Source organism: Pseudomonas sp. Irchel 3F6, assembly GCF_900187595.1.
Lineage (GTDB): Bacteria > Pseudomonadota > Gammaproteobacteria > Pseudomonadales > Pseudomonadaceae > Aquipseudomonas > Aquipseudomonas siliginis.
This window is the reverse complement of record NZ_FYDP01000002.1, coordinates 1-230,686: the sequence shown is the minus strand read 5'-3', so window position 1 is coordinate 230,686 and position 230,686 is coordinate 1. Positions and strand designations below refer to the sequence as shown.

Below are 230,686 nucleotides of genomic sequence, written 5' to 3'. Positions count from 1 at the left end.
GGCGATTTCCTCGAAGAGCTTGGCCGCTACCGGCGCGGGCAGCTGCGGTGCGACAGTCAGGTTGCCGATCTGCTGATTTCCGGGACGTATCCGCTGGATGACAGCGAGCGGATTCTCGACCTGCTGCAGATCAGTCTGCCGGTGCAAGTGAAGCGCTTTACCCGTTATTGGGTGAGCGTCGAAGCTCGGGTTTAGAAAGCAAGATCAAAAGATCGCAGCCTTCGGCGGCTCCTACATTTGGAATGCATTTTTTCTGTAGGAGCTGCCGAAGGCTGCGATCTTTTGATTCTGAAAAAATAAATGAGCCGTTTTTCAGATCTGGCGTGACAGAGAAGGAAAGCCCCCTTGATTCCACCTTCTCAGGATCATCCACATGCAGCCCACCCGCCTTACGCCACTGGCCCGCAGCCTGCGCAATCTTCTGCTCGGCGCTAGCCTGAGTTTCACCGCCCTGCCCGCTGCGCTGGGCGCCGAAGCCAAGGTTTATCACATCGCCCCGGCGTCGCTGGAAACCGCGCTGAACCAGTTTGGCCGTGAAGCAGGCGTGCTGATTTCCTTCGGTTCGCAAGTCACCAGCGGCGTGCAAAGCCGTGGTCTGGAAGGCAATTACACCGCGCAACAAGGCCTCGATGCCTTGCTCGAAGGCACCGGCCTGCAAGCCCGCGCCGAGGGTAATAACGCCTTCAGCCTGCAACCGCTGGCTGACGCGGCGCTGGAGCTGGGCACCTCGACCGTAGTCGGCGACTGGCTCGGCGATGCGGCGCAGATCAATGTCTTCGAACACCCCGGCGCGCGTGATGTGATCCGCCGCGAAGAGTTCGAACGCCAGGGCGCGACCCAGGCCCGCGACGTGCTCAACCGCATCCCCGGTGTGAATGCGCCGGAGAACAACGGCACCGGCAGCCACGACATGGCACTGAACTTCGGCATTCGCGGTTTGAATCCGCGCCTGGCCGCACGCTCGACAGTATTGATGGACGGCATCCCGGTGCCGTTCGCGCCGTATGGTCAGCCGCAGCTTTCGTTCGCGCCGATCAGCATGGGCAACATGGATGCCGTGGACGTGGTGCGTGGCGGCGGTGCGGTACGTTACGGCCCGCAGAACGTCGGCGGCGTGGTCAACTTCGTCACCCGGGCGATTCCCGACGAGCCAACGGTCAAGGGAGGTTTGCAGACTGAAACCAGCCCATCGTCGAGCCACGACGGTTTCAAGACCAGCGCCAATCTGCTGGCCGGCGGCACCAACGCCAACGGCCTCGGTGGCGCCTTGCTGTACTCCGGCACCCGTGGTGGTGACTGGCGTGAACACAGCGATACCGAGATCGACGACCTGATCCTCAAGGGCAAGTACCAGCTCGACGACGCCAACAGCTTCAACGCCATGGCCCAGTATTACGAGGGCAAGGCCGACATGCCCGGCGGTCTCAATGTCGCCGATTACGATGCCGATCCGTATCAGTCGACGCGACCGAAAGACCAGTTCTGGGGGCGCCGCACGATGTTCAACTTCGGCTATCGCTATCAGCAAGATCGCCGCGAGTTCACCGCCAACACCTTCTTCACCAAAACCCTGCGCAGCGGTTATCTGGATCAGGGCACGTTTCTTTCGCTGTCGCCTCGCGAGTATTGGGTGCGTGGTCTGGAAACCCGTTTCGCCCAAGGCTTCGACCTCGGTCCGAGCAGCCACGAAGTCGGCGTCGGCTACCGCTACATCAATGAGGCCGGCCACGAACTGCGCTATCGCACGCCGATCAGCGCCAACGAATACCCGACCACCAGCAGCCGCAACGACCGCGACACTCGCGGTGGTACCGAAGCCAATGCGTTCTTCGTCGATGACCGCATCGACATCGGCAAATGGACCATCACCCCGGGCGTGCGCTACGAGATGATCGAGTCGCAGCAGACCAACAACCTGACCAACGTCAAATACAAGGGCGACTACAACACCGCGCTGCCGGCGCTGAACGTGCTCTATCACCTCACCGACAGCTGGAATCTGTATGCCAACACCGAAGGCTCGTTCGGCAGCGTGCAATACAGCCAGATGCCCAATCGCGTGAGCAGCGGCGAGGTGAAACCGGAAAAGGCCCGCACCTGGGAACTCGGCACGCGCTATGACAACGGTGCCCTGCGCGCTGAAATCGGTACGTTCCTGATCAACTTCGACAACCAGTACGAAAGCAACCAGACCAACGACTCGGTGATCGCTCGCGGCGAAACCCGCCATCAGGGCATCGAGACCAGCGTCAATTACGCGCTCGATGACTTGAGTCCGGCGCTGGCCGGTTTCGATGTCTACGCCAGTTATGCCTATGTCGATGCGACCATTCGCGAAGACGGGCCAAACAAAGGCAATCGCGTGCCTTTTTCCTCCAAGCACAAAGGCACGATTGGCGTCGGTTATACCGAAGGGCCATGGAAGCTGAATCTGGACAGCAGCTTCCAGAGCGACCAGTTTGCCGACAACGCCAACACCTCGAAGGAAAGTGCCGATGGCAGCACCGGCAAGATCCCTGGCTACATGCTGTTCAGCAGCCGCGCCGGGTATGACTTCGGACCGCAACTGTCGGATTTGAATGTGGCGGTGGGCGTGAAGAACATCTTCAACACGCAGTACTTCACACGCTCGTTCGATGACAACAACAAGGGCAAGTACGTGGGAGAGCCGCGGACGGTTTATGTGCAGACGTCGGTGGCGTTCTGACCCCACCACATCGAAGATCAAAAGCCCCTCACCCTAACCCTCTCCCAAAGGGAGAGGGAACTGACCGAGGTGTATTTACGATTTACGCTCGCCTGCAATATCGAGCCGAACGCTGGACTTGAAAACAACCGGAATCGGCCCCCTCTCCCAGAGGGTGAGGGACTGACCGAGGTGTATTTACGATTTACGCTCGCCTGCAATATCGAGCCGAACGCTGGACCTGAAAACAACCGGAATCGGCCCCCTCTCCCAGAGGGTGAGGGACTGACCGAGATGTATTTACGATTTGCGCTCGCCTGCAATATCGAGCCGAACGCTGGACTTGAAAACAACCGGAATCGGCCCCCTCTCCCGGAGGGTGAGGGACTGACCGAGGTGTATTTACGATTTACGCTCGCCTGCAATATCGAGCCGAACGCTGGACTTGAAAACAACCGGGATCGGCCCCCTCTCCCAGAGGGTGAGGGACTGACCGAGGTGTATTTACGATTTACGCTCGCCTGCAATATCGAGCCGAACGCTGGACTTGAAAACAACCGGGATCGGCTCCCTCTCCCTCGGGAGAGGGCTGGGGTGAGGGGCTACGGTCTTAAACCCTGCGAGCAATCACCAACACCACAAACAAAAAACGGGCCTGCATCAGCAGGCCCGTTCTCCTTTGGTTACTTGTGAAATCAGCGCATCAACTGTTGATCGCTGCCTGTTCGTTCTCGTCAAATTCTTCCGCCAACAGCTTGTCGTTGGCTTTGCCGGTAAATGGCACTACAGCGGCGCGTGGTTTACCTCGCAGTTTGCCGAACAGATGATCCAGTTTGTGCTCGAGTTTCTCGGCAGCACCGTCGATCGCCTGTTCCAGCGAATCGGCTTTATGGGTCACGGAAATCGGTTGGTGGCCTTTTGGCCGCGCTTCCAGTTGGCAGCGCAAGTCATGGGGACCTGGTTTCTCGCCGTTCTCGTCGCTCAGATGGACTTCGACACGGGTCAGGTCTTCTTCATAACGGTCGAGCGTGCTCTCAATAGTTGTACGTACCCACTCCTCCAGTCGCTTACTGCTTTGAATATGGTTATCACTGTTGACTTGGATTTGCATAGTTCATCCCTTATTTCAGCTAGCTCGCTGGAGGCCTTGAAGTGAATTTCCTGACCTCCTGGTTACAACAATCGGCCCGAGCGACGAACATTTCAACCCCTGAAAAAAGAAAAATATTCATTCGCAAAAAAAGCCGGACAACCGAGCGAGGCGCTGTTAATGTCGGGAGTTGGGTCGACCCGCTCCGCAGAAAAATCTGCTCACATCTGTTGCTCATTCAGCGGGTGCAGGCTGCGAAAAATCCCCGCCTCCTCCACCAGCCAGTCATGCACAGCGCGCACGCCCGGATGGCTCAACGCCCCCGGCGCATATAGCAGCACGTAGCGTTTATGGTTGGGCACCGACAACCCGAACGGCACAATCAAAGTGCCGCGCTCCAGCTCATCATTGAGCAACGTGCGCCGGGCAATCGCCACGCCCATACCGGCAATCGCCGCTTCGATGGTCAAGTGATTGCGATTGAACGTGTGGCCGCGCCGCACATCGGCGCCTTCGAAGCCGATCGCATTCAAATAGAACTCCCATTCCGCGTATTCGTAACTGCCACGCCAGGCGGTGATGTCGTGCAGCAACGGGAAATGCACCAGATCCGCCGGCCCGTGCAACGGCGGTCGCCCACGTAACAGGCTCGGCGCGCACACCGGGAAAATCTGCTCGTCGAGCAAGGCTGTGGATAACAATCCGGGGTAACTGCCATCGTTGAGGTCGATGGCCAGATCGAAATCGCCTTCGTGCAACGGCACGCTGCTGTCCTCGGCCACCAGGCGCAACTGGATGTCCGGAAAGCGTTGCTGCAAGCGCGGCAGGCGCGGAGTCAGCCACTTGCCGAGAAACGACGGGATCGACCGCAACCGCAGAGTTCCGCTGATCATCCCCGCGTCCAGCCGGCGCAGCTCCGCATCGATGCTGCCATAGGCTTCATTGACAGTAATCGCCAGCCGCTGCCCCTGCGCGCTCAACTCAACGCCCCGCGCTCGCCGATGAAACAGGCGAAAACCCAGGCGCTCTTCCAATTGGCGGATCTGCTGGCTGACCGCGCCCGGGGTGATGTGCAGCTCTTCGGCACAACGGGTGAACGACAGGTGCCGCGCGGCACAGGCAAACACCTGCAGCCAGACGTAGGTCTGGGCATGCAATTGACGACTCATTGTTTAGTCCTGCTAAAGGCTGTCTTAGGAGGTTTCGTTGGTCACCTCGAAGCGAGGCAGGCAGTATCGCCGACATTGCGCTTGTCCGACAAAAAATGGCAGCGATTCCTACTCCATTGCTTGTAAGGGTTTAGCATGGCTATCAGTGTTTTCGATCTATTCAAAGTGGGCATCGGCCCGTCCAGTTCCCATACCGTCGGCCCGATGCGTGCAGCGGCGACCTTTGCCCAGGCCCTGATCGACCAGCATCTGCTCTATGACGTGCGACGGGTGGAAATCCGTCTGTACGGCTCACTGTCTGCGACCGGCGTTGGCCATGCCACCGATCGCGCGACGGTCATGGGCCTGATGGGCGAGTGGCCGGACAGCATCGATCCTTCGACCATCGATCCACGCATTCAGCAACTGCGCGAAACCGGGCAATTGTCCCTCGCCGGTCAACGCTCGATTGCGTTTGACTGGCAGAGCGATCTGCTGCTGCTCGACGAGAGCTTGCCCTACCACCCCAACGCCATGTCGCTGAGCGCATTTGGCGAAAGCGCCGAGCTGTTCGCGCAAACCTATTACTCGGTGGGCGGCGGTTTCATCGTCGAAGCGGCTGAAGCCGAGTCTGGCGTGGCGCCAACCAGCGACGTGGTGTTGCCGTACGATTTTTCCAGCGCCGCCGAACTGCTCGCCCTCTGCAAACAACACAATCTGCGCGTGTCCGAACTGATGATGGCCAACGAACGCGCCTGGCGCAGCGATGCCGAGATTCGCCAAGGCCTGCTGCACATCTGGTCAGTGATGCGCGAGTGCGTCGAACAAGGTTTGCGCCACGAAGGCATCCTGCCCGGCGGTCTGAAAGTACCGCGCCGCGCGGCGAAACTGCATCGCAGCCTGTTGGAAATCGGCAAACCGAATGTGATCAGTTCGACCCTGTCGGCGATGGAATGGGTCAACCTGTTCGCCCTTGCCGTCAACGAAGAAAATGCCGCCGGCGGGCGCATGGTCACCGCGCCGACCAATGGCGCCGCCGGGATCATTCCGGCCGTTCTGCACTACTACATGAAATTCAATCCGGATGCGTCTGACGATGACGTCGTCGCGTTCTTTCTCGGTGCAGCCGCCGTCGGCATTTTGTGCAAGAAAAACGCCTCCATCTCCGGTGCCGAGGTCGGCTGTCAGGGCGAAGTCGGTTCGGCATGCGCAATGGCCGCCGCCGGCCTGGCCGACGTCCTCGGCGCGACACCGGAGCAACTGGAGAACGCTGCCGAAATCGGCCTGGAACACAACCTCGGCCTGACCTGCGATCCGGTCGGTGGCCTGGTGCAAGTGCCGTGCATCGAGCGCAATGCCATCGCGGCGGTGAAGGCGATCAACGCCACGCAAATGGCCCTGCGCGGCGACGGTAATCACTTTATTTCCCTCGACCGGGTGATACGCACCATGCGCGACACCGGCGCCGACATGCACGACAAGTACAAGGAAACCTCGCGGGGCGGGCTGGCGGTGAACTGGGTGGAGTGCTGATCGGCCTGACTGCACTGTCAGCGATCATCCGCTCATTCCTGCCCTGAAAATGCGCCACAAAAAACGGCGAGCCCCGAGGCTCGCCGTTTTTTTCGCCATGTTTATTGTTCGACAATTTTTCCGGCATGCCCCTTGCTACATCACCCTTGAGGCAAACGGACATTGCAAACCTCAGCGAACGAGATGCCAGTGGTCTGGTGTTGCGAACCAAATCAGATCATGGCCGGTCAACAACTGCACGTTCAATCAGGCGGTGACGCATCATGGACAACCCATTTCAGATCATTACCGATGCTTTCGCGCCGGACTATCAGATCAATCTGAGCATTCAGGGCCTGGACGGCAGCATCATGCTGACCCTGTCCAACGCCGGCCGCATTGTGGCCAAGCGCATGATCAGTGCCGAACAGCGCAACGATCCCGAGCGTTTGAAGAGGCTGGTGCAAAGCATCCAGTTCGGCATCGCCATCGAACAGGGCCACAGCGCCATGTCGATTCTCGAAGCCATGACCAGCGGCGCCGGGCTCACCCCGCCACCGCCACGCGTCAAGGGCCAGCCCGGCCAGGCGGCGGGCCTTTAAAGCTCGCCCTTCTCCACTTCAGGATGTTCGCTGGAGCCCGTGCCGAGCTTGCGCTGCGGGTTCTCGATCTTCACTGAGGGGAATTGCGACGAAGCGTAACGCACCACCAGGATCGCAAACGCCAGCAGCAGAATGCCGCCGCACAGGTAGATAATGCCCATGTCCGGCGGGTTGTGGTGCGAGACGTTGGAGATCAGCAGGCGCGTCAGTGCAGTGATCGCCACGTAGATCAGGAAGCGCACCGGCATGTGGTTGGTCTTGAAATAAATCCCGACCATCGCGCCCAGTTCCAGATAGATGAACAGCAACAGAATGTCATCGATCTTGATGTGCCCGACTTCGAGCATCCCGAGAAACTCCATCACCGCCGCCCACGCTGTCACCGCACCGATGGCGAACAGCGCCAGATAGTGAAAGGTTTCGACGAACAGGTTGCCCAGGGACTCGGCCAGTTGATGCACGTTACGCCGCAGTTTCTCGGCCCAATTTATTTTCACGATGAGTTTCCTTAGCCCGTTTCGGGCGGATGATGCGTATCGCACGTGACGGTTTTGCGCGCGCGCCTTGTAGCAACGGTTTTCATGCAGGTTCAGGGCCACGCATCATGGCGATCCGCCGCAAATCCCGCGCCGTGGCGTTTGGTCGCAGGCTCGCGGCTTTGCACAATCCCCGTGGGAGCGAGCCTGCTCGCGAATAGCAGCCACACCGTACCCCTGACAAACCCCAAATCCGGTCTACATTGAAAAGCCACTACCCATGGCGCAGGGATTCGCTTATCCTTTTCGCTGTATATGGATACAGTAGTCGTCAAGACAACTTAATGTGAAGGCATGTGAGGTGGTGAATGGCCGTCGAAGTGGTATACCGCAGCAGCCGAGATCTGGAGCGCTTGTTCATGGATAAAGCCGAAGCTGATCGTCATGACAAAATGCTCGAACTGGCCGAATATCTGGCCGATGTGCTGCAAAAAGCCGTTCCGTCCCTGACTGAACAGCAAGTGGAAGAAGCCGGGATCTACATGGCGAAGAATCGCGATGTGTTCGCCAGAGCGTTCAAGAGCCAGCCCGATGCGCTGTCGGAGCTGATCAATGCGCCGGCCGAGCCTGTCGAAAAAGCTGAAGCGGCAGAACCTGATGAGGCGCCGGCGAAGCCAGCCAAACCAGCGAAAGCGCCGAAGTAATTAGAAAGATCGCAGCCTTCGGCAGCTCCTGCACTCGGAATGTAGGAGCTGCCGAAGGCTGCGATCTTTTGCTTTCAGCGATACAAAACCTTTTCGGCCAACTCATCCGCCACCCGCGCCGGCGAACGTTTTTCCGCCTGAGCATGGGCGAAGACTTCGGTCAGCCGCGAACTGATTTTCGACAGATGCGCCGTAATCGTCGGCAACTCCTCACCGCGATGTTTAAGCGATACGTAAATCAGCCCGCCGGCATTGATCACATAATCCGGCGCATAAAGAATCCCGCGCCGTTCCAGTTGATCCGCCACATCCAGATGGGAAAGTTGATTGTTCGCCGAACCGGCCACCGCCGAGCAGCGCAGCTGTGAAACGCTGTGACTGTTGAGCACACCGCCCAACCCGCACGGCGCGAGAATGTCGCACGGCGTGCTGAGCAATGCGTCGTTGGCGATCGGGTGAGCATTGAGCTGCTCCATCGCCAGTTGCACCTTGCCGTGGTCGATGTCACTGACGAGCAACTCGGCGCCTGCCGCGTGCAGTTGCTCGGCCAGCGCAAAACCGACATTGCCAAGCCCCTGGATGGCAACGCGCAGACCTTCGAGGTTGTCGCTGCCCAGGCGCGCCATCGCCGTGGCGCGTATGCCGGCGAACACGCCCATGGCCGCATGCGGCGCCGGGTCGCCTGCCGAAGTGGTGCTGGTAACGTGGCGGGTCTGCTGGGCAATGCAGTCCATGTCCGCCACTGACGTACCGCTGTCGATGGCGGTGATATAGCGGCCGTCGAGTTGCTCGATGCAACGTCCGAAAGCCTCGAACAACGCGGCGCGATTCTCGACATGGGCCGGGCGCACGATCACCGCCACCCCGCCACCTTGCGCGAGGCCGGCGAGCGCCGCTTTGTAGCTCATGTTTTGCGCCAGGCGAATGGCGTCCTCGACCGCAGATTCGTCGTTGGGATAGGCAAGGTAACGGCACCCACCCAGGGCTGGCCCCAGATGGCTGTTATGAATGGCAATGACCGCCTTCAACCCGGTGGCCGGGTCCACGCTCAGGTGCAGCGATTCCAGGCGAGTGCTTTGCATGAGAGCGAACATCGACAGGCTCCCGAATCACTTCTTGTAGAACGCCAGTATAGGCTTGCCCCTGAAAATTGCTGGCGCACACCGGCATGAGCCGCCGAGCGGACAATGCTGCGCCGCTATAACTCGCGCTCAGTGAGCCCGGCACTGGACGAACAACCCGGACGGGGCTAAAACGAGGCATTGGAGGGAGATTCAGATGAGTGCGCGCCAACGCTTTTTCGAATGCCTGCATCGTTCACCGCCGGCCCTGCTGGAAGCTGCGCTGTGGATAAGTGCCGAGCACGACAAAACCCTCGAGCCCGAGGCATGGTTGCGCACCTTCAAGGATCTGCAACTACGCGTCAGCTATGGGCTGCCGATGCTGCCGGTCAGCGAACTGGCGCAACCGCTGTTGCGACGCATGGTCGATCTCGGTTTCGCGCAGGATGATTTCCTGCCGCTGCGCCCGCAGGCGGCGCTGCTGCATCGCGTGTTGCACACCCAACGCGGTCAGCCGTTGGCATTGGCGTTGATCGCACTGGAATTGGCGCGTGGGTTGGAGATTCCTCTGGTCGGGGTCAACTTCCCCGGACATTTTCTGCTGCGGGTACCCGGCGCCGACCACTTGCTCGATCCTTGCGGCGGGCGGCGACTGTATCCCAATGACTGCCGAGAACTGTTGCAACGCCAATACGGGCCGAACATGCAGCTCAGCGCCGAACATTTGCTGAGCGCAACGCCGGTGCAGATGCTGCAACGTCTGTCACGCAACCTGCGCCAATTGCACCTGACCCACGACGATCACATCGCCGCGCTGATCGACGCAGGACGAGTGCTCGAACTGGGCGATGCGAAGGCCTCCGATTACATGGCCCGGGCCAGTCTGTATCAACGGCTGGATTGCCCGAACGCTGAACGCTTCGATCTGGAGCATGCATTATTGCTCAGCGAAGACCCGATCCAGCGCCTGCGCCTGACCGAACGCCTCGGCCATCTGCCGCCCAACTCCGTCGTGCATTAACTACCTTCCGCAGGCTGCCACCATCCTTGAGGCCCACACAAACCTGTGTGGGAGCGAGCCTGCTCGCGAAAGCGGTGTGTCAGCTGAATGAAAGGCCACTGACACTCCGTCTTCGCGAGCAGGCTCGCTCCCACAGGAATTACGGGGTGTCTGGTTGATTGGCAGGATGCGCCTTGATAAACGCCGGATGTTCAGCCGCCAACGCAGCCACACGGCAAATTTTCGGATACGCCTCCAGGCTGACGTTGAACCGCTCAGCCGCATACAACTGCGGAATCAGATACACATCTGCCACGCACGGCCATTCGCCAAAACAGAAACCGCTGTCGCCGATCAACTGCTCCACCGTTGCCAGCCCTTGGCTGATCCAATGGCTGATCCACTCCACCACTTGCGCCTCATTCTGCCCCGCCTGGCGCAGGCGATTGAGCACGCTGACGTTGTGCAGCGGGTGCACATCGCAGCCGATCACCGCCGCGACACCGCGCACCTGCGCGCGCGCCAGCAGATCATCCGGCAGCAACGGCACCTGCGGGTATCGCTCTTCCAGATACTCGATGATCGCCGGCGATTGAATCAGCAGCGCACCATCATCGGTGCGCAAGGTCGGCACCCGGCCCTGCGGATTGAGCGCCAGATACGCCGGTTGCCGATGTTCACCGCCCGACGGTGCGATCAGGTTGACCGGCAACGCCTGGTAATCGAGGCCCTTCAACGCCAGCGCAATCCGCACCCGGTACGATGAAGTGGAACGGTAATAGCCATAAAGATCCATAAGCCGCTCCTGTCAGCGCGCAGCGATCACGGTGCCGCGACATTCGCCGAAGCCGATCGAGGCAAAACCGTCGCGGGCGCAGCGGGCACGCAGGATGATTTCGTCACCGTCCTCAAGGAATTTGCGCACTTCGCCAGAAGCCAGTTCGATCGGTTTCTTACCGCCCTCAGTGATCTCCAGCAGGCTGCCGAACTGACCGTTTTCCGGCCCGGACAAAGTGCCCGAACCGAACAGATCGCCGGCCTGCAACTGGCAACCGTTGACGCTGTGATGCGCAACCATTTGCGCGACGGTCCAGTACATGTAGCGGGTGTTGCTCAGGGTTAAACGATGGGCGGGCAGGTTCTGCTCGCGCATGGTTTCGGTACGCAACAGCACTTCCAGCTCGATGTCGAAGGCGCCGCCATCCTGATCGCGCTTGTCGAGCAGATACGGCAGCGGCTGCGGATCACCTTCAGGGCGCGCCGGTTGCGCCGTGCGGAATGGTTCCAGTGCTTCAGCCGTCACCACCCACGGCGAGACGCTGGTGATGAAACTCTTCGACAGGAAGGGGCCGAGTGGCTGGTATTCCCAAGCCTGGATATCCCGCGCCGACCAGTCGTTGAGCAGGCAGAAACCGGCGATGTGCTCGGCAGCGTCACCGATGGCAATCGGCTCGCCCATCTCATTGCCCTGGCCGATCCAGATACCCAGTTCCAGTTCGTAATCCAGACGCGCGCATGGACCGAATACCGGTTCGGTCTGGCCGGCCGGCAGCGTCTGGCCTTTCGGCCGGCGCACGTCGGTGCCGGACGCTCGCACCGTGGAAGCGCGACCGTGGTAACCGATCGGCACGTGCTTGTAGTTCGGCAGCAGCGGGTTATCCGGGCGGAACAGTTTGCCGACGTTCTGCGCGTGCTCGATGCCGACGTAGAAGTCGGTGTAATCGCTGATCCGTGCCGGCAGGTGCATCTGGCAATCGGCAGCCAGCGGCAAGAGTTTCGCGCCTTGCGCTTCGATGTTGCCGCGCAGGGTGCTGCCTTCACTGAACAGTTCGATCAGGCGTTCGCGCAGGGCCACCCGCGCCTCACGGCCAAGTTCAAAGAACGCGTTCAACTGCCCGCCGTGCATGGCTTCCACCGCACTGCGTGCGACACCGTCGAACAGACCGGCCTCAAGCGCCACTTGCAAATCGAAGATGTGCTCGCCGATCGCCACGCCAGCGCGCGGCGCAGAACCCTTGAGGCTGAACACGCCCAGCGGCAGATTCTGCAAGGGGAAATCGCTGTGACCGTTGGCCGAAGCGACCCAGCTGCGGGGGATGGAATTCTGTGTCATGGGTTATCTCCGGGTCGGGTCGAACGTGGCGGGCAGCGTCGCCCAGCAAGCGTCGTAACTGGGTTGCAACTGTGGGCATTCGAGGGCGAAACGACTTGGACGAAGCACTTGGCTGGTCTCGAACATGAAGGCCATGGTGTTATCGATTTTTGCAGGTGCAAGCTCGGCGTTGATCGCCCTGGTGCAGGTTTCGCCGTCCGGGCCGTGGGCGCTCATGCAGCTGTGCAGCGAAGCGCCACCGGGCACGAAGCCTTCGGCCTTGGCGTCGTATTCGCCCTGGATCAGACCCATGAATTCGTTCATCAGGTTGCGATGGAACCACGGTGGCCGGAAGGTCTTTTCGGCGACCATCCAGCGCGGCGGGAAGATCACGAAATCGAGGTTGGCCAGACCGTGCACGCTGGTCGGCGAGGTCAATACGGTGAAGATCGAAGGATCGGGATGATCGAAACTCACCGTGCCAATGGTGTTGAAACGGCGCAGGTCGTATTTGTACGGCACGTTGTTGCCATGCCAGGCGACCACATTGAGCGGTGAGTGATTGAGTTCGGTGGCCCACAACTGGCCAAGAAATTTCTGCACCAAAGTAGTCGGTTGCTGCAGGTTTTCGTAGGCAGCGACCGGGGTGAGGAAATCCCGTGGATTGGCCAGACCGTTGCTGCCGATCGGCCCCAGATCCGGCAGGCGCAGCGGCGCGCCATGGTTCTCGGCGAGGTAGCCGCGTACCTGTGGATCGAGCAGTTCGACGCGAAATTTCAGGCCACGCGGCAGAACGACGATTTCCAGCGGTGCCACTTCGAGTACGCCCAGTTCGGTGGCGATACGCAGGCGACCGAGTTGCGGCACCAGCAGCATTTCCCCATCGGCGTTGAAGAACACCCGCTCCATCGAACGATTGGCGGCGTAGTTATAAATGCTGATGCCAGACGGTTTCTCGGCGCCGGCGTTGGCCGCCATGCTGACCAGGCCATCGATGAAATCCGTCGGTTCGGTCGGCAGCTCCAGTGGATTCCAGCGCAGACGATTGGGGGTTACTTCACCCAACGGTCCGCCGGCGAGTTGCCGTTCCAGTTTGACGAACGCCGGGTGATTGGCTGATGGCTGGATCCGGTACATCCAGGTACGCCGCGCTTCGCTGCGCGGCATGGTGAAGGCGGTGCCGGAGAACAGCTCGGTATACAGGCCGTACGGGGCTTTCTGCGGAGAGTTCTGGCCAACGGGCAGCGCGCCGGGCAACGCTTCAGTGCTGAATTCGTTGCCGAAGCCGGACTGGTAAACCAGGTCCTGCGCGGTTGAATCGGGGTTCATGGAGCCTCCTGAACAGGGAGTCGGCAGTGGCCCATCGCTCTGGCTCAGAGTTCTCGGCACGCCGGGGTTGTTATTATCGTAATCTGATTACGCATAACGTAATTTGCTCGCTATCCAGCGTCAAGCTATAAAGACGCCCATTCGAACCGGAACCGCCAGCCCCATGGAAAAAACCAGCGACAGCAACGGCAAACAGAAAGTCCGCTCCGCCGAAGTCGGCACCGACATCCTCAAGGCTTTGGCCGAGTTGTCACCGTCGACTTCGCTGTCGCGTCTGGCCGAACATGTGCAGATGCCGGCAAGCAAGGTGCATCGCTATTTGCAGGCGTTGATAGCCTCCGGATTTGCCGAACAGAACACCGCCACCAACCATTACGGCCTCGGTCGCGAAGCACTGCGCGTGGGCCTGGCCGCGCTCAACAGCATGGACGTGCTGAAAGTTGCCGCCCTGCCGCTGTCCGAGCTGCGCGATGAACTCAACGAAACCTGCTTTCTCGCGGTGTGGGGCAATCAGGGCGCAACCGTCGTGCACATTGAATCGGCGGTGCGCGCGGTGACGGTGGTGACGCAGTTGGGTTCGGTGCTGCCGCTGCTCAGCTCGTCCACCGGGCTGGTGTTCAGCGCTTACCTGCCGCACCGGGAAACCGATGAATTGCGCGAGCAGGAGATCGCTGTCGCGGAGCATCCCCTCAAGGACGAAAAAGCCTATGCAACGCTGTGTGAACAGATCCGCGAACGCGGTCTGCATCACGTGCATGGTCTGTTGATGCCGGGTGTGGATGCGCTTTCTGCGCCAGTGTTCAACGCGGTCGGGCAGATCGCTGCGGTGCTGACCATCGTCGGCCCGACCTCGCTGTTCCACGCCGACGAAAACGGCCCGGCGGCGCAGCGGTTGTTGGCTGCGACGCGGGCCGTGAGCTGGCGCATGGGTTACGAAAGATAAATCAGACTATGAGCCCTCGAAACGGCTCAGCGAACCGTGGTCTTGCTGAATGCAGACTCAGCCTCTTGCATCAGTGCCTTGAAGAACCCGATCAGTTCATCGGCGGGGTCTTCATGGCCGGTGTAATACGTAACCAGCTCCGCGACCGTGCGGGCGTCTTCAAACAGACTGAGAAACGAGCGTTGCGCACGGGTAAGTTCTTTAGCCGGCGCCCCCGCCGCTGCAGCCTGACCCAATGTCAGCAGTCCGCTCAATACATCCTGCACATGCCCCAGCGCGGCGGAATAATCACCGCGCCGGTGCGACTGCGACGCGTCGTAGATGCTTTTCATCACCTGCACAGCCACCACCACAGTGCCTACGGGTGGCACCAGCAGGCTGACAATGTTTGCGGCCTTCAACAGATTTTCATAAACCACACCGGCGATTATTTCGTTGAGACTGGTGGTCCGTTCGTCGATGTCACTCAATACACGGCGCACTCGCTCGTCATGGAAAGTGAACAGATCGGGCAGTAACGAACGCTGCTGTGTGCGAATGACCGGTCGGGTATCAACCGTTGCGACCAGATTATCGAAGTAGTCATTGGTCACTTTCTGGTCAACCAGCAGTATCCGCTCGCTGTAATAGTTCCTGAACGGGCCTTTTCGAAAACGAATCGAAGGAATGAACTCAGCGATCGGCCGGAAGTTGACTTGATCCGGCGCGTCAGGCGTATAGAGCAAGTCGAAGAAACCTGACGACAACTTCAGTCGAAAAATATAAACGCCGCCAACCGCGCGGTCCCCAGGAGTCGTCAGACCCAGCGCGCCAATATTGAATTTGTACAGCCCGATATCACCTTCGGCGGTGCTGGTCCCTACCGACTGATAACCGCCACTCTCTTTCAGGTTATCGATAACCCCTTGGACAGCAGAGAAAGACTCTGTCGATAATCTGCCGTTGGTGAAATCGGCAAACGCATTGCGATACATCTCACAGCGGATTTTCCGGGCGTGTACCGCGCGCTTGAAAGCGTGATCAGGATGAGCCTTGTTCAGATATTGCTCTTCCAGCATCGCGCTGTATCGGTCACCAGGGCGGAAGGTTTTCGATAGCGAAGACAAATCCCGGATATCCAGTTTTTCAACGAGGGGATGTCCATTCACCAAGTAATATTTGGGGCTGTACTTGGTTTCATAGGCCGGATGCACCGCTTCGAAAGCGAGTCCCTCAAGCAAGACGTCGGTAACGCTCTTACGAAACTCTTCGGTCTGAATAATGATCTGGTCGGGATTGACCGAAATGTTGCTGCCGCGCGAACGCAATAGGTCTTCTATCTGGGCTTTCACCGCGTCATAGGTGAACTGCTCGAATGTCGGAAAACCATTGTCTCGTGCATCAACCGTGGACAGCGCCTTGAGTTCGGTTGTCAGACGCGAATAGCGCTTGCGCCCCTCAATGCCAAGCGCCCGATAAGCTGCCGGTGCAATGGCCTTGTGCAGCGCAACTTCGGCTCGGTAGGCGACATTTACGTAGTCCGCCAAAGGTGCCTTGGCGTTCAGATAAAGATCGACCGGCCGGCTATCAAGCGTGTAGCGGTAGCTCAGTTGAGTACCAGCGCTGCCAAGCAACTCACCCGCCTCGTGCAGGTAGTCGGGATGAATCATCAATGCGGCGTATTCACGATCCGCCGACAATGCCGACTCCAGCCAGCGGTTCGCCGCGTAGATATCGGAAAATTTCTGCAGTTCGAATTGCCCGTCAGCTGTTTTGACCAACATCAGCGACGGTGCGTATTCTTTGGCCGAAATCATCAGAACATCTTTCAATGCTGGGACTTGCAGCCTGATTTTCAAGCCCTGAATAGTCACCGCAGGGTCGTTGGCCATGGCTCGCGCGATGATGTTCGCATCGGTGGAATCCAGCTTCCCGGACTGGCGAGCTACAAAAACTGCAAACTCCATCTGGCTGAAGAGATAGTTGCGATAGGCCTCCTGCCAAGCAACCGACGGCGAGTATGCAAGACTGCCGGTAAACTCCAGGCGCAGATTACGATTTTCCAGCCACTGCTCGAGCGCTACTGCCGTCAGCCGACTTCCGTCGGGAGCGCCGATGATGGTCAGAGTCGCTTTGTAACCATTGTCGTGCAGACCGAAAACAAGAAACTCCGTCAGCGTCCGGGTTTCTTCCTGCTCGATGGTCCGTCCGGCAATCTGCAAAGTGTACGAGCTATGGACACTGATCGCTTCAGGATCCAGGCGTTCGTCAAAGGCCCTCTGCGCCCATGCGGAGAACGTGCGCAGCACATAGTCCTTGAAAGAAAAACACGTATCGAACGCGCTCGAATATGCAGCCTCATACTGGTCTTTGGATTCTTCAAGCTCGCTATAACGTTGTTGAACATCGCTACCAGCGGCATGCAGCCAAAGCGGCCAGTCGGTGCGCTTCAGTGCTGCCCAAAGCAGATAAAAGCGGGTGTCGATGCCGTAACGCAGCACATGCAGGCGTTGATTCTCTTGAAGCATGGAGATCAGTGGTTTTTCCAGTTGTTCCCGGCCCCTGATCAAGGATGAAACATTTTCAAGCTGACCTTTGAGGTGAGTGTCGACACAAAAGACATGAGGACTTTGCGTGGCTTTTGGATAACTGATCTGCTCGCTACGCAGGGAAAGTCTCTGCTGAAGTTTGCTGTGCAAATCGGTATTTCTTTCAAAGAACTCGAAGCCGTTTTCCGGCGTGTGCAGCAGATAGGAAGTCGACTCGTTGACCAGTTGCATCTCTGCGACCGCACGCTCGGCGTTGTCCAGAACGAAACAGGGCTGGCGCACCAGAAGATAATCCTGTGCCGGTTGCAGGTTGACTTCAAACGCTGCGCGACCGGCATCTGCTTCCAGCAGATGAGCGAATCGCTCGCCCAATCGGGCATCGAAGTTGTTGGCCATGACCGACAGCGACAGCTCTGCACCGGTGACCACGGCATAGGCCTTGATGAAAGCCTGTTTGTTCGACAGCGGTGCATTGTCGGCATGGACGGGTTTCGCTGGCGCAGCCCAGAACTTTGCGATCTCGGCTCGCAATGTTTTTTCCAGTCCGGCAGTTACAGCAGCGATCAGATCTTCAACAACAATGGTATTGAGCACCTTGACTTTGAATTGCTCACTGAACGTATCCGGCAGAACAAAAACCCCATCACCACCCATAATATAGGCAGGACTTATATGGTTATTCAGACAATGAACCGTCACCTCCCAAAGAGTGCCTGATGGCCGATTTTCATCGGCAGGGAAAGCAGGATCCGTATTGATATAGACCTTGTCGATATCAACTGTTTTGCCCAGACGCTTCAATTCACCCTCAAGCATGCTGCGCAGAATATCCAGCACGCTCGGCATGGCGTCGATGATCTTGAACAGATCTATTTTAGCCTGTGTTGCCTTTTCCCACTCTTCCGGCCAGGTAACCTGCTCACCGAAAGAACCACGCATCAAACTTTTATATAACTTGGCCACAAACTTTCCTTACTTGATTATCCAGAGCTGCAAGTGCAGCCACCGCCGATAATTGCAAGGTAGTTTCTTTTTCAGCCGACATGAAGCTCGAACAAATTACAAAACATGCCACCCAACAACGAACACCATGTTGTGCTACTGAAATTTACAAAACTAAACCAGTATCCCCATCAACTTGGCTTTCGCCACAGCCTGGGTTCTGCGTTCTACACCCAACTTACCGTTAATCCTTCTCGCATGGGTTTTTACTGTATGTAATGAAATAAACAGTTGTTCGGCAACTTGCTGATTAGAAGCCCCTTGAGCAATCAACATCAGCACTTCCCGTTCGCGCCGACTGAGGCCAGGCGCCTGTTCATCGTTATCCCGTGGCCAGGCAGAGACCTCCTTGCCAGCCCCAGTGAGGCTACCTCGGCGTAATTCCCACTCGCGCACGGCTTGCTGCAATCGGCAACGCTGCGCCAGCGTTGCGGCTCGCTGGAACGCTTGCTGCGCCGCCACCGTGTCACCGTGCGCCTCGGCCAACTGGGCGAAGGCCAGCAACAATTCCGTTTCCGCCGCCAACATGCCTTTGGCCTGAGCGCGCTTCAACAATCGCTCAATGGTTGGCAAAGCGCTTTCGTCCGGGACCGATTGCGCATTCGCGCAGGCCAGCAGGTATTCGATGCGAATAATCAGTTCGAACGTCGCGGGTGGCGCCTGCAACGCCGAAGGTCCCCGGTAATGCCGTAACAGTCGGCTCAACGCTTCTTGCACAAGATGCGGTCGGCCCTGCTGCAACCAGAACTGGCTGCTCACCTGCAACACAACACCGCGATAGACCGTATCGGGAATCTGCCGTTGCTGCATGACCCTTTCGGCCTCGCGCAGGCGTTCGAAAGCGCCGGCATAATCGCCGCGATTGCCGGCCAGTTGCGCTTGCCCGAGGTAGCCGTACAAGACCCTCTTGTCCTGGCTGCGCAAGCAATCTTCAAGGCCCTGGCTGAACAACTGCGCAGCCTGCTCTTCAAGGCCCATGCACAGCGCCAGTCGTCCGCGCCGCAGGGCAATCCGGCCGAGCAGTGGCACGGGCAGCGTGGCGCGCTGGCGCAGCAAGTGCTCGATCTCCACCAGCAGGCTTTCGGCACGCAAAGGCGCGCCCCGCTGCTCGAGCCATTGCGCATGGTCAAGCTCAAGCAAGCCTTCGAACAGCAAGGAGCCGTGAGCACGCGCCAGGCACAGCGCTTCGCGGTTGAGGGCATGGGCCTGATCCAGCTCGCCGCACAGTAACGCCTGCTGGGTCAGTCCCGACAGGCACATCAAACGCGCCTGCCAGGCATCGTCAGCCAGTGCAGACAAAGCCTCCTGAAAGCAGGCGCGTGCCGGCTCCATTTGCCCTTGCAGGTGAAACAGCCATCCCTGTTGCGCCTGCCAGCGGGCCAGCAGTTGCTGCTCCAGTTGCGCTGTCGGCTGCGGCATGAAGCGGCCGAGATGAGCCAGGCATTGCCCGGCCTGTTCGAACCGGCCGGCAAACAATAAGGCGCCCGTGACCAGCACGATCAGCTGTGGTGTCATCAGGGTCAGCTGCTGGCTTTGCTGCTCGTGCAAACGCAACAGCAGGACGACGGTCTGGTCTTCGAACAAGTCTTCGAAGCCGAAATGCTGCAACAGGCTGACGGCAGTTTCGTATTCCTCGGCCAACAACGCTTGCTCGAACGCCGCTCGCCAATCCTGCGTCGCGCTGAACCACTGACAGGCGCGCCGGTGCCAGGAACGCGCACACGGCCAGTGCGACTCCTGGATGATTCGCGACAGCGGGCGGAACACCTGGAGCCAGTCAGCGGATTGCTGCCATGGCTCGATAAAGCAGCCCAACACCTGCAGATCGTGCAGCAGCCGCGCGCCTTCGCCGGCGCCGAACAAATGTTCGCATAACGGCGCGTTGAACCGTGGCAGGTGAGCCAGCACACGCCATGCCTCGTCCTGTTCCGGCGTCAGGTTGCTGAACAGTTCGTGCTGCAGATAATCGAGCAGAGTGTCGACACGCTGCTGCGGTTGCAGGTTTTGCGACCAGTCGCACTTTTGCAGGAGCGCCATGCGCGCCCCCGCGCACCAACCGCCAGTACGCTGGATGATACGGGTGGCGACACGGTCCGCCTGGTCAGGCGGCAAATGGTGCAACACCGATACAACTTCATCGTGAGTCAGCGCCAGGCTGGCGCTCTCGAATTCGTAGAGTTCGTCATCGAGCAACAGGCGCGGCCAGTTGCACTGCGGCCGACGGCGAGTGCTGATCCACCAGGTGAGCGCCGGGCTGCTGACCGCCAGCAAGCGATCCAGCAGAGCATCCACAGCCGGATCCGGCAGCCGACTGTAATCGTCGATAAACAGCGACGTCGGCCTCGACCAATGGGCCAGTTCCGCCATCAGCTGCGTATCATCAAGGCCTTCGACCAGCCCGAGCGCCCGCGTCAGACGCAGGCAAAATTCTTCGCTGCTGAGCGTCGCTCCCGCCAGCGGCAGCCAGATTGCCTCGCACTCCGCGCGCACCTGAAGAAGACATTCGGTGAGCAGTGCGGTTTTGCCACTGCCTGCCGGCGCGCACAACAGCCTGACCCGTGCGTTCGATGTCAGCAAAGGCGCAGTCAAGCGACTGCGAGGCTGATGATGTGAAGAAAGCCTCGGCAAAAATCCGGGTCGATCCAGGCACGGGGTCATGGCGGTCATCGGGTGAGCCTTCTTATCGTTGTGTGCTCACCCTAGCCCTCTCCCGCGCCCTTGTTGACGAGTATTCAGCACGCTGATTGATGGCCATAAAAAAGGCGACCGTGCGGTCGCCTTTTGTCCAGCGGTACAGCAGAGCCGTTAGCGCACGCCCTCGGCGCGCAGGGCCGAAGGTGTGTAATCGGCAGCCTTGGCTTCAAAACCGAATTCGAAGCTGTGCTTCTCTTCGTTCTTCATGCCCAACGCAATGTAGCGGCCGGCAATGATGTCGTAGAGCGCTTCCAGCGTGTAAGCCTGAGCCTGATGATCGTAGTAGTACTGCGCGTGACCTTCGGCAACGCGCCACAGTTGCCCGCGACCGTCGTAGTGATCGGCCAGCGCCACTTGCCAGCTGTCCTCGTCGATGTACATGTGGCGCTTGGCGTAGATGTGCCGCTCGTTCGGTTTCACCGTGCCGATCACTTCCCAGACGCGGTGCAGTTCGTAACGGGTCAGGTCCTGATTGATGTGCCCGGCCTTGACGATGTCGTCGTACTTGAGCTTCGGCGAGTCGAGCTTGTAGCTGTTGTAGGGAATGTACATTTCCTTCTTGCCGACCAGTTTCCAGTCATAGCGATCCGGAGCACCGGAGAACATGTCGAAGTTGTCGGAAGTCCTCAGGCCATCGGCCGCTGTACCCGGGCCGTCATAGGCCACTTGCGGCGCGCGACGTACCCGGCGCTGACCGGCGTTGTAGATCCACGCCAGACGCGGTTCCTTCACCTGATCGAGAGTTTCGTGCACCAGCAGCACGTTACCGGCCAGCCGCGCCGGGGCGGTCACCGATTGCTTGAAGAAGGTCAGTACGTTGGCGGCTTTATCCGGGTCGATGTCTTTCATCAGTTGCGGCACGGCGATCTCTTCTTCGAAGCGGATCGGCGTGTAACTGCCGTTGGTCTGCGGTGTGACCTGGGTGATGATCCGCCGCAGATTGCCACCGTGGTAGCGGGTGATGTGGTTCCACAGCACCTCGACGCCGTTCTTCGGAATCGGGAAGGCGTAGTAGCGGTTGCCGGTGAAATTGGCCAGGCCGTTGCCGTCGTTGATCGCGTTGACGTTCAGCGCGCTGCGCTTGGCCGACTCATAGATTTCCGCCGGCGCCCCCACGGTGCGGTGGGTCGGGTAAACCGGGATCTTGTAGGTTTCCGGGTAGCGTTTGAACATCGCCACCTGGCCATCGGAGAGCTTGCTTTTGTACTGCTCGACGTTCGCGGCGGTGATGGTGAACAGCGGTTTTTCGTTGGCAAACGGGTCGGCGAGGAAGCCCTTGCTGTCCACCGCACCGGCGTTTTTCGGGATGCCGCCGGTCCAGGCCGGAATCGAACCGTCCGCATTGCCGGCCTTCTCGGCGCCGAGCGGGGTCAGGCTGGTGCCGAGCTTGTTCGCTTCATCCGGCGACACCGCCGCCATCACGTTGGCGGCCAGCAGACTCAAGGCCAGCACGCCACATTGCAGAATCGTTTTGCGCATTGCAGTCATCCTTCTCGGGCAGATCAGAAGTTCACGCCGAAGCTCAGGGCCACGAAGTCACGGTCTTCGAGGACGTTGTAGTCGCCACCGAAAAAGTCGGTGTAACTCAGGCTTGCGGTGTAGGTGTTGCGGTAGTCGGCATCGACGCCGAAGCTGATGGCTTTCGCACCTTCGTTGAACAGTCCGTTGGGGCCGTAACCGGCGACATCATGGGACCACGACAGGTTGGGCTTGAGGTTGATCCCGCCGATGACGTTGGCGTAATCGAGAATCGCCCGGGCGCGATAGCCCCAAGAAGTCGAGGTGACGAAGCCGTCGGTATCGCCGCCGAAACCATACTGGCCGTAGACCGAATCACGGCCATAACGCAGCTCACTGCGTGACTCCAGACCACCGACATGCACCACCGCTGCTTCGCCGACCACGGTCAAGCGTTCGGCGCCGAGCACCTGATCGAAGAAGTGTGTGAGGGTGCTCTGGATCTGCGTGACTTCCTTGCGCCGGTAGCCTTTGTTGTCGGCACCCGGCGAAGTGGCGAGTGGCGATGCGGTGCCGCCGGCAATCGGGTTGACCAGCGCCAGGGTGAGATCGTTGGTGTTGACCTGCACCGGCGCGTTCGGCCGGTAGCTGATCTCGCCGGTCCATGCGGTGCCGGTGGGCAGGGTGGTGGAGAAACTCGCGCCGTACAGGCGAATGTCTTCCGGATATTCGAGGTAATACTGACCGCGCCCGAGCATCACGCTCTGCGCCAGCCCCGCACCGCTGCCAGGCGCAAGGCCGTTCGCAATGCCGACCATGCCTGGCAACGCCGCCAGTGTCGACAGCCCTGCCGTGGTGGTGCCGACCGTCGGCGTACGACTGTGGTAGTTCATGAAGTAGAGGCCGTACTCAGTGTCGTCGCCGAGCCAGCGCAGCGCCGTGCCCCACTGCCCGGAATCGCGCGCATCACGATCGCCGCCACGGGGGATCACCACGCCCTCCCGGGTGACCTGGATGCCTTGGCCGAACGCGGTGGTCAGCGGCACCAGTGGCGCCACCGCTGGGCTGCCGACGGTGTAGCCGTTGTTGCAACCGTCCGCCGCCACGTCGACGCCGAAGAACGTGCCGCAGTTGTCGAGAACGGTCTGGTCCCACTCCAGTTGGTAGAAGCCTTCGACCGAGAGTTTGTCGGTCAGGCTCTGCGAGCCAAACAGCATGTTCACCGGAATCAAGCCTTCCTTGATCTCGGCACCGGGACGGCGGAATGCCGAGACGTCAACCGGGTTGATGCTGTTGATCGAGTTGCCGATGAAGGTACTTTCGCCCCAGCTCACCACCTGCTTGCCGGCCCGCACGGTGCCGGGCAAATCGGCGATGGCGTAGTTGTGATAGACGAAGGCATCGAGGATCTGCGCGCCGGAAGATTTGGCGCCTTCCTTGCGGCCGCTGTCGCTGATCTGTTTGAACTCGCGGTCTTCGTCCTTGAGTTCGAAGTCGTACCAGTATTTGCCCCGCACAAACACGCCGGTATCGCCGTACTTCAGTTCGAGGTCATGGATGCCCTTGAAGATCTTCGAAAAGGTTTCGCCCTTCTTGAAATTCAGGCGCCCGTCATCACCGGTGGACGATTGTCCGCTGCCGCCATTGACCGTGCCGACCAGCGAGTTGTCGGCATCGCGCAGGCCCCAGCTCGCGCCGACCGAAAGTGACGAGTCGAAGGTGCCTTCGATTTCGCCGATGTTGAAGGCGACCGCTTGCGCCTGGGCGCAGCAACCCAGAGCCACCGCAGCGGCCAGCGCCTGCGGTGTGAAGATGGCGCGCATTGTTGTTTTTGTCATGCGTCTTCCCCGGTGAGTGACAGAAGGCCCCACCCTACTGCCGGGTGAAGCGGTCGATAAGCGCACCAAGGAGGTATTTGCGTTGTCGCTCGAAAGGATGAATGGCCTTGTACGGCGGGGCTTGGGGCGGTTCATGGACTGGCTGGATAGCGCGTCATCAGCGCCATCCATGCGCACGCCACTGTTGCGCGCCCAGTAACAGTGCATGTCTGGAATCGGTATTTTTCCTACAGGCTTGAGACCTTATTCTGAGCGCGCTTTCCTCGGCACACGCCGCAAAGCGCCAAGCTCGCCACGCTGAATCGCGAGCGACTGGCTACAGATTCTGGATAAATCGATGTTTTCGGTTTACCGCCCCGCTGTTCACTGACGTTGATTTGTAGCTCCTTGATCCAACGTCTTACCTTGGCCGCTGCGTTTGCAGCGGCCTTTTTTATGGGCGTTTAAAAAGGCTGGTTAGCGGTGCGGGAGCGCTTCCGATCAGCGCGTCAGACATTTCTTCGAAGCTCGGACGAATTCCCTCTGCATCGATGAAAACCCGCGAAAACCCTTTCGATATAACGCCCTGTTACTGACGGGCTTCTCGGATTTGATTACCGCCACTCTGATGTAACTTGAAACACCTCAACCATTCGCTGGTGACACGGATGTCATCGCCACCCGTGCGCAATTTCGAGCGAGTGAAAACGCACATTCACAAGGATATGAATATGCCAAAGCCTCCACCGTTAGAACTGGATCCGCGCCAGCGTGACATTGCCGAAGCGGTGCGCCGGGAGCAGGAAGAAATCCGCGTACGCGAACAGGCGCGTCTGGCCGCGTTGGCGGAGAAACAGCGTCGGGATACCGAACAGGCTCGACTGGCGGCTGAGACCGCGCGCCTGAATGCTGAGGCTGAAGCTCGGAAGAAAGAGCGGCTGGCTGAGTTGAAAATCGCCCAGGCCGAGGCACAAGCCAAAGCTGACGCAGCGGCGCTGGCCCATGCGGCAGAACAGGCTCGGTTACAGGAGGAACGCAAGCATGTCTTTCGGGCTTATGGAGCAGTGGCCCGCAACGGCCCGGCCGTTTCTTTCGCTTCGACAGCCGTCCCGCTCGGCCCGGCTACCTCGGCGGGAATACTCAATGCGCTACGTACGGCAAAAGCGACCCTGACAGCGACGGGCACGACGCTGTTCGGCAGTCCGGTACTGATGGGATTCGCAGCACTGTTGATGCCGTCACCTCTGGGCAACGGCGAACGCTTTGCGATGAGCGTTCCACTGGCCGAGTTGTCGTCCGAGCCGGCCGAGACGCTGCGTGAAATCGCAGACCGGCAGGGCACTTTGGAGATGCAGGTCGGGCTAGGGGTCAGGCGACTCGGGGCTGGCACGCAAGTGTTCGTCGCTACGAGTGATGACTTCCATATTCGCTCAAGTGTGATGGTCCTTAATGCCGCATACGATTTGCTCAACGACGTATACCAGGTCGCGCTATCGAACTCGCCCACCGACTTGCTGACCTGGACTCCGGCTATCTCGCCGGGAGACCAATCGACCGCCTTGCCAATAGCGGATACCGATTCGCCCGCCTATTCCGGCGCTTCCATTTTTCCGGTTGAAGGGCTGCTGGATCTGAACCCGATCCTGGTCGAAGGCTGGGATCGATTCATCATCGTGTTTCCGGCTGATTCGGGGATAGAGCCGCTTTATGTGGTGTTCAGTAGTCCTTATGAGGGGGCAACCGAAAAGGGAAAGCACAGCGGTCGTGGTTTCAACCCAGACGAGACTGGAGATGAAATGACATAGTCACTGTGTTCGCGTTACTTCAGGCAACGCCACATCTGGACATGATGATCAGACGCCACAATCGAGACCTGATCAACGAGTATGGGACCCTGGAAGCATCGTACTCTCGGCTCTTCGCTGCGGGAATTTTGCTTGAGGGAGAAAAGGGCCTAGCTATCAAAGGACCTAACTGGAAGCCGCCCAAGTTCATGACAGAAAAAAGATACATTTGAAAACTGGAGCCACCCGCCGCGAGGGTTGGTGGCTCCGTTAACTTCAAATCGAATACTTCTGCAAATTCGCCATCATTTCCTTCAATGCTTCAATATTGTCCTTCGGATGCGCCGCCCCTTCGAAATCACAAATCTGCTGCCAGTGCGCCGCGACGTCTTCTGGCGAGAACCCTTCGCGCGGATCGAAGCCGGCACCGAGGCTGCGTTCCCAGCGCACCTTGCCCATCCAGCCGCCGCCGACTTCGAACAGGCCGGACGTTTCCTGGCATTGCTCGCTGGCCAGATACACCACCAGCGGGCTGACCAGTTCCGGCTTCAGTTGCTCGAATACTTGCGGCGGGATCAGGCCCTCGGTCATGCGCGTGCCACCGGTCGGGGCGATGGCGTTGACCAGAATGTTGTTCTTGCGCCCTTCGATCGCCAGCGTTCGGGTCAACCCGTAAAGCCCGAGTTTGGCCATGCCGTAGTTGGACTGACCGAAATTGCCATAGATGCCTGAAGTCGATGCAGTGAAAATCACGCGACCGTAGTTTTGCTCGCGCAGATGCGGCCAGGCGGCCCGGGTAACCTTGTAGGCGCCTTCGACGTGGACGCGATAGACCAGATCCCAGTCGGCGTCGTCCATCTTGTGAAATGACTTGTCGCGCAGGATCCCGGCATTGTTGACCACCACGTCGACGCGGCCGAAGGCATCGAGGGCGTTCTGTACCAGTTTGTCGCCGTCAGTGACCGAGTCGTGGTTGGCTTCGGCAATACCGCCGGCCTCGCGGATTTGCGCCACTACGCGGTCGGCAGCCGAAGCGTTGGCGCCCTCGCCCTGTGTCGAGCCACCGAGATCGTTGACCAGCACTTTGGCGCCCTGACTGGCGAACAGCAGAGCATGCGCACGACCGAGGCCGCCACCGGCGCCGGTGACAATCACGACTTTATCTTCGAAACGCACAGGTTCATTCATCGCGGCAATTCCAGCAGGCCAAGTGGTAATGAACCCGAGTGTCAGGCACGACGCTTTGGGTCACAACGAACACGGCTGCGGCTGAATGGTGCGCGATAAGGCTGGGGGATGATCGAGTGTCAGGTCGCCGAGAGCCCGTGCTCTCGGCGAGAATCAGGAGTAAGCCACTTTGCGCGGAGGCAATACCAGACGATCGCGGAACGCCAGATAGTGCTTGAGTACCAGCACCGGCGCCTCGGTTTGCGGATAGTGGCCGATGCCGGGTAAGAGCACGGTGTCTGCATCAGGGATCAATTCGCGATATCGCTCGACCATGTGCACGCCGGAGATCGGATCGACCGCACCGTCGATGACCCGCAAAGGGATATCACCACGCTGCATTGCTTCCACCCAGCGCTCGCGCTGCACCCGGCGCTCGGGGATGTAAGTGATCAATTTATGCAGGATGCGCGGGCCATGGTTGCTGTCGACCAGACTCCAGTAATCATCCAGTTCGCTTTCAGTCGGCTGGGTCTGCGGGCCGAAGATCTGCCGGAAACCTTTGACCAACGCCTCACGACTGAATGCGCGACCAAGCAGCCAGCCAATCGGACTGAGCAGCAGTTTCTGCATCAGCAGCGGACGATGGGTTTCCGGAAACAGACCGCCATTAAGGAATACGCAACTGGCCACTTCAATGCGCTTTTCGTAGTGCCGAGCGAGCAGCTCCTGAGCAACGCTGTCGCCGTAGTCGTGGGCGAGGATGTGCACGGCTTGTTCAACCTGCAGATGGGCGAGCAGTGCCTGTTGCAGATCGGCCTGTTCCAGCAGGCTGTAGGTGTGATTGCGCGGTTTTGCCGAATCGCCGAAACCGAGCATATCGCAGGCAATCACCTGATAACGCTGGGCCAGTGGTTGCCACAGGTAATGCCAATCCCAACTGGCAGTGGGGAAACCGTGAATCAGCAGCAACGGTTCACCCTGCCCGACTGTCCAGTAGCGGATCGACTGACCACGAAAGACAAAAGTCCGGCTGCGCTTGCGCCAGACACACAAAGGAATCTCGGCAAGTGGCATTAGAATTTATACCCCGGATCCTGCAGGTCGAGTTTGCGCAACAGCGCCGGCCACGCCAGCGCGCCGCCCATGCCCTGCGCGCTCTTGGTGACGCCGGCAATCATCGCTTTGGCGCCGGCGAGAATCTGCGGTTCGATGGCGATCAGTTCGGTCGCTCCAGTCTGCGCCATGACCTGAATGTCGCAGGCCCGCTGGAAAGTGAACATCATTAGAAAAGTGTCGGCGATAGTCCCGCCGCAGGTGAGCAGACCGTGGTTGTGCAGCATGAGGAAACTGTTGTCGCCAAGATCGGCTTGCAGGCGCGCCTTTTCTTCATGATTCAGGGCCACGCCCTCGTAGGCGTGATAGGCCAGGCTCGACAACACGAACAACGACTGTTGACTGATCGGCAACACCCCCTGCCTTTGTGCCGACACCGCAACGCCTGACGCAGTGTGCGTATGCAGCACGCAAACCACATCGTGGCGAACTTCGTGGACGGCGCTGTGAATGGTGTAGCCGGCGGGGTTTATTTCGTACGGGCTGTCCATGAGTTTGTTGCCGGCCTGATCGACTTTCACCAGGCTTGAGGCGGTGATCTCATGGAACATCAGGCCAAACGGATTGATCAGGAAATCTTCGGTGCCGGGCACCTTGGCCGAGATATGCGTGAAGATCAGATCGTCCCAGCCGTGCAGCGCCACCAGACGGTAACAGGCGGCAAGATCGACGCGGGTCTGCCACTCGGCAGCGCTGACCTGATCTTTGACATTCGGCGACGATTGGACGGGGGCTACGTTCACTGTATGCACCTCTGCGTTCTTCTTGTTCTGCTCGTGTCAGCAGTCTAGTCAGGCGCAGGGCATCGCGTAGTTGCATTGGCAGCCAGCTTGATGACTGAACGAGTCAGCCGGGCAAACAGACTGGATCCGTTGCAATGCAACAACGCTTAGAAAGTGCAGCGATTATTGCCCGCAATCAGCCCTTGAGCGCTTCGATCAACTGCGCGAGCCACGGCTCGGCATCGGTTTCCGGCGTGACGCTTTCGCTGGCGTCGATGCGCAGCATTTCCTGAACCTCGTTTACGCCCAGTTCGGTAAACAGTTCGCGCATCTGCTCGCCACCGCCGCAGAAGGTGTCGCCGTAGCTGGCGTCACCGAGGGCAATCACCGCGCCAGGCAGGCCCCGCAACGAAGCAGGCAACTGATCGCGCAGGGTCGAATACAACGGTTGCAGGTTGTCTGGCAGCTCGCCCATGCCAGTGGTCGAAGTGACGGCCAAAAGAGCCTCAGGAGCGAACGCCTGAATATCGGCCAGCGCGGCCCGCGAGTTGTAGAAGGTTTCAAAGCCGGCGGCTTTCAGCAGGTTCTGGGCGTGGCGGGCGACTTCTTCGGCGGTGCCGTAGACCGAACCTGAGAGGATGGCGACTTTCATCAATCTGATCCTGGAACTGAAAAAAAAGAGCCGCGATAGTAACAGCCCATGCCGCGAAGTTGCGATTGGCTCTCAATGCAAGCGGATGGCCTATAGACAGTCCGCGGCTTTCTTCTAGAATGCCTGCCACTGACATAACGGAAGGGATTCTCGGATGATCAACGCCAGCCTGCTGCAAATGGTGATCAATGCGTCGAATGACGGAATCGTGGTCGCTGAAAAGGAAGGCGAGCAGGACAACATCCTTATTTACGTTAACCCTGCCTTCGAGCGCATGACCGGTTATAGCAGTGAGGAAATCCTCTACCAGGACTGTCGTTTTTTGCAGGCTGGAGACCGTGATCAACCAAGTCTGCAACTGATTCGCGAGACATTGCGTGAAGGCGGTTCCTGCCGGGAAATCCTGCGCAACTATCGCAAGGATGGCACGCCGTTCTGGAACGAATTGTCATTGTCGACGATAAAAAATGCCGATGACGGGCAGACCTATTTCATCGGTGTGCAGAAAGATGTGACGGTTCAGGTCAAGGCGCAGCAGCGGGTTGCGCAGCTCGAAGCTCAAGTGGCGGCGCTGCAAAGCGAGCTGGCGGCACTCAAAGCGACGAACGGCGCAAACAAAACCGCGAACTGACGGTCATTAACTACAATCACCAATGACTTTGTAACTATTCACTTCGAGTTAGCCATGCAGCGCGACGCCCTCCTCACCCAGGACGAGCTGGATTTCATCCAGACCATGCAGCACAACCCGCAACTGAACGTGCGGGATGCGACGTCGAGTCTGCTGGTTAATGGTGGTTCGCAGATCCGTGACCTGCTGACACGTCTGGCTGCTCACGAGCAAGTGACGATCCAGGCCAACTTCGAAAATCAGCAGATGACCTTCCCGCTGCATCTGGTGGAAGACGAGTTCCACGCGCTGCATCTGCGTCTCGGCGTGCCGAGCATCTATGAAGACGGCCCGATGGTGCGGCCGTGGCGCCTGGTATTGGAAGAGCCGGTGGCATTGGAAAACGCCAAAGGCCAGCCCGGCACGCTGTGGGTGCACGAGGTGTCGCACAAAGGTGTGTTGCTGGAAGTGCGCAACAAGACCAAACCACCGAAACATTTCGCCCTGTGGTTCAGCCCTTCCGGTTATGAGCGCATCTCGTTGCGCGGCCATTTCGAGCGTGAAACCGAGCAAGGTTTCTTCGCTTACGAACTGAGCCAGACCGATGCCGACGAAACCGAGCGCCTGCGCCAGTTCATCCTTCAACAGCATCGCCTGACCCACCCCGCCCTGCACGCCTGAGTCTCAGGTATCCAGCTTGCCTGCCATGAATTGCTTCATGCGTTGACGCATCGTTGCGCCCTCATTCCCCAGACATGCCACCGATGAACCGGCCAGACTGTCTTCGGCCAGTTCCGAGGCATCGCCGGCCAGCATCAATTGGCAATCGAGGCTCAGTGCCAGCCGATTCAGGCGCCGGGGCAGCTCTGGGCCGGGGGCATGATTGGAAAACAACACAAGTGCGTCAGGCTTGACCTTTTCGCAGACCAGCGTCAATTCATCGAACGGCTGGCCCGTAGTCAGCACCCGCACGCCAGAATCGTTGCCGCTGAGAAACAGCGCCGCGACCAGCAACTCAAGCTCTCTGCACTGCCCCGCGAGCGCGCTGACAATCACCCGGCGCGGTTGCGCACCCCGCAACATGACAATGCGCTGCAGTACACGCACCCTGAGAAATCCGTCGAGAAACAACCATTCGCTGGTTTGCCCGAAAGCGTCCTGGCGCTGCAGCAGTTGACGCCACAACGGCATCAGAATGGCTTCGAACACCACCGGCAGCGCGTACGACGAGAAAATCTGCCCGTAGACGCGATCCAGCTGCTGATCGTCGAACGCACTGACCGCCTGCTGAACCTGCTCCTGCCATTGCTTGTAATCGGCCTGCACATGGTCATCGGGGATGAAGTTTGCCAGCACCTTCAGAGGCTCTGTTTTCGCCAGGATCTTGCCGACTTTGCTCACGGCCACGCCGCGATCGATCCAGTCGACAATGCTGCGCACGCGCTCGATATCGTTCATGGAATACAAACGATGCCCGCTTTCGGTGCGCGTCGGCTGGATGAGTCCGTAACGGCGCTCCCAGGCACGCAGGGTCACCGGGTTGACGCCAGTCAGGCGCGCCACTTCGCGGATGGGAAATAGCTCTTCGCGCTCGATCGTGCCGAGTGCTGTCGAAGCCGGGCGAGGGTCCGTGATTACAGGCATCTGGCGGTCAACTTCCGTGTCGGTTCATTGGATCCCATTTTAAACATGATGGACTGGAAACCTTCAAGTAGTGATCTACGACGAATGTGGCTGGTTTAATCGACAAAATCAGGAATAATCCTTGCTTGCTGCAAAGCGCAGGTCTCTACCCCGGCCTGCGTCAGGCGAAGCTCTTACCCGGAGCGACGCACTCGAAATACGGAGATACAAAATGTCTACTTGCCCCGTCACGCTAATGGTAGCGCGTCGCGTCGCCGATGGCCGTTATCACGATCTTATCGCCTGGTTGCGCGAAGGCGAGCAACTGGCCACCGACTTCCCCGGCTACCTCGGCTCCGGCGTACTCGCGCCACCGCCCGGTGACAACGAATTCCAGATTATCTTCCGCTTTGTCGATGAGCAGACCCTGCACGCGTGGGAATACTCGGCGTCGCGTACCGCCTGGCTGAATCGTGGCAGCGATCTTTTCGAACATCCCAAAGAGCACCGGGTCAGCGGCATTGAAGGCTGGTTTGGTGCTGCCGGCCAACGCCCGCCGCGCTGGAAACAGGCCGTGGCGATCTGGCTGGCGTTTTTTCCGGTGTCGCTGATATTCAACTTTGCCCTCGGCCCGCTGCTCGCTGAGCTGAGCCTGTTGCCGCGCATCTTGATCGGCACGGCGTGCCTGACGCCGCTGATGGTGTATTTCTTCATCCCGTTGTCGACGCGTCTGCTGGCGAACTGGTTGAACAGCACGCCGACGCGGCCATTGGCTGGCGCACCGTCGGCGCAGAATCGCTGATCTGCAGCGGGCGGCGAGCCTGTTATAGTTTTCGCTTCAACCGCGATGCGAGCCGCCCATGCCAGATTCCGCAGCCCCGATCCTCATCACCGGCGCCGGCCAGCGTGTCGGTTTGCACTGCGCGCAGCGCTTGATCGAGGATGGCCACCCGCTGATTTTCACTTACCGCACCGAGCGACCGGGCGTACAGGCCCTTCGCGATCTTGGTGCGACAGCGCTGTTCGCGGACTTTTCCAGCGAGGCCGGGATTCTTGCCTTCATCGACGCGCTGAAAGCCCACACCGAGAGCTTGCGCGCCGTCGTGCACAACGCCTCCGAATGGCTGGCGGAAACCCAGGGCAGCGAAGCACAAGCCTTCAATCGCATGTTCAACATTCACATGCTCGCGCCTTACCTGATCAACCTGCACTGCGCCGGGTTGCTGCAACGCTCGACACCTGCCGACATCATTCACATCAGCGACGACGTCACCCGCAAGGGCAGCAGCAAGCACATCGGTTATTGCGCCAGCAAGGCCGGGCTCGACAGTCTGACCCTGTCGTTTGCCGCGCGCTTTGCGCCCGCCATCAAGGTCAACGGCATCGCTCCGGCGCTGCTATTGTTCAACCCCGACGATGACGCCGCCTACCGCAGCAAGGCGCTGGCCAAGTCCGCGCTGGGTATCGAGCCGGGCAGCGAGGTGATCTATCAGAGCCTGCGCTATCTGCTCGACAATCCCTATGTCACCGGCACGACCCTGACCGTCAACGGCGGCCGGCACGTCAAATAGGCCGTCCCGCTTCAGCCGCGAGTCGAGTAAGATCCACCTGAACGCCTGCAATAGACTGGACGGAGCAAATCAATGCCACAACTTCAACCGGGAATGGCGCGCATCCGGGTCAAGGATCTGCGCCTGCGCACCTTTATCGGCATCAACGAGGACGAAATCCTCAACAAGCAGGATGTGCTGATCAACCTGACCATTCTGTACGCAGCGCAGGAAGCGGTGCGTGACAACGACATCGACCACGCGCTGAATTACCGCACCATCACCAAAGCGATCATCGCCCACGTCGAAGGCAACCGCTTCGCCCTGCTCGAACGCCTGACTCAGGAATTGCTCGATCTAGTGATGACCAATGCATCGGTGCTGTACGCCGAAGTCGAAGTCGACAAGCCCCACGCGCTGCGCTTCGCCGAATCGGTATCGATTACGCTCGCAGCGAGCCGCTAGCTTCAAGCTTCAAGCTTCAAGCCGTAAGCGTTAATCTAACGCCCCCCACAATTCAATCTTGCAGCTTGTAGCTTGCCGCTTGAAGCTGTCTCGAAGAGACCCTTATGACCGAGCAACAACGCCTGGAACTCGAAGCCGCCGCCTTTCGCCGACTGGTCGCTCACCTCGACAGCCGCAAGGACGTGCAGAACATCGACCTGATGAACCTCGCCGGGTTCTGCCGCAACTGCCTGTCGAAATGGTACAAGGCCGAAGCCGACCAACGTCAGATCGAGGTCAGCCTCGATGACGCCCGCGAAGTGGTGTACGGCATGCCCTACGCCGAGTGGAAAGCCCAATACCAGCAAGAAGCCAGCGCCGAGCAGCAAGCAGCGTTTGCCAAAGGAAAACCCAATGACTGATCTGAACACCCTGCGCGCCAGCCTCAAGAGTGGCGAGCATGCTTTCGCCGACACCCTGGCGTTCATCGCCGCCGGTTATGACTACCAGCCGCAAGCATTCAACAACGGCGGCGTGGAAAACGCTGCCGGGCAGAATGAAGGCTCGTGCAAGACCCTGGGTCTGGCACTGCTGGAAGGCTTGAGCGATGAAGAAGCGCTGCTGGCTTTCGGCGAGCATTACCGTTCGGTCCTGGCGACGCCCGAGGGCAGCGATCACGGCAATATCCGCGCGTTGATCAAGCACGGCCTGGCCGGGGTGAAATTCAGCGCCCAACCCCTGAACCGCCGCTGATCCCCAACGGCCACACATAACACCTGTGGGAGCGAGCCTGCTCGCGAAGACGGACTGACATTCAACGTTGATGTCGACTGATACACCGCTTTCGCGAGCAGGCTCGCTCCCACACTGGATGCGTGGCGACTGCGAATCTCGGGCACAAAAAAACCGGCCAATCTGGCCGGTTTTTTTTATGCCCTGCGGTCTTAGAACGTGGCGTTCTGCAAGCCGTCCAGGTAGCGCTCGGTGTCCAGTGCCGCCATGCAACCGGCGCCGGCCGAGGTGATGGCCTGACGGTAAACGTGGTCAGCCACGTCACCGGCAGCGAAGATGCCTTCGACGCTAGTGGCAGTCGCATTGCCTTCACGGCCGCCCTGCACAACCAGGTAACCGTCTTTCAGCGTCAACTGGCCTTCGAACAGCGAAGTGTTCGGGGTGTGGCCGATGGCGATGAACACGCCGTCGACTTTGATCTCGTCGAAGCTGCCATCATTGTTGCGCAGGCGCGCACCGGTCACGCCCATGTTGTCGCCGAGGACTTCGTCCAGGTTGGCGTTCAACTTGAGAATGATCTTGCCTTCAGCCACACGAGCGTTGAGCTTGTCGATCAGGATCTTCTCGGCGCGGAAGGTTTCGCGACGGTGGATCAGGGTCACGGTGCTGGCGATGTTGGCCAGGTACAGCGCTTCTTCGACAGCGGTGTTGCCACCGCCAACCACGGCGACCGGCTTGTTGCGGTAGAAGAAACCGTCGCAGGTCGCGCAGGCCGACACGCCTTTGCCCATGAACGCTTCTTCCGACGGCAGGCCCAGGTAACGGGCGCTGGCACCCGTGGCGATGATCAGCGCATCGCAGGTATAGACGGCGCTGTCGCCGGTCAGGGTGTACGGCTTGGCAGCGAAGTCCACGGCGTTGATGTGATCGAAAACGATCTCGGTCTCGAAACGCTCGGCGTGCTCGCGCATGCGCTCCATCAACACCGGACCGGTCAGGCCATGAACATCACCCGGCCAGTTGTCGACTTCGGTGGTGGTGGTCAGTTGACCGCCGGCCTGCATGCCGGTGATCAGCAGTGGCTTGAGGTTGGCGCGGGCCGCGTAGACCGCAGCGCTGTAGCCGGCGGGGCCGGAACCGAGAATGATCACTCGCGAATGACGGACTTCAGACATGAATCTGCTCCTGTTGGCCGGCCATGAAAAAATCTGGCGCGGACGCCGGACGGCCGGCGGAATAAAAAAGGACCGTGGACACCTTGGGGAAGGCTTGAACTCGACAGTCCTGTAAAAAGTTGGGTGCAGCGTATCGAGGGGGGCAAGATTAAGGAAATACGGTTTAACAATCCAGCTCATAGGTGGTCTCTATGCCGAGACGCTGACGAGATAGACCTCTTTGTTACAGTGAATGTCGATTGCTCTGCCGCGCTTTCGCCGCTGTGGCAAAGCCGGTAACGTCGGCGCGTTTTCCCTTGCTTCGGAGCACCTTATGCCCGCCCCTGTTCTGTCAGGCCCGCAATACCTGCGCGAAGGCCTCAAACTGGTCCTGAGCCCTGGCCTGCGCCTGTTCGTGTTGTTGCCGCTGGCTATCAACCTGGTGCTGTTCGTCGGATTGATCTATCTGGCCGGCCACCAGTTCAGCCTGTGGGTCGACACGCTGATGCCGTCATTGCCTGAATGGCTGAGTTTCCTCAGCTATATCCTCTGGCCGCTGTTCGTGGTCCTCGTGGCCTTGATGGTGTTTTTCACCTTCACCATGCTCGCCAACATCATTGCCGCACCGTTCAACGGTTTCCTCGCGGAAAAAGTTGAAGTGGTGGTGCGCGGCACCGATGATTTCCCGGCGTTCAGCTGGGGCGAACTGATCGCGATGATCCCGCGCACCCTCTCCCGGGAAATGCGCAAGCTCGGCTACTTCCTGCCGCGCGCCATTGGCCTGTTCATCCTTTCGTTCATCCCGGTGGTAAATATCGTCGCCGCGCCGTTATGGCTGCTGTTCGGCGTGTGGATGATGGCCATCCAGTACATCGACTACCCGGCGGATAACCACAAACTGGGCTGGAACGAGATGCTCGCCTGGCTGCGGCAGAAGCGCTGGCAGAGCATGAGTTTTGGCGGGATCGTCTATCTGGTGTTGCTCATTCCGGTGGTCAACATCCTGATGATGCCGGCGGCGGTAGCCGGGGCGACATTGTTCTGGGTGCGCGAACGTGGCGCCGAAAACCTGGTGATACAGCACTGACCGCGTCACAAATCCATCATCCAAATGTCACAACGTCGACATGGCCTCAGCCGACACTGAGGTCATGACGACAGCTCTACATATCACCCTCATCAGCGAAACCTTCCCACCGGAAATCAACGGCGTGGCCAATACCCTTGGCCGCTTGTGCGAGGGTTTGCGCGCAAGAGGGCATCAGGTGGAGCTGGTGCGCCCGCGCCAAGCCGGTGATCCACAACGCAGCGAAGACGATGCACTGTTGCTGTGTCGCGGATGGCCGCTGCCGGGCTATCCGGGGCTGCAATGGGGCCAGTCGTCGATGCATAAACTGCTGCGGCGCTGGAAACGCCAGCGCCCCGATGTGCTGTACATCGCCACGGAAGGCCCGCTGGGATTGTCGGCACTGCGTGCCGCACGGCGCCTAGGGATTGCGGTGGTGAGCGGCTTTCACACCAACTTCCAGCAATACACCAGCCAGTACGGCCTCGGTCTGCTGACGCGGATGCTTACCCACTACCTGCGCTGGTTTCACAATCGTTCGGCAATGACTTTAGTGCCGAGCGCCAGTCAGCGCCTGGAGTTGGAGCGGCGGCATTTCGAGCGGCTGGCGTTGTTGTCGCGGGGTGTGGACAGCCAGTTGTTTCATCCGAGCAAACGTCAGAGCGCGTTGCGTGAGCAATGGGGGCTCTCTGACACGGATATCGCGGTCATCCACGTAGGAAGGCTCGCCCCGGAGAAAAATCTGGGCCTGCTCAAACGCTGCTTTGAAACCCTGTGTGAGACTTATCCACAGCGCCATCTGAAGCTGATCGTGGTCGGTGACGGCCCGCAGCGTTCGGCGCTGGAAAAAGAATTGCCGGAAGCGATCTTCTGCGGCGCGCAGCGGGGTGAAGTACTGGCGGCGCACTATGCCTCAGGGGATCTGTTTGTATTTCCCAGCCTCACCGAAACTTTCGGCAATGTGGTGCTGGAAGCCCTGGCTTCGGGACTTGGCGTTATTGCTTATGACCAGGCAGCGGCGGCGCAGCATATTCGCCATGGCTACAACGGCGTTTCGGCAATGCCCGGCGATGAGCAGGCGTTTTGCGAAGCGGCGGCGTGGTTGCTGGAGGAAGATGAACGGTTGCGTTGTGTGCGGCTGAATGCGCGGCAGCATGGCAGTCGCCAGGGCTGGGCGGCGATTATCGAGCAATTCGAGGGGTATTTGCGGGGGGCTTGTGCGGGGGAGTTGGTGGTGCCTGGGGCGCAGACACAACCATAGATTTGCGTCGACATAGAAACAGCGTTCGCGAGCAGGCTCGCTCCCACATGGACACCGCATTCCGTCATATGAAATGCAGTAGAGGGTGGGAGCGAGCCTGCTCGCGAAAAGGTCGAACTGGCGCTGCTTAAACCAGGGTCATCAACGCCTCACGACTGAACGGCAGAATATCCTGCTCACGTCCTTCACGGACTTTCTGCGCCCAGTCCGGATCGACCAGCAGCGCGCGGCCCACTGCTACCAGGTCGAACTCTTCTTTGTTCAGACGCTCCAGCAGATTTTCCAGGCTGGCCGGTTGCGCGACCTTGTCGGTGTTGACCATGAACTGCAGGAACTCGCCGTCCAGGCCGACGCTGCCCACGGTGATGGTCGGTTTGCCGGTCAGCTTGCGGGTCCAGCCAGCGAGGTTCAGATCCGAGCCGTCGAACTCCGGCTCCCAGAAGCGTCGGGTCGAGCAGTGGAAAATGTCCACGCCAGCGTCAGACAGCGGCTTGAGAAACTCGCCCAGCGCTTCGGGGGTTTGTACCAGACGCGCGGTGTAATCCTGCTGCTTCCACTGCGAGAAGCGGAAGATGATCGGGAAACCCTCACCGACAGCTGCGCGCACTGCTTGAATCAATTCGATGGCAAAACGCGAACGGTTGGCCAGGCTGCCACCGTATTCGTCGCTGCGCTGATTGCTGCCTTCCCAGAAGAACTGGTCGATCAGATAACCGTGGGCGCCATGGATTTCCACACCGTCCATACCGATGCTTTGCGCATCTTTGGCAGCCTGGGCAAACGCAGCGATCACGTCCTGGATGTCCTGCTTGGTCATGCCGTGTACCACGACCTGACCGTCCTTGAGTTTTTCCGACGGACCGTAGCCCGGCACGCTGGCATCCGGCTCGGTGCCGAGGCGACGTACGCTGCCGACATGCCACAGTTGCGGGACGATCTTGCCGCCCTCGGCGTGCACGGCGTCGACAACTTTTTTCCAGCCGGCCAGCGGCGCTTCACCGAAAAACTGCGGCACGTTTGGATAGCCATTGGACGCGATGTGGCCGACCGTGGTGCCTTCGGTGATGATCAGACCAACCCCAGCGGCCGCACGACGACGGTAGTACTCGATGACTTTGGAATTCGGCACGCCGCCCGGCGAGAACGAGCGGGTCATTGGCGCCATGACGACGCGGGTCGGCAGTTCGAGGGCACCGAGATGGAACGGTTTGAACAGGGCTTTAACGGGCATCGAGAGGCTCCACGAAAACATTGGCGACAGGCATGAATCGATATGACGCCGATAATATTGAGAGTCGAGAGCTCTGAACAGCATTATTGATTTTGGTGATTAAGGATCAAAAGATTGAAAAGCAAAAGATCGCAGCCTTCGGCAGCTCCTACACGAGATTGGTGTTCTCCCTGTAGGAGCTGCCGAGGGCTGCGATCTTTTGATGCTACTTTTCAGCCCAGCGCTTTTTCAATCGCATGCACGATGGTCGGATCATCCGGCGCCGTGCGCGGCGAGAACCGCGCCAGCACCCGGCCGTCCTTGCCGAGCAGAAACTTCTCGAAATTCCAGGTGATGTCACCGGGAAATTCGGCGCCCTCGCCCGCCAGCAGGCGATACAACTGATGCCGCTCGTGGCCGTTGACTTCGAGCTTGCTCGACAACGGAAAGGTCACGCCATAGTTGAGGCTGCAGAACTCCTGGATCTCTTTCTCCGAGCCTGGCTCCTGACCGGCAAACTGGTTGCACGGCAGGCCCAGCACAGTGAAGCCTTTGGCCTTGTATTGCTGGTAGAGGTTTTCCAGTGCCGCGTACTGGGGGGTCAAGCCGCATTTGGAGGCCACGTTGACCACCAGCACGACTTGGCCCTTGAACGGTGCCAGCGGTAGCTCCTGACCATCCAGGGCGGTCAACTTAAGGTCGTGAAAAGCACTCATGCCGAACTCCAGGATTCTCGTGTTCTACTCGAAACAGCCACTTGGCGAGGCCACCAAGGACAGCCGCGGACTAAAAAGGCGCCCACAGGCGCCTCTCCAGTACTCGAAGCTTAGCGCAGAAAATCAGTGGTGATGGCCACCTTCGCCATGGACGTGACCATGAGCGATTTCTTCCTGGCTGGCGTCACGGATATCAACGATCTTCACCTTGAAGTTCAGGCGCTGACCGGCCAGAGGGTGGTTGCCATCAACGGTGACGTCGTCGCCGTCCAGGTCACGAATGGTGACGATCTGCATCTGGCCGTCCGGCGCCGAAGCGTGGAACTGCATGCCGACTTCCAGCTCGTCAACGCCTTCGAACATGCTGCGGCTCAGGGTGCTGACCAGCTCGGCGGCGTATTCGCCGTAAGCATCTTCCGGCTCAACGGCCACTTCCAGCTCGTCGCCGACAGCTTTGCCTTCCAGGGCTTTTTCCAGGCCCGGGATGATGTTGCCTGCACCTTGCAGGTAAACCAGCGGAGCGCCGCCGGCGGAGCTGTCGATGACCTCACCAGCGTCGTTGGTCAGGGTATAGTCGATGGAGACAGCCTTATTGGCGGCGATCAGCATGGGGCGAGACCTTTTGCATAAGAATATAGAAAGGCCAAGTTTAGCGAAGCAATCGCGTGAAAGCGACCACAACCCGGACAAACGGGTTTCGACCATCACCGGCTTTCATCAGGACGAAGATGGCCATTGGGTGGTCGAGCTTTCCTGTGGCCACACCCAGCACCTGCGCCACCAGCCGCCGTGGCAAACCCGCGCCTGGGTCCTGGATCCGGCGCAACGTATTGAAAAAACAGGTCAACCCTTTGCCTGCGGTTGGTGTGCACAAGGCTCGGTTAGCGATAACCTTGGCGACTGAATTTCGGTAGTCGGCCAGACATAGGCTGACACCCTTGCATAGAGAATTCCCATGCAAACTTTTTTTATCGCCCCCACCGATTTTGGCGTGGGTCTGACCTCCATCAGCCTCGGGCTGGTGCGCACGCTTGAACGCGCCGGGCTGAAAGTCGGCTTCTTCAAACCGATCGCCCAGCCGCACCCCGGCGACACCGGCCCTGAGCGATCCACCGAACTGGTGGCGCGCACCCACGGTCTGAAACCGCCGCAGCCGTTAGGCCTGGCGCACGTTGAACGCATGCTCGGCGACGGTCAGCTCGACGAACTGCTCGAAGAAATCATCGCCCTGTATCAGCAAGCGGCGGTCGGCAAAGACGTGCTGGTGGTCGAAGGCATGGTGCCGACCCGCAGCGCCAGTTACGCCGCGCGGGTCAATCTGCACCTGGCCAAGAGTCTGGATGCCGAGGTGATTCTGGTCTCGGCGCCGGAAAACGAAGTGCTCGCCGAGCTTTCTGGCCGTGTCGAGCTTCAGGCTCAATTGTTCGGTGGCCCGAAAGATCCGAAAGTCCTCGGGGTGATCCTCAACAAGGTCAAGACCGACGAGAGCATGGACGCCTTCGCCACGCGTCTGAAGGAGCATTCGCCGTTGCTGCGCAGCGGTGATTTCCGCTTGCTTGGCTGCATCCCGTTTCAGCCGGAACTCAATGCGCCACGCACCCGCGACGTCGCCGACCTGATGGGCGCGCAAGTGCTCAACGCGGGCGACTACGAAACCCGGCGCATGAGCAAAATCATCATTTGCGCACGAACCATGCGCAACACCGTCGAGCTGCTCAAGCCCGGCGTGCTGGTGGTGACGCCGGGCGATCGCGACGACATCATCCTCGCCGTCAGCCTCGCAGCGATCAACGGCGTGCCGCTGGCCGGCCTGTTGCTGACCAGTGACACCCTGCCCGACCCGCGCATCATGGACCTGTGCCGGGGCGCGTTGCAGGCCGGTCTGCCGGTGTTGTCGGTGAGCACCGGCTCGTACGACACCGCCAATCTGCTCAATGGCCTGAACAAGGAAATCCCGATCGATGACCGCGAGCGCGCGGAGATCATCACCGATTTCGTCGCCAGCCACCTCGACGCCAACTGGCTGCATCAGCGCTGCGGTACGCCTCGGGAGATGCGCCTGTCGCCGGCAGTGTTCCGCTATCAATTGATCCAGCGCGCGCAAGCGGCGAACAAGCGCATCGTCTTGCCCGAAGGCAGCGAGCCGTTCACCGTGCAAGCGGCGGCGATCTGTCAGGAACGCGGGATCGCCCGCTGCGTGCTGTTGGCCAAGCCCGAAGACGTCGAAGCGGTCGCCCGCGCGCAAGGTATCGTGCTGCCGCCGGGTCTGGAAATTCTCGACCCGGACCACATCCGCGAGCGTTACGTCGAGCCGATGGTCGCCCTGCGCAAGAGCAAAAGCCTCAACGCACCGATGGCCGAGCAACAACTGGAAGACACCGTGGTGATCGGCACCATGATGCTTGCGCTGGATGAGGTCGACGGCCTGGTTTCGGGTGTGATCAACACCACCGCCAACACCATCCGCCCCGCCCTGCAACTGATCAAGACCGCACCGGGCTGCACGCTGGTGTCGTCGGTATTCTTCATGCTGTTCCCCGAAGAAGTGCTGGTCTACGGCGACTGCGTGATGAACCCGCACCCGAGCGCCGCAGAACTGGCCGAGATCGCCCTGCAAAGCGCCGACTCGGCAGCCGCATTCGGTATCACTCCACGGGTGGCGATGATCAGCTACTCCAGCGGCGAATCGGCCCGCGGTGAAGAAGTCGAGAAAGTCCGCGAGGCAACTCTGCTCGCCCATCAGCAACAAAACTCGCTGTTGATCGACGGCCCGTTGCAATACGACGCCGCCGCCAACGCCGACGTGGCGCGGCAACTGGCGCCGAACAGTCAGGTCGCCGGGCGCGCCACGGTGTTTGTGTTCCCCGATCTGAACACCGGCAACACTACGCACAAAGCCGTGCAGCGCAGCGCCGACTGCGTCAGCCTCGGGCCGATGCTGCAAGGCCTGCGCAAACCGGTGAACGACCTGCCGCGCGGCGCGCAAGTCGATGACATCGTCTACACCATCGCGCTCACCGCGATTCAAGCCGCCAACCGACCTATGGATGTGTAAATGCTGGATTTTCTACCCGCCCCCGTGCGCGGCGTGATCGCCTCGCTGCTGTTGGCGCTCAACACGATTCTGCTGTGCTCGTTCCTGTTCTGTGTGGCGCTGGTCAAGGCCCTGCCGTTTGCCTTTACCCAGCGCATTGCCGGTTGGCTGATGAGCCACACTCACGAGGCGTGGATCAGCAATAACAAAGCCTGGATGAATCTGGTTCGGCGCACCCGCTGGCACGTCAGCGGCCTGCAAGGCCTCGACTATCAGCACTCGTACCTGATCACCAGCAACCACCAGAGCTGGGTGGATATTCTGGTGCTGCAATACGTGCTCAACCGCAAGATTCAACCGCTGAAGTTTTTCCTCAAGCAGGAGCTGATCTGGGTCCCGGTAATCGGGCTGGCCTGGTGGGCGCTGGGCTTTCCGTTCATGAAGCGCTACTCCAAGGCGTACCTGGAAAAACACCCGGAGAAGAAAGGCAAGGACCTGGAAACCACGCGCAAGACCTGCGCGAAATTCCGCCATAACCCGGTGGGGATTTTCAACTTCGTCGAAGGCACACGCTTCACCGAAGGCAAGCATGCGCAGCAGCAGTCACCGTTCAAGTACCTGCTCAAGCCCAAGGCCGGCGGGATCGCCTTTGTGCTGGATGCGATGGGCGAACAGCTGGAGTCGATCGTCAACGTGACGATTCATTATCCAGCGGGGCGTCCAGGGTTCTGGGATTTGCTCTGCGGCAATGTGCGCGATGTGGTGGTGCATTTTGAGGAAATCAAAATCCCGCCGGCCTTCATCGGCAAGAACTACGACCAGGACGGCGAGTATAGATTGCAGTTCCAGGGCTGGATCAATCAGCTGTGGCTGGACAAGGATGCGTTGCTGGAGCAGATGCACCGCGAATATCCACGTCACCAATAACCCCCTGTGGGAGCGAGCCTGCTCGCGAAAGCGGTGGATCAGCTTGCAAAGATGTTGAATGAGATAAAGCTTTCGCGAGCAGGCTCGCTCCCACAGTTGATCGTTCCCACGCTCCGCGTGGGAATGCAGCCCGGGACGCTCCGCGTCCCTGCCGAAGCGGACGCGGAGCGTCCAATGAGGCATTCCCACGCGGAGCGTGGGAACGATCACCCAACACTAAAAAGCCCGCCGATGATCACTCATCGGCGGGCTTTTCATTGATGGCTAACGCTTAAATCGCGCCACGCTGCCGCAACAGCTCCAGCACTTGCTTGACGCTTTCTTCCAGACTCAGCGACTGCGTGTCGATCACCAGGTCGGCGTTGAGCGGCACGTCGTACGGGAAGGATTCGCCCGGGATATTGTCGCCGCCAGCAGCGTACAGCCCTTGCGGATCACGCTCGGCGCACACGGTCGGCGAGGCCTGCACGTAGACCGTCAGCAAGCGATCCTTGCCGATCAGTTCCTTGGCCTGCTCGCGACCTTCGGCACTTGGCGCGACGAACGCGGCCAGGGTCAGCAGCCCCGCTTCGTTGAACTGACGCGCCACGTGGGCGGCTCGACGCCAGTTCTCGGTACGCCCGGCGCGATCCTGTGGCAGACCTTTGTTCAAGTCATGACGCAGGTTCTGGCCATCCAGTACAAACACCGCGCGGCCCATGTCGAACAGCTTGCGCTCGACCGCATACGCCAGGGTGCTTTTACCCGCGCCGGACAGGCCGCTGAACAGCACGGTGGCCGGTTGCTGGCCGAAGCGCTGGGCACGTTCTTCGGTCGCCACGTGGGCCAGTTTGCCGTGGTGGGTGGCGGTGCCATGGGCCACTGGCTGAGCGACGATCATGCCGGCGCCAACGGTGCCGTTGGTCAGGCGATCGATGACGATGAATGCGCCGGTGGTGCGGTTGCTTTCGTAACCGTCGAGGGCGATCGGCGCGTCGAGCGCGATCTTCACCTTGCCGATTTCGTTGAGCTGCAACGCGCTCGCCGGGCCTTCTTCCAATGTGTTCACGTCGACCTTGTTGACGATGCTGGCGATCGAGCCCGGCACGTAACTGGTGGCGCGTTTGATGTCGTATTTCTTGCCCGGCAGCATCGGCTCTTCAGCCATCCACACCAGCATCGCTTCGAAGCTGTCGGTGACCGGTGGCACGTTGTCGGCATGCACCAACAGGTCGCCACGGGAGATATCGATTTCGTCTTCCATGGTCAGGGTTACCGCCTGACCTGGGCCGGCGTGCTCCAGTTCACCTTCGAAGGTGACGATGGATTTCACCCGGCTGCTCTTGCCCGACGGCAGCACCACGACTTCATCGCCCTTGTGCACGATGCCGCTGGCCAGGGTGCCGGCGAAACCACGGAAATTCAGGTTCGGACGGTTGACGTACTGCACCGGGAAACGCAGATCGGTGAAGTTGCGATCGCCCGCCACTTCCACAGTCTCGAGGATTTCCATCAGCGACTGGCCGGTGTACCACGGCGAGCGCTCGGACTTGTTCACCACGTTGTCGCCTTTAAGGGCAGACATCGGCACGAAGTGCATGCTGGTCGGCTTCATCTTCAAGCCTTCGGCGAACTTCAGATAGTCGGCCTTGATCGACTCGAACACGCCTTCGTCAAAGTCCTTCAAGTCCATCTTGTTGATGGCGACGACGATGTGTTTGATACCCAGCAGGGAGGCGATGAAGCTGTGGCGACGGGTCTGGGTCTGCACGCCGTAACGGGCGTCGACCAGAATGATCGCCAGGTCACAGGTGGACGCACCGGTGGCCATGTTGCGGGTGTACTGCTCATGGCCGGGGGTGTCGGCGATGATGAATTTGCGCTTGGCGGTGGAGAAATAGCGGTAGGCGACATCAATGGTGATGCCCTGCTCACGCTCGGCCTGCAGACCGTCGACCAGCAATGCCAGGTCGATGTCGTCACCGGTGGTGCCGGATTTTTTCGAATCGCGGGTGATCGCTTCGAGGTGATCTTCGTAGATCATCTTCGAGTCGTGCAGCAGGCGCCCGATCAGGGTGCTCTTGCCGTCGTCGACGTTACCGCAGGTCAAAAAGCGCAGCAGCTCTTTACGTTCGTGCTGGCCCAGGTAGGCGAGGATGTCCTCGCTGATCAAATCAGAAACATGCGACATGACAGCCCCTTAGAAATAGCCTTGACGTTTTTTGTCTTCCATCGAGCCTGCGCCATCGTGGTCGATGACCCGGCCCTGGCGCTCGGAAGTTCGCGTCAGGAGCATTTCCTGAATGATGTCCGTCAGGCTTTCGGCCTCGGACTCCACCGCGCCCGTCAACGGGTAGCAGCCAAGGGTGCGGAACCGCACTTTCTTTTTCACGATGCGCGCTTTGTCTTCGTCGGACAGGTGCTCGAGGATGCGCTCGTCGTCGATCATGATCAGCGTGCCGTTCTTCTCGATCACTTCACGTTCGGCGGCGAAGTACAGCGGCACGATCGGAATGCCTTCGAGATAGATGTACTGCCAGATGTCCAGCTCGGTCCAGTTCGACAACGGGAACACACGAATGGATTCGCCCTTGTTGACCTTGCCGTTGTAGACGTTCCACAGCTCCGGACGCTGGTTTTTCGGGTCCCAGCGGTGCTTGCTGTCACGGAACGAGTACACGCGCTCTTTGGCGCGGGATTTCTCTTCATCGCGACGGGCGCCGCCGAACGCTGCGTCGAAACCATGCTTGTCGAGTGCCTGTTTCAGGCCTTCGGTTTTCATGATGTCGGTGTGCTTGGCGCTGCCGTGGGTGAACGGGTTGATGTTCTGCGCCACGCCATCGGGGTTGATGTGGGTAATCAGGTCCAGGCCCAAGTCTTCGACCATCTTGTCGCGGAACTTGTACATTTCCTGGAATTTCCAGCGGGTGTCGACGTGCATCACCGGAAACGGCAGTTTGCCCGGGAAGAACGCCTTGCGTGCCAGGTGCAGCATCACGGCGGAGTCTTTACCGATGGAGTACAGCATCACCGGGTTATCGAACTCGGCGGCCACCTCGCGGATGATGTGGATGCTTTCCGCCTCCAGCTGTTTCAGATGCGTCAGTTTGTCGACCATGGCTACTCACGAAAGCTTTCTTATGAACGGCCAGCGGGCCGTGTTCGAGCGAGGAATCCTAGCACAGCGACCTCTTCTAATCAGGACGCCAACTAGATCGAAAGGGTATATGAATATGCCCACCAGTTCGGCCGTCAGGGCCGAACGTGGGAGCGAGCCTGCTCGCGAAGGCGGAGTGTCAGGCACCTTTGTATTGAAGGTCTGACGCCTTCGCGAGCAGGCTCGCTCCCACAGGAGTTTGCGGTGAGCTCAGATCGGGTTCGGGATGTCGATGAAGATGTGCTCAAGGGCAAAGCGCTTCGCCAGATACTCGCCCAGCGCCTGCACGCCATAGCGTTCGGTGGCGTGATGGCCGGCGGCGATGAAGCTGATGTCGTTTTCCCTGGCGCTGTGGAAAGTCTGCTCGGAGGCCTCGCCACTGATGAACAGATCGACCCCCGCCGCCACGCCCTGATCGATATAACCCTGGCCGCCGCCGGTGCACCAACCGACGCGGCGGATCATGCCGCTGCCTTCGATCAGCAGCGGCTCGCGGCCCATGACTTCCTGCACCTTGCGCGCGAAATCCCGCGCGGTCATCGGCTCATTCAGCGAGCCTACCAGCCCGACGATTTTCGGGTTGCTCGGGTCCAACGGCCCTTCAACAGTGATGTCGAGCTGACGCGCCAGTTGCACGTTGTTGCCGACGTCCGGGTGCAGATCCAGCGGCAGGTGATAGGCGAGCAGACTGATGTCGTGCTTGAGCAAGGTTTTCAAGCGGCGCTGTTTCATGCCGGTGACGCAGGGGTTTTCGCCTTTCCAGAAATACCCGTGATGGACCAGGATCAGGTCGGCCTCGGCTTCGACGGCGGCGTCCAATAAAGCCTGGCTGGCGGTGACGCCACTGACGATGCGCATCACTTGCGGGCGGCCTTCGACCTGTAATCCGTTGGGGCAATAATCGGCAATTTTCGCACTGCCCAGGTAACGGTCGGCTTCTTCGACGAGGGTGCTGAGGGCAACGGCCATGAAAGACTCCTAAATATCCCGTTCAGAGGCGCGCGCGGCCTCGTATAATGCGCGACATTATGGGCGGTCTGACCTCGCCTGCAACCTTTCCAGGAACGTGCTTAATGCTCAAGGCGCTGCGTTTTTTTGGCTGGCCGCTGTTGGCCGGTGTGCTTATCGCTCTGTTGATTATTCAGCGTTACCCCGAGTGGGTCGGGCTGCCGAGCCTCGACGTCAATCTGCAACAGGCGCCACAGACCACGATCGTGCAACAGGGGCCGGTGTCCTATGCGGATGCGGTGGGCATCGCCGCGCCGTCGGTGGTCAACCTGTACACCACCAAGGTCATCAACAAACCGGCGCATCCCTTGTTCGAGGATCCGCAGTTCCGCCGCTTCTTCGGTGACAATTCGCCGAAACAGAAGCGCATGGAATCGAGCCTCGGTTCCGGGGTAATCATGAGCCCGGAAGGCTACATCCTCACCAACAACCACGTCACCAGCGGCGCCGACCAGATTGTCGTGGCATTGAAGGACGGTCGCGAAACACTCGCACGGGTGATTGGCAGCGATCCTGAGACTGACCTGGCTGTCCTGAAGATCGACCTGAAAAACCTCCCGGCAATCACCGTCGGCCGCTCCGACAGCATTCGCATCGGTGACGTCGCGCTCGCTATCGGCAACCCGTTCGGCGTCGGTCAGACCGTGACCATGGGCATCATCAGCGCCACCGGCCGCAATCAGTTGGGCCTGAACAACTACGAAGACTTCATCCAGACCGATGCGGCGATCAACCCGGGCAACTCCGGCGGTGCGCTGGTCGATGCCAACGGCAACCTCACCGGCATCAACACGGCGATCTTTTCCAAATCCGGCGGCTCGCAAGGCATCGGTTTTGCCATCCCGGTAAAACTGGCGATGGAAGTGATGAAATCGATTATCGAGCACGGCCAGGTGATTCGTGGCTGGCTGGGCATCGAAGTGCAACCGCTGACTCAGGAACTGGCGGAGTCGTTTGGCTTGTCCGGGCGTCCGGGGATTGTCGTCGCGGGGATCTTCCGTGACGGCCCGGCGCAGAAAGCCGGCCTGCAACTGGGCGATGTGATCCTGAGTATCGACGGCGAACCGGCCGGCGATGGCCGCCGCTCGATGAACCAGGTGGCGCGGATCAAGCCGACCGACAAGGTGACGATTCAAGTGATGCGTAACGGCAAGGAGCTGAAGCTGACGGCTGAAATCGGCCTGCGTCCACCACCGGCACCGGTGAAAGAAAAAGAAGAGTAAAAATGTTTTCGCGCCAACGGCGCGAATAACAGACATTCTCAACGGGCATGTTATATTGTTTCAATTCTCGCAATTGGAACAACATAACATGTCGTCTCGCAAAAAGGCCTCACTGTTGGGCCTGACTCTGGGTTTGCTCTGCGATCCCGCCTTCGCCGATGAGCCGCAGCCCGTTGAGCTGGAAGCCATCAGCGTCACCTCCGACTACGAATCACCCACCGGCCCGGTCAGCGGTTATCGCGCGACTCGCTCGGCCAGTGCGACCAAAACCGACACGGCGATACGCGATATCCCACAAGCCATCAGCGTGGTCCCGGCCAGCGTGCTCTCGGATCTGGGCAGCAGCAGCGTCGAACGTGCGCTGGATTTTGCTGGCGGCGTATCGAAGCAGAACAACTTCGGCGGCCTGACCCTGTACGAATACAGCGTGCGCGGCTTCACCACGTCCGAGTTCTACAAGGACGGTTTCAGCGCCAATCGCGGCTACCCGAGCACGCCAGATGCGGCCAACATCGAGCGCATCGAAGTGCTCAAAGGCCCGGCCGCCAGCCTGTACGGCCGGGGCGATCCCGGCGGTACGGTGAACATCGTCACCAAGAAACCGCAGCCGGAAGCGTTCACCACTCTGCAAACCAGCGCTGGCAGTTGGGACCGCTATCGCACCGCGCTGGACGTCAACACGCCCCTCGATGATCAGGGCGATGTGCTCTCGCGCATCAATCTCGCCGTAGAAGACAACAACAGCTTTCGCGACCACGTCGACAGCCAGAGGGTATTCGTTGCGCCCTCGATCAGTTGGCAGTTGAGCCCGGACACATCGCTGCTGGTGGAGAGCGAAATCGTCCGTCACAACTCGACGTTCGATCGTGGCGTTGTGGCGCCGAACAACAAATGGAGCGGCGTATCGCGCTCGACGTTCTTGGGCGAGCCCAACGACGGCAACATCGACAACCACAACAACCTGCTCCAGGCCACTCTTGAACACCATCTGAACGACAGCTGGAAACTGCGTCTGGCCAGCCACTACAAGGAAGGCAAGCTCTGGGGCGACGCCACGGAACAACGCGCGCTGAACGCCGACGGCCATACGGTCAACCGCCGCTTGCGCGAACGCGACACGAGTTGGCACGACAGCATCACCCAACTGGAACTGCGCGGTCTGTTCGACCTCGGGCCGTGGCAGCATGAATTGCTGATCGGCACCGAGTACGAGAATTACCGCAAGGACGAACGCGTCACCACCATTGCTGGCGGCCCCTACGCCATCGACATCTATAAGCCGGTCTACGGCCAGCCGAAACCCAACGGCGCACGCTCGGGCACCGACTTCTTCGAACACGTCGAAAGTCATGCGCTGAATCTGCAGGACCAGATCATCTTCACCGACAAGCTGCGCGGCATGCTCGGCGCGCGCTTCGAGCACTTCGATCAGCGCATCGACGATCACAGCCGCAACGCCAAAAGTCAGCAACGCCACGACGCGCTGACTCAACGCGCCGGCCTGCTCTATCAGCTCACGCCTAATACCGGCCTGTTCGCCAACGCCTCGACTTCGTTCAAACCGAACAACGGCCTGGATGCATCGGGCAAATCCTTCGACCCGGAAGAAGGCGTCGGTTATGAAGTGGGAATCAAGAACGAGCTGTTCGATGAGCGTGTGAGCAGCACCCTCGCCTTCTTCCACATCGACAAGGAAAACGTTCTCGCCCTCGATCCGGGCACCGACACCAGCCGCGCCATGGGCAAGGCGCGCAGTCAGGGCTTCGATTGGCAAGTGAGCGGCCAGGTGACCGACGCGGTGCGGGTCATCGGCGCCTTCGCCTACATCGACGCCGAGGTGACCAAGGGCGACGCGACCATTGCCACAGGCAGCCGCATCCTCGGCGTGGCGAAACGCAGCGGCAGTCTGCTGGGTGTGTATGAATTTCAGGATGGCCGTCTGCGCGGTTCAGACGTCGGCGCAGCGTTCACCTACGTCGGCGATCGCTCGGGCGAATCCGGCAGCGACTTCGAATTGCCGGCCTACCAGACCGTCGACTTGCTCGCGCATTACAAGGCCAGCGACAACGTCACGGTCGGCCTGAACCTGAACAACATCTTCGACGAAAAATACTACAAGCGCTCCTACAGCAACTACTGGGTCAACCCCGGCGAGCCGCGCAATTTCACCGTCAGCCTGACACTCAACCTGTAAAAGGACGTCACCATGCACTACGGCAAATCCCTTCTGCTCATCGCTGCGCTATTCACCGGTCAGGTGTCGGCCCACGGCCTGTGGACAGAGGAACGACGCGGCAACATCGAAGTGGTCTACGGTCACGGCGCCGAAGACAACGCCTTCAAGGCACAAAAAATCAGCGGTGCCTGGGCATATGACGCAAGCGGCAAAATGATCCCGGTCAGCGTCGAGCGCCTGGCCGATCATGCCCGTTTGAAACCATTGAAGCCGCCGGCGGTGATGGCCGTGGCGCTGAACAATGGCATGTGGTCGCAGACGGCGGACAAGAAGTGGATCAACGAAGGACGCAGCAAAGTGCCCGGCGCTACCGAGGCCACGCAGACCTTCAAGTACAGCCTGTCGATCTATCAGCCGGGGGCGAAATTGCCGAAACTGGACCAGATCAAACTGCTGATCCTGCCGGAGGTCGATCCGCTGACGGTCGGGCCGGGCAAATCGTTACCGGTGCGGGTGCTGCTCGATGGCAAACCGGCGGCAGGGGTGAAGTTGATTGGCGACTATCGCAGCGCGCCAAACACCCTGAGCACCGAGACCGACAAGGATGGGCGTGCGCAGGTGCTGGTGCGTAATGAAGGGTTGAATGTGATTGCGGCGCAGGTTGAAGTGCCGGTGAAGGACAGTGTGGATGTGGACAGTCGTGGGTTGTTCAGTTCGCTGACATTCGTTGGCGAGCCGCATCACGAATAAAAGCACACCCTCACCCCAGCCCTCTCCCGGCGGGAGAGGGAGCCGACCGAGTTGTCTTGCGGGATACATCGACCTGAAAGACCGAGTTGATTATGGATTCAATACAAATCGTTCAAGTCGGTGAACCTCTGCAATATTCCCATTCAGTCCCCTCTCCCTCTGGAAGAGGGGGCCGACCGAGTTGTCTTGCGGGATACATTGACCTGAAAGACCGAGTTGATTATGGATTCAATACAAATCGTTCAAGTCGGTGAACCTCTGCAATATTCCCCATTCAGTCCCCTCTCCCTCTGGGAGAGGGCTAGGGTGAGGGGCTTTTGCTTTTAGAGGTCGCCAAGGCCGTCGATCAACGCCTGATTCTGCTCCGGCGTACCCACCGATATCCGCAAGAACTGCGCAATCCGTTCCTGCTTGAAGTGCCGCACGATCACGCCCTGCTCGCGCAGCTTGGCCGCCATGCCCGCCGCATCATGCTGCGGGTGGCGAGCGAAGATGAAGTTGGCCGCCGACGGCAGCACTTCAAAGCCTTTAGCCTGCAACTGCGCCACCACCCATTCGCGGCTCTCGATCACCTGACGACAGGTCTTGTCGAAATACTCGCGATCGGCAAACGCCGCCGCCGCGCCGACAATCGCCAGACGATCCAGTGGATAGGAGTTGAAGCTGTTCTTGATCCGCTCCAACGCCTCGATCAGATCCGGGTGCCCTACCGCCAGACCGACACGCAGGCCGGCCAGCGAGCGTGACTTGGACAGCGTCTGCGTCACCAGCAGATTCGGATAGCGGTCCACCAGACTGATCGCCGTCTCGCCACCGAAGTCGATGTACGCCTCATCCACGACTACAACCGAATCTGGACTGGCCTTGAGGATTTGCTCGACGGCGTCCAGCGCCAGCAGGCATCCGGTCGGGGCGTTCGGGTTGGGGAAAATGATCCCGCCATTCGGTTTGGCGTAGTCGGCCGGGTTGATCTGGAATTGCGCATCCAGCGGCACCGCATCGAATTCAATGCCGTACAGACCGCAGTAGACCGGATAGAAGCTGTAGCTGATGTCCGGGAACAGCAGCGGCTGATCGTGTTGCAGCAGACCGTGGAAGATGTGCGCGAGCACTTCGTCCGAACCGTTGCCAAGGAACACCTGACTGGTTTGCACGCCGTAATATTCGGCCACGGCGTTTTTCAGCAGATCACTGTTCGGGTCCGGGTACAGGCGCAAGTTGTCGTTGAGTTCGGCTTGCATCGCCGCCAGCGCTTTTGGCGACGGGCCATACGGATTTTCGTTGGTATTGAGCTTGACCAGTTTGGTCAGCTTCGGCTGTTCGCCCGGCACGTAGGGCACCAGATCCTTGACGAACGGGCTCCAGAATTTACTCATCGCTCAGTTCCCCTGCCCTTTCAGAAAGTCTTGGTCTTTGATGCGGTATTCGGCGCTGCGCGCGTGGGCGCTCAGCGATTCACCACGGGCGAGTACCGATGCAGTTTTGCCCAGCTCGGAAGCGCCGGCCTCAGAGCAGAAGATGATCGACGAGCGCTTCTGGAAGTCGTAGACGCCAAGCGGCGAGGAGAACCGCGCGGTGCCGGAAGTCGGCAACACGTGGTTCGGACCTGCGCAGTAATCGCCCAACGCTTCGGAAGTGTGGCGGCCCATGAAGATCGCACCGGCGTGGCGGATCTGCGGCAGCCAGGCTTGTGGATCAGCGACCGACAATTCCAGATGTTCCGGGGCGATACGATTGGCGACTTCGATGGCCTGGGCCATGTCAGTGACCTGGATCAGCGCACCACGGCCATTGATCGAAGTTTCGATGATGGTCGCGCGGTCCATGGTCGGCAGCAGTTTGTCGATGCTTGCGGCTACCTTGTCGAGGAACTCGGCGTCCGGGCTGACCAGAATCGCTTGCGCGTCTTCGTCGTGCTCGGCCTGGGAGAAGAGGTCCATGGCGATCCAGTCCGGATCGGTCTGGCCGTCGCACACTACAAGAATTTCCGAAGGGCCGGCGATCATGTCGATGCCGACCTGGCCGAACACATGACGCTTGGCCGTGGCGACGTAGATGTTGCCCGGGCCGACAACCTTGTCAACACGCGGCACGCTTTCGGTGCCATAAGCCAGTGCGGCAACCGCTTGCGCGCCGCCGATGGTGAACACGCGGTCGACACCGGCGATGCAGGCAGCGGCCAGCACCAGCTCGTTGATTTCACCGCGCGGGGTCGGCACGACCATGACCACTTCGGTCACGCCGGCCACCTTCGCCGGAATCGCGTTCATCAATACCGACGACGGATACGAAGCCTTGCCACCTGGCACGTACAGGCCGGCACGATCCAGTGGCGTGACTTTCTGGCCGAGCACCGTGCCGTCAGCCTCGGTGTAGCTCCAGGAATCCTGCTTCTGTTTTTCGTGATAGCTGCGCACGCGGGCGGCGGCTTTTTCCAAGGCCTCGCGTTGCGGCACGGTGATGCGGGTCAGGGCCAGTTCGAGACGCTCGCGCGGCAGGATCAGGTCGGCCATCGAGGCGACTTCAAGACCGTCGAACTTCTGGGTGAACTCGACCAGCGCCGCGTCACCGCGCTCGCGCACAGCCTTGATGATGTCCAGCACGCGCTGATTGACCGAGTCATCAGACACACTTTCCCAGCTCAGCAGATGATCCAGATGATGCGCGAAATCCGGGTCAGCAGCGTTGAGTCGGCGAATTGCAGTCGGTGCGGTCATAGCGAGAGCCTCATAGGAATTGGCAAAAAACTCAGGCGCCCGAAACTAGCATTCGATCCGCTTGGGCACCTGAGAATTCTGGCTATGAGGCGGATAGACGGCGCGGCCTCGGGCCGCGCTGGTAGATCAGCCGCGGTGTCGCGATTCCACTGCGTTGCGCAGGGTGTCGATCAACGCTTGGATTCGGGCGTGCTGCATTTTCATTGAAGCCTTGTTGACGACCAGACGCGAGCTGATCGTGGCGATCAGTTCCTGTGGCTCCAGGCCGTTGGCGCGCAAGGTGTTGCCGGTGTCGACCACGTCGATGATCTTGTCGGCCAGCCCGATCAGCGGCGCCAGTTCCATCGAGCCATACAGCTTGATGATGTCGACCTGACGGCCCTGCTCGGCGTAATAACGCTTGGCAACGTTGACGAACTTGGTCGCCACGCGCAGACGGCCCTTGGGCTCGACCGCGCCGATCTTGCCGGCGGTCATCAGCTTGCACTGGGCGATCTGCAGGTCCAGCGGCTCGTACAGGCCCTGGCCGCTGTATTCCATCAGCACGTCCTTACCGGCGACGCCGAGGTCGGCCGCGCCATGCTCGACATAGGTCGGCACGTCGGTGGCACGCACGATCAGCAGACGCACGTCGTCCTGGGTCGTGGGAATGATCAGCTTGCGGCTCTTGTCCGGATTCTCGGTCGGCACGATGCCCGCTTCAGCGAGAAGCGGCAGAGTGTCGTCAAGGATGCGGCCCTTGGACAGTGCGATGGTCAACATGGGAAACGTCAGTCCTTATCAAGGTACTCATGCCCGGTCGCAATCGGCGCCGGACACACATCGAGGGTGCGTACACCCTCGACTCGAAGCGAATTCAGTGGACACGTCCCTGTGTCCCGATGCAGCGATCAGCCCGGAACGCGACGGATCTTGGCACCCAGCATTTGCAGTTTTTCTTCGATGCACTCGTAACCACGGTCTATGTGGTAGATGCGGTCGATCAGCGTGTCGCCTTCGGCAACCAGCGCCGAGATCACCAGACTGGCCGATGCGCGCAGGTCGGTGGCCATGACTGGCGCGCCCTTGAGCTTCTCGATACCGGTGACGATCGCGGTGTTGCCTTCAACCTGGATATGCGCGCCCATGCGGTGCAGCTCGTACACGTGCATGAAACGGTTTTCGAAGATCGTCTCGATCACCGCACCAGTACCTTCGGCAATGGCGTTGAGCGAGATGAACTGGGCCTGCATGTCGGTCGGGAACGCCGGGTACGGCGCGGTGCGCACGTTGACCGCTTTCGGGCGCTTACCGTGCATGTTCAACTCGATCCAGTCTTCACCGCAGGTGATTTCCGCACCGGCTTCACGCAGCTTTTCCAGCACCGCTTCGAGGATGGTCGGATCGGTGTCCTTGACCTTCACGCGGCCACCGGTCACGGCAGCGGCGACCAGGTAGGTGCCGGTTTCGATACGGTCAGGCATGACCTTGTAGAACGCCGAACCCAGGCGCTCGACGCCATCGATGGTGATGGTGTCGGTGCCGGCGCCGGAAACCTTGGCGCCCATGGCATTGAGGAAGTTCGCCAGGTCGACTACTTCAGGCTCGCGCGCGGCGTTCTGCAACACGCTGCGGCCCTTGGCCAGTGCAGCGGCCATCATGATGTTTTCGGTACCGGTCACGCTGACGGTATCGAAGAAGAAGTGCGCGCCGCGCAAGCCACCTTCAGGTGCCTTGGCCTTGATGTAGCCGCCTTCGACGTCGATGACCGCGCCCATGGCTTCCAGACCGCGGATGTGCAGGTCGACCGGACGCGAACCGATGGCGCAACCGCCAGGCAGCGCGACTTCGGCTTCACCGAAACGCGCGACCATCGGGCCGAGCACAAGGATCGACGCACGCATGGTTTTCACCAGTTCGTACGGCGCGATCAGGGTCTTGATGGTGCGCGGGTCGATTTCGACGCTGAGCTTCTCGTCGATTACCGGCTCGATGCCCATGCGCCCGAACAGCTCGATCATGGTGGTGATGTCGTGCAGGTGCGGCAGGTTGCCAACGGTGACCGGGCCATCGCACAGCAAGGTCGCGGCCAGAATCGGCAGGGCGGAGTTCTTCGCGCCGGAAATGCGGATCTCGCCATCAAGACGAGCGCCACCGGTAATAATCAATTTATCCATTAGTATCTCGACGCCCTAGGGCTCAGGTGCGCTCGGCCCAGGCCGCGCGGCTGAAAAATTTCATAGTGACCGCATGGATGCTGCCATCGGTGATCCATGGGTTCAAATGGGCATAGACCTGCTGCTGACGCTTCACCGGGCTCAACGCCGCCAGTTCATCGCTAATCACGTTCAGCTGGAAGTTGCAGCCTTCGCCTTCAACTTCTACCAGCGTTCCTGGCAGCTTTCCTTCAAGGAAGCTCTTCACTTCTACGGCCTGCATGCTCAACCTCAATCGGCGCCCTGTGCGCACGGGTCGGACATCATACAAAAAAGCCCCGCGCCTGCGAACCCCGCAACGCAGGACTCTGACGGGGGGCTTCTTTATAGATGATGGTTCAGGGTTGCGCCAACAGCTCGGTCAATTCACTGACCTGAGCGATTTCGCGCATGTCTTCAGGCATCGCACGGATGCTGACGGCCTTGCCGGCCGCCTGCGCATCGCGCATGAAGCACAGCAGCAACGACAGGCCGACGCTGCTGGACTTCTGCACCGCCGAACAATCGATGACCAGCGCGGACGCCTTGCTCGACTTGATCAGCGCCTGCCCTTCCTTGCGCAGCTCAGGCCCGGTGCGGTAATCCAGCACGCCGCTGAGCACCAGCTCGTCGACATCACTCATACGAACTGCCGCCTCACTCATTGCGCTGGCTTCGCGGCGGCTTTGTCGGTTTCCTGCTTGGCCTTGGCCACTTCACCGGCCCAGCCATCGATGGTCTTGTCCAGATCGTTGCCATTGCGTTGCATGGCGTCGGCGAACTGGTCACGGAACAGCTTACCGATGTTGATGCCGTTGATGATCACGTTGCGCAGTTTCCACTCGCCGCTGATCTTCTCAAGCGTGTACTGCACCGGATAGATCGCGCCATTGCTGCCCTTGACGGTCATGTTGACGCTGGTGCGGTCGCCCGATTCGTCTTTGGCCGGGTCAACCGTGATGCCCTGGTTGTTGTATTCCAGCAGAGCGTTGCCATAGAACTGGAACAGACCGCGCTTGAAGTTTTCCTGAAAGCGCTGCATCTGCTCAGGCGTGGCCTTGCGCGAATACTTCACGGTCATGATGCTTTTGGAGATGCCCTCGGCATCCACCACTGGCCCCACAATGTTGTTGAGCGCCGCATAGAAATCCTGCGGATCCTGCTTGTACTTCTCTTTGTTTGCCTGCAAGTCGGCAAGCATCCGGTTCGTGGTGTCCTGAATCAGGTCATGAGCCGATTGCCCCGGTGCAGCGTTAGCCATCAACGGCAGGGCCGCGAGCAACACCAACAGGCCACGTCGCAAGATAGAGATCATTCAAAAGCTCCTCATTTGGCGTCTTTGCTAACGGTATTGAGCAGGAATTTACCGATCAGGTCTTCCAGTACCAGTGACGACTGCGTGTCGTGGATGGTTCCACCGTCTTTCAACTGGGTGTCTTCACCGCCGACGCTGATACCGATGTATTTCTCGCCCAGCAGACCCGCGGTGAGGATAGATGCAGTCGAATCGACCGGCAGGTTGTCGACCTTTTTATCCACTTGCAGCGTGACCCGACCGGTGAAGCTGTCGCGATCCAGATCGATTGCGGTGACCTTGCCGATGGTCACACCGGCCATGGTCACTTTGGCTCTGACCGTCAGACCGGCGATATTGTCGAAATACGCATACAACTTGTAAGTGTCGGTGGACGAAGTCGGAGACAGGCCGCTGACGCGCAAGGCGAGCAGCAGCAAAGCCAGGATCCCTGCCAGCAGGAACAGGCCGACACCGATTTCCAGGGTGCGGTTTTGCATCAGAAATCTCCAAACATCAAAGCGGTCAGAATAAAGTCCAGACCGAGCACTGCCAGCGAGGCAAACACCACGGTCTTGGTGGTGGCACGACTGATTCCCTCGGAAGTGGGTTCACAGTCATAGCCTTGGAATACGGCGATCCAGGTCACGACAAAGGCGAAAACGACACTCTTGATCACGCCATTTAGCACATCACTGGTGAAGTTCACGCTGTTCTGCATGTTCGCCCAGTACGAGCCTTCGTAGACGCCCAGCCAGTCGACCGCCACCCACGAACCGCCCCAGATGCCGACGACGCTGAAGATCATCGCCAGCACCGGCAGGGAAATGAAGCCGGCCCACAGGCGCGGGGCAATGATGTACTTGAGCGGATCGACACCGATCATTTCCAGGCTGGACAGCTGCTCGGTGGATTTCATGTTGCCGATCTCGGCGGTCAACGCCGAACCGGCCCGCCCGGCAAACAGCAACGCCGTGACCACCGGCCCCAGTTCACGCAGCAGCGTCAGGGCGACCATCTGCCCTACAGCCTGCTCTGAACCATAGCTGGAAAGAATGCTGAAGCCCTGCAGCGCCAGGACCATGCCGATGAAAATGCCGGAGACCACGATGATCACCAGCGACATGACGCCGACCGAATGCAGCTGCTTGACCAACAGGCCAAAACCACCGCTGATACCGCCACGGCCCAGCAGGGCGTGAAACAGGAACAGGGTCGCCCGACCAAACACCGCGACCGCGTCGATCGCCGATTCGCCGAACCGACGCACGCGTTCCATCAATGAAATTCTGCGCATCAACGCTTCCCCAGAAGATCTGCGCGGTAATCCGTCGCTGGAAAGTGATACGGCACCGGGCCATCGGGATCACCGGTCATGAACTGACGGATACGCGGGTCATCCGAATTCATCAGCTCATCCGGCGTGCCCTGCCCCAGCACCTGACCATCGCCCACGACATAGATGTAGTCGGCAATGCTCGCCGTTTCCGCCAGGTCGTGCGAGACCACGATGCTGGTGATTCCCAGTGCATCGTTGAGCAGGCGGATCAGGCGCACCAGCACGCCCATGGCGATCGGGTCCTGGCCCACGAAGGGCTCGTCGTACATGAGAATCTGCGGATCGAGGGCAATCGCCCGGGCCAGCGCCACGCGGCGCTTCATGCCGCCGGACAGTTCGTCCGGCATCAGGTCGATGGCGCCACGCAGCCCCACGGCCTGCAATTTCAGCAGGACGATGTCGCGAATCATGTCTTCCGGCAGTTGCGTGTGCACCCGCAGCGGAAAGGCCACGTTCTCGAACACATCGAGGTCGGTGAACAGCGCACCGCTCTGAAACAGCACGCCCATGTGCTTGCGCGCATCGAACAGATCACTGCGCGACAGCGTCGGCAGATTCTGCCCGTTGACCCAGACTTCGCCGCCGGACGGCCGCAACTGCGCGCCCATCAGGCGCAGCAGCGTGGTCTTGCCGCAGCCGGAAGGCCCCATGATGCCGGTGACCTTGCCGCGCGGGATGCGGATATCGACGTTATTGAAAATGCTCCGCGCACCGCGCTTGAAGGAGACTCCCTTCAGCTCGACCGCGTAGGCGTTATCGGCACTCATCTAAACTCCTTGCGATGCAGCCTCTCACTGGGATGCCAGACTTTCCTCGGAAACACCTGCATCCCGGGCAGGCCGAACTGGCGGCGAACTATATCACTGCAAAGGCTGAGCGCCCAAGCGAGAACCCGGCCAAGATCGCCGACTGAAGAGGGCCTGAGCGACTTTCAGAGGGTTTTGGTAACCAGTAATGACAAAGCACGTCGAACTTGCGTGAGGCTTTGCCACATACCCGCTATAATCGCCGCCTTTTCATCGGCCCATACGATTCTGACATGAGCAAAACCCGCGACCTGATTCAATCGGCACAACGCACCATCCGCCTCGAAGTGGAAGCCGTCCAAGGCTTGATGGCCCATATCGACGCCGATTTCGTACGCGCTTGCGAGATGATTCTGGCCAGCAAGGGCCGTGTGGTCGTAGTCGGCATGGGCAAATCCGGGCACATCGGCAACAAGATCGCCGCCACCCTGGCCAGCACCGGCACTCCGGCGTTTTTTGTGCATCCGGCCGAAGCCAGCCACGGCGACATGGGCATGATCACCCGCGACGATGTGATTCTGGCCCTGTCGAACTCCGGCTCGACCAACGAAATCGTAACGCTGCTGCCATTGATCAAACGCCTGGGTATCCAGCTGATCAGCGTCACCGGCAATCCACAGTCGCCATTGGCGAAGGCTGCCGAGGTCAATCTCAATGTGCATGTCGAGCACGAAGCCTGTCCGCTGAATCTGGCACCGACCTCTTCGACCACGGCCGCACTGGTCATGGGCGATGCCCTGGCCGTGGCGCTGCTGGAAGCTCGTGGTTTCACCGCTGAAGATTTCGCGTTCTCGCATCCGGGCGGTGCCCTTGGCCGTCGCCTGCTGCTGAAAGTCGAAAACGTCATGCACGCCGGACAGGAGCTGCCGCAGGTACAACGCGGCACCCTGCTCAAGGACGCGCTGATGGAAATGACCCGCAAGGGTCTGGGCATGACCGCTATTATTGAGGCCGATGGCAAGCTCGCCGGGATCTTCACCGACGGTGATTTGCGCCGCACGCTGGATCGCGCCATCGACATCCGCAGCGCCACCATCGACCAGGTGATGACTGCACACGGCAAGACCGCCCGGCCCGACATGCTCGCCGCCGAAGCCCTGAAAATCATGGAAGACCATCGAATCAACGCCCTGGTAGTCGTCGACGAGGAGGATCGCCCGATCGGCGCCTTCAACCTCTCCGATCTGCTGCGCGCAGGAGTCATGTAATGAGCAACGATCTGCTGCAACGCGGCAAAGCGATCAAACTGGCAGTGTTCGACGTCGACGGTGTGCTCACCGACGGGCGCCTGTACTTCCTCGAAGACGGCAGCGAGTTCAAGACCTTCAACACGCTCGACGGCCAGGGCATCAAGATGTTGATGAATGCCGGCGTGCAGACGGCGATCATCAGTGGTCGCAAGACCCCGGTGGTCGAGCGCCGCGCGAAAAACCTCGGCATCCCGCATCTGTTTCAGGGGCGCGAGGACAAACTGGTGGTACTCGACGGTCTGCTCGCGCAACTGGGCCTAAGCTATGAAGAAGTCGCCTATCTCGGTGACGATCTGCCAGACTTGCCGGTGATCCGCCGTGTAGGGCTGGGCATGGCGGTGGCCAACGCTGCCGATTTCGTCCGCGAACACGCCCACGGCGTCACCCGCGCCCGTGGCGGCGAAGGTGCCGCCCGCGAATTCTGCGAATTGATCCTGCGCGCCCAGGGCCGCCTCGAAGCGGCCAACGCCGCGTACCTGTGAGCCTGACCATGTTTAGCAAAAAGTTTCGCAATTTCCTGCTGTTCGGCTGCATCGCGGCGATTTTCGCTGCGGTGGGCTACTGGAACATCAGCCCGGAGCGCTTCCTCGACAAGCCGCCGGTCTCGGCCGCCGAGAATCCGATCGACTGGTACGCGACCAACACGCACACCATTCAGTACCTGCCCGACGGCAAGGTGCAGTACGAGATGACCTCCGACAAGGCCGAGCACGTCAAGGCCACCGATGTCACTCTGGTAACCAAGCCTGATTTGAACATGTACCGCGGCACCGACTTCCCGTGGCACGTGACCAGCGAGCGCGGCGAAGTGAATTCGGGCGGCACCGAAGTTGAATTGATCGATTCGGTACGCGTACAGCGCACCGATGAGAAACAGCGCGGAACCCTGATCACCAGCACCCGCATGACCGTGTTCCCGCAGCAAGAATATGCGCAGACCGCGCAACCCGTTAGAATCGAGGGCGCTGGCGGCGTATCGACTGGCGTCGGAATGAAAGCGTACCTGAAGGACAGCAGGATACACCTGCAATCGAACGTAAGAGGACAGTATGAGGCTCGTTAAAACCCTCCCTATTTTGCTCAGTCTGGGCGCAGCACTGGGAAGCGCGAGCGCCTGGTCCCTGCCGAACGATCAGCAGCAGCCTATCCGCATTCAGGCCGACGACGCCCAACTGGACGACAAGAATGGCATCGCCACCTATAAAGGTGACGTGATCATTACTCAGGGCTCGATGATCGTTAAAGGCAACACCGTGACCATGACGCGCGCGCCCAATGGCGACATCGACGTGGTGACCTCGGTAGGCAACCTGGCTTACTTCGAGCAGTTGCAGACCCAGGGCGACGCCAACCCGGTCAAGGGCTACGGCGTGACGATTCAATACCACGCCCAGCAGAACCGGGTGGTGCTGATCGACAAGGCCAAGGTTATCGACAAGGATAACAACGTCACCCAGGGCGAAAAAATCGTCTACGACACCGTGAAGAAGCTGGCCAGCGCCGGTCGCGCCACGGGCAGCAAGGTCACCGAATCGCGTCCGCGCATCGACATGGTGATCCAGCCGAAGAAGAAAACCGAAGAGAAATCCCAGTAATGGCAACTCTGAAAGCTCAGCACCTGGCCAAGGCCTATAAAAGCCGCCAGGTCGTGCGTGACGTCAGCCTGTCGATCGACAGCGGGCAGATCGTCGGCTTGCTCGGTCCGAACGGCGCCGGCAAGACTACGTGCTTCTACATGATCGTTGGCCTGGTGCAGGCAGATCAGGGCCGTGTGCTGATCGATGATCTGGACGTCAGCCACCAGCCGATGCACGGCCGCGCCAAGGCCGGTATCGGCTATCTGCCGCAAGAAGCGTCGATCTTCCGTAAACTGTCGGTCGCCGACAACATCATGGCGATCCTCGAGACCCGCCCGGAGCTGGACAAGGCCGGTCGTCGCAAGGAGCTGGAAAGCCTGCTGCAGGAATTCCACATCAGCCACATCCGCGACAACCTCGGCATGAGCCTGTCCGGCGGTGAGCGTCGCCGGGTGGAAATCGCTCGCGCCCTGGCCACTGCACCCAAGTTCATCCTGCTCGACGAACCGTTCGCCGGTGTCGACCCGATCTCGGTCGGCGACATCAAGCAGATCATCCATCACCTCAAGGCCAAGGGCATCGGCGTGCTGATCACCGACCACAACGTGCGTGAGACGCTGGATATCTGCGAAACCGCTTACATCGTCAACGACGGTCAACTGATCGCTGAAGGCGATGCCGAGACCATCCTGGCCAACGATCTGGTCAAGGAAGTGTATCTGGGTCACGAGTTCCGCCTGTAAGCGCGACAGCGCTGTATCGATTCAAGGCGCATTTATCCGCTTTAATTGTTACAGCGCTCTAGGCAAACACTTCAGTTTCAGGCATATAATTTGCTTAAGTTTGGCGCTTCGGCGCCCTGTAGTGGATGGCGCAAAGCGCCGGCGAATAAGGTGTTAAGCCCCTGCCATGAAACCATCGCTAGTCTTGAGAATGGGCCAGCAGCTGACGATGACACCGCAGCTGCAACAGGCCATCCGCCTGCTCCAATTGTCGACCCTGGACCTGCAACAGGAGATCCAGGAGGCTCTGGAATCCAATCCGATGCTCGAGCGCCAGGAAGAAGGCGACGACTTCGACAACGCCGATCCGCTGGCCGACAACGCCGAACAGAAGCCCGCCGAAATCCAGGAACCCTCCTACCAGGAAACCGCCCCGACGGTGGATAACCTCGAGGATGGCGATTGGAACGAGCGCATCCCCAACGAACTGCCAGTGGATACCGCCTGGGAAGACGTCTACCAGACCAGCGCCAGCAGCCTGCCCAGCAGCGATGACGATGAGTGGGATTTCACCACCCGCACGTCCGCCGGAGAGAGCCTGCAAAGCCATCTGCTCTGGCAACTGAACCTGGCACCGATGTCCGACACCGATCGCCTGATCGCCGTGACTCTGATCGACTGCATCAACAATCAGGGCTATCTGGACGAAACACTCGAAGAGATTCTTGAAGCGTTCGACCCGGAACTGGACATCGAGCTCGACGAAATCGAAGCCGTCCTGCATCGCATCCAGCAATTCGAGCCCGCCGGTATCGGCGCACGCAACCTCAGCGAAAGCCTGCTGCTGCAATTGCGCCAGCTGCCCGCGAAGACGCCGTGGCTGACCGAGGCCAAGCGTCTGGTCGCCGATTACATCGACCTGCTCGGCAGCCGCGATTACAGCCAGTTGATGCGGCGCATGAAGCTCAAGGAAGACGAGCTGCGCCAGGTCATCGAACTGGTGCAGAGCCTCAATCCGCGTCCCGGCTCACAGATCGAGTCGACCGAAGCCGAATACGTCATTCCCGACGTGATCGTGCGCAAGGACAACGAGCGCTGGCTGGTCGAGCTGAACCAGGAATCGGTGCCTCGCCTGCGCGTCAACGCCCAGTACGCCGGTTTCGTGAAGCGTGCCGACACCAGCGCCGACAACACTTTCATGCGCAACCAGTTGCAGGAGGCCCGCTGGTTCATCAAGAGCCTGCAGAGCCGCAACGAAACCCTGATGAAAGTGGCCACGCAGATCGTCGAACATCAGCGCGGCTTCCTCGAATACGGCGACGAAGCAATGAAGCCGTTGGTATTGCATGACATCGCCGAAGCGGTCGGCATGCACGAATCGACGATTTCCCGGGTGACCACACAAAAATTCATGCATACCCCGCGCGGTATTTATGAGCTGAAATACTTTTTCTCCAGCCACGTCAGCACCTCCGAAGGCGGCGAATGCTCGTCCACGGCGATCCGCGCGATCATCAAGAAACTGGTCGCTGCGGAAAATCAGAAAAAGCCGTTGAGTGACAGCAAGATCGCTGGTTTACTGGAGGCACAAGGCATTCAGGTGGCTCGCCGCACCGTCGCCAAGTACCGCGAATCCCTCGGAATCGCGCCTTCGAGCGAACGCAAGCGGTTGATGTAAGCCACGTTACAGCGTTCCAGTGGCAGGCTTTTCGGCCTGCCGCTTTATGCACTGGCAACGAAGGAGAAGCTGTATGCAAGTCAACATCAGTGGACACCAACTGGAAGTGACCCAACCTCTGCGTTCCTACATCGAGGAAAAACTCCAGCGACTGGAGCGACATTTCGACAAGATCACCAACGTGCAGGTCACGATGTGCGTCGAAAAGCTGAAACAGAAGATCGAAGCCACCTTGCATATTCCCGGCAGTGAAGTGGTCGCAAACGCAGAAGATACCGACATGTACGCTGCGATCGACTCACTTACCGACAAGCTGGATCGCCAACTCAAAAAGCATAAGGAAAAGACCCAGAGCCTCCTCCAGGGCGCGACCGGTCGTTAACACCCCTATCCATGATCCGACTTGAAACCATCCTGACCCCCGGCCGTTCCCAAGTGAACGCGCCGGGCGGCAGCAAGAAAAAAGCCCTCGAACAGATTGCCAACCTGATCCACCGCGAAGTGCCGGATCTGGCGATGCAGGATGTCTTCGAGGCGCTGATCGCCCGTGAAAAACTCGGCTCCACCGGTTTTGGCAACGGCATCGCCATTCCCCACTGCCGCCTCAAGGGCTGCGCGGGGCCAGTGAGCGCCCTGCTGCACCTCGAAGCCCCGATCGATTTCGACGCCATCGACGGCGCTCCGGTGGACCTGTTGTTCGTATTGCTGGTCCCGGAAGCCGCAACCGACGCGCATCTGGAGTTGTTGCGCCAGATCGCCAGCATGCTCGACCGCAAGGAAGTGCGCGACAAATTGCGCAGCGCTCCGAGCAATGAAGCCTTGTACCAGGTTGTACTGGACGAGCAGAACGGGCACTAATCATGCGCTTGATTATTGTCAGTGGCCGTTCGGGCTCGGGTAAAAGTACCGCCCTGAATGTCCTTGAGGACAACGGCTACTACTGCATCGACAATCTGCCGGCCGGTTTGCTGCCGGAACTGGCCGAGCGGGCGCTGATTCACACGGAACTGGCGCAGCCGCTGGTCGCCGTGTCGATCGATGCGCGCAACCTGCCCAGCCATCTGTCACGTTTCCCTGAGTTGCTCGAAGACGTGCGTGCCAAGCATATCAAGTGCGATGTGCTGTACCTGGACGCCGATGAAGAAACCCTGCTCAAGCGTTTTTCCGAGACCCGTCGTCGTCACCCGCTGAGCAACGCCAATCGCTCACTGGCCGAGGCGATTCACGATGAAACCTCCCTACTTGGTCCGATCGCCGATCTGGCCGACCTGAAAATCAACACCACCAGCCTGAATCTGTATCAACTACGCGACACCATCAAGTTGCGCCTGTTGAATCAACCGGAGCCCGGTACGGCGTTTCTGGTCGAGTCGTTCGGCTTCAAGCGCGGCATGCCGGTCGACGCCGACCTGGTGTTCGACGTGCGCTGCCTGCCCAATCCGTACTGGAAACCGGAGCTGCGCGCTCAGTCGGGCCTTGATGCACCGGTGGCCGAGTACCTGGCGCAGCAGCCGGATGTCGAAGAAATGTATCAGGACATCTACGCCTACCTGAACAAGTGGCTGCCACGCTTCGCCGCCAGCAACCGCGCCTACGTCACCATTGCCATTGGCTGCACCGGCGGGCATCACCGCTCCGTCTACCTGACCGAACGACTGGGTCAGGCCCTGCAGAAAACCCTGAAGAACGTCCAGGTTCGCCACCGCGACCTCACCTAAAGGATTTACACCGCGATGCCTGCTCGTGAAATCGAAATCATCAATAAGCTGGGCCTGCATGCCCGGGCATCGGCCAAATTTGTCGGCGTGGCGGGTCAGTATCCAGACTGCACGATCCGAGTGGGACGCACACCTGAAACGACTGTCGACGGCAAGAGCATCATGGCAATGATGATGCTCGCGGCGGGTAAAGGCACCAAGATCCATTTGAGCACCGAAGGCGAACAGGCTCAGGAAGCCATGGACGCATTGGTCGATCTGATCGAAAGGTATTTCGACGAAGGTGAATAATCCTCGAGGCGGGGACACTGTTCCTCGCCTCCATTCACCCCAACGCCGTATCCATCACCATCATCAGACAAAACCCGATCAGAAGGCCCAGACTGGCCAGCTTGTCATGCCCATGACGGCGCGATTCCGGGATCACTTCGTGGGTCACCACCAGCAACATCGCCCCCGCCGCCAGTGCCAGCCCCAACGGCAACAGCACCTGAGCCAGACTCACGAGCCACGCACACAGCAGCGCAAATATCGGTTCGACCAGCCCCGACGCCGCGCCGATCAGAAACGCTCTGACCCGCGACATTCCCGCCCCGGCCAGCACCAGAGCAATCACCAGTCCTTCCGGCACATCCTGCAACGCAATGCCCATCGCCAGACTGTCGGCGTCCGCCATCCCGCCTCCGGCAGATACGCCAACCGCCATGCCTTCCGGAATGTTGTGCGCGATGATGGCGAACACGAACAGCCAGATTCGCGGTGGAATCACCGGATGCTCCAACGTGCCGACGAGCATCTCCGGCGAGGCACCGCAAATGCGCCGATCCACCAGATACAGACCGAACGCACCGAGCAGGATGCCGAAGCAGATCAGGCCACTGGCGGCCCACGGCGTCAGGCCAAGGCTCTCAGCTGCAGCTATGCCCGGCACGATCAACGAAAACGCCGTCGCCGCCAGCATCACCCCGGCACCAAATCCCAGCAAGGTGTCGCTGAGTGCCTGCGGCATGCGCCGGATCACCAGCACCGGCACCGCGCCAAGCGCCGTGCCCAAGGCGCAGATGGCACCGCCCTGCAAGGCACGTAACAGCCTCGGTTCCAGATTCAGCCATTGCAAAGCGTGGGCGACCAGTAAAGTCATACCCGCCAACAGCAAAAGCGAACCCACCGCGTAACGAAACATGCGCCCGCTGCCAATCGCCAGTGTTTCCGTGCCCATAGTCAGCCCTGATTGTTTTTATTGAAGGCTTAAACCAGTGCGGCCTGATAGCGCGCAGCAACTTCCGGCCAGTTGATCACGTTGTAGAACGCGTTGATGTATTCGGGGCGACGGTTCTGGTAACGCAGGTAGTAAGCGTGCTCCCAGACATCGAGGCCAAGGATCGGGGTGTTGCCGTTCATCAACGGGCTGTCCTGGTTGCCGCTGCTTTCCACGACCAGTTTTTTATCCGGTGTCACGCTCAGCCACGCCCAGCCGCTGCCAAAACGGGTCAGCGCGGCTTTGGTGAACGCTTCCTTGAAACTGTCGAGTCCGCCCAGTTGCTCGTCGATGGCCTTGGCCAGCGCGCCGCTGGGCTTGCCGCCACCGTTGGGCACCATTACTTCCCAGAACAGCGAATGGTTGGCGTGGCCGCCGCCCTGATTGATCACCGCCGCGCGAAGTTTTTCCGGCAGTTGCTGCACGCTGGCGACGAGTTTTTCTACCGGCCACTCGGCGAACTCGGTGCCTTCCACGGCGGCGTTGAGGTTGTTGATGTAGGTCTGGTGATGCTTGGTGTAATGGATTTCCATGGTCTGCGCATCGATGTGCGGCTCGAGGGCATCGTAGGCGTAAGGCAAGGCAGGCAAGGTAAAAGCCATTTCAATGGACTCCATACTGATGAGAAGTTGAGGCGCGGCGGGCATTGTCGGTGTCCGGATGCAGCAGGCGCTGGGTGCGTGGGTATTCGCCGTGCTCGCTGATGAAGTTCAACAGTTCGACATAGGTCTTGCTGCTCTGGCGCAGCGCCGCCTCACGCAGGGCCGGACGCAAGCGCTCGTCCTGCATGGTCTGCAACAAACGTTGATGGATGGCACAGAGATATTCGGCGCTCTCCTCCGGTTGGTTCAGGCGCAGATGCAGGTCAGCCAGGTTGTGATGTGAGACGACGCAGGCCGCCACCGCTTCGTCGGCATCCACCCAGCGTTCGAACAACACTTGCGCCAGGGCCAGGGCTTGCAGGTAAGCCTCGCGGGCGTCGATCAGTTCGCCCAGCATGAAGCAGCGATTGGCCCGTTCGATCGTGCGTTTCCAGTGCTCCATGATGAGCCTCCAAAGCGGTTGCGGGGTTTACACGCCGCCGGCGGTGAGTTTCTCGGGGTTGAGCAACTCTTTCAGCTGGCTGCGCGACAGGCGGGTGTGTTCCAGGGCGACGTCGATCACCGCACAGCCTTCCTTGCAGGCGTTAGCGCGCAACGGATCTGGCGACTCATCCAGCGCCGGCTTTCGAGGTAGGGCTGCTCGTGCAAGGCAGAACTCATGATCCGTGACCCGTCCGGAAATGAGATTTATTATTAGATGATAATGAGAACCAAAACAAGCGTTCGAGTTTGCGCTGTTCATTTGTGGGAGCGAGCGTGCTCGCGAATGCGCCGTGTCAGCCAGCACATTTGCAACTGATCCACCGCTTTCGCGAGCAGGCTCGCTCCCACAGGGGATTTGTGCGAAGCGAATAAAAAAGGCGCGCCATCCACAACGGATGGCGCGCCTTTTTTGTTGGCGGATTCGCGGCTTAGCTGCCGGCGACAGTCATCCGCTCGATCAACACAGACCCGGTGCGAATGTTGCTGCGCAGTTCCAGATCATTACCCACTGCGACAATCTGCTTGAACATGTCACGCATGTTGCCGGCGATGGTCACTTCCTGCACGGCGAACTGGATCTCGCCGTTTTCCACCCAGAAGCCCGCAGCGCCGCGCGAATAGTCACCGGTGACCATGTTCAGGCCATGGCCCATCAACTCGGTGACCAGCAATCCCCGGCCCATGCGCTTGAGCAGTGCTGCCTGATCCTCGTCGCCATGGGTGACGAACAGGTTGTGCACCCCGCCCGCGTTGGCGGTGCTCGGCATGCCCAGTTTCCGTCCGGAATAGGTGCCGAGGATGTAGGAGACCAACTCGCCCTTTTCGACGAACGGTTTCGCGTAAGTCGCCAGGCCATCACCGTCGTAGGAAGCACTGCCCATGGCACGCATCAGATGCGGACGCTCATCAATGGTCAGCCATTCCGGGAACAGCTTCTGCCCCAGTGTGCCTTCCAGAAACGACGATTTGCGATACAGGCTGCCGCCGGATACTGCCGAGAGGAAGCTGCCGAACAGACCGCCCGCCAGTTCGGCGGAAAACAGCACCGGCACTTCGCAGGTCGGCACCGGCCGCGCGCCCAGACGGCTCGCCGCCCGTTGCGCGGCACGCTGGCCGATGCTCACCGGATCGGCGAGCAGACTGCCCTGGCGATTGACGTCATACCAGTAATCGCGCTGCATCTGCCCGTCAGCTTCGGCGATCATCACGCAACTCAGGCTGTGCCGGGTCGACGCGTAACCGCCGATGAAACCGTGGCTGTTGCCATAAACCCGGCAGCCCTGATGGGTGCTGAGGGTGGTGCCGTCGGCGTTCTTGATCCGCGCATCGGCATCGAACGCGGCTGCCTCGCAGAGCAAAGCCTTCTCGATGGCCTGCTCCGGGGTGATGTCCCATTCGTGGAACAGGTCGAAATCCTGCACATCCCTGGCCATCAGTGCGGCGTCGGCCAGACCCGAAGCTTCGTCCTCGGACGTATGTTTGGCGATCGCGAGTGCTGCTGCGACGGTTTCACGAATCGCCTCCGGTCCGGTGGCCGAGGTGCTGGCCGAGCCTTTGCGCTGGCCGACGTACAGGGTGATGCCAAAACCCTGATCACGATTGAATTCAACGGTTTCGACCTCGCGCTGACGCACCGAAGTCGACAGCCCCTGCTCCAGCGACACCGCGACTTCACAGGCACTGGCGCCCTGGCGCGTGGCTTCGGCGATGATCTGCTCGACCTGTTCTTGCAGTGCCGGCAATGCCTGCGGGCCGACGCTTTGAACTGCACTCATGCTCATCTCCACTCAAATTCTGCTTTCGGCTGGGGTCATCGAGCGACCGGGCCGGACAAGCGGCCCCCGACTGGTTATCATGGCGGCGTTTCTTTGCGGACTGCCACCATGGTTGATTCTTACGACGACTCCCTCGATACGGGAGAAAAAAGCAAATCTCAGGTCAAACGCGAGTTGCATGCGCTGGTTGACCTCGGCGAGCGCCTGACCACACTCAAGCCTGATCTGGTCGCCAAACTGCCGTTGACCGACGCTTTGCGCCGGGCATTGGCCGATGCGCCCAAGCACACCGCGAACATCGCGCGTAAACGGCATTTGCAGTTCATCGGCAAACTGATGCGCGACCAGGACACTGACGCGATTCTGACTCTGCTCGATCAACTCGATGCCTCCACTCGCCAGTACAACGAGCGTTTCCATAATCTGGAACGCTGGCGTGACCGCCTGATCGCGGGCGATGACGCCGTGCTGGAGAAATTCGTCATCGAGTACCCGGACGCCGATCGCCAGCAATTGCGTTCCCTGATCCGTCAGGCCCAGCATGAGGTTGCGCAAAACAAACCACCTGCTTCGAGCCGCAAGATCTTCAAATACATTCGGGAGCTGGACGAGACTCAACGCGGTCTGCGTTGATAATCGCCACCGGGTGGCCGTCCTGCGCGCCACCCGAAAGCCCCACCGTTCTTATGCGCCCGTGCCACCCACGGTGATCGCATCGATTTTCAGCGTTGGCTGGCCGACACCTACCGGCACCGACTGCCCATCCTTGCCGCACGTACCCACACCGCTGTCCAGCGCCAGATCGTTACCGACCATCGACACCCGGCTCATCGCCTCGGGACCGTTGCCGATCAATGTCGCGCCTTTGACCGGTGCGGTGATTTTGCCGTCCTCGATCAGATAAGCCTCGCTGGTCGAGAACACGAACTTGCCGCTGGTGATATCGACCTGACCGCCGCCGAGGTTGGCGCAGTAGATGCCCTTCTTCACCGAGGCGATGATTTCCGCCGGATCACTTTCGCCACCGAGCATGTAGGTGTTGGTCATCCGGGGCATCGGCAGATGCGCATAGGATTCGCGACGACCGTTACCGGTGCGCGCCACGCCCATCAGCCGCGCGTTGAGCTTGTCTTGCATGTAGCCCTTGAGTACGCCGTTTTCGATCAGCGTAGTGCACTCGGTGGGCGTGCCTTCGTCATCGACGCTCAGCGAACCGCGACGACCGCTCAAGGTGCCGTCATCGACGATGGTGCAAAGCTTGGAGGCAACCATTTCGCCCATGCGCCCGCTATAGGCCGAGCTGCCCTTGCGATTGAAATCGCCTTCCAGACCGTGACCGACCGCTTCGTGCAGCAGCACCCCGGACCAGCCGGAACCCAGCACCACCGGCAAGGTACCGGCCGGCGCTGGAATTGCTTCAAGGTTGACCAGCGCCTGGCGCAGCGCTTCGCGGGCATAACCCATGGCGCGGTCTTCGGCGAGGAAGTAGCGGTAATCGGTACGCCCGCCGCCGCCATGCCCGCCGCGTTCGCGCCGGCCGTTCTGCTCAACGATGACGCTGACATTGAAGCGCACCAGCGGTCGCACGTCGGCGGCCAGGCCACCGTCGGTGGAGGCCACCAGAATTCGCTCCCAGACCCCGGCCATGCTCACGCTGACTTGCTGAATCCGTGGGTCGAGCGCGCGGGTGGCGACGTCGATGCGTTTGAGCAACTCGACTTTTTCCGCGCGGCTGAGCACTTCCAGCGGGTTATCCGGCGCGTACAGTTGCGCGACGTCCTGGCTGGTGAATGCCTGCACGGTGCCGTTCTGTCCGGCGCGGGAGATCGAACGCGCGGCGCGGGCCGCTGCGCCGAGGGCCTCGAGGGTGATCGCGTTGCTGTAGGCAAAACCGGTTTTCTCACCGGACTGTGCACGCACGCCGACACCCTGATCGAGGTTGAAGCTGCCTTCCTTGACGATGCCGTCTTCCAGCGCCCATGACTCGGAAATCTGGCCCTGGAAATACAGGTCGGCGGCATCGATGCCCGGCCCGGCCAGATCGCCGAGCACGCCTTGCAGGCTCTCGATCGTGACACCGCCGGGTGCCAACAGGTGATCACTGACTGAGGACAACAACTCGCTCATAGGTTTACGCCTTAAATTCGTGTTCTGAAGCAGGCCGCTGGGCGCCCTGCGAGAAAAACCGCCGATGACGCGTCACCGGCATGCGCGCCCGGATGGACGCTTGTTCATCGCTGTCGCGGGCGGCCAGCAACACCGCCTCGCCTTGATCCTGTTGGGCCAGTACGCGCCCCCACGGGTCGACAATCGCCGCATGCCCGAAGGTTTCACGCGGTCCGGGATGGCTGCCGCCCTGTGCGGCCGCGAGGATATAACACTGTGTTTCGATGGCCCGCGCGCGGATCAGTACATCCCAATGCGCGGCGCCGGTTACGGCCGTAAACGCCGACGGTGCGGTAATCAATTCGGCACCGGCGGCACGCAATTCACTGTACAGCTCCGGGAAACGCAAGTCGTAACACACACTCAGACCGACTCGCCCCACCGGCGTATCCGCCACCACTACATTACCGCCATAAGCATAGTCATCGGATTCACGGTATTGGCCGCGATTGTCGGCGACATCGACATCGAACAGATGCAGCTTGTCATAGCGCGCGACCACCTCGCCGTGCTCGTTGATCAGCAATGAGCAGGCATTGGCTTTGGCCGTGGGTTGACCCAACGGTGGCAACGGCAACGTGCCGGCGACTATCCATAAGGTGAGGTCGCGGGCGGTCTGTTTCAACCATGGCAGGATCGGCCCTTCGCCCAAGGCCTCGGCGCGGCCGATATCGGCGACGTCGCGACGGCCCATGGCGGCGAAGTTTTCCGGCAGCACCGCGAGTTTCGCCCCGCCGGCGGCGGCCTGTTCAAGCAGGCGCCGGGCCTGGGCCAGATTGGCCGGCACGTCGCTCTGGCTGACCATTTGAATCACCGCTAAAGACATGGCCGCTCCTCGGGATTTGCATATGACTGTGTAGGAGCTGCCGAAGGCTGCGATCTGTTGATTTTTTTTAAGAGCCAGATCAAAAGATCGCAGCCTTCGGCAGCTCCTACAGGGGTAGTGTCTGCTAGTTAAAAAGGCTTGTCGAAGGTGATTTTCGGCTCTTTCCATGGGCCTTTGACGGTGTACTTGACGCTGGCGAAGCGCGCGACGCGGTCGCCGATCAGCTTGTCGATGAGGAACAGCGCGCCGCCGACCGCCGGTGCGCCGACGAGCAACGCGGCGATCGGCAGGTTGTTGGTCACCGGCAGTGTCACCAGCAATTTCGCATCGACCTTGTCACCGACCAGATCCAGCGTGCCGTCCAATTCCAGATTGCTCGAAGGCCCGGTCAGGCGAATCGGCTCACGTGTCACGTAGACACCATTGTTCGCCACCAGCAAACCTTTGACCCGGTCGTAGCTCAGGCCTTTGCCGAACAGGTCGGAGAAGTCCAGACGCAGGCGCCGGCCGATCGAGTTGAAGTTGAGCAGGCCGAACACCCGCAGCGCCTGAGCACCGCCTTCCACTTCAACGAACTGGCCTTTGTTCAGCGAGGCATCGAGGGTGCCGGAGAAGCGCTTGGTCGCCAGCCACGCCGGCGAGCCCGGCCAACGGCCGTCGACATCCATATGGAATTCTTCGCTGGTCACGCTCGGCGCGAAGCCCCAGCCTTTGAGCACGTCGGCCAGATTCTTGCCGCCAATGCGGCCCTTGTACCAACTGCTGGTCGCCCCCGGCGCGCCTTCCCAGCCGCCGTTGCCTTGCAGGAGGATGCCCTTGAGGCCCATGTCGAGGTTGTTCAGCGCGATGCCCTTGGCGGTCGGCCGCACTTTCAGCGACCAGCCACCGACCAGATCGGGGCCGAGGAACAACTGATTGAGGGTGATATCCAGCGCCGGGATTTTCGTCGGGTCGACCGACGCCAATGTATCCGGTGCATTCTCGTCAGCCTGCACCGCCGGGTCCGGCGCCGGCAGTTTCACGTATTGCAGATTCACCGCAATCGGCACGCCCTTGGCATCCGGCAGGCTGGCGCTGCCCTTGGCCTGTTGGCTATCCAGCGCCAGGTTCCACGCGCCTGGCTTGCGATTGATCTGCACCGAAGCCTGATCCAGCGTGGTGCCGAACGCGGTCAATTTGCCGACCTTGATGTCAGCACTGCTCAGCAGTTGCTTGGCGCTGCCGCCCGGATCCCCGCCAGCGTACTTGCTGGCCAGATCCTGCCACGGCGCGACGTCCAGTTCCGACAGCACCCCGCGAATGCGCAGGCCCTTGGCGCCCGGCAACACCGCTTCGCCAGCGCCGAGAAACAGTTCGCCACGGCCGTCGGCGAAATTGCTCGGCGGCGCAGCAAAAGTGAAATTGGCCAGTTGATCGTAATTGAACCAGTAACGCCGCTCCTGCCCTTGCAGGGTCATGCGAAACACTGTGTCGCGCCCGACATCGGCGGTCATGCCGAACGGCGCCGGCAGATCCACCGCCACGCCTTTGAGGCTGGAGCTGACCAGCAACTGGCTGTCGGCCCCGGAAAGATTCAGCTGCAACTGATAAGGAATCGTCCCGGACACCGGCAACGGCTGGGTCACGCCCAGCCAATCGGTGAGCTTTTTCACATCAACCTGCCCCGACGCCGCAACCCGGGTCTTGATCTGGTTGGGGCTGCCATCAGCGAAGATCTGCGCAGTGACCGGTTTGTCGAAGGCCCGTGCAGAGATGTTCTGGCCGCTGAGGCCTTTATTGCTGTCGAAGCGGAAATCGCCCTTGAGCTGGCTCAGTTCCAGTTTCGGTTCGGCCAGTTTCAGCCGCGCGTTGGCGGTTTTGAAATCGACGAGGATTTTCGGCTGTTCGCCCTTGGCCAGCGGAATATCCAGCTTGAGCTTGCCATTCAGATCACCCGCACCCTCCCAACCAGCAAAGGTCTCACCAGTGCCGATCGGCGCATCCTGAAGAATCTTCAAGCCGTCGCCCAGGCCACCGGCAAATGCGCCATCCAGGAACAAATGCGAGTTCTGCCCGGCCGGTACATGAGGAATATTGACGAAGACATCGCTGACTTGGGTGTCGAGCAACTGGCCTTTGCTGGCCCAGATGCGCACGCCGCTGTCTTCGATGAACACATCGCCGCTGACTTTGCTCACATGCGGCCAGCCCGGCTGAAACGCCAGCTCGGCGTCGTGCACTTTGAAGAACAGGCTGATGCTGCGATCAGCCTCGCCAGCGTTCTTGCTCAGCGAGCCCTGATACTGGAAGAAGCCCTGGTCCACTGCGCCTTTGAGGATCGCTGTGCGCAGCCACTCATCAAGCGCCGGGCTCAACACCGCCGGCAGGTATTTCGCGGTGTAGCGACCGTCGCCATCAACCAGGCCGACGCGCAGGTCCATGTAGTCTTCCTGGCTATGGTCAAAGTGCAGGCGAATGAGGAAATCGCCGGCAATCTTGCCCTCCTCGCCCAATACCTTGAGGTATGGCGCAATCAGGGTGAAGCCATCCTTGTCGAGCTTCCAGGTCAGCCGCGCATTGGCCTGCAGGTATTGCCATGGCTTGGCGAAAATCGGATCGAGGTGCAGGACGAAGTCCTTGCTGTCGAGGCGCAACTCGCCGCCGTCGAGGTTGCCACTCACGCTGCCACTGACATTGCGCGCCGCCGGAGCGCCGTGGTAGGCATCGAAACCGACGTTGTCGAGGTTGGCGGCAAAGCCGAATTTGTTGCCATCGGTGGCGGTCGGGCGGAAGTCCAGCAGCACATTACGCAGGCCGCCGGTTACCTTCAAACGCTCGACCACTGTGGCGAAGCTTTGTGGCAACGGCCCCAGCGCATTGAGCAGCGGCGTGATCGGGGTCAGATCGAGGCGATCGGCCTGCAAATGCCAGAGCTCTTCAGCCTTGGCGCTGGCGCGGGTCTGCTGCACCTGCACATGGGATTCCCAGCGGGTGTCGCCGAAGCTCATCGCCAGTGAATCAAGAGTGACTTTCACCCCTTCGGCTGTGTTGCGGTAATAGGCGTTGAGCGCCAGATTGTTGATCTGGATCGGCTTGCGCTCGGCGTAGGCACCGGTCACTTGCGGCGCATTCAGGCGCAACGCGGCGCTTTGCAACGCGCCTTCGGCCCAATCGACCCAGAGTTCGCCGCCGGCCTTGATCTCGGAAAAATTCCATTGCTGGGTCAGGCGCTCGGGGAGCCATTTCGCCCAGTCGCTCTGCGGCAGGCTGGCATAACCCTCGATGGCGCTGTTCTGCCATTGATCGGGACGCAGCTGGCTGCGCAGGCTCAGCGCGACAGGCTGGCCATCGGGCAAGGTCAGACGCGCGTCGAGACGCTGGCGGCTGGCGCCGGTACGCAGATTGAGGCCGACATAGGTGAGCGTCATGGGCGGGTGATCGAGCGGTTGCAGGGTCACCTGGCTGTCGAGCACCGACAATTGTCTGATCATCTGCGAGCGCTGGAACAGTTGCGCCGCATCGAACGGCTGATCCTTCTGCACCGGCAGCCCTTCCAGCGCCCAGGTACCGTCTTCGGCTTCCTTGAGGCTGATCTTCAAACCGTTGAGTTCGATATGCGCGAGACGGACTTCGCGGGCGAGCAAGCTGCCCCACATATCCGGCACTACCCGTACGCGGTCGAGGCGCAGCGCGTTGGCGCCGTCGCCGACCATCACGTCATGGGCCAGCAGGATCGGCGCGAAACCGCTCCAGTTGCCTTCCAGCTCACCGATCTGCAAGGGCATGCCGAGGGCGGCGCTTGCCTTGTCTTCGATGTCGGCGCGGTATTCGGCCACCAGTGGCGTCAGCTCGCGGCCGAGGCTGACGTACAACGCCATCAACACCAGAACCAACGCGCACAGGCCCAGCCCCCAGCGGGTGAGTGCGGCCAGAATGCGTGTCAGACGCTCCATGTCAGTTGGCTCCCATGGCAAAAAAACTGCGAAAAGCTGAGGCCAGCCGCGTTGAATGAAGGGTGATGCAGGGTTTCAGAGCAGCACCACGTCATATTGTTCCTGGGAATACATGGTTTCCACCTGGAAGCGTATGGTGCGACCGATGAAGCCTTCAAGCTCGGCGACGTTACCGGACTCTTCATCAAGCAGACGATCGACCACCTTCTGGTTGGCCAGCACCCGGTAACCCTCGGCCTGATAAGCACGGGCCTCGCGGAGAATCTCGCGGAAGATCTCGTAACAGATGGTTTCGGCGGTCTTCAGTTTGCCGCGTCCCTGACAACTGCTGCACGGTTCGCACAGCACCTGCTCAAGGCTTTCGCGGGTACGCTTGCGGGTCATCTGCACCAGGCCCAACTCGGTGATGCCGATGATGTTGGTCTTGGCGTGGTCGCGCTCCAGCTGTTTTTCCAGAGTGCGCAGGACCTGACGCTGGTGCTCTTCATCTTCCATGTCGATGAAGTCGATGATGATGATCCCGCCGAGGTTGCGCAGGCGCATCTGCCGGGCAATCGCCGTGGCCGCTTCGAGATTGGTCTTGAAAATGGTTTCTTCGAGGTTGCGATGACCGACGAACGCCCCGGTGTTGACGTCGATGGTGGTCATGGCTTCCGCCGGATCGATCACCAGATAGCCGCCTGACTTCAGCGGCACCTTGCGCTCCAGCGCGCGCTGGATTTCGTCTTCGACACCGTACAGATCGAAGATCGGTCGTTCACCCGGGTAGTGTTCCAGACGATCAGCGATTTCCGGCATCAGTTCGGCGACAAACTGCGTGGTTTTCTGGAAGGTTTCCCGGGAATCGATGCGGATCTTCTCGATCTTTGGATTGACCAGATCACGCAGGGTGCGCAGGGCCAGGCCGAGATCTTCGTAGATCACGCTCGGCGCGGCGATGGTCTTGATCTGCTCGTTGATCTGGTCCCAGAGGCGCCGCAGGTAGCGGATGTCCATGAGGATTTCATCAGCGCCCGCGCCTTCAGCGGCTGTGCGCAGAATGAAACCGCCGGCCTCCTTGATGCCTTCTTTGGCCACGCAATCGCTGACCACCTGCTTGAGACGCTCGCGCTCGGCTTCGTCTTCGATCTTCAGGGAAATGCCAACGTGGGCAGTGCGCGGCATGTACACCAGATAACGCGAAGGAATCGACAGTTGCGTGGTCAGGCGTGCGCCTTTAGAGCCGATCGGATCCTTGGTGACTTGCACCACCAGGCTCTGGCCTTCGTGCACCAGCGAACTGATGCTTTCCACCGCCGGGCCTTCGCGCAGGGAGATTTCGGCGGCGTGAATGAAAGCCGCACGATCGAGGCCGATGTCAACAAATGCCGCCTGCATGCCCGGCAGGACGCGAACGATCTTGCCTTTATAGATGTTGCCGACGATCCCGCGTTTCTGCGTGCGCTCGACGTGGACTTCTTGCAGCACACCGTTTTCGACCACCGCCACGCGCGATTCCATCGGCGTGATGTTGATCAGAATCTCTTCACTCATGGCAGGATCTCGTTCAGGCATGTTCACGATAGTGGCCGCATCTGGATTCGTACGACGCTCAGGGCGTGTTCAGGTTTTGCCAACAGGGTATGCCGAAATGGCCCAACACCTCGCAGGTTTCGCACAACGGCAAGCCGACCACCGCCGAATAGCTGCCTTCGAGCCCGGCGACAAACACCGCACCCAGGCCCTGAATGCCATAGCCGCCGGCCTTGTCGCGCGGTTCGCCACTGGCCCAGTAGGCAGCGGCCTCATCGCGGCTGATGGTGCGGAAACGCACGCGACTGCGCACCACCCGCGACTCGCAGCGCTCACCTTCAAGCACGGCGATAGCGGTCAGCACTTCGTGTTCGTTGCCGGACAACATCATCAGCATGGCGCATGCATCGGCTTCGTCCACCGGTTTGCCAAGAATTTTGCCGTCGAGCACCACAGCGGTGTCGGCGCCAAGCACGCAGAACGGCTGATCAGAGACGACCGAACGGCGACCGGCCTCGGCCTTGCCACGCGCAAGGCGTTCGACATAGGCCGAAGGGGATTCTTCAGGAAGCGGGGTTTCGTCGATGTCCGCGCTGATGGCGGAGAACTGCACGCCGATCTGCGTGAGCAATTCACGGCGACGCGGTGAGCCGGAGGCGAGGTAAAGCAGTTTCATCAAAACATCTCCCTGTTCAGTGCCCTGCTTCACCGGCTCAATAGATTCTGTAGCGTCGGCACATCCCGCGAAGGGCGAAGCTGACCCACGGCCAGAGCAAGGCACTGACCAGCGCCGGCAAGACCAGCGCCAGGGTTGGCTGACGGTTGCCGGTCAGAGCGCTCAGCCACAGTTGCGCCAACTGTGCGAGGCCGAAGATCACCAGGATCACCAGGCACTGCTGCCACATCGGGAACATGCGCAGACGCTGCTGCAACGACAACACGAGGAAAGTAATCAGGGTCAGGATCAGCGCGTTCTGCCCGAGCAGGTCGCCCTGCAGGACATCTTCGGCCAGTCCCAGACAGAAGGCGGTGACCATGCCGACCGTGTGCGGCATGTACAGCGCCCAGAAGGTCACGAGCAAGGCCAGCCACAGCGGGCGAAGGATTTCCATGAAGATCGGCAACGGTGACACGCTGAGCAGGATGCCGACGAAGAACGTCAACCAGATCATCCAGCTGTTTCCGGATTTTTTCGCGCCGACCATTATTCTCGTCCCCCGGTAGTCGCTGGCGGTTTTGCCGGTGGTTTGCTCGCGGCCGGCGGTTTGGCAGCGGCCGGAGCGGCAGCGGGCGGTTTGCTCGCGGCAGGCTTGGCAGGCGTGGTGGCAGGCGCCGCTGCTTCAGCGGCCGGCGCTGCGGTAGCGGTCGACGGCGTGGCAGGCATGATCAACGGTTTCGGCACGCTGGCCGGCAACATCGGGCCGCCGCCGTGGGCATCGAGCTGTTCCTGCGCCTGGGCCGCGTCATTGGCGCGTTCCTCGGCAGTGCGGCTGTCGCTGAACACCAGCAGCAGATAGCGGCTGCGGTTCAGGGCGGCAGTCGGCACGGCGCGGACAATGGCAAACGGTTGGCCGGAATCGTGGATGACTTCCTTGACCGTGGCCACCGGATAACCGGCCGGAAAACGCTGGCCAAGGCCGGAGCTGACCAGCAGATCGCCTTCCTTGATGTCCGCCGTGTCGGCGACATGACGCAATTCCAGGCGCTCAGGGTTGCCGGTGCCACTGGCAATCGCGCGCAGACCGTTACGATTCACCTGCACCGGAATGCTATGGGTGGTGTCGGTCAGCAGCAGGACCCGCGAGGTGTACGGCATCAATTCGACCACCTGGCCCATCAGCCCGCGTGCATCGAGCACCGGTTGGCCGAGCACCACGCCGTCGCGCTCACCTTTGTTGATGATGATGCGATGGGTGAAGGGGTTGGGGTCCATGCCGATCAACTCGGCCACTTCGACCTTTTCATTGACCAGTGCGGAGGAGTTGAGCAACTCGCGCAGCCGAACGTTCTGCTCGGTCAGGGCCGCGAGCTTTTGCATGCGTCCCTGCAACAGCAGGTTTTCGGTCTTGAGTTTTTCGTTTTCGGCGACGAGCTCGGTGCGGCTGCCGAACTGACTGGCGACCCCTTCCCACAAGCGGCCGGGCAGGTCGGTGATCCAGTAGGCATCCATGAGCACCAGCGACGCTTGCTTGCGCGCGGGCTTGAGCAGGTCGAAACGTGCATCGACCACCATCAGTGCGACCGCGAGCACGGCTAGCACCAACAGGCGCACGCCCAACGAAGGGCCTTTGGTGAAAAGCGGTTTAATAAGCCGCTCCTCCCAGGCAAATGTTCTGTTTATTCATACGGCATCAAACCGGCCTGGATGAAGACTGACAGAAGATAAACGCCAACAGGCAGCACTGCAAAGTGCTGCCTGTGCGCTCACCCACGTATTGCATTCGAAGCTTATTCGCTCGAAAGCAGATCCATGGTGTGCTTATCCATCATTTCCAGCGCACGGCCACCGCCGCGAGCAACGCAAGTCAGCGGATCTTCGGCAACGATCACCGGCAGACCGGTTTCCTGGGCCAGCAACTTGTCGAGGTCACGCAGCAGCGCGCCACCACCGGTCAGCACCAGGCCACGCTCGGCGATGTCGGAAGCCAGTTCCGGCGGCGATTGCTCCAGCGCGCTTTTCACCGCCTGAACGATGGTTGCCAGCGACTCTTGCAGAGCCTCGAGCACTTCGTTCGAGTTCAGGGTGAATGCGCGTGGAACGCCTTCGGCCAGGTTGCGACCGCGAACATCGACTTCGCGCACTTCGCCGCCCGGGTAGGCCGTACCGATTTCCTGCTTGATGCGCTCGGCGGTGGATTCACCGATCAGGCTGCCGTAGTTGCGGCGCACGTAGGTGATGATCGCTTCGTCGAAACGGTCGCCGCCGACACGTACGGATTCGGCGTAAACCACACCGTTCAGGGAGATCAGGGCGATCTCGGTGGTACCACCACCGATATCCACGACCATCGAACCGCGCGCTTCTTCAACCGGCAGACCGGCACCGATCGCAGCAGCCATCGGCTCTTCGATCAGGAACACTTCACGGGCACCGGCGCCAAGGGCCGATTCACGGATGGCGCGACGCTCAACCTGGGTGGACTTGCATGGAACGCAGATCAGCACACGAGGGCTGGGCTGCAGGAAACTGTTTTCGTGAACCTTGTTGATAAAGTACTGCAGCATCTTTTCGCAGACGCTGAAGTCGGCGATCACGCCATCCTTCATAGGACGAATGGCAGCAATGTTGCCCGGCGTACGGCCGAGCATGCGCTTGGCCTCGGTGCCGACAGCAACGACACTTTTCTGGTTACCGTGTGTCCGAATGGCCACAACCGATGGCTCATTCAGGACGATACCGCGCTCGCGCACGTAAATAAGGGTGTTGGCAGTGCCCAGGTCAATGGAAAGATCGCTGGAAAACATGCCACGCAGTTTCTTGAACATGGGAAAGGGACCCTAGGCAACGCGTGGGTAAAAAAGTGCGGCAAACTCTAACAACGACAGGGATTTTGGGCAAGGCGCCAATATGTTAAATTGGCCGCTTTTCTGTGCACCAAGCCCCACAATCGCGGCCTTATGACCGTAGAAGTGCGGTAGTGTTCCGACAATCTAACACACGGACGCCGTCCGTTCTGTTTTCCACTGGAGAATCCCGATGGCGCTAGAACGCTCCGACGTGGAAAAAATCGCGCATCTGGCCTGCCTTGGCCTCAACGATGCCGATCTTCCGCACATTACTTCCGCCCTCAACAGCATTCTCGGGCTGGTCGACGAAATGCAGGCCGTTGATACCGACGGTATCGAGCCGCTGGCCCACCCCCTGGAAGCCAGTCAGCGCCTGCGCGCCGACGTGGTGACCGAGACGAATAATCGCGAGGCCTACCAGTCCATCGCACCAGCGGTCGAAAACGGCCTGTATCTGGTTCCGAAAGTCATCGACTAAAGGGAAAGAGCCTGCAATGCATCAAATGACTCTGGCCGAGATCGCCCGCGGTCTCGCCGATAAAAAGTTTTCCTCCGAAGAGCTGACCAAAGTCCTGCTGGCGCGTATTACCCAGCTCGATCCGCAGCTCAACAGTTTCATCAGCCTCACCGAGGATCTGGCCATCGAGCAGGCGAAAGCCGCCGATGCACGCCGGGCCAATGGTGAGAGCGGCGCCCTGCTCGGCGCGCCGATTGCCCACAAGGATCTGTTCTGCACCCAGGGCATCCGCACCAGCTGCGGCTCGAAGATGCTCGACAACTTCAAAGCCCCGTATGACGCCACTGTCGTTGCGAAACTGGCCGCTGCCGGCGCCGTGACCCTGGGCAAGACCAACATGGACGAATTCGCCATGGGTTCGGCCAACGAGTCGAGCTGGTACGGCGCGGTGAAAAACCCGTGGAACCTGGAACACGTGCCGGGCGGTTCGTCCGGTGGTTCGGCCGCCGCCGTGGCCGCTCGCCTGCTGCCTGCCGCCACCGCCACCGACACCGGCGGTTCGATCCGCCAGCCGGCAGCATTCACCAACCTCACCGGTTTGAAGCCGACCTACGGTCGCGTTTCGCGCTGGGGCATGATTGCCTACGCGTCCAGCCTTGATCAGGGCGGTCCGTTGGCGCGCACGGCCGAAGATTGCGCGATTCTGCTGCAAGGCATGGCCGGCTTCGACCCGAACGACTCCACCAGCATCGATGAGCCGGTGCCGGATTACTCCGCCGGCCTGGGCGATTCGCTGCAAGGCCTGCGCATCGGCGTGCCGAAGGAATACTTCAGCGCCGGTCTCGACCCGCGCATCGCCGAGCTGATCCAGAACAGCATCCGGCAGTTGCAGAAGCTTGGTGCGGTGATCAAGGAAATCAGCCTGCCGAACATGCAGCACGCGATCCCGGCTTATTACGTGATCGCCCCGGCAGAAGCGTCTTCCAACCTGTCGCGTTTCGACGGCGTGCGTTTCGGCCACCGCTGCGAAAACCCGGAAAACCTCATCGACCTGTACAAGCGCTCCCGTGGCGAAGGCTTCGGCGCGGAAGTGCAGCGCCGGATCATGGTCGGTGCCTACGCGCTGTCCGCCGGTTACTACGACGCCTACTACCTGAAAGCGCAGAAGATCCGCCGTCTGGTGAAGAACGATTTCATGGCTGCGTTCAATGAAGTCGACATCATCCTCGGCCCGACCACGCCGAACCCGGCCTGGAAGCTTGGCGCGAAGAACAGCGACCCGGTCGCTGCATACCTGGAAGACGTCTACACCATCACCGCCAACCTCGCCGGCCTGCCGGGCCTGTCGATGCCGGCCGGTTTTGTCGACGGTCTGCCGGTGGGCGTGCAGTTGCTCGCGCCGTATTTCCAGGAAGGCCGCCTGTTGAACGTTGCCCACCAGTATCAGCTCAACACTGACTGGCACACCCGCACCCCAACCGGCTTCTGAGGAGACACACATGCAATGGGAAGTCGTGATCGGGCTGGAGATTCACACTCAGCTCACCACCCGGTCGAAAATCTTTTCCGGTAGTTCCACCACATTCGGTTCCGAGCCGAACACCCAGGCCAGCCTGATCGACCTGGGCATGCCCGGCGTGCTGCCGGTGCTCAACCAGGAAGCGGTGCGCATGGCGGTGATGTTCGGTCTGGCAATTGACGCCGAGATCGGCCAGCACAACGTGTTCGCCCGGAAAAACTATTTCTACCCGGATCTGCCCAAGGGCTATCAGATCAGCCAGATGGAATTGCCGATCGTTGGCAAAGGGCACCTGGACATCGCCCTGGAAGACGGCACGGTCAAACGCGTCGGCATCACCCGCGCGCACCTGGAAGAAGATGCCGGCAAGAGCCTGCACGAAGAATTCAACGGTGCCACCGGCATCGACCTGAACCGTGCCGGCACGCCGCTGCTGGAAATCGTTTCCGAGCCGGACATGCGCAGCGCCAAGGAAGCCGTGGCTTACGTCAAGGCGATCCACGCACTGGTGCGTTACCTGGGCATCTGCGACGGCAACATGGCCGAAGGCTCGCTGCGTTGCGACTGCAACGTCTCGGTACGCCCGAAAGGCCAGGTCGAGTTCGGCACTCGCTGCGAGATCAAGAACGTCAACTCGTTCCGCTTCATCGAGAAGGCAATCAACTCCGAGATCCAGCGTCAGATCGAGCTGATCGAAGACGGCGGCAAAGTGATCCAGCAGACCCGTCTGTACGATCCGAACAAGGACGAGACCCGTCCGATGCGTTCGAAAGAGGAAGCCAACGACTACCGTTACTTCCCCGATCCGGACCTGCTGCCGGTGGTCATCGAAGAGTCGTTCCTCGGTGAAGTGCGTGCCACCCTGCCGGAACTGCCACCGCAAAAGCGCGAACGCTTCCAGAGCCAGTTCGGTCTGTCGGCCTACGACGCCAACGTGCTGGCCACCAGCCGTGAACAGGCGGATTACTTCGAGAAAGTCGCAGCCATCGGCGGCGACGCGAAACTGGCGGCGAACTGGGTGATGGTCGAGTTGGGCAGCCTGCTCAACAAGCAGGGCCTGGACATCGAGGATTCGCCAGTCTCCGCCGAGCAACTGGGCGGCATGCTGCAGCGCATCAAGGACAACACCATCTCCGGCAAGATCGCCAAGGTGGTGTTCGAAGCGATGGCCAACGGCGAAGGCAGTGCTGACGAGATCATCGAAAAGCGCGGCCTCAAGCAAGTCACCGATACCGGCGCGATCTCGGCCGTGCTCGACGAAATGCTCGCGGCCAACGCCGAACAGGTCGAACAGTACCGCGCGGCAGACGAAGCCAAACGCGGCAAGATGTTCGGTTTCTTCGTCGGCCAGGCCATGAAAGCCTCGAAAGGCAAGGCCAACCCGCAGCAGGTGAACGAATTGCTGAAAAGCAAGCTCGAAGGCTGACCACCAATGGAGCCAGATCCAAAGCCTGGCTCCATTCCCTGTGGAAGGGACCTGTGGCGAGGGGATTTATCCCCGTTGGGCCGCGAAGAGGCCCCAATTGCTGAGCTTGATTTGCACCAGATAAACCGAGTTCTCAGTTTTGGGACTGCTGCGCAGTCCAACGGGGATAAATCCCCTCGCCACAGGTCACTCCTACATTTGATCCGGGATACCTTTGAATGAAGCGTCTGTTGCTGAGCAGCGCCCTGCTCTCTCTGCTGGCCGGTTGCGCCAGTACCGACACCATCGACCCGCACGGTTACGACCAGACCGGCGTCGCCTCCTATTACGGAGCCAGGCATCACGGTAAACGCACCGCCAGCGGCGAAGCGTTCAACCAGCATTCCCTGACCGCCGCCCACCGCCAGTTGCCGTTCGGCACGCGGGTGAAGGTCACCAATCTGAGAAACGATGAATCAGTCGTGGTCCGCATCAATGACCGTGGCCCGCACACCCGTGGCCGACTGATCGATCTGTCACGCGAGGCCGCCGATGAAATCGGCATGCTGCGCAGCGGCACCGCACGGGTTCGCGTGCAGGCCCTGGACTGATGGAGCGCCGACCATTTTCGGACTAGCCGATCTGCCGCTGATCAACGTCATCGAACTGCTCAGCGGCCTGTGTCTTTTGCTCATCGGCGCCGAGCTGATGGTGCGCGCCGCCGTGCGTCTGGCCGAGCGCCTGCATGTGCGTCCGTTGATCATCGGCCTGACCATCGTCGCCCTCGGCAGCAGCGCGCCGCAGATGACCGTGAGCCTGCAAGCGGCGTTGACCGACAACCCCGACATCGCCGTCGGCAGCGTGGTCGGCAGCGGCATCTTCAATATCCTCGTAACCCTTGGCCTGTCGGCACTGATCATCCCGCTGCGCGTGTCGCGGCAACTGGTGCGCCTGGATATCCCGCTGATGATCGGTGCCAGCCTGCTGGTATTCATCCTCGCCTGGAATAAAGACCTCGGGCGTTTCGACGGCGTCGTGCTGCTCGGCGCTTTGGCGCTGTACCTCGGCTTGCTGTTGCGTCAGTCGCGACACTCGACCCGGCCCCATGGCGCACGACCACAGGATACGCAGCAATCCTGGTTGATCAGTGTGCTGATGATTCTCGCTGGCCTTGCCATGCTGGTGTTCGCCGGGCGTTTGCTGCTCGGCGCCGCCGTGGTCGTGGCCACCGACCTGGGCCTGTCGGAACGGGTCATCGGCCTGACCGTGGTTGCGGTCGGCACTTCGTTGCCGGAACTGGCGACGTCGCTGATCGCTGCGTTGCGCGGGCAGCGCGACATTGCCGTGGGCAACGTGATCGGCGCCAATCTGTTCAACCTGCTCGGGGTACTCGGGCTGACCGCGCTGCTCGCACCGACGCCGCTTTCCGTCTCCCCCAACGCGCTGGATTTTGACTTGCCGGTGATGCTCGGCGTCGCTGCGCTGTGCCTTCCGGTGTTTTACTCGGGCTACCGCGTGACCCGGGCCGAAGGCTTGCTGCTGCTCGGTTTGTATCTGGTCTACGGGCTGCACGTGGTGTCGTTCACCACTGGCATGCCGCTGGCCGGCAAACTCGAGCGCTTGATGCTGTTTTATGTCCTGCCGGCGCTGCTGACGTTTCTGCTGTTCACGTCGATCCGCGCCTGGCGTCGCCAACACCACAAGAGAGATGTGCCATGAGCGAGTCGAAGCAGTCCGGGGTTGAAATCCGTCGTCAGGTCATGGGCGATGCGTTCGTTGATCGCGCCATGGGCAACGCCACCGAGTTCACCCAGCCGTTGCAGGATTTCGTCAATGAACACGCCTGGGGTGGCGTGTGGAATCGCGAAGGTTTGTCGCTGAAAACCCGCAGCCTGATTACCCTCGCCGCGCTGACCGCGTTGAAGTGCCCGCAGGAGTTGAAGGGCCACGTGCGCGGTGCGCTGAACAACGGCTGCACGGTGGAAGAGATTCGCGAAGCGCTGCTGCATTGCGCGGTGTATGCCGGCGTACCGGCGGCGATCGATGCGTTTCGCGCGGCGCAGGAAGTGATCGACAGCTATCAGAAACCGCAGTGACCGCCTTCGCGAGCAGGCTCGCTCCCACAGTTGGAATGCGTTTCCCTGTGGGAGCGAGCCTGCTCGCGAAGAGGCCCTGACAGACACTGCAAATCCTTGGTCAGATCCACCCACCCCACTGCAACACAAAGATCCCGACATTGGTGGTAATAGCCGCCATCAACGTGGTCATCACGATAATCGCTGCTGCAAGCTCATGATTGCCCTGCGCCGCCCGGGCCATGACGAAACTCGCCGCCGCCGTCGGGCTGCCAAAGTAGAGAAACAGAATCCCCAATTCCGCCCCGCGAAAGCCCCACAGCCATGCCCCCAGTGTCGCCAGCACCGGCAGACCGATCATCTTCACCAGGCTGGAACTGAGCGCCATGTTGCCGCTCTTGCGCAGCGCCGCCAGTGACAGCGTGCCGCCGATACAGATCAGCGCCAGTGGCAAAGTGGTCTGCGCCAGATACTGGCCGGAGGTCTCCAGCCAGCCCGGCAGTCCGATCTTGAAATAGGCAAACGGCGCTGCCGAAATCACGCTGATGATCAGCGGGTTGCTGAACACGCTTTTGCAGATGCTCCACGGATCGGACTTGATCACCGGGCTGTACACCGCCAGCACAATGGTCGACAGGGTGTTGTAGAACAGGATCACCAGCGCCGCCAGAATCGCCCCGAGGGAAATGCCGTAATCGCCGTACATGCTCGCGGCGAGTGCAAGACCGATCACGCCGTTGTTGCCGCGAAACGCACCCTGGGTATAGATGCCGCGATCTTCGCGCGGACACTTGAAAATCGCCCAGCCCCAGGCCACAGCGAAACTCACCAGCGTTGCGAGGGAAAAGTAGATCAGTAGCGAAGGTTGCAGTGCGGCGTGCAGGTCAGCGTGGAGAATGCCGAGGAACAGCAGCGCCGGCATGGTCACGTTGAACACCAGCGACGAGGCGGTGTGGATGAAGTTGTCGTTGATCCAGTCGATGCGCTTGAGCAGCACACCGAGAAACAGCATGGCAAACACCGGCGCGGTGATGTTCAGGGTTTCAAGAAAGATTGCCAGCATGCCGGAGAGCCTTGGGTGAGCTTAGTCAGGGGGGCAATGATAAAGCAAAAGCCCCTCACCCTAGCCCTCTCCCAAAGGGAGAGGGAACCGATCGGGGGATATTTAAACAATCCACCGACCTGAAATGACATCGTCGAATCCATAATCGACCCGATTTGTCAGGTCGATGTATAGCGCCAAACAACTCGGTCGGCCCCCTCTCCCTCCGGGAGAGGGCTGGGGTGAGGGGCTTTTGATCTTCCATGAAACGATCAGGTAATCGGCGCCGGGTTGAACAAGGTGATGTCGTTGTGCAGCTTGTGCTTCTCCGCCCAGGTCTGTTGCTTGCCACTGGCAACGTCCAGGTAATAGTGAAACAACTCCCAGCCCAGTTCTTCGATGGTCGCGCGCCCGGTGGCAATGCGTCCGGCGTCGATGTCGATCAGGTCCGGCCAGCGCTGCGCCAGTTCAGTCCGCGTCGAAACCTTGACCACCGGCGCCATGGCCAGCCCGTAAGGCGTGCCGCGACCGGTGGTGAACACGTGCAGGTTCATCCCTGCTGCCAGTTGCAACGTACCGCAGACAAAATCGCTGGCCGGCGTCGCGCAGAAAATCAGGCCCTTGTGCTTGAAACGCTCGCCCGGGCCGAGCACGCCATTGATCGCGCTGCTGCCGGACTTGACGATCGAGCCCAGCGACTTCTCGACAATGTTCGACAACCCGCCCTTCTTGTTGCCCGGCGTGGTGTTGGCGCTGCGATCGGCCTCGCCCTTGGCCAGGTAACGGTCGTACCAGTCCATCTCGCGCACCAGCTCTTCGGCGACGGTTTGCGTTTGCGCCCGCGACGTCAGCAAGTAGATCGCATCGCGCACTTCGGTGACTTCGGAAAACATCACCGTCGCCCCCGCGCGCAACAGCAAGTCCGAGGCATAACCCAGCGCCGGGTTGGCGGTGATGCCGGAGAACGCGTCGCTGCCGCCGCACTGCATACCGAGAATCAGCTCGGAGGCCGGCACGGTTTCGCGGCGGCGCTGGTCGAGTTTCTTCAAGCGCACTTCGGCCAGTTCCATGATCTGTTCGATCATTTCGGTAAAGCCGTGACTGGAATCCTGCAAGCGGTACAGCCACGGATCGCTGAGATCCACCGAGGCATCGTCCTCGTGCATCACCTGCCCGGCCTGCAATTTCTCGCAGCCCAGACCGATCACCAGCGCCTCGCCGCCCAGGTTCGGGTTGCGCGCCAGATTGCGCACGGTACGAATCGGGATGTAGGCGTCGGTCGCGGTAATCGCCACACCGCAGCCATAACTGTGGGTCAGCGCCACCACGTCATCGACGTGCGGGTACTTCGGCAGCAGCTCTTCCTTGATGCGCTTGACCGCGTGATCGAGCACGCCGGTGACGCACTGCACGGTGGTGGTGATGCCGAGAATGTTGCGCGTGCCGACGGTGCCGTCGGCGTTGCGATAACCCTCGAACGTGAAGCCTTCCAGCGGTGCCTGCGCGTCCGGCACATCGGTGGACAGCGGCAAGCTGTCCAGCGGCGGCGCGGTCGGCATGCGCAGTTGATCTTCCTTGACCCAACTGCCGCGACGGATCGGCTGCAAGGCATAGCCGATAATCTGCCCGTAACGAATCACCGGCCCGCCCTCAGGAATATCCTCCAGAGTGACCTTGTGGCTCTGCGGTACGAAATCCAGCGTGACCAGGCCATCGGCAAACTCGGTACCGGCCGGTACGCCCTGATCGTTGACCACCACTACAACGTTGTCCCGCTCGTGCAGGCGGATGTAGCGCGGCGAGTCGGAATGTTCAATCAACTGCATGACGCCGCTCCTCAGGAATGCGCTTGAGACAAATTGCCGGTGGCTTCATTGCCGCCCTTGGCTGGCGGCTCTTTCAAGACCACACGCTTGATCGGGCCGACGATTACCAGATAGCTGAACACCGCGACCAGTGCGTTGGCACCGACAAACACCAGCGCCCACTTGAACGAGCCGGTGGAGCTGATGATGTAGCCGATGACGATCGGCGTGGTGATCGAAGCGATGTTGCCGAAGGTGTTGAACAGGCCCCCGCTCAGACCGGCGATCTGTTTCGGCGAAGTGTCGGAAACCACCGCCCAGCCCAGTGCGCCAACGCCTTTGCCGAAGAATGCCAGAGCCATGAAGCCCACCACCATCCATTCCACGTCAACATAGTTGCACGCGACGATGCTGCTCGACACCAGCAGGCCGGCGATGATCGGCGCCTTGCGGGCGAAGGTCAGCGAATGGCCCTTGCGCAGCAGGTAGTCGGAAATCACCCCGCCGAGCACGCCGCCGATAAAGCCGCAAATGGCCGGCAACGAAGCGATGAAACCGGCCTTGAGAATGGTCATGCCACGCTCTTGCACCAGATACACCGGGAACCAGGTCAGGAAGAAATAGGTGATGCCGTTGATGCAGTACTGGCCCAGATACACGCCGAGCATCATGCGGTTGGTCAGCAACTGACGGATGTAATCCCACTTCGGACCGTCGGACTTCTTGCCCTTCTGATCCATGTCGACCATGCCGCCGTTGTCAGCGATGTGCTTGAACTCGGCCTCGTTGACGCGTGGGTGTTCGCGCGGGCTGTAGATGACTTTCAGCCACACCAGCGAGAACACGATACCGAGGATACCCATGACGATGAACACGTGCTCCCAGCCGAAGCTGTAGACGATCCAGCCCATCAACGGCGCGAACAGCACGGTGGCAAAGTATTGCGCCGAGTTGAAGATCGCCGAAGCGGTACCGCGTTCAGCGGTCGGGAACCACGCCGCCACGATGCGCGCGTTGCCGGGGAACGATGGCGCTTCGGCCAGGCCCACAAGGAAACGCAGCATGAACAGCGCAACCACTGCCGTGGACATGCCGAATTCACCGACGAAGCCTTGCAGCACGGTGAACAGCGACCAGGTGAAAATGCTCAGAGCATAGACTTTTTTCGAGCCGAAGCGATCGAGCAGCCAGCCACCGGGAATTTGCCCGGCGACGTAGGCCCAACCGAATGCGGAGAAGATGTAGCCGAGGGTGACGGCGTCAATGCCAAGGTCCTTTTGCAGGCTGGAGCCGGCAATGGCGATCGTGGCACGGTCGGCGTAGTTGATCGTGGTCACCAGAAACAGCATGAGCAGGATCAAATAGCGGACGTGAGTCGGCTTGGAGGATTGCATGCAGATGTACTCCCACTGATTATTTTTATGCGGGGTGAAGCTTCTTTGGTCTTGCATTTATTCCCTGTAGGAGCTGCCGAAGGCTGCGATCTTTTGATCTTGATCTTGAAAAAAAAGATCAAAAGATCGCAGCCTTCGGCAGCTCCTACAGGGGTACTGCGTGTATCAGGAGCCTACATAGGCGGTTTTCACCACGGTGTAGAACTCTTGTGCATAGCGGCCTTGCTCACGGGAGCCGTAGGACGAGCCTTTACGGCCACCGAACGGTACGTGGTAATCCACACCGGCGGTCGGCAGGTTGACCATCACCATCCCGGCCTGGGAGTGGCGCTTGAAGTGGTTGGCGTACTTCAGCGAGGTGGTGGCGATGCCGGCCGACAAGCCGAATTCGGTGTCGTTGGCCATTGCCAGCGCAGCTTCGTAATCGGCCACACGAACAATGTTGGCCACCGGGCCGAAGATCTCTTCGCGGCTGATGCGCATCGACGCTTCGCTGTCGGCGAACAGGGTTGGCGCGAGGAAGTAGCCCTCGGTGTCGCATGTCACCACACCGCCGCCGCTGACCAGACGTGCACCTTCGGACTGGCCGATGTCGATGTACTTCATGTCCTGTTCCAGCTGCGCCTGGGAGACCACCGGACCGATGTCGGTGCCGGCCTTCAGCGCGTGGCCGACCTTGATCGACTTCATGCGCTCGGCCATCGCTTCAACGAACTTGTCGTGAATGCCGGCGGTGACGATCAGACGGCTCGACGCTGTGCAGCGCTGGCCGGTGGAGTAGAACGCGCTCTGCACCGACAGCTCGACCGCTTGCTTGAGGTCGGCGTCGTCGAGAATGATCTGCGGGTTCTTGCCGCCCATTTCCAGCTGCACCTTGGCCTGGCGCGAAACGCAGTTGACGGCGATCTGGCGGCCAACGCCCACCGAACCGGTGAAGCTGATGCCGTCGACTTTCGGGCTGTTGACCAACGCCTCGCCAACCACGCGACCGCTGCCCATTACCAGGTTGAACACACCGGCCGGGAAGCCCGCGCGGGAGATGATTTCGGCCAGCGCCCAGGCGCAGCCCGGAACCAGATCGGCAGGTTTGAGCACGACGCAGTTGCCGTAGGCCAGGGCCGGAGCAATTTTCCACGCCGGGATGGCGATCGGGAAGTTCCACGGCGTGATCAGACCGACCACGCCCAGGGCTTCGCGAGTGACCTCGACGTTGACGCCCGGGCGTACCGACGGCACATAGTCACCGGACAGACGCAGGCATTCACCGGCGAAGAACTTGAAAATGTTGCCGGCGCGGGTCACTTCACCGATCGCCTCCGGCAGGGTCTTGCCTTCTTCACGGGCCAGCAGGGTGCCAAGCTCTTCGCGACGGGCGAGAATTTCCGTGCCGACTTTATCCAGCGAATCGTGACGAGCCTGGATGCCCGACGTGGAGTACGCCGGGAACGCAGCGCGGGCAGCGTCGATTGCGGCGTTGACCTGGGTCAGGTCAGCCTTGGCGTAGTCGCCGATGGTGTCGCTGAGTTCGGACGGGTTGATGTTGGCCGAGTAATCGGCACCGGCGACCCATTCGCCATTGATGTAGTTGTCGTAGCGTTTTGCAGTTGTCACAGGGCAGCCCTCAACTCTAAAAGCCTTCACGCAAAAAGCCGCTGATTGCTCAGCGGCCTCGCTTTTCTCGCTTATTGCGCGCCTTGCTTGTCGATCAGCGCGGCGAGCATTTCGTACTCTTCGCCGGTCAGGTCGGTCAGCGGCGCACGCACCGGACCTGCGTCATAGCCGGCGATTTTTGCACCTGCCTTGACGATACTCACGGCGTAACCGGCCTTGCGGTTACGGATGTCCAGGTACGGCAGGAAGAAGTCGTCGATGATCTTGCCGACGGTGGCGTGATCTTCGCGAGCGATCGCGTGGTAGAAGTCCATCGCGGTTTTCGGGATGAAGTTGAACACCGCCGAGGAGTACACCGGCACGCCCAAAGCCTTGTAGGCAGCGGCGTAGACTTCAGCGGTCGGCAGACCACCCAGGTAGCTGAAGCGATCACCGAGGCGGCGACGGATCGACACCATCAACTCGATATCGCCCAGGCCATCCTTGTAGCCGATCAGGTTCGGGCAGCGCTCGGCCAGACGTTCCAGCAGCGGCGCGGTGAGACGGCAAACGTTGCGGTTGTAGACGACCACGCCGATCTTCACCGATTTGCACACGGCTTCAACGTGGGCGGCAACACCGTCCTGGCTCGCTTCGGTCAGGTAGTGCGGCAGCAGCAGCAGACCTTTGGCGCCCAGACGCTCGGCTTCCTGAGCGTATTCGATGGCCTGGCGGGTCGAACCGCCGACGCCGGCGAGGATTGGCACGCTGGTTGCGCAGGTGTCGACGGCAGTCTTGATGATTTCCGAGTATTCGCTGGCGGCCAGGGAGAAGAACTCACCGGTGCCACCGGCGGCGAACAGAGCCGAAGCGCCATACGGAGCCAGCCATTCCAGACGTTTGATGTAGCCCGCGCGGTTGAAATCGCCCTGCGCGTTGAAATCGGTCACCGGGAAAGACAGCAGGCCGGCAGAGAGGATGGACTTCAGTTCTTGTGGATTCATTATTCGAACACCCTGGTAGCAACGTTTTATTGTGAGTGGATCGTTCAGCCTTCGCCGAAGTTGTAGGTCATCGTACAACTTAAAAAATAACCGTCAACTGCATTTCATCGTTGGCAGGGCTTTTTTGTCGGACAAGATTGGCTTTTGCACTTTATGAAATGGCTACAAGGCTCGTGCTTGACGCTTTCGAAGGCTGAAATATCCGGTCTGGATTCGTTTAATTCTGTAGCGACCTGCGGCTCGTAAAGTACGTCGACTGCCACGAAGGATCGTGGCGGACCACTCAAAGGAAGCCGCTATGTCGATGCATTTTGCCGCCCCCACCCTCACCCACGTCGCCCCAGCGCAAGACGATTGCGTGACGCTTCAGCTCTCGCAATTGCCGGACATCCTCACCGTGCAGGTCCCGGATTCCAGCGATTTCGCAGCAAACTGGAGCGTCTACGCGGTCCTCGGCAGCGATGCCGAGGAACCTGAATGGGAAGGTGATGAGGTGGACACTGGCGCCTGGGACGACGCCGAGGATGAAATGGAAAAGCTGCTCGACATCGAGGTGCAGCTGCCGAAAGAGGCATTGCAACCTTACCTGAACCGTGAGGTGGAGCTGCGCTACAAATTTCGTGACGAGTCGAGCATGGAGCCGTATTCGCTGCCGCTGCGAATGCGCATAGAGGCGTAAGACTCAGCTTCGCTGCGCCTGCGCCTCTTCATGGGCCTGGCGCAGTCTTTCACGGCTATTGGTCAGGTGCAGACGCATCGCCGCACGCGCGGCATCGGAGTCCTGACGGGCAATCGCGTCGTAGATTTCCTCGTGCTCGCGGCTCAGGCGGCTCATGTAGTGCTGTTGATCATCGTGGGCCAGCCGCGCCGAGTTCAGCCGCGTACGTGGAATGATGCTGGTGCCCAGGTGCGTCATGATGTCGGTGAAGTAGCGGTTGCCGGTGGACAGGGCAATTTCCAGGTGGAAAGCGAAGTCCGACGACACCGCATCGCTGGCATGGGACGCGCTTTCGTTCAAGGCGTCGAGGGCGGCGCGCATGGTTGCCAGTTGTTCGGGGCTGCGGCGTTGCGCGGCAAGGCCGGCGGATTCGACTTCGAGGCTGATGCGCAATTCGAGAATCGCCAGCACGTCACGCAGGGTGACAACGGTGGCCGGATCAATGCGGAAACCGCTCGGGCTCGGCGTATCGAGAACAAAGGTGCCGATGCCGTGGCGGGTTTCTACCTGGCCGGCGGCCTGCAGACGGGAAATTGCCTCGCGGACCACGGTGCGGCTGACGCCATGGGCTTCCATGATCGCCGACTCGGTGGGCAACTTGTCGCCACGCTTGAGCAGGCCATCGCGGATCTGCTCGCTCAACACCGTCACCAATTCCTGGGCGAGGCTGCGGCGCTTGCGGGGGAGGCGCGGGGTGTCGATCAGCTTTTCCATGGTCTGCATCTTGTCTCGAAAGTTCGGCTTGGCGCCATCATAGCTCAAGCGGGTTGTACGATCACCGGGCAGATCACATTGCCCCACTGTGGGAGCGAGCCTGCTCGCGAAAGCGGTGGTTCAGACGACAGATTCGTCGACCGATATGACCCCTTCGCGAGCAGGCTCGCTCCCACAGGTGGATGTTCAGACAGTTATGGCCTGTTCGACCAGACGACCGCTGTCGATCCGCACATGCCGTGGATGGAATCGTTTCAAACTGCTTCGGTGACCGACGCTGACAATGCTCAGCCCCGGAATCTCATCGATCAACGCCTGATACAAGGTCGCCTCGTCCTCTTCATCCATCGCCGATGTAGCCTCGTCCATGTACAGCCATTGCGGTGCGTAGAGAAGCGCGCGGGCGAAGGCCAGGCGTTGCTGCTCACCCGGCGAGAGCATGCGTTGCCAGTGATTGGCTTCATCCAGCCGCCCGACCAGGTGTGGCAGACGGCAAGTTTCCAGCACCTGAGCATAACGTTCTGGCGCGTAGGTATCGCCCGGTTGTGGATAACTCAACGCTTCACGCAATGTGCCGATCGGCAGATAAGGCTTCTGCGGCAGGAACAGATAACGCGCCGCCGGCAAACGAATATTGCCGTGCCCCGCCGGCCACAAATGCCCCATCGCTCGCAGCAGTGTCGACTTGCCGCTGCCGGAACGGCCGCTGAGCATCACGCGCTCACCCGGTTCAACGGTCATGTCGGCGTCGGTCAGCAGGTGACGACCATCGGCCAGATCGAGGCCGAGGTTGTGCACCTGCAACTCACTGCCCTGGTTCTGCACGTCGATGGCCGGGGTGCGTTGTTCGTTGTCGCTCATGGCCTGACGGAAACTCAGCAAACGATCACAGGTGGCGCGCCACGCGGCGAGATCCGAGTAGGCGGTGATGAACCAGCTGAAATTCTCCTGCACGTTGCCGAACGCCGAGTTGATTTGCATCAGCTCGCCCAGTTCGATCTTGCCGGACAGATAGCGCGGTGCGGCGACGACAAACGGGAAAATGATTGCGATCTGACCGTAGCCGGAGGTGAAGAACGTCAGGCGCTTGGACACGCGCATGATGTCCCAGAAATTGTGCCAGACCAGTCCGAAGCGATTGCTCAAGCGGCGGTTTTCATTGGGTTCGCCGTTGTACAAGGCGATGCTTTCAGCGTTCTCACGCACGCGGACCATGGAAAAACGCAGGTCTGCTTCGAAGCGTTGTTGCTTGTTGTTCAGACCGATCAGACGGCGACCGATCAAATGCGTCAGCCAACTACCAACCGCCGCGTACAACAGTGCGCACCAGAACATGTAGCCGGGAATCTCGATGCCGAACACTTCAATACTGCCCGACACGCCCCACAAAATGATCGAGAACGACACCAGACTGACAATCGTGCGCAGCAGCCCGAGGCCCAGGCTCAGGGTGTTGGCGGTGTAAGTGTTGAGGTCTTCGGAAATCCGCTGGTCGGGGTTATCGGTATAACCGCCCTGCTCCAGCTGGTAGTAATTCTTGTGGTCCAGCCAGCGCTTGAAGTGCTTTTCGGTCAGCCACGCCCGCCAGCGGATCGTCAGCATCTGCGTCAGATACAACCGATACACCGCGCCGAGAATCGCCACCGTCGCGATGCCGCAGAAATACAGGATCAACTGCCAGAACGCGGCTTCATCCTTTCTCTGCAAAGCGTTGTAGAAATCCTTGTACCAACTGTTGATCCACACCGAGATCGCTACGCTGAACAGCGTCAGCGCAATTACGGCAATCAGCAACGTCCAGGCCTTGCCCTTCTCTTCGCTGCGCCAGTAAGGCGTGGTCATCGCCCAGACTTTGCGAAAAAACTGCCCGCGCACAGCATCGTTGACCGCGGAATATTCAGCGTTCTGATTCATGGATAAGGCTCGATAGTAAAAAGAACGGACACGCGCCGATCATAGATGATCGGCGCGATTCATCGCGAGGGCTGGCGATAGTCGTTCAGCGCAGGTTCAGCGACGCACCGGGCGCTTCTGCAGTTTGCGCTGCAAGGTGCGGCGGTGCATGCCCAGCGCGCGGGCCGTGGCGGAAATGTTGCCTTCGTGTTCGGTGAGCACGCGCTGGATGTGCTCCCATTGCAGACGATCGACCGACATCGGGTTTTCCGGCACCAGACTGTCGAGATCGGCGTGCTCAGACAGCAGCGCGGCCAGCACGTCGTCGGCATCGGCGGGTTTGCACAGGTAGTTGCAGGCGCCACGCTTGATCGCCTCGACTGCCGTGGCAATGCTCGAATAACCGGTGAGGATCACCACGCGCATTTCCGGATCGAGTTCCAGCAGCTTGGGCAGCAGGACCAGACCGGAGTCGCCGTCCATTTTCAGGTCCAGCGCGGCGTAATCAGGCAGATCGGCCTGGGCGATGGTCAGGCCTTCTTCAGCGGAACCGGCGGTGCTGACGCGAAAGCCGCGACGGGCCATGGCGCGGGCCATGACGCGGGTGAAGGTCGCGTCGTCGTCGACCAGCAGCAGATGCGGCAGTTCTTCGCCTTCGACTTGGATTTCGTCACTCATGTTGGTCTCCTCGGGCGCCGTGGGGCAGGCGCAGCTCGGTGAGCGTGCCGCCTTCCTCATGACTATAGAGTTTCACTGAGCCGCCGGCGCGTGTCACGCTGGCCTTGCTCAAAAACAGGCCCAGGCCGAAACCTTTGCCCTTGGTGGTAAAAAACGGCTTGCCGATCTGCTCGGCGATGGCCAGCGGCACACCGGCGCCGTGGTCGCGAATGCTGATGGTCAAAGTCTCTGCGTCCCAGTCGAGGGTCACCTGGAGATTTTCCGGGCAGGCGTCGGCTGCATTGTTGAGCAAATTCAGCAAGGCCTGGGTCAGATCCGGCGGCGGCGCCATGCGCGGCACCGCCCCCTGACCGAGACGCTGGAAGCGATAACTGGCTTCCGGGCGCATCAGGTGCCAGCGGTTCAGCGCTTCGTCGAGCCAGTCGGTAACGTCCTGCATCTCGACCGCCAGACGCCGATTGGCCTCGGCGGCGCGAACCAGTTGCTGCAAGGTTTCCTTGCACAGCTTGACCTGATCCTGCAGCACTTTCAGATCGTCCTGCAGCAACGCATCGGGGTGATCCTGCTGCATTTCCTTGAGCAACACGCTCATGGTCGCCAGCGGCGTACCCAACTCATGCGCGGCACCGGCGGCCTGGGTCGCAACGGCGAGCAGCTGCTGATCACGCAGCCCTTCCTCCCGACGAATCGCCCGCAGCTCTTCCTGCCGACGCAGTTCTTCAGCCATGCGCGCGGCGAAGAAGGTGATCACCGCAGCGGCCAGGGCAAAGCTCAGCCACATGCCGTAGATCTGCAGATTCTCACGGGCGACCGGCAAGGTTTCCAGCGGATAGAAACGCGTCAGCATCAGCGTGTACAGCGCCAGCGCGATGCCCGACAGAATCACCGAATAACGCCACGGCAAGGTCACCGCCGCGATGGTCAACGGCACCAGATAATAGGAAACAAAGGGGTTGGTCGAACCGCCGGAGAAATACAGCAGCGCACTGTGAATCACCAGATCGCAAGCCAGTTGCAGCGCGTATTCGAGCTCGGTCACCGGCCACGATGTGCGCAGGCGCACGGCAGTGAACACGCAGAGCAGAATCGAGCAGCCGAGGGTCATCGCCAGTTGCACCCACGGCAACGGCAACAATTGCAGCCAGTAGGCCAAGCCAACGGAGCCGGCCTGCGCGGCGAGCACCAGGGTGCGGATGAAAGTCAGCCGCCAGAGGTTCTGGCGAGTGGCGGAAGTCAGTTGTACGGGGGCGAGCATGAGCTCTCCTGATGAGCGCTCCAGGCGGATCGCACGGAGTATAACCAAGCCGCGGGGTTCAGAGGCGAAAGTGCGGCAAACGACCACATGGCGACGATGGAGAACTCATCTGAGTTGAAGAAAATTCCGAAGGCTATTGGAGATCATTGTGGCGAGGGGATTTATCCCCGCTGGGTGGCGGAGCCGCCCCAAATCATGCGACCTCATTTAACCAGACATACCGCATCAGCCGGATTTGCGCCTGCTGCGCAGCCGATCGGGGATAAATCCCCTCGCCACAGAAGCACTCCCGACTGCGCGCAGGTATCTGTATAGAAGTTGTAACTGGGCGAACCGGATCATAGAAGTTAGAGTCTGATGGTTCACGCAGGCCGCGACCCATCACCTGCGCCTCATTCAAGGAGCCTTCATGCACACATTTCGCCGCAGCGCCGCCCTCCTCGCCCTGACCGTCGGCAGCGTCGCCAGCCTCCCGGTTCTGGCCGCCGATGAGCTGCACTACAACCAGATTTCCCTGCGCGCCGAAGTCAGCCAGGAAGTGGCCCGCGACCAGATGATCGTGACGCTCTACACCGAAGAGCAGAACACCGACCCGGCCAAACTCGCCGCCGCCATCAGCACCACCATGAACAAGGCCACCGCCCAGGCCAAGCAAGTCAAAGACATCACCCTGCGTACGGGCAGCCGCAACAGCTACCCGATCTACGACACCAAAGGCCAGAAAATCACCGGCTGGCGCGAACGCGCCGAACTGCGCCTGGAAAGCACCGACTTCGCCTCCCTGTCCAAACTCACCGGCGAGCTGCTGACCGACCTGAAAATGGGCGGCATGGACTTCGCCATCGCCGACCCGACCCGCAAGGCCAGCGAAGACCAGTTGCTCAAAGAAGCCGTCACCGCCTTCAAGACCCGCGCCCAACTGGCCACCGATGCACTGGGCGGCAAGGGCTACAAAATCGTCAACCTGAACCTCAACAGCAACGGTTACCCACAACCGTACCTGCGCGCGCCGATGATGATGAAAGCCGCGGCCATGGATTCCGCGCCAGTCACGCCGGAAGTCGAAGCAGGCACCAGCCAGGTCAGCATGACCGCCGATGGCTCGATTGAAGTGTTGATGCAGTGATTTGAGCTTGGCTGAATGAAGGACCGGCAATCAGCAAATGGTTGCCGGTTTTTTTGTGTCCGGGTTTTGTAGTGAAGGATCCACCGCTATCGCGAGCAGGCTCGCTCCCACAGGTTGAACGCATTTCCATGTGGGAGCGAGCCTGCTCGCGAAGAACGATGACGCGATCTCAAGCGTGCGGATCAACCCGATCCAGCGCCCGATTCACCGCCAGCTCCGCCAGCATGATGATCTGCTGAATCGCCAGCGCCGTATTGCGCTGCGGCCTACCAAGCTGATCGGCAAAATCGCTGGCCAGCGTATTGGCTGAAGCAAGGGACTCACAGGCGTGAGCCAGCAGGCTTTCGGTGTCGATGTCGGGCTGGACCAGAAACATCGTGCTGGGTGGATGGGGTTTGCCGGGTGGCGGGCAGAGATAGAAATCGAGGGCACGCTTGATGGCTTCGCGGTTCTTCGCGAGATCGTCGGCACGCAGCGCGGCTTCGAGGGGGGTTGAGGTTTCTTCGGGTGGGTCGGGGACTGGTTTGCTCATGCGCTTCACCTATGAGGTTGAGCCATCTCGATGCCGTTTCTCACACGACGAAGAGGTGGCAGCTTTGTGCGGGGTGAGAAAACCGGTCATAGGCACCCGGCCGGACATAAGCCCGCCCGCACAGAGCCGCCATAACGCACTTGCAGGCAGCAAACTTGCTGGCGGCAATTATGCGGATCTGGGCACTGAATGACTATGAATGTCGGGTTCTCACACCCGATCGCTGAACAACCAGCGACGACCCAAGCCTAGAGAGCGCACGTCCGACGGACAACCTGAAAACCTTGTGGGAAGGTTCTGGCTGTTTCGCAGCGGATTTAAACAGCAAAAAAGCAAACCCTCACCCTAACCCTCTCCCAGAGGGAGAGGGGACTGACCGAGGTGTTTGGGGGAGATACGCCAACGTGAAACTCCGAGTTGAACTCAGGATTTGAAAAGCACACAAATCAGCCCCCTCTCCTCGGGGAGAGGGCTGGGGTGAGGGGCAAATCCACAACAAAAATAACGCCGAACACCCGCTCTTCACCACTCAATAGGCCGAGTGTCAGCTAGCCTGCTCTTGATCTTGATCCACCGGCGACGTCGGAAGGCTGAGTGGAGGGATTGATCCGGGCGTGGGAGCGCAGCGACCGTACGACGCAGTCGTACACAGCGAGTGTAGGTGCAGCGAAGCAAACCGGAGCCGCTGCGCCCGGATCAGTCCCGGAGCGAAGGAACCCGAGCCTGCGAGGGCCGAACGCAGGAGCTAGCGTTTTGGGTTACCTTTTTGGCGTTTGAAAAAGGTGACTCGCCGTAAGGGCGAAACCGCCAGCCGCCACACCGCAAAAAACGGATATTCACCTAAACCAACCAACACCCTGGTCGGCCCAAAGGCCGCCAAGGTGCCACCAATCGAAACACCCAGTTGCACCAAGTAAAACCCCCCAATCCCTGCCCCAATCCACCCCACCAAAGCCCACCGCGAAAACCCCTCAACCCCGCCCATCCCCAAGGGTATAAATAAGTAACACCAAGCCCCACCCAAGCGCACCCGACACCTCCAGCGCACCATTTCAGTGCCTCGAATGCACCGCAAAAACCACCCGCAAACGGTCAAATGCGTCAAAAGTTATACGGATGCGACATTAAGGTACGTTCGTGCCACCGTTTAACGCCGCCGACCGCTCTGGATCTTGCATTGGGTATGGGGCCTGCATAAGTATCCGCAGGCACGACTCACGAGGTCGTACCTCACAACTAAAAAATGACAACAAATCATGAGGCCAACATGCTTAAACACGCGGTCATTCCGTTTCTAGTCGGCGCAGGCTTGTTAGCCTCCGCACCTTTCGCCACCGCTGCGACTAACCTGGTGTTCTGCTCCGAAGGGAGCCCGGCCGGTTTTGATCCAGGCCAGTACACCACCGGAACCGACTTCGACGCCTCAGCCGAAACCATGTTCAACCGCCTGACCCAGTTCGAGCGCGGCGGCACCGCCGTGATTCCTGGTCTGGCGACCAAGTGGGACATTTCCGACGATGGCCTGACTTACACCTTCCACCTGCGTGAAGGCGTCAAGTTCCACACCACCCCGTATTTCAAGCCGACTCGTGAATTCAACGCCGACGACGTGCTGTTTACGTTCAACCGCATGATCAACAAGGACGACCCGTTCCGTAAGGCCTACCCGACCGAATTCCCGTACTTCACCGACATGGGGATGGACACCAACATCACCAAGATCGATAAAGTCGACGACCACACCGTCAAGTTCACTCTGAAAGAAGTCGATGCCGCGTTCATCCAGAACATGGCCATGAGCTTCGCGTCCGTGCAGTCCGCCGAATACGCGGCCCAACTGCTCAAGGATGGCAAAGCCGCCGACATCAACCAGAAGCCGATCGGCACCGGCCCGTTCGTGTTCAAGAGCTACCAGAAAGACTCGAACATCCGTTACACCGGCAACAAGGATTACTGGAAACCTGAAGACGTGAAGATCGACAACCTGATCTTCGCTATCACCACCGACCCGTCGGTGCGTATCCAGAAGCTGAAAAAGAACGAGTGCCAGGTCACCCTGTTCCCGCGTCCGGCCGATCTGAAAGCGCTGAAAGAAGACAAGTCGCTGAAGATGCCGGATCAGGCTGGCTTCAACCTGGGCTACATCGCCTACAACGTGATGGACAAGGTCAAGGGCAGCAACGAGGCCAACCCGCTGGCTGACCTGCGCGTGCGTCAGGCGCTGGACATGGCCGTGAACAAGCCGCAGATCATCGATTCGGTTTACCAGGGCGCGGGCCAACTGGCCGTCAACGCGATGCCGCCGACCCAGTGGTCCTACGACACCACCATCAAGGATGCCAAGTACGATCCTGAGAAAGCCAAACAGCTGCTCAAGGAAGCCGGCGTCAAGGAAGGTACCGAGATCGTCCTGTGGGCGATGCCGGTGCAGCGTCCGTACAACCCGAACGCCAAACTGATGGCTGAAATGCTCCAGTCCGACTGGGCCAAGATCGGCTTGAAAGTGAAGATCACCAGCTACGAGTGGGGCGAGTACATCAAGCGCTCCAAAGGTGGCGAGAACCAGGCCATGATCATTGGCTGGAGCGGTGACAATGGTGATCCGGACAACTGGCTCAACGTTCTGTTCGGCTGCGACTCGCTGAGCGGCAACAACTTCTCCAAGTGGTGCGACAAGAAGTTCGACGGCCTGGTGAAAGAAGCCAAACGCACTACCGACCAGGGCAAGCGCACCGAGCTGTACAAACAGGCGCAACACGTTCTCAAAGATGCAGTTCCAATGACACCTATCGCTCACTCGACGGTGTATCAACCCATGCGCGCCAACGTGCAGGATTTCAAGATCAGCCCATTTGGCCTGAATTCCTTCTACGGCGTCAGCGTCAGCAAGTAAGACATTGCAACGGCGGCGTTTCTGACGTCGCCGTTGCTTTATCTACCGGGAAAAAAGGAAAAGTCCTACACCCAAATCCGCCGCAGATGATTGCTTCGGTATAGGCGCGTCGACTTTTCCTACGAGCATTAAGGCAATTACGTATTTACTGCCAGAGGCACGGTGCCTACCGTCGCGTACTGACCAGTGTCTGCGTGGGCCACCGGTTTTGCCGTACGTATTTGGATTGAGCTCAATGCGACCAGAAAGTCCCGGGATCGGGATCCAGGTGCATTGCATAACACTAAAAAAAGAGGGAGCGTCATGCGCCATACCTTGGTTTTTTCCGCACTGTTGGGCGCCGGCCTGTTGGCCGCCACGTCTGCAAGCTACGCCGCCAGCGACAGCCTGGTGTTCTGCTCGGAAGGCAGCCCGGCGGGTTTCGATACCGCGCAATACACGACGGCCACCGACAACGACGCCGCCGAGCCGCTGTACAACCGCCTGGTGGAGTTTGAAAAAGGCGCGACCAATGTCGTACCCGGTCTGGCAACCAAGTGGGACATTTCCGAAGATGGCCTGAAATACACCTTTCACCTGCGTGAAGGCGTGAAATTTCACACAACCCCTTACTTCAAGCCGAGCCGCGATTTTAACGCCGACGACGTGCTGTTCACGTTCAATCGCATGCTCGATGCGCAACAGCCGTTCCGCAAGGCCTATCCCACCGAGTTTCCGTACTTCAACGGGATGAGCCTGAACAAGAACATCGCCAAGGTCGAGAAGACCGGGCCGCTGACCGTGGAGTTCACGCTCAACAGTGTTGACGCCGCGTTCATCCAGAACATCGCCATGAGCTTCGCCGCCATTCTGTCTGCCGAATACGCCGACAAGCTGCTGGCCGACGGCAAGCCGAGCGACATCAACCAGAAGCCGATCGGCACCGGGCCGTTCGTGTTCAAGAGCTATCAGAAAGACTCGAACATCCGTTACACCGGTAACCCGCAGTACTGGGATCCGAGCCGGGTCAAGCTGAAGAACCTGATTTTCGCGATCAACACCGACGCTTCGGTACGCGTGCAGAAGCTCAAGGCCAACGAGTGCCAGATCACCCTGCACCCGCGTCCTGCCGATGTTGAAGCGCTGAAGGCCGACCCGAAACTGCAACTGATTTCCAAGCCGGGCTTCAACCTCGGCTACATCGCCTACAACGTGCGCCACAAGCCGTTCGATCAACTGGAAGTGCGTCAGGCGCTGGACATGGCGGTGAATAAACAGGGAATTCTCAACGCTGTTTATCAAGGCGCCGGCCAACTGGCCGTCAACGCCATGCCACCGACCCAGTGGTCCTACGACGACACCATCAAGGACGCCGCCTACAACCCGGAAAAAGCCAAGGAACTGCTCAAGGCTGCCGGCGTGAAAGAAGGCACCGAGATCACCCTGTGGGCAATGCCGGTGCAGCGTCCGTACAACCCGAACGCCAAACTGATGGCCGAAATGCTCCAGTCCGACTGGGCCAAGATCGGTCTGAAAGTGAAGATCGTCAGTTACGAATGGGGCGAGTACATCAAGCGCACCAAGAACGGCGAGCACGACGTCAGCCTGATCGGCTGGACCGGTGACAATGGGGATCCGGACAACTGGCTGGGCACGCTGTACAGCTGCGACGCCATCGGCGGCAACAACTACTCCATGTGGTGCGACCCGGCTTACGACAAGCTGATCAAACAGGCCAAGGTCGTCACCGACCGCGACCAGCGCACCGTGCTTTATAAACAGGCCCAGCAATTGCTTAAACAGCAAGTGCCGATCACGCCTGTCGCCCACTCGACGGTCAACCAGCCGTTAAGCACCCGGGTTGAAGGATTCAAAGTCAGCCCGTTCGGCCGCAACGTGTTCTCGGGTGTCAGTATCGATTAAACCAACCGATTAGCCGCAATGCTGAGGGGAGCCGTCTACTCCCCTCACGCAAGCGCTTTGCCTAAATTCGCCAATCCGGCTTTTTGCAAACGTTTGCGATGTGTGAACGAGTTCTAAACCAATAACCGGCATACCAAAAAAAGCCGGGATAAAAAGAAAGTAAAGGAGCTTCACCCATGAAACTGAGCAGCACCGCGATACTGGCCCTGGCCATCAGTAGCATCACCGCCACGGCTTATGCGGAAACCCAGAGCCAGGCGTTCACCCCGGTGACCGTCAACACCAAGAGCGCCCAGGCTGAGGCCACTGGGTTCGTCGAAGGACAGTCGATCACCGGTACGACACGTAACTGGTACGCCAACGAGCAACTGAAGCGCGGCGGCAAATTCTCCTATAAAAAAAATGGTTCTCCGGCCGAAACTGACCGTCGGATCAACTGGGTGCAAGGGACCATCGTCAAGTACAACTCGGGTTTCACCGAGGGCACTGTAGGTATCAGCACCGAAGTTGCGGCATATAACGCAATTGCGCTTGAACGTGATCGTGAAAATCTGGCTTCCGGAAATGGCGGCGCCCCAAAGACGGGCGTGGGATCGGGTAACAACCGCACCCTGACGCACAAGAATAACGGTGAAGCCGTAGATCAGTGGAGCAAGGTAGGCCTTGCCAACATCAAGGCGCGCGTTTCCAACACCACTCTGACTGCCGGTCGTATGAGCTTCAGCAGCCCGCAGGTCGACGTGATCGGCAACCGTGCACTGCCTTCGAGCTTCGAGGGTGTCTCCCTGCACAGTGAAGAGTTGAACAATCTGTCCTTCGACTTGGCCACTTTTGATCGCGTCTCGCCACGATCGGAACAAAGCCTGCAGAAATTCCGCGCCGAGTATGCCAACGGCCGTGTCGAATCCGACAAGGTCAACACCGCCGGTATCAGCTATCAGCCGCTCGAAAGTCTGAAAACCAGTCTATGGGGCACGCAAGTTGAAGATCTGTGGAACCAGTACTACTTCGGCGCCACCCATGAACTGGGTGACAGCAGCGTCCTCGCCCTGACTACCGGTTTCAACTACTACAAAACCGTCGACGAAGGTAAGAAGCTGCTGGGCGACATCGACAACGACACCTACTCGCTGTCGTTCGGACTGACCCACCAAGCGCATAACCTGACCTTCTCCTACCAGCAAGTAAACGGTAACGAGTACTTCGATTACCTGCACGAGACTAACGGTATCTACCTAGCCAACTCCCTGCTGTCGGACTTCAACGGCCCGAACGAGAAATCCTTCCAGGTTTCATACGCCATCAATATGGCCGAGTACGGTGTGCCGGGCCTGAAATTCAACATCTATCAAGCTCGCGGCTGGGGAATCGATGGCACGCACTACAACGGCAACAAAGGCGTTGAAGGCAAAGGCTACGACGGCATCCAGGAACAGGATGGCGAGCACCACTATGAATACGGCATCGGTGCGACCTATGCGGTACAAAGCGGTCCTCTGAAAGCCACCACGATTCGCGGCACCTACACAGCCCACCGTGCGAGCGAGTTCCAATCGGACGGCAGCATCAACGAGTTCCGTCTCGTAACCACCATCCCGTTCAACATTCTGTAAAAACGCCAACCGACGGCTGACTCATGATGAGTCGGCCGTTCGGTTTTCTGTCTTCAACCGATTGCAGAGGGTTATCGATGAAAATGCTTCCCCTACGTGCGGCCATCGCGGCTGCGTTGCTGAGTGTCGCTGTCGGCGCCTCGGCCAAACCCTTGGTGGTCTGCACCGAAGCCAGCCCGGAAGGCTTCGATATGGTCCAGTACACAACTGCAGTCACGGCGGACGCTGTGGCCGAAACCATCTTCAATCGCCTGGCCGATTTCAAGCCCGGCACCACCGAAGTGATCCCGGCGCTCGCCGAGTCCTGGGACATCAGCGAAGATGGCCTGACCTACACCTTCCACCTGCGCAAAGGCGTCAAGTTTCACACCACCGAATATTTCAAGCCGACCCGCGACATGAATGCCGACGACGTGGTCTGGAGCTTCCAGCGTCAGCTGGACCCGAATCACCCGTGGCACAAACTGTCGAGCGTAGGCTTCCCGTACTTTGAAAGCATGGGCTTCAAGGAACTGCTGAAAAGCGTAGAAAAAGTCGACGACAACACAGTCAAGTTCACCCTGACCCGTCGCGAAGCGCCGTTCCTGGCCGACATCGCCATGGCGTTCTCGTCGATCTACCCGGCCGAATACGCCGACCAGTTGCTCAAGGCCAACAAAACCGGCGATCTGAACAACAAGCCGATCGGCACCGGCCCGTTCATCTTCCAGCGCTACGCCAAGGATGCGCAGGTGCGCTTCAAGGCCAACCCGGATTATTTCCGTGGCAAGCCACCGGCCGACGCGTTGATCCTGGCGATCGCCACCGACAACAACGTGCGCCTGCAAAAGCTCAAGGCCAACGAGTGCCAGGTTGCGCTGTATCCAAAACCGGATGACATCCCGAGCATCAAGAAAGACAGCAAGCTGAAAGTCGACGAGCTGGACGCGATGACCGTTTCGTACATCGCCATGAACACCCAGCACAAGTACATGAGCGACGTGCGTGTGCGCAAAGCCATCGACATCGCGTTCGACAAGGAAGCCTACGTCAACGCGCTGTTCGGCAAGGGTAACGCGTCGGTGGCGGTCAACCCTTACCCGCCGACCCTGCTCGGCTACAACCATGATCTGAAAAACCCGCCACGCGACCTCGACAAGGCGCGCGCGCTGCTCAAGGAAGCCGGGGTTCCGGAAGGCACCACCTTCACCCTGTTCACCCGTAACGGCGGCGGTCCGACCAACCCCAACCCGATGCTCGGTGCGCAGATGATGCAGGCTGACCTGGCGAAAGTCGGGATCAAGATCGACATCCGCGTGATGGAATGGGGCGAGATGCTCAAGCGCGCCAAGGCCGGCGAGCACGACATGGTCTCGGCCGGATGGGCGGGCGACAACGGCGACCCGGATAACTTCCTGACGCCTATGCTCAGTTGCGAGGCCGCCAAGAACGGCGAAAACTACGCACGCTGGTGCAACGAGAAATTCCAGGCACTGCTGGATGAAGCGCGGGCTAAAGTAGATCCGGCCGAACGCGCCGCGCTCTACGAACAGGCTCAAGTGCTGTTTAATCAGGACCAGCCATGGATCAGCATGGCCCATACTCGGATGTTCACTGCAATGCGCAACAATGTAGAGGGCTACCACATCAGCCCTCTCACCACTAATAACTTCGCCACCACCCAGGTGAAGTAGATAAGAAACGCCCGGCGTCCCTTACCTGAGGGACGCCGGACACGCCTAACCGGCTGATGAGGTACCACACAAGATGTTTAGTTTTATTGCCCGCCGACTGGGGTTGTTGATCCCCACGTTTTTCGGCATCACCTTGCTGACTTTCGCGTTGATTCGCATGATTCCGGGCGACCCCGTGGAAGTGATGATGGGCGAACGTCGGGTCGACCCCGAAATGCACGCTCAGGCAATGGAACGCCTGGGGCTGAACAAGCCGCTGTATGCCCAGTATCTGGACTACATCGGCAAACTGGCCCAGGGCGATCTCGGTGAGTCGTTGCGTACCCGTGAAAGTGTGTGGACCGAGTTCACCTCTCTTTTCCCGGCGACCCTGGAACTGTCCATGGCCGCCCTGCTGTTCGCTGGCATCCTCGGGCTTCTGGCCGGGGTGATCGCGGCACTCAAACGAGGATCGCTGTTCGACCACGGGGTGATGGGCATCTCCCTCGCGGGCTATTCGATGCCGATCTTCTGGTGGGGCCTGATCCTGATCATGTTCTTCTCGGTGAGCCTGGGCTGGACCCCGGTGTCCGGGCGCATCGACCTGCTGTATGACATCGAGCCGAAAACCGGCTTCATGCTGATCGACACGCTGCTGGCCGATGACGTCGGCGCGTTCTTCGACGCCCTGCATCACCTGATCCTGCCGGCCATCGTGCTCGGCACCATCCCGCTGGCAGTGATCGCGCGGATGACCCGTTCGTCGATGCTCGAAGTGCTGCGCGAGGACTACATCCGCACCGCCAAGGCCAAAGGCCTGTCGCCGTCGCGCGTGGTGTTCGTGCACGGTCTGCGCAATGCGCTGATTCCGGTGCTGACCGTGGTCGGCCTGCAGGTCGGCACGCTGCTGGCCGGTGCGGTCCTGACCGAAACCATCTTCTCCTGGCCCGGCATCGGTAAATGGCTGATCGAAGCCATCGGCGCCCGGGACTATCCGGTGGTGCAAAACGGCATCCTGTTAATCGCCTGCCTGGTGATTCTGGTCAACTTCGTGGTGGACATCCTCTACGGCTTTGCCAACCCACGCATCCGTCATCAGCGCTGAGGTCAATACCCATGAGCACTCCAACATCCTCAGTAGCCACCGCCACGTCCGCCGTGGATCAAAGCCTGCTGTACCCGTCGCCGTACAAAGAATTCTGGCAAGCGTTCTCGAAGAACAAGGGCGCCGTTGCCGGCCTGCTGTTCATGCTGCTGATCATCTTCTGCGCGATTTTCGCGCCGTGGGTCGCGCCGCATAACCCGAGCGAGCAATACCGTGACTTCCTGCTGACGCCGCCGGCGTGGCTCGAAGGCGGGCAGATGCAGTTCCTGCTCGGCACCGACGAACTCGGCCGTGACCTGCTGTCGCGTCTGATCCAGGGCTCGCGCCTGTCGCTGCTGATCGGCTTGTCGTCGGTGGTGATGTCGCTGATTCCGGGGATCCTGCTGGGTCTGTTTGCCGGTTTCTTCCCGAAAGTGGTCGGCCCGACCATCATGCGTCTGATGGACATCATGCTGGCCCTGCCGTCGCTGCTGCTGGCCGTGGCAATCGTCGCCATCCTCGGCCCTGGCCTGATCAACACCGTGATCGCGATTGCCGTGGTTTCCCTGCCGTCCTACGTGCGTCTGACCCGTGCCGCCGTCATGGGCGAACTGAACCGCGACTACGTCACCGCCGCGCGTCTGGCCGGTGCCGGTCTGCCGCGTCTGATGTTCATCACCGTGCTGCCCAACTGCATGGCGCCGCTGATCGTGCAGGCAACCCTGAGCTTCTCCTCGGCGATTCTCGATGCCGCCGCACTGGGCTTCCTCGGCCTCGGCGTACAACCGCCAACCCCTGAGTGGGGCACCATGCTGGCCTCGGCCCGCGACTACATCGAACGCGCCTGGTGGGTGGTGAGCCTGCCTGGTCTGACCATTTTGCTCAGCGTGCTGGCAATCAACTTGATGGGCGACGGCCTGCGCGATGCGCTGGACCCGAAACTCAAGAACGCCGCCTGAGGAGATTCAAATGTCACTGCTAGAAATCAAGAATCTCAACGTCCGCTTCGGCGACAAGACCGCGACCCCGGTGGTCGACGGCCTCGACCTGAAAGTCGACAAAGGCGAAGTGCTGGCCATCGTTGGCGAGTCGGGTTCGGGTAAATCCGTGACCATGATGGCGCTGATGGGCCTGATCGAGCACCCCGGCATCGTCACCGCTGACTCGCTCAGCTTCGACGGCAAGGACATGCTCAAACTGAGCAACCGTCAGCGTCGGCAGATCGTCGGCAAAGACCTGTCGATGGTCTTCCAGGACCCGATGACCGCGCTGAACCCGAGCTACACCGTCGGTTTTCAGATCGAAGAAGTGCTGCGCCTGCACCTGAAAATGTCCGGCAAGCAAGCGCGCAAGCGTGCCATCGAACTGCTGGAAAAGGTCGAGATCCCGGGCGCCGCCAGCCGTATGGACGCCTACCCGCATCAACTGTCTGGCGGTATGAGCCAGCGTGTCGCGATCGCCATGGCGATTGCCGGCGAGCCGAAACTGTTGATCGCCGACGAACCGACCACCGCGCTGGACGTAACGATTCAGGCGCAGATCATGGATCTGCTGCTGGCGTTGCAGAAAGAACAGAACATGGGCCTGGTGCTCATCACTCACGACCTCGCGGTCGTGGCGGAAACTGCCCAGCGCGTCTGCGTGATGTACGCCGGTCAAGCCGTGGAAGTCGGTCAGGTGCCGCAACTGTTCGACATCCCGGCGCACCCGTACAGCGAAGCGCTGCTCAAGGCGATTCCCGAGCACAGCCTCGGCGCCTCACGCCTGTCGACCCTGCCGGGCATCGTCCCGGGCCGTTACGACCGACCGCAGGGTTGCCTGCTGTCGCCGCGCTGCCCGTATGTGCAGGACAACTGCCGCACCCAGCGTCCGGGCCTTGATCCGAAAGCCAACAGCCTCGCCCGCTGCTTCTACCCGCTGAACCAGGAGGTGGCGTAATGGCCGTCGTACTTACCGCCCGCGACCTGACCCGTCACTACGAAGTCTCCCGTGGCCTGTTCAAGGGCCACGCCACCGTGCGCGCGCTCAACGGCGTGTCGTTCGAACTGGAAGCCGGCAAGACCCTCGCCGTAGTGGGTGAGTCGGGCTGCGGCAAATCCACCCTCGCCCGCGCCCTGACGCTGATCGAAGAGCCGTCGTCGGGTTCGCTGCAGATCGCCGGCCAGGAAGTCGCCGGCGCCGACAAGGCCGAGCGCAAGCAACTGCGCAAAGACGTGCAGATGGTCTTTCAGAGCCCGTATGCGTCGTTGAACCCACGGCAGAAAATCGGTGATCAATTGGCCGAGCCGTTGCTGATCAACACCAAGCTGTCGGCCAGCGAACGTCGCGAGAAAGTCCAGGCGATGATGAAGCAGGTCGGCTTGCGGCCCGAGCATTACCAGCGCTATCCGCACATGTTCTCCGGCGGTCAGCGCCAGCGTATCGCTCTGGCGCGCGCAATGATGCTGCAACCGAAAGTGCTGGTCGCGGACGAACCGACTTCGGCGCTGGACGTATCGATTCAGGCTCAAGTGCTGAACCTGTTCATGGATTTGCAGCAGGAGTTCAACACCGCCTACGTGTTCATCTCGCACAACCTCGCGGTGGTGCAGCACGTGGCCGATGACGTGATGGTGATGTACCTCGGCCGCCCGGTGGAATTGGGTCCGAAGAACGACATCTACGAACGCCCGCTGCACCCGTACACCCAGGCGCTGCTGTCGGCGACCCCGACCATTCACCCGGACCCGAACAAGCCGAAAATCAAGATCGTCGGCGAACTGCCCAACCCTTTGAACCCGCCACCGGGCTGCGCTTTCCACAAGCGCTGCCCGTACGCGACCGAGCGTTGCACCACGGAAGAACCGCTGTTGCGTGAGCTGGATAATCGGCAGGTGGCTTGCCACTACGCCGAGCAGTTTCTCGACGGCGCGGCATAAACCACGGCAAAACCCGTAGGAGCTGACGAATGCGACGAGGCTGCGATCTTTTGATTTTCAGAAGCAAGATCAAAAGATCGCAGCGTTCCGCGGCTCCTACAGGGAATTGGCGTTGAACCAGAGTTAACCAACCCCCCTCCACCTCGATTGCGCATCAGTCGAGGCAGAAGGGTTTTTTCTTTGGCCGGCGATCTATGTCTGGCTATCGCCTTCGTCATCCGGATCATCGGTGTTCGGCTCGTCGGTCATCGAGTCATCATCTTCGGCGCTGCCACCCTGATTCATATCCCCCGGCTCCGACTCGGATTTGGCCAGCATCAGCCCGCTATGCCCGACCTGCCCATTGAACGCCTGAGATTCGTGATCCTCGCATTCGGCCCAGGCCGTTGCAGTGCCGAGGGACAGCATCACCATCACTTTCAACAACATCAAAACCCGTAGCAATCTGCTTTTCATGGCCGACTCCATCCTGTTGCGCTAAGACATGCTTGCCGGACTGGCTTCGTGTGAAATCTAGTTGCGATCCGACCGGCTCACCACTTAGGACGCGACCGCGCAGGCAGAAATGCCATCGACCGCCAGATTGCTTTCGAATAACCCCGATAACCGAATCAGCTAAGCGCCGCGCGTGGCCTGCCAGGTCAGTGGAATGGAGATCAGCACCAGCAGCGCGCTCATCAACCAGACACTGTGCCCGCCAAACTGGCCATACAGCTGACTGCTGAGCACCGGCGACAACAGCGCGCTGGCACTCCAGCTCATGAAGAACAGCCCGAAGTACTGACCGCTCTTGCCGCTCTGCGCAAAGTGCATCGCCAGCACATTCAGTGGCGGCATGAACAGCGCCTCGCCCAGCGTCCAGATCAGCGTCGACAGACAGACAAAAGCCAAGCCGGAACCGAACGGCAACATGCCCAGCCCACAGGCCAGCAACAAGCTGCCCGCGAGCATCTGCCAACGCGAGCCCCAACGCTCGACCGCGTGCGATAGCGGGATTTGTAAAGCGATCACCAACAGCGCATTGAGCCCGAACTGCCAGCCGATCGCCTCTGTGCTCAGGTGGTAGTAATCACGCAGATAATTGCCCAGCGTGCTGTAGACCGTGTCGAACGCGATGCCGAGCACGGCCGTCGCCGCCAGCAACCAGAGGAACGGCTTGTCGCGAAGCGGCACGCTCGAGCCATCGGCGGATTCGTCTCCAACCACCAGCACCGGCCGCCGCCACGTTGTGCGCACGAACCACAGCAACGCCAGCATCGTCATCGCCGCACTGGCAAAAAACACCCAACGAAAATCCGCTTGCGCCAACACCCCACCCGCCACCCCGGCAGCGGCCATGCCCAGATTACGCGCGACCCGACTCAGGGCCTGCGCACGCGAGCGTTGCGCGACTTCGCAATACTCCATGATCAGCCGCTGATGCAACGTCCGAATCGCCCCATCGATGACACCGCTAAGCAATAGCAAACCGGCGAGCCAAGGCACCTGCTTCACCAGCCCCAACAGCATCAGCACCCACACCGAAACGAAAAACAGCGCCGCCGTCAGCCGCGCCGTGCGCACATGATCACTGAGCAAGCCACCGAGCATCGAACCGACCAGCAACCCAGCGCCATAGGCCGACAGCAACCAGCCGACGGTTTCAATCGCCAGCCCCAGTTCCTGACGCAGGTACAGCGCCATGAACAACTTGACCATGGCGCTGAGGCGGTTGATGAACAACAGAGCCGCGAGGACCCAGGCCATGGGGGTGAAATAGCCGTTGGGGCGCAGGAGTTGGGTCAGTCCTTTGAGCATGTAACGTCCGATGGGCGCGAGGGTTTGATGAACAGTAGACGGCTTGGATTGGAATGTCGTGGGGGTGAGGTCAGCGGAAGTAAAAGCAGAGTATGGCTACGACGTAGAGGGAAAACGCCTTACGGAAAAATCGCCGCGCCCGGATTCAACTTGATTTTTCACGCGGCGTTAAAGATCAAAAGCCCCTCACCCTAACCCTCTCCCGGAGGGAGAGGGGACTGACCGGGTCGCTTGGGCAAGGTACGCCGACCTGAAATACCGAGCCGAACTCGGGATTTGAACAGATCATCAATCGGCCCCCTCTCCCTCGGGAGAGGGCTGGGCGGGCGGCGTTCCGATGAGGGGCGAATCCAACACAGATCCAAAGCAGACCACACGCTTCTCACCACTCAAAACAATGAGCGCAAGCTCGAGTGCCTTTGATCTTGCTTTTGATCCACGGGCGACGTCGGAAGGCTGAGTGGAGGGATTGATCCGGGCGTGGGAGCGCAGCGACCGTTCGACGAGTCGAACACAGCGGAAGGAGGTGCAGCGAAGCAAACCGGAGCCGCTGCGCCCGGATCGATCCCGGAGCGAAGGAACCCGAGCCTGCGAGGGCCGAACGCAGGAGCAAGCGTTTTTTGCTTACTTTTTTAGGCGCTTGTAAAAAAGTAAGTCGCCGTAAGGGCGAAACCGCCAGCCGCAGCCCCCGCAGCAACGGATATTCACCCAAAACCCCAACAGCCTGGTCGGCCCAACGGCCGCCAAGACCAAAACCGGCAGCCCATAAAAAAGCCCCCAAGGCCTACACCTCAGGGGCTTTCAGAAAAACACCTCAAACCTTAATGATGCTCCCGCGTCGCGCGGAATTTCACATCCGGCCAGCGCTCTTCCATCAACGCCAGATTCACCCGCGTCGGCGCCAGGTAAGTCAGGTGACCACCGCCATCGAGCGCGAGATTCTCCACCGCCTTGTTGGAAAACTCCTCAAGCTTCTTCTTGTCGTCGCACTCGATCCAGCGCGCCGAATACACAGTGATCGGCTCATACGAGCACTCGACCTTGTATTCCTCTTTCAAACGGCTGGCGACCACATCGAACTGCAGCACACCGACGGCACCAAGAATGATGTCGTTGCTGCGCTCCGGGAAGAACACCTGCGTCGCGCCCTCTTCCGCCAACTGCTGCAGGCCCTGACGCAACTGCTTGGACTTCAGCGGATCACGCAGACGCACGCGACGGAACAGTTCCGGGGCGAAGTGCGGAATACCGGTGAAACCAAGGACTTCGCCTTCGCTGAAGGTGTCGCCGATCTGGATCGTGCCGTGGTTGTGCAGACCGATGATGTCGCCGGCGTAGGCCTCTTCCAGTTGCTCACGCTCGGAAGAGAAGAACGTCAGGGCGTCGCCGATGCGCACGTCCTTGCCGGTGCGCACGTGGCGCATCTTCATGCCTTTTTCGTACTTGCCGGAGCAGATACGCATGAAGGCGATGCGGTCGCGGTGTTTCGGGTCCATGTTCGCCTGGATCTTGAAGATGAAGCCCGAGAACTTCTCTTCCACCGGCTCGACGGTACGCTCATTGGCCACACGGGCCAGCGGACGCGGCGCCCAATCGACGACAGCATCGAGCACGTGGTCGACACCGAAGTTGCCCAATGCGGTACCGAAGAACACCGGGGTCAGTTGGCCGTCGAGGAATTCCTGCTGGTTGAATTCGTGACAGGCGCCCTGCACCAGTTCCAACTGCTCGATGAAACGATCGTACTCGTCGCCCAGATGCGCGCGCGCCTCGTCGGAGTCGAGTTTCTCGATGATCTTGGTTTCGGTGCGTTCGTGACCGTGACCGGCGGTGTAGACAATGATGTAGTCGTCGGCCAGGTGATACACGCCCTTGAAATCGCGGTAGCAACCGATCGGCCAGGTGATCGGCGCAGCCTTGATCTTCAGGACTGCTTCGATTTCGTCGAGCAGTTCGATCGGGTCGCGAATGTCACGGTCGAGTTTGTTGATGAAGCTGACGATCGGCGTGTCACGCAGACGGCAGACGTCCATCAGCGCAATGGTCCGTGGCTCTACGCCCTTACCGCCGTCGAGCACCATCAATGCCGAGTCCACCGCTGTCAGGGTGCGGTAGGTGTCTTCGGAGAAGTCTTCGTGGCCCGGGGTGTCGAGCAGGTTGATCATGTGTTCGCGATAGGGGAACTGCATGACCGACGTGGTAATGGAAATACCCCGCTGCTTCTCCATCTCCATCCAGTCGGATGTCGCATGGCGATCGGATTTGCGGGATTTCACCGTACCGGCCACTGCAATCGCCTTGCCCATCAACAGGAGCTTTTCGGTGATTGTGGTTTTACCGGCATCGGGGTGGGAAATAATGGCGAAAGTGCGGCGTTTCGCGACTTCGGCGGCCTGTTGGGTCATGGGAAATCGCCTGGCGGTGATTCAAAAAAGGGCCGCGATTATAGCCCAACTCGCCGCAATAACCGAACCGTTGAGCACATTAAGGGTGGCCAAATGCTGCCGCAGATGGGAACCTTTTAAAGCACGGAGACGTCCATCCCCTGTTACGAACTTTCGTCAGGGGCTGAAAAATCAGCAAGTTAGCCTGACGAGGCTGCGCTCATGGCTCGCTTTCAGACCGCTTTGCCGGCTCTGAAAAACGGCTACTTTTCGCGAACGACGCTCCCGGCAGCCAAGGCTTGGCATGCCACACGGGACTGCGCTCGCCGACTACAAAAAAAGGAGTCCGCCTGTGGCTATCCGCTATGGCAAAGGGCTGATGGGAGGTGCGGTGGTGATCGCGCTCCTGGCCCTGCTGGTCCACTGGATCGGCATCAACACGATCGAACACTACCGCGACGATTTGTTGTTTTACCTGCAAGCTCATCTGATTCTCGTCCTCGCTTCCATGCTGGCCGCCCTTGTCGTGGGCATTCCCGCCGGTATCTTCCTCAGCCGCCCGAGCATGGTCGGCCGCGCCGAACGCTTCATGCAAATCTTCAATATCGGCAATACCGTGCCACCGCTGGCCGTGCTCGCGATTGCGCTGGGCATCCTCGGCATCGGCAGTGGCCCGGCGATCTTCGCGCTGTTCCTCGCCTCGCTGTTGCCGATCGTGCGCAACACCTATGAAGGCCTGAAAAATGTTCAGGGCTCGCTGAAAGAAGCCGCTGTCGGCATCGGCATGACGCCGCGCCAAGTACTGTGGAAAGTCGAATTGCCCAACGCCGTGCCGATCATCGTCGGTGGCGTGCGTGTCGCACTGGCGATCAACGTCGGCACTGCGCCGCTGGCGTTCCTGATCGGCGCCAACAGCCTCGGCAGCCTGATCTTCCCTGGCATCGCCCTGAACAATCAGCCACAACTGCTGCTCGGCGCCGCGTGCACCGCGCTGTTGGCGCTGTTGCTCGATGGCGTGGTCACCCTCGCCAGCCGCCTATGGCTGGAACGCGGTCTGCGCCCGTCTTAAGGCTTTGCGAAGGAATATTTATGAAACGACTTAGCTTGATCTTAGGCTGCGTCCTGCTGTTCGCAGGAATCGCGCAAGCCGCTGAAAAACCGGTCATCCGCCTCGGCGCCCGGGTCTTCACCGAGCAGACCCTGCTCGCCGAAATCACCGCGCAATACCTGCGCAGCAAAGGCTACGACGCGCAAATCACCGGCGGTCTGGGCAGCAACCTCGCGCGCAGCGCCCACGAAAGTGGCCAATTGGACCTGCTCTGGGAATACACCGGCGTGTCGCTGGTGGCCTATAACCACGTCACTGAAAAACTCGACAGCGCGCAGTCCTACGCCCGGGTCAGAGAGCTCGACGCGAAGAAAGGCCTGATCTGGCTGACGCCGTCGAAATTCAGCAACACCTACGCCCTCGCTCTGCCGAAAAAAATCGCCGAGCAATATCCGCAGATCGGCAACATCAGCCAGCTCAACGAAGTGCTGCGCGCCGAGGCCAAGACCAACCACTTGGTGGCGCTGGACACCGAGTTCGCCAACCGCTCCGACGGTCTCGACGGCATGGTCAAGCTCTACGACATGAACCTGACCCGCAAGAACATCCGCCAGATGGACGCCGGCCTGGTCTACACCGCGCTGCGTAACGGTCAGGTGTTTGCCGGTCTGGTCTACACCACCGATGGCCGCCTCAACGCCTTCGGCCTGAAATTGCTGGAGGACGACAAGCATTACTTCCCCGACTACACCGCAGCTCCCGTGGTGCGTCAGGCCACGCTGGACGCCAATCCGAAACTGGCCGAACAACTCAAGCCGCTGGCCGAACTGTTCGACGACGAAACCATGCGCCAGCTCAACGCGCGAGTCGACGTCGACCACGAGAGCCCTTCGTCCGTTGCCGCCGATTTCCTGCGCCAGCATCCACTGAATTAAGAGAGGAGAAGTCATGGAATTTCTGAACGCCTTTTCCCATCTCGACTGGCAGCAGGTAATGCACCTGACCTGGCAGCACATCACTCTGGTAGGCATCGCCGTGACCCTGGCGATCGTCATCGGCGTGCCGCTGGGCATCCTGATGACACGCTTCCCCACCCTCGCCGGCCCGCTGCAGGCCAGTGCCACGGTGCTGCTGACCGTGCCGTCGATCGCCCTGTTCGGTCTGCTGCTGCCGTTCTATTCCAAGTTCGGCCAGGGCCTGGGGCCGCTGCCGGCGATCACCGCCGTGTTCCTTTATTCGCTGCTGCCGATCATGCGCAACACCTACCTCGCCCTGACCGGCGTTGAACCGGGCATCCGCGAAGCCGCGCGCGGCATCGGCATGACCTTCGGCCAGCGCCTGCGCATGGTCGAACTGCCGATTGCGGTGCCAGTGATCCTCGCTGGCGTGCGCACCGCCGTGGTGATGAACATCGGCGTGATGACCATCGCCGCGACCATCGGCGCCGGCGGCCTCGGTGTGTTGATCCTCGCCTCCATCAGCCGCAGTGACATGTCGATGCTTATCGTCGGCGCGCTGCTGGTCAGTCTTCTGGCGATTTTCGCCGATCTCGTTTTGCAGTGGCTGCAACGCTCGCTGACTCCAAAAGGACTCCTGAAATGATCGAACTTCAAAACCTCAGCAAAACTTTCCAAAGCAACGGCAAAGATGTCAAAGCCGTGGACTCGGTAAGCCTGACCGTCAATGAAGGCGAGATCTGCGTGTTCCTCGGGCCATCGGGTTGCGGCAAAAGCACCACGCTGAAAATGATCAACCGCCTGATCAAACCGACCTCGGGCAAGATCCTCATCAACGGTGAAGACACCACCGATCTCGACGAGGTGACCCTGCGCCGCAACATCGGCTATGTGATCCAGCAGATCGGTCTGTTCCCGAACATGACCATTGAAGAGAACATCGTCGTGGTGCCGAAACTGCTCGGCTGGGACAAACAGAAATGCCACGACCGCGCCCGCGAACTGATGAGCATGATCAAGCTTGAGCCCAAGCAGTATCTGCATCGCTACCCGCGTGAACTGTCCGGTGGTCAGCAACAGCGTATCGGCGTGATCCGCGCCTTGGCCGCTGATGCGCCGCTGCTGTTGATGGACGAGCCGTTTGGCGCGGTCGACCCGATCAACCGCGAGATGATCCAGAACGAATTCTTCGAAATGCAGCGCGCGCTGAACAAGACCGTGATCATGGTCAGCCACGACATCGACGAAGCGATCAAGCTGGGCGACAAGATCGCCATTTTCCGCGCCGGCAAACTGCTGCAGATCGACCACCCGGACACCCTGCTCGCGCATCCGGCGGATGATTTCGTCAGCAATTTCGTCGGTCAGGACAGCACGCTCAAACGCCTGCTGTTGGTGAAAGCCGAAGACGCGGCGGACAACGCGCCGTCGGTCAGCCCGGAAACGCCAGTGGCCGATGCGCTGGAATTGATGGACGAGCACGACCGTCGCTACGTGGTGGTTACCTGCGCCGAGAACAAGGCGCTGGGTTACGTGCGCCGTCGCGACCTGCATCGCCAGACCGGCACCTGCGCGCAATTCCTGCGCGAGTTCAACGCCACCGCAGCGTACGACGAACACCTGCGCATCCTGTTGTCGCGCATGTACGAGTTCAACCGCGCCTGGCTGCCGGTGATGGATGCCGAACGGGTATTCCTCGGTGAAGTGACGCAGGAGTCGATTGCGGCATACCTGAGCTCGGGACGTTCGCGCGGAATGAAGACCAGTATCGTCTCGCCGGCTGAGACCGTGGTCGCCTAAACCATCTACGCGGTTGAAACCCGATCCCTGTGGGAGCGAGCCTGCTCGCGAAAGCGCAATATCAGTCGACGCTGATGGCGGCTGTGAAAATGCCTTCGCGAGCAGGCTCGCTCCCACAGGATCTACGCAATTTTGTTGATCTTCACTGGGTGACAAAGAATCTCAACAGCCTCTCCTGCAAGAGCGTCGTCAATTCAGCTTCTTCAAGGTCCAAATCCCCCTTCAAAAGACTCTCTCGCTGCCAACGTCGCCGATGTTGCCGCTATCACACTTACCTGTGATCTAGCCGACAAAAGCCACGAACGTGCAGATATGTTTAACACTCGAAAATTCGCCGGGAACATCTGCCCGTCATCTCGGTCGGGTAGAAGGAGTGATGAACGCAACGCACGTCAGAAGCGTGCAAAAACGCGACATTTTTAGTTGATCTCGCGCCCCTCACGCCCTAAAGTTCGCGCCGAACGTCCATGCTGGAAACGATCCATCCGGCTCAAGTACTGACGACGAGACAGCAAGGCCAAGGGACATTTGGTCCAGATCGTTTGAGAGCGTAGCGAGCGCAGACAAGACAAGGCGGGAAGAGGCGAGGAAGCGGAGTTTACTGGTTGTAAATGAGCATTCCGAGCCTCTTCCCAACGCAGGATTGTCAAGCGCAGTAGCTCTCAAGCGATCTGGATGGCCTTTTTGCTTTCGGCGGCAATGCCTTGGGAAGTAGGCGAACCAAAGTGGGGATACGGAGGGCGTTCATGCACCCATTGTTTTTACGAGTTTGCCCATAGGAGCACCCAGCATGTCGATCCAGGTCGAAGACTATTTCGCGCGCGCTACATTCGACAAAATGAAGGCGTTCGCCGACAAACAGGAAACCCCGTTCGTGGTGATCGACACCGCGATGATCGCCCAGGCCTACGATGACCTGCGCGCCGGTTTCGAATTCGCCAAGGTCTACTACGCGGTCAAGGCCAACCCGGCCGTCGAGATCATCGACCTGCTCAAAGACAAGGGTTCGAGCTTCGATATCGCCTCGATCTACGAGCTGGACAAAGTCATGGATCGCGGCGTCAGCCCGGACCGTATCAGCTACGGCAACACCATCAAGAAATCCAAGGACATCCGCTACTTCTATGAGAAGGGCGTGCGTCTGTTCTCCACCGACTCGGAAGCCGACCTGCGCAACATCGCCAAGGCTGCACCGGGTTCGAAAGTCTATGTGCGCATCCTCACTGAAGGCTCGACCACTGCTGACTGGCCGCTGTCGCGCAAGTTCGGCTGCCAGACCGACATGGCCATGGACTTGCTGATCCTCGCTCGCGACCTCGGTCTGGTGCCGTACGGCATCTCGTTCCACGTCGGCTCGCAACAGCGCGACATCAGTGTCTGGGACGCGGCGATCGCCAAGGTCAAAGTGATCTTCGAACGCCTGAAAGAAGAAGACGGCATTCACCTGAAGCTGATCAACATGGGCGGCGGCTTCCCGGCCAACTACATCACCCGCACCAACAGCCTGGAAACCTACGCCGAAGAGATTATTCGCTTCCTCAAGGAAGATTTCGGTGACGACCTGCCGGAAATCATCCTCGAGCCGGGCCGTTCGCTGATTGCCAACGCCGGTATCCTGGTCAGCGAAGTGGTACTGGTTGCGCGCAAATCGCGCACTGCTGTCGAGCGTTGGGTGTATACCGATGTGGGCAAGTTCTCCGGCCTGATCGAAACCATGGACGAAGCGATCAAGTTCCCGATCTGGACCGAGAAGAAAGGCGAGATGGAAGAAGTCGTGATCGCCGGCCCGACCTGCGACAGCGCCGACATCATGTATGAGAACTACAAGTATGGCCTGCCGCTGAACCTGGCGATTGGTGATCGTTTGTACTGGTTGTCGACCGGTGCGTACACCACCAGCTACAGCGCGGTCGAGTTCAATGGCTTCCCGCCGCTGAAGTCGTTTTACGTTTAAGAGGCAGCGGCAAGTTTCGAGCTGCAAGCTGCAAGTGAAAAGCCCATGACGTGTCATGGGCTTTTTTGTGTCTGTGCGTTCGACTTGAAGTTTTGCGGGGTACTTGAAACCGAGGCCCCTCACCCCAGCCCTCTCCCAAGGGAGAGGGAGCCGACCGAGGTGTAGCGCATCATGCACCGACCAGAAGGATCGAGTCGATTATGGATTCGGCAAAGCACTTTCAGGTCGGCGTACCTCTTAAACATCCCCCAATCAGTCCCCTCTCCCTCCGGGAGAGGGTTAGGGTGAGGGCTTGCGAATTCAGACGCGCTGCAATTCTGCATAGCGAAGCGAGAACCGAGCAGCCATCCCCTGGATTTTTGGATCTGTAGCACTTAACAGCGTTTCACTCGCCACCCGCAGGAAATTCAGATTGCCCCCGGCCAAGGCTTTCTCAAGCCAAACAACCGCTTCATCAATCCGCCCCTCATCCGCTAAAACTGCAGCGAAACTGAACTGCCCACGAAAATCCCCTCCCTCAGCCGAACGCCGATACCAGTCACGCGCCGCCAGCGGATCCGCCGGACACACCTGCCCTTCCTCCAGATAGCGCCCCAGCAGATTCATCGATTTCGCGTGACCCAACTCAGCCGCGCGCCGATACAACGCCAGCGCATGCTGATGATCAACCGTCACCCCGCGCCCGGTGGCCAGTAGATTGGCCAGGTTGTACATCGCCCAGTCCAGCCCCGCCTCGGCAGCGATTCGATAATGCTGCGCCGCGACCGAGGCATCCGCCGCACAACCCCAACCATGCTCATGACAACGCCCGAGCATGTTGCGCGCCATCAGATGCCCGCGACCGGCGGCGATGCCGAACCAGCGCAATGCAAGCGGTTGATCCTGCGCGATGCCCTGACCGTCCAGCAGGATCTGCCCAAGCAGCGCCTGCGCTTCAACCTCGCCCTCGCCCGCCGCCAGCAAAATCGCCTGCGCAGCGCGGGCCGGGCTTTCTTCAAGCATTGCCGCCAACCCGGCTGCATCGAGAACTTCCTCGCGGCGCAACTGGAAACTCATACCTCGACCCAGCGCCGCAGCAAGTTGTGATAAGTGCCAGTGAGGCGGATCAGCGAAGGGTGATCGGGAACGTCCTGGGTCAGCTGCTGAATCGCCCCGTCCATTTCGAACAGCAACGCGCGCTGGCTGTCTTCGCGCACCAGGCTTTGCGTCCAGAAAAACGAGGCATAACGCGCACCACGTGTGACCGCATTGACCTTGTGCAAACTGGTGCCCGGATACAACACCATGTCGCCGGCCGGCAGCTTCACGCGCTGGGTGCCGTAGGTGTCCTGAATCTCCAGCTCGCCGCCGTCGTAATCTTCCGGCTCGCTGAAAAACAGCGTAGCCGACAAATCGGTGCGCACCCGCTCGATGCTGCCCTTGGGCTGGCGCACGGCGTTGTCGATGTGAAAATCGAAACTGCCGCCGGCCGTGTAGCAGTTCACTAGCGGTGGGAAGACTTTGTGCGGCAGTGCGGCAGACATGAACAGCGGATTCTTCCACAGCCGCTCGAGCATCGCCGCGCCGATTTCCTTGGCCAGCGGGTGGCCTTCGGGCAGTTGCAGATTGTGCTTGGCCTTGGCCGACTGGAAGCCGGCGGTGATCTTGCCGTCGGCCCAATCCGCTTGCTCCAGTGCCTGGCGGATGCGCTGCACTTCATCTTTTGCGAACAGCCCGGGAATGTGCAGCAGCATGGCGATGTCACCTGATGGCAAGAAGGCGGCAATGGTATTGATTCTTATTGACCGTGTAAAACCCGCAAGACGAATGAACGGGCAGAAACCGTAAGGGCAAATTGTAAAGAATGTAAATTCAATGCGAATAACAATGTTTCGCAATTGATACGAATACCTGTTTACCCTATATTCCGCCGCCTCAAATCCTTGGGGAGGGGAATAAAAATGGCACGTCAACACGCACAATTACCGGTCAGTTCACCACGTCTGCTCGCCTCGGCAATCGGTGTCGCAATCACCGCCGGCTCGGCTGGGCAGATGGTCTTCGCGGCGGAAAAAACCGAGAGCAAAACTTCCGGCAACGCCATTGCCCTGGATGCCACCGCCATCACTGGTGAAGCCCAGGACTCGACCTCCTATCAGGTCGAAAAAGCCTCCTCGCCCAAGTACACCGCACCGCTGGTCGACACGCCGCGCTCGGTCACCGTCATCCCGCAGCAAGTGCTCAAGGACACCGGCGCGCTGAATATGCAGGACGCCCTGCGTACCGTGCCGGGCATTACCTTCGGTGCCGGTGAAGGCGGCAACCCGCAGGGCGACCGTCCATTCATTCGCGGCTTCGATGCTCAGGGTGACACTTACCTGGACGGCGTGCGCGACACCGGTTCGCAGAGCCGCGAAATCTTCGCCGTGGAAAACATCGAAGTCAGCAAAGGCCCGAACTCGGCGATTGGCGGTCGCGGCGCCGCCGGCGGCAGCATCAACCTGGTGAGCAAGAAAGCCCATCTGGGCAACTCGTTCGACGGCGGCTTCACCTACGGCTCCGACCAGACCCAGCGCTACACCCTCGACGGCAACTATCAGTTCAGCGACAGCGCTGCCGGCCGTCTCAACCTGATGAGCCACGAGAGCAACGTCGCCGGTCGCGACAAGGTCGATTACGACCGTTGGGGCATCGCGCCGTCGCTGGCCTTCGGCCTGGGCACCGATACCCGTGTAAACCTCGACTACTACCATCTGGAAAGCAACGACACCCCGGACTCGGGCATCCCGTACACCATCCCAACCGGTGGTTCGGCCGCACGCACCAAGTCCAATCCGGACAAGCCGTACGCCGGTGGCGATCACGACAACTTCTATGGTCTGGATCGTGACTTCCGCAAGGGCCGCACCGACACCGCGACCTTCGCCATCGAGCACGACCTCAATGATGCGCTGACCATCAAGAACACCCTGCGCCACGGCAGCAGCATGCAGGATTACATCCTCACCCAGCCGGACGACAGCAAGGGCAACGTCAACAACGGCAGCGTCTGGCGTCGGGCCAACACGCGGGTGAGCAACACCGAAACCACCACCAACCAGACCGACCTGTTCGGCACCTTCTACGTGGCCGGTTTCAAGAACAGCTTCTCCACCGGTGTTGAATACACCCGTGAGCAGAGCGAGAAATCCTCGTACAACGTCAACACCGACACCACGCCGCGTACGACCAATGTGCCTTCCAGCAGCAACTGCACACCGGCGATGATTGGCGCTTCGAGCGGTTACAACTGCACCTCGCTGTCGAACCCGAACCCGAACGATCCGTGGAACGGCGCGATCTCGCGTAACTACGCCGGTACCGACACCCAGGCCGACACCTACGCGCTCTACGTGTTCGACACGCTGGAGTTGTCCGAGCAATGGCTGGTGAACATGGGCCTGCGCTACGACCACTTCGACACCGACTACAAGACCTACAACGCCGCAGGCACCACCACCTCCAAGGGTGATGACACCAGCGAATTCGTCACCGGCCAGTTCGGCGTGGTCTACAAGCCGGCGGAAAACGGCAGCATCTATGCCTCTTATGCGACCTCGGCGACACCGCCGGGGAACACCTTGGGCGAAGGTCAGGAAGGCAACCCGCTGGGCGGCACACCGGATCGCAGCGGCAACCTGCTGAGCAGCGACATGGAGCCGGAAACCACCAAGAACTACGAGATCGGCACCAAGTGGGATCTGCTCAATGATCGCCTGTCGCTGACCGCCGACATCTTCCGCACCGAGAAGGAAAACGCTCGCGTGCAAGTCGATACCAGTTCCTACGAGAACGCCGGCAAGACCCGCGTGCAAGGCTTCGAACTGTCGGCCAGCGGCAAGATCACCGACAAATGGCAAGTCTTCGCCGGTTACGCCTTCATGGACAGCGAACAGGTTGATGGCGGCCCGCTGGGTCGCGCCAACGACGGCAACGATCTGCCGAACACACCGAAAAACAGCGCCAGCCTGTGGACCACGTACCAGGTCACGCCAAAGCTGACGATCGGTGGTGGCGCGTTCTACGTCGACGACGTCTACGGCAGTGTCGCCAACACCACGATGGTCGATTCGTACGTGCGTTACGACGCGATGGCGGCCTACAAGCTGACCAAGAACGTCGACCTGCAACTCAACGTGCAGAACCTGACCGACGAAACCTATTACGACAAAGCCTTCTCGACCCACTTCGCCAATCAGGCGGCGGGACGCACGGCGCTGTTGAGCACCAATTTCCACTTCTGACCAATGTGAATACCTGTGGGAGCGAGCCTGCTCGCGAAGGCAATCTTTCAGCAACATTGATGCTGACTGACACACCGCTTTCGCGAGCAGGCTCGCTCCCACAGGGAATGCGCCGCGAGGCTCGGCCCCGTTCATTCAGTTGAACGGGGCTTTCGTGTGTTACGCAAAACGCTTCTTGATAACCCACGGCATAATGCGCGCCGTGATGACAATTTCCGAACGGACGGCGAGTGACGTGTTGAAGAAAACCCTGTTCCAGTTGCACTGGTTTTTTGGCATCACCGCAGGGCTGGTGCTGGCTCTGATGGGCATCACCGGCGCGGCCTATTCGTTTCAGGACGAGATCCTGCGCGCGCTCAATCCGTCCGTTCTGCAGGTGGAAAAACAGGTCGCCGGCGTGCTGCCGCCAGTGGAACTGGTGGAACGCATCGAAGCCGCGTCCGGCAAGAAAGTCGCGATGCTCTGGGTCGAGACCGACAGTGGTCACGCCGCACGGGTGTTCTTCACCCCGCCCAAGGGCGAACGACGTGGCGAAATGCGCTACTTCGACCCGTACACCGCCGAGTTCAAGGGCGATGCCACCGGCCAGGACTTCTTCGGCCTGATGTTGCAACTGCACCGTTTTCTCGCCATGGGCGACACCGGGCGCAACATCACCGGCGCCTGCACCTTGATGCTGTTGTTCTTCTGCCTCTCCGGCCTGTATCTGCGCTGGCCACGCCAGTGGAACAGCTGGCGCGTGTGGTTGACCCTGGACTGGAAAAAGAAGGGCCGCGCGTTCAATTGGGATCTGCACTCGGTGGCCGGTACCTGGTGCCTTTTGGTCTATCTGCTGCTGGCGTTGACCGGCTTGTCATGGTCGTACGAGTGGTACAACAAGGGCCTGACCCGACTGCTTTCCGACGCGCCGCAAAACGAACGCGTGCGCGGCGGTCGCGGCCCGGCGCCGGAAGGCCCGGCACCGACCGCCGACTACGCAGCGATGTGGAGCAGCATCTACAGCGCTGCCGGCCCGGGTCTGGCCGCGTACAACATTCGCATGCCGGCGGTGGCCGGCCAGCCGGCGACGGTGTTCTACCTGCTCGACAGCTCGCCCCATGACCGCGCGCTGAACCAGATCACCCTCGACCCGGCCACCGGCGTGGTCAAACGCGTCGACCGCTATGCCGACAAAAGCTTCAAGGCCCAACTGCTGACCAGCATTTATGCGCTGCACGTGGGCAGCTATTTCGGCCTTGTCGGGCGCATCATCGTGACGATCGCGGCGGTGTGCATGCCGCTGTTTTTCATCACTGGCTGGCTGCTGTATCTGGACCGTCGGCGCAAGAAAAAGCAGATCAAGGATGCCCGCCAAGGCCTCGCGCAACCGTCCGCCGAGGCTTCGGCCTGGCTGATCGGTTTCGCCAGTCAAAGTGGTTTCGCCGAACAATTGGCGTGGCAGACCGCCGGGCAATTGCAGACCGCCGGGCTGCCGGTCAACGTGCAGCCGCTGGCCAATCTGAGCGAACAGGATCTGCGTGAGTCGAACAACGCATTGTTCGTGGTCAGCACCTTCGGCGACGGCGAAGCACCGGACAGCGCCCGTGGTTTCGAGCGCAAAGTGCTGGCCAAGGCCTCGACACTCGACAGCCTCAACTACGCCGTGCTCGGCCTCGGCGATCGGCAGTACGCGCACTTCTGTGGCTTCGCCAAACGCTTGCATCAATGGCTCGGCGAGCACGGCGGCAAGACGCTGTTCGCCCCGGTGGAGGTCGACAGCGCCGATCCCTACGCGCTGCGTCACTGGCAAACGCAACTCGGCCAGCTCACCGGACAGGCGCCGAGCGAAACCTGGCAAGCACCCAGCTACGACAACTGGACGCTGGTCCGTCGCGAACTGATGAACCCCGACAGCAGCGGCGCGCCGGTCTATCTGCTCGGCCTCAAAGCCCCGGACACCCGCAGCTGGCTGGCCGGTGACCTGGTCGAAGTGCTGCCACGCAATTGCCCGTGGGCGATCGAACATTTCCTCGACGGCCTCGGCATCCGTGGCGAAACACCGGTGAAGGTCAACGGCATCGACGAACCACTGGAAGTGGCCCTCGCCTCACGCCAACTGCCCGAACACCGCGCGCATCTGGTCGGCCTGCATGCGCAGTCGCTGGTCGACGCGATGGTGCCGCTGGCCATGCGCGAGTACTCCATTGCCTCGATTGCCGCTGACGGCGTGCTGGAGCTGATCGTGCGTCAGGAACAGCACAGCGACGGCAGCCTCGGCATAGGCTCCGGCTGGCTCACCGAGCATGCGCCTGTGGGCGGCAGTATCAGCTTGCGCGTGCGGCGCAACAGCGGTTTCCATCTGCCGAACGAGCCCGTGCCGATGATCCTGCTGGGCAACGGCACAGGCCTCGCCGGCCTGCGCAGTTTGCTCAAGGCACGCATTGCCGATGGTCAGCAACGGCAGTGGCTGCTGTTCGGCGAGCGCAACCTCGAGCACGACTTCCTGTGCCGCGCCGAGCTGGAGGAATGGCTGGTCAATGGCGATCTGGCGCGGCTGGATCTGGCGTTTTCGCGGGATCAGGCTGAGAAGGTTTATGTGCAGGATCGCTTGCGTGAGTCGGCGGATGAACTGAAGAAGTGGTTGGCTGGTGGTGCCGTCATTTATATCTGCGGCAGCCTTCAAGGGATGGCCTCAGGCGTAGACCAGGCGCTCAACGATATCCTCGGCAGCGCCGAAGTCGAACGCCTGATCGAACAGGGCCGCTACCGCCGGGATGTTTACTAACGCCTGCGAAAAGCCCCTCACCCTAGCCCTCTCCCTCTGGGAGAGGGCTGGGCGGGCGGCGTTCCGATGAGGGAAATGGGCTACTGTTAAATCTCCACTCAACTTCACAAGGACCGTGAAGCCATGCCAAGCCGCCCTACCCTCGCCCAATTCGCCCGCCACTTGCGCACCGACCAGACAGATTGCGAACACCTGCTCTGGCAGCGCCTGCGTTCCCGGCAGATAGCCAACCTGAAATTTCGCCGACAGTTTCCATGTCCGCCGTTTGTGCTGGATTTCTATTGTGTGGAGTTGAGATTGGCGATTGAGCTGGATGGTGGCCAGCATTATGAGACGGCCGGGGTGGTTCACGATCGGCGCCGGTCGAACTTCCTGTCTCAACAAGGCATCGACGTTGTGCGATTCAGCAATCTTGAGGTGCTTCAGCAGATGGATGATGTGTTGGAGCAGATCATCAGAATTGCGGCAGAGCGGAAAATGCCCTCACCCTAGCCCTCTCCCAGAGGGAGAGGGGACTGATTGGGGGATGCTCGAGATCGACGCCGACCTGAGCGTTCTTCACTGAATCCAAAGCCATAATCACCTAGGTCTTCCAGGTCGATGCATGACGCAAGACACCTCGGTCGGCCCTCTCCCTCCCAGAGGGCGAGGTGACTGATTGGGTGATGCTTGAAATCGACGCCGACCTGAGCGTTCTTCACTGAATCCAAAGCCACAATCACCTCGGTCTTCCAGGTCGATGCATGACGCAAGACACCTCGGTCGGCCCTCTCCCTCCCAGAGGGAGAGGTGACTGATTGGGTGATGCTTGAAATCGACGCCGACCTGAGCATTCTTCACTGAATCCAAAGCCACAATCACCTCGGTCTTCCAGGTCGATGCATGAAGCAAGACACCTCGGTCGGCTCCCTCTCCCTCCGGGAGAGGGGTGGGGTGAGGGGCTTTTGATCCAGCGTGATTAAACAGGCTGCAACTTCTGCTCAAACACTGCTACCCCATCCAGATCCCGCAACACCACACTCATCTCCCCGCTCTGCCCTTCGATATTCACCTCGCCAAAAAACTGAAACCCGGCAAACGGCGAGGTGTTCTGTGCGGGCGGTGCTTTCTCGAACACCACCTCTGGGCCAAACGTCTTGTCCAGTGGGTTCGGCCCGAAACTGCCGGCGTTCAACGGTCCGGCGACAAATTCCCAGAACGGTTCGAAATCCTGAAACGCCGCGCGGTCCGGATGATAGTGATGCGCCGCGCAGTAGTGCACGTCCGCCGTCAGAAACACGAAATTGCGCACCTGCTGCGCACGTAAAAATCCGAGCAGCTCGGCGATTTCCAGCTCTCGCCCCTGCGCCGGGCCGGGGTCGCCGTTGGCCACGGCTTCCCAACGCGCAACGCCCGCACTGACCTCGCCGTCCGGCACGCCAAGGCCGATGGGCATGTCGGCGGCGATGACTTTCCACTGCGCCGTCGATGCCTGCAATTCACGCTTGAGCCAGTCCAGCTGCTCGCGGCCGAGAAACGGTTTTGCCGCGCCCAGGTTGTCGTCGTTGGCTTCGCGATAGCTGCGCATATCCAGCACGAATACGTCGAGCATCGGCCCGTAACTGAGCTTGCGATAAATGCGCCCGCCGCCGTCCGCCGCTTGCAAACGCATCGGCGCATATTCCAGCCACGCCTGCCGCGCGCGGCCGACCAGCTTGTGGATATCTTTCTCCTGATAGCGTTCATCCAGCTGCTTGCCCGGCGACCAGTTGTTGACCACTTCGTGGTCGTCCCACTGCCAGATCTGCGGCACCTCGGCGTTGAAGCGGCGGATGTTTTCGTCCATCAGGTTGTAGCGATAGTTGCCGCGATAATCGTCAAGGGTCTGCGCGACTTTGCTTTTGGCTTCAGTGGTGACATTGCGCCAGATGCGCCCGCTTTCTGTGGTCAGTTGCGCGGGCACCGGGCCGTCGGCGTAGATGGTGTCGCCGCTGTGAATAAAGAAGTCCGGCAGGCGCAGGCGCATGGCTTCGTAGATGCGCATGCCGCCGATGTCCGGGTTGATCCCGAAGCCTTGGCCGACGGTGTCACCGCTCCAGACAAAACGGATGTCGCGTTTTGTCGTTGGCACGCTGCGCAGATGGCCGAACCACGGTTCGCTGGCGACGCCGCTCTGGGCATCTTCGAAGTGCACGCGATAGAAAATCGCCTGGTTGGCCGGCAGGCCGGTGAGTTCGACGCGGGCGGTGAAATCGCTGCGCGCATCGGCCAGTGGCGAGACGAATTTGCGCGGGTTGCCGAACAGGCTGCCGGTGTCCCACTCCACCACCATGCGCGCCGGGCGATCGCTGCGGCTCCAGATCATCGCGCGGTCGCCGAGCAGGTCGCCGGACTGCACGCCGTCGGTGAGCTGCGGACGATCCTTGACCGAGGCAATCACCGCCGGCGCCAGCCCCGGCAGCAACAGCCCGGCGCCAACCGCTTGCATGACGCGACGCCGACCGAGATTGAAATCGCTCATGGTGTTCTCCCTGCAAAAGGGAAAACTTAAGCACGGGTGTATGAATCCGCTATGACAATGCAGACTCCCACAGGGATTTGGTGTTGTCGGTCAGGCCTTGGCGGGCTCCAGCGGTAGCTCGACAGCCTCAGGCCGTTTGAGCAGCGCATACACCACCGCCGTGACCAGGCTCCCCGCGACAATCGCCAGCAGATACAGCAGCGCATGGTTGATCGCATTGGGGATCGCCAGCACGAACAAGCCACCGTGCGGCGCCATCAGTTTGCAGCCGAAGTACATCGACAAGGCACCGGTCAGCGCGCCGCCAGCGATGCTCGCCGGAATCACCCGCAGCGGATCTTTCGCGGCAAACGGAATCGCCCCTTCCGAGATAAAGCACAGGCCCAGCACGAACGCTGCTTTGCCGGCCTCGCGCTCGGTCTGCGCGAACTTGCGCCGGGCAATGAAGGTGGCGATGCCCAAGCCAATCGGCGGCACCATGCCGGCGGCCATGGTCGCGGCCATCGGTGCGTAACTCTGCGAGGCCAGCAGCCCCACCGAAAACGCATAGGCAGCCTTGTTGATCGGCCCGCCGAGGTCGACGCACATCATGCCGCCGAGCAGCACGCCGAGCAGAATTGCGTTGGTGGTGCCCATGCTGTCGAGGAACTGGGTGAGCGCGGCGAGCATGCCGGCGACCGGTTTGCCGACCACGTAAATCATCACCAGGCCGGTCACCAGACTGGCCAGCAACGGGATGATCAGAATCGGCTTCAGCGCTTCCAGGCTCTGCGGCAACTTCACATAGCGGGCGATGGCTTTGGCGGCGTAACCGGCAATGAAACCGGCAATGATCCCGCCGATGAATCCGGCGCCCAGAGTGCCTGCGAGCAAACCGCCGATCATCCCCGGCGCAAGGCCCGGGCGATCGGCGATCGAGTAGGCGATGTAACCGGCGAGTAACGGCACCATCAGCTTGAACGCGGTGTCGCCGCCGATCTGCATCAGCGCCGCCGCCAGCGTGCCTTCTTCCTTGTACGCGGTGATGCCGAACACGAACGACAATGCGATCAGCAAACCACCCGCCACCACCATTGGCAGCATGTACGACACACCCGTGAGCAGGTGCTTGTAGACGCCGGTTTTCTCGGACTTGGCCGGGGCCTTGCCGTCGCTTGCCGCACTTTCGACAGCGCCTTCGGCCAAGGCTTTTTTCAAAGTCGCTTCAGACTGCTTCAGCGCAACGCCCGTGCCGCAGCGATAGATTTTCTTGCCAGCGAAACGCTCGGTAGCGACGTCGATATCCGCCGCCAGCAGTACCACGTCAGCCTCGGCGATGGCCGTTGCGCTGAGCGGGGTTTTCGCGCCGACCGAGCCTTGGGTTTCGACCTGCAATTCATAGCCCAGACGCTTGGCGGTCTGCTGCAACGCTTCGGCGGCCATGAAGGTGTGGGCGACGCCGGTCGGGCAGGCCGTGATGGCGACGATGCGCGGCGCACGTGGCGCGTCAATCGCCGGTTCGACTGCGCTGGCCACGTAGACTTCGGCTTCTTCAGCACCGCGACGCAGTACCGCTTCGACATCCTGCAGCGCCTGCGCCGGAGCGATCTGGAACACGCGCTTGCCGACGAAGCGACTCATGTCCACCGCGCCAGTGGTGACCAGCAACACCCACTCGGCGGCTTCGATGGTCGCCGCCGACAATTCGCGTTCCGGGTGCGCCGGATCGACCACTTCAACGCTGGTGCTCCAGCCCTGGCGCTGCGCCGCTGCATCGAGCAGGCGCGCGCACAGCACACTGGTGACCATGCCGTTCGGGCAAGCCGTAACAATGGCTAACTTCATGACAAACCCTCTTATTGTTCTGTCAGGGGGCGCACGCGCACGCCCTGTTCGAGCTGCGCCAGTTGCGCAGCGTCGTTGATGCCAAAACCGATCTGGGTCACCGCCATCGCCGCGATCGCGGTAGCGGTGCGCAGGGTTTGCTCCGGCGTATCAGCACTGAGCAAACCGTGGAGCATGCCAGCCAGCAAGGAATCGCCGGCACCGACCGTGCTGGCCACGCTGACTTTCGGCGGCGAGGCATGCAGGGCCGAGCCGACACTGAACCAGTTGACCCCGTCAGCGCCGTGAGAGATCACCACGTGCTCGATGCCTTGCGCATGCAAACGTGCGGCCGCTTGTGCTTCGGCGATCGGCGACACCACTTCGCAGCCGAGGGCGTGGGCCAATTCTTCGGTGTTCGGTTTGATCAGCCAGGGGCTGGCCTGCAACGCGGCGCGCAAAGCCTCACCGCTGGAATCAAGGGCGACTTTCAAGCCGAGCGCGTTCAGCCGTTCAATCAGCTCGCGCAACCATTGCGCAGTGACGCCACGCGGCAGACTGCCGGCGACCACCACCGCATCGTGCCCCGGTGCGATCTGCAGCAAGCGATCAAGCAAGGCTTGCTGCGCCGTTGCATCGACCACCGGGCCGGGGCCGTTGATGTCGGTGATGCGTCCGTCCTGTTCGGCGACCTTGATGTTGCTGCGCGTCTCGCCCGGCACGCGGATGAACGCGTCGATAAAACCGCGTTTGGCGAACAGGGTTTCGAACGCTTGCAGATTGTCTTCGCCGAGAAAGCCGCTGACCGTGACCTGATGGCCGAGATCCGCCAGCACTTGGGCGACGTTGACGCCTTTGCCCGCAGCGTGGGTGTGCATCTCCTCGCTGCGATTGACCTGACCGGCATCCAGCCGTGACAGCTCGACGGTGAGGTCGAGTGCCGGATTGAGGGTCAGGGTGAGAATCTTGGCCATTACAGGGCCTCCACTAATGCGCGTACTTCATTCGCGCTGCCCACGGCCAGGGCCTGTTGAGCGAGGGTTTGCGCCTGGGGCAGGCTGAGTTCACGGATGCGCGCCTTGACTTCGGCAATGCTGCGCCCGGAGACGCTGAGCTCGTCGACACCGAGGCCAACCAGCACCGGCACCGCCAGCGGATCCGCCGCCAGCTCGCCGCAGACACCCACCCATTTGCCATGGGCATGGGCGGCACGCACGGTGATGTCGATCAGTTGCAGGACCGCCGGGTGCAAGCCGTCCGCTTGTGCAGACAGCGTCGGATGACCACGGTCGATGGCCAGGGTGTATTGGGTCAGGTCGTTGGTGCCGACGCTGAAGAAGTCGACTTCCTTGGCCAGTACCGGCGCAAGCAATGCGGCGGACGGCACCTCGATCATGATCCCCAGTTGCAGGTCGGCGACTGGAATTTCCAGACGCAGGCGTTCGGTCATGTCACGGGCCTGGCGCCACTCTTCGACGCTGCCGACCATCGGGAACATGATTCGCAATGGGCGATTGTCGGCCGAGCGCAGCAAGGCGCGCAGTTGCGCTTCCATGATCTGCGGCCGCTGCAGGGTCAGGCGAATGCCGCGCACGCCGAGGAACGGGTTTTCTTCCTTGGCGATCGGCCAATACGGCAGCGGTTTGTCGCCGCCGACGTCCAGCGTGCGCACCACCAGCGGCCGTCCGGCCAGACCATCGAGGACGCGACGGTATTCGGCTTCCTGGGTTGCCTCGTCCGGTGCCTGCGGGTGGGCCATGAAAATCAGTTCGGTGCGCAGCAGACCAATGCCTTCAGCGCCCTGCTCCACCGCGCTGGTCACCCCAGCGCTTTCGCCGATGTTGGCGAACACTTCTACGGCGTGGCCGTCAGTGGTGTGCGCTGGTTGATGGCGCTGTTCGGCGGCGATCTTCAGGCGTTGCTCGCGGGTGTCTCGTTCTTCGGCGGCACGCTTGAGGGTCGCGGCATCGGCGTCGACATGCAGACGGCCACGCTGACCGTCGAGCAACAGCGGCGTGCCCGGCTCGAGCAACAGAACCGCCGCACCCGCGCCGACCAGCGCTGGAATACCGAGGGCACGGGCGACGATGGCGCTGTGCGCGGTAGCGCCGCCGCGCGCGGTGAGAATCCCCGCAACCCGCGCAGGATCCAGACGCGCGACATCGGACGGGCCGACTTCGTCCATCACCAGAATGTACGGTTGCTCAGGTTCGTTCGCGGTCTGCACGCCACATAGCTGCGCCAGCACGCGACGGCCGATGTCGCGCAGATCGGCGGCACGCTCGGCGAGCAAAGCGTCCTGCAGCGATTCCTGCTGTTTGGCGGCGGCTTCGATCACTGCCATCCACGCCGCTTCGGCGCTTTCGCCTTGCTTGAGGCGGGTGTCGACTTCGTCGCTCAGATCCGGGTCGTCGAGCATTTCCTGGTGAGTGATGAAAATCTCGCGAATCGCCTTGGCCTTGCTGCGTTCGATCAAGCCTTGGATGTCGCGGCGCACGTCGCTCAGAGCTTGCTTGAGGCGCTCGCGCTCGATCGCGGCAGATTCGCCGCGCAACGGGTAATCGATGGCTTGCAACACCTGAATGTGCGCCGGGCCGATAGCGATGCCCGGTGCGGCAGGAATCGCCTGCAACAGGCTGCCGGAGGCCGGGGCGATCAGCACTTCGGCGATGTCGGCGATCACTTCGCGCTGCTGACTCACGGCCGGCAGCGGCTCGACTTCCTCACCGAGGCCTTCTTCAATCGCCGCGAGCAAGGCCGGCAAGGCATCGCTGGCGATGCTCGGTTCGGCAATCAGCTCCAGCACCTGACCGCGGCGGGCGCCGAGGCTGAGCAGTTTGCTCAGGCTTTTCACCGACACGGCGCTGTCCTGGCTGTCGACGATGCGCACGCGAATTTCGCCGTCAAAACTCTTCGCCAATTGCGCAAGAATCTTCGCTGGTCGTGCGTGCAGACCGTGGGCATTGGCCAGGGCAATACGTGCACTCGGCCAGTCGGCCGGCAGTTCACCGCCGAGCACTTCAAGGACTTTGCGGCTGCTGGTGGCGCGGCCCAGTTCGTGGCCGCGACCTTCGATCAGCAACGCGCACAAACGCTCGAGCAGCGCCTGATGCGCTTCGCCCAGACTCGCCAGGCAGAACAGTCCGCTGAGCGGCTGGCCGAGGTAGCGCATCGGTTTGTCCGGGGTGACGAACGCCAGTCCCGGACGCTTCACGGTCTGCTCGCTGTGCAGCCACCACAGGCCGTCGCCCAGTGGCAGCGCTTCAACCTGCTGCAACACGCCGGCAAAGCCGTTGCTCACACAATCGGCCTGACGCAGCAGACGGGCGCCGCGCCAGACCAGTTCTTCGAAATCGTCGGCCGACACGCCGAGGCCGATCATCTGCGCATCGAGCGCCAGTTCCTGCGGCGCGCCTTGCAGCAGCTTCAGCAGCGCTTCGGGCGAGCTGGCGCGACGCAGGGCCTGGCCCAGATCGGTCTCGCCGAGGGCGCGGGTCAGCAGTTGCAGCAGGCGCAGGTGTTCATCGGATTTCGCCGCGATGCCAATCGCCAGATAAACGGTCTGGCCATCGCCCCAATCGACGCCGTCGGGAAACTGCATCAGGCGCACGCCGGTGGCGAATACCTGATCGCGGGTTTCCGGCGTACCGTGGGGAATGGCGATGCCTTGACCGAGAAAGGTCGAGCCCTGGGCTTCCCGGGCCTGCAGGCCGGCGAGGTAGCCGTCGGCAACCAGACCATCGGCGACCAGATGACTGGCCAGCAATTGCAGGGCAGCGGGTTTATCCACGGCCGACTGGCCCATGGATATCTGCTCTATAGTGAGCTCGAGCATGCGATCTCCTTTTTGGCGCAGTTCAACGCCAGGTATTGTTTTGAATGGTTCACAGCTTAGGCGCTCTGCCGCGCTTTTCAGCGGCAGTTTTGGCGGTTTCACGGCAGGACCGGCCAAAGGCGTCTAAAACGTAGAAAATACGCTTGCTGAAACGTTTAATCTAGATTGATCGGCACGTTACTCGATAATGTCTCATCCTTGAAGTCCAACTGGTCGGATCTGCCCAGGCAATAAGTCGACTGCCCTTATCGGGTAGGATTGGCGAAAATGTCGCGGCATGCTCGAAAAAACAAGGAAATACCGGGTTGAAACTCAGTGATATCGCGCGGTTGGCCGGCGTCTCCGTCACCACCGCCAGCTACGTCATCAACGGCAAGGCCGAACAGCAACGCATCAGCAACGCGACCGTCGAGCGCGTGCGCGCGGTGGTCGATCTGCACGGCTTCACGCCCAATCCGCAAGCGGCTGGCCTGCGCAGTCGGCACACGCGCACCTTGGGCTTTATCCTGCCGGATCTGGAAAACCCCAGTTACGCGCGGATCGCCAAGTTGCTCGAACAAGGCGCGCGAGCTCGCGGCTATCAATTGCTGATCGCCAGTTCCGACGATGCGCCGGACAGCGAGCGGCAGTTGCTGCAACTGTTCCGCGCGCGCCGATGCGATGCGCTGATCGTTGCCAGTTGCCTGCCGGCCGGTGATGACAGCTATCGCCAGTTGCAGGCCAAGGGTCTGCCGATCATCGCCATCGACCGGGTCATGGAACCGGAGCATTTCTGCTCGGTGATCAGCGACGACCGCGAGGCCAGCCTGCATCTGACCCAGAGCCTGCTCGATCCGCAGCCAAAGCAGATCGTGCTGCTAGGCGCACGCCCGGAGCTGAGCATCAGCCAGGAGCGTGCTGCCGGTTTCCGCGCAGCGCTCAAAGATTTCAAAGGTGAGGTGCTGGTCGAGCACGCCGAGTCGTTCAGCCGTGAGTGCGGCAAGCAATTGATGGAAGAACTCCTGCAGCGTCTAGGGCATTTGCCTGACGCGCTGGTGACCACTTCCTACGTGCTGCTGCAGGGCGTGTTCGATGCGCTGCATGATTTCCCGCTGAAATCGCGGCCGCTGCGCTTGGGCACGTTCGGCGACACGCAGTTGCTGGATTTCCTGCCGTTGCCGGTCAACGCCATGTCCCAGCAACACCAGTTGATCGCCGACAAGGCCCTGGAACTGGCCCTGGCCGCCGTCGAGCAGGACGACTACCAACCGGGCGTGCAAGCCATTGCGCGGACCTTCAAGCAGCGTATTCATCGGGACTGAAGCGTGGAGCTGATCGACAGCCACACCCACCTCGACTTCCCCGACTTCGACGCCGATCGCGCAGAGTTGCTGGCCGAAAGCCGCGCCCTCGGCGTGCGGCGCATCGTCGTGCTGGGCGTGCATCAGGGCAACTGGCAACGGGTGTGGGACCTGGTGCAGAGCGATGCCGACCTGTATGCGGCGTTCGGTTTGCACCCGGTGTTCCTCGATCAGCATCGCTCCGAGGATTTGCTCGCACTGGGTGACTGGCTGACACGCCTGCGCGGGCATCGGCAGTTGTGTGCGGTGGGCGAGATAGGCCTGGATTACTTCCTCGAAGACCTCGATCGCGAGCGGCAACAGTCGTTGTTCGAAGCGCAGCTGCAACTGGCGGCGGACTTCGAGCTGCCGGCGCTGATCCACGTACGCCGCAGCCATGCAGCAGTGATCGCCACGCTCAAGCGCTTCAAACTCAAACGCGCCGGCATCATCCACGCCTTCGCCGGCAGCCGCGAGGAAGCGCGGGAATACCTCAAGCTCGGTTTCAAACTGGGCCTCGGCGGCGCACCGACCTGGCCGCAGGCATTGCGCATGCATCGGGTCCTGCCGGAACTGCCGCTGCAATCGGTGGTGCTGGAAACCGACTCACCGGACATGGCCCCCGCCATGTTCCCCGGCCAGCGCAACAGCCCGGCGCATCTGCCGGCGATTTGTGCGGCGCTGGCCGAGCTGATGAATATCACGCCTGAACAACTGGCCAACGCCAGCACCGCCAACTGCTGCGAAGTCTTCGGCTGGTAACACGTACCCGGGTAGGAGCTGACGAGTGCAACGAGGCTGCGATCTTTTGATCTTCAGAGGCAAAGTCAAAAGATCGCAGCCTCGTTGCACTCGTCAGCTCCTACAGAGGGATGATGTGGGATTCAGACGCGAAACGCGCTGATCAGTTGTTTGAGCTCAACCACCTGCGCCGACAGCGCGCGGCTGGCATCTTCGGTCTGGTGCGCGCCTTGCGCTGTGCGTTCGCCGGCACGGTTGATTTCGACGATGTTCTGGTCGATGTCATGGGCCACGGCGGTCTGCTGTTCGACGGCAGCGGCGATCTGCTGGTTCTGGTCGACGATCATGCCCACCGCGCCAAGAATGTTCTCCAGCGCCTGCTGGACCTTCTCCGACTGGCCCACCGTGCCGTTGGCCATCTGATGGCTGACGCCCATGGCCTTCACCGCCGCGCCGACGCCACCGTGCAGCTTGGCGATCATCTGCTCGATTTCTTCGGTCGATTGTTGGGTGCGTTTGGCCAAGGTGCGTACTTCGTCGGCGACCACGGCAAAACCGCGCCCCTGCTCGCCGGCTCGCGCGGCTTCGATCGCCGCATTGAGTGCTAGCAGGTTGGTCTGCTCGGCGATGCTCTTGATCACTTCCAGTACACGGCTGATCGACTGGCTGTCGCTGGCCAGTTGATTGATCACCAGCACCGACTGATCAATCTCGCTGGCCAGCGCGGCAATGCTGCCCTGCTGCGATTCCACCAGCCCGCGTCCGCTGAGGGTTTCGTCGTTGACGCTGTGGGCGCTGCTCACCGCAGCGGCGGCACTGCGAGCGACTTCCATTGAGGTCGCCGACATCTGGTTCATCGCCGTCGCCACTTGTTCGATCTGCGAGCGCTGCCCAGCAACAGCCTGATTGCTCTGCGCCGACACGCTCTCCACCTGCCCGGCCTGCCGCTCGACCTCACCCACGGTATGCCCGACACGTTCGATCAAGTCGTGAATCTTCTTCACCGTACCGTTGAACACCTCGCCCAACTCGCCCAGTTCATCGCGGCTGCTGGCCTTGAAGTTGACGGTCATGTCACCGGCCGCGACCTTGTCCATCATCGCGCCCAGGCTTTTCAGGGTGGTCCGGGTCGAGGCGTAGAAACCGCCATAAAGATAGAAAATCAGCACAAACACCACCGACAACGCCGAGGCTTGCAGAATCATGTGCGTGCGGTTCTGCGCCAGACGCTGCTGCAACTGGCTGTCGAGGAATTTCAGCGTGGCCTGATTGAGCTGGTACGTGTGTTCCATCAGCCCGGTGACCTGATCGTAGAATGCCTGCCACGGCGCATCGAGGGTGTCGGCCATCACCACTTGCTCTTCGAACAGTTCGCTGGCCTGCTTGAGCGAAGCCTTGCTGGTGTCGGCCTGGGCAGTGAGGGATTCGCGTGCGGCGCTGCTGGAGCCGAGGGCGTCTTGCAGTTTCAGGGCGTACTCGGCCTGGAGTTTTTCGATCTGCACCAGCAACTCGTCGAAACGCGTGCTCGAGGAACTGTTGAGAAAGCCCTGGCCCAACGAATACGAACCCATCGCCCGGCCTTCGCCGAGGGTTTGCGTGACGCTGGGGGTGATCAGCGTAACCAGTTCGCTGAGCTGACGAATGTCGCTCTGGTTGTCGCGGCTCAACCCGGCCTGACTGGTAATGATCTGGCTGAAAATCTGCGCACTGGCCAGCAACTTGCCGATCAACGCGCTTTTGCTTTGCAGCGAGCTCTCCGCTTGCTGGGCCTTGAACGCGGCGATCATTTCATCGCGTTTGGCCTCGAATTGCTTGATCTGCTCGGGGTCTTCGGTCATCGCCGTCAGCCCTTCGAGCCGCGCGAGCACGGCTTGCTCCAGCGCCTGGATCTGCGCCTCGACATTGCCGGCCTTGCCGGACTGGCCGAGGGTGACGTCGATCTGCACCAGATTGTTCAAGGTCTCCAGATCCCGGCGCAGGTTCAGGCTGCTGCCCAGCAGGTCGAGGCTCTGCAATTCGACGCGTGTGCCCTGAAATTCGCGATAGGAATCGCGTACCAGATAGAAATTGGTCACCAGCATCGGCACCAGGAACAGCACGCTGATCAGGCTGAACTTCATGCCGAAGCTCAGACGGTTCATCAGCGAGACGGCGGGATAGAGCAAGCTCTTCACTGGAAGTCTCCCTTGGTTTTTCTTGTTTTTATTGGCTGGCGCGGGACGAGAGCAGATAGCCACTATCGGGCGCTATCTCTGTATAGCGTAAATCGGCGGGAGGTTTTGTAACTTAAGGTTAATGGCAATGCAGTGATCGCCAAATCAAAAGCAAAAAGATCGCAGCCTTCGGCAGCTCCTACAGGGAAATGCGTTCCAAGGTAGGAGCTGCCGAAGGCTGCGATCTTTTGATCTTTCTGTAAATCAGCGAATCAGTGAACCAGAACCGTCCACAAGGCAAACCCGGCATACCACAGCACCGCCGCACGCAGCAGCAGTTCCCACAGGCAATCGAGGGTGTTGATGCCGTCCGGGCCGACCACTGGCGGTGGAACTTCCCCGGCTGCCAGGCCGACCTTGTTGATCAACTGCGCAGCGCTGATGTTCCAGTTGAGCAGCTCATGCAGCATCACCCGGCTGACCGCGACGAAGTTGCCGACCAACGCAAGACTTGCCGCCAGCAAACGCACCGGCACCCAATCGAAAGCGTGACGCAATTGCGCAGCACGCTCGACCAGCGCCGGATTGCAGCCGTGCTCTTCGGCCAGCGCCAGCAAACGATAGGCCAATGCCGCCACGGGGCCGAGAAGGAAGTACCAGAAGATCACCGCGAAGAAACTCTGATAGGCCTGCCACAGCAGATGCCCTTGCACCCGCTCGAGCAACTGCTCGCCGTTGTCGGCGCAGATATCCAGATCGCGCTTGGCGACGTGCGCCGCCGCTTGCAGATCCTCACGGCGCCAGGCATCGCGGAACGGGCCGAGGCCGCCGAGCAGATCGCCGCGTCCGAGGCTGTAGATCACCACCAGCAAATGCACCGGCAACGCCAGCAAACCGTAAGCCACAGGTTCCAGCACCAGCAGCAACAGCGCCAGCAACGCCACCGGGAACAGCACCAGAATCGTCAGCACCAGCCACGGTTGCCTGGCCAGCCGTTTGCTGTTTTCGAGTTTGTGCAGTTCGCGGATCCATCCGCCGTCGCGTTGAAGCCGATGGCGCAGGGCCGAAAACTTCTCGATCCACAGCGCCAGCAGTAACACCAGAAAACTCATTGTCCTTCCTCTTTTGCCAGGGCAGCGCGGTAGCGTGCCCAGTCGAATGCCGGTCCCGGATCGGTCTTGCGCCCCGGCGCGATATCGCTGTGGCCGCAGATGCGCTGATCGGTGATCGCCGGAAAGCGTTTCTGCAACTGCCGGGTCAGCGCAGTCAACGCGCGATATTGCTCGTCGGTGAACGGCAGATCATCGGTGCCTTCCAGCTCGATGCCCACGGAAAAATCGTTGCAGGTTTCACGGCCTTCGAACATCGAAACGCCGGCATGCCACGCCCGTTCCAGACAGGAGACAAACTGGGTGACGTTGCCGTCACGTTCGATCAGAAAATGCGCCGAGACGCGCAGGTCAGCGATGCCTGCAAAGTACGGGTGTTCGGTGACATCCAGACGATTCTGGAAAAATTCCTGCACCTTGCCCGTGGCGAATTGCGCCGGCGGCAGGCTGATGTTGTGGATGACCAACAGGGACACTTCGCCCGCCGGGCGCTCATTGAAGTTGGGCGACGGGCAGATCTGCACGCCATGACACCACCCGCTCGCGGGATCCAACTGCATACCGATTCCTTCAACGCCGACCATGTGGGCGCCCAGTATGCCGCGATCCACCCTCACCGCGCGATCACTTGCCGCGATTGAGTCGCCGCAGGTCGCCCAGCACCGATTCCAGTGCGCGGTCGAACAGCAAGGTGTCATCCAGTGCGCGCGCGACGCCACGGCTGAATGCCAGGGCCAGATCGGTGCTGCTGTGCTCCAGCACTTTCATGCCAGTGCGGTCGACGAAGACATATTTGCCGGTCTCTTTGATGATCGCGGCGAGTTTGCAACGCAAGGTCTGTTCCTCGTCTGCGTCGAACACCACCCAGTGGCCCACACGCAACTGCTCGACCTGAGACAGACCGGCAGCGTCTTGCGCCAGGCGCGGCGCCGGGGTCGCTGCCGTCTGGCCGGCACTGTGCTGCAAGACCTCGGGCGTGACTTCGATCAGCGGCATGGCGCTGTGCTCGGCATCGTCGGAACGTTCCAGCACGCGTACGTGCAGAGCCTCCAGTTCGCTGAAAAATTCGCTGGTGGCAAACGGGTCGAACGCGGTGCTGCTCAGGCCATCGCGCAGCGACTTGAGCAAACCCGGCACCAGTGCCAGCAGGCGCAGGCTGGATTCGCCGTCGTCATGGCGCTGCACGCTCCAGACCAACTGTTCCATGGTCTGCACATCGGCATGCCATTCGGCGGACTGATCGCCGTGCTTGAGGCAGGTCAGCAACAGCACTTTGCTCCAGGCCTGCTGGACGAAACTGACCACCGTCGCCGGCAGCACTTTGCCCAGTAGCGCCTGTTGCAACGCCTGCGCGACACGCCGCTGAGCCAGCTCGGCCTTCGCCCGGCCTTCCTCGGCGTCCCGCAAGCGTTGTTCCAGCAGTTCAGTGCGGCGGCGCTCTTCCTGAGTGAAGGCGAGGAAGTCGGCGAGCAGTTCGGAGAAGATCGCCGGGTCGTCGACAAACTCGCTGAGCAAGCGCTGTACCACTTGCTCGATGCGCACATAGAGGTTGTCGCGCTCAGCGCCGTCGCAATCGCTCCAGCCCATTGCGGCCTCGGCGATTTCGTTGAGCAGGCGCCGCGCCGGGTGCGTGCTGCGGCTGAAGAAACTCTTGTCCAGCACCGCAACCTTGAGCATCGGAATCTGCAATCGACCGATCAGCGCCTTGAGCGCATCGGGCACATTGCGATCGTCGAGGATGCAGTCGAAGACCATGGCGATCAGGTTGATCACATCTTCGTCGGCAGTCGCGACAATGCGTGAGCGGCCACTTCGGACGCTGACTCGGGTCAGCAACTGTTCGAGCTGATGACGCAGATCGAAATCTTCCTGAGCCTCCAGCGCCGGTACGTATTGCTGCAAGTGCGACAACAACCGCAGCAGGTCGCGGGTGTTGATCGGATGCGCGGGGGCGCCGGGCTCCAGTGTTGGTGTGACGCGGCCGCGGACCTGGGCTAGCAGTTGCTGCATCGCTGCGAACACTTCCTCGATGCCTTCGTCTGCTGGCGGCTCGTCGAGATCTTCAATCAATGTGTCGCTGTCCGCAGGCTCGACCATGCGACGAGCCACGGCGGGTTTCAGATGTGGCAACACGCCGGTGGCGAGCAACAACTGATTGGCCTCGCCATACAACTGTTCGGTGTCAGCCAGCACATAGCGTTCGAACAGCTTGAGCAGGATCAGCTTGACCTTGATCTCGACGCCGAGGTTACGTCCGGCCTGCAGGAAATATTCGCAGAGCATGGCCGGACTCAGCGGATTGTGCTGATCGTCCAGACGCTTGCCGAGCATCGAGCTGAAGCGTGCGGTGAGTTGATCGAGAGCGAAGCCGTCGCGCTTGAGCACACGGCTGACCATGGTCTGCACGGCGACGGTACGCTCCATGGCATCGGTGCGCGGCGCCGACTCTTCGACCACCGGCGTGCGTGGCAGTGTGTTGGCGGCGGGGTCGTATTGGGTAAGGCCGGCGAAGGCTTCAAAGAACAGTTCCAGAAAGCCGCGCTCGATGTTTTTGCGTTTGAGGCGCAGGTCGCGCATGGCTTCGAAAAAGATGTTCTGATCGACGTCGTTGCGCGCCCGGTCGGCCATTTCGAACAGCGTGTCGTCGGCGTTATCGAACAGCTCCTGCAAATCGTGGCGCAGCTGCTGCGCAGCCTTGTCGCGAACCTGCAGCAGAATCACCGGCAAGCGGGCAAGCGGCGAGTGGTCCGCCAGATCGGCAGTCGCCCGGTGCAAAGGCACCACTTTCCCGTCGTTGCGCATCCAAGCCTCCTGGAACGGTGATTCGGTTCGTCGCTTTGACACTGCCCAACTGGACTCGTTCGTCAAAGCCATGACGTCAAATACAAGGCGGATTATCTGGCAAAACAGGCCAGCGATGCTATAGGCCTCAGGGTTTCCCCTATACGCCATACACCTCGCACTCAGCGCAGGAAAATCGACCAGATGCGTCAGGCACGAACGTTCTCGCCTTGGGTTGGCTCGCGCCCTGCCCCTATAATCGAAGCACTTTGTTTGTGGAGTCCGTTATGCCGAATCTACGTCTCGCCGATCTGACCGCCGAAATCGAAAACAACGTGCGCCGTGCGTTGCTCGAAGACGTCGGCAGCGGCGACATCACCGCGCAACTGATCCCGGCCGAACGCCTGGCCAAAGCCACCATCATCACCCGTCACGACGCCGTCATCTGCGGCACCGCGTGGGTCGATGCGGTGTTTCGCCAGCTCGATCCGCGCGTGGCCGTGCATTGGCAAGTGGTCGACGGCCAGCGGGTCAAAGCCAATCAGCCGCTGTTTCACCTGGAAGGCCCGGCGCGCTCACTGCTGACCGGTGAACGCAGCGCGTTGAACTTCCTGCAGTTGCTGTCCGGCGTAGCGACGCGCGCGCAGTACCTGGCGGACTTCGTCGGCGAGACGCAGGTCAAGTTGCTCGACACGCGCAAAACCTTGCCGGGCCTGCGGATGGCGCAGAAATACGCAGTGACCTGCGGCGGCTGTCACAACCACCGGATCGGTCTCTACGATGCCTTCCTGATCAAGGAAAACCACATCGCCGCCAGTGGTGGCATCGCCGAAGCCGTGGCCGCCGCGCACAAGATCGCCCCGGGCAAACCGGTGGAAATCGAAGTGGAAAGTCTTGAGGAATTGAAGCAAGCGCTGGAAGCCGGCGCCGACATCATCATGCTCGACGAACTGAGCCTGGACGACATGCGTGAAGCCGTACGCCTGACCGCCGGCAAAGCGAAACTGGAAGCCAGCGGCGGCATCAACGAAAGCACGCTGCTGCCGATCGCCGAAACGGGCGTGGATTACATCTCGATCGGCGCGATGACCAAGGATGTCAAAGCGGTGGATCTGTCGATGCGACTGAGTCTCTGAGCTACAAGCTACAAGCTACAAGCTACAAGCTACAAGCTACAAGCTACAAGCTACAAGCTACAAGCTACAAGCTACAAGCTGAGCGATTGTGCTTTTACTTGTAGCTTGCAGCTTAAAACTTGTAGCTGCTTTTAAACGACGAGATTGTTCATCTCGCAGTACTCTTCCCACTCGACACCCAAGACTTCCGCCGCTTCCTTGTGCAGCACGAGGCGCTGCGCCTCGAACTCTTCCGGCGTGCTCGTGTACTTGAGGGTCAGCTCCCACGGCTGCAAGCCCTGCGCTTCGGCTTCATCTTCGAAGGCCCACTGGATCTGGTCTTTTTGATCATCGGGACTCAGGTCCTTGATCTCATCCTTAAGGTCCGGCACATCCAGAAGGTATTTTTCCAGCGCTTGTTCGTGGCGTTGCTCTTGGGTCAATTCAGTCATGGGGTTCTCGCTGATCTTAGGAATGGAGGATGGATCTGGATCATCAAGGATCTCTCTGACGCGGACTGGCCGGCCTTCGGAACCATTCGGGATCATCTGAAAACTGCTAAGCGATGCTCATGCAGGCACCGAATATAGGACGTTTGCATGACGAATTACACGGCTCTTTACATCTCTTGCACAAAAAGCTGACCTGCGGAACATGAATCGATGTGGCGCGCTGAGGAGTTGGTGCCCGAGACAGGAATCGAACCTGCGACCTTCGCGTTACGAGTGCGCTGCTCTACCGGCTGAGCTACACGGGCGGTGGGCTAAACCTAGCACCGGACTCGAACTGCGGCAAATTTGTGGGTTGTCTGATGGTTTTCTTTTGAGAACCACATTTGTGGCGAGGGGATAAATCCCCTCGCCACAATTTCTTTATTTCAGATAAAAAAATGCCCCCGCCGTTTGCACGGCGGGGGCATCTTTATTGCGCTAAAGCGTTGGGGTGATTAAACGCCCGAAGCCTTGGCAGCTGCCACGTCTTTGATGGACAGCTTGATACGGCCGCGGTTGTCCACGTCCAGTACCAGCACTTCCACTTCCTGGCCTTCCTTCAGGATGTCGGTGACTTTCTCAACGCGAGCGTCGCTCAGCATCGAGATGTGCACCAGACCGTCCTTGCCCGGCAGGATGTTGACGAATGCGCCGAAGTCGACGATGCGCTCAACCTTGCCGACGTAGATCTTGCCGATCTCGGCTTCTGCCGTGATGCTCAGAACGCGCTGACGCGCTGCTTCTGCGGCATCCTTGGTTTCGCCGAAGATCTTGATCGAACCGTCGTCTTCGATGTCGATCGAAGCCTTGGTTTCTTCGCAGATCGCACGGATGGTCGCGCCACCTTTACCGATAACGTCACGGATCTTGTCGGTGTCGATCTTCATCGCGATCATGGTCGGAGCGTTGGCCGACAGTTCGGTACGCGACTGGCCAATGATCTGGTTCATCTGGCCGAGGATGTTCAGGCGCGCTTCAAGGGCCTGGCCCAGAGCGATTTCCATGATCTCTTCGGTGATGCCCTTGATCTTGATGTCCATCTGCAGCGCAGTAACGCCTTTGGCGGTACCGGCTACCTTGAAGTCCATGTCGCCCAGGTGATCTTCGTCGCCGAGGATGTCGGTCAGGACGGCGAACTTCTCGCCTTCTTTAACCAGACCCATGGCGATACCGGCTACCGGTGCCTTCATCGGTACACCAGCGTCCATCAGTGCCAGGGAAGCACCGCACACGGAAGCCATCGAGCTCGAACCGTTGGATTCGGTGATTTCCGATACCACGCGGATGGTGTACGGGAACACGTCAGCGGCTGGCAGCATGGCCGAAACCGAACGACGGGCCAGACGGCCGTGACCGATTTCGCGACGACCGGCGCCACCCATGCGACCACACTCGCCTACCGAGAACGGCGGGAAATTGTAGTGAAGCATGAACGGGTCTTTCTTTTCACCTTCCAGGGTGTCCAGCAGTTGCGCGTCACGGGCGGTGCCCAGTGTTGCAACAACCAGTGCCTGGGTCTCGCCACGGGTGAACAGAGCCGAACCGTGAGTCTTCGGCAGAACGCCGACTTCGATGTTCAGCGGACGTACAGTCTTGGTGTCGCGACCGTCGATACGTGGCTTGCCGTTAACGATGTTTTCGCGAACGGTGCGGTATTCGATTTCGCCGAAGGCTGCTTTGACTTCAGCAGCGCTTGGCTGGCCTTCCTCACCGGACAGCTTGGCGACCACTTGGTCCTTCAGCTCACCCAGGCGAGCGTAACGGTCGGCCTTGATGGTGATGGTGTAAGCCTGGGAGATCGCTTCGCCGAACTCGGCACGGATAGCGCCCAGCAGTTCGGTGGCTTCTGGCGCAGGAGCCCAGTTCCAGGTTGGCTTGGCAGCTTCGGCAGCCAGTTCTTTAACAGCGTTGATCACAACCTGGAATTCGTCGTGAGCGAACAGTACCGCGCCCAGCATCTGGTCTTCGGTCAGCTCTTTGGCTTCCGATTCAACCATCAGCACGGCGTCGGAAGTACCGGCAACGACCATGTCCAGGCTCGAAGCGGCCTGCTGCTCGTAAGTCGGGTTCAGCAGGTAGCCGGTGCTTTCGTGGAAAGCCACGCGAGCGGCGCCGATCGGGCCGTCGAACGGAATGCCGGAAATGGCCAGGGCAGCCGAGGTACCGATCATCGCAGCGATGTCCGGATCGGTCTTCTTGCTGGTGGAAACGACGGTGCAGACAACCTGCACTTCGTTCATGAAGCCTTCTGGGAACAGTGGACGGATCGGACGGTCGATCAGTCGGGAAGTCAGGGTTTCTTTCTCGGAAGGACGGCCTTCACGCTTGAAGAAACCGCCAGGGATCTTACCGGCAGCGTAAGTCTTTTCCTGGTAGTGCACGGACAGAGGGAAGAAACCCTTGCCCGGATCGGCTTGCTTTGCACCGACAACAGTCACCAACACGCTGACGTCGTCGTCAACGGTGACCAATACTGCGCCGGAGGCCTGACGGGCGATACGGCCTGTCTCGAGGGTAACGGTCGATTGACCGAACTGGAATTTTTTGATTACCGGGTTCACGGTGTCCTACCTTCTTTGTGGCTCTTGGGGGAAACGGTTTCTTGCGAATTCTTGGGCAATCTCGGGAATCGGCCCGATGGCAATTGTCCGGGTGCTACAGGTAAAGCCATGCTGCAGATAAAACTTGAGGCTGGGAGCCTGCAAGGCGCCAGCGGAAAACCGCTGACGCCCGACAGACCACCAACCTCATAGCGCAATCGCTGATTAGCGACGCAGACCCAGGCGAGCGATCAGCGCGGCGTACCGGCTTACGTCCTTGCCTTTCAGGTAGTCCAGCAGCTTGCGACGCTGGTTAACCATGCGGATCAGACCACGACGGGAGTGGTGATCTTTACCGTTGGCCTTGAAGTGACCTTGCAGTTTGTTGATGTTGGCGGTCAGCAGTGCAACCTGCACTTCTGGCGAACCAGTGTCACCAACAGCTTGCTGGTAGTCAGCAACGATTTGAGCTTTTTCTTGAACGTCGAGAGCCATGAGGCAATCCTTCCTTATCAGGAAACTGTTTCAGGGAAACAGCTTCAACAGGCCAGGGACAAATCCCTGTATCTATAAATGAGTAGTGACCATGCCTGTTAACAGCCACACTCGCCGGCCCGCTTAACGCAGACCGGTTCCGGTCATTCTGACCGAATCAAGCGACGCGGCGCGATGCGCCCGTCTTCGCTCACTTCACCGATACCGATGAAGCGACCATTGTGATCCTGTACCCGCACCATGCCGAACTTCGGCGCATCCGGGGCACGTACTGGCTGGCCGTTGAGCCAGTAGAACGCGCTCGCTTCGGAAAAGTGCAGCAACGGCCAATCCTGCAGGCCGCTGTCCGATGGCATCAGGAAGCGATCGACCGCTTCATTGCCGCCTTCGGCATGTACCGCCTCCAGCTCTTCGAGGGTAACAGTCTGCGCCAAGGTGAAAGGCCCGGCCTGGGTCCGACGCAATTCTGCGACGTACGCACCACAACCGAGTTGCTCACCGATATCCTCCACCAGGGTCCGAATATAGGTGCCCTTGCTGCAGTCCACCGCAAGCCGCGCAGTATCGCCTTCGAAGGCCAGCAATTCCAAGCGCGCAATAGTAACAGAACGCGGTTCGCGCTCCACTACTTCGCCTGCACGTGCCAGTTTGTACAGCGGCTGGCCATCACGCTTGAGTGCCGAGTACATCGGCGGTATCTGACTGATTTGCCCACGAAATTTCGGCAGAACCGCTTCGACATCGGCGCGACCAACGGTCACCGGACGCTCCTGCAAAACCTCACCTTCGGCATCGGCCGTGGTGGTGGTCTTGCCCAGTTGCGCCAGGGTCTCGTAGCCCTTGTCGGAATCGAGCAGGTATTGCGAGAACTTGGTCGCCTCGCCGAAGCACAGCGGCAACACGCCGGTGGCCAACGGGTCAAGGCTGCCGGTGTGTCCGGCCTTCTCGGCATTGAGCAGCCAGCGCACTTTCTGCAAGGCAGCGTTGGAGGTGAACCCCAACGGCTTGTCGAGCAGAATGATGCCGCTGACGTTACGACGGATACGTTTGACCTGAGCCACCGAATTACTCCTTGGTGTCTTCAGGTGCTGGAGCGGCAACGTGCTGATTGTCTTCAGCGACGGCGCGCTCAATCAGCGCCGACAGGTGCGCGCCACGCACGACGGATTCGTCGTAGTGGAAGTGCAGTTGCGGCACGCTGCGCAGCTTCATTTCGCGGGCCAATTGCATGCGCAGGAAGCCTGCGGCGGCATTGAGCACCTTGATGCTTTGCGCGATGTCTTCAGCGTTGTCCTGACCCATCACGGTAATGAAAATCTTCGCGTGACCGACGTCACGGGACACTTCCACAGCGGTGATGGTGACCAGGCCGACGCGCGGGTCTTTGACTTCGCGACGGATCAGTTGCGCCAGCTCGCGCTGCATCTGATCGCCGATACGTTGGGTACGGCTGTATTCTTTTGCCATGATTTGTTACCTGTTACTGCCCAGCGGTGAAACCCGCAAGGTCTGAAAGCGGCAAACGCCCGGCCTGACAAAAGCCAGACCGGGCGTTGCGTTTAGAGTCCGGACGCTGTGCCGTGCATTTGCATGCTACGGCCCATCGTGGCCCTTGAAGTGCGCGAGTCAGAGGCTGCGAGCAACCTGAACCTTCTCGAAGACTTCGATCTTGTCGCCGACTTTGACGTCGTTGTAGCTCTTCACGCCGATACCGCATTCCATGCCGGCACGTACTTCGGAAGCGTCATCCTTGAAGCGGCGCAGGGATTCCAGCTCGCCTTCGAAGATAACGATGTCTTCACGCAGTACACGGATCGGACGGTTACGGTGCACAACACCTTCGATCACCATGCAACCGGCGATCGCGCCAAACTTCGGCGAACGGAACACGTCACGCACTTCGGCGACACCCAGGATGTTCTCGCGAACGTCGCTGCCGAGCATGCCGGTCAGGGCTTTCTTGACGTCTTCGATGATGTCGTAGATCACGTTGTAGTAACGCATATCCAGACCTTCCTGCTCGACGATCTTGCGAGCGCCGGCATCGGCACGCACGTTGAAGCCGAACAGTACAGCGTTGGAAGCCAGTGCCAGGTTGGCGTCGGATTCGGTGATACCACCGACACCGCCACCCACGACGCGCACTTGTACTTCGTCGTTGCCCAGGCCATTCAAGGCACCGTTCAACGCTTCCAGCGAACCACGGACGTCGGATTTGAGGACGATGTTGAGCGTCTTCTTCTCGGCCTGACCCATGTTTTCGAAGATGTTTTCCAGCTTGCCGGCGTGAGCGCGAGCCAGTTTGACTTCGCGGAACTTGCCTTGACGGAACAGAGCCACTTCACGGGCTTTCTTCTCGTCGGCAACCACGCTCATCTCGTCGCCAGCGTCCGGGGTACCGTCCAGGCCGAGGATCTCGACAGGGATGGATGGACCGGCTTCCTTGATCGGCTTGCCGTTCTCGTCGAGCATGGCACGTACACGGCCGTAGTTCGAACCGACCAGAACCATGTCGCCTTGACGCAGCGTACCGTCCTGAACCAGCACGGTTGCCACCGGGCCACGACCCTTGTCGAGACGCGATTCAACCACGACACCACGGCCAGGAGCCGATGGAGTAGCTTTCAGTTCGAGAACTTCGGCCTGCAGCAGAACGGCTTCAAGCAGCTCGTCCACGCCAGTACCCATCTTCGCCGAAACCGGAACGAATGGTGTGTCGCCACCCCAGTCTTCGGAAGTCACGCCGTGAACCGACAGTTCGCTGCGGATGCGATCGAGATCGGCGCCCGGCTTGTCGATCTTGTTCACTGCGACCACCAGCGGCACGCCAGCTGCCTGAGCATGCTGAACCGCTTCGATGGTTTGCGGCATCACGCCGTCGTCCGCTGCAACCACGAGGATCACGATGTCAGTCGCCTTGGCACCACGGGCACGCATTGCGGTAAACGCAGCGTGACCCGGGGTGTCGAGGAAAGTGACCATGCCGCGATCAGTCTCAACGTGGTATGCACCGATGTGCTGGGTGATACCGCCGGCTTCGCCAGCAGCTACCTTGGCACGACGGATGTAGTCGAGCAGGGAAGTCTTACCGTGGTCAACGTGGCCCATTACGGTCACGACTGGTGCACGGGAGAACGACTCACCCTCAAACTTCAGGGACTCGGCCAGGGAATCTTCCAGAGCGGTGTCGCTGACCAGGGTCACTTTGTGGCCCAGTTCTTCGGCTACCAGTTGAGCAGTTTCCTGATCAAGCACCTGGTTGATGGTCGCTGGGGTACCCAGTTTGAACATGAACTTGATGATTTCAGCCGCTTTGACCGACATCTGATTGGCCAGATCGCCAACCGTGATGGTCTCGCCGATCTGCACATCACGCACGACAGGGCCGGTCGGGCTCTGGAAACCGTGGGCGTTGCGCTTCTTCAGCTTGGCCTTGCCGCGACCACCACGACGGAAGCCATCGCTTTCTTCGTCGGTAGTGCGTGGCGCCACACGTGGTGCCGGGGCTTTTTCTTTGACCGATGCGCGATGCGGAGCGTTTTTGCGCTCGCCATCACCGCCACCGCTGCGACGATTGTTATCGTCGGCACGTGGCTTGTCCGGACGGCGCTGTTCGTTCTGCTTGTTGCGAACGTCAGCCGATGGAGCAGGAGCAGCAGCCACCGGTGCGCTTTCGCGAACAGGTTCGGCAGCAGCCGGTGCCGCAACGGCGTCGCTGGCAGCGGTTTGCGCAGCAGCAGGCTGGCGACGCGCTTCTTCTTCGGCGCGCTGCTTGGCTTCTTCTTCAGCCTTCTGACGGGCAGCATTTTCTACTGCGCGACGCTCATCCAGTTCACGCTTGCGCTCGGCTTCGATTTCTTCCGGGCTGCGCTGTACGAAAACTTTCTTCTTGCGAACTTCAACGCTGATGCTCTTGCTACCAGCCACACGCAGGGTGCTGGTGGTTTTACGCTGCAGCGTGATCTTGCGTGGTTCTTCCACTTTCGCCTTGTGACTGCTCTTCAAGTGAGTCAGCAGGGATTGCTTCTCACTGTCAGTCACATTTTCGTCGGCGGCGGTGTGCGGCAGACCTGCCTCACGCATCTGCTGCAACAGGCGCTCTACCGGTGTTTTGACCTCATCGGCCAGTTGTTTCACCGTGACTTGCGTCATGCACTTCTCTCCTCAGGCCGCGCCTAATTACTCGAACCAGTGGGCTCGGGCGGCCATGATCAACTTGCCGGCACGATCATCGTCAATGCCGTCGATGTCGAGCAGGTCGTCAATAGACTGCTCGGCCAGGTCTTCGCGGGTAATTACGCCGCGCACCGCCAGTTCCATCGCCAAATCCTTGTCCATACCCTCAAGCGAGAGCAGGTCTTCGGCCGGATGGGCGTCTGCCAGCTTTTCCTCAGTAGCGATGGCTTTGGTCAACAAGCGATCCTTGGCGCGAGCACGAAGCTCGTTGACGATGTCCTCGTCAAAGCCGTCGATGTTGAGCATTTCCTCCACCGGTACGTAGGCAATCTCTTCCAGGCTGGTGAAGCCTTCATCTACCAGCACCTGAGCCAGTTCTTCGTCGACTTCCAGCTCGTCGATGAAGTTGCGCAGGATGTCGCCGGTTTCTGCTTGCTGCTTAGCCTGGATGTCCGATTCGGTCATCACGTTCAGGGTCCAGCCAGTCAACTGGCTCGCCAGACGCACGTTCTGACCACCGCGACCGATGGCCTGAGCCAGATTGTCTGCGCCAACGGCGATGTCCATGGCATGGGCATCTTCGTCAACGATAATTGCCGCAACCTCGGCCGGGGACATGGCGTTGATAACGAACTGGGCCGGGTTGTCGTCCCACAGCACGATATCAACACGCTCACCGCCCAACTCACCCGATACCGCCTGGACGCGCGAACCGCGCATACCGATGCAGGCACCTTGCGGGTCGATGCGCTTGTCCTTGGAGCGGACAGCGATCTTGGCACGCGAACCCGGATCACGGGAGGCGGCCATGACCTCGATGAGGCCTTCGGCGATTTCCGGCACTTCGATACGGAACAGCTCGATCAGCATTTCCGGCGCGGTACGCGACAGGATCAGCTGCGGGCCGCGGTTCTCGGTGCGGATTTCCTTGAGCAGCGCACGCAGACGCACGCCGACACGGAAGGTTTCGCGAGAAATGATGTCTTCACGGGCCAGCAATGCTTCAGCATTGTTGCCCAGATCGACGATCACGTTGTCGCGGGTAACTTTTTTCACGGTGCCAGAGATGATTTCTCCCAGGCGCTCGCGATAGGCGTCAACCACTTGAGCGCGCTCGGCTTCGCGAACTTTCTGCACGATGACCTGCTTGGCAGTCTGTGCAGCGATGCGGCCGAACTCGATGGATTCGATTTTCTCTTCGACGACGTCACCGACCTTGGCACCAGGATGCGTTTCGGCAACCTTGCTTGGCCAGGTCTCGATGGCCGGATCGTCGAGATCATTCTCTTCGACGACCGTCCAGCGACGGAAGGTTTCGTAAGAACCGGTGTGGCGGTTGATTTCCACACGCAGGTCCACTTCGTCTTCAAAACGCTTTTTGGTAGCAGTGGCCAGAGCCAGCTCCAGCGCTTCAAAAATTACGCTTGCCGGTACACCCTTTTCATTGGATACCGACTCAACAACCAGCAGTACTTCTTTGCTCATCGTACGCCTCGCCTTTCGCAAGCCATTGGATCCGCGGGATCCGCGTCTCAGTCAAAACTGGGAATAATGTTGGCCTTGTCGATCATATCGATCGGCAACAGGAACTCGTGGTCTTCTACCTGCACCACGACGTCCTGCTCTTCTACACCGCGCAGAAGGCCCTGAAAGTTGCGTCGACCTTCGAAAGGCGAGCGCAGCTTGATCTTCACTTGTTCACCGGCAAATTTGGCAAACTGCTCAAGAGTGAACAGCGGGCGCTCCATGCCAGGCGAGGAAACTTCAAGGGTGTATTCAACGGAGATCGGATCTTCAACATCCAGAACGCCGCTGATCTGACGGCTGACAATGGCGCAATCGTCCACCAGCACGCCACCCTCTTTATCGATATAAACGCGCAACATCGAGTGACGACCCTGAGCCGAAAACTCGATACCCCAGCATTCATAGCCCAGGGCCACGACCACCGGGGCCAGCAAGGCCTGCAACTCTTCTAGCTTGCTCGACACCTGAACCCCCTAGTGCATGATATGTGCATGCTTTGCAAAATAAAAAAATGGGCATAACGCCCATCCTTGAAACGCCGTCGAACAGCGGCGTTGAAAGTATCCAGCTAACAAAAAGCCCCTTAAAAGGGGCTCCTTAAACTGGTTGCGGGGGCCGGATTTGAACCGACGACCTTCGGGTTATGAGCCCGACGAGCTACCAGACTGCTCCACCCCGCGACAAAGCTGGGGCGGAAGTATACGACCGATCCCTTTTAGGGTCAATGTAACCTTCCACCTGCAAGAAAGCCCGCAACAGCGGGCTCTCCTGACTAATTGGTACCGAGAAGGGGACTCGAACCCCTACACCCTATGGGCACAACCACCTCAAGGTTGCGTGTCTACCAATTCCACCACCTCGGCAATACTACGTTTGAAACCCTTCTTACTTCTGCTCTTGAGCTGGAGGCACGTCAGTCGCTGGAGTAGCCGACTTTTGCTCTTGAAGCACCGGTACATCATCAGAAGCCGGTTGTTGCTTAGGTACTTCCAACACTGCTGGATCTGGCAGACCTGCTTGAGTCAGCTGATGAGCTTTCTCTTTAGCAAAGTAACCTAACCCCAAGCTGGTTATGAAGAAACCGGCGGCAAGTATAGCAGTAAACTTACTAAGAAAGGTAGAGGAACCTTGGCTTCCGAACACAGTATTTGAAGCACCTGCTCCGAAAGACGCGCCAGCGTCCGCACCCTTACCCTGCTGCAGCAAAACCAGAGCAACTACGCCCAATGCACCCAGCAGATGAAAAACGACTACGACTGTTTCCAGCATTTTTTCAGTTTCCCGCGGCGCGACAAATCGCACCGAACTCATCTGCATTCAGGGAAGCTCCACCAATGAGCCCCCCATCGATATCCGGCATGCCGAACAGTTCGACCGCATTGGCCGCCTTCACGCTGCCGCCGTATAGAAGCCGCACACCTCGTGCGACTTCAGAATTCTCTGCCGCCAACTGCTCGCGAATGGCCTTATGCACATCCTGAGCCTGTTGCGGCGTTGCAGTCAGCCCGGTACCAATGGCCCAGACCGGCTCGTATGCAATCACTGCCTTGGCAAAGGCACCGACACCCAGCTCCTCGATGATGCTGCCCAGCTGACGCCCGACAACTTCAAGAGTTTTTCCGGCTTCGCGCTGCTCGAGGGTTTCCCCTACACACAACACCGGAATCAAGCCACATGCCTGTGCCGCTGCGAACTTGCGATTCAGCATCCCGTCTCGCTCGCCGAGAATCTGGCGGCGTTCGGAGTGCCCGACAAGCACCAGGGAACAACCTGCATCCACCAGTTGGCTGGGAGCAATCTCACCAGTCAACGCACCTTGCATGGCTTCCACCGCAGAATTCTGCGCGCCGACCGAAATCGACTTGCCTTTCAAGCCATCAATCACTTGATTGATATACAAGCAAGGCGGGAACACCGCGACATCAACACCGCTAGGCAAGGCCAGATGACGAAGGCCGTTGATCAGCTCAGCGACGCTGGCGCGGGTACCGTGCATCTTCCAGTTACCAGCTACCATAGGGCGACGCATGCTGTACCTCGTCGGTCAAAGTGGGCGCAGATGTTACCCAACACAATCATGGCTTGCAAGCCGTATCAGGCAGAAACTTCGGTTACCAGTTTTGCCAGCTCTTCGGCATAGCCGCGAACCTGGTTTTCGTCCTCGCCTTCGACCATTACGCGCACCAAGGGCTCTGTGCCGGACTTGCGCAGAAGCACGCGACCGCGCCCCGCCATCGCCTGAGTTACACGGGCACTGGCTTCCTTGACAGCCGGATGCTCCAGCGGGCTTTCACCGCCGCCAAAGCGAACGTTGATCAGCACCTGAGGGCACTTGCGCAACGCCTGCCGGGTTTGTGCCAAGCCTTCGTTGCGGGATTTCAGAGCCATCAACACCTGCAGAGCCGCGATGATCGCGTCGCCCGTGGTGGTGTGGTTGAAGCAGACCACATGCCCGGAGTTTTCCCCACCAACGAGCCAGTTGCGCTCTTGCAGTTCGGCAATCACGTAGCGGTCACCGACATTGGCGCGAACGAACGGGATCGACAGATCCGCAAGGGCCAGTTCGAGACCAAGATTGCTCATCAACGTACCGACGACGCCACCCTGCAACTTGCCACGCTCATGCAGATCGCGGGCAATGATAAACAGCAGGTCGTCACCATCAACAATGGCGCCGGTGTGATCGACCATCAATACCCGATCACCATCACCGTCGAAGGCGATACCCAGGTCCGCATGCTCAGCCAGAACGGCGGCCTGCAATGGGCCCATATGCGTGGAACCGCAGTTATCGTTGATGTTCAACCCATTCGGCTGGGCAGATAGCACGACAACTTCGGCACCCAGCTCACGGAAGACGCTCGGTGCAACCTTGTAAGTCGCACCATGCGCGCAGTCGATGACGATCTTCAGGCCGGCGAAATTGGAGCCAGTAGGAACGCTGCTTTTGCAGAACTCGATGTAGCGACCCGATGCATCATTGATTCGCGACACCTTGCCGATCTTGCTCGACTCGACGACGGTCATTGGCGTATCAAGCAACTCTTCGATCATCAACTCCAACTCATCCGGCAGCTTGGTGCCTTTACCAGAGAAGAACTTGATGCCGTTGTCATCATGCGGGTTGTGCGAGGCACTTATCACGATACCGGCTTCAGCCTGGAACGTACGCGACAGATAAGCGATGGCAGGCGTCGGCATCGGGCCGAGCAGCATCACATCGGCACCCGCCGAGGTCAGCCCGGCCTCGAGTGCCGATTCGAACATATAACCGGAGATCCGCGTGTCCTTGCCGACCAGCACCTTGCAGGCCCCCATCTTGCGGAAAGCCATACCAGCCGCCCAGCCGAGCTTGAGCATGAAGTCAGGCGTGATCGGGTATTCACCAACACGACCGCGAATGCCGTCGGTACCAAAATATTTCTTGCTCATAAGTGCTCCATCATTCTTATTCGGCTGATTCAACGGCCGCGATCATTCGCACAACATCGACGGTTTCCGCCACATCGTGGACGCGCAATATACGTGCGCCTTTAACTGACGCCAGCGCCGCCAGCGCCAGTCCGCCGTGCAGGCGCTCGCCCACGGGACGGTTCAACGCGTGGCCAATCATACTCTTGCGCGAAACACCTACCAGCAATGGCCGTCCCAGCGCATGCAAAGCCTCCATGTGTTTGAACAAGCTTAGATTGTGCTGCAAGGTCTTGGCGAAGCCGAAGCCGGGATCAAGAATGATCCGCTCGGCGGGAATACCCGCCTGGGCGCACTGATCCATGCGCTCGGCGAGAAACTCGCCGACCTCGCGGGTGACATCCTGATACTGCGGATTATCCTGCATATCGCCCGGTTCGCCGAGCATGTGCATGAGGCAGACCGGCAATCCGGTAGCCGCCGCCGCATCCAGCGCACCATCGCGACGCAACGAACGCACATCGTTGATCAGGCCGGCACCGAGCCGTGCGGTTTCGCGCATGACTGCCGGGGTGGAAGTATCGACCGAGATGATGACATCCAGCTCGCGATTGATCAGCTCGACAATCGGCGTGACGCGCTCAAGTTCCTCCAGAGGAGAGACCGCTCGCGCACCCGGCCGGGTCGACTCGCCGCCGACATCAATCAGCGTCGCGCCAGCCAGCACCATGGCTTCGGCATGGCGCAGCGCCGCATCGAGCTGGCTGTAGCGGCCGCCGTCGGAAAAGGAATCAGGAGTGACATTGAGAATGCCCATGACATGCGTCTGGGCCAAATCAAGAACCCGGTTGCCGCAAGGCAACCGGGTCAGGGACTGTACAGAAGTCATTTCAAGCCTTAAACGTCAGCAGCCGGACCGCCAATCGGTTTTTCCGGACGCTCGTCCTGCACTACAGGAGGCGGAGGCGTACCGGTGCCACCCGACCAGTCGCGAGGTTCGCGAGGTGTGCGGCCGGCCATGATGTCGTCAATCTGCTCGGCATCGATGGTTTCGTACTTCATCAGCGCATCAGCCATGGCATCCAGCTTGTCACGGTTATCCGTGAGGATCTGCTTGGCGGTGCCGTAGCACTGATCAATGATGCTGCGCACTTCGGAGTCGATCAGTTTGGCTGTCTCACCGGAGAAGCTGGCAGCCTGACCACCACCGCCGCGACCGAGGAACACTTCACCTTCTTCTTCGGCGTACATCAGCGGACCGAGTTTTTCCGACAGACCCCATTTCGTCACCATGTTCCGGGCAATCTGACTTGCACGCATGATGTCGTTCGAGGCCCCGGTAGTCACACCGTCGAAGCCCAGGGTCATTTCTTCAGCGATACGGCCACCATACAACGAGCAGATCTGGCTGATGAGCGCACGTTTGGACAGACTGTAGCGATCTTCTTCCGGCAGAAACATGGTCACACCCAGCGCACGACCGCGCGGGATGATCGATACCTTGTAGACCGGATCATGCTCAGGAACAACGCGACCAACGATGGCGTGGCCGGCTTCGTGGTAAGCAGTGTTCTGCTTTTCTTTCTCGGACATGACCATGGATTTGCGCTCGGCGCCCATCATGATCTTGTCTTTCGCCAGCTCGAACTCTTTCATCTCGACGATGCGTTTGCCGCTACGTGCAGCGAACAACGACGCTTCGTTGACCAGGTTTGCCAGGTCAGCACCCGAGAAGCCCGGAGTACCACGTGCGATCACTGCCGGAGCAACGTCGTCGCCCATTGGCACTTTGCGCATGTGGACTTTGAGAATCTGCTCGCGACCACGAATGTCTGGCAAGCCAACCACCACCTGACGGTCGAAACGGCCCGGACGCAGCAGCGCAGGGTCGAGCACGTCCGGACGGTTGGTCGCAGCAATCACGATGATGCCGTCATTCATTTCGAAGCCGTCCATCTCTACCAGCAACTGGTTGAGAGTCTGCTCACGTTCGTCGTGACCGCCACCCATGCCGGCGCCACGATGGCGACCTACGGCATCGATTTCGTCGATGAAGATGATGCAAGGGGCATGTTTCTTGGCCTGCTCGAACATGTCGCGGACGCGGCTCGCGCCGACACCGACGAACATTTCGACGAAGTCAGAACCGGAAATGGTGAAGAACGGCACTTTCGCTTCGCCGGCAATTGCCTTGGCCAGCAAGGTTTTACCGGTACCCGGTGGGCCGACCATCAATACGCCGCGCGGAATACGACCGCCCAGACGCTGGAATTTGCCCGGATCACGCAGGAACTCAACCAGCTCGCCGACTTCTTCCTTGGCTTCGTCGCAACCGGCAACGTCAGCCAAAGTGGTTTTCACCTGATCTTCGGAGAGCAGGCGTGCCTTGCTCTTGCCGAAGCTCATCGGCCCGCCCTTGCCACCGGCACCACCCTGCATCTGGCGCATGAAGAACATGAACACCGCGATGATCACCAGGATCGGGAAGCTGGCCACCAGGAGCTGAGTCCAGATGCTTTGCTGTTCAGGCTGCTTGCCTTCAACCACAACGTGATTGTCGACCAGATCGCCGATCAGGCCATTGTCCTGAATTGCCGGACGAATGGTCTTGAAGCTGTCGCCATCGGTGCGCTTGCCGGTAATCACATAGCCGTCAACGGCTACGCGCTCGACCTTGCCATCCTTGACCTGCTGGATGAAGTCGGAATAGTTGAGGGTCTGCGGCTCGTTAGGGCTGGAGAAGTTGTTCATCACCGTCACCAGGACTGCCGCGATGATCAACCACAGGATCAGATTCTTTGCCATATCGTTCAATTAACTACCCTCTGAAGCAAGCTCCGCTACTGGCGCGCGCTTCGCATGATATTCACCGGCCTAACTTACTACATTACCTACAACTCTGGCAGGCGCCGTCTGTAACCCTTTGTGAAACACTTTCTACACAATATTCGCTTATGCCCGCAGAGCGAAATATGAAAAACCTATCGCTCCGCCGAAAAACCTCGTTTCACGCATCACCACCGCGATACCCCCAGGCCAGCATGTACTGCTCACGGGAGCTGCCACGGGAAGAGTCTGGCTTGATCATCTGGATCTTGTCGAATTTCTTCCGAGCATCCTTCAGATAAACGTCGAAGCCCTCGCCCTGGAAAATCTTGATGACAAAGTTGCCACCGGGCTTGAGGATCCGTTCCGCCAGGTCCAGAGCCAGCTCACACAGGAACATGGCCTTGGGCATATCCACTTCGGGCGTACCACTCATATTGGGGGCCATATCGGAAATCACAAGGTCCACCTGCGAATTACCCACGGCCTCCAGGATTTCAGCGAGCACCGAGTCCTCCGTGAAGTCGCCCTGGATAAAATGCACGTCCGGAATGCTGTCCATTTCCAGGATGTCCGAAGCGATCAGACGCCCTTGGCCACCGATGAGCCGACTGGTCACCTGCGACCAGCCACCTGGCGCGGCGCCAAGGTCGACCACGCTCATGCCCGGGCGGATCAATTTGTATTTTTCCTGGATCTCCAGCAGCTTGTAACTTGCACGCGAGCGGTAGCCATCCTTCTGCGCCTGCTTCACATAAGGATCGTTGACATGTCTTTTCAGCCAACCAAGGCTTGTCTTGGAACGCGCCATTGGGCACCTCGATGATTAGGGTCGTGATTAGTTGGGCGGATCCACGAACCCTCGGGTAAAATGGCCGCCATTTTACAGAATCCAGACGAAAGGGTCAGATTATGCCGCTCACTCCAGAGCAGAAGAAACAGTACAAATCCATCGGCCACCACCTCAAACCAGTGTTGACGGTGGCGGACAACGGTTTGACTGAAGGTGTTTTAGCCGAACTTGAACGCGCCTTGGCCGATCACGAGCTGATCAAGATCAAGCTCAATATCCTTGATCGCGAGTCGCGCCTCGCGCACATCGCCGAGCTGTGCAAGGTCGGCAAAGCGGACCTGGTTCAGGTCATCGGCAAGATGGCTCTGGTCTACCGCAAGAACTTCAGCGTCAACAAGCAGCTGTCGAACGTTCATCGCTTCAAGTGATGCGCAGGGTCAAGGGTGTGCTTCGCGCACCCTTCCACCCCATCCCGGCACCGGCTGCATGACCAGCACCAGCCCGGAAAATCCCAGCACCAGATAACTGAATACCTGCCAGCGCTGCGCATCCGGCCAGCCGACACGCACGGCGACATACATCGCGCACGCGTACAACGCCATCAACAACACCTGCCCGCGAAAATCCCGCCATAAGCTGACAAGGCCCTCGGCCTGTACCAGCACCAAAGCCTGAAAGATCACGCACAGAGCGGCGAATCCCACCACCAGCACTTCGAAAGCACTGGCCACTTCATCGATCAACAGCGGCGCCAGACCGATCCGGCCCAGCGCCGGCTGCAAACCGATATGAATCAACCATAGGCCACCGACCCAAAGCATCTGGGTCAGCTGCCAAAGCATGGCGCCCGCATGCAGCGGGCGCCTTCTTTTAGATGTGACGAACTTCGACAATCTCGTACTCGATCACGCCGCTTGGCGTTTTGACGGCGACAACGTCACCCTCTTCCTTGCCAATCAAGGCGCGGGCCAGCGGCGAACCGACGGAGATCTTGCCGAGTTTGAAGTCAGCCTCATCCTCACCCACGATGTGGTAAGTGACGCTTTCATCAGTCTCGACGTTGGCGATCTCGACGGTGGTACCGAAAATCACTTTGCCGGTGTGAGGAATGGTCGTGACATCGATGATGACCTGATTCTGAATCCGGCCTTCGATATCACGAATACGCGCTTCGACCATGCCTTGCTGTTCGCGGGCAGCATGGTATTCAGCGTTTTCCTTCAAGTCACCCAACTCGCGGGCCGTACCGATGTCCTGGCTGAGCTTCGGACGGACGACCTTGGTCAGGTGAGCATGCTCCTCTTCCAGGGCGCGAGCGCCCTGAACAGTCATTGGGTACTTGGTTATGCTCATGCCTTCAATCCTGCGTGTAGATCCTGCAAGCGGCGCACGGTCTTTTCCGGACCGAACTTCAGCGCTTCGCAGATCGCTTCGCCCGCAGCAATAGTGGTGGTGCAGTAGATCTTGTGCTGCAGGGCGTTGCGACGAATGGAGTACGAATCGGCGATCGACTGACGACCTTCGGTGGTGTTGATGATCAGCGTGACTTCGTCATTCTTGATCATGTCGACCACGTGCGGACGACCCTCGGTCACCTTGTTCACGCGGCGCACTTTCAGGCCTGCGGCTTCGATCAGCTTGGCAGTGCCGGCAGTGGCGACCACTTCGAAGCCCAAGTTGATCAGATCACGGGCCACGCCTGCAACCAGTGGCTTGTCGTCATCGCGCACGCTGATGAACGCAGTACCGCCGGTCGGCAGCACTTCACTGGCGCCCATCTGCGCTTTGGCGAATGCTTCGCCGAAGGTGTCGCCGACGCCCATCACTTCACCGGTCGACTTCATCTCTGGGCCGAGGATCGGGTCAACGCCAGGGAACTTGGCGAACGGGAACACCGCCTCTTTCACGCTGTAGAAGTTCGGGATGATTTCCTTGGTGAAGCCGATTTCCTTCAGGGTCTTACCGGCCATCACGCGCGCAGCGATCATGGCCAGGGAAACACCGATGCACTTGGAAACGAACGGTACGGTACGCGAGGCGCGCGGGTTGACTTCGATGACGTAGATGTCTTCGCCCTGCAAAGCCAACTGCACGTTCATCAGGCCGACAACGCCCAGTTCCAGAGCCATTTTCTTGACCTGTTCGCGCATCTCGTCCTGGATGTGTGCCGGCAGCGAGTACGGCGGCAGCGAGCAAGCGGAGTCACCGGAGTGAACGCCCGCCTGTTCGATGTGCTGCATGATCGCGCCGATCACTACATCTTTGCCGTCGCAGACCGCATCCACGTCCATTTCGATGGCGCAGTTGAGGAAGTGGTCGAGCAGCACCGGGCTGTCGTTGGACACTTGCACCGCGTCACGCAGATAGCGCTTGAGTTCGTCTTCCTTGTATACGATTTCCATCGCACGGCCGCCCAACACGTAGGACGGGCGCACCACCAGCGGATAACCGATCTTCGCCGCAGCACGAACGGCTTCGTCTTCGCTGCGCACAGTGGCGTTTGGCGGCTGACGCAGGTTCAGACGCTCGACCATTTGCTGGAAGCGCTCACGGTCTTCGGCGCGGTCGATGGCGTCAGGGCTGGTGCCGATGATCGGCACGCCAGCAGCTTCCAGTGCGCGAGCCAGTTTCAGCGGAGTCTGGCCGCCGTACTGGACGATCACGCCTTTCGGCTTCTCGACGCGGCAGATTTCCAGTACGTCTTCCAGGGTTACCGGCTCGAAGTACAGACGGTCGGAAGTGTCGTAGTCGGTGGATACGGTTTCCGGGTTGCAGTTGACCATGATGGTTTCGTAGCCGTCTTCGCGCAGGGCGAGAGCAGCGTGAACGCAGCAGTAGTCGAACTCGATGCCCTGGCCGATACGGTTCGGACCGCCGCCCAGAATCATGATCTTGTCGCGACCCGACGGAGCGGCCTCGCACTCTTCCTCGTAGGTCGAGTACAGGTAAGCGGTGTCGGTAGCGAACTCGGCGGCGCAGGTGTCAACGCGCTTGTAGACCGGGAACACTTCCAGCTTCTGACGATGCGTACGCAGGTTTTTCTCGGTGACGCCCAGCAGTTTCGCCAGACGCTGATCGGAGAAGCCTTTGCGCTTGAGCTTGAACATCAGGTCGCGGTCGATCGAGGACAGACCGAGGGTCTTGACCTTCTCTTCGTCCTTGATCAGGTCTTCGATCTGCACCAGGAACCACGGGTCGATCATGTTCATGCCGAAGATGTCTTCGACCGACAGACCGGCGCGGAAGGCGTCAGCCACGTACCAGATACGCTCGGCGCCCGGCACGGTCAGTTCGCGCTTGAGCACGCTCATGCTGTCCGGGTTGCTCAGATCGAGCTTCTCGTCCAGACCGCAAACGCCGACTTCCAGACCGCGCAGGGCTTTCTGCAGGGATTCCTGGAAGGTCCGGCCGATGGCCATGACTTCACCGACCGACTTCATTTGCGTGGTCAGGCGTGCGTCAGCCTTGGCGAATTTCTCGAAGGCGAAGCGTGGCAGCTTGGTGACGACGTAGTCGATCGACGGTTCGAAGGACGCCGGGGTCTTGCCGCCGGTGATGTCGTTCGACAGCTCATCAAGGGTGTAACCCACAGCCAGTTTGGCCGCGACCTTGGCGATCGGGAAACCGGTGGCTTTCGAAGCCAGTGCCGAGGAACGCGATACACGCGGGTTCATTTCGATCACGACCATACGGCCAGTGTTCGGGCAGATACCGAATTGAACGTTGGAACCGCCGGTCTCGACGCCGATCTCGCGCAGTACCGCCAGCGAGGCGTTACGCAGGATCTGGTATTCCTTGTCGGTCAGCGTCTGGGCTGGAGCTACGGTGATCGAGTCGCCGGTGTGCACGCCCATCGGGTCGAAGTTTTCGATCGAGCAGACGATGATGCAGTTGTCCTTTTTGTCGCGGACAACTTCCATTTCATATTCTTTCCAGCCGATCAGCGATTCGTCGATCAGCAGCTCTTTGGTCGGCGACAGGTCCAGACCACGGGCGCAGATTTCTTCGAACTCTTCACGGTTGTAAGCGATACCGCCACCGGTGCCGCCCATGGTGAAGGACGGACGGATGATGCACGGGAAACCGAGGGTTTCGAGGACCGCGTTGGCTTCTTCCATGCTGTGGGCGATGCCGGAACGCGGGCACGCCAGGCCGATGGATTTCATCGCCTTGTCGAAACGCGAACGGTCTTCAGCCTTGTCGATGGTGTCGGCGTTGGCACCGATCATCTCTACGCCGAACTTCTCGAGAACGCCTTCGCGCTCCAGGTCCAGGGCGCAGTTCAGGGCGGTCTGGCCGCCCATGGTTGGCAGCACGGCGTCCGGACGCTCTTTTTCGATGATCTTGGCCACGGTCTGCCACTTGATCGGTTCGATGTAGGTGGCGTCGGCCATGTCCGGGTCGGTCATGATGGTGGCCGGGTTGGAGTTCACCAGGATGACGCGGTAACCCTCTTCGCGCAGGGCCTTGCAGGCCTGGGCGCCGGAGTAGTCGAATTCGCAGGCCTGGCCGATCACGATCGGGCCAGCGCCGAGAATCAGGATGCTTTTAATGTCTGTACGTTTTGGCATGGTTTGTCACTCAAATCCGCAGGTCAGTCGGCAAGCCGTCTTGATCGATTTCTGAAGTCCCGAAGGGGCCGCCGGAACCGGGGCCGCCCTCGAGGGCTTCTCTCTACAGTCTCAAGGCGAACGCTTAGCGTCGCTTGGCCATCTCGTTGATGAAGCGGTCGAACAGTGGCGCAACATCGTTCGGGCCCGGGCTCGCTTCAGGGTGACCCTGGAAGCTGAACGCGCTCTTGTCGGTGCGCTCGATGCCTTGCAGGGTGCCGTCGAACAGCGATTTGTGGATCGCGCGCACGTTGGCTGGCAGGGTGGCTTCGTCTACCGCAAAACCGTGGTTCTGGCTGGTGATCATCACCACGCCTGTATCCAGATCCTGCACCGGGTGGTTGGCACCGTGGTGGCCGTGGCCCATTTTCAGGGTCTTGGCGCCGGAGGCCAGAGCCAGCAGTTGGTGGCCGAGGCAGATGCCGAATACCGGCGTCTCGGTTTCCAGGACTTCCTTGATCGCCTGGATCGCGTAGTCGCATGGCTCCGGGTCACCCGGGCCGTTGGACAGGAACACGCCGTCCGGCTTCAGCGCCAGCACATCGGCGGCTGGAGTCTGCGCTGGCACCACGGTGACGCGGCAGCCGCGCTCGACCAGCATGCGCAGGATGTTGACCTTGACGCCGTAGTCGTAGGCGACCACGTGGTATGGCAGTTCGGAGGCTTCGATGGTCGCGTGGCTGTCGGTTTTCAGATCCCAGACAGTCGAGCGCCATTCGTACTGGGTCTTGGTGCTGACGACTTTCGCCAGGTCCATGCCCTTCAGGCCCGGGAAGCCTTGCGCAGCGGCGATGGCTGCTTCTTCGGAGATGTTGTCGCCGGCCATGATGCAGCCGTTCTGAGCGCCTTTTTCACGCAGGATGCGGGTCAGGCGACGGGTGTCGATACCGGCGATTGCCACTACATTGTTGGCTTTCAGGTAATCAGACAGGGACATCGTGTTGCGCCAGTTGCTCGCTACCAGCGGCAGGTCACGGATGACCAGGCCAGCGGACCAGACGCGGTCGGACTCGGCGTCTTCCGGCGTGGTGCCGGTGTTGCCGATGTGCGGGTAAGTCAGGGTAACGATCTGCTGGGCGTAGGAAGGATCGGTAAGGATTTCCTGATAGCCGGTCATTGCGGTGTTGAACACCACCTCACCAACGGTCTGACCGTCGGCTCCAATGGCTTCGCCGCGAAAAATGCTGCCATCAGCAAGGGCGAGTATGGCTGGCTTAGTCAAGAAGACCTCCCGTAAATAACGCATGAAAGGGCAATCGCAGGTTGTAAAAAAGCGGAGTGACGTATGGACACGTCACCCCGCTTCTTCACTGAAATTATTCTGCGCGCTTTTAGTGGACACACTAAAGCTGTAGCTTACAGAAAAGGGCGTTTTTGGTCCACCGCTAAAGAGCCTTAAAGGCCGGAGAATGCGACAGGTCGTCGCCAAGCGGTAAAAACCGGCGCAAAACGGGACGTTTGCGCCGGGTTCAGCAACGACTCAACGCAGGTCGAGCACGTCTTGCATGTCGTACAGGCCCGGCTCGCGACCATCCAGCCACAGCGCCGCACGCACCGCGCCCTTGGCGAAGGTCATGCGGCTCGATGCCTTGTGGGTAATCTCGACGCGCTCGCCATCGGCAGCGAACAGCACGGTGTGATCACCGACGATATCGCCAGCGCGCACGGTGGCGAAACCAATGGTTTCACGCTCACGCGCACCGGTCTGGCCTTCGCGACCGTAGACCGCGACCTTCTTCAGATCACGCCCCAGGGCATCGGCAATCACTTCACCCATGCGCACCGCGGTACCGGAGGGAGCATCGACCTTGTGGCGGTGATGGGCTTCCATGATCTCGATATCGACATCGTCTCCCAGCACGCGCGCAGCGGTGTCGAGCAACTTCAGGCACAGGTTGACGCCGACGCTGAAGTTGGCGGCGAAGACGATCGGAATGTCCTTGCCCGCATCGGCCAGCAATTGCTTCTCTTCAACACTGAAACCGGTGGTGCCGATGATCATCGCTTTGCCGTGCTTGCGGCAGAACGCGAGATTCTTCAGGGTCACGGTCGGGTGAGTGAAGTCGATCAACACATCGAACTCTTCAACCACACGATCCAGATCACCGGACAGCGGCACGCCGATACGGCCCAGCGCTGCCAGCTCACCGGCATCCGCGCCGACCAGCGTGCTGTCGGGACGATCGACCGCCGCCGTCAGACCGGCGCCCGGCGTCTGCTGCACCGCTTCAATCAGGGTCTTGCCCATGCGCCCGGCGGCGCCCATCACTGCAATACGTCGCATGCCGACTCCTTACAAATCGCCGAAGAAACGCTTCACACCGTCGAACCAACCGGTGGTTTTCGGCGAGTGGCTGTTGTCGTCGGCCAGGGAGCTGCGGAATTCTTCCAGCAGTTCACGCTGACGACGGTTGAGGTTGACCGGCGTTTCCACAGCGACACGACACATCAGGTCGCCGGCACCGCCGCCACGCACTGGCGCCACGCCTTTGCCGCGTACGCGGAACTGCTTGCCGGTCTGCGTGCCTTCGGGGATTTTCAGTTTGACGCGACCGTCGAGGGTCGGAATCTCCAACTCGCCGCCCAGTGCAGCGTCGACGAAGCTGATCGGCACTTCGCAGAACAGATGCTTGCCGTCACGCTGGAAGATGTCGTGTTCGCGCACATTGATCACAACGTACAGGTCGCCAGTCGGCCCGCCCTGGGTACCCGCCTCGCCTTCGCCGGACAGACGAATGCGGTCGCCAGTATCAACACCGGCAGGCACTTTGACCGACAGGGTTTTGTACTCTTCGACACGACCGTCGCCGTGGCAGGAGTCGCACGGATCGGAAATGATCTTGCCCTGGCCATGGCAGCGCGGGCAGGTCTGCTGCACCGAGAAGAAGCCCTGCTGCATGCGCACCTGGCCGATGCCGCCGCAGGTCGGGCACGTCGTCGGCGACGAGCCTTTCTTGGCCCCCGAACCATCGCACGGCTTGCAGTTGACCAGTGTCGGAACGCGGATATTCACCGACGTGCCGCGCACCGCTTCTTCCAGATTCAGTTCCAGGGTGTAGCGCAGATCGCTGCCACGCTGAGCGCCGCCACGGGCACCGCCGCGACCGCCACCGAAGAAATCACTGAAGACATCGCCGAAGATGTCCGAGAAGTTCTGGCCACCGAAACCGGCACCGCCGCCACCCATGCTCGGATCGACGCCGGCATGACCATACTGGTCGTATGCCGCGCGCTTGCTGGCGTCGGACAACACTTCATAGGCCTCGTTGGCCTCTTTGAATGCTTCTTCCGAAGCTTTGTCGCCGGGATTACGGTCGGGGTGGTGCTTCATGGCCAGGCGGCGATAGGCCTTCTTCAGGTCCGCTTCGCTCGTGCCCCGCTCGACACCCAATACTTCGTAATAGTCACGCTTTGCCATAAGTTCTTTGCACTCTTAAGGACGTTCGGCAAACCCCTCCTGAGCCTCGCCAAACTCGTTGAGCCCCCATTAAGGCCCGGACCCAACTCACGTCAATTCAACGATCCTGGTCTTGATTGATGCGGTATCTGCGGCGCGAAAAGCAGGAGCATTCCCGGCCATACCGCCAACATCCGAACGGTGTCGCATGCTGTAAAAATTCGCGTATTCCAGATACGCCAACGCGGGAGGCAAGCTCCCGCGCGGCGACATCCTACCAGTCACCGCCGCAAGGCAGTCAACCGGGCGACCAACAACTTACTTGTGGTCTTTGACTTCTTCGAACTCGGCGTCGACAACGTCGTCAGCCTTCTCAGCCGATTCGCCTTGCGGGGCCGCGCCATCAGCTGGCTGAGCCTGTTCGGCGTACATCTTCTGAGCAACCGGAGCGGAGACTTTCGACAGCTCTTCAACCTTGGCTTCGATGGCAGCCTTGTCGTCGCCTTTGACGGCGGCTTCCAGCGCAACCACTGCAGCTTCGATTGCAGTCTTCTCTTCGGCGGTGACCTTGTCGCCCGCGTCAGCGATCATCTTGCGAGTCGAGTGCACCAGTGCGTCACCCTGGTTACGGGCAGCGGCCAGTTCTTCGAACTTGCGGTCTTCCTCGGCATTCGCCTCGGCGTCACGCACCATGCGCTCGATTTCTTCGTCGGACAGACCGGAGTTGGCCTTGATCACGATCGACTGGGTCTTGCCGGTAGCCTTGTCTTTCGCGCCGACGTGCAGGATGCCGTTGGCGTCGATGTCGAAGGTCACTTCGATCTGCGGCACGCCACGTGGAGCTGGTGGAATGTCGGCCAGGTCGAACTTGCCCAGCGATTTGTTCTGTGCAGCTTGCTTGCGCTCGCCCTGCAGAACGTGAATGGTCACAGCACCCTGGTTGTCGTCGGCAGTCGAGAACACTTGCGATTTCTTGGTAGGAATCGTGGTGTTTTTCTCGATCAGCGCGGTCATCACGCCACCCATGGTTTCGATACCCAGGGTCAGCGGGCTGACGTCGAGCAGCAGCACGTCTTTAACGTCACCGGCCAGAACAGCGCCCTGAATCGCAGCACCCATGGCAACGGCTTCGTCCGGGTTGACGTCTTTACGCGCTTCTTTACCGAAGAAATCGGTAACCAGCTTCTGTACCAGCGGCATACGAGTCTGACCACCGACCAGAATGACGTCGTTGATCGCGCTGACGTCGATACCGGCGTCTTTCATGGCAATGCGGCAAGGTTCGATGGTGCGCTGAACCAGGTCTTCAACCAGTGCTTCGAGCTTGGCACGGGAGATTTTCACGTTCAGGTGCTTAGGACCGGTCGCATCTGCAGTGATGTACGGCAGGTTGACGTCGGTCGACTGAGCGGACGACAGCTCGATCTTGGCTTTCTCAGCGGCTTCTTTCAGGCGCTGCATGGCCAGCGGGTCACCTTTGAGGTTCATGCCGCTTTCTTTCTTGAATTCGTCAACGAGGTAGTCGATCAGACGAATGTCGAAGTCTTCACCGCCGAGGAAGGTGTCACCGTTGGTGGCCAACACTTCGAACTGGTGCTCACCGTCAACTTCAGCGATTTCGATTACGGAAACGTCGAAAGTACCGCCACCTAGGTCATAAACGATCACGGTGTGATCGCCCTTGGCCTTGTCCATACCGTAAGCCAGAGCGGCTGCGGTTGGTTCGTTGATGATGCGTTTTACGTCCAGACCAGCGATGCGGCCGGCGTCTTTGGTGGCTTGACGCTGGCTGTCGTTGAAGTAGGCCGGAACGGTGATCACCGCTTCGGTCACTGCCTCGCCGAGGTAGTCTTCGGCGGTCTTCTTCATCTTCTTCAGAATTTCAGCCGAGATCTGTGGCGGTGCCATTTTCTGGCCGTTCACTTCTACCCAGGCGTCGTTGTTGTCAGCCTTGACGATCTTGTAAGGGACCATCTGGATGTCTTTCTGCACAACTTCTTCGTCAAAACGACGACCGATCAGACGCTTTACCGCGTACAGGGTGTTGTGCGGGTTGGTTACAGCCTGACGCTTGGCCGACTGACCTACCAGAATTTCGCCATCGTTGGCGTAAGCGATGATCGACGGCGTGGTACGCGCGCCTTCAGCGTTTTCAATAACTTTGGCTTTGCCGTTTTCAAGCACGGAGACGCAGGAGTTGGTAGTCCCCAGGTCGATACCGATAATTTTGCCCATGTTCACTCTCCCGAAACTTTGGATTTTGTTGCCGCAGCAGTGGTGGCTGACTGCGGTAGCACTTAAACGCTTGACTTCTAAATGGGGGCCTTGCGGCTAATTTCAAGCCTGCTCGTCAATCGAAGGCGAAACCGGTGCCGGCGCCTTGCTGACAACAACCATCGCCGGGCGCAGCAGGCGACCATTGAGCTGGTAGCCCTTCTGGAAAACCTTCAACACGCTGTTCGGCTCGACGTCGGCACTTTCCTGCATGGCCATCGCCTGATGGTGAACGGCGTTGAACGGTTCGCCATGCGGATCGATCGCTTCAAGCTGGTAGCGCTTGAGGGTGTCGTGGAACATTTTCAGGGTCAGCTCGATGCCTTCGCGCATCGGGCGGATGCTTTCGTCGTCCGGGCTCGACAGCTCGAGGCCGCGCTCCAGGCTGTCGACGATCGGCAGCAGGTCGCTGGCGAATTTTTCCAGGGCAAACTTGTGCGCCTTCTCGACGTCCTGCTCGGCACGGCGGCGAACGTTCTGCAGATCGGCAGCAACACGCAGAGACTGATCCTGCGCGGCGGCCAATTGCTCTTCGAGCACTTGCACACGGGTCGCCAGGTCGTCACCCGAACCTTCGGGCGCCTGATTGGCATCTGGGTTTTGCGTATCTACTGTCTGTTCGTCAGCCATAGAATTCTCCTTTCAATTTCGTCCGCGAGCCTGACTCGCGCTTCTGCCCCGATATATGGGGCCGCAAAATCAGGCTTCAAGGGCTGAAAACAATTGTCCCTACAAAAAAGTGCTGAATACTCATTCTTGAATGCGCTAAGAAAACTTTTCGACCAAGCAAATCGAGCTAAGGGCGGGCATTGTCAGGCCTGAACAAAACACTGTATAAATAACCAGACCTCAAGCCTGGGAGCTGCCTTTATGCTGGTGCACCTGTCCGTACACAACTACGCCATCGTTGAACATCTCGATCTCGAACTTGATCGCGGGATGAGCGTGATCACAGGGGAAACCGGCGCCGGCAAGTCGATCATGCTCGATGCCCTGGGCCTCACCCTGGGTGATCGCGCCGACAGCGGCGTGGTTCGCCCGGGCGCTGATAAAGCCGACATTCTCGCCACCTTCGATCTCGCTGATATCCCTGAAGCCAGCGCCTGGCTGGCCGAGCGCGATCTGGAAAACGACGGGCCTTGCATCCTGCGCCGGGTCATCACATCGGAAGGTCGTTCGCGCGGTTATATCAACGGCACGCCCTGCCCGCTTGGCGACCTCAAAGCCCTCGGCGAGCTGCTGATCGATATCCACAGCCAGCACGAACATCAGTCGCTGCTGAAGACCGACACCCATCGCCGCCTGCTTGACGAGTATGCGGGTGCCACCGATCTGGCGCGTCAGGTGCAGCTTGCCGCGCAACGCTGGCGTCAGACCCGCCAGGAACTGGAGCGGCTGTCCAACTCCGGCGACGAACAACGCGCACGTCATCAGTTGCTCAGCTATCAGCTTGAGGAATTGGAGAACCTCGGCCTCGGCGAAAATGAACTGGAGCAACTGGAGCAGGAACACAAGAACCTGACCAACGCCGAAACCTTGCTGGGCATATGCCGGCAAGTGGTCGAGCAGTGCAGTGAAAGTGATTCAGGGAATGTCCTGAATGCACTGACCGCCAGCCTCAATCGTCTGTCCAGTGTGAACAGCTCGGTGGGGGCGCTGGGTGAAGCCAGCAGCCTGCTGACCAGCGCACAGATTCAGGTAGAAGAAGCGGTCGGCGAGCTCAACCGCTTCCTCGACAACTTTGATGCCGACCCGGCTCGCCTGCAATACCTGGAAGAGCGCCTCGACGCGATCTACACCCTGGCGCGCAAACACCGGATTCAACCGACCGAAGTCGGCGAGATGCAGCAAAAGCTGCTCGATGAAATCGAAACCCTCAACGCCAACGATGAATCCATCGAACGCCTGGGTGAAGAACTGGCGTCCTACGCCCGCCACTACCAAGAGAAAGCCCGCGAGCTGAGCGACCTTCGTCATCAAGCTGCCGGTAGCCTCGCCAGTGCAGTGGAGCAGGAAATCCAGCGCCTGGGCATGCCCGGCGGCCGCTTTACCATCGAACTGAAAGCCAACAGCAGCGATGAGTTGCTGCCGAACGGGCTGGAACAGGTCGAACTGCTGGTCAGCGCCAACCCCGGCCAACCGCTCAAGGCACTGGCAAAAGTCGCCTCCGGTGGTGAGCTGTCGCGGATCAGTCTGGCGATTCAGGTCATTACCGCCCAGACCTCCCGCGTGCCGACGCTGGTGTTCGACGAAGTGGACGTAGGTATTGGCGGTCCGACTGCCGAGATTGTCGGCCAGTTACTGCGCCGTCTCGGTGATCGCGGCCAGGTCCTGACCGTGACGCACTTGCCGCAAGTGGCGGCGCAAGGGCATCAACATCTGTTCGTGCACAAGGTTCGCGACGAGAAGGCGACTCACACCGCTGTCGCGAAGCTGACAAAGAACGAGCGCATCGAAGAAGTCGCGCGCATGCTCGGCGGCATCGATCTGACCAAGGAATCCCTGGCTCACGCGAAAAAAATGGTGGTGACCGCCAAGGCGTAACAAATAGCAGAAAGCACGAAGGCGACCCTTGGGTCGCCTTCGTTCGTTTCGCGAATGTGAAATTCGCGCGACATGCTTACTTTTTCTTGCGCACGTACAGCACCAGGTTGTGATCAACCATCTCGAAGCCATGCTTCTCGACGATCGATTTCTGAAGTTTTTCGATTTCTTCGTCGAAGAATTCGATCACTTCACCCGATTCCACGTTGACCATATGGTCGTGGTGGCCACCGTCAGCCAGTTCGAAGACCGCGTGGCCGCCGTCGAAGTTGTGGCGGACCACGAGGCCGGCCGCTTCGAACTGGGTCAGTACACGGTAAACCGTGGCCAGACCAACGTCCTCACCAGCTTCCATCAACGCCTTGTAGACGTCCTCGGCACTCATGTGGCGCTGCTCGGTAGAGTCGAGCATTTGCAGGATCTTGACCCGTGGCAGGGTCACTTTGAGGCCGGCTTTGCGTAGTTCGCTATTTTCAACCATGGTCAGCTTTCTCGCGATGCTGCTTCGCAGCTTCTCTTAATGCGGGTATGATCGGCGTTTACGTTGTCCCAGCCAAGATAGTGGAAGTCGCCCACCGATGCAAAACACCAAGCTCTTGCTAACCAGTTTCACCTTTGTGGGACTGCTCGCACTCGCCGGTTGTTCATTCCCCGGGGTTTACAAAATCGACATCCAGCAGGGCAATGTCGTCACGCAGGACATGATAGACCAGTTACGCCCGGGAATGACCCGGCCGCAAGTACGGTTTATCATGGGCAACCCTCTGCTTGCCGACACGTTCCATGCCGATCGCTGGGATTATCTGTACAGCCTGCAACCGGGTGGCGGTGAACGCCAGCAGGAACGAATCAGCGTTATCTTCAACTCCAACGACCAGCTTGTCAGCCTGTCCGGTGACTTCATGCCCGGCGTGAGCCGTGATGAAGCCATTCTCGGCAAGGACAGCGGTACTACCGTGACCGCGCCTGCTGAAAACGCCGACAAGCCAGAAGCTGAAAAACCAGCCAAACCAGGCTCTTTGCTGGATCAGATCCAGAAGGACGTCGATGGCGTGGAAACCGTACCGGTTCCGCCACCAGAGCCGCTGGACACCTCGCCGCAGTAATAGGCGAGGCAATAAACAACCCGGACATTCCGGGTTTTTTATTGCCTGCCGTTTGGCCTGATCAAGAATTGCGTGCTTTGGCCTCGGCAGCCTTGGCCGCGCGCAAACGTCGAACTTCTTTGGGATCAGCCAGCAGCGGTCGATAAATTTCGATGCGATCGCCCGCCTGAACAGGGCGAGAATCCGCGTCAGCCACGACCTTGCCAAAAATCCCCAGCGGGCACTGCGCCAGATTCAGCTCAGGAAACTCGGCCGCGATGCCCGATGCGTGCACCGCAGCCCGAACGCTAACGCCTTCAGCCACGCTGATCGCACGCATAACCTGGCGATCAACCGCTGCGTACACGACTTCTATCTCGATCACCGGCTCAACCATGCATCTGCTTGGCGCGCTGGCAGAAAGCATCCACCAACTGATTGGCCGCCTGATTGAACAACGGCCCCAGAGTTGCGCGCACCAGCGGCCCGGCATAATCGAACGACAGATCCAGACTGATCTTGCAGGCCTTTTCATTCAGTGCCTTGAATACCCAGATGCCGTGCAACTGAGTGAACGGGCCTTCCTCAAGATTCATCTCGATCGACTGCCCCGGCACCAGCGTATTGCGCGTGACGAAATGCTGACTGAGGCCACCCTTCGCTACGCCGACACTGGCGCGCATGTGTTCTGGGGAGCTTTCCAGCACTTCAGCCTCCGAGCACCACGGCAGAAACTCCGGGTACCGCGCGACATCGTTGACCAGGTCGTAGAGAAATTGCGCCGGGTACGGCAGAAGCGCGGATCGTTGGATATGTGTCGTCATGTAAGCGTTACTTCCAGAGCTGAGCGGCAAAGACTACAAGAATGCCGATAGGCGCCACGTAGCGCATCAAGAACAGGGACAGAGCAAACAGAAGCGGGTTACGGATAGACAATTCATCCCGCACCGCTTCACGCCCCATCACCCATCCCGCGAACAGCACGAAACACAAGCCACCGAGGGGCAACATGATCCGCGAGGTGAAGAAATCGATCACGCCGAAGAAGTCGAGACCGCTCTGCGCACCCCATTGATAGAGGCTGAACGCCCCGCCTTCGTTCACGAAAAACTTGGCTTCCTTCCAGATATTGAAAGAAAACACCGTGCCCAGACCAACGAACCAGCAGGTGAACGCCAGCCAGAACGTCACCCAGATGCGGCTGATTTTAGTGCGTTCAACCAGGTAAGCCACCATTGGCTCAAGCAGCGAAATCGCCGAACTCCACGCTGCCACCGCGACCAACACGAAGAACACCACGCCCATCAACTGGCCGAAAAAGACATTACCAAAAGCAAATGGCAGGCTGACGAACATCAGCCCTGGGCCTTCGCTTGGGTTCAGGCCAGCGGCGAACACAATCGGAAACAGTGCCAGACCGGCGACCAGCGATACGAAAGTATCCAGCAGCGCGACACCGACCACCGTGCCCGACAGCGAGGTGTTCTTCGGCATGTAGGCGCCGTAGATCATGATCGAACCAACGCCGACGCTCAGCGAGAAGAACGCGTGCCCCATCGCCGGCAGCAGACCGTCGAGGACTTTTTCCGGGTGGAAGTCGAACATGAAATGCACGCCTTCCATGAAATGCCCGGTGGTCATGCTGTAGCCCAGCAGCACCAGAATCATCACGAACAGCAGCGGCATCATGATCCGCAGGCTACGCTCAAGCCCGGCGACCACGCCTTTGGCGATCACGAAGGCCGACAGCAGCATGAAAATCGTGTGCCAAAGTGTCAGGCGCCATGGATTGGAAATGACATTGCCGAAATAGGCGCCGACCTGATCGGCCGTCGCGCCCTGGAAATCGCCACGCCCCATGTCGACGATGTAATCCAGCGACCAGCCGCCGACCACACTGTAGAAAGAAAGAATCAGCAGGGCCGTGATCATCCCGGCAAACGCGCCCCACGACCATTTGGCCGAGTGCCCCGCCTCCAGCGCCAACACCTTCAGAGCATTTGCCGGACTTTGCCGGGCACGCCGGCCGATCAGGGTTTCCGCGAGCATGACCGGCACGCCGATGAGCGCGATGCACGCCAGGAACATCAGCACGAAAGCGCCGCCGCCGTAGACCCCGACCATGTAGGGGAACTTCCAGATACTACCCAGTCCCACGGCCGAACCGGTCGCGGCGAGTATGAATACCCAGCGGCTAGCCCAACTGCCGTGGACAGAAACCTTGTCTGTCGACATCGTTTATCACGCCCAAGCGTTAGAAAAAGAGGCCGCATTGTCCGGGATTCACTCAACCTGCTCAAGCACGCAGCAACACCGTAGCCGACAGCCGAACAACTCCATATAATGCCGCCCCTATGGCTAAACAGAAGAAACACCCAACAGGGACCATCGCGCAGAACAAAAAGGCGCGACACGATTACTTCATCGAGCACAAGTTCGAGGCTGGTCTGGTCCTGGCCGGCTGGGAAGTAAAAAGTCTGCGGGCGAGCAAGTTGCAGCTGGTCGACAGCTATGTGCTGCTCAAGGACGGCGAAGCATGGTTGCTCGGCAGCCACATCACGCCGTTGATGACCGCAAGCACCCACGTCATCGCCGACCCGGTGCGCACGCGCAAACTGCTGCTCAACCGCCGCGAGCTGGACAAGCTCGCCGCCGCCGTGCAGCAGAAGGGTTACGCCTGCGTCTGCCTGTCCTGGTACTGGAGCAAGCACATGGTCAAGTGCGAGATCGCTCTGGGCAAGGGCAAGAAGGAATACGACAAGCGTGACACCGAGCGCGAGCGCGATGCCGGTCGTGAATTGCAGCGTGCGGTGCGCAACAAGGGCAAGGAAGACTGATCTTCCTCCTTTAGCGCCAATTCGCGAGCAGGCTCGCTCCCACCTTGGAATGCATTTCAAAGGTGGGAGCGAGCCTGCTCGCGAAAGCTATTTCAGCATCAACACAAACACACCTGATCACATCCCCTTGCGCCGCTCCGCCCGAGCCATGCGCTGCACCTCCTGACGCACCTCTTCCAGCACTTCCTGCACATACAGAATATGTCGGCTGGACACTTCCCTCGCCTGCTCGGCACGCCCTTCGATAATCGCCAGATACAATTCCCGGTGCTGCGAGATCAGCATGTCGCGAGTTTCCGTGCGCTGTTTGTACATGCCGCCGATGTTGGTCACGACGTTGCGCTTGAGCAGATCGAACAGTCCGCGAATCGTATGCAGCAACACCGCGTTGTGGCTGGCTTCGGCAATCGCCAGATGAAATTTTGCATCTGCCGCGCCTTCTTCCGCCCGGCTGACTTCTTCATGGCGCGAGTAGCAATCCTGCAGCTCTTCGAACGCAGCGGTCAGGCGCTCACGATCGACATCGGTGGCGCGCAAAGCGGCGTAGTAGGCACACGATGCCTCCAGGGTGTGCCGGAATTCGAGCAAATCACGTTGCGCTTCGGGATTGCTTTCAAGCAATTGCAGCAGCGGATCGCTGAACGTCGACCCCAGGCCCTCCACCACATAATTGCCGCCGCCCTGGCGACTGACCAGCAAGCCTTTGGCCGCGAGTTTCTGAATCGCCTCGCGCAACGACGGGCGTGATACGCCAAATTGTTCGGCCAGCGTGCGCTCGGCCGGCAGACGTTCGCCCGACTTCAGCGTGCCCTCAAGGATCATCCCCTCGAGGCGCTCGACAATATCGTCAGACAAACGGCGCTGACGTATCTGATCAAAGCCCATAACTCATTTCTCCACGATCCCGACCGCTCGCCGGGGTGTCTATTCTGGCCTATCCGCGCGCCGCCGACACCTGCCAGACGCCACTTCGCCAAACCGGATCAACTGCCCTCTGCACCGCATCTTCGACGAAAGTTTCAGAGCGGCAAATTGACACACCGCTACCAAGGCTTTTACCCTAGCCAACAGCGCTTGTAAATTGGTCTTACCAATTATCCAAGATTGCTTACAGTGCCTGACCAACAACAATTAGGGGCCACCCCACCATGCAAACCTGGCAACAGCTCTACAGTCCGCTCGGCAGTCTTGGCGTCTCCGCTCTCGCGGCCGTCATTCCCATCGTGTTCTTCTTTCTCGCCCTGGCGGTGTTCCGCCTCAAAGGCCATGTGGCCGGCAGCATCACCCTCGCACTTTCGATTGCCGTAGCGATATTCGCCTTCCAGATGCCAGTGGACATGGCGTTCGCCGCCGCTGGTTATGGTTTCGCTTATGGTCTGTGGCCGATTGCCTGGATCATTGTCGCGGCAGTGTTCCTCTACAAGCTGACGGTGAAGAGCGGTCAGTTCGAGGTCATCCGCAGCTCGGTCCTGTCGATTACCGATGACCAGCGCTTGCAGGTGTTGCTGATCGGTTTCTGCTTCGGCGCATTTCTGGAAGGTGCCGCCGGTTTCGGCGCGCCGGTAGCGATTACTGCCGCACTCCTTGTGGGACTGGGCTTCAATCCGCTGTACGCCGCCGGCCTGTGCCTGATTGCCAACACCGCGCCGGTTGCGTTCGGCGCCTTGGGGATTCCAATCATTGTTGCCGGCCAAGTCACCGGCATCGACGCGTTCAAGATCGGCGCCATGACCGGTCGCCAACTGCCGCTGCTGTCGCTGTTCGTGCCGTTCTGGCTGGTATTCATGATGGACGGCCTGCGCGGTGTGCGCGAAACCTGGCCGGCCGCGCTGGTGGCAGGTCTGAGTTTCGCCATCACCCAATACTTCACCTCCAACTTCATCGGCCCGGAACTGCCGGACATCACCTCGGCACTGGCCAGCCTGATTTCCCTGACCCTGTTCCTCAAGGTCTGGCAACCGCGCCGTGCCGCCGGCCAGCACATCGTCGGCGCCGTGTCGGCTTCGGTGGTCAGCGCCAGCGTAGGCGGTTTCGGCCAGAAGCGCACCACCGTGGCTTCGCCCTACAGCCTCGGGGAAATTTTCAAGGCGTGGTCGCCGTTCCTGATCCTCACTGTGCTGGTGACGATCTGGACGCTGAAGCCTTTCAAAGCCATGTTCGCTGCCGACGGCTCAATGTACAGCTGGGTGTTCAACTTCGCGATTCCGCACCTTGATCAACTGGTGATCAAGACTGCGCCAATCGTGGCCAACCCGACCGCGATTCCAGCGGTGTTCAAACTCGACCCGATTTCCGCCACCGGAACCGCGATTTTCTTCTCCGCGCTGATTTCGATGCTGGTACTGAAGATCAATTTCAAAACTGGTCTGACCACTTTGAAAGAGACCTTCTACGAACTGCGCTGGCCAATTCTGTCGATCGGCATGGTGCTGGCGTTCGCCTTCGTCACCAACTACTCCGGCATGTCCTCGACCATGGCCCTGGTGCTGGCGGGTACTGGCGCCGCGTTCCCGTTCTTCTCGCCGTTCCTCGGTTGGCTGGGCGTGTTCCTCACCGGTTCGGATACTTCGTCGAACGCGCTGTTCAGTTCGTTGCAAGCGACCACCGCCCACCAGATCGGCGTCAACGACACCTTGCTGGTGGCGGCCAATACCAGTGGCGGCGTGACCGGCAAGATGATCTCGCCGCAATCGATCGCCGTGGCCTGCGCCGCGACCGGTCTGGTCGGCAAGGAATCGGATCTGTTCCGCTTCACCCTCAAGCACAGCCTATTCTTTGCAACGATTGTCGGTTTGATCACCTTGGCTCAGGCCTATTGGTTCACCGGCATGCTGGTGCACTAAACCTACAAGACGCCTACAAGAAAGACGGAAATAACCGACGCCGGCCCGTGATCCGGCGTCAGCAATTCACCACCGGGTCTGTAAGGCTGCTGAAAGCAATGCGCTTTATATTCGGCAGCCGCAGCAGACGGATAACCGGGCCCACCCGGAGACACGCCTGATGAGCGAGCTTTTTTACAACGCCGTGCCGAACGCGACCCGCGTGGCACCGCCACTGCCCGAACCTCGGCAATACCCCAGCGAGAAACCGTCGCGGGTCTACCTGTTCGGCACGTGTGTGGTCGACCTGTTCTACCCCGAAGCCGGAATGGACGCGATCCATCTGCTGGAGCGCGAAGGGATCCGGGTCGAGTATCCGCAAGGGCAGAGCTGCTGCGGCCAACCGGCCTACACCTCGGGTTACACCGAGCAGGCGCGGACGGTAGCGCGCTCGCAACTGGCGTTGTTTGCCGGCGATTATCCGGTGGTGGTGCCGTCGGGTTCCTGCGCCGGCATGCTGCGCGAGCATTACGCCGACTTGTTCAAGGACGAGCCGGAAACGTTGAAACAGGTGCAGGCCCTTGCGGCTCGCACTTATGAGCTGGCCGAGTTTCTGCTGTTCGTCTGCAAGGTGCAGCTCAAGGACAGCGGCGAACCGGTGAAAGTCGCGCTGCACACCTCGTGTTCGGCACGCCGCGAAATGAACACCCACCTGCACGGCCGCGAGTTGTTGGCGCAGTTGAGCAATGTGGAGCGGGTCAATCACGACCACGAAAGCGAATGCTGTGGCTTCGGTGGGACATTCAGCGTCCGTATGCCAGACATTTCCGGCGCGATGGTCGCTGACAAGACCCGCGCGCTGAAGGAGTCCGGCGCGCACAAGGTACTGAGTGCCGACTGCGGCTGTTTGATGAACATCAACGGCGCGCTGGAGAAACAGCAGCAAGCGTTGCGCGGGCAACATCTGGCGAGCTTCCTCTGGCAGCGAACCGGAGGTGCGCAATGAGCACCTCGACGATTATTCCTACGGTCGCCGTAGAAGAAGATTTCCGCACCCGGGCACACAATGCCTTGGGTGATCAGCAGCTGCGGAACAACTTCCGCACCGCCATGGATTCACTGATGACCAAGCGGGCAGCGGCTTTCAGCGATGCCCACGAAAGAGAACACTTGCGCGCACTGGGCAATTCGATCAAGGCCCGCGCGCTGTCCAAGTTGCCCGACCTGCTCGAGCAACTGGAACAGAACCTGACCCGCAACGGTGTGACAGTGCACTGGGCGGAAACGGTGGACGAGGCCAATGGCATCGTCTTATCGATCATCCGCGCTCACGAGGCGCGGCAAGTGATCAAGGGCAAATCGATGGTCAGCGAAGAGATGGAGATGAACCATTTCCTCGAGGCTCGGGACATTGAATGTCTGGAGTCCGACATGGGGGAGTACATCGTCCAGCTCGACCACGAGAAGCCTTCACACATCATTATGCCGGCGATCCACAAGAATGCCGGTCAGGTCGCGTCCTTGTTCCACGACAAACTTGGCGTGGAATACACCAAGGACGTTGACCAACTCATTCAGATCGGTCGCAGGGTCCTGCGGCAGAAATTCTTCGAAGCCGACATCGGCGTCTCCGGCGTCAACTTCGCCGTCGCCGAAACCGGCACCCTGCTGCTGGTGGAAAACGAAGGCAACGGGCGCATGACCACCACCGTGCCGCCGGTGCATATCGCCGTCACCGGCATTGAAAAAGTCGTGGAAAACCTGCGCGACGTGGTGCCGCTGCTGTCACTGCTGACGCGCTCGGCGCTGGGCATTCCGATCACCACTTACGTCAACATGATCTCCGGCCCGCGCAAAGAACACGAACTCGATGGCCCGCAGGAAGTGCATCTGGTGTTGCTCGACAACGGTCGCAGCCAGGCCTTTGCCGACAGCGAATTGCGCCAGACCCTGAACTGCATCCGCTGCGGCGCCTGCATGAATCACTGCCCGGTGTACACCCGAGTGGGCGGCCACACTTATGGCGAGGTCTACCCGGGGCCGATCGGCAAAATCATCACCCCGCACATGGTCGGCCTGGCCAAAGTTCCGGATCACCCGAGCGCGTCCTCACTGTGCGGCGCCTGCGGTGAAGTCTGCCCGGTGAAAATTCCGATCCCCGCCATCTTGCGCCGTCTGCGCGAGGAAAACGTCAAAGCTCCGGACGCACCGAATCAGGTGATGCGCGGCCAAGGCAGCAAGTATTCGCGCAAGGAACGCTTCATCTGGAACACCTGGGCCAGACTCAACAGCTCACCGACGCTGTACCGCTTGTTCGCTTTTTTCTCCACGCGCCTGCGCGCCCTTACGCCGAGCAACGTCGGCCCGTGGACGCAAAATCACAGCGCACCAAAACCGGCCGCGCGTTCGTTGCATGACATGGCCCGCGTACATCTGGCCAAACAGGGAGAGCATCGATGAGCGCCAAGCAAAATATCCTCGGCAAGCTGCGGAAAAGTCTGGCCGGCACCACGCCAATCGCCGACAACTTCGACGTCGATCTGGTCACACAGCCCTACACCTACAGCGCCGAGCAACGCATCCCGCAACTGCGCAAACTGATGGAAGCGGTGCACACCGAAATCCACCTGACCTCGGGCGCCGAGTGGCCGGCATTACTGGCGCAACTGCTGCGCGACCGCCAGTTGCCGAGCCTGCTGATCGCACCGACCACACCGCACGGGCAACGCATCACACAGCACTGGGCGAATAATCCCGAGCTGCCTGCACTGAAATCCTACGACCGGCCGATGGAAGAGTGGAAAGCCGAACTGTTCAACGACACCCCGGCCAGCCTCACCGGCACCCTCGGTGCCATCGCGGCGACCGGCAGCCTGATCATCTGGCCAACCCGTGAAGAACCGCGCTTGATGAGTCTGGTGCCGCCGGTGCATTTCGCCCTGCTCAAGGCCAGCGAAATCCGCGACAACTTCTATCAGGTGCAAGAGGAATTCGAATGGGCGCAAGGCATGCCGACCAACGCGCTGCTGGTCTCCGGCCCGTCGAAGACTGCCGATATTGAACAGGTCCTGGCGTATGGGGCACATGGCCCAAAAGATCTGGTCGTGCTGATTCTGGAGGATCAATGAGTCTTCCTGCTGCTTTCCTGCGTGATGCCGAGCGACTGATTCCAGCAGACCGGCGCTTCGACGATCCGCTGTCGACCCTGGCCTTCGGCACCGACGCCAGTTTCTATCGACTGATCCCGAAACTGGTGATTCGCGTCGAGTCTGAAGACGAAGTCGTGGCGCTGCTGCAGCTGGCCCAGCGCGACAAGGTGCCGGTGACCTTCCGCGCTGCCGGCACCAGCCTGTCCGGGCAGGCGATCAGCGACTCGGTGCTGATCGTGCTTGGGGATAACTGGAACGCCCGCGAAATTCGTGGCCAAGGCACGCAGATCCGCCTGCAACCAGGAGTGATCGGCGCGCAGGCCAACGCCTGGCTGGCGCCGTTCGGACGCAAGATCGGCCCGGACCCGGCGTCGATCAATGCCTGCAAGATCGGCGGCATCGTCGCCAACAACGCCAGCGGCATGTGCTGCGGCACTGCGCAGAATACCTATCACACATTGGCCGGAATTCGGCTGGTGCTGGCCGACGGCACGCGCCTCGATACCGAAGATCCAGCCAGCGTCGCGGCATTTCGCTCCAGCCACGGCGACCTGCTCGAACGCTTGGCGACATTAGGCCGCGAGACCCGCGCCAACGCCGCACTGGCCGCAAGAATCCGCCACAAATACCGTCTGAAAAATACCACCGGCCTGTCGCTCAACGCCCTGGTGGATTTCGACGAGCCTGTGGATATCCTGAGCCACCTGCTGGTCGGCTCCGAAGGCACGCTCGGCTTTATCAGTGCGGTGACTTACGACACCGTCATCGATCACCCGAACAAGGCCTCGGCGCTGATCGTGTTCCCCGATGTAGAAACCTGCTGCAACGCGGTGACCGTGCTGAAAAGCCAACCGGTATCCGCAGTGGAACTGCTCGATCGACGCAGTCTGCGCTCGGTGCAGGACAAAAAAGGCATGCCCGCTTTCGTACAACTGCTGTCGGAAAATGCCTGCGCGCTGCTCATCGAATCCCGCGCCGCTTCGTCGACATTGCTGCAAGAACAACTGGCGCAAATCATGGCGTCCCTGCGCGATTTCCCCGTTGAGAAGCAGGTCGACTTCACCGAAGACCCGGTGGAAAACGCCCGCCTCTGGGCCATCCGCAAAGACACCTTCCCCGCCGTCGGCGCCGTGCGCAAAACCGGCACCACAGTAATCATCGAAGACGTGACCTTCCCGGTCGAACAACTGGCCATCGGCGTCAATCGCCTGATCGAGCTGTTCGACAAACATGCCTACGACGAAGCGATCCTTTTCGGACACGCACTGGAAGGCAATCTGCACTTCGTCTTCACCCAAGGTTTCAACAGCCCGGAAGAAATCGCACGCTACCAAGCGTTCATGGACGACGTCGCGCAACTGGTCGCCGTGGAATTCGGCGGCTCGCTGAAGGCCGAACACGGCACCGGCCGCAACATGGCGCCGTTCGTGGAACTGGAATGGGGCAGCGACGCCTATCAACTGATGTGGCAGCTCAAACGCCTGCTCGACCCCAACGGCATTCTCAATCCGGACGTGGTGCTCAGCGAAGATCCGCAGATCCATCTCAAGCACCTGAAACCGCTGCCGGCGGCGGACGAGATTGTGGATAAGTGCATCGAGTGCGGTTTCTGCGAACCGGTCTGCCCATCGAAAGGCCTGACCCTGAGCCCGCGCCAGCGCATCGTGATCTGGCGCGATATCCAGGCGAAAAAGCGCGCCGGCGTCGACACCACCGAACTGGAAAAAGCCTACGACTACCAAGGCATCGACACCTGCGCCGCGACCGGCCTGTGCGCGCAACGCTGTCCTGTAGGCATCAACACCGGCGAACTGGTGAAAAAGCTCCGTGGCCGACACGCCAAGCATCAGAAAACCGCTGACTGGATCGAAGGAAATTTCGCCAAGACCCTGCAAGGCGCGCGCTTCACCCTGCACGTCGCCAACGGCGCGCGGATGATGCTCGGCGCGCCGCGTCTGGCGAAGCTGTCGGCAACGCTCACGCGCTTGTCCAAAGGCCAGGTGCCGCTGTGGACCAACGCCATGCCACAACCGGAAAAAGCCATTCGCTTCAGCCCGAGCGTTTCGGACGAGCGCCCGCGTGTGGTCTATCTGGCAGCTTGCGTCTCGCGGGTCATGGGCCCGGCGGCGGGTGACAAAGAACAAATGTCGCTGTACGACAAAACCCGTGGCCTGCTGGAAAAGGCCGGCTACCAGGTAGTCTTTCCCGACAATCAGGACAACCTCTGCTGCGGTCAGCCGTTCGCCTCCAAAGGCTACGCCGAACAGGCCGAGCACAAGCGCCAGGAACTGATCAGCGCCCTGCTCCACGCCAGTCGCGGCGGCCTCGACCCGATCTATTGCGACACCAGCCCATGTACGTTGCGGCTGGTCCAAGACATCGGCGAAACACGACTGGATCTGTACGATCCGGTGCGCTTCATCCGTACGCATTTGCTGGATCGCTTGGACTTCACACCCCAGGAAGCGCCGATTGCCGTCCACGTGACCTGCAGCACTCAGCATTTGGGCGAAAGCCAGGCGCTGATCGATCTGGCGCGCAAATGCAGCACCACTGTGGTGATTCCTGAAGGCATACATTGCTGCGGATTTGCCGGCGACAAAGGCTTCACCACACCGGAGCTGAACAGCCATTCGCTGCGTACGCTCAAGGACGCCGTGCAGCACTGCAGCGAGGGGATTTCCACCAGCCGCACCTGCGAAATCGGCCTGACCCAGCATGGTGGAATCGACTATCACGGGCTGGTTTACCTGGTGGATCGGGTGACACGGGCGAAAGCCTGCTGAGGAAAAAATCAGAACCCTTGAGCGAGGCGGTAGTCCACTGCACATGCCCCGGACGATTCGGGGCCTGTTCAACGGTCAGCGAAGTCTGAACCCTCAGTTCAAGGAGATACACATGAACCGCTCTGTAATGTTAGGTCTGTTTGTCACTGCCTCGATGATGGCGTCCACTTCGTTCGCCGCTGAAAAACCTGGCGATTTATGCGATGCCAATCTGCAGAGAATCGATAGCGCAAAATCCCAATACCTGACGTCGACAGACCTGAATGCGCGCGTATCGGCCAGTGTCAGCAAAGCCCGCGCCCTGAAAGCACAAGGCAAGATTGACGACTGCCTCGCTGAAACACAGCAAACCCTGCTGGACATTCAAAACGCTACCGGTGACACCAAAAAATGATTCATGCGCCGACCTTTTACAGGTCGGCTGCATCGGCACCTGGCCGACCGATCTGGCCTTTTGACATTCGTTGCAAATAAAACCGAATTCCTGCGCAGCGAAGCGGTCAACCAGACAGGTCCTATACTGACCTCGCTTGTCTTGACCTCGGCATCGCGGCCAAACCGTCCGGCAGCACCGAGCCCCCATCGTTCAAGGAGATACCCATGAAGCATTCTGCAATTGCTGGATTGTTTATCACTGGTGCACTTCTGGCCTCGCCGGTGTTCGCGGCGGACAAAGACCTCTGCGCCGGGAATCTTCAAAGCATCAAAGATTTCGTCACCAGCCAGCCGTCCCTTCCTGAAAGCTCCATGAATAACATCAAGGAAGCACAGGAAAAAGCCACTGCGGCCCAGGCGTCCGGCAACGACAAGGAATGCATCGAGGTTACCAACGGCATCATCAGCAAGATGCAGATCCGTAACCCGACGCGTAACTGATGTCCCGCAGGCCAACCTTCGGGTTGGCCTGCCAAGCGTTTTGACGTACACTGTGCACGCTTGTTGCCCGAACAGATTCACCGGGCAATGAGTTCGGGGCCGTTTAGGATTCGACGCCGGTTGCGAAACTCTAGGTGCATGCCGACTTGGTAACAGAAGTCGTAAATCCACTGTTGCAACTACTTATAGTTGCCAATGACGACCAATACGGTGTTGCTCTCGCTGCTTAATTGCAGCTGACAATGCTCCTGGTACCTTCGGGTCCAGCAATCATCAGGGGATGTCTGTAAACCCGAAATGATTGTCATATAGAACAGAATCGCCGTGCAGTACGTTGTGGACGAAGCGGCTAAAACTTACACAACTCGCCCAAAGCACCCTGCCCGTCGGGTCGCTGAGGGTTAACTTAATAGACACGGCTACGCATGTAGTACCGACAGCGGAGTACTGGCGGACGGGGGTTCAAATCCCCCCGGCTCCACCACTTCAACATCTAAAGACGTCCACGGACGTCTTTTTTTGTGCCTGCGATCCAGTAAATATAGGGTTCAAAGCTCCAAAGCACCCCGATGATATCTGAGCTCATCCTACAATTCGTGTATTCAAGACGGTACTCCCGCCCACGATGGGTATTTTGGAATGCACGCAGCATCGGAGTCACCATGGACACTTAAACCTATCCATACCCGTCATCAACGAAAATAGAGGGAACGTCGACAACTGAGTTCGCCAGCTGCCCCCTCTAAGATGCTTGTCCAGCGCAGGTTTTTTGTTTTCAATCCCGCCCAAACTCCAGCGTCACATTCAAATTACCTCCCTTCGAAGCGCGCGGGGGCATGCCCCCCCAAAAATCTAAGAGAATGCTACCAAAGCTACGACCCGCCAACACCGGCACAGGTTAGCAGCGACAAGTCAAGAGATATTTACATCCACAAAAAACGCTTCGAAATCTGTTCATACATCCAGTATCATAACTCGCATGCAGACTGGCGACTCTCTCCAGTCCGGGATACTATCGGTAGCTATGATCATATTCAGTCCTGACCAACGCCCCCAATTTTCTGGCCATGAAACGTTTCCCCTTCGTCAGTTATGGCTACGCAAAGCCTATGATGCCGTGGCGCATTATCAGCCACTAGGGCTCAAAGCGTCTAAACCATTTTTTCCGAAGACGCCGCAATCGCTAGATTTGGGGTGGGGAAAAATATGGTCACGTCGATTCGATTTTGGGCGTCAGCATGCAAAATCATTGATGAGGTGGACGGCGGTTACGGTCCAACGTCTTTGGCAAAGCTGATTTTTGATAGCGAGAGCGGGTTAGATCCGTTTTCAGAGCAACCGGCCACCACGTGGCTTATGCATTGGATCCTAGCAAGCGACCCAAATAAAACTACGACATGGTACTTTCTGTTCAATCATGTAGTGCACCAAGTATTCAAGCGGGAAGAAACGGTTTCCGGCCGTGCATCGTGCAAAACGATGCGGGCGCCAATCACCTGTGGGTGCGAAAGCCGTTCATTGGTGGCATAAGCCGGGTCTGCCTTGATTGTGCCCACTAACCTCACACTGCCGTAGCGCTGAGGGTTGGCTGCCTGAAGCTTCTGAAGTTCGTCAAACGAGGCAAATACGTTTTCCGAGTCCGGCAAAATACTGAGATGGACGTTATTGATCAGCGTCGGAGCCATACCGGCATCCATCAAGTTGTCCAGATACGCCGTCAGCGAGTGCGGCGCAGGTAATGCATAGGGCAGCGCAGCGGACACTCGGCGCAGGTCTCGCGAAGTAAAAAAATGAACGTGACTGTCTGTTCTTTCAATCGACGGCAGCATGATTATTGTTTCCTGCTTTTGTGCGAAAACAGTAATCGTCATCAGCCCCTCGTCGCTCCCGCCAACTCGACGTCTAGTATCAAATTTTCGCCATGCGCGAATGTGTGAGCAAAGATGTTCTGAAACTCATCACTTGATTTCGCAGGCATTGAAGCCTTTAGCGGTTTATGGATAGCGGCCCGTCAGAAAGCATGGCGAGAAATTGATGCGCCTGTTTCGACATGAATATTTCTTCACCGCCCCCCACCCCGCGAACCGATAAAATCCCCCCGCTCATTCAAGAAACTACGGTTCGCCCGCGCTCCTAGCGGGCTTTTTTTCGCCTCGGCTTCTCCATATCTTGCCGCTCCCCACCATATGCGCGACTCTGCCAGCAGATCCCTCGCCAAGGAGCGCTCGATGCCGCTGTTATCCCTGCCCTGCCCGCGCCTCACGCTGGCGATCCTCTCCCCCGATCAAGCCGAGCTCGAAAGCGCGTTCTACCAGCGCAACCTCCGCCACCTGGCGCCGTGGTCGCCCATCCGCACCACCGACTACTTCTCCACCGCCAACATCCGCCGTCGTCTCGAGATCCAGGCCAGTGCCTTCGAAGCCGGGTTAGCCATGCATTTCGCGCTGCTGTCGTCGGACGGTCAGCAGATGATCGGTGCGTGCAATTTCAGCGGGGTTATTCGTGGGGCGTTTCAGGCGTGTTATTTGGGTTATCACATCGATGAGGCGCATCAGGGGCAGGGTTTGATGCAGGAGGGGCTGGAGGCGGGGATTGGTTATATGTTCGATGTGCAGAATCTGCATCGGATCATGGCAAATTACATTCCGGGCAATGAGCGCAGTGCGCGTTTGCTTGAGCGCTTGGGTTTTGAGCGCGAGGGGTATGCGAAGGCGTATCTGAATATCGCCGGGCGTTGGCAGGATCATGTGCTGACGGCGCTGGTCAATCCGGGGTTCGAGGCGCCGGATCAGCGCTGGTCGCGGCGCCTGGGTTGAGTTGCGCGAAACCTGTCAGACAAAAATCCTTTCAGCTCTCGGGTTTGCGGCCGATACAGACCTGCTAACACCCCTGCTGGCTCAAAAGAACAACAATCTTCCAGCTTAACTGACGACCAAGAAACCCAACGTTTCTGGAGGATTTGCATGAATAGCTGGTTCGGTAACATCAGCGTGAACATGAAACTCGGCCTGGGCTTCGGCCTGGTGCTGGCCCTGACCTGCGTTCTGGCGCTGACCGGCTGGACCAGCCTCGGCGGCCTGATCGACCGCAGCAACTGGATGAGCGACATCACCCAGCTCAACGCTGGCCTGACCAAACTGCGCGTGGTGCGCCTGCAATACATGCTGACCAATGGCGACGAAACCGCCGCGCAGAATGTGCAGACCACCCTGGAAAGCTTCGCCGCACAGCAACAGGCGTTGATCAGCAAATTCAAGAGTCCGGAGAACGTCAAACTGCTCAAGCAGCAGGCCGCGACCATCGCTGAATACCAGACCTCGCTGAACAAAATGCGCAACGCCTATCGCACCGGCAACAGTGCGCGCGACACCATGAGCGTCAACGCCCAGAACGCCTACAACCTGATCGAATCGATCAGCCAGCGTGTGCAGCAGTTGGAGTTGAGCGACCAGCGTTTCGAGCAGTTCCAGGCGGTTACTGCCGCGAAGGAAGCCTTCATCCTCGCGCGCTATGAAGTGCGTGGTTACACCGCGACCAGCAACGCCGAGACCGAGCAGAAAGCCGTCGGCCAGATCGACGCGGCCATCGCCAGCCTCAAACCGCTGAACGCGCAATTTGCCGCGTCTCAGCAGGATGCCCTGCGCCAACTGGAAACCGCGCTGACCAGCTATCGCAGTGCGTTGATGGCGTACAAGAACGCCAACACCGAGGCGGTGCAGGCGCGTAAGGAAATGACCGATCAGGGCACCACCATCGTCGCCCTGAGCGAACAGCTGTACCAGATTCAGCTTGATCGCCGTGACGCCGAAAGTGCCCAGGCGCGCACCTTCCAGTTGATCAGTACGTTGCTGGCGCTGCTGGTTGGCGTGATTGCGGCGGTAATCATCACCCGTCAGATCACCCGTCCGTTGCAGGAAACCATGGCCGTGGTCGAGCGTATCGCCAGCGGCGACCTGACCCAGAACGTCACCGTCACCCGTCGCGACGAACTCGGCGTGTTGCAGCAAGGCATTGCGCGCATGGGCGTGACCCTGCGCGACTTGATCAGCGGCATCCGCGACGGCGTCACCCAGATTGCCAGCGCCGCCGAAGAGTTGTCGGCCGTGACCGAACAGACCAGCGCCGGTGTGAACAGCCAGAAAGTCGAGACCGATCAGGTCGCCACGGCCATGCACGAAATGACTGCCACCGTGCAGGAGGTTGCGCGCAATGCTGAGGAAGCGTCGCAAGCTGCCGCTGCTGCGGACGGCGAGGCCCGTGAAGGCGACAAGGTGGTGAATGAGGCCATCGCGCAGATCGAGCGTCTGGCCAGCGAAGTGGTGCGTTCGACCGAAGCGATGAGCGTGCTGCAACAGGAAAGCGACAAGATTGGTAGCGTCATGGACGTGATCAAGGCTGTCGCCGAACAGACCAACCTGCTCGCACTCAACGCCGCGATCGAAGCAGCGCGTGCCGGTGAAGCCGGGCGTGGGTTTGCCGTGGTGGCCGATGAGGTGCGCGGTCTGGCTCAGCGTACGCAGAAGTCGACTGAGGAAATCGAAGGTCTGGTCGCCGGTCTGCAGAACGGCACCCAGCAGGTTTCGGCAGTGATGAACAACAGCCGCGCGCTGACCGACAGCAGCGTCGCCCTGACGCGCAAGGCCGGCGCCTCGCTGGAAAACATCACCCGCACGGTGTCGAACATCCAGTCGATGAACCAGCAGATCGCTGCGGCGGCTGAACAGCAAAGCGCCGTGGCCGAAGAGATCAGCCGCAGCATCATCAACGTGCGCGACGTGTCCGAGCAGACCGCAGCGGCGAGTGATGAGACGGCAGCGTCGAGTGTTGAACTGGCGCGGTTGGGTGGTCAGTTGCAGCAGATGGTCAGCCACTTCCGCGTTTGATTTTGGTTTTGCGCTGAGGCTGAAACCGAATCGCGGGCAAGCCCGCTCCCACAGGTTTTCGTGATCGAGCACTGTTGATGTGTTCATCTCGATAACTGTGGGAGCGGGCTTGCCCGCGATGGCGGTGGGTCAATCAAATCAACATTGCCTGACACTGCGCCTTCGCGAGCAGGCTCGCTCCCACATTTGGATTTATGTGGGTCACAGGATTTGAGCACACCGCAGATCCCTTGTGGGAGCGGGCTTGCCCGCGAAGGCGGTGGGTCAGTCAAATCAACATTGCCTGACACTCCGCATTCGCGAGCAGGCTCGCTCCCACATTGGATTTGTGGGGCTCGCTGGATTTTGATCACACCGCAAAACCTTGTGGGAGCGAGCCTGCTCGCGAAAGCGGTTTAAATGACAGAGCAGATTTTCAGACCTGCCACGGATTGATCACTTTAACCCCGGAAAACTCGAAGTACCGGACGTTACGTGTAGCAATCGCGGCTCCACGATTTCGGCAGATCGCTGCGATTTGCGCATCGGCCATTGCAATCCCCCGCCCTTTCGCCTCTGCATCGGCTACCAGCGTCGCGTACTCGACGGCTGCGTGGGCATCGAATGGCAAAATCCGCCCGGCAAAATCCTCTTCAAACATTGCCAAAGCGTGGGCCTGGAGTTTTTGTTTGCGCTTGCCGGAAAGTAATCGAGCGATGCCGTGCAGTATCTCCGCCACGGTGATTGCGCTGATGACCAGGTCCATGGCCGGTTGCGCATCCACCCAAGCCAACACTTGAGCCTCGGGTTCGATACGCATGAATTCGGATAGAACGTTGGTATCGAGCACTATCATTCAGAAAAATCCACCCCGAGCGGTTTTTCTGCACGCGCAGGCAGATCGAGCTCGGCTCCGCCCTCGGCGCTGAAACGCTGGTGGATCCGACTGCCCAGCCCTCCGGCACGATCAACCGTGGTGAGCGCTCGGCCCAGAATCAGCCGAGCCTCTTCTTCCATGGAATGTCCGTTGTGTGCAGCGGTAATGCGCAACTGCTCCTTGAGCTTCTCGTCAAGGTTTCGAATGGTGATGCTGGCCACGTCGCCCTCCTGCAATCAATGAAATCATCGATTGCAGGCTAGCATATTCAGGTTCGATTGGAGTCAGGCCCGCCGAGCGGCATCGTCGGTAACTGCACACCGCAATACCCCTGTGGGAGCGAGCCTGCTCGCGAAAGCGGTGGATCATTCAGATCATCATTGACTGACACTCCGCCTTCGCGAGCAGGCTCGCTCCCACAGGGGTCTATGGTGTCAGGACTATTCGGGATACCCGGTGATTTTGCGGATGCTTTGGTACAGCGGTTTGAGCTGCCGGTACATGCGCAGATAGACGTCTTTGTACAGTTGCTGGTAAATCTCCTGCGCCTCGGGTTGTGGGTTAAAGACCGCTCCAACCCGAGTCATCGCCGCAATGGCCGATGGGAAATCCTTGTGCAGTCCCAACCCCACCGCGCAGCATATCGCCGCCCCCAACCCGGACGCTTCATACACATGCGGGCGTTCTGCCGGCAGGCCGAAGATGTTGGCGGTCAGTTGCATGGCGGCGTCGCTTTGTGAGCCGCCGCCGGCGACGCGCAGGCGTTTGATCGAGACATTTGAACGCCGCTCGATGTTCTCCATGCCCTGGCGCAGCGCGTAGGCCAGGCCTTCGAGAATCGCCCGGTAGATGTGAGCGCGGGTGTGTACGTCGCCGAAGCCGATCATCGCGCCTTTGGCTTCCACGCCCGGTTCGCGGATGCCCGGTGACCAGTACGGTTGCAGCATGAGGCCCATCGAGCCCGGCGGCACTTCGTTGACCAGTGCGTCGAACAGTTGCTCCGGTTCGATGCCTTGCGCTTTCGCCTGCTGCATTTCGCGCAGGCCGAATTCGTTCTTGAACCAGCTGACCATCCAGTAGCCGCGATAGATCATCACTTCGCAGTTGTACTGATCGGGCACGGCCGAGGGGTACGGCGGGATCAGCGGGACGATTTCCAGGTAGCGCGAGCGGGTGCTGGTGATCGTCGCGGTGGTGCCGTAAGACAGGCACACGGTGCGTGCGTCGACCACGCCGGAGCCGATCACTTCGCAGGCCTTGTCCGCGCCCGCCGCGATCAGCGGCAGGCCTTCGGGAATGCCGGTGTGCCGGGCGGCTTCGGCGCTGATGTAGCCGAGGGTTTCGCCGGGTTTGTGCAGGCTCGGCAACTGCTCCGGGCGCACCGCCAGTGCCTGCCATTTCCAGTCGCGCGGCGCCGCCCATCCCAGCCGTTTGAAGTCGAAGGGCAGATAGCCGACGCAACAGCCGACCGAATCGACGAAGCGCCCGCACAAGCGATGGGTGAGAAAACCCGAGAGCAGCAAAAACTTGTCAGTCGCCGCCCACACATCGGGCTGATGCCGGGCGATCCAGTTGGCCTCGGCCTGGGCGCGAAAATAATCCACCGTCGCTTGGGCGCCGACCAGTTTGAACAGCCAGCCCCACGGCCCTTTGATGCTGCCCTCGACCTCAGCCTGACGTTGATCGAGCCAGACAATTGCCGGGCGCAGCGGTTTGCCCTTGGCGTCCACGTTGATCACTGTGCCGCGCTGGGTAGTCAGGGACACGCCGGCAATCTGCGCACGGTCGATGCCGGTCTGCTGCCAGAGTTGCTGGCAGGCCTCGCCGAGTTTCGCCCAGTAATATTCCGGATCCTGCTCGGCCCAACCGGGTTGCGTCGAGTAGTACGCCTGCAAGTCGACTTTGCCTTTGCCGAGCAGATTGCCCTGCAGATCGAAGAGCAGCGCGCGCACGCTCTGGGTGCCGTTGTCGATCGCCAGTAGGTATTTCATGGCGTGATCTCCGGCAAGCCGTGATCGCGCAGCCACAGCAAACGGTAGCGCTGGATTTCCGCCTGCCAGCGCTCATCGTCCCAGGCCAATCGTGGCTGGCACAGCGTGCGGATCGCCGGGAAAAAATCCTCGCCACCGCGCGGCAGCAACAGGCCCAAACGGGTGCGACGCAGCAGCAAATCATCCAGGTGCAGAATCATTTCCGCCTCGCAGGCGAACGCCAGCTCTGCCCACAAAGTATCGGTGACGCCAACCGTTTCCAGACCGAGTTCGCCGAGCAATTGCGCCAGCCTCGGCAGGTCTCGACCGTGACGTCCGGCCAGGCGTCGCCATTGATTGCCGCTCAGTCCCGCAATCGTCAGCGGCGGCACAGCGGCGAACACCGGCGCGCCGTCATCGATAAAGGAACGCCCAAGCATCGCCGCACAAGCCTTGAGCACTTCGATCGCTTGCGGGCGAAATGTGGTCAGTTTTCCACCGGCCAACGTCACGCAACCGGGCTCCTGCCACAGCACATGTTCGCGGGTTTCGTTCGATGGTTTGTCTTGATGCGCACCCGCCGCGCTTCCGACCACTGGACGCACGCCTGACCAGGTCGACAGCACATCGTCGACGCCTATTTCGGCGCCGGGAAATTGCTGCTGGCACGCGGCGAGCAGGTAGTCGAGTTCTTCGCTGGAAATGCGCGCGCTCTGGTCGAGATCGTCGCGGTGATCGAGGTCCGTGGTGCCGACCACCGTCGCGCCTTCCCAGGGAAAGACAAACACCGGGCGCCGATCGCGCTGATGCAGAAAAGTGAACGCCTGCGCCACCGGCAGACGCCAGCCAGGCAGCAACAGATGACTGCCGCGCAACGGTCGCAATTGCTTCACTGACTCAACGGGACGCAAGCGCTCAGCCCAAGCGCCCGTAGCCACGGCCAGCACGCCAGAGCGCAATTGCAGCGTCGCCCCGCTCTCGCCATCTTCGATCTGAACCCCGCACACCCGCCCGCCTTCACGCAGCAGTTGCGTGACGCGCACACCATTGAGCACCACCGCGCCATCGGCCCGAGCCTCGCGCAGTACGCGCATCACCAGCCGCGCGTCATCAGTCAGCGCATCGACAAAACAGCTGCCGCCGAGCAGGCCGTTTTCCTTCACCCCCGGGGCGAGAAAACGCAGTTGCTCGGCGTCATGAAAAGCATGGTTGCGCCGCCCCGCCAGCGCGTCGTACACCGACAGCAAGCCGCCCATGACGCGCGGCCCGGGAAAGCCGCCGCGATAGTGCGGCATCATGAAACTCATCGGCTCGACCAGCCCCGGCGCTTCATCAAGCAAACGCTGACGCTCGCGCACCGAATCGCGGGTCAGGCGCCACTGGCCCTTGGCGATGTAACGCAAACCGCCGTGGACCATTTTCGACGATCGGCTGGAGGTGCCCCAGGCAAAATCGCGCTGCTCCAGCAGCAGACAACGCCAGCCCCGGCGCGCCGCTTCGCGGACGATCCCGGCGCCGCTGATGCCGCCGCCGATGACGATCAGGTCCCAGGTTTCATCCGCCAGCGTCGGTAGCATCTGCTCGCGCCATTGCGCGTTCCAGTTCGCCGTCATGGCCGCGACTCTGGCAATAACGTGCCGGGATTGAGGCGCCTTTCCGGGTCGAAATGTTCGCTCAACGCCTGCAACGTCTGCAGCGCCAGCGGGCCTTTTTCGCGCAGCAGATACGGCGCGTGATCCTTGCCGACACCGTGCTGATGACTGATCGTGCCGTGGTTGTCGACGATGGTTTGGCTGGCCGCGTGTTTGAGCATCCGCCAGCGCGCCAGCGTCGCGGCATAGTCGGCTGCCGGGCGAAACACGTAAGTGGTGTAAATGCTCGAGCCTTCGCCGTAAACGTGCGAGAGATGAGTAAACACATGCACGCGCTCGCCCTCGGCGGCCAAGGCGTCGCGCAGGCTGTTTTCGATGAGGCTGAGCAAGTGATCGACGTTGCTCCAGTCGGTGGCGGTTTCGAGGGTGTCGACCACGTAACCGGCGTTCCACAGGTTCTCGCGCAGGTAGGGAAAACGGAAACGGTTCTGCGCCCACTTCTTGCCCAGCAGCGTGCCGGTGAACACGCCGCCGAAGGCTTTCAGATGCTGGCGCGCGTGTTTCAGTGACAGTGCGTTTTGCTGGCGATTGCCGGTCACACCGAAGGTCAGCAGGCATTTGCCGTCGCCGGCGCCGCGCAGCTTGAGGTACTTTTCCAACCAGGCGATCTGTTGCGGATGGCCGGCCAGCGCCAGTTGTGTTTCGGTTTCCACCGCGTTCGACAGACGCAGCATCGACAGCGGTACGCGCGCCTGCGCCAGTTGCCGGATTGCTTGCAGCGCGTGCGGCCAGTCGGGCAGGAACACACCGTAAAAACGTTCGTCCGCCGGCAACGCGCTGACTCGCACTTTGACCTCGGAAATGATCCCGAAACGGCCTTCGCAACCGAGCACCATTTCACGCAGATCGGGACCTGCCGCCGACGCGGGAAAGGTTGGAATCTGCAGATGCCCGGCGAACGTTTCCAGGGTGCCGCCGGCAAACAATTGCTCGATCCGCCCGTAGCGCAACGACTGCTGGCCACTGGAACGACTGGCCACCCAACCGCCCAGCGTCGACAGCTCCCATGACTGCGGGAAATGTCCCAGCGTGTAGCCGCGCGCGCGCAATTGGCTTTCGACTTGCGGCCCGCTGGCGCCTGGGCCGAACGTCGCCAGCAGGCTCTGTTCGTCGAGGTCGGTCAGACGATTCATCCGCGCCAGCGACACCGTCAGCACCGGGCGCGCGGAGTTTGGCGGATTGATGTGTCCGGCCACCGACGTGCCGCCGCCATAGGGAATCAGACAGAGGTCCTGATCATGGGCGAGGGCCAGCAATTGGCGGATCTGCTCGGCGGTTTCGGGAAACGCCACGGCATCGGGATAAGTACCCAGCGCGCCTTCGCGTAATGCCAACCAATCCGGCAGGCTCTGGCCGCGAGCGTGCAGCAGGCGATCGTGAGTATCGACGCTGTACAAGCGATGCGGCACCAGACGCGAGGTCGGCACTTGCGCCAACGCCGCTGCCAGGGTCGCATCGGGCAATGCCCGGCCAGCGCCCAAGCGTTCGTGGAGAAATGTCGCGCCCTGGGCCGGCAGTTCGACCACCGTGCCTGCCTCTCCCCAGCCGTTCCAGCGTCGCATGCGTGTGTCCTTTTTCTGCCGTTGGATCAAGCTTGCATACTAGTCAGCGCTGGAGATCTGTCACGGTCGCATCCGGCCAGATCATGTAGCGAATGGCGCCAAACGTCCGGGCATTTACTTTCGCCGGGCAATCCACTTACCTTGCGGCATTCATTCGCTCACGCGCCGTCGATCAAAGGACCGCGACCATGCCATCGCTTGGCTTCACTTCCGTTCCGCCGCTGCTCAAATACCTGCGTCATGCCGAACAGTTGGGCATGGCCATCGAGCCTGCATTGGCGGCGGCCGGGTTGCAGGCGCAGCAGTTGAGCGCCAACACCTTGCGCCTGCCGGGTGAGGTTCACGAGCGCTTGCTGGATTATTTCTGCGAGCACTCCGGCGATGGGTTGTTCGGGCTGCATGCGGCGAATTTCGTCCTGCCCAATTCGTGGAGCGTGCTCGGTTACATCACCATGAATTGCGCGACGTTGGGCGATGCCATGAGCCGGATCATGCCGTTCGAAAAACTCGTCGGCGACATGGGCGTCAGCCGCGCCGAGGTGCAGGGCGAGCACGTGCATCTGATCTGGGCCTGCCGTTACCAGCGGCCACGGATTCGTCGGCACCTGGTGGAAAATGTGCTCGGTTCGTGGCTGCACTATGCGCGCTGGATCGCCGACACGCAGCTGTCGCCGGCCTGCGTATGGCTGGAGCATGGGCGGCCGGATGCGGTGACGCTGGCCGAGTACGAGGCGTTTTTTGGTTGCCCGGTGCTATTCGATCAGGCGTATTCGGCGCTGGTGGTGCCGCTGGCGTATTTGCAATTGCCGCTGCGTCAGGCCGATGCGCAATTGCTGCGAACCCTGGAAGAACACGCGATGGGTTTGCTGGCGACGCTGGAAGATGCGTCGCTGGCGCAGCAGGTGAAAAACATCCTGCGCGGTTTGCTCAAGGAGGGCTTGCCGCGCAAGGAGCAAGTGGCCGAACAGCTCAGCGTCTCGGTGCGCACGTTGCAGCGGCAATTGCAGCAGGTCGGGACGTCGTATCAGCAGATTCTCGATGAGCTGCGTCAGGAACTGGCCGAGCATTATTTGCTCAACAGCACGTTGCCCATTCAGGACATTGCGCAGTATCTGGGCTTCACCGAACCGCGCTCGTTTCATCGCACGTTCAAGAGCTGGCGCGGGATGCCGCCGGGGGAGTTTCGGCTGCGGAATCGGCGGTGATGCTGATGGCCTCTTCGCGAGCAGGCTCGCTCCCACAGTAGTTCTCGGTTGCCTGCATTTCCGAGTTCACCGCAGCCCCCTTGTGGGAGCGAGCCTGCTCGCGAAGGCGTCATTTGCCACACCGATTAAACGCGTCTTGGCACAACTGTTTAAAGCCGCCAGACATTCAGCGAAACCACCCACAATTCCTTGCGCCGCTGCCTACGCCTGCGCCAGAATCCGCCGGCTTGTGCGCCTTGGGGCCTGCCGTTAACTTGATTCGGTCACTGATTTCTCAGTGATCGAGCTTAGCGGCTCGGACAGCATTCCGGTTGTACAAGTCCAATCCGGTCAGGCTCCCGCCTGCACTCGATGGTGGCTGTGCGCATGGCATCTTCGGATGCACCGGGTTGAATGCTTACCGGTCCGCTAACTTGCGCACAGCTGCCTCCCTTTGCTTAGCGGCGAAACGGATGCAGCTTCATAAGAGGCAAGCATTCATGTTCAAAGTAACCCCAAACCCGCCCCCCACCGACTCGGCATCCCCCTACGAATCCGCCGACTCGAAGAAATTCCACGAAGCCGCCGACCGCGCCCTCGACCATTACCTCGGCCCGTCCAGCGCTGAGTTCATGGCCCCGCCCTACAAATCCAACACGCTGTACATGGCCAATCCCGAGGCCGACAACGAATCGCTGCTGGCCGATGCCTGCGAAACCCTGGGGTCGGCGACGGTGATGCTCAACGATCAGGCGGGGCTGGTGAACGGCTCGCAGCGCAAGACGTTGCAGGGCATTGCGCAGATTGTGATGGTCGCGGAGATGGCGGTGAATCGGGTGCTGGATCGGTTGGTGCCGACTGATTGAGGGTTTTTGGGGGATTTGGTGTGGGCTGGTTTTGTGGGGTGTCAGGGGTTGCCCTCACCCCAGCCCTCTCCCAGAGGAAGAGGGGGCCGACCCGGTTGTCTTGCGTTGTCCTTCGACCTGAAAGACCGAGTCGATTGTGGATTCGATGCCATGCATTCAATTCGATTATGGATTCAGCACAGCACATTCAGGTCGGCGTAACTCCCGAGCATCCCGCAATCGGTCCCCTCTCCCCCCGGGAGAGGGCTAGGGTGAGGGGCTTTTGATCTTGGGCGCCAAGCTCAAAGACTGATCGCATTGGTAAACACCAACCGATTGCCAAACGGATCGGCAATGGTCATGTCCTGACTCCCCCAAGGCATCGCCTGAATCTGCGGATGCGAGAACTTGTAATCCTTGGCCATCAGCTGCTGCTGAAACGCCTCCAGCTCATCGGTTTCGATACGCAGCGCCGAACCCGGGCACGCATCGCCGTGATGCTCGGACAGATGCAGCACACACTCGCCCCGCGACACCTGCAGATACAGCGGAAAATTCGCTTCGAAGCGATGCTGCCAGTCGATCTTGAAACCGAGAAAATCGACGTAGAACTCGACAGCCTTGGCCTCATCGAAGATCCGCAGGATCGGGGTGGTTTTGCCGAAGCTCATGGGGTGCTCCCTGACTGATTGGCCCCACAGTGTAGACGGGGAGGATGTCAGCAAATCGGCTTGTGGATGGCTTTCTTTAATTGCACAGTGCCACTATGAGACATGGATCAAAAGATCGCAGCCTTCGATCTCCTGTAGGAGCTGCCGAAGGCTGCGATCTTTTGGCGCCATCATCATCAATAAAATCCTTCGCGCAAATTACCTTCGCGAGCCAGAAACCGCCCTGCCCTGCTGCCATTCGCCTGCCCGTCGCGATAACTCAACACGCCGTTGACCCAAACCCCGTCAATCCCCTGCGCCGCCCGCTGCGGATCGTTGAAATCGGCCACGTCACGCACGGTTTGCGGATCAAACAACACCAGATCCGCCCAATGTCCTTCACGAATCTCGCCTCTTTCCTGCAAGCCAAAACGCGCCGCCGACAGGCCGGTCATTTTGTGCACGGCGGTGTGCAGCGGAAACAGGCCGACGTCGCGACTGAAGTGGCCCAGCACCCGTGGGAAAGCGCCCCACAGGCGCGGATGCGGGAACGGGTCTTCGGGCAGTCCGTCGGAGCCGACCATCGAAAGCGGATGAGCGAGGATTCTTCTGACATCGGCCTCGTCCATGCCGTAATACACCGCGCCCGCCGGTTGCAGACGTTTCGCGGTTTCTTCCAGCGACAGTTTCCATTCGCCAGCAATGTCGATCAGGTCGCGCCCGCTGACTTCCGGATGCGGCGTCGACCAGGTAATGGTGATGCGGTGGGCGTCGGTGACTTGCTTCAAATCCAGGGTCGAGGAACTCGCCGCATAGGGATAGCAATCGCAGCCGACCGGATGGGTTTTCGCTGCCTCTTCCAGAGCTTCGAGCAATTGCGGACTGCGCCCCCAGTTACCGACGCCGGCGCATTTGAGGTGGGAAATGATCACCGGTGACTGCGCGTGGCGGCCGATCTGAAACGCTTCGTCCATCGCCTCCAGCACCGGGGCGAATTCGCTGCGCAGATGGGTGGTGTACACCGCGCCGAACGCCGTCAGTTCTTCGGTCAGTTGCATGACTTCATCGGTGGACGCGTTGAAGGCGCTGGCGTAGGCCAGACCTGTGGATAAGCCCAACGCGCCGGCCTCGAGGCTGTCACGCAACTGCACGCGCATGGCGGTGATTTCGTCGGGCGTTGCAGTGCGGAACAAGTCGTCGAGGTGATTGCTGCGCAGCGCGGTGTGGCCGACCAGTGCAGCAACGTTCAACGTGGTGTTGGCCGCTTCGACGGCAGCGCGGTAGTCGCTGAAACGCGGGTAGACGAACGCCGCTGCGCTGCCGAGCAGGTTCATCGGATCGGGTGGATTGCCCTTCAAGGTGACCGGCGAAGCGCTGATGCCGCAATTGCCGACAATCACCGTGGTCACGCCTTGGCTGAGCTTGGGCAGCATCTCGGGTTGGCGAATGACCACCGTGTCGTCGTGGGTGTGCACGTCGATGAAACCCGGCGCCAGCACCCGGCCGGCGGCGTCGATTTCTTCGCTGGCGCGGGCGTCAGGCAGATCGCCGATGCGCTCGATGCGGCCATTGAGAATCGCCACGTCTGCGCGGTAGCCCGGCGTGTTGCTGCCGTCGATGACCAGCGCGTTGCGGATCAGGGTGTCGTACTGCATGTCAGTCTCCCAGCGGCAGGCGATCGTCGCCGCCACGGTATTCGTCGAGGGCGAGTTTGATTCGCCGCAGACGTTCTTGATTGTCTTCAGGACTGGCCAACGCTAGCTCGGTGGCGAGCACGTCGATGGCCAACAGCATGCCGTAGCGCGCCGCCGTCGGTTTGTAGATGAACGAGGTTTCCGCGCCTTGCAGCGGCAGCACGACGTCGGCCAGTTCCGCCAGTGGTGAATCGCCGCGAGTGATGGCGAGGATGCGCGCGCCGTAGTTGCGCGCCAGCTCCACGGCTTCCAAAAGCTCCGGGGTGATGCCGGTCAGCGAGCAGGCGATCAGCACTTGCTCGGCGTTCAAACTGGCGGCGGTGACGCGCATCATCACCGCGTCGTGGCACACCGCGATCGGGTAACCGAGGCGCACCAGACGCACCTGCAATTCATCGCTGCACAGGGTCGAGCAACCGCCCATGCCGAACGCGTGAATCATCCGCGCCTGGCTGAGCAATTTCACTGCGTCGGCGAAGCGCGATTCATCGAAACCGGCCAGATGCTGGCGCAGCGTGGTTTCGATGTCGCCGACAATCTGCCCGTAGAACGCCGACTGCTCGGGCGTGCCCGCCGGGTCCAGAAAACGGCTGCCAACGCCGCTGGCCTGGGCCAGTTGCAGGCGCAGATCACGCAGGTCGCGGCAGCCGACCGTGCGGGCAAAGCGCGACAGCGTAGCGGTGCTGACCTCGGCGCGTTGTGCGAGGTCTTCGAGGCTGGCGCTGGCGGCAAAGCCGACATCGTCGAGCATCAACCGCGCAATGCGCCCCTCGCCGGCACTGAAGGAATCCTGGCGGGCGCGGATCTGGTAGAGGATATCCATGGGCGGCGGGCTCCGGTTACAGCAGGTAGGAAAGGCCGACGGTCAGCGCGAAAGCGACCAGCGAAATCAACGTCTCAAGCACGGTCCAGGTCTTGAACGTCTGCGCGACCGTCATGTTGAAGTATTCCTTGATCAACCAGAAGCCGCCGTCGTTGACGTGGGAAAAGATAACCGAGCCCGCGCCGGTCGCCAGCACCAAAAGCTCAGGGTGTGGATAACCCAGACCGATGGCCACCGGCGCGACAACGCCTGATGCGGTGGTCATCGCCACGGTGGCCGAGCCAGTGGCAACGCGCATCAGCGCAGCGAACAACCAGCCCATGATCAGCGGCGACAGATGAAATTCGTGAGCGAGGCCGACGATCTGATCGGTAACGCCGGCATCCACCAGAATCCGGTTCAAGCCGCCACCCGCGCCGACCAGCAAGGTGATGCTGGCGGTGGGCGCGAGGCATTCGTTGGTGAACTTGAGGATCGATTCGCGGTTGAAACCCTGAGCAATCCCTAGCGTCCAGAAGCTCAGCAAAGTCGCCAGCAACAGCGCGATCACCGAATTGCCGATGAACAGCAGGAACTGGTTGAACGCACTGCCGGGAGTGGAAATCAGATTGGCCCAGCCGCCGATCAGCATCAGCACCACCGGCAGCAGAATGGTTGCCATGGTGATGCCGAAACCCGGCAATCTGTCGCGCGGCTCGCGCTCGAGAAATTGCTTTTCCAACGGGTTGTCCGCCGGCAATTGAATGCGCGGCACGATGAATTTCGCGTACAGCGGGCCGGCGATGATCGCGGTCGGAATGCCGATCGCGATCGCGTACAACAAGGTCTGCCCGACCGACGCCTGATAGGCCTGCACCGCGAGCATCGCCGCCGGGTGCGGCGGCACCAGCGCATGCACCACCGAGAGCCCGGCAACCATCGGCAGACCGACCATCAGAATCGACACGCCAACCCGGCGCGCCACGGTGAAGGCGATTGGCACCAGCAGGACGAAACCGACTTCGAAGAACAGCGGCAGACCGACCAGAAACGCGATGCAGACCATCGCCCAGTGCGCGTTCCTCTCACCGAATCTGTCGATCAGCGTGCGCGCCATCTGCTCGGCACCGCCGGACTCGGCCATCATCTTGCCGAGCATCGTCCCCAACGCCACCACCAGCGCAATATGCCCCAGCGTCTTGCCGACGCCCGCCTCATACGCACCGACCACCGCCGACGGCGGCATCCCGGCCACCAGCGCCAGGCCCAGGGAAATCAGGGTGATGACAATGAACGGATTGAGCCGGTAACGGGCGATCAACACGATCAGCGCGATGATGGCCACAGCGGCGTAGACCAGCAGCCAATAGCCGAAGGAAGGCGTCATGCGGTACTCCTCGAAAGGGTCACGTTCGAATGGGTTGTGAAACTCATAAATCATTTCGAGATCGAGATTTCAAACCGCATGAAAGTAATTTTCGTGGAGAGACAAGGTGTGTCGCTGATGGGTATGGCGTGTCGTGATTAATGAAAATCGGAGGGCGGGATTTTCATGGCTTCCTGGCCACCACAAAGTCCCTGTGGGAGCTGGCTTGCCAGCGATGACGGCGCCACGTTCAACATGGGTGGCGACTGATCCACCGCTATCGCTGGCAAGCCAGCTCCCACAGGAATTACATTTTTTCAGACAGAACGCGGTCACCTGTGGGAGCGAGCCTGCTCGCGAATGGCTTCACTCGGTGCGCGCTGGACTCACACCATTTCGTTACGAATCCATTCAACCACCGACGTGCGCTTCGGCGTCCAGCCCAGCAGTTCGCGGGCGTGTTTGCCGCGTACGCGGCTGTTGGAACCGAGGCCGTAGTTGGCCATTTCGTAGCCCCATTCGGCTTCGGCGTCAGGCAATGGCCAGTCTTGCGGTTTGCCCAGATCGAGGGCTTCGGCCATGGCGGTGGTCATGTCGATGAACGAGGCTTCACCGCTTTCAACGAAGTAGAAAGTGCCCGGCACATTCCTGGTCAGCGCCAGCCGATACAAGGCGACGACGTCTTCGATGTGCACGTTGGACCAGATGTTCTGGCCGCTGCCAACGTGGCGCACAACGCCGCTCTTGCGCGCCTGCTTGAGCAGTCGCGGCAATTGCACGCTGTCGCGTTTGACGCCCAGGCTGTGGCCGTAAATCAAGGTGTTGCAGATCACCGCCGAGTTCACTCCATCCTTCGCCGCCGCGAGCACCAGGTTGTCGATGGCTACGCGATCGGCCTTATCGACAGTCGGTTGCGGCAGGTGGTCTTCGTAATAAATGACATCGCTGGATTTGCCGCCGGAGGCATCGCCAACGATGCTCGAACCGCTGGTGTGCAGAAAGACTTTATTAGAACCGCGCAAAGCGTCGAGCAACGCTTCAACCGCACCGCGATGATCGCTACTGGCAGCGTTGATCACCGCATCGGCGGCACGCGCCTGTTGCGCCAGCAATTGGCTGTCATCGAGGGTGCCGATTACCGCGTTCATGCCTAATGCTTTCAGCTCATCAGCCTGCTCCGCGCTGCGCACCAGGCCGGTGACGTTGTGCCCGGCCTGCACCAGACCGGTTGCGATGGACCCACCGATAAAACCGGCCGCGCCGGTGACAAATACGTTCATGGAGAAACTCCCTGCGTGAATAAGTGATGCAGCGAGTATCGGCCGATGAAACCCGGCGAAAAACCCGCCCTCGGCCAATTCACTCTTGCGCAGGGATCACGAATCAGTCTTTGAATTCGGCGCTGGCGTAGGCGGCGAGTTTGCCCTGGATAAAGTCGAGGAAGCACTGGATGCGCAACGCCAGTTGCGAGTTGCGGTAGTACACGGCGTTGATCGGCTGGCGGTAGCCGCTGTTGAATTCGCCGAGCAGGACTTTCAGGCGTCCGGCGCGGATGTCGTCGATGGTCATGAAATGCGACAGACAGGCAATGCCCTGCCCTTCCAGTGCCAAATGGCGCACGGTCTCACCACTGGAGGCGCTGATTGCCGGGGTGATCGGCCAACGGTCGCCGTGCACATAGCGCAGCGGCCACTGGTTGAGGCCTTCGTTCTGGGTGAAGCCGAGCAACGTGTGTTCGCTCAAATCCGCCACTTGGCGTGGCGCGCCGTGCTTTTTCAAATAGGCGGGGCTGGCGACGATCATCAACGGACTGCAACCGAGCGAACGCGCATGCAGCGTCGAGTCGGCGAGGGTGCCGATGCGGATGGCGACGTCGGTGCTTTGTTCCAGCAGGTCAATGATCAGGTCGTTGCTGTTGAGTTCGAGCTGAATGTCCGGATAGAGCTGCCGAAATTCGTCGATGTAGGGAACGATGGCGTGGAGCATGAACGGCGAGGCGGCGTTGATGCGCAGGCGTCCGGAGGGAGTTTGCTGGCGCGAAGACAGACGCTCTTCGAGTTGATCCATCTGATCGAGAATCAGCTTGGCCTGTTCGAAGAAATACTTGCCCTCCTCGGTCAGGTCCATGCGTCGCGTGGTGCGGTTGATCAGCGTGGTGTCGAGCTTGGCTTCGAGCTTCGACAGCGTGCGACTGACGGCCGACGGCGTCTGGCCGACCTGCTCGGCGGCGGCGGAAATCGAACCGCACTCGATCACGCAGACGAAAATCTGCAACTCATCGGATCTGGCTTTCACGGGTGTCCTCTTTGGAATCGCCAAGATCGCAACCAATCGCCATGCCCTCTGCAGGAGCTGCCGAAGGCTGCGATCTTTTGCTGTGACCCCGATATTAGCCTGAAAGCCTCAAGCCTTGAGGCCAAACACCTCAGTCAGATGCTGCTCATAACGCGCCACATCGTTTTCGATATTCGGACGCTTCATTACGTCGACGCAGAGGAAGGTCGGCAGCGCGGTCATGCCCAGAAACTCGTTGGCCTTGTGGAACGGGAAGTACACCGCGTCCACGCCTTTGGCTTCGAAGAAATCCGTCGGGTCATCGAAGGCTTGCTGCGGCGCGTTCCAGGTCAGCGACAGCATGTATTGCTTGCCCTGAATCAGACCGCCACTGCCGTACTTCTGCGAGGCATCGGAACGGGTGCGGCCGTCGCTGGCGTAGAGGCTGCCGTGACCTTCGGTGAAGACTTCGTCGAGGTACTTTTTCACCGTCCACGGCGCGCCCATCCACCAGCCCGGCATCTGATAAATGATCACGTCGGCCCAGAGGAATTTCGCCACTTCTTCGGCAACGTCATAGCCCTCGTCGATAAACGTGGTCTTGACGTCGACACCGCCGCGATCCAGCACGCTCAGCGCGGTTTCGTGCAGTGTGGTGTTATAGCGGCCATCGGAATGGGCGAATTTTTTACCGCCATTGAGCAACAGCACTTTCTTCATCGGAAAACCTCGGCGCAGCCTTTGAGGCTGGATTGAATCAAGAATTGGAATGGCCGCAGATTAACCATCGATCTCGCGCGAAAACAGCCACATCGACGCAAAATACATTTGATCAAAACGCACGAATCGATCGCCAATTGTTGCCGTAGCATCGCCGCTTTCTGCTTTTGAGGAAGTTGTGATGAGTGAACGCCAGGGTTTTATCCTGCACGCCAAGACCCACCCGGAAAAAGCCGCCGAGTTCGAAGCGCTGTTCCGCGCTTACGTCGAGCCGAGCCGCGCCGAACCGGGCTGCATCGAGTACCACATGCTGCGCGACAAGGAAGATCCGACGCTGTTTATCTTCTACGAGATCTGGGCCAGCCAGGCGCATCTGGATGTGCACTCGGCGTTGCCGCACATGAAAGCGTTTTTCGCCAGGCGCATGGACTATCTGGAGCGCGATTTCGATATCCGCGCGATCGACATGCTCAGCGAATCGTCGGCTAGCCGCTGATCAGCAAATGGGCGCCGAGCGCGCCCAGTCCGATAAAGAACACCCGCTTGAACAGCACCGCACTGATGCGCTGACGCAGCCACTGACCGAGCCACATGCCAAGCATGGCCGGGATCAGCGCCAGCAGCGAGGCGCTCAATTCGCCACCGCCGAGTGCGTCGTGCCAGAACAGCCCGAGCGCCAGCGCCAGGGTCGAAACCGTGAAGGACAGACCGAGCGCCTGCACCAGCTCATCGCGGCTCAGCCCCAACGCTTGCAGGTACGGCACCGCCGGAATCACGAAGACGCCGGTGGCTGAGGTGATTACGCCGGTGATCAGACCACACAGCGGACCGAGCCACGATTCATGCGCGGATTTGACGTGTAGCGTGGGCAAGAACAATCCGCTCAATGCATACAGCAACAGCGCCGCGCCAAGTCCGCGCACTACCCAATGTCCGCTGGACATGTCGAGCCAGAGGGTGCCGATGCCGGTGCCGAGGAAGATCATCAGCAGCATGGGCCAGAGGCGTTTGATCAATCCTTGCAGATGACCGCCGAAGGCCAGTTGCCAGAGGTTGGTCAGGGTCGCGGGGACGATCAACAAAGCGGCTGCCTGCGCCGGCGCCATAGCCAGACCGAGCAGGCCCATCGCGACAGTGGGCAGGCCGAGGCCGATCACGCCTTTGACCGTGCCGGCGAGGAGGAAGGTGGCGATGACCAGTAGGGACAGGGTCAGGCCGAGGGTTTGGTAGAAGTCGGTCAGTGTGTGCATTGGGGTAATGTGCACTGATCCGGGCTGGGGGAAAATCTGCCATATACTTAGGCAGCCTCTTCCTTTGCAAGAGGCTGATCTTTGCAGTGATGCATCTGGCCTCATCGCTGGCAAGCCAGCTCCCACAGAATCTCGGTTGTTCATCCATTTAGAGATCAACAAGAAACCTGTGGGAGCTGGCTTGCCAGCGAAAGGGCCAGCCCAGACACCATAAAAATCAGAGGCAAACCCCATGCACTTCGACCTCACCGACCTGCGCCTCTACCTGCATATCATCGACACCGGCAACATCACCGCCGGCGCCGCCCGCAGCCACTTGTCCCTCGCCGCCGCCAGCGCCCGAATCCGCGCGATGGAAGCCTCGCTGGGCGCCGAATTCCTCGAACGTGGTCGGCGCGGCGTCACCCCGACGCCGGCCGGTGAAGCCCTCGCTCGCCACGCGCGTATCCTTTTGCAACAGGCCGAACGCATGCAGCAGGATCTGGCCGATTACGCGCAAGGCGTCAAAGGCCAGGTGCGGCTGTTGTGCAACACCACGGCGATCACCGAGTACCTGCCAGAAGTGCTCGCGGACTTTTTGCGCAGCCATCCCAATCTCGACATCGATCTACAGGAACTGCCCAGTGCGCGAATTACCCATGCCTTGCGTGAAGGCGCAGCGGACTTGGGCATCGTCTCCGACGCGGTCGACACCAACGGCCTGCAGACCCAGGCGTTTCGTGATGATCCGCTGGTGCTGATTCTGCCGCTCGATCACCCGTTGTCCGACGCCGCCGCGGTCAGTTTCAGCGACGCGTTGCAGCACGACTTTGTCGGACTCAGCGCCGACAGCGCACTGGCGATTTATCTGGAAGAACAGGCGCTGCACAGCGGCGCACGGATGCAGGTGCGCATTCGCGCCGATGGCTTTGATGGCGCGATGCGTATGGTCGCCCGAGGAGCGGGACTGGCCATCGTGCCCTTGGCCGCTGTCGAACGTACGGCGCTCAAACGGTTCCAGTGCGTGACCCTGAATGAGCCGTGGGCGCGCCGCGCGTTATTGCTCTGCGCGAAAGACTTCGCCGCGCTGCCGGGTTATGCCCAAGCGCTGTTACAAGCACTTATTGCTGCGCGCGTTTCTGAGCACTCCGATGTCGACCCCAGACAACTGAGCGGCGACCGGCCGCTATAGGGTGCGACTTCAATTCTCAAGTCCACCTGCCCGGAGTCCCCATGACCGCGACCGCCCCTATCACCGTTCTGCGCGACACCCACCCGCTGCCAGTGCTCGACGCCTGCAAATGGGAAAAACTCGAAGGCGACCCGCACACCGTCAACCTCAACGCCTACACCAGCGAAGACGGCAGCAAGATCATGGGCACCTGGATCTGCACACCGGGCAAGTGGCGCGTCGATTATGTGAAATGGGAGTACTGCCATTTCCAGGAAGGCTACTGCGTGATCACCCCGGACGGCATGGCGCCGATCCACCTGCGCGCCGGCGATATCTTCGTCGTTGAGCCGGGCATGAAGGGCACGTGGGAAGTGGTCGAGACCGTGCGCAAATACTTCGTCTTCGCATGATGCAAAAAAGCCGGGAAATCACCCGACGTGATTTCCCGGCAAATATCCCGGCGTTGCTAAAACCTGTGGCGAGGGGATTTATCCCCGCTCGACTGCGCAGCAGTCGCAAACCCTGAGCACTCGGTTTACCTGACACACTCCAGGGGGCTGCTGCGCAACCCAACGGGGATAAATCCCCTCGCCACAAAGGGCTGATCGCGTTACTGCGGCTTGCGATAGCTGTTGATGATCGCCGAGAAGTCTTTCCCACCGTCACCGCGCTGGCTCATCGCCTGATACAACTGCTGCGCCACCGCGCCGAGCACCACCGGCTGGTGCGCCTGCCGCGCCGCTTCAGTCGCCAGCCCAAGATCCTTCAGCATGAGTTCCGCGCCGAAACCACCGGTATAACCGCGCGAGGCCGGCGCCGTTTCGACGATGCCCGGCCACGGGTTGTACATCTCCGAACTCCAGCAACGGCCGGTCGAGCTGTTGATGATTCCGGCCAGCACACCGGTGTCGATCCCCAGCGCATCGCCCAACGCCATCGCTTCACTGACGCCGACCATCGAGATTGCCAGCAGCAGGTTGTTGCAGATCTTGGCGATCTGGCCGGTGCCGACTTCACCGCAATGCACAATGTTGCGGCCCATCTGCGCCAGCACCGGTTGCAGGGTGGCGAACAGTTCCGGGGTAGCGCCGACCATGAAGGTCAGCGTTCCGGCCGTCGCACCGCCAGTACCGCCGGAGACCGGCGCATCGGCCATGGCCACGCCGTGTTTGGCGGCGGCCGCCGCTACGTCGCGGGCAGTCTGCGGATCGATGGTGCTGCAATCCACCGCCGGCACGCCTTGGCGAATGCCGGCGAGCACGCCCTCTTCACCCAGCCAGACACTGCGCACATGCACCGCGGCCGGGAGCATGGTGATCACCAGTTCGGCATCTTCCGCCGCCTCGCGGGCCGAAGCGCGGATGGTGCCGCCCAGTTGCTCGAGTTCCGCCAGCACGGTTTTGTTCAGGTCGACCAGGTTCAACGAGTGGCCGGCCTTGATCAGGTTGCGCGCCATCGGCGCGCCCATGTTGCCCAGCCCGATAAATGCGATTTTCATGATCGAATCCTCAGCGCAGGTTGATGGTGGTGTTCACGCCGTCGTTGACGCTGTCGTCGTCGAACCAGCGCGCCGTGACCGTTTTGGTCTGCGTGTAGAACTGCACCACTTGCTTGCCGTACGGGCCGAGGTCGCCGAGTTTCGAACCGCGCGAACCGGTGAAGCTGAAGAACGGTACCGGCACCGGAATCGGAATGTTGATGCCGACCTGACCGACGTCGATTTCCGTCTGGAATTTACGCGCCGCCGCACCGCTCTGGGTGAACAGGCCAGTGCCGTTGCCGAAAGGATTGGCGTTGACCAGCGCAATCGCCTGGTCGAGGGTGTCGACTTCCAGCACCACCAGCACCGGGCCGAAGATTTCCTGGGTGTAAATCTGCATGTCGGTGGTCACACCGGAGAACAGGGTCGGGCCGACAAAATTGCCTTGTTCATAACCCGGCACGCTGATGTCACGACCATCGAGTTCAAGCTTGGCGCCTTCCTTGATGCCGCTTTCGATCAGTTCGAGGATCCGCGCCTTGGCTTTTTTCGAAATCACCGGGCCGACATCGGTACCCGGCTCGCTGCCGGCGTTGACCTTGAGTTTCTGCGCCAGCGCTTTCAGGTCTGGCAGCCACTGTTTTGCGGCACCGACCAGCACCACCACCGACGTGGCCATGCAGCGTTGCCCGGCGGCACCGAAACCGGCACCGACCAAAGCATTCAGCGCTTGCTCGCGATTGGCGTCCGGCAGCACCACGGCGTGGTTTTTTGCGCCCATCATCGACTGCACGCGCTTGCCGTGTTTGCCGGCCAGGTCATAAACGTGGGTGCCGACAGCGGTCGAACCGACGAACGACACGGCTTTGATGTCCTTGTGCGTGCACAGACCATCGACCACATCCTTGCCGCCGTGCACGACGGTGAGCACGCCCGCCGGAACGCCAGCCTCAATGGCCAGTTCCACCAGCAGCATGGTCGACAGCGGGTCCTGTTCCGAAGGCTTGAGCACGAAGGTGTTGCCGCAGGCGATCGCCATCGGGAACATCCACAGCGGAATCATCGCCGGGAAGTTGAACGGCGTGATGCCGGCGCAGACGCCGATCGGCTGGCGCAGGGTGTAAGTGTCGACGCCGCCAGCCACGTTCTCGGCGAACTCGCCCATTTGCAGGGTGCCGATCGAGCACGCGTGCTCGACCACTTCCAGGCCACGGAAAATATCGCCCTCGGCGTCAGCAATGGTCTTGCCCTGTTCGGCGCTCAGGACGACGGCGATGCGCTTGGAGTGCTCGCGGATCAGCGCTTGCAACTTGAGCATGATGCGCATCCGCGCGCCGATCGGGGTCAATTTCCAGGTCTGGAACGCGCGCTGGGCGGCGCTGACAGCGGCATCGACCTCAGCGGCGGTGGCGAACGGAACCTTGGCCAGCACTTGCTGGGTGGCCGGGTTGACGATGTCGTGCCACTCGGTGGTCTGCGACTCGACCCACTCGCCGTCGATCAGCAGTTTGACCTTTTGCAGCGTGGTGTCGTTGGGCGTAAGCGATGCGTTCATGCTGGTCTCCAGAACTTGTTTTTATCGTAGGAGCCAAGGCGAAAGGTTCGCCTTGAGATGAGGCGTGTGTCGCGAATTGGTTGTCGGACTGTTTTTGGAGTATAGATGTGCAAACTTCTAATAAGAACGCACATATAAGCCCGACCATCATGCAAAAAAACATCACCTCGCTAGGCTCGCTGAACTGGGACGACCTGAAGTTTTTCCTTGAAGTCGCCCGCACCCGCAAGGCCAGCACCGCCGCCAAACGCCTGGCCGTGGACTACACCACGGTGTCGCGACGGATCAGTTCGCTGGAAGCTGCGCTCGGCACATTACTGTTCGAGAAATCCCGCACCAGCGGCTTCGTCCTGACCACTGAAGGCCAGCGCTTGCTCGGTTATGCCGAGTCGATCGAAAGCACATTGCACATGGCTTGCGAGCAGGTTTCGGGCTCGGGCGTGGCCCTCTCCGGGCACGTGCGCATGGGCTGCACCGAAGGCTTCGGCAGTTTTTTCATCACCCCGCAACTGAGCCATTTCGTCGACGCCTACCCGGCGATCTCGGTGGACATCCTGCCGCTGCCGCACTTCATCAGCCTGTCCAAGCGCGAGGCCGACATCGTCATTGCCCTCGAGCGGCCGGAGCACGGGCCGTACGTCTGCTGCAAACTCTGCGACTACCGTTTGCAGCTGTACGCAACCCAGGACTATCTGGACAAACACCCACCGATCCGCCGCCCGGCCGATTTGAGCAAGCATCAATTCATCAGTTATGTGGATGATCTGGCGTTCAGCTCGGAGCTGCTCTACCTGGCCAACGTGCTGCCCGGCGCCAGCGCAAACTTGCGCAGCACCAGCGTGATCGCGCAATACGTCGCCGCACAGCAGGGGCGCTCGCTGGCGATCCTGCCGTGCTTTCTCGCCGCACAAGACCCGCGATTGCTGCCGGTGCTGCCGGAAGAAATCAACATCACCCGGCAGTTCTGGATGTACTGCCGGGAGGATCTGAGGAAGCTGAAGCGGATTACGTTGTTGTGGGATTACATCCGTGAGGTGACTGAACGCAATCAGGCGTTGTTGATGGGTGAAACGCGGGAGATGCGCTTTGCCGATTAGTCGGCGCTGACCACAATCGACACCCGGCGATTTTCCGTGCGCCCCGCTGCGGTGTCGTTGGAAGCCACCGGTTCGCTGCTGCCCAGGCCTTGCAGCTGGATGTTTTCCTGCTTCATGCCGACCGTGCCGAGGACGTTGCCGACGCTCTTGGCCCGGCGCAGCGACAGTTGCTGATTGTAGGTTTCCTTGCCCGACGCATCGGTGTGGCCATCGACGCGCACCCGCTCGATTCCCACGCCGAGCAACGCCTTGCCGATGCGTTCGACGATTTCCGTGCTGGCTGCGTTCAGGCTTTCAACGTCGCTGCCAAAAAGCACTTTGCCCGACAGGCCGAATTCCCAGCCGTCGTCGGTCAACTCGAAACCCTGCTGTTTGAGCACGGCGACCTGCGCCGGTGTCAGGCCTTTCTGCGGGGCGGTCTGGCAACCGCTCAGGGTCAGCGCGGTAATCATCAGCAATGCGGAAAAAAGTCGAACGGGAAGAGTGAACACGGACATCAGCTCCTGGTATGAACGGAATCGACCGGGCGCTCCGACCCGGCGGTGAATTGCGCGCCACGCGACAGGCGCTTGGCCTGGTACATCGCCGCGTCGGCTGCGTTGAGTAAAGTCCCAGGCGTAGCGCCATGATCGGGGTAGACGGCGATGCCGATACTCAGCGAGGTCATCACACTGCTGTCGCCGGGCAGGGTGATCGGCATGTCCATGCTGGCGAGAATCTTGTCAGCGATGTGCTCAGCGTCTTCGACCGTGTGCAGTGGCGCAAGCAGCACGGCGAACTCGTCGCCACCCAGCCGCGCGACCAGATCATCCTCGCGCAATTGCGCTCGCACGCGATTGGCGATGGCCACCAGCACTGCGTCGCCCGAGGCGTGGCCGAAGTTATCGTTGATGCCTTTGAAGCGGTCGCTGTCGAGAAACAGCACGGCGACCCGCTCATCGTGTTTTTTGCCGTTGCGCAAGGCGCGCATCAAGCGGCCTTCGAAAAACGCGCGGTTGGGCAAACCGGTGAGGCTGTCGTGGGTCGCTTGGTGAGCGAGAGTTTCGTTTTCGTTTTGCAGATGGGTTTGCCACGACTCGAGTTCGCCGAGCAAGGCATTGAAGTCATTGCCCAGATTATCCAGTTCAGCGATTTGCGCCGGCGGCACGCGCCGATCCAGCGCTCGCTCACTGCGCGCGGCGTGGGCGACGGAGGCGAGGCTGTGCAATGGGCCAATGATTGCGCGCAGCTGCCGCCGCGCCAGATAGAGCGCGACCCAGGCGCTGATCGCGGTGCAGAGCACAATCCCGGCCAGGCCGCTGAGCAGGAAGCGCATCAGGCTGCCGCCGTGACCGATGAGCAGGACGCGACCGATTTCGCGGTCCTGATGCTCGATCGGCAGGCTGACCGGTTTTTCCAGAAGAGCGCGGGTGATCTGCATTTCCAGCTCGGAGAACAAGCCGGTCTCGACGCGCTGCCATTGCGCAATCAATTGGCCTTGCGCGTCGAGCACTCGGGCATCCGCTACTTCCTCGGTGGCGGCGATGATCGCCAGCGCCTCGGTTGCCGCCGCTTTGTCATTGAACACGACGGCCGCTTCGACGGTGTAGCTGATCGAACGGGCGATCAAATGCAGGTTGTGATCGGCATACACCCGCAGCGCGAGCACGCCCAGCAAGGTCAGCGAAACACTGGCCATCGCTACCGCCACCAGCGCGACAATCAAATGCCCACGGCCAATGACCGAGCCCAGGGTCGGGCGAGCCTTCCAACTGAACAGCTTCATGGCGCCGCCGCTTTGCGACGGGACAACTGCAACACGCTGGGGTGAATGCGCACACCACTGCGAGCCACGGAGTCGAGATTGACCTCGAACGACACTTGTTCATCGCCGACGCGCAGGCAGAACAGACTGCCGACGGTGCATTGATCGTCGGCTTCACTGATGCTCAGCACTGGATGCCCGATCAACGATGCGAACAGGCGACTGCGTTCGTCGGCGGTCAGCTTGCCGATGTACACCGCATCGCATTCGCTGACGATGGCCGGGTTGTCTGCCAGCAGGCGCCGCACAGCCACCGGTCGCCCCGTGGCTTGGGTGGTGCCTTTGACCAGGTCATCGGTGTATTCGGTGGGGCCGACGATGCACAGACGCAATTGCGCTGGTTCCACCGGCCAGCGTGCATAACTGAGGATGCCAAGAACCACTTGTGTGACCGCTTTGGCCCGTTGCTCGGCCGGCCCGGTTTGCGCTTGGGCGATGGCGCTGCCCGTGAACAACCAGAGCAAAACGATCAGCAATGCGTGCTGGCAGGCCACCACACGCTGTGTCGCCCAGACGGCCACCTTCATGGAGGGATTCTCTTGGAGCGTAACGAAATGATGCCGCAACGATAGCACAGCGCCAGGACACCAGCGAGGCGCCTGCCTCTGACCGGTTGGTCAGTACTCGTTGTCGGTCATTCAGCGCTTCATACCGGAGGCTCGGTGCCCTCTTCCAGTTCCAGCATCAGCCCGCTCAGACGCTTGACCTTGCGCAGCACCGCCTCTTCAAACACGCCGGCACGCGGCTCGATCAAGGTGAACCAGTGCCGGGCGCGAGTGATTCCGGTGTAGATCAGTTCTTTGGTCAGCACGGGGTTCAACGCATCCGGCAGGATCAGCGCCGTGTGGGCGAACTCCGAACCCTGGGACTTGTGCACCGTCATGGCGTACACGGTTTCGACATCATTGAGTCGACTCGGCAACACGAAGCGCACGCCGCCCTGACCATCGTTACGCGGGAAGGCCACGCGCAGAACCGTTTTGCCGATTTCTGCGCCTTCACGCTCGGGCAGTTTCAGGGCGATACCGATGTCACCGTTCATCAGGCCCAGACCATAGTCGTTGCGTGTCATCAGCACCGGCCGACCTTCATACCACTGCTGATCGCTCTCGATCAGACGCGCCTTGAGCAATGCAGCGGTGATGCGCTGGTTCAGACCTTCAACGCCCCATGGCCCTTTGCGCACGGCGCACAGCAACTGGAACGTGTCGAACGCCTGCAAGACTTCGCGCGCCCAATCGATCCAGTCCGCATGCTCAAGTGGCCGCGTTGACGGTGGACGCTGATCGCGCAATACGCTCAGGTAATGGCGGTAACCTTGCGGGCCGTTGCCGTGACCTTCGAGCAACAGGCGTTCGAGCTTGTGATCATGTTCGCCTTTGAGCGGTAGCGAATACACGTCGTCGTAGCCGCCGGCCGCGAGCAACTGTCGCGCCTCGTCGGCCAATTGCTGATTGACCCGGCGCGCGAGCTGACCGATACCGCTGCCCTCGCCGAAGCGGCGCGAGTGACGCAGCATCACCACTTGCTGCGCCAGCGGGTGGGTGCCGTCGCGATCTTCATGCAAACCGCTGCCCTGCAACGACTCGCCACTGACAGACTCCAGCCATTGTCGCGTTTGCGGGCTGTACCAACCGCCCTCGGCGTCACGGCACAGATCGCCCAACACCGCACCGGCCTCGACCGAGGCCAACTGATCCTTGTCGCCCAACAGTACCAGCCGCGCATGGGCCGGCATGGCGTCGAGCAAGTTGGCCATCATTTCCAGGTCGATCATCGAAGCTTCGTCGACCACCAGCACATCCAGCGGCAGGCGGTTGCCGGCATGGTGACGGAAATGCCGGGTGCCCGGTCGACTGCCGAGCAGACGGTGCACGGTGGTCACATCGCTGGGGATCGCCGCGCGCACCGCTTCGGCGACTTGCAGTGATTGCACTTGCTGACTGATCGACTCGGTCAAACGCGCAGCGGCCTTGCCGGTCGGTGCCGCCAGACGAATGCGCAGCGGATGGCCAGCCTCGACGGCCGGTGCCTGCAGCAATGCGAGCAAGCGCACCACCGTGGTGGTTTTCCCGGTGCCCGGGCCGCCAGTGATGATGCTGAAGGCGCTGCGCGTAGCGATGGCGCAGGCGAGTTTTTGCCAATCGATGACAGCTGCGGATTCCGCGCCGCCGAACAATTCGTTCAGACGCTGCGGCAGATCATCCGGCGTCGGCTCCTGCTGCATCAAGCGTTGCCGCAACGCTGCATCGATGCGGCGTTCGTAGGTCCAGTAGCGGCGCAGGTACAGGCGTTTCGAGGACAGCACCAGCGGACGTGTCTGCGCTGTTTCACTCGGGTCAGCGGCCAGGGCCACCAATGGACTGCTTGCCAGCACTTTGCACCAATGAGCTCCATCGAGCGTTTCGAGCAATTGCGAGGGCAGCAACAACACACCGGCCTGCACATCGCCTTCGGGCGGCAATGACAGTGCAAAATCCGGCGCCTTGAGGGTTTCAAACAGGTCCAGACACACATGACCATGGCCGAGTTGGTGACTGGTCAACGCCGCCGCGAGCAACACCAGCGGATCGGTCTCGGGCTCGAGTTCATGCAGGAAAGCGACAAAGGCGCGGTCCAGCGCGCGCAGCCAGCCGCGCTCGACCCAACGGCTCAGCAACAACAGCAAATCATCGGCGCGGGTCAGCGGCGAGAGTTTCGACAGGCTGTCCGCTTCCAGCGGCGTCGGCAGCAGATCGGCGAATGTGCGGCTCATAGCAGGACTCCCTGTTCCCAGGCGGGTTCGGACTTGGGTTCGGGTTTGCCCTGGAACATCCGGTCGAGGCGTTCGATCAATTCCCGTGGCGGACGCACGAAGTACGCGCCGCGACTATCCGCACGCGTACCGCGTAGAAACAGATACAGCGCCCCGCCGATGTGACGGTCGTAATCGTAATCCGCCAGCCGCGCCTTCAACTGGCGATGCAGTGCCAGCAGATACAGCACGTATTGCAGGTCATAACGGTTGTCGAGGATCGACTGCTCCATCGCCTGCACCGTGTAGGCCTGATCATCCACGCCGAGCCAATTGGATTTGTAATCGGCGACGTAGTAACGGCCAGCGTGCTCGAAGGTCAGGTCGATAAAGCCCTTGAACATGCCGTTGAGCTGAACCGGTTCTGCCGCAACACGAGCGACGCCATTGTGGGTGTGCTGGCGCACCTGTTCGTCGAGCTTGAGCACGTCGACTTTGTGGCTGGCAAACCAGAACTCCATCTCGACGCGGTATTGCTTCAACTGCTCAAGAACCACCGGCGGTTGCCCGCCAGCGATCGGCAACGGTGACTTGAGCAAATGCTGCAGCCAGTCAGTCAGCGTGGTGATCCAGCCTTGCCAGCCGCGCAGGTTGCAACGCCGGGCAATTGCATCTTCCAGCGCTTCGCGGGTAACCGAAAAACCTTCAGCGCCCGCCCATTCGAGCAAGCCATGCAAAAATGTGCCGGGATTCGGTCCGCGAGGAAAACGGTGGATATCGGCGCCACCGCTGATGATTTCGCGGGGTGCGTCGGGGTCGAGGCGCTCATCGTCGAAGAGCTTTTGCGCCTGCGGACTGTCCGGTGCTTCATCGCTGCCGATGCTCATTATGTCGCTGATGCGCAGGGCGCTGTACGACGCGATCCACCAGTTTTCACTGGCTTTGCGCTTGGGCCGTAGCGTCGCTCGTAGCACTGCTTCATTGCGCGGCGGCTGGTAATGCTCCTCAGTGGGCTGAAGCATTTCGCCGATGCCGATGGCCGGGCAGTCCTGCTGCAGATCCCGCAGCCAGCGGTTCAATTCGCTGGACTCGCCCAAAGCGGCACCGCCACCGAGCAAATAACCCAACGCCGACAGGTGCAGCACCGAGCTGTTGTTATTGCCGCGCTTGAGATCAGTGACGCCCAGCCAACAGGCATGCTGCGCGCGGGTTAACGCGACATACAGAAGACGCAGATCTTCGGCCAGACGCTCATCGTCAGCCAGCGCGATCAACTCGGGGGTCGGCTTGAGGCTGATCTGCGCCTTGCCCGCAACGTCGTGGTAATGCAGCGGCAAACGGCTGCCATCCACCGGTTTCGCCGAGCAAATGAATGGCAGGAACACCAGCGGATATTCCAGACCCTTGGATTTGTGGATGGTCACCACTTTAACCAGTTGCTCGTCGCTTTCCAGACGCAGAATCTGCTCTTCACCGGCCTGACCGGACAGTGCCAGCAGCTCGGCCAGATGGCGGATCAGCGCTTGCTCGCCGTCCAGTTCAGCAGCGGCTTGCTGCATCAGCTCCGACAGGTGCAAAAGGTTGGTCAGCACGCGTTCGCCGTCACTGCGCTGCATCAGGGTTTGCGGCAGGTGGAAGTCGTGAAGCAGGCGGCGCAACATCGGCAACACGCCCTGTTTGCGCCAGAGCTCTCGATAGCCGCGGAACTGCATGACCCGGGCTTCCCAGACCATTTCATCCTGGTTCAGGCGCTCCAGTTCGATCAGCGGCAGGTTCAATGTGGTGCAAGCCAGCGCAGCCTTGAGCGAACGTTCGACATCGGGCTCGGCGCAAGCCTTCAGCCACGCCAGAAGGTCGTGCGCCTCTTGCGCGGCGAACACCGAATCCTTGTCCGAGAGATAAACACTGCGCACCCCTCTGGCGGCGAGTTCGGCGCGTACGGCCTGGGCTTCCTTACCGTCGCGGACGAGGATCGCGATGTCCGAAGGGCGTAAACCTTTGAGGTCGTCTGCTTGAAAGAAACCAGCGCTGCCGGTTTGCCCGCCATTGAGCAGTGCGGTGATTTGACTGGCGCAGGCGGCGGCCATTTGCTGGCGATAAACCGCGCCGGACAACGGCTGATCGCTGGGCAGTAGCCAGACATTGAGTGCCGCGACGTCTTGCCCGGCAATCCGCAGCGTTTCCTTGCGTCCCTGAGACTCGACCGGGAGGAACGGTACCGGGTTCTCGCCATTTCTTTCGCGAAACAAAAACGCGCCGCGTCCCTGCTCTCGGGACTCGGCGCGTTCGAATACTTGATTGACCGCTGTCACCATGCCGTGGCTGGAGCGGAAGTTGGTGCCTAGTGTATGCAAACGGCCGGTAGTGGCCTGACGTGCGCGCAGATAGGTGTAGATGTCGGCACCACGGAAGGCATAGATCGCCTGCTTGGGGTCGCCGATCAGGAACAGGCCGGTGTCAGGGTGATTGTCTTCGATGCGGTAAATGCTCTCGAAGATGCGGTACTGAACCGGGTCGGTGTCCTGGAATTCGTCGATCAGCGCGACCGGGAACTGCTCGCGGATCAGCGTTGCCAGACGCTCGCCGCCCTCCGATTGCAGCGCGGCATCCAGACGCAGCAACATGTCGTCGAACCCCATTTCTGCGCGACGGCGCTTCTCTTCTTCAAAACGCGCGCCGACCCACTTGGCAGCGTGTTGCAGAACAGCAGCATCGGGCGTCGGCAAGGCATCCAGGCTCGACTTGAGTCCGGACATGGCGTCCAGCCCCGGATGACTGGGAGCCTGGCCTTTCCAGGCCTCGGCCATGCCATCGGGTGTCAATCGGGTGAAGCCGGTGCCTATGTCCAGTTGCTCAAGCGACTCGTCTTCGGCCCAGGTCTTGAGTTTCTCGAACCAGGGCTCGAAATAACGCGCCTGCATTTTGCGGCCATCGACGGTTTTGCTGGCGACGCCTTCATGGCAGAGCGCGAGCAGCTCGTCTGCCCAGTCATGCCAAGGCATTTTCAGTTCGACCAACGCCGCTCGCCGCTCCAGCAAACACTCCTCGATCAGCTCCGCAGGCGCCTTGCCTTCATCGGTGTCACGCTCGCTGGCAAACAAGCCACGTACCCGAGGCAACAACGCGGCAGGGCCACCCCAATTGCTGCGCACCCAGTTCAGCGCATCGCCCTGCATCGGGTAGCAGAACAGTCGCCAGTAATCGCGCAACACTTCGCCAAGCAGATCGCTGTGATCGGTTTCCAGGGATTGCGTGAACAGGCTGCCGCTGTCGAACGCGTGCTCGCGCAGCATGCGCTGACACCAGCTGTGAATGGTCGAGACGGCGGCTTCGTCCATCCACTGCGCGGCGATATCGAGGCGGTTGGCGCAGCCCGGCCATTGCTGCGGATCGAACTGTTCGCGCAGCTCGGCAATCAATCCGTCGGGCGCAGTAATTTCATCGCGGAAGAACCGCGCGGCCTCAGCCAAGCGTGTCCGAATCCGTTCACGCAGCTCTTTGGTAGCAGCGTCGGTAAACGTCACTACGAGGATTTGCGGCGGCAGTAATTCTCGTGCAAAACCGCTTGTCTCGCCGCCATGGCCGAGAATCAGCCGCAGATAAAGTGCCGAAATCGTAAAGGTTTTACCGGTGCCGGCGCTTGCTTCGATCAACTGACTGCCGCGCAGCGGGAAGGCCAGAGCCAACGGTGTTTTGGTACTCATGCGCGCGCACCTTCGCTGGACAAGGAACGCCACGGCGCTTCGAATAATGGGCGGTACAACGCGTCGCACCAGCCGGTGAAGGTTTCGTCTGCCAACAATGCATCGAAGTCGGGATATTGCCGGAGCAGTGCCGGGCTTTCGCGCCGCTCGCCGTTGCTGGTCTGGCCGTCACCGTCATAGGCTTTTCGCGCAGCGGCTTCGGCTTTGACCGGGTCAGTTTGAGACAACCAGGCGAACGCGGTTTTTATCGCAATCGGCAAGGGCTGGCGCATGCCTGATTGCCACGCAAGAAGCAGGTCACCGAGCAAACGCAACGCTCGGTCTCGCTCCATTGGCTCAAGCAACAACGTGTCGTCACTGGCGACCAATGCCGTGGTCAGCGCATGCTCGCTGGCGCAGGCGACCAGATGGGTAACCCACGATTTGGTCAGCCGATGCCACTTGCGAGTTTTGATCGAGCCGATGCTATTGGGAATGGTCGTGACCGACAGCAGGCCGCCATCGGCGCGTTGATGCAGGTTTGCGAGCCAGCCCTCCAGCCGCAAACCCTGCAAGTCGAGACTGACCGGGATTGCACTACTCAATGGCGACGGCCATAACGTCAGCAACTGTTGATAACGCTGCAGAAGATCCGGCAGCGGTTCGATCAGTTCACGCTGTAGGCATTCGCCAAAACCGGCCATAGGCAGCAGACCACTGTTTTGCAGGCGCAGCGCCCGGGCTTGCAGCGCCTGATCGATATTGTCCGGCTGGCTGAGTGCGGCTTCCAGCAAACTGTCGCTTAGCGTGTAGCGCTGTAGGGCGTCCAGCACGAAAGGTTCTTCATCTGCCAACGGCGCTTGCGCCGCCTCGAAATAGACCTTGAGACGCTGGGTGAAAAAATGCCGAACCGGATTACGCAGAAAATCCTGCAGCAATGCCAGCGTCAACGGTTCCTCTTGAACATATGGCGCGAGTAACGGCGCTTCGCTTTGCTGCGCTTTCTCTTGATGTAACACCTGCCACTCGCTGGCGTAGCTGAACAGTTGCTCGCCTTCGTGGAAATAGCGGGCACTGAAAGGTTGCAGGGGGTGTTCTTCGGTCAGCGCTTCCAATAGATCCTGGGTAGGGTCGATTGAACGCCAGCCGCTGGCGAGGTGATCGCGCAACTGGCCGATGAGCACCGAGGCGGGTCGTTCGCTGTTGTCACGGATGCTGCGGCCAACCCAACTGATGTAGAGCTGAGAGCGCGCGGACAACAGCGCTTCAAGTAACAGATAGCGGTCGTCCTCACGTCGTGAGCGGTCGCCAGGCCGGTAATCGCTGCCCATCAGATCGAAGTCCAGCGGTGGCTGGGCGCGCGGATAATCGCCGTCGTTCATGCCCAGCAGACATACCAGTTTGAAAGGAATGGCACGCATCGGCATCAAGGTGCAGAAATTCACCGCACCTGCGAGGAATCGTTGTGACAAACGGCCCTGATCGAGCCCGGCGAGCCAGGCTTCGCGCACGACAGTCAGCGGCAGTTCGTCAGTCAGGCCGACCGCCTCGCAGGTTTCCAGCCAGGTCTCGCGAAGCTCTTCCAGCTGGGTCAGCAGGTAGTCGTCGTGCTCGTTGCTCGCCTGAAAGAACACTTGCATCAGCGCCTGCAAGCGCAGCCCCCACTCTTTCGGTTGAGCCGGTTGCGTGAGTTGCTGATGAGCGATTTCCAAGGCATCCAGCAGCGCCACCAATGGCCCGATCAGGGCAGCGTCAAGTCCACCAATTTCGTCGTAAGGCTCGATACCTGCACATGCATCGGCACTGCCGACGGCGTAGCCCAGCAGCATTCGGCGTAGACCGAAATGCCAGCTGTTCTGCTCCAGTTCCTCAGGCAATCCGAGACCGGCCCGTTGCTCCGCGCTCATGCCCCAACGCACGCCGGCACCCTCGATCCAGCGGTGCAGGGTTGGCAGGTCACGTTCCTCTACGCCAAAGCGAGCACGCAGAGCTGGAACATCGAGCAGGTCGAGAATCTCGCTGACCGGGAAACGGCTGTCCGGCAGCTTGAGCAGGTGCTCGACGGCGATCAGTAATGGATCACGTCCTCGCTGGCCCTGGTCCGCCAAAGTGAACGGAATGAAGCGCGGGTCAAATCGATCGAGCTGACCGAAAACCGCGCGGATATGCGGGGCATAGCTGTCGATATCCGGGACCATCACGATCACGTCCCGTGGGCGTAGAGCCGGGTCGGCGCTGAAACGCGCCAGCAGTTGATCGTGCAGGATTTCGACTTCGCGCTGGGCACTGTGGGCGATGTGGAAACGTATTGAATGGTCTTGGGTTGCATCAACCGCAGGCCAGAGTTCGCGTGTCTCGTTGAGGGGACGTAACTCCAGAATGTCATCCTGAAGCTGGTTAAGCATGTTGTGCGGCTGGGCTTCGCTGAACAGGTCGATGCGGCCGTCACGAAAGGCTGCGCGGTAGCTGTTGGGATCGTCGTAGCTGTCGAGCAGGTTGATATAGTCGCGACCTTGTTTGCCCCAAGCGGCCAGCAAAGGATGTGCATGCTGATGCAGGGTCTCGGCATCAAGGACCACTGGCATCCCGCTTTTGCGTTGTTGCCGCTTGTATTGATGTCGCAGCAGGTCCTTGTCGGCGACGATATCGGCCCAGTGATGGCGACAGGGGTTGTGTACGCAAAGCAGAACCTGACTGAAGCGCGCCAGACCGGCGAGCGCTTCAAGAACTTGTGCGGGCAATGAAGAAATGCCAAAGACGATCACGCGCGGCGGCAGCGCAGCCGGGGCCTTGTCGAGTATGTTGATGCGCTCCATGAAACGTTGATGCACGCCGGCACGACTCTGCGCCATGCCTTGTTCGCCGACGTCATCCAGCAGCGCTCGCCACAACTCTGCCTGCCAGCAACTGGTCGCTGGCAGAGGCTTGATTTCACCTCGCACATTGCGCAGTTGATGACGCCCCTCAGCCCAATCTTCCAGCCAGTCAGCCCGGTAGACCTGATATTGGTCGAACAGATCGGCTAGACGCTCTGACAACTGATAGCGCTTGCGCAGATCGCTGTCGTGAGTGAGGAAGCGTTGCAGCGGCTCGAAATGGGGGCGATCGATTACCTGTGGCAAGAGGCGCATCAGACGCCAGGTCAGCGGAGCTTTATCGAGCAGGGATTTCGCCGGAATTTCTTCTCGTCCCAATACCATGCGATACAGCTGCCACATGAAACTGCCGGGTAGTTGAACGTCAATCGCCGCAGCGATCCCGCAACCGCCAAGGTCATCGTCTTCAGGATCTTCGGCCAATGCGAGTTTGAGCCATTGGGCGATGCCGTTGCTTTGCACCAAAGCGATTTCGTTTTCCAAGGGTGCCAGTGGGTAGCGCCGCATGATGCTGACCACAAGACTGCGCAGCTCATCGAGACTGTTGCTCTGAACCACCATGAATGCAGCGTTGAGGGACTGGGCGTCCGACATATGGATTCCTTGGAAAATCGCTAAAGCCGAGGCAGAACCTTAGCATTGTCGGCCGGCTGTGACAGCCGGACGAGGTCTGCGAAGCCTGTAAGAACTTTCTCGCAGGCAAAACAAAACCCCAACTGCTTTCGCAATTGGGGTTTCGGAATTTAATCTTGACGATGACCTACTCTCACATGGGGAAACCCCACACTACCATCGGCGATGCATCGTTTCACTGCTGAGTTCGGGATG

Annotated in this window: 196 protein-coding genes, 3 tRNA genes, 1 other RNA gene and 4 pseudogenes (1 of these 204 cut by a window edge); 83 read left to right on the top strand and 121 right to left on the bottom strand. The window is 60.2% G+C overall.

Translation table 11 applies throughout. The features are described 5' to 3' along the window. Positions 1-195, top strand: partial view of a DUF4880 domain-containing protein gene (locus CKW30_RS07085; protein WP_095180404.1) — the final stretch only. The gene continues 738 nt to the left of window position 1, outside the view; only the last 195 of its 933 coding nucleotides appear in the window; the start codon falls outside the window, past its left edge; it ends in the stop codon at positions 193-195. Positions 196-373: 178 nt separating this feature from the next. Next, complete coding sequence (fecA, locus tag CKW30_RS07080) at positions 374-2,707, top strand: TonB-dependent Fe(3+) dicitrate receptor FecA (RefSeq protein WP_095180403.1); 2,334 nt, start codon at positions 374-376, stop codon at positions 2,705-2,707. 682 nt (positions 2,708-3,389) lie between these two features. Here the strand turns inward: fecA and CKW30_RS07075 are convergent. Both CKW30_RS07075 and CKW30_RS07070 read right to left on the bottom strand, forming a co-directional pair. Further along, positions 3,390-3,797: an HPF/RaiA family ribosome-associated protein gene (locus CKW30_RS07075; RefSeq protein ID WP_016771629.1), complete on the bottom strand. Its 408-nt coding sequence runs from the start codon at positions 3,795-3,797 to the stop codon at positions 3,390-3,392. Positions 3,798-3,997: 200 nt separating this feature from the next. Next, on the bottom strand, positions 3,998-4,945 hold the full coding sequence (locus CKW30_RS07070) for a LysR substrate-binding domain-containing protein (protein ID WP_016771630.1): 948 nt from the start codon (positions 4,943-4,945) through the stop codon (positions 3,998-4,000). 135 nt (positions 4,946-5,080) lie between these two features. Here CKW30_RS07070 and CKW30_RS07065 point away from each other — a divergent pair, with 135 nt between their 5' ends. Together CKW30_RS07065 and CKW30_RS07060 are read left to right on the top strand one after the other, a co-directional pair. Next, entirely contained in the window at positions 5,081-6,457 is a 1,377-nt protein-coding gene (locus CKW30_RS07065) for an L-serine ammonia-lyase (RefSeq protein WP_095180402.1), read from the top strand. A 263-nt stretch (positions 6,458-6,720) separates the two neighbouring features. Continuing rightward, complete coding sequence (locus CKW30_RS07060) at positions 6,721-7,038, top strand: DUF3509 domain-containing protein (RefSeq protein WP_016771632.1); 318 nt, start codon at positions 6,721-6,723, stop codon at positions 7,036-7,038. On the opposite strand, the gene CKW30_RS07055 is transcribed toward CKW30_RS07060, so the two are convergent. Then, positions 7,035-7,535, bottom strand: a complete 501-nt coding sequence (locus CKW30_RS07055; protein WP_039759287.1) for a phosphate-starvation-inducible protein PsiE — start codon at positions 7,533-7,535, stop codon at positions 7,035-7,037. The genes CKW30_RS07060 and CKW30_RS07055 overlap by 4 nt on opposite strands. Positions 7,536-7,882: 347 nt before the next feature. Here CKW30_RS07055 and CKW30_RS07050 point away from each other — a divergent pair. Next, a pseudogene (locus CKW30_RS07050) lies at positions 7,883-8,137 on the top strand (YebG family protein); the annotation flags it as partial. A gap of 155 nt (positions 8,138-8,292) precedes the next feature. Here CKW30_RS07050 and CKW30_RS07045 read toward each other — a convergent pair. Continuing rightward, positions 8,293-9,312 (bottom strand): Glu/Leu/Phe/Val dehydrogenase dimerization domain-containing protein, encoded by a 1,020-nt coding sequence (locus CKW30_RS07045; RefSeq protein WP_041479665.1) that lies wholly within the window; start codon positions 9,310-9,312, stop codon positions 8,293-8,295. 184 nt (positions 9,313-9,496) lie between these two features. Here CKW30_RS07045 and CKW30_RS07040 point away from each other — a divergent pair, with 184 nt between their 5' ends. After that, positions 9,497-10,300 carry a transglutaminase family protein gene (locus tag CKW30_RS07040; RefSeq protein ID WP_095180401.1) on the top strand — a complete coding sequence of 268 codons (804 nt, stop codon included), beginning with the start codon at positions 9,497-9,499 and terminating at the stop codon, positions 10,298-10,300. Between the two features lie 139 nt (positions 10,301-10,439). Here the strand turns inward: CKW30_RS07040 and maiA are convergent, their stop codons facing one another. The 3 genes from maiA to hmgA are packed head-to-tail and all read right to left on the bottom strand — an operon-like array spanning position 10,440 to position 13,700. Next, the gene (maiA, locus tag CKW30_RS07035; protein WP_056782996.1) at positions 10,440-11,075 is read right to left on the bottom strand and encodes a maleylacetoacetate isomerase; all 636 of its coding nucleotides are present in this window, start codon (positions 11,073-11,075) and stop codon (positions 10,440-10,442) included. A 12-nt stretch (positions 11,076-11,087) separates the two neighbouring features. Then, positions 11,088-12,392, bottom strand: a complete 1,305-nt coding sequence (gene fahA / locus CKW30_RS07030; protein WP_056782995.1) for a fumarylacetoacetase — start codon at positions 12,390-12,392, stop codon at positions 11,088-11,090. Between the two features lie 3 nt (positions 12,393-12,395). After that, positions 12,396-13,700, bottom strand: a complete 1,305-nt coding sequence (gene hmgA, locus CKW30_RS07025) for a homogentisate 1,2-dioxygenase (RefSeq protein WP_095180400.1) — start codon at positions 13,698-13,700, stop codon at positions 12,396-12,398. Between the two features lie 163 nt (positions 13,701-13,863). Here hmgA and CKW30_RS07020 point away from each other — a divergent pair, with 163 nt between their 5' ends. Next, positions 13,864-14,643: an IclR family transcriptional regulator gene (locus CKW30_RS07020; protein ID WP_095180399.1), complete on the top strand. Its 780-nt coding sequence runs from the start codon at positions 13,864-13,866 to the stop codon at positions 14,641-14,643. 26 nt (positions 14,644-14,669) lie between these two features. On the opposite strand, the gene CKW30_RS07015 is transcribed toward CKW30_RS07020, so the two are convergent. From CKW30_RS07015 to CKW30_RS07000, 4 genes are all read right to left on the bottom strand, one after another. Next, entirely contained in the window at positions 14,670-18,134 is a 3,465-nt protein-coding gene (locus CKW30_RS07015) for a dermonecrotic toxin domain-containing protein (protein ID WP_095180398.1), read from the bottom strand. A 153-nt stretch (positions 18,135-18,287) separates the two neighbouring features. After that, positions 18,288-20,840 carry a LuxR C-terminal-related transcriptional regulator gene (locus tag CKW30_RS07010; protein WP_095180397.1) on the bottom strand — a complete coding sequence of 851 codons (2,553 nt, stop codon included), beginning with the start codon at positions 20,838-20,840 and terminating at the stop codon, positions 18,288-18,290. Between the two features lie 138 nt (positions 20,841-20,978). Next, positions 20,979-22,346 carry a DUF1329 domain-containing protein gene (locus CKW30_RS07005; RefSeq protein ID WP_016771641.1) on the bottom strand — a complete coding sequence of 456 codons (1,368 nt, stop codon included), beginning with the start codon at positions 22,344-22,346 and terminating at the stop codon, positions 20,979-20,981. Between the two features lie 23 nt (positions 22,347-22,369). Further along, positions 22,370-24,163, bottom strand: a complete 1,794-nt coding sequence (locus CKW30_RS07000; RefSeq protein WP_095180396.1) for a DUF1302 domain-containing protein — start codon at positions 24,161-24,163, stop codon at positions 22,370-22,372. A gap of 647 nt (positions 24,164-24,810) precedes the next feature. Here CKW30_RS07000 and CKW30_RS06995 point away from each other — a divergent pair. Next, positions 24,811-25,947 (top strand): S-type pyocin domain-containing protein, encoded by a 1,137-nt coding sequence (locus CKW30_RS06995; RefSeq protein ID WP_095180395.1) that lies wholly within the window; start codon positions 24,811-24,813, stop codon positions 25,945-25,947. Between the two features lie 255 nt (positions 25,948-26,202). Here the strand turns inward: CKW30_RS06995 and CKW30_RS06985 are convergent, their stop codons facing one another. The 4 genes from CKW30_RS06985 to CKW30_RS06970 form a co-directional block, all read right to left on the bottom strand. Continuing rightward, the gene (locus CKW30_RS06985) at positions 26,203-27,114 is read right to left on the bottom strand and encodes an SDR family oxidoreductase (RefSeq protein ID WP_095180393.1); all 912 of its coding nucleotides are present in this window, start codon (positions 27,112-27,114) and stop codon (positions 26,203-26,205) included. Between the two features lie 153 nt (positions 27,115-27,267). Continuing rightward, entirely contained in the window at positions 27,268-28,170 is a 903-nt protein-coding gene (locus tag CKW30_RS06980; RefSeq protein ID WP_095180392.1) for an alpha/beta fold hydrolase, read from the bottom strand. Continuing rightward, entirely contained in the window at positions 28,170-28,952 is a 783-nt protein-coding gene (locus CKW30_RS06975; protein ID WP_095180391.1) for a class II aldolase/adducin family protein, read from the bottom strand. Before CKW30_RS06975 ends, CKW30_RS06980 begins: the two co-directional genes overlap by 1 nt. A 175-nt stretch (positions 28,953-29,127) precedes the next feature. Further along, positions 29,128-29,583 (bottom strand): flavodoxin, encoded by a 456-nt coding sequence (locus CKW30_RS06970; RefSeq protein ID WP_095180390.1) that lies wholly within the window; start codon positions 29,581-29,583, stop codon positions 29,128-29,130. A gap of 154 nt (positions 29,584-29,737) precedes the next feature. Between CKW30_RS06970 and CKW30_RS06965 the strand changes: the two genes are divergently transcribed. Together CKW30_RS06965 and CKW30_RS06960 are read left to right on the top strand one after the other, a co-directional pair. Continuing rightward, positions 29,738-30,214: a PAS domain-containing protein gene (locus CKW30_RS06965; protein WP_024011640.1), complete on the top strand. Its 477-nt coding sequence runs from the start codon at positions 29,738-29,740 to the stop codon at positions 30,212-30,214. A gap of 54 nt (positions 30,215-30,268) precedes the next feature. After that, on the top strand, positions 30,269-30,874 hold the full coding sequence (locus CKW30_RS06960; protein WP_024011639.1) for a hypothetical protein: 606 nt from the start codon (positions 30,269-30,271) through the stop codon (positions 30,872-30,874). A 3-nt stretch (positions 30,875-30,877) separates the two neighbouring features. On the opposite strand, the gene CKW30_RS06955 is transcribed toward CKW30_RS06960, so the two are convergent. Further along, positions 30,878-31,837, bottom strand: coding sequence for a MerR family transcriptional regulator (locus CKW30_RS06955; RefSeq protein WP_095180389.1), 960 nt, complete (start codon positions 31,835-31,837; stop codon positions 30,878-30,880). Between the two features lie 211 nt (positions 31,838-32,048). Between CKW30_RS06955 and CKW30_RS06950 the strand changes: the two genes are divergently transcribed. The 5 genes from CKW30_RS06950 (at position 32,049) to CKW30_RS06930 (ending at position 34,563) form a co-directional block, all read left to right on the top strand. Beyond that, complete coding sequence (locus CKW30_RS06950) at positions 32,049-32,618, top strand: antibiotic biosynthesis monooxygenase (protein ID WP_095180388.1); 570 nt, start codon at positions 32,049-32,051, stop codon at positions 32,616-32,618. Between the two features lie 58 nt (positions 32,619-32,676). Beyond that, positions 32,677-33,387: a dihydromonapterin reductase gene (gene folM / locus CKW30_RS06945; protein WP_095180387.1), complete on the top strand. Its 711-nt coding sequence runs from the start codon at positions 32,677-32,679 to the stop codon at positions 33,385-33,387. 72 nt (positions 33,388-33,459) lie between these two features. Further along, complete coding sequence (folX, locus tag CKW30_RS06940; protein ID WP_016771653.1) at positions 33,460-33,831, top strand: dihydroneopterin triphosphate 2'-epimerase; 372 nt, start codon at positions 33,460-33,462, stop codon at positions 33,829-33,831. Positions 33,832-33,935: 104 nt separating this feature from the next. After that, complete coding sequence (locus CKW30_RS06935) at positions 33,936-34,232, top strand: DUF1244 domain-containing protein (protein WP_039759325.1); 297 nt, start codon at positions 33,936-33,938, stop codon at positions 34,230-34,232. Further along, positions 34,225-34,563 (top strand): HopJ type III effector protein, encoded by a 339-nt coding sequence (locus tag CKW30_RS06930; protein ID WP_039759326.1) that lies wholly within the window; start codon positions 34,225-34,227, stop codon positions 34,561-34,563. The genes CKW30_RS06935 and CKW30_RS06930 overlap by 8 nt, the downstream gene beginning before the upstream one ends. Positions 34,564-34,754: 191 nt before the next feature. On the opposite strand, the gene trxB is transcribed toward CKW30_RS06930, so the two are convergent. Then, positions 34,755-35,717, bottom strand: coding sequence for a thioredoxin-disulfide reductase (gene trxB / locus CKW30_RS06925; protein ID WP_016771656.1), 963 nt, complete (start codon positions 35,715-35,717; stop codon positions 34,755-34,757). 313 nt (positions 35,718-36,030) lie between these two features. Here trxB and cysZ point away from each other — a divergent pair, with 313 nt between their 5' ends. After that, positions 36,031-36,783: a sulfate transporter CysZ gene (gene cysZ, locus CKW30_RS06920; protein WP_038861129.1), complete on the top strand. Its 753-nt coding sequence runs from the start codon at positions 36,031-36,033 to the stop codon at positions 36,781-36,783. Between the two features lie 40 nt (positions 36,784-36,823). Then, the gene (locus CKW30_RS06915) at positions 36,824-38,023 is read left to right on the top strand and encodes a glycosyltransferase family 1 protein (protein WP_095180386.1); all 1,200 of its coding nucleotides are present in this window, start codon (positions 36,824-36,826) and stop codon (positions 38,021-38,023) included. Between the two features lie 127 nt (positions 38,024-38,150). On the opposite strand, the gene CKW30_RS06910 is transcribed toward CKW30_RS06915, so the two are convergent. The 3 genes from CKW30_RS06910 to CKW30_RS06900 form a co-directional block, all read right to left on the bottom strand. Then, positions 38,151-39,254: an NADH:flavin oxidoreductase gene (locus CKW30_RS06910; protein WP_095180385.1), complete on the bottom strand. Its 1,104-nt coding sequence runs from the start codon at positions 39,252-39,254 to the stop codon at positions 38,151-38,153. Positions 39,255-39,466: 212 nt separating this feature from the next. Beyond that, a complete protein-coding gene (locus CKW30_RS06905) occupies positions 39,467-39,949 on the bottom strand; it encodes a glutathione peroxidase (RefSeq protein WP_095180384.1) in 483 nt (160 codons plus the stop codon). 123 nt (positions 39,950-40,072) lie between these two features. Further along, positions 40,073-40,558, bottom strand: coding sequence for a peptidylprolyl isomerase (locus CKW30_RS06900; protein ID WP_056782966.1), 486 nt, complete (start codon positions 40,556-40,558; stop codon positions 40,073-40,075). On the opposite strand from CKW30_RS06900, the gene CKW30_RS06895 reads away from it, so the two are divergent. Genes CKW30_RS06895 through CKW30_RS06885 form a run of 3 tightly spaced genes read left to right on the top strand, consistent with a single transcriptional unit; the run spans position 40,527 to position 43,910 of the window. Further along, positions 40,527-40,853, top strand: a complete 327-nt coding sequence (locus CKW30_RS06895) for a DUF3565 domain-containing protein (protein WP_082530248.1) — start codon at positions 40,527-40,529, stop codon at positions 40,851-40,853. The genes CKW30_RS06900 and CKW30_RS06895 overlap by 32 nt on opposite strands. A 51-nt stretch (positions 40,854-40,904) precedes the next feature. Beyond that, complete coding sequence (pta, locus tag CKW30_RS06890; protein ID WP_095180383.1) at positions 40,905-43,004, top strand: phosphate acetyltransferase; 2,100 nt, start codon at positions 40,905-40,907, stop codon at positions 43,002-43,004. Beyond that, entirely contained in the window at positions 43,005-43,910 is a 906-nt protein-coding gene (locus CKW30_RS06885) for an acyltransferase (protein ID WP_095180382.1), read from the top strand. A 271-nt stretch (positions 43,911-44,181) separates the two neighbouring features. Here CKW30_RS06885 and cysN read toward each other — a convergent pair whose 3' ends face one another. The 3 genes from cysN to CKW30_RS06870 form a co-directional block, all read right to left on the bottom strand. Next, the gene (cysN, locus tag CKW30_RS06880; protein WP_042608740.1) at positions 44,182-46,080 is read right to left on the bottom strand and encodes a sulfate adenylyltransferase subunit CysN; all 1,899 of its coding nucleotides are present in this window, start codon (positions 46,078-46,080) and stop codon (positions 44,182-44,184) included. Positions 46,081-46,089: 9 nt separating this feature from the next. Further along, the gene (gene cysD / locus CKW30_RS06875) at positions 46,090-47,007 is read right to left on the bottom strand and encodes a sulfate adenylyltransferase subunit CysD (protein WP_016771664.1); all 918 of its coding nucleotides are present in this window, start codon (positions 47,005-47,007) and stop codon (positions 46,090-46,092) included. A gap of 249 nt (positions 47,008-47,256) precedes the next feature. After that, positions 47,257-48,015 carry a Nif3-like dinuclear metal center hexameric protein gene (locus tag CKW30_RS06870; protein WP_095180381.1) on the bottom strand — a complete coding sequence of 253 codons (759 nt, stop codon included), beginning with the start codon at positions 48,013-48,015 and terminating at the stop codon, positions 47,257-47,259. 104 nt (positions 48,016-48,119) lie between these two features. On the opposite strand from CKW30_RS06870, the gene algW reads away from it, so the two are divergent. The 3 genes from algW to CKW30_RS06855 all read left to right on the top strand — a co-directional run bounded on the left by algW (position 48,120) and on the right by CKW30_RS06855 (position 52,203). Next, positions 48,120-49,277, top strand: a complete 1,158-nt coding sequence (gene algW / locus CKW30_RS06865; protein ID WP_016770590.1) for a Do family serine endopeptidase AlgW — start codon at positions 48,120-48,122, stop codon at positions 49,275-49,277. Positions 49,278-49,365: 88 nt separating this feature from the next. Beyond that, a complete protein-coding gene (locus CKW30_RS06860; RefSeq protein WP_095180380.1) occupies positions 49,366-51,471 on the top strand; it encodes a TonB-dependent siderophore receptor in 2,106 nt (701 codons plus the stop codon). A gap of 12 nt (positions 51,472-51,483) precedes the next feature. Continuing rightward, positions 51,484-52,203 carry a DUF4198 domain-containing protein gene (locus CKW30_RS06855; protein ID WP_095180379.1) on the top strand — a complete coding sequence of 240 codons (720 nt, stop codon included), beginning with the start codon at positions 51,484-51,486 and terminating at the stop codon, positions 52,201-52,203. Between the two features lie 323 nt (positions 52,204-52,526). Here the strand turns inward: CKW30_RS06855 and hisC are convergent, their stop codons facing one another. The 10 genes from hisC to CKW30_RS06805 all read right to left on the bottom strand — a co-directional run bounded on the left by hisC (position 52,527) and on the right by CKW30_RS06805 (position 60,494). Next, a complete protein-coding gene (gene hisC, locus CKW30_RS06850; RefSeq protein ID WP_056782953.1) occupies positions 52,527-53,579 on the bottom strand; it encodes a histidinol-phosphate transaminase in 1,053 nt (350 codons plus the stop codon). A gap of 3 nt (positions 53,580-53,582) precedes the next feature. Then, positions 53,583-54,920, bottom strand: coding sequence for a histidinol dehydrogenase (hisD, locus tag CKW30_RS06845; protein ID WP_041477986.1), 1,338 nt, complete (start codon positions 54,918-54,920; stop codon positions 53,583-53,585). 126 nt (positions 54,921-55,046) lie between these two features. Continuing rightward, on the bottom strand, positions 55,047-55,682 hold the full coding sequence (gene hisG, locus CKW30_RS06840; RefSeq protein WP_095180378.1) for an ATP phosphoribosyltransferase: 636 nt from the start codon (positions 55,680-55,682) through the stop codon (positions 55,047-55,049). A gap of 128 nt (positions 55,683-55,810) precedes the next feature. Then, a complete protein-coding gene (murA, locus tag CKW30_RS06835; protein ID WP_016771669.1) occupies positions 55,811-57,076 on the bottom strand; it encodes a UDP-N-acetylglucosamine 1-carboxyvinyltransferase in 1,266 nt (421 codons plus the stop codon). A gap of 22 nt (positions 57,077-57,098) precedes the next feature. Continuing rightward, entirely contained in the window at positions 57,099-57,338 is a 240-nt protein-coding gene (locus CKW30_RS06830; RefSeq protein WP_016771670.1) for a BolA family protein, read from the bottom strand. A 115-nt stretch (positions 57,339-57,453) separates the two neighbouring features. Beyond that, complete coding sequence (locus CKW30_RS06825) at positions 57,454-57,759, bottom strand: lipid asymmetry maintenance protein MlaB (protein ID WP_056782947.1); 306 nt, start codon at positions 57,757-57,759, stop codon at positions 57,454-57,456. Beyond that, positions 57,756-58,409, bottom strand: coding sequence for a phospholipid-binding protein MlaC (locus CKW30_RS06820; protein WP_056782946.1), 654 nt, complete (start codon positions 58,407-58,409; stop codon positions 57,756-57,758). Before CKW30_RS06820 ends, CKW30_RS06825 begins: the two co-directional genes overlap by 4 nt. An 11-nt stretch (positions 58,410-58,420) precedes the next feature. Next, positions 58,421-58,888: an outer membrane lipid asymmetry maintenance protein MlaD gene (gene mlaD, locus CKW30_RS06815; RefSeq protein WP_016771673.1), complete on the bottom strand. Its 468-nt coding sequence runs from the start codon at positions 58,886-58,888 to the stop codon at positions 58,421-58,423. Further along, the gene (gene mlaE, locus CKW30_RS06810) at positions 58,888-59,685 is read right to left on the bottom strand and encodes a lipid asymmetry maintenance ABC transporter permease subunit MlaE (RefSeq protein WP_016771674.1); all 798 of its coding nucleotides are present in this window, start codon (positions 59,683-59,685) and stop codon (positions 58,888-58,890) included. The genes mlaD and mlaE overlap by 1 nt, the downstream gene beginning before the upstream one ends. Beyond that, positions 59,685-60,494, bottom strand: coding sequence for an ATP-binding cassette domain-containing protein (locus CKW30_RS06805; RefSeq protein ID WP_056782943.1), 810 nt, complete (start codon positions 60,492-60,494; stop codon positions 59,685-59,687). Before CKW30_RS06805 ends, mlaE begins: the two co-directional genes overlap by 1 nt. 272 nt (positions 60,495-60,766) lie before the next feature. Here CKW30_RS06805 and CKW30_RS06800 point away from each other — a divergent pair, with 272 nt between their 5' ends. From CKW30_RS06800 to CKW30_RS06755, 10 genes are all read left to right on the top strand, one after another. Beyond that, entirely contained in the window at positions 60,767-61,741 is a 975-nt protein-coding gene (locus tag CKW30_RS06800) for a KpsF/GutQ family sugar-phosphate isomerase (protein WP_024011623.1), read from the top strand. Continuing rightward, positions 61,741-62,265 (top strand): HAD family hydrolase, encoded by a 525-nt coding sequence (locus CKW30_RS06795; RefSeq protein ID WP_016771677.1) that lies wholly within the window; start codon positions 61,741-61,743, stop codon positions 62,263-62,265. The genes CKW30_RS06800 and CKW30_RS06795 overlap by 1 nt, the downstream gene beginning before the upstream one ends. An 8-nt stretch (positions 62,266-62,273) precedes the next feature. Further along, a complete protein-coding gene (gene lptC, locus CKW30_RS06790) occupies positions 62,274-62,846 on the top strand; it encodes an LPS export ABC transporter periplasmic protein LptC (protein ID WP_024011622.1) in 573 nt (190 codons plus the stop codon). Further along, positions 62,833-63,378 carry a lipopolysaccharide transport periplasmic protein LptA gene (gene lptA / locus CKW30_RS06785; RefSeq protein ID WP_016771679.1) on the top strand — a complete coding sequence of 182 codons (546 nt, stop codon included), beginning with the start codon at positions 62,833-62,835 and terminating at the stop codon, positions 63,376-63,378. The genes lptC and lptA overlap by 14 nt, the downstream gene beginning before the upstream one ends. After that, positions 63,378-64,103 carry an LPS export ABC transporter ATP-binding protein gene (lptB, locus tag CKW30_RS06780; protein ID WP_024011621.1) on the top strand — a complete coding sequence of 242 codons (726 nt, stop codon included), beginning with the start codon at positions 63,378-63,380 and terminating at the stop codon, positions 64,101-64,103. Before lptA ends, lptB begins: the two co-directional genes overlap by 1 nt. Before the next feature lie 166 nt (positions 64,104-64,269). Beyond that, positions 64,270-65,760, top strand: coding sequence for an RNA polymerase factor sigma-54 (locus CKW30_RS06775; RefSeq protein WP_095180377.1), 1,491 nt, complete (start codon positions 64,270-64,272; stop codon positions 65,758-65,760). Positions 65,761-65,833: 73 nt separating this feature from the next. After that, positions 65,834-66,142, top strand: a complete 309-nt coding sequence (hpf, locus tag CKW30_RS06770; protein WP_007912419.1) for a ribosome hibernation-promoting factor, HPF/YfiA family — start codon at positions 65,834-65,836, stop codon at positions 66,140-66,142. Positions 66,143-66,153: 11 nt separating this feature from the next. Further along, the gene (gene ptsN / locus CKW30_RS06765) at positions 66,154-66,618 is read left to right on the top strand and encodes a PTS IIA-like nitrogen regulatory protein PtsN (protein WP_041477978.1); all 465 of its coding nucleotides are present in this window, start codon (positions 66,154-66,156) and stop codon (positions 66,616-66,618) included. Positions 66,619-66,620: 2 nt separating this feature from the next. Further along, a complete protein-coding gene (gene rapZ / locus CKW30_RS06760; protein WP_095180376.1) occupies positions 66,621-67,478 on the top strand; it encodes an RNase adapter RapZ in 858 nt (285 codons plus the stop codon). A 15-nt stretch (positions 67,479-67,493) separates the two neighbouring features. Next, positions 67,494-67,769, top strand: a complete 276-nt coding sequence (locus CKW30_RS06755; protein WP_016771685.1) for an HPr family phosphocarrier protein — start codon at positions 67,494-67,496, stop codon at positions 67,767-67,769. Between the two features lie 34 nt (positions 67,770-67,803). Here CKW30_RS06755 and CKW30_RS06750 read toward each other — a convergent pair whose 3' ends face one another. The 5 genes and pseudogenes from CKW30_RS06750 to pmbA form a co-directional block, all read right to left on the bottom strand. After that, entirely contained in the window at positions 67,804-68,697 is an 894-nt protein-coding gene (locus CKW30_RS06750; RefSeq protein ID WP_041477976.1) for a ZIP family metal transporter, read from the bottom strand. A 29-nt stretch (positions 68,698-68,726) separates the two neighbouring features. Continuing rightward, complete coding sequence (locus CKW30_RS06745; protein WP_095180375.1) at positions 68,727-69,338, bottom strand: superoxide dismutase; 612 nt, start codon at positions 69,336-69,338, stop codon at positions 68,727-68,729. A 1-nt stretch (position 69,339) separates the two neighbouring features. Next, a complete protein-coding gene (locus tag CKW30_RS06740; RefSeq protein WP_095180374.1) occupies positions 69,340-69,780 on the bottom strand; it encodes a hypothetical protein in 441 nt (146 codons plus the stop codon). 137 nt (positions 69,781-69,917) lie between these two features. Continuing rightward, positions 69,918-69,998, bottom strand: a pseudogene (locus tag CKW30_RS06735) (FagA protein); the annotation flags it as partial. Between the two features lie 251 nt (positions 69,999-70,249). Continuing rightward, positions 70,250-71,596, bottom strand: a complete 1,347-nt coding sequence (gene pmbA / locus CKW30_RS06730) for a metalloprotease PmbA (protein WP_095180373.1) — start codon at positions 71,594-71,596, stop codon at positions 70,250-70,252. A 108-nt stretch (positions 71,597-71,704) separates the two neighbouring features. Between pmbA and yjgA the strand changes: the two genes are divergently transcribed. Beyond that, positions 71,705-72,229 carry a ribosome biogenesis factor YjgA gene (gene yjgA / locus CKW30_RS06725; RefSeq protein ID WP_016771692.1) on the top strand — a complete coding sequence of 175 codons (525 nt, stop codon included), beginning with the start codon at positions 71,705-71,707 and terminating at the stop codon, positions 72,227-72,229. Between the two features lie 51 nt (positions 72,230-72,280). Here yjgA and tldD read toward each other — a convergent pair whose 3' ends face one another. From tldD to mreB, 8 genes are all read right to left on the bottom strand, one after another. Continuing rightward, a complete protein-coding gene (tldD, locus tag CKW30_RS06720) occupies positions 72,281-73,723 on the bottom strand; it encodes a metalloprotease TldD (protein WP_016771693.1) in 1,443 nt (480 codons plus the stop codon). A 4-nt stretch (positions 73,724-73,727) separates the two neighbouring features. Beyond that, positions 73,728-74,588, bottom strand: coding sequence for a carbon-nitrogen hydrolase family protein (locus CKW30_RS06715; RefSeq protein ID WP_095180372.1), 861 nt, complete (start codon positions 74,586-74,588; stop codon positions 73,728-73,730). A gap of 128 nt (positions 74,589-74,716) precedes the next feature. Next, positions 74,717-78,520: a YhdP family protein gene (locus CKW30_RS06710; RefSeq protein ID WP_095180371.1), complete on the bottom strand. Its 3,804-nt coding sequence runs from the start codon at positions 78,518-78,520 to the stop codon at positions 74,717-74,719. A gap of 75 nt (positions 78,521-78,595) precedes the next feature. Then, complete coding sequence (rng, locus tag CKW30_RS06705; RefSeq protein WP_016771696.1) at positions 78,596-80,053, bottom strand: ribonuclease G; 1,458 nt, start codon at positions 80,051-80,053, stop codon at positions 78,596-78,598. A 58-nt stretch (positions 80,054-80,111) separates the two neighbouring features. After that, positions 80,112-80,708, bottom strand: coding sequence for a nucleoside triphosphate pyrophosphatase (locus tag CKW30_RS06700; RefSeq protein ID WP_056782932.1), 597 nt, complete (start codon positions 80,706-80,708; stop codon positions 80,112-80,114). A gap of 37 nt (positions 80,709-80,745) precedes the next feature. Further along, complete coding sequence (mreD, locus tag CKW30_RS06695; RefSeq protein ID WP_056782930.1) at positions 80,746-81,237, bottom strand: rod shape-determining protein MreD; 492 nt, start codon at positions 81,235-81,237, stop codon at positions 80,746-80,748. Further along, on the bottom strand, positions 81,237-82,340 hold the full coding sequence (mreC, locus tag CKW30_RS06690; RefSeq protein ID WP_076565845.1) for a rod shape-determining protein MreC: 1,104 nt from the start codon (positions 82,338-82,340) through the stop codon (positions 81,237-81,239). The genes mreD and mreC overlap by 1 nt, the downstream gene beginning before the upstream one ends. 140 nt (positions 82,341-82,480) lie before the next feature. Beyond that, the gene (gene mreB, locus CKW30_RS06685; RefSeq protein ID WP_002555108.1) at positions 82,481-83,518 is read right to left on the bottom strand and encodes a rod shape-determining protein MreB; all 1,038 of its coding nucleotides are present in this window, start codon (positions 83,516-83,518) and stop codon (positions 82,481-82,483) included. A gap of 211 nt (positions 83,519-83,729) precedes the next feature. Here mreB and gatC point away from each other — a divergent pair, with 211 nt between their 5' ends. From gatC to CKW30_RS06655, 6 genes are all read left to right on the top strand, one after another. Next, complete coding sequence (gene gatC, locus CKW30_RS06680) at positions 83,730-84,017, top strand: Asp-tRNA(Asn)/Glu-tRNA(Gln) amidotransferase subunit GatC (RefSeq protein WP_024011606.1); 288 nt, start codon at positions 83,730-83,732, stop codon at positions 84,015-84,017. A gap of 16 nt (positions 84,018-84,033) precedes the next feature. Continuing rightward, positions 84,034-85,485, top strand: a complete 1,452-nt coding sequence (gene gatA, locus CKW30_RS06675; RefSeq protein ID WP_095180370.1) for an Asp-tRNA(Asn)/Glu-tRNA(Gln) amidotransferase subunit GatA — start codon at positions 84,034-84,036, stop codon at positions 85,483-85,485. A 10-nt stretch (positions 85,486-85,495) separates the two neighbouring features. Then, complete coding sequence (gene gatB / locus CKW30_RS06670; protein WP_016771702.1) at positions 85,496-86,941, top strand: Asp-tRNA(Asn)/Glu-tRNA(Gln) amidotransferase subunit GatB; 1,446 nt, start codon at positions 85,496-85,498, stop codon at positions 86,939-86,941. 218 nt (positions 86,942-87,159) lie between these two features. After that, positions 87,160-87,531, top strand: coding sequence for a septal ring lytic transglycosylase RlpA family protein (locus CKW30_RS06665; RefSeq protein ID WP_095180369.1), 372 nt, complete (start codon positions 87,160-87,162; stop codon positions 87,529-87,531). A 97-nt stretch (positions 87,532-87,628) separates the two neighbouring features. Then, positions 87,629-88,639 (top strand): calcium/sodium antiporter, encoded by a 1,011-nt coding sequence (locus CKW30_RS06660; protein ID WP_371857547.1) that lies wholly within the window; start codon positions 87,629-87,631, stop codon positions 88,637-88,639. Then, positions 88,636-89,016 (top strand): carboxymuconolactone decarboxylase family protein, encoded by a 381-nt coding sequence (locus CKW30_RS06655; RefSeq protein ID WP_095180368.1) that lies wholly within the window; start codon positions 88,636-88,638, stop codon positions 89,014-89,016. Before CKW30_RS06660 ends, CKW30_RS06655 begins: the two co-directional genes overlap by 4 nt. Before the next feature lie 100 nt (positions 89,017-89,116). On the opposite strand, the gene CKW30_RS06650 is transcribed toward CKW30_RS06655, so the two are convergent. The 5 genes from CKW30_RS06650 to kdgD all read right to left on the bottom strand — a co-directional run bounded on the left by CKW30_RS06650 (position 89,117) and on the right by kdgD (position 95,830). Then, the gene (locus tag CKW30_RS06650) at positions 89,117-90,058 is read right to left on the bottom strand and encodes an AEC family transporter (protein WP_041477966.1); all 942 of its coding nucleotides are present in this window, start codon (positions 90,056-90,058) and stop codon (positions 89,117-89,119) included. A 251-nt stretch (positions 90,059-90,309) separates the two neighbouring features. Then, on the bottom strand, positions 90,310-91,863 hold the full coding sequence (gene garD, locus CKW30_RS06645) for a galactarate dehydratase (RefSeq protein WP_016771706.1): 1,554 nt from the start codon (positions 91,861-91,863) through the stop codon (positions 90,310-90,312). Between the two features lie 11 nt (positions 91,864-91,874). Continuing rightward, entirely contained in the window at positions 91,875-93,236 is a 1,362-nt protein-coding gene (locus CKW30_RS06640; RefSeq protein WP_041477964.1) for an MFS transporter, read from the bottom strand. Between the two features lie 165 nt (positions 93,237-93,401). Then, the gene (locus CKW30_RS06635) at positions 93,402-94,847 is read right to left on the bottom strand and encodes an aldehyde dehydrogenase family protein (protein ID WP_041477963.1); all 1,446 of its coding nucleotides are present in this window, start codon (positions 94,845-94,847) and stop codon (positions 93,402-93,404) included. Positions 94,848-94,918: 71 nt separating this feature from the next. Continuing rightward, the gene (kdgD, locus tag CKW30_RS06630; RefSeq protein ID WP_039759443.1) at positions 94,919-95,830 is read right to left on the bottom strand and encodes a 5-dehydro-4-deoxyglucarate dehydratase; all 912 of its coding nucleotides are present in this window, start codon (positions 95,828-95,830) and stop codon (positions 94,919-94,921) included. 298 nt (positions 95,831-96,128) lie between these two features. On the opposite strand from kdgD, the gene CKW30_RS06625 reads away from it, so the two are divergent. Then, on the top strand, positions 96,129-96,509 hold the full coding sequence (locus tag CKW30_RS06625; protein ID WP_056782919.1) for a hypothetical protein: 381 nt from the start codon (positions 96,129-96,131) through the stop codon (positions 96,507-96,509). Between the two features lie 3 nt (positions 96,510-96,512). On the opposite strand, the gene CKW30_RS06620 is transcribed toward CKW30_RS06625, so the two are convergent. The 4 genes from CKW30_RS06620 to CKW30_RS06605 all read right to left on the bottom strand — a co-directional run bounded on the left by CKW30_RS06620 (position 96,513) and on the right by CKW30_RS06605 (position 101,088). After that, positions 96,513-97,262, bottom strand: a complete 750-nt coding sequence (locus CKW30_RS06620; RefSeq protein WP_177327011.1) for a FadR/GntR family transcriptional regulator — start codon at positions 97,260-97,262, stop codon at positions 96,513-96,515. Positions 97,263-97,448: 186 nt separating this feature from the next. Next, positions 97,449-99,176, bottom strand: coding sequence for an ABC transporter ATP-binding protein/permease (locus tag CKW30_RS06615; RefSeq protein ID WP_056782917.1), 1,728 nt, complete (start codon positions 99,174-99,176; stop codon positions 97,449-97,451). Positions 99,177-99,272: 96 nt separating this feature from the next. Further along, a complete protein-coding gene (locus tag CKW30_RS06610) occupies positions 99,273-99,833 on the bottom strand; it encodes a response regulator transcription factor (protein WP_003221630.1) in 561 nt (186 codons plus the stop codon). Beyond that, positions 99,826-101,088 (bottom strand): ATP-binding protein, encoded by a 1,263-nt coding sequence (locus CKW30_RS06605; protein ID WP_016771713.1) that lies wholly within the window; start codon positions 101,086-101,088, stop codon positions 99,826-99,828. The genes CKW30_RS06610 and CKW30_RS06605 overlap by 8 nt, the downstream gene beginning before the upstream one ends. A gap of 409 nt (positions 101,089-101,497) precedes the next feature. On the opposite strand from CKW30_RS06605, the gene CKW30_RS06600 reads away from it, so the two are divergent. After that, positions 101,498-102,214, top strand: a complete 717-nt coding sequence (locus CKW30_RS06600) for an SIMPL domain-containing protein (RefSeq protein WP_095180367.1) — start codon at positions 101,498-101,500, stop codon at positions 102,212-102,214. A gap of 169 nt (positions 102,215-102,383) precedes the next feature. Here CKW30_RS06600 and CKW30_RS06595 read toward each other — a convergent pair whose 3' ends face one another. Continuing rightward, positions 102,384-102,746 carry a DUF6124 family protein gene (locus tag CKW30_RS06595; protein WP_056782915.1) on the bottom strand — a complete coding sequence of 121 codons (363 nt, stop codon included), beginning with the start codon at positions 102,744-102,746 and terminating at the stop codon, positions 102,384-102,386. A gap of 1,267 nt (positions 102,747-104,013) precedes the next feature. On the opposite strand from CKW30_RS06595, the gene CKW30_RS06590 reads away from it, so the two are divergent. From CKW30_RS06590 to CKW30_RS06555, 8 genes are all read left to right on the top strand, one after another. Beyond that, the gene (locus CKW30_RS06590; RefSeq protein WP_016771716.1) at positions 104,014-105,639 is read left to right on the top strand and encodes an ABC transporter substrate-binding protein; all 1,626 of its coding nucleotides are present in this window, start codon (positions 104,014-104,016) and stop codon (positions 105,637-105,639) included. A 303-nt stretch (positions 105,640-105,942) separates the two neighbouring features. After that, positions 105,943-107,541: an ABC transporter substrate-binding protein gene (locus CKW30_RS06585; RefSeq protein ID WP_041477956.1), complete on the top strand. Its 1,599-nt coding sequence runs from the start codon at positions 105,943-105,945 to the stop codon at positions 107,539-107,541. A gap of 176 nt (positions 107,542-107,717) precedes the next feature. Next, positions 107,718-109,154: an OprD family porin gene (locus CKW30_RS06580; protein WP_056782911.1), complete on the top strand. Its 1,437-nt coding sequence runs from the start codon at positions 107,718-107,720 to the stop codon at positions 109,152-109,154. A gap of 77 nt (positions 109,155-109,231) precedes the next feature. Further along, a complete protein-coding gene (locus CKW30_RS06575; protein WP_024011590.1) occupies positions 109,232-110,827 on the top strand; it encodes an ABC transporter substrate-binding protein in 1,596 nt (531 codons plus the stop codon). Between the two features lie 73 nt (positions 110,828-110,900). Then, entirely contained in the window at positions 110,901-111,911 is a 1,011-nt protein-coding gene (locus tag CKW30_RS06570) for an ABC transporter permease subunit (RefSeq protein ID WP_016771720.1), read from the top strand. Positions 111,912-111,922: 11 nt separating this feature from the next. Next, positions 111,923-112,849 carry an ABC transporter permease subunit gene (locus tag CKW30_RS06565; protein ID WP_016771721.1) on the top strand — a complete coding sequence of 309 codons (927 nt, stop codon included), beginning with the start codon at positions 111,923-111,925 and terminating at the stop codon, positions 112,847-112,849. A 10-nt stretch (positions 112,850-112,859) separates the two neighbouring features. After that, positions 112,860-113,828: an ABC transporter ATP-binding protein gene (locus CKW30_RS06560; RefSeq protein WP_016771722.1), complete on the top strand. Its 969-nt coding sequence runs from the start codon at positions 112,860-112,862 to the stop codon at positions 113,826-113,828. Further along, positions 113,828-114,808 carry a peptide ABC transporter ATP-binding protein gene (locus CKW30_RS06555; protein WP_095180366.1) on the top strand — a complete coding sequence of 327 codons (981 nt, stop codon included), beginning with the start codon at positions 113,828-113,830 and terminating at the stop codon, positions 114,806-114,808. The genes CKW30_RS06560 and CKW30_RS06555 overlap by 1 nt, the downstream gene beginning before the upstream one ends. A gap of 192 nt (positions 114,809-115,000) precedes the next feature. Here CKW30_RS06555 and CKW30_RS06550 read toward each other — a convergent pair whose 3' ends face one another. The 3 genes from CKW30_RS06550 to CKW30_RS06540 all read right to left on the bottom strand — a co-directional run bounded on the left by CKW30_RS06550 (position 115,001) and on the right by CKW30_RS06540 (position 119,010). Then, positions 115,001-115,264 carry a hypothetical protein gene (locus CKW30_RS06550; RefSeq protein WP_095180365.1) on the bottom strand — a complete coding sequence of 88 codons (264 nt, stop codon included), beginning with the start codon at positions 115,262-115,264 and terminating at the stop codon, positions 115,001-115,003. A gap of 159 nt (positions 115,265-115,423) precedes the next feature. Next, positions 115,424-116,605, bottom strand: coding sequence for an MFS transporter (locus tag CKW30_RS06545; protein WP_095180364.1), 1,182 nt, complete (start codon positions 116,603-116,605; stop codon positions 115,424-115,426). An 821-nt stretch (positions 116,606-117,426) separates the two neighbouring features. After that, a complete protein-coding gene (locus CKW30_RS06540) occupies positions 117,427-119,010 on the bottom strand; it encodes a peptide chain release factor 3 (RefSeq protein ID WP_039759481.1) in 1,584 nt (527 codons plus the stop codon). Positions 119,011-119,368: 358 nt separating this feature from the next. Between CKW30_RS06540 and CKW30_RS06535 the strand changes: the two genes are divergently transcribed. From CKW30_RS06535 to CKW30_RS06515, 5 genes are all read left to right on the top strand, one after another. Continuing rightward, positions 119,369-120,058: an ABC transporter permease gene (locus CKW30_RS06535; RefSeq protein WP_166554532.1), complete on the top strand. Its 690-nt coding sequence runs from the start codon at positions 119,369-119,371 to the stop codon at positions 120,056-120,058. Between the two features lie 20 nt (positions 120,059-120,078). Further along, positions 120,079-120,972, top strand: a complete 894-nt coding sequence (locus tag CKW30_RS06530; protein WP_095180363.1) for a glycine betaine ABC transporter substrate-binding protein — start codon at positions 120,079-120,081, stop codon at positions 120,970-120,972. 13 nt (positions 120,973-120,985) lie between these two features. Continuing rightward, positions 120,986-121,639 carry an ABC transporter permease gene (locus CKW30_RS06525; protein ID WP_024011588.1) on the top strand — a complete coding sequence of 218 codons (654 nt, stop codon included), beginning with the start codon at positions 120,986-120,988 and terminating at the stop codon, positions 121,637-121,639. Then, complete coding sequence (locus tag CKW30_RS06520) at positions 121,636-122,793, top strand: betaine/proline/choline family ABC transporter ATP-binding protein (protein ID WP_016771732.1); 1,158 nt, start codon at positions 121,636-121,638, stop codon at positions 122,791-122,793. Before CKW30_RS06525 ends, CKW30_RS06520 begins: the two co-directional genes overlap by 4 nt. A gap of 790 nt (positions 122,794-123,583) precedes the next feature. Continuing rightward, complete coding sequence (locus tag CKW30_RS06515) at positions 123,584-124,747, top strand: type III PLP-dependent enzyme (RefSeq protein WP_016771733.1); 1,164 nt, start codon at positions 123,584-123,586, stop codon at positions 124,745-124,747. Positions 124,748-125,047: 300 nt separating this feature from the next. On the opposite strand, the gene CKW30_RS06510 is transcribed toward CKW30_RS06515, so the two are convergent. Next, on the bottom strand, positions 125,048-125,803 hold the full coding sequence (locus CKW30_RS06510) for a tetratricopeptide repeat protein (protein ID WP_095180362.1): 756 nt from the start codon (positions 125,801-125,803) through the stop codon (positions 125,048-125,050). Then, a complete protein-coding gene (locus CKW30_RS06505) occupies positions 125,800-126,480 on the bottom strand; it encodes a Fe2+-dependent dioxygenase (protein ID WP_024011586.1) in 681 nt (226 codons plus the stop codon). The genes CKW30_RS06510 and CKW30_RS06505 overlap by 4 nt, the downstream gene beginning before the upstream one ends. Positions 126,481-126,687: 207 nt before the next feature. Here CKW30_RS06505 and CKW30_RS06500 point away from each other — a divergent pair, with 207 nt between their 5' ends. The 3 genes from CKW30_RS06500 to CKW30_RS06490 all read left to right on the top strand — a co-directional run bounded on the left by CKW30_RS06500 (position 126,688) and on the right by CKW30_RS06490 (position 132,265). Next, complete coding sequence (locus CKW30_RS06500) at positions 126,688-129,009, top strand: TonB-dependent siderophore receptor (protein WP_095180361.1); 2,322 nt, start codon at positions 126,688-126,690, stop codon at positions 129,007-129,009. A 235-nt stretch (positions 129,010-129,244) separates the two neighbouring features. Beyond that, positions 129,245-131,773 carry a sulfite reductase flavoprotein subunit alpha gene (locus tag CKW30_RS06495; RefSeq protein WP_095180860.1) on the top strand — a complete coding sequence of 843 codons (2,529 nt, stop codon included), beginning with the start codon at positions 129,245-129,247 and terminating at the stop codon, positions 131,771-131,773. Positions 131,774-131,896: 123 nt separating this feature from the next. Next, a complete protein-coding gene (locus CKW30_RS06490; RefSeq protein ID WP_095180360.1) occupies positions 131,897-132,265 on the top strand; it encodes an endonuclease domain-containing protein in 369 nt (122 codons plus the stop codon). 466 nt (positions 132,266-132,731) lie between these two features. On the opposite strand, the gene CKW30_RS06485 is transcribed toward CKW30_RS06490, so the two are convergent. The 4 genes from CKW30_RS06485 to ptsP form a co-directional block, all read right to left on the bottom strand. After that, entirely contained in the window at positions 132,732-134,273 is a 1,542-nt protein-coding gene (locus CKW30_RS06485) for an alkaline phosphatase (RefSeq protein WP_095180359.1), read from the bottom strand. A gap of 90 nt (positions 134,274-134,363) precedes the next feature. Further along, positions 134,364-136,097 carry a PTS fructose-like transporter subunit IIB gene (locus CKW30_RS06480; protein WP_095180358.1) on the bottom strand — a complete coding sequence of 578 codons (1,734 nt, stop codon included), beginning with the start codon at positions 136,095-136,097 and terminating at the stop codon, positions 134,364-134,366. Positions 136,098-136,108: 11 nt separating this feature from the next. Then, positions 136,109-137,050, bottom strand: a complete 942-nt coding sequence (pfkB, locus tag CKW30_RS06475; RefSeq protein WP_095180357.1) for a 1-phosphofructokinase — start codon at positions 137,048-137,050, stop codon at positions 136,109-136,111. Continuing rightward, on the bottom strand, positions 137,050-139,911 hold the full coding sequence (ptsP, locus tag CKW30_RS06470; RefSeq protein ID WP_095180356.1) for a phosphoenolpyruvate--protein phosphotransferase: 2,862 nt from the start codon (positions 139,909-139,911) through the stop codon (positions 137,050-137,052). The genes pfkB and ptsP overlap by 1 nt, the downstream gene beginning before the upstream one ends. Positions 139,912-140,216: 305 nt before the next feature. Here ptsP and cra point away from each other — a divergent pair, with 305 nt between their 5' ends. After that, on the top strand, positions 140,217-141,212 hold the full coding sequence (gene cra, locus CKW30_RS06465) for a catabolite repressor/activator (protein ID WP_016771742.1): 996 nt from the start codon (positions 140,217-140,219) through the stop codon (positions 141,210-141,212). A 3-nt stretch (positions 141,213-141,215) separates the two neighbouring features. Continuing rightward, positions 141,216-141,992 carry a TatD family hydrolase gene (locus tag CKW30_RS06460; protein WP_095180355.1) on the top strand — a complete coding sequence of 259 codons (777 nt, stop codon included), beginning with the start codon at positions 141,216-141,218 and terminating at the stop codon, positions 141,990-141,992. A gap of 122 nt (positions 141,993-142,114) precedes the next feature. Here the strand turns inward: CKW30_RS06460 and CKW30_RS27835 are convergent, their stop codons facing one another. From CKW30_RS27835 to CKW30_RS06440, 4 genes are all read right to left on the bottom strand, one after another. After that, positions 142,115-142,804, bottom strand: a complete 690-nt coding sequence (locus tag CKW30_RS27835) for a methyl-accepting chemotaxis protein (RefSeq protein WP_370695133.1) — start codon at positions 142,802-142,804, stop codon at positions 142,115-142,117. A gap of 1,592 nt (positions 142,805-144,396) precedes the next feature. Further along, positions 144,397-145,236, bottom strand: a complete 840-nt coding sequence (gene ampE, locus CKW30_RS06450; protein ID WP_041477938.1) for a regulatory signaling modulator protein AmpE — start codon at positions 145,234-145,236, stop codon at positions 144,397-144,399. Continuing rightward, complete coding sequence (ampD, locus tag CKW30_RS06445; protein WP_095180353.1) at positions 145,233-145,793, bottom strand: 1,6-anhydro-N-acetylmuramyl-L-alanine amidase AmpD; 561 nt, start codon at positions 145,791-145,793, stop codon at positions 145,233-145,235. Before ampD ends, ampE begins: the two co-directional genes overlap by 4 nt. A 64-nt stretch (positions 145,794-145,857) precedes the next feature. Continuing rightward, positions 145,858-148,035, bottom strand: a complete 2,178-nt coding sequence (locus CKW30_RS06440) for a DUF1631 domain-containing protein (RefSeq protein WP_095180352.1) — start codon at positions 148,033-148,035, stop codon at positions 145,858-145,860. A gap of 266 nt (positions 148,036-148,301) precedes the next feature. Between CKW30_RS06440 and nadC the strand changes: the two genes are divergently transcribed. Further along, positions 148,302-149,150, top strand: coding sequence for a carboxylating nicotinate-nucleotide diphosphorylase (gene nadC / locus CKW30_RS06435; RefSeq protein ID WP_095180351.1), 849 nt, complete (start codon positions 148,302-148,304; stop codon positions 149,148-149,150). Positions 149,151-149,281: 131 nt separating this feature from the next. Here the strand turns inward: nadC and CKW30_RS06430 are convergent, their stop codons facing one another. From CKW30_RS06430 to rlmE, 17 genes are all read right to left on the bottom strand, one after another. Beyond that, entirely contained in the window at positions 149,282-149,581 is a 300-nt protein-coding gene (locus CKW30_RS06430) for a DUF6388 family protein (protein ID WP_076565788.1), read from the bottom strand. Between the two features lie 229 nt (positions 149,582-149,810). Next, a tRNA-Thr gene (locus tag CKW30_RS06425) sits at positions 149,811-149,886 on the bottom strand. 189 nt (positions 149,887-150,075) lie between these two features. After that, on the bottom strand, positions 150,076-152,181 hold the full coding sequence (gene pnp, locus CKW30_RS06420) for a polyribonucleotide nucleotidyltransferase (RefSeq protein WP_024011572.1): 2,106 nt from the start codon (positions 152,179-152,181) through the stop codon (positions 150,076-150,078). A gap of 204 nt (positions 152,182-152,385) precedes the next feature. After that, positions 152,386-152,655: a 30S ribosomal protein S15 gene (gene rpsO, locus CKW30_RS06415; protein ID WP_016771751.1), complete on the bottom strand. Its 270-nt coding sequence runs from the start codon at positions 152,653-152,655 to the stop codon at positions 152,386-152,388. 143 nt (positions 152,656-152,798) lie between these two features. Continuing rightward, entirely contained in the window at positions 152,799-153,716 is a 918-nt protein-coding gene (truB, locus tag CKW30_RS06410) for a tRNA pseudouridine(55) synthase TruB (protein ID WP_024011571.1), read from the bottom strand. A 4-nt stretch (positions 153,717-153,720) separates the two neighbouring features. Continuing rightward, positions 153,721-154,122: a 30S ribosome-binding factor RbfA gene (gene rbfA, locus CKW30_RS06405; protein ID WP_016771753.1), complete on the bottom strand. Its 402-nt coding sequence runs from the start codon at positions 154,120-154,122 to the stop codon at positions 153,721-153,723. 159 nt (positions 154,123-154,281) lie between these two features. Then, entirely contained in the window at positions 154,282-156,807 is a 2,526-nt protein-coding gene (gene infB, locus CKW30_RS06400) for a translation initiation factor IF-2 (RefSeq protein WP_041477933.1), read from the bottom strand. Positions 156,808-156,834: 27 nt separating this feature from the next. Beyond that, positions 156,835-158,316, bottom strand: a complete 1,482-nt coding sequence (nusA, locus tag CKW30_RS06395) for a transcription termination factor NusA (RefSeq protein WP_024011569.1) — start codon at positions 158,314-158,316, stop codon at positions 156,835-156,837. Between the two features lie 47 nt (positions 158,317-158,363). After that, positions 158,364-158,822, bottom strand: coding sequence for a ribosome maturation factor RimP (rimP, locus tag CKW30_RS06390; RefSeq protein WP_007973115.1), 459 nt, complete (start codon positions 158,820-158,822; stop codon positions 158,364-158,366). A gap of 139 nt (positions 158,823-158,961) precedes the next feature. Next, positions 158,962-159,038 (bottom strand) — tRNA-Met (locus CKW30_RS06385). Between the two features lie 97 nt (positions 159,039-159,135). Next, positions 159,136-159,221, bottom strand: a tRNA-Leu gene (locus tag CKW30_RS06380). A gap of 22 nt (positions 159,222-159,243) precedes the next feature. After that, the gene (secG, locus tag CKW30_RS06375) at positions 159,244-159,627 is read right to left on the bottom strand and encodes a preprotein translocase subunit SecG (protein WP_016771756.1); all 384 of its coding nucleotides are present in this window, start codon (positions 159,625-159,627) and stop codon (positions 159,244-159,246) included. Between the two features lie 4 nt (positions 159,628-159,631). Beyond that, positions 159,632-160,387 (bottom strand): triose-phosphate isomerase, encoded by a 756-nt coding sequence (tpiA, locus tag CKW30_RS06370; protein WP_041477932.1) that lies wholly within the window; start codon positions 160,385-160,387, stop codon positions 159,632-159,634. Positions 160,388-160,452: 65 nt separating this feature from the next. Next, positions 160,453-161,790: a phosphoglucosamine mutase gene (glmM, locus tag CKW30_RS06365; RefSeq protein WP_041477931.1), complete on the bottom strand. Its 1,338-nt coding sequence runs from the start codon at positions 161,788-161,790 to the stop codon at positions 160,453-160,455. Positions 161,791-161,806: 16 nt separating this feature from the next. Beyond that, complete coding sequence (folP, locus tag CKW30_RS06360; protein WP_095180350.1) at positions 161,807-162,658, bottom strand: dihydropteroate synthase; 852 nt, start codon at positions 162,656-162,658, stop codon at positions 161,807-161,809. 8 nt (positions 162,659-162,666) lie between these two features. Further along, on the bottom strand, positions 162,667-164,574 hold the full coding sequence (ftsH, locus tag CKW30_RS06355; protein WP_016771759.1) for an ATP-dependent zinc metalloprotease FtsH: 1,908 nt from the start codon (positions 164,572-164,574) through the stop codon (positions 162,667-162,669). Positions 164,575-164,776: 202 nt separating this feature from the next. Further along, positions 164,777-165,406, bottom strand: coding sequence for a 23S rRNA (uridine(2552)-2'-O)-methyltransferase RlmE (rlmE, locus tag CKW30_RS06350; RefSeq protein ID WP_016771760.1), 630 nt, complete (start codon positions 165,404-165,406; stop codon positions 164,777-164,779). A gap of 101 nt (positions 165,407-165,507) precedes the next feature. Between rlmE and CKW30_RS06345 the strand changes: the two genes are divergently transcribed. Then, positions 165,508-165,816 carry a YhbY family RNA-binding protein gene (locus CKW30_RS06345; protein WP_003221534.1) on the top strand — a complete coding sequence of 103 codons (309 nt, stop codon included), beginning with the start codon at positions 165,508-165,510 and terminating at the stop codon, positions 165,814-165,816. A 9-nt stretch (positions 165,817-165,825) separates the two neighbouring features. Here the strand turns inward: CKW30_RS06345 and CKW30_RS06340 are convergent, their stop codons facing one another. The 8 genes from CKW30_RS06340 to grpE form a co-directional block, all read right to left on the bottom strand. Next, positions 165,826-166,230 (bottom strand): MFS transporter, encoded by a 405-nt coding sequence (locus CKW30_RS06340; protein ID WP_095180349.1) that lies wholly within the window; start codon positions 166,228-166,230, stop codon positions 165,826-165,828. 28 nt (positions 166,231-166,258) lie between these two features. Then, on the bottom strand, positions 166,259-166,735 hold the full coding sequence (gene greA, locus CKW30_RS06335) for a transcription elongation factor GreA (RefSeq protein ID WP_038861135.1): 477 nt from the start codon (positions 166,733-166,735) through the stop codon (positions 166,259-166,261). Between the two features lie 2 nt (positions 166,736-166,737). Next, positions 166,738-169,959, bottom strand: coding sequence for a carbamoyl-phosphate synthase large subunit (gene carB / locus CKW30_RS06330; protein ID WP_016771764.1), 3,222 nt, complete (start codon positions 169,957-169,959; stop codon positions 166,738-166,740). A gap of 124 nt (positions 169,960-170,083) precedes the next feature. Next, positions 170,084-171,220 (bottom strand): glutamine-hydrolyzing carbamoyl-phosphate synthase small subunit, encoded by a 1,137-nt coding sequence (gene carA, locus CKW30_RS06325; protein WP_016771765.1) that lies wholly within the window; start codon positions 171,218-171,220, stop codon positions 170,084-170,086. A gap of 258 nt (positions 171,221-171,478) precedes the next feature. Continuing rightward, the gene (gene dapB, locus CKW30_RS06320) at positions 171,479-172,282 is read right to left on the bottom strand and encodes a 4-hydroxy-tetrahydrodipicolinate reductase (RefSeq protein ID WP_041477928.1); all 804 of its coding nucleotides are present in this window, start codon (positions 172,280-172,282) and stop codon (positions 171,479-171,481) included. A 9-nt stretch (positions 172,283-172,291) separates the two neighbouring features. Further along, positions 172,292-173,416, bottom strand: coding sequence for a molecular chaperone DnaJ (gene dnaJ / locus CKW30_RS06315; protein ID WP_016771767.1), 1,125 nt, complete (start codon positions 173,414-173,416; stop codon positions 172,292-172,294). A 297-nt stretch (positions 173,417-173,713) separates the two neighbouring features. Beyond that, a complete protein-coding gene (gene dnaK / locus CKW30_RS06310; RefSeq protein WP_042608859.1) occupies positions 173,714-175,630 on the bottom strand; it encodes a molecular chaperone DnaK in 1,917 nt (638 codons plus the stop codon). Between the two features lie 102 nt (positions 175,631-175,732). Further along, on the bottom strand, positions 175,733-176,299 hold the full coding sequence (grpE, locus tag CKW30_RS06305) for a nucleotide exchange factor GrpE (protein ID WP_039759570.1): 567 nt from the start codon (positions 176,297-176,299) through the stop codon (positions 175,733-175,735). 240 nt (positions 176,300-176,539) lie between these two features. Here grpE and recN point away from each other — a divergent pair, with 240 nt between their 5' ends. Next, on the top strand, positions 176,540-178,213 hold the full coding sequence (recN, locus tag CKW30_RS06300; RefSeq protein ID WP_016771769.1) for a DNA repair protein RecN: 1,674 nt from the start codon (positions 176,540-176,542) through the stop codon (positions 178,211-178,213). A gap of 76 nt (positions 178,214-178,289) precedes the next feature. On the opposite strand, the gene fur is transcribed toward recN, so the two are convergent. Beyond that, positions 178,290-178,694, bottom strand: a complete 405-nt coding sequence (gene fur / locus CKW30_RS06295) for a ferric iron uptake transcriptional regulator (RefSeq protein ID WP_016771770.1) — start codon at positions 178,692-178,694, stop codon at positions 178,290-178,292. Between the two features lie 97 nt (positions 178,695-178,791). On the opposite strand from fur, the gene CKW30_RS06290 reads away from it, so the two are divergent. Continuing rightward, positions 178,792-179,319, top strand: coding sequence for an outer membrane protein assembly factor BamE (locus CKW30_RS06290; protein WP_095180348.1), 528 nt, complete (start codon positions 178,792-178,794; stop codon positions 179,317-179,319). 61 nt (positions 179,320-179,380) lie between these two features. Here CKW30_RS06290 and CKW30_RS06285 read toward each other — a convergent pair whose 3' ends face one another. Genes CKW30_RS06285 through CKW30_RS06275 form a run of 3 tightly spaced genes read right to left on the bottom strand, consistent with a single transcriptional unit; the run spans position 179,381 to position 181,533 of the window. Then, on the bottom strand, positions 179,381-179,695 hold the full coding sequence (locus CKW30_RS06285; RefSeq protein WP_095180347.1) for an RnfH family protein: 315 nt from the start codon (positions 179,693-179,695) through the stop codon (positions 179,381-179,383). Next, positions 179,688-180,122 (bottom strand): type II toxin-antitoxin system RatA family toxin, encoded by a 435-nt coding sequence (locus CKW30_RS06280; RefSeq protein ID WP_016771773.1) that lies wholly within the window; start codon positions 180,120-180,122, stop codon positions 179,688-179,690. Before CKW30_RS06280 ends, CKW30_RS06285 begins: the two co-directional genes overlap by 8 nt. Before the next feature lie 7 nt (positions 180,123-180,129). Further along, positions 180,130-181,533: a sodium-dependent transporter gene (locus CKW30_RS06275; RefSeq protein ID WP_095180346.1), complete on the bottom strand. Its 1,404-nt coding sequence runs from the start codon at positions 181,531-181,533 to the stop codon at positions 180,130-180,132. Between the two features lie 119 nt (positions 181,534-181,652). Here CKW30_RS06275 and smpB point away from each other — a divergent pair, with 119 nt between their 5' ends. Next, positions 181,653-182,135 (top strand): SsrA-binding protein SmpB, encoded by a 483-nt coding sequence (smpB, locus tag CKW30_RS06270; protein WP_007953781.1) that lies wholly within the window; start codon positions 181,653-181,655, stop codon positions 182,133-182,135. A 117-nt stretch (positions 182,136-182,252) separates the two neighbouring features. On the opposite strand, the gene CKW30_RS06265 is transcribed toward smpB, so the two are convergent. Next, the gene (locus CKW30_RS06265) at positions 182,253-183,020 is read right to left on the bottom strand and encodes an FCD domain-containing protein (protein ID WP_016771775.1); all 768 of its coding nucleotides are present in this window, start codon (positions 183,018-183,020) and stop codon (positions 182,253-182,255) included. A 263-nt stretch (positions 183,021-183,283) separates the two neighbouring features. Here CKW30_RS06265 and CKW30_RS06260 point away from each other — a divergent pair, with 263 nt between their 5' ends. The 9 genes and pseudogenes from CKW30_RS06260 to CKW30_RS27830 all read left to right on the top strand — a co-directional run bounded on the left by CKW30_RS06260 (position 183,284) and on the right by CKW30_RS27830 (position 193,298). Beyond that, positions 183,284-184,978 (top strand): lactate permease LctP family transporter, encoded by a 1,695-nt coding sequence (locus CKW30_RS06260; RefSeq protein WP_095180345.1) that lies wholly within the window; start codon positions 183,284-183,286, stop codon positions 184,976-184,978. A gap of 160 nt (positions 184,979-185,138) precedes the next feature. Then, positions 185,139-185,963: a (Fe-S)-binding protein gene (locus CKW30_RS06255; protein WP_016771777.1), complete on the top strand. Its 825-nt coding sequence runs from the start codon at positions 185,139-185,141 to the stop codon at positions 185,961-185,963. Further along, a complete protein-coding gene (locus CKW30_RS06250; protein ID WP_095180344.1) occupies positions 185,960-187,417 on the top strand; it encodes a LutB/LldF family L-lactate oxidation iron-sulfur protein in 1,458 nt (485 codons plus the stop codon). Before CKW30_RS06255 ends, CKW30_RS06250 begins: the two co-directional genes overlap by 4 nt. Beyond that, positions 187,414-188,085: a lactate utilization protein C gene (locus CKW30_RS06245; protein ID WP_095180343.1), complete on the top strand. Its 672-nt coding sequence runs from the start codon at positions 187,414-187,416 to the stop codon at positions 188,083-188,085. Before CKW30_RS06250 ends, CKW30_RS06245 begins: the two co-directional genes overlap by 4 nt. After that, a complete protein-coding gene (locus CKW30_RS06240; protein ID WP_095180342.1) occupies positions 188,082-190,892 on the top strand; it encodes an FAD-binding and (Fe-S)-binding domain-containing protein in 2,811 nt (936 codons plus the stop codon). The genes CKW30_RS06245 and CKW30_RS06240 overlap by 4 nt, the downstream gene beginning before the upstream one ends. 112 nt (positions 190,893-191,004) lie before the next feature. Next, positions 191,005-191,286, top strand: coding sequence for a hypothetical protein (locus CKW30_RS06235; protein ID WP_041477921.1), 282 nt, complete (start codon positions 191,005-191,007; stop codon positions 191,284-191,286). A gap of 206 nt (positions 191,287-191,492) precedes the next feature. Next, the gene (locus tag CKW30_RS06230) at positions 191,493-191,768 is read left to right on the top strand and encodes a hypothetical protein (RefSeq protein WP_016771781.1); all 276 of its coding nucleotides are present in this window, start codon (positions 191,493-191,495) and stop codon (positions 191,766-191,768) included. A gap of 95 nt (positions 191,769-191,863) precedes the next feature. Then, positions 191,864-192,252: a transfer-messenger RNA gene (gene ssrA, locus CKW30_RS06225) on the top strand. A gap of 495 nt (positions 192,253-192,747) precedes the next feature. Then, positions 192,748-193,298: pseudogene (locus tag CKW30_RS27830) on the top strand (DUF4007 family protein). On the opposite strand, the gene CKW30_RS06215 reads toward CKW30_RS27830, so the two are convergent. Next, positions 193,184-193,639 (bottom strand): hypothetical protein, encoded by a 456-nt coding sequence (locus tag CKW30_RS06215; RefSeq protein ID WP_256584170.1) that lies wholly within the window; start codon positions 193,637-193,639, stop codon positions 193,184-193,186. The pseudogene CKW30_RS27830 and the gene CKW30_RS06215 sit on opposite strands and share 115 nt — an antisense overlap. Positions 193,640-193,996: 357 nt before the next feature. Between CKW30_RS06215 and rimJ the strand changes: the two genes are divergently transcribed. From rimJ to CKW30_RS27820, 3 genes and pseudogenes are all read left to right on the top strand, one after another. After that, complete coding sequence (gene rimJ / locus CKW30_RS06210) at positions 193,997-194,584, top strand: ribosomal protein S5-alanine N-acetyltransferase (protein WP_095180340.1); 588 nt, start codon at positions 193,997-193,999, stop codon at positions 194,582-194,584. A 147-nt stretch (positions 194,585-194,731) separates the two neighbouring features. Next, positions 194,732-195,745: pseudogene (locus tag CKW30_RS27825) on the top strand (methyl-accepting chemotaxis protein); the annotation flags it as partial. A gap of 42 nt (positions 195,746-195,787) precedes the next feature. Then, positions 195,788-196,651, top strand: coding sequence for a methyl-accepting chemotaxis protein (locus tag CKW30_RS27820; protein WP_370593494.1), 864 nt, complete (start codon positions 195,788-195,790; stop codon positions 196,649-196,651). A gap of 415 nt (positions 196,652-197,066) precedes the next feature. Here the strand turns inward: CKW30_RS27820 and CKW30_RS06200 are convergent, their stop codons facing one another. The 5 genes from CKW30_RS06200 to CKW30_RS06180 all read right to left on the bottom strand — a co-directional run bounded on the left by CKW30_RS06200 (position 197,067) and on the right by CKW30_RS06180 (position 202,691). Then, positions 197,067-197,486, bottom strand: coding sequence for a type II toxin-antitoxin system VapC family toxin (locus CKW30_RS06200; protein ID WP_095180338.1), 420 nt, complete (start codon positions 197,484-197,486; stop codon positions 197,067-197,069). Then, the gene (locus CKW30_RS06195) at positions 197,483-197,728 is read right to left on the bottom strand and encodes a plasmid stabilization protein (protein ID WP_076565651.1); all 246 of its coding nucleotides are present in this window, start codon (positions 197,726-197,728) and stop codon (positions 197,483-197,485) included. The genes CKW30_RS06200 and CKW30_RS06195 overlap by 4 nt, the downstream gene beginning before the upstream one ends. A gap of 219 nt (positions 197,729-197,947) precedes the next feature. After that, positions 197,948-199,498, bottom strand: coding sequence for an FGGY-family carbohydrate kinase (locus tag CKW30_RS06190; protein ID WP_095180337.1), 1,551 nt, complete (start codon positions 199,496-199,498; stop codon positions 197,948-197,950). Next, positions 199,495-201,090, bottom strand: a complete 1,596-nt coding sequence (locus CKW30_RS06185; protein WP_095180336.1) for a glycerol-3-phosphate dehydrogenase/oxidase — start codon at positions 201,088-201,090, stop codon at positions 199,495-199,497. Before CKW30_RS06185 ends, CKW30_RS06190 begins: the two co-directional genes overlap by 4 nt. Further along, positions 201,087-202,691, bottom strand: coding sequence for an FAD-binding oxidoreductase (locus tag CKW30_RS06180; RefSeq protein ID WP_095180335.1), 1,605 nt, complete (start codon positions 202,689-202,691; stop codon positions 201,087-201,089). The genes CKW30_RS06185 and CKW30_RS06180 overlap by 4 nt, the downstream gene beginning before the upstream one ends. Before the next feature lie 188 nt (positions 202,692-202,879). Here CKW30_RS06180 and CKW30_RS06175 point away from each other — a divergent pair, with 188 nt between their 5' ends. Then, positions 202,880-203,896, top strand: a complete 1,017-nt coding sequence (locus CKW30_RS06175; RefSeq protein WP_095180334.1) for an AraC family transcriptional regulator — start codon at positions 202,880-202,882, stop codon at positions 203,894-203,896. A gap of 479 nt (positions 203,897-204,375) precedes the next feature. Then, positions 204,376-204,741, top strand: a complete 366-nt coding sequence (locus CKW30_RS06170) for a DUF6124 family protein (RefSeq protein ID WP_095180333.1) — start codon at positions 204,376-204,378, stop codon at positions 204,739-204,741. A 281-nt stretch (positions 204,742-205,022) separates the two neighbouring features. On the opposite strand, the gene CKW30_RS06165 is transcribed toward CKW30_RS06170, so the two are convergent. The 7 genes from CKW30_RS06165 to CKW30_RS06135 form a co-directional block, all read right to left on the bottom strand. Then, positions 205,023-205,391 carry a glyoxalase superfamily protein gene (locus tag CKW30_RS06165; protein WP_016771789.1) on the bottom strand — a complete coding sequence of 123 codons (369 nt, stop codon included), beginning with the start codon at positions 205,389-205,391 and terminating at the stop codon, positions 205,023-205,025. 176 nt (positions 205,392-205,567) lie between these two features. Next, positions 205,568-207,025: an amidohydrolase family protein gene (locus CKW30_RS06160; RefSeq protein ID WP_095180332.1), complete on the bottom strand. Its 1,458-nt coding sequence runs from the start codon at positions 207,023-207,025 to the stop codon at positions 205,568-205,570. A gap of 1 nt (position 207,026) precedes the next feature. Continuing rightward, positions 207,027-207,887 carry a MurR/RpiR family transcriptional regulator gene (locus tag CKW30_RS06155; protein ID WP_095180331.1) on the bottom strand — a complete coding sequence of 287 codons (861 nt, stop codon included), beginning with the start codon at positions 207,885-207,887 and terminating at the stop codon, positions 207,027-207,029. Positions 207,888-207,903: 16 nt separating this feature from the next. Continuing rightward, the gene (locus CKW30_RS06150) at positions 207,904-209,253 is read right to left on the bottom strand and encodes a GntP family permease (RefSeq protein WP_095180859.1); all 1,350 of its coding nucleotides are present in this window, start codon (positions 209,251-209,253) and stop codon (positions 207,904-207,906) included. A 365-nt stretch (positions 209,254-209,618) separates the two neighbouring features. Then, positions 209,619-210,512: an NAD-dependent epimerase/dehydratase family protein gene (locus CKW30_RS06145; protein WP_095180330.1), complete on the bottom strand. Its 894-nt coding sequence runs from the start codon at positions 210,510-210,512 to the stop codon at positions 209,619-209,621. 103 nt (positions 210,513-210,615) lie between these two features. Further along, positions 210,616-211,527 (bottom strand): LysR family transcriptional regulator, encoded by a 912-nt coding sequence (locus tag CKW30_RS06140; RefSeq protein WP_095180329.1) that lies wholly within the window; start codon positions 211,525-211,527, stop codon positions 210,616-210,618. 108 nt (positions 211,528-211,635) lie between these two features. Then, positions 211,636-212,226 carry an NAD(P)H-dependent oxidoreductase gene (locus tag CKW30_RS06135; protein ID WP_095180328.1) on the bottom strand — a complete coding sequence of 197 codons (591 nt, stop codon included), beginning with the start codon at positions 212,224-212,226 and terminating at the stop codon, positions 211,636-211,638. Positions 212,227-212,407: 181 nt separating this feature from the next. Between CKW30_RS06135 and CKW30_RS06130 the strand changes: the two genes are divergently transcribed. Continuing rightward, complete coding sequence (locus CKW30_RS06130) at positions 212,408-212,722, top strand: putative quinol monooxygenase (RefSeq protein WP_095180327.1); 315 nt, start codon at positions 212,408-212,410, stop codon at positions 212,720-212,722. On the opposite strand, the gene CKW30_RS06125 is transcribed toward CKW30_RS06130, so the two are convergent. Next, the gene (locus CKW30_RS06125) at positions 212,712-213,476 is read right to left on the bottom strand and encodes a sulfite exporter TauE/SafE family protein (RefSeq protein ID WP_095180326.1); all 765 of its coding nucleotides are present in this window, start codon (positions 213,474-213,476) and stop codon (positions 212,712-212,714) included. The genes CKW30_RS06130 and CKW30_RS06125 overlap by 11 nt on opposite strands. Before the next feature lie 232 nt (positions 213,477-213,708). Here CKW30_RS06125 and CKW30_RS06120 point away from each other — a divergent pair, with 232 nt between their 5' ends. Both CKW30_RS06120 and CKW30_RS06115 read left to right on the top strand, forming a co-directional pair. Next, the gene (locus tag CKW30_RS06120) at positions 213,709-214,647 is read left to right on the top strand and encodes a LysR substrate-binding domain-containing protein (protein WP_095180325.1); all 939 of its coding nucleotides are present in this window, start codon (positions 213,709-213,711) and stop codon (positions 214,645-214,647) included. Positions 214,648-214,688: 41 nt separating this feature from the next. Further along, the gene (locus tag CKW30_RS06115) at positions 214,689-215,039 is read left to right on the top strand and encodes a cupin domain-containing protein (protein WP_016770579.1); all 351 of its coding nucleotides are present in this window, start codon (positions 214,689-214,691) and stop codon (positions 215,037-215,039) included. A 200-nt stretch (positions 215,040-215,239) separates the two neighbouring features. On the opposite strand, the gene mmsB is transcribed toward CKW30_RS06115, so the two are convergent. Beyond that, positions 215,240-216,127 (bottom strand): 3-hydroxyisobutyrate dehydrogenase, encoded by an 888-nt coding sequence (gene mmsB / locus CKW30_RS06110; protein ID WP_016770578.1) that lies wholly within the window; start codon positions 216,125-216,127, stop codon positions 215,240-215,242. Between the two features lie 10 nt (positions 216,128-216,137). Continuing rightward, the gene (locus tag CKW30_RS06105) at positions 216,138-217,664 is read right to left on the bottom strand and encodes a CoA-acylating methylmalonate-semialdehyde dehydrogenase (RefSeq protein ID WP_095180324.1); all 1,527 of its coding nucleotides are present in this window, start codon (positions 217,662-217,664) and stop codon (positions 216,138-216,140) included. A gap of 149 nt (positions 217,665-217,813) precedes the next feature. On the opposite strand from CKW30_RS06105, the gene CKW30_RS06100 reads away from it, so the two are divergent. Next, positions 217,814-218,761, top strand: coding sequence for a LysR family transcriptional regulator (locus CKW30_RS06100; RefSeq protein WP_073473905.1), 948 nt, complete (start codon positions 217,814-217,816; stop codon positions 218,759-218,761). Here CKW30_RS06100 and CKW30_RS06095 read toward each other — a convergent pair. The 6 genes from CKW30_RS06095 to recC form a co-directional block, all read right to left on the bottom strand. Beyond that, complete coding sequence (locus CKW30_RS06095) at positions 218,758-219,258, bottom strand: OmpA family protein (protein WP_177434199.1); 501 nt, start codon at positions 219,256-219,258, stop codon at positions 218,758-218,760. The genes CKW30_RS06100 and CKW30_RS06095 overlap by 4 nt on opposite strands. Then, the gene (locus CKW30_RS06090) at positions 219,258-220,526 is read right to left on the bottom strand and encodes a diguanylate cyclase domain-containing protein (RefSeq protein ID WP_095180323.1); all 1,269 of its coding nucleotides are present in this window, start codon (positions 220,524-220,526) and stop codon (positions 219,258-219,260) included. Before CKW30_RS06090 ends, CKW30_RS06095 begins: the two co-directional genes overlap by 1 nt. Next, positions 220,523-221,092: a YfiR family protein gene (locus tag CKW30_RS06085; RefSeq protein ID WP_041477864.1), complete on the bottom strand. Its 570-nt coding sequence runs from the start codon at positions 221,090-221,092 to the stop codon at positions 220,523-220,525. The genes CKW30_RS06090 and CKW30_RS06085 overlap by 4 nt, the downstream gene beginning before the upstream one ends. 119 nt (positions 221,093-221,211) lie before the next feature. After that, positions 221,212-223,320 carry an exodeoxyribonuclease V subunit alpha gene (recD, locus tag CKW30_RS06080; RefSeq protein WP_095180322.1) on the bottom strand — a complete coding sequence of 703 codons (2,109 nt, stop codon included), beginning with the start codon at positions 223,318-223,320 and terminating at the stop codon, positions 221,212-221,214. After that, entirely contained in the window at positions 223,317-227,003 is a 3,687-nt protein-coding gene (gene recB, locus CKW30_RS06075) for an exodeoxyribonuclease V subunit beta (protein WP_095180321.1), read from the bottom strand. The genes recD and recB overlap by 4 nt, the downstream gene beginning before the upstream one ends. Further along, positions 227,000-230,452, bottom strand: coding sequence for an exodeoxyribonuclease V subunit gamma (gene recC, locus CKW30_RS06070; RefSeq protein WP_095180320.1), 3,453 nt, complete (start codon positions 230,450-230,452; stop codon positions 227,000-227,002). Before recC ends, recB begins: the two co-directional genes overlap by 4 nt. Positions 230,453-230,686 lie beyond the last annotated feature (234 nt).

Coding starts and splice junctions, on each gene's coding strand:
- fecA (WP_095180403.1), top strand. CDS start 374: ATGCAGCCCACCCGCCTTACGCCACTGGCCCGCAGCCTGCGCAATCTT.
- CKW30_RS07075 (WP_016771629.1), bottom strand. CDS start 3,797: ATGCAAATCCAAGTCAACAGTGATAACCATATTCAAAGCAGTAAGCGA.
- CKW30_RS07070 (WP_016771630.1), bottom strand. CDS start 4,945: ATGAGTCGTCAATTGCATGCCCAGACCTACGTCTGGCTGCAGGTGTTT.
- CKW30_RS07065 (WP_095180402.1), top strand. CDS start 5,081: ATGGCTATCAGTGTTTTCGATCTATTCAAAGTGGGCATCGGCCCGTCC.
- CKW30_RS07060 (WP_016771632.1), top strand. CDS start 6,721: ATGGACAACCCATTTCAGATCATTACCGATGCTTTCGCGCCGGACTAT.
- CKW30_RS07045 (WP_041479665.1), bottom strand. CDS start 9,312: ATGTTCGCTCTCATGCAAAGCACTCGCCTGGAATCGCTGCACCTGAGC.
- CKW30_RS07040 (WP_095180401.1), top strand. CDS start 9,497: ATGAGTGCGCGCCAACGCTTTTTCGAATGCCTGCATCGTTCACCGCCG.
- maiA (WP_056782996.1), bottom strand. CDS start 11,075: ATGGATCTTTATGGCTATTACCGTTCCACTTCATCGTACCGGGTGCGG.
- fahA (WP_056782995.1), bottom strand. CDS start 12,392: ATGACACAGAATTCCATCCCCCGCAGCTGGGTCGCTTCGGCCAACGGT.
- hmgA (WP_095180400.1), bottom strand. CDS start 13,700: ATGAACCCCGATTCAACCGCGCAGGACCTGGTTTACCAGTCCGGCTTC.
- CKW30_RS07020 (WP_095180399.1), top strand. CDS start 13,864: ATGGAAAAAACCAGCGACAGCAACGGCAAACAGAAAGTCCGCTCCGCC.
- CKW30_RS07010 (WP_095180397.1), bottom strand. CDS start 20,840: ATGACCGCCATGACCCCGTGCCTGGATCGACCCGGATTTTTGCCGAGG.
- CKW30_RS07005 (WP_016771641.1), bottom strand. CDS start 22,346: ATGCGCAAAACGATTCTGCAATGTGGCGTGCTGGCCTTGAGTCTGCTG.
- CKW30_RS07000 (WP_095180396.1), bottom strand. CDS start 24,163: ATGACAAAAACAACAATGCGCGCCATCTTCACACCGCAGGCGCTGGCC.
- CKW30_RS06995 (WP_095180395.1), top strand. CDS start 24,811: ATGTCATCGCCACCCGTGCGCAATTTCGAGCGAGTGAAAACGCACATT.
- CKW30_RS06985 (WP_095180393.1), bottom strand. CDS start 27,114: ATGAATGAACCTGTGCGTTTCGAAGATAAAGTCGTGATTGTCACCGGC.
- CKW30_RS06980 (WP_095180392.1), bottom strand. CDS start 28,170: ATGCCACTTGCCGAGATTCCTTTGTGTGTCTGGCGCAAGCGCAGCCGG.
- CKW30_RS06970 (WP_095180390.1), bottom strand. CDS start 29,583: ATGAAAGTCGCCATCCTCTCAGGTTCGGTCTACGGCACCGCCGAAGAA.
- CKW30_RS06965 (WP_024011640.1), top strand. CDS start 29,738: ATGATCAACGCCAGCCTGCTGCAAATGGTGATCAATGCGTCGAATGAC.
- CKW30_RS06960 (WP_024011639.1), top strand. CDS start 30,269: ATGCAGCGCGACGCCCTCCTCACCCAGGACGAGCTGGATTTCATCCAG.
- CKW30_RS06955 (WP_095180389.1), bottom strand. CDS start 31,837: ATGCCTGTAATCACGGACCCTCGCCCGGCTTCGACAGCACTCGGCACG.
- CKW30_RS06950 (WP_095180388.1), top strand. CDS start 32,049: ATGTCTACTTGCCCCGTCACGCTAATGGTAGCGCGTCGCGTCGCCGAT.
- folM (WP_095180387.1), top strand. CDS start 32,677: ATGCCAGATTCCGCAGCCCCGATCCTCATCACCGGCGCCGGCCAGCGT.
- folX (WP_016771653.1), top strand. CDS start 33,460: ATGCCACAACTTCAACCGGGAATGGCGCGCATCCGGGTCAAGGATCTG.
- CKW30_RS06935 (WP_039759325.1), top strand. CDS start 33,936: ATGACCGAGCAACAACGCCTGGAACTCGAAGCCGCCGCCTTTCGCCGA.
- CKW30_RS06930 (WP_039759326.1), top strand. CDS start 34,225: ATGACTGATCTGAACACCCTGCGCGCCAGCCTCAAGAGTGGCGAGCAT.
- trxB (WP_016771656.1), bottom strand. CDS start 35,717: ATGTCTGAAGTCCGTCATTCGCGAGTGATCATTCTCGGTTCCGGCCCC.
- cysZ (WP_038861129.1), top strand. CDS start 36,031: ATGCCCGCCCCTGTTCTGTCAGGCCCGCAATACCTGCGCGAAGGCCTC.
- CKW30_RS06915 (WP_095180386.1), top strand. CDS start 36,824: ATGGCCTCAGCCGACACTGAGGTCATGACGACAGCTCTACATATCACC.
- CKW30_RS06910 (WP_095180385.1), bottom strand. CDS start 39,254: ATGCCCGTTAAAGCCCTGTTCAAACCGTTCCATCTCGGTGCCCTCGAA.
- CKW30_RS06905 (WP_095180384.1), bottom strand. CDS start 39,949: ATGAGTGCTTTTCACGACCTTAAGTTGACCGCCCTGGATGGTCAGGAG.
- CKW30_RS06895 (WP_082530248.1), top strand. CDS start 40,527: ATGGAGACAGCCTTATTGGCGGCGATCAGCATGGGGCGAGACCTTTTG.
- CKW30_RS06900 (WP_056782966.1), bottom strand. CDS start 40,558: ATGCTGATCGCCGCCAATAAGGCTGTCTCCATCGACTATACCCTGACC.
- pta (WP_095180383.1), top strand. CDS start 40,905: ATGCAAACTTTTTTTATCGCCCCCACCGATTTTGGCGTGGGTCTGACC.
- CKW30_RS06885 (WP_095180382.1), top strand. CDS start 43,005: ATGCTGGATTTTCTACCCGCCCCCGTGCGCGGCGTGATCGCCTCGCTG.
- cysN (WP_042608740.1), bottom strand. CDS start 46,080: ATGTCGCATGTTTCTGATTTGATCAGCGAGGACATCCTCGCCTACCTG.
- cysD (WP_016771664.1), bottom strand. CDS start 47,007: ATGGTCGACAAACTGACGCATCTGAAACAGCTGGAGGCGGAAAGCATC.
- CKW30_RS06870 (WP_095180381.1), bottom strand. CDS start 48,015: ATGGCCGTTGCCCTCAGCACCCTCGTCGAAGAAGCCGACCGTTACCTG.
- algW (WP_016770590.1), top strand. CDS start 48,120: ATGCTCAAGGCGCTGCGTTTTTTTGGCTGGCCGCTGTTGGCCGGTGTG.
- CKW30_RS06860 (WP_095180380.1), top strand. CDS start 49,366: ATGTCGTCTCGCAAAAAGGCCTCACTGTTGGGCCTGACTCTGGGTTTG.
- CKW30_RS06855 (WP_095180379.1), top strand. CDS start 51,484: ATGCACTACGGCAAATCCCTTCTGCTCATCGCTGCGCTATTCACCGGT.
- hisC (WP_056782953.1), bottom strand. CDS start 53,579: ATGAGTAAATTCTGGAGCCCGTTCGTCAAGGATCTGGTGCCCTACGTG.
- hisD (WP_041477986.1), bottom strand. CDS start 54,920: ATGACCGCACCGACTGCAATTCGCCGACTCAACGCTGCTGACCCGGAT.
- hisG (WP_095180378.1), bottom strand. CDS start 55,682: ATGTTGACCATCGCACTGTCCAAGGGCCGCATCCTTGACGACACTCTG.
- murA (WP_016771669.1), bottom strand. CDS start 57,076: ATGGATAAATTGATTATTACCGGTGGCGCTCGTCTTGATGGCGAGATC.
- CKW30_RS06830 (WP_016771670.1), bottom strand. CDS start 57,338: ATGCAGGCCGTAGAAGTGAAGAGCTTCCTTGAAGGAAAGCTGCCAGGA.
- CKW30_RS06825 (WP_056782947.1), bottom strand. CDS start 57,759: ATGAGTGAGGCGGCAGTTCGTATGAGTGATGTCGACGAGCTGGTGCTC.
- CKW30_RS06820 (WP_056782946.1), bottom strand. CDS start 58,409: ATGATCTCTATCTTGCGACGTGGCCTGTTGGTGTTGCTCGCGGCCCTG.
- mlaD (WP_016771673.1), bottom strand. CDS start 58,888: ATGCAAAACCGCACCCTGGAAATCGGTGTCGGCCTGTTCCTGCTGGCA.
- mlaE (WP_016771674.1), bottom strand. CDS start 59,685: ATGCGCAGAATTTCATTGATGGAACGCGTGCGTCGGTTCGGCGAATCG.
- CKW30_RS06805 (WP_056782943.1), bottom strand. CDS start 60,494: ATGAGTGCCGATAACGCCTACGCGGTCGAGCTGAAGGGAGTCTCCTTC.
- CKW30_RS06800 (WP_024011623.1), top strand. CDS start 60,767: ATGAGCAAAACCCGCGACCTGATTCAATCGGCACAACGCACCATCCGC.
- CKW30_RS06795 (WP_016771677.1), top strand. CDS start 61,741: ATGAGCAACGATCTGCTGCAACGCGGCAAAGCGATCAAACTGGCAGTG.
- lptC (WP_024011622.1), top strand. CDS start 62,274: ATGTTTAGCAAAAAGTTTCGCAATTTCCTGCTGTTCGGCTGCATCGCG.
- lptA (WP_016771679.1), top strand. CDS start 62,833: ATGAGGCTCGTTAAAACCCTCCCTATTTTGCTCAGTCTGGGCGCAGCA.
- lptB (WP_024011621.1), top strand. CDS start 63,378: ATGGCAACTCTGAAAGCTCAGCACCTGGCCAAGGCCTATAAAAGCCGC.
- CKW30_RS06775 (WP_095180377.1), top strand. CDS start 64,270: ATGAAACCATCGCTAGTCTTGAGAATGGGCCAGCAGCTGACGATGACA.
- hpf (WP_007912419.1), top strand. CDS start 65,834: ATGCAAGTCAACATCAGTGGACACCAACTGGAAGTGACCCAACCTCTG.
- ptsN (WP_041477978.1), top strand. CDS start 66,154: ATGATCCGACTTGAAACCATCCTGACCCCCGGCCGTTCCCAAGTGAAC.
- rapZ (WP_095180376.1), top strand. CDS start 66,621: ATGCGCTTGATTATTGTCAGTGGCCGTTCGGGCTCGGGTAAAAGTACC.
- CKW30_RS06755 (WP_016771685.1), top strand. CDS start 67,494: ATGCCTGCTCGTGAAATCGAAATCATCAATAAGCTGGGCCTGCATGCC.
- CKW30_RS06750 (WP_041477976.1), bottom strand. CDS start 68,697: ATGGGCACGGAAACACTGGCGATTGGCAGCGGGCGCATGTTTCGTTAC.
- CKW30_RS06745 (WP_095180375.1), bottom strand. CDS start 69,338: ATGGCTTTTACCTTGCCTGCCTTGCCTTACGCCTACGATGCCCTCGAG.
- CKW30_RS06740 (WP_095180374.1), bottom strand. CDS start 69,780: ATGGAGCACTGGAAACGCACGATCGAACGGGCCAATCGCTGCTTCATG.
- pmbA (WP_095180373.1), bottom strand. CDS start 71,596: ATGAGTGCAGTTCAAAGCGTCGGCCCGCAGGCATTGCCGGCACTGCAA.
- yjgA (WP_016771692.1), top strand. CDS start 71,705: ATGGTTGATTCTTACGACGACTCCCTCGATACGGGAGAAAAAAGCAAA.
- tldD (WP_016771693.1), bottom strand. CDS start 73,723: ATGAGCGAGTTGTTGTCCTCAGTCAGTGATCACCTGTTGGCACCCGGC.
- CKW30_RS06715 (WP_095180372.1), bottom strand. CDS start 74,588: ATGTCTTTAGCGGTGATTCAAATGGTCAGCCAGAGCGACGTGCCGGCC.
- CKW30_RS06710 (WP_095180371.1), bottom strand. CDS start 78,520: ATGGAGCGTCTGACACGCATTCTGGCCGCACTCACCCGCTGGGGGCTG.
- rng (WP_016771696.1), bottom strand. CDS start 80,053: ATGAGTGAAGAGATTCTGATCAACATCACGCCGATGGAATCGCGCGTG.
- CKW30_RS06700 (WP_056782932.1), bottom strand. CDS start 80,708: ATGAAACTGCTTTACCTCGCCTCCGGCTCACCGCGTCGCCGTGAATTG.
- mreD (WP_056782930.1), bottom strand. CDS start 81,237: ATGGTCGGCGCGAAAAAATCCGGAAACAGCTGGATGATCTGGTTGACG.
- mreB (WP_002555108.1), bottom strand. CDS start 83,518: ATGTTCAAGAAACTGCGTGGCATGTTTTCCAGCGATCTTTCCATTGAC.
- gatC (WP_024011606.1), top strand. CDS start 83,730: ATGGCGCTAGAACGCTCCGACGTGGAAAAAATCGCGCATCTGGCCTGC.
- gatA (WP_095180370.1), top strand. CDS start 84,034: ATGCATCAAATGACTCTGGCCGAGATCGCCCGCGGTCTCGCCGATAAA.
- gatB (WP_016771702.1), top strand. CDS start 85,496: ATGCAATGGGAAGTCGTGATCGGGCTGGAGATTCACACTCAGCTCACC.
- CKW30_RS06665 (WP_095180369.1), top strand. CDS start 87,160: ATGAAGCGTCTGTTGCTGAGCAGCGCCCTGCTCTCTCTGCTGGCCGGT.
- CKW30_RS06660 (WP_371857547.1), top strand. CDS start 87,629: ATGGTGCGCGCCGCCGTGCGTCTGGCCGAGCGCCTGCATGTGCGTCCG.
- CKW30_RS06655 (WP_095180368.1), top strand. CDS start 88,636: ATGAGCGAGTCGAAGCAGTCCGGGGTTGAAATCCGTCGTCAGGTCATG.
- CKW30_RS06650 (WP_041477966.1), bottom strand. CDS start 90,058: ATGCTGGCAATCTTTCTTGAAACCCTGAACATCACCGCGCCGGTGTTT.
- garD (WP_016771706.1), bottom strand. CDS start 91,863: ATGCAGTTGATTGAACATTCCGACTCGCCGCGCTACATCCGCCTGCAC.
- CKW30_RS06640 (WP_041477964.1), bottom strand. CDS start 93,236: ATGCAATCCTCCAAGCCGACTCACGTCCGCTATTTGATCCTGCTCATG.
- kdgD (WP_039759443.1), bottom strand. CDS start 95,830: ATGAATCCACAAGAACTGAAGTCCATCCTCTCTGCCGGCCTGCTGTCT.
- CKW30_RS06625 (WP_056782919.1), top strand. CDS start 96,129: ATGTCGATGCATTTTGCCGCCCCCACCCTCACCCACGTCGCCCCAGCG.
- CKW30_RS06620 (WP_177327011.1), bottom strand. CDS start 97,262: ATGGAAAAGCTGATCGACACCCCGCGCCTCCCCCGCAAGCGCCGCAGC.
- CKW30_RS06615 (WP_056782917.1), bottom strand. CDS start 99,176: ATGAATCAGAACGCTGAATATTCCGCGGTCAACGATGCTGTGCGCGGG.
- CKW30_RS06610 (WP_003221630.1), bottom strand. CDS start 99,833: ATGAGTGACGAAATCCAAGTCGAAGGCGAAGAACTGCCGCATCTGCTG.
- CKW30_RS06605 (WP_016771713.1), bottom strand. CDS start 101,088: ATGCTCGCCCCCGTACAACTGACTTCCGCCACTCGCCAGAACCTCTGG.
- CKW30_RS06600 (WP_095180367.1), top strand. CDS start 101,498: ATGCACACATTTCGCCGCAGCGCCGCCCTCCTCGCCCTGACCGTCGGC.
- CKW30_RS06595 (WP_056782915.1), bottom strand. CDS start 102,746: ATGAGCAAACCAGTCCCCGACCCACCCGAAGAAACCTCAACCCCCCTC.
- CKW30_RS06590 (WP_016771716.1), top strand. CDS start 104,014: ATGCTTAAACACGCGGTCATTCCGTTTCTAGTCGGCGCAGGCTTGTTA.
- CKW30_RS06585 (WP_041477956.1), top strand. CDS start 105,943: ATGCGCCATACCTTGGTTTTTTCCGCACTGTTGGGCGCCGGCCTGTTG.
- CKW30_RS06580 (WP_056782911.1), top strand. CDS start 107,718: ATGAAACTGAGCAGCACCGCGATACTGGCCCTGGCCATCAGTAGCATC.
- CKW30_RS06575 (WP_024011590.1), top strand. CDS start 109,232: ATGAAAATGCTTCCCCTACGTGCGGCCATCGCGGCTGCGTTGCTGAGT.
- CKW30_RS06570 (WP_016771720.1), top strand. CDS start 110,901: ATGTTTAGTTTTATTGCCCGCCGACTGGGGTTGTTGATCCCCACGTTT.
- CKW30_RS06565 (WP_016771721.1), top strand. CDS start 111,923: ATGAGCACTCCAACATCCTCAGTAGCCACCGCCACGTCCGCCGTGGAT.
- CKW30_RS06560 (WP_016771722.1), top strand. CDS start 112,860: ATGTCACTGCTAGAAATCAAGAATCTCAACGTCCGCTTCGGCGACAAG.
- CKW30_RS06555 (WP_095180366.1), top strand. CDS start 113,828: ATGGCCGTCGTACTTACCGCCCGCGACCTGACCCGTCACTACGAAGTC.
- CKW30_RS06550 (WP_095180365.1), bottom strand. CDS start 115,264: ATGAAAAGCAGATTGCTACGGGTTTTGATGTTGTTGAAAGTGATGGTG.
- CKW30_RS06545 (WP_095180364.1), bottom strand. CDS start 116,605: ATGCTCAAAGGACTGACCCAACTCCTGCGCCCCAACGGCTATTTCACC.
- CKW30_RS06540 (WP_039759481.1), bottom strand. CDS start 119,010: ATGACCCAACAGGCCGCCGAAGTCGCGAAACGCCGCACTTTCGCCATT.
- CKW30_RS06535 (WP_166554532.1), top strand. CDS start 119,369: ATGGGAGGTGCGGTGGTGATCGCGCTCCTGGCCCTGCTGGTCCACTGG.
- CKW30_RS06530 (WP_095180363.1), top strand. CDS start 120,079: ATGAAACGACTTAGCTTGATCTTAGGCTGCGTCCTGCTGTTCGCAGGA.
- CKW30_RS06525 (WP_024011588.1), top strand. CDS start 120,986: ATGGAATTTCTGAACGCCTTTTCCCATCTCGACTGGCAGCAGGTAATG.
- CKW30_RS06520 (WP_016771732.1), top strand. CDS start 121,636: ATGATCGAACTTCAAAACCTCAGCAAAACTTTCCAAAGCAACGGCAAA.
- CKW30_RS06515 (WP_016771733.1), top strand. CDS start 123,584: ATGTCGATCCAGGTCGAAGACTATTTCGCGCGCGCTACATTCGACAAA.
- CKW30_RS06510 (WP_095180362.1), bottom strand. CDS start 125,803: ATGAGTTTCCAGTTGCGCCGCGAGGAAGTTCTCGATGCAGCCGGGTTG.
- CKW30_RS06505 (WP_024011586.1), bottom strand. CDS start 126,480: ATGCTGCTGCACATTCCCGGGCTGTTCGCAAAAGATGAAGTGCAGCGC.
- CKW30_RS06500 (WP_095180361.1), top strand. CDS start 126,688: ATGGCACGTCAACACGCACAATTACCGGTCAGTTCACCACGTCTGCTC.
- CKW30_RS06490 (WP_095180360.1), top strand. CDS start 131,897: ATGCCAAGCCGCCCTACCCTCGCCCAATTCGCCCGCCACTTGCGCACC.
- CKW30_RS06485 (WP_095180359.1), bottom strand. CDS start 134,273: ATGAGCGATTTCAATCTCGGTCGGCGTCGCGTCATGCAAGCGGTTGGC.
- CKW30_RS06480 (WP_095180358.1), bottom strand. CDS start 136,097: ATGAAGTTAGCCATTGTTACGGCTTGCCCGAACGGCATGGTCACCAGT.
- pfkB (WP_095180357.1), bottom strand. CDS start 137,050: ATGGCCAAGATTCTCACCCTGACCCTCAATCCGGCACTCGACCTCACC.
- ptsP (WP_095180356.1), bottom strand. CDS start 139,911: ATGCTCGAGCTCACTATAGAGCAGATATCCATGGGCCAGTCGGCCGTG.
- CKW30_RS27835 (WP_370695133.1), bottom strand. CDS start 142,804: ATGGAAGTCGCTCGCAGTGCCGCCGCTGCGGTGAGCAGCGCCCACAGC.
- ampE (WP_041477938.1), bottom strand. CDS start 145,236: ATGAGTTTTCTGGTGTTACTGCTGGCGCTGTGGATCGAGAAGTTTTCG.
- ampD (WP_095180353.1), bottom strand. CDS start 145,793: ATGCAGTTGGATCCCGCGAGCGGGTGGTGTCATGGCGTGCAGATCTGC.
- CKW30_RS06440 (WP_095180352.1), bottom strand. CDS start 148,035: ATGCGCAACGACGGGAAAGTGGTGCCTTTGCACCGGGCGACTGCCGAT.
- nadC (WP_095180351.1), top strand. CDS start 148,302: ATGCCGAATCTACGTCTCGCCGATCTGACCGCCGAAATCGAAAACAAC.
- CKW30_RS06430 (WP_076565788.1), bottom strand. CDS start 149,581: ATGACTGAATTGACCCAAGAGCAACGCCACGAACAAGCGCTGGAAAAA.
- rpsO (WP_016771751.1), bottom strand. CDS start 152,655: ATGGCTCTCGACGTTCAAGAAAAAGCTCAAATCGTTGCTGACTACCAG.
- rbfA (WP_016771753.1), bottom strand. CDS start 154,122: ATGGCAAAAGAATACAGCCGTACCCAACGTATCGGCGATCAGATGCAG.
- infB (WP_041477933.1), bottom strand. CDS start 156,807: ATGACGCAAGTCACGGTGAAACAACTGGCCGATGAGGTCAAAACACCG.
- nusA (WP_024011569.1), bottom strand. CDS start 158,316: ATGAGCAAAGAAGTACTGCTGGTTGTTGAGTCGGTATCCAATGAAAAG.
- secG (WP_016771756.1), bottom strand. CDS start 159,627: ATGCTGGAAACAGTCGTAGTCGTTTTTCATCTGCTGGGTGCATTGGGC.
- tpiA (WP_041477932.1), bottom strand. CDS start 160,387: ATGCGTCGCCCTATGGTAGCTGGTAACTGGAAGATGCACGGTACCCGC.
- glmM (WP_041477931.1), bottom strand. CDS start 161,790: ATGAGCAAGAAATATTTTGGTACCGACGGCATTCGCGGTCGTGTTGGT.
- folP (WP_095180350.1), bottom strand. CDS start 162,658: ATGACTTCTGTACAGTCCCTGACCCGGTTGCCTTGCGGCAACCGGGTT.
- ftsH (WP_016771759.1), bottom strand. CDS start 164,574: ATGGCAAAGAATCTGATCCTGTGGTTGATCATCGCGGCAGTCCTGGTG.
- rlmE (WP_016771760.1), bottom strand. CDS start 165,406: ATGGCGCGTTCCAAGACAAGCCTTGGTTGGCTGAAAAGACATGTCAAC.
- CKW30_RS06345 (WP_003221534.1), top strand. CDS start 165,508: ATGCCGCTCACTCCAGAGCAGAAGAAACAGTACAAATCCATCGGCCAC.
- CKW30_RS06340 (WP_095180349.1), bottom strand. CDS start 166,230: ATGCTTTGGCAGCTGACCCAGATGCTTTGGGTCGGTGGCCTATGGTTG.
- carB (WP_016771764.1), bottom strand. CDS start 169,959: ATGCCAAAACGTACAGACATTAAAAGCATCCTGATTCTCGGCGCTGGC.
- dapB (WP_041477928.1), bottom strand. CDS start 172,282: ATGCGACGTATTGCAGTGATGGGCGCCGCCGGGCGCATGGGCAAGACC.
- dnaJ (WP_016771767.1), bottom strand. CDS start 173,416: ATGGCAAAGCGTGACTATTACGAAGTATTGGGTGTCGAGCGGGGCACG.
- dnaK (WP_042608859.1), bottom strand. CDS start 175,630: ATGGGCAAAATTATCGGTATCGACCTGGGGACTACCAACTCCTGCGTC.
- grpE (WP_039759570.1), bottom strand. CDS start 176,299: ATGGCTGACGAACAGACAGTAGATACGCAAAACCCAGATGCCAATCAG.
- recN (WP_016771769.1), top strand. CDS start 176,540: ATGCTGGTGCACCTGTCCGTACACAACTACGCCATCGTTGAACATCTC.
- fur (WP_016771770.1), bottom strand. CDS start 178,694: ATGGTTGAAAATAGCGAACTACGCAAAGCCGGCCTCAAAGTGACCCTG.
- CKW30_RS06290 (WP_095180348.1), top strand. CDS start 178,792: ATGCAAAACACCAAGCTCTTGCTAACCAGTTTCACCTTTGTGGGACTG.
- CKW30_RS06285 (WP_095180347.1), bottom strand. CDS start 179,695: ATGGTTGAGCCGGTGATCGAGATAGAAGTCGTGTACGCAGCGGTTGAT.
- CKW30_RS06280 (WP_016771773.1), bottom strand. CDS start 180,122: ATGACGACACATATCCAACGATCCGCGCTTCTGCCGTACCCGGCGCAA.
- CKW30_RS06275 (WP_095180346.1), bottom strand. CDS start 181,533: ATGTCGACAGACAAGGTTTCTGTCCACGGCAGTTGGGCTAGCCGCTGG.
- smpB (WP_007953781.1), top strand. CDS start 181,653: ATGGCTAAACAGAAGAAACACCCAACAGGGACCATCGCGCAGAACAAA.
- CKW30_RS06265 (WP_016771775.1), bottom strand. CDS start 183,020: ATGGGCTTTGATCAGATACGTCAGCGCCGTTTGTCTGACGATATTGTC.
- CKW30_RS06260 (WP_095180345.1), top strand. CDS start 183,284: ATGCAAACCTGGCAACAGCTCTACAGTCCGCTCGGCAGTCTTGGCGTC.
- CKW30_RS06255 (WP_016771777.1), top strand. CDS start 185,139: ATGAGCGAGCTTTTTTACAACGCCGTGCCGAACGCGACCCGCGTGGCA.
- CKW30_RS06250 (WP_095180344.1), top strand. CDS start 185,960: ATGAGCACCTCGACGATTATTCCTACGGTCGCCGTAGAAGAAGATTTC.
- CKW30_RS06245 (WP_095180343.1), top strand. CDS start 187,414: ATGAGCGCCAAGCAAAATATCCTCGGCAAGCTGCGGAAAAGTCTGGCC.
- CKW30_RS06240 (WP_095180342.1), top strand. CDS start 188,082: ATGAGTCTTCCTGCTGCTTTCCTGCGTGATGCCGAGCGACTGATTCCA.
- CKW30_RS06235 (WP_041477921.1), top strand. CDS start 191,005: ATGAACCGCTCTGTAATGTTAGGTCTGTTTGTCACTGCCTCGATGATG.
- CKW30_RS06230 (WP_016771781.1), top strand. CDS start 191,493: ATGAAGCATTCTGCAATTGCTGGATTGTTTATCACTGGTGCACTTCTG.
- CKW30_RS06215 (WP_256584170.1), bottom strand. CDS start 193,639: ATGACGATTACTGTTTTCGCACAAAAGCAGGAAACAATAATCATGCTG.
- rimJ (WP_095180340.1), top strand. CDS start 193,997: ATGCCGCTGTTATCCCTGCCCTGCCCGCGCCTCACGCTGGCGATCCTC.
- CKW30_RS27820 (WP_370593494.1), top strand. CDS start 195,788: ATGGGCGTGACCCTGCGCGACTTGATCAGCGGCATCCGCGACGGCGTC.
- CKW30_RS06200 (WP_095180338.1), bottom strand. CDS start 197,486: ATGATAGTGCTCGATACCAACGTTCTATCCGAATTCATGCGTATCGAA.
- CKW30_RS06190 (WP_095180337.1), bottom strand. CDS start 199,498: ATGAAATACCTACTGGCGATCGACAACGGCACCCAGAGCGTGCGCGCG.
- CKW30_RS06185 (WP_095180336.1), bottom strand. CDS start 201,090: ATGACGGCGAACTGGAACGCGCAATGGCGCGAGCAGATGCTACCGACG.
- CKW30_RS06180 (WP_095180335.1), bottom strand. CDS start 202,691: ATGCGACGCTGGAACGGCTGGGGAGAGGCAGGCACGGTGGTCGAACTG.
- CKW30_RS06175 (WP_095180334.1), top strand. CDS start 202,880: ATGCCATCGCTTGGCTTCACTTCCGTTCCGCCGCTGCTCAAATACCTG.
- CKW30_RS06170 (WP_095180333.1), top strand. CDS start 204,376: ATGTTCAAAGTAACCCCAAACCCGCCCCCCACCGACTCGGCATCCCCC.
- CKW30_RS06165 (WP_016771789.1), bottom strand. CDS start 205,391: ATGAGCTTCGGCAAAACCACCCCGATCCTGCGGATCTTCGATGAGGCC.
- CKW30_RS06160 (WP_095180332.1), bottom strand. CDS start 207,025: ATGCAGTACGACACCCTGATCCGCAACGCGCTGGTCATCGACGGCAGC.
- CKW30_RS06155 (WP_095180331.1), bottom strand. CDS start 207,887: ATGGATATCCTCTACCAGATCCGCGCCCGCCAGGATTCCTTCAGTGCC.
- CKW30_RS06150 (WP_095180859.1), bottom strand. CDS start 209,253: ATGACGCCTTCCTTCGGCTATTGGCTGCTGGTCTACGCCGCTGTGGCC.
- CKW30_RS06145 (WP_095180330.1), bottom strand. CDS start 210,512: ATGAACGTATTTGTCACCGGCGCGGCCGGTTTTATCGGTGGGTCCATC.
- CKW30_RS06135 (WP_095180328.1), bottom strand. CDS start 212,226: ATGAAGAAAGTGCTGTTGCTCAATGGCGGTAAAAAATTCGCCCATTCC.
- CKW30_RS06130 (WP_095180327.1), top strand. CDS start 212,408: ATGAGTGAACGCCAGGGTTTTATCCTGCACGCCAAGACCCACCCGGAA.
- CKW30_RS06125 (WP_095180326.1), bottom strand. CDS start 213,476: ATGCACACACTGACCGACTTCTACCAAACCCTCGGCCTGACCCTGTCC.
- CKW30_RS06120 (WP_095180325.1), top strand. CDS start 213,709: ATGCACTTCGACCTCACCGACCTGCGCCTCTACCTGCATATCATCGAC.
- CKW30_RS06115 (WP_016770579.1), top strand. CDS start 214,689: ATGACCGCGACCGCCCCTATCACCGTTCTGCGCGACACCCACCCGCTG.
- mmsB (WP_016770578.1), bottom strand. CDS start 216,127: ATGAAAATCGCATTTATCGGGCTGGGCAACATGGGCGCGCCGATGGCG.
- CKW30_RS06105 (WP_095180324.1), bottom strand. CDS start 217,664: ATGAACGCATCGCTTACGCCCAACGACACCACGCTGCAAAAGGTCAAA.
- CKW30_RS06100 (WP_073473905.1), top strand. CDS start 217,814: ATGCAAAAAAACATCACCTCGCTAGGCTCGCTGAACTGGGACGACCTG.
- CKW30_RS06095 (WP_177434199.1), bottom strand. CDS start 219,258: ATGTCCGTGTTCACTCTTCCCGTTCGACTTTTTTCCGCATTGCTGATG.
- CKW30_RS06090 (WP_095180323.1), bottom strand. CDS start 220,526: ATGAAGCTGTTCAGTTGGAAGGCTCGCCCGACCCTGGGCTCGGTCATT.
- CKW30_RS06085 (WP_041477864.1), bottom strand. CDS start 221,092: ATGAAGGTGGCCGTCTGGGCGACACAGCGTGTGGTGGCCTGCCAGCAC.
- recD (WP_095180322.1), bottom strand. CDS start 223,320: ATGAGCCGCACATTCGCCGATCTGCTGCCGACGCCGCTGGAAGCGGAC.
- recB (WP_095180321.1), bottom strand. CDS start 227,003: ATGAGTACCAAAACACCGTTGGCTCTGGCCTTCCCGCTGCGCGGCAGT.
- recC (WP_095180320.1), bottom strand. CDS start 230,452: ATGTCGGACGCCCAGTCCCTCAACGCTGCATTCATGGTGGTTCAGAGC.